Below are 230686 nucleotides of genomic sequence, written 5' to 3'. Positions count from 1 at the left end.
AAATAGGGTAATCCTTTTGCCACTGGGCATAAAGGCTACTGTATTCGCTTACCTCAAAAAAATTCATCCTTTAATATTGAGGATAAAAAAACAAAAAATTATGTCAGACTCATCTATAACTTTTAACAGAAGGTCGTTTATTAGGACTTCATCACTTGCCAGTGGTGGACTGCTCATAGGGTTTAATCTTTTCACTGCCTGTAAGCCCAAGGTGCAACCACCTGTAGATATTTCCCAGTTAAATTTTAATGATTTCAATGCCTTTATAAAAATTGCAGATAATGGTGCGGTAACCATTTTTTCACCAAATCCTGAAATTGGTCAGGGCGTAAAAACAGCTATGCCCATGCTTATTGCCGAAGAATTGGATGTGGCCTGGGACAAGGTTTATGTACAGCAGGGAATTTTGGACACCGAGAATTATACCAGACAGCTTGCAGGTGGAAGCCAGTCGATCCGACTTGGATGGGAGCCCTTAAGACAGACAGGGGCAACAGCGCGTCAAATGTTGGTAAATGCCGCTGCCGTCAAATGGGGAGTAGACCCATCACAATGCACTACCTCTGAAGGCGTAATCAGCAATGCCAAAGGCGAAACCTTAGGATATGGGGATGTTGTCAAGGAGGCAGCAGCCATGGAAGTTCCGGAGAATGTAACCCTCAAGGAACCAAAGAATTTCAAGATTATAGGGACAGATGCCCAAAATGTGGACATAGACAAGATAATAACAGGTAAACCCCTTTTCGGTTTGGATTACAAGGTAGACGGTATGGTATACGCCTGTGTATTGCGGCCACCTGCCTTTGGTCAAATATTGGATTCCTATGACGATGCCAAGGCAAAGTCCATGCCCGGTGTTTTGGATGTAATTAGAATAGGTGAAAAGGCTAAGGAACTTTCAAAAGAAGGAGTCGGTAACTGGACGGTAGCAATGAGCAAGAGTGATAAAGTAGTAGTCATTGCAAAATCTACTTGGGAGGCCCTTAAAGCCAAGGAAGCAATTTCAGCCCAATGGACAGATGGTGCTGTAATGGAAAGTACGGAGTTTCAGGATAAGCAATTAATTGGATTGCTTGATGGAAAGGAATTTAAAACCCTGAGAAAGGACGGAGATATTGATAAAGCCTTTGCCAAGGCCGATAAAATATTGGAGCGCACCTATGAATCACCCTTCCTGCCCCATAACTGTATGGAACCGATGAATTTTTTCGCCAATATTACCGAAGAAAAGATCCATTTGGTAGGTCCTGTACAAACACCGGAATTTGCAGCTACCGCTGTAGCAGGCATGCTGGGTAGGGACGTTAAGGAAGTTCATTTGGAAATGACCCGTATGGGTGGCGGATTTGGAAGGCGACTTTACGGGGATTTTGTTTATGAGGTGGCGGAAATTGCCGATGCTATAAAAAAACCGGTGAAATTGGTGTTTTCACGTGAAGATGACATGACCTCAGGTACGTATCGCCCTGCTATAAAATACAGAATTAAAGCGGCCATAAAAGACGACCAAGTAACAGCTTACCATTTAAAGGAGGCAGCTATTGGTGGAAACATGTATGGATTAATACCTAATTTCTTCCCTGCCGGTGCCATAGAAAATTACCAGGTGGATGTCGCCAATTATGAAAGCAATATTACCACCGGAGCGTGGAGAGCACCTTATACCAATTTCTTGGCTTTTGCCGAACAAAGTTTCTTTGACGAACTGGCGGAGACCATGGAAGTGGACCGTATTCAGTTACGTTTGGATTTATTGGAAAAAGTTAAAGGCACTACGGACGAGCGTATCCAATATTCCCCGGAACGCATGCAAAATGTTATCAAAGTAGCTGTGGACAAATCAGGTTGGGGTAAAAAAGAAGAGGGAGTCTTCCAGGGTTTTGCCGCTTATTATTGCCATAATTCGCATGTAGCGGAAGTCGCCGATGTGGGAATTGAAAACGGGATGCCTGTCGTAAAAAAAGTTACCTGCGTGGTAGATTGCGGTATAGTGGTAAATCCCTTGGGCGCCAAAAATCAAATAGAAGGCGGTGTTATAGATGGTGTAGGCCATGCTATGTACGGTGACCTCTCTTTTGTAGACGGGAAACCCCAGTCTCAGAATTATGACAAATACCGTTTGATACGAATGGGAGAAATACCTGAAGTGGAATCACATCTAATACAAAATGAAATTGCACCAACGGGATTGGGGGAACCAACCTTACCACCTGCAGGTGCAGCCGTTGCAAACGCCTTAAAGGCCGCAACCGGCAATAGATTTACGCAGCAGCCATTTTCAAAATTCCCGGAACTAATGCAAGTCCCGACTAAACCTATAATTGGATAAATATGACGATATTACTTTTTGGTGTTACAAAGGACATTATTGGTAGCTCAACATTGTCCATGCCAAGCTCAAGCGAATTTGGTGTAAAAAAATCCAAGACCGTGAAAGAGCTAAAGGAATATTTGGGTAAAATGTACCCTGAGCTGAAAAAATTATCATCTTTGGCCGTTGCAGTAAACAATTCTTATGCAAATGATGACACCATAATCGATAATTTTGATGAAATTGCACTAATTCCACCAGTAAGTGGCGGATAAATTAATTACCTCAGGGCAGGTCCATGAGGATATCGGAAGGAAACTACTGATAACATTTCGACACAAGTGTCGGAGCATTCAAAACTCACTTTGTGAGTAAAAAAGAGGAAAAATGCTGATAGACAATCACAATAGAAAAATAAATTATCTACGGTTGGCGGTAACCGACCGTTGCAACCTGCGCTGCAACTATTGCATGCCCTCCGAGGGTATCAACTTTGCTCAAAAAAACTCTTTATTTACCATTGAAGAGCTCTGTAAATTGAGCGAAATTATGGTAGGGCAGGGGATAGACAAAATTCGTATTACAGGTGGTGAACCATTTGTAAGAAAAGATCTAATGATATTATTGCGAAAACTTTCCGATCTAAAAGGATTAAAAGATATTTCCATTACAACGAATGCCACATTGATCGGTCCACATATCAAGGAATTAAAATCTTTGGGAATCAAAAATATCAATGTTAGCCTCGATGCCATTGACAAGGAAACATTTGAACGCATTACAAGACGAAATCAATATGAAACCGTTTATAACAATTTGGTGAAATTGATTGCGGAGGGTTTTAACGTCCGCATTAATTTTATTGCACTCGAAAATCAGAACACCCAAGATATATTACCAATACTTGAGGTAATGAAGCATTATCCGGTATCCGTTCGCTTTTTGGAAGAAATGCCATTCAACGGTGGGAGCAAATCCTTCAACACCATTACTTGGGACTATAAAAAAATATTGAGCCATATTCAATCGGAATACTCCGATATTACCAAGTTGGAATCTCCCAAAACATCCACCTCCATCAATTACAAAATAAAGGGACACAAAGGTACTTTTGGACTTATACCCTCCTTTACCAGAACATTCTGCGGTAGTTGTAATCGATTAAGGATATCGGCCACAGGAGATGTGATCACTTGCCTGTATGGTAAACCTAGAATGAACCTTAGAGAGGTGATGCGCGGTGAAAATGCCGAAGAAAAAATTAAAGAACATATTCTCAAAGCCATAGGTAGTAGATCCAAAACCGGATTTGAGGAACAGGAAAAATATGACGGAATATTTGAAAATTCAATGACCTCCATAGGCGGATAAATCATTGTGTCCAAAACCTGAATAATTTTGGTTTATGGTAGAACACAGTTAATTTAACTACAGAAAATGAACTCCACTAAAATATATGGTCTAGTACTTACCGGTGGAAAAAGTACCAGAATGGGAACCGACAAAGGTTTAATAGAATATCATGGCATAGCACAACGCGAATACCTTTACACACTCCTGCAGCAGGTATGCGATTCCACCTATATGAGCATTCGCGAGGAACAGGCTTCGGAATTCTCTGCAAATCACAATCTAATTATTGATCAAAACAAATTTAAAGGTCCCTACAATGGACTACTAAGCGCCCACAATTTTAATCCAAACGTGGCATGGCTGGTTTTGGCCTGTGATCTGCCGCTAATGGATCAGGATGCCCTTGAACAATTGATCCACCTACGGAATCCGAACAAAATGGCTACTGCTTTTGCTACCAGGGAAAGTGGCTTGCCTGAACCTTTATGTGCCATTTGGGAACCTTCCGGTCTACAAAAATCATTGGATTATTTAGAAAACGGGCCTGGTACATGTCCGCGTAAATTTTTGATCAATGAAGATATTAAGTTGGTGTTTCCTGAGAACGAAGAAGTATTGTGGAATGCAAACTTCAAGGAGGACTATGAAAAAGTTTTGCGGAGATTAGCCCCCAATTAGGGATATCCCGTGGACTACAGAAAATATTAAACTCGTATTCTTATTTGTATATGAACTTCAATAGATACCAGAGACAGACCATTTTAAAGGATTTCGGACCCGAAGCCCAACAAAAGCTGAAGGACTCCAGTATTTTGGTGATTGGTGCAGGCGGATTGGGAATTCCCGCCCTGCTGTATCTAAATGCAATGGGAGTAGGCACGTTAGGTATTGTGGAGCAGGATATTATTGAAATCACCAATCTGCAACGACAAGTCCTGTACACGGAAAAGGATTTGGGAAGATCAAAAATAGAGGTTGTTTTGGAGCGATTAAATGCTCAGAATTCCAACACACAATTTAAAACATTCGATACTTTTCTCACAAGGCACAATGCCTTGGAAGTTATTTCACAATTTGATGTTATAGTAGATGGCTCCGACAATTTCCCAACGCGCTATTTGATAAATGATGCTTGTGTAATCTTAAAAAAACCATTTGTTTCCGGGGCCATACAAGGCTTCGAAGGACAGCTTAGCGTTTTTAATTACCAAGGTGGCCCAACCTATAGATGTTTGTTTCCCAACATGCCCCAGCAAGCAGAGATACCAAACTGTAACGAAAATGGGGTTTTGGGGGTAATTCCAGGTATTGTAGGAAATCTTCAGGCTTTGGAGGCTGTGAAAATAGTTACAGGTATTGGCGAAGTATTAAACGGTAAACTGTTGTTATTCAACGGATTGAATCAATCATATCAAGCCATTACATTTAGTCTTCAACCAGAAAATTTAATGTTGAAAAAACTTCATAAATCCTATGGAGCAGAGCTGTGTGGAGCAACTGCTGGTATAAGTGTGGAGGAAATTGAGGAAAAGTTAAGCGAGGGCAAAGCTCTCCAAATAATCGATGTTAGGACCGAAGTGGAATTTGAAAACTTTTCCTTACCACAAGTTAAAGCTGTAAATATTCCTTTGGACGAATTAAAGGGCCGAACAAAGGAATTGGACTTCCAAAGTCCAATTTATCTACTTTGTCAATCCGGAAAAAGAAGTGAAATGGGAGTAAGAATGTTGGAAGAAATAAATAACAAACTAGAACTTTACAATATAATAGGAGGAGTTGATAGGTTTCTAGCCCATCATAAATAGAATTAGTTGCATATGGGCCTCAACGGTCCACAAATTGAAATTATATGGCCAACCATTACGACCTAGAGCGATTGGGGTATAGCAAGAATGACACCCTTTTAATGATTCATGCCGATGACGCCGGTCTATCGTGTTCAGAAAATGCAGCCACAATTGAAGTTTTGAAAAAAGGGATTGTATCTTCGTATAGTATTATGGTTCCCTGTCCATGGTTTGGGGATATAGCTAATTTCGCCAAACAACACCCACACTATGATTGTGGAATCCACCTAACATTGACATGCGAATGGAAACATTACAAATTTGGCCCCGTACTCCCTTATTCCGAAGTCCCTAGCTTGGTAGATGAACTTGGTTTTTTTCATGCCAAAAGAGAGCAAGTAAAGAAATTGGCGAAGCCAGAGGAGGTTAAAAAAGAACTGAAAGCACAAATTGATAGGGCATTGAATGCCGGAATTAAACCCACCCATTTGGATTCCCATATGTACACCCTGGGGCTTACCAAAGAATTACTTGAAGTCTACAGGGATTTAGGCAAGGAATACAAGCTGCCCATTTTCCTAAGTGACCAACTGTTGAAGGATGTAGGCAATCCTGATTCACTACAGGACTCGGACAACATTGTGCATGAGGTACATATAGGCAATTTTAACGCAATGAACAGTTCGGGCCTAGGGGAATTGTACACCCAAATGCTCAGCAAACTTACAGCCGGACTAAATGTGATTTTGATTCATCCGGCCTTTGATAATATGGAAATGAAGCTGGTCTGTGTGGACCATCCCAATTTTGGTTCCCAATGGCGACAAATGGATTTTGACTTTTTCACCAATCCCAATACGGCAGCCCTGTTAAAGGAACGGAACATTAAACCTATTACTTGGAGAGAATTACAAGGGGCAATCCATTAACAAATCTTCTTTTATTGTAACTTGTGTACCATGATTTCCTTTAAAGACGCTTATCGAAAAGTATTGGACCAATGTCAGGATTTCGGCAATGAACTAGTTTCCCTTGAACAAGCTATGGGCCGAATTCTCGCCCAAGATATTATTGCCGATAGAAATTTTCCTCCTTTTAATAGGGCTACCAAAGACGGAATTGCCATAAACTATGATGCCATTGAAAAGGGGCAGACCACTTTTAAAATAGAAGGGGTATTGGCCGCAGGGATGCCCTCCCAACCCCTTGAAAACACAGCTAATTGTATTGAAATAATGACAGGGGCAGTGGTACCCGGCAATGCAGATACGGTGGTCATGTATGAACATATTGTCATAGATGATGGTTGGGCCAGCTTAATTAAAAACCCAGTTCAGGGACAAGACATTCACTTCAATGGAAGTGATCAAAAAAAAGGCGATTTAGTCCTGGAAAAAAATTCTATTATATCAGCCGCAGAAATAGGGGTATTGGCGGCCGTGGGCAAAGCCTCTGTTTTGGTACGAACATTGCCAAAAGTGGCAATTGTGTCCACTGGAAATGAATTGGTAGAGGTGGACGAAATCCCTTTGCCACACCAAATACGGAAATCCAACATCCATACCCTATATTCGGCTTTGTCACAAGAGGGTATTGTTCCTGCCAAACTCCATCTGCCTGATGAAAAAGACAGTATAAAAAAAGCTCTTGCCAACACTTTGAAAGTGAACAATGCTGTCCTTTTAAGTGGAGGGGTATCCAAGGGGAAATTTGATTTTATTCCACAGGTAATGGAAGAATTGGGCGTAGAAAAAATATTTCACGGGGTATTCCAACGACCTGGGAAGCCATTTTGGTTCGGAATTCAAAAAGAGACTAAAACGGTAGTATTTTCTTTTCCCGGAAATCCGGTCTCTACTTTTGCAAATTACAATGTCTATTTTAAGGATTGGCTTAAACTATCATTATACTTACCACTACTAAAAATTGACGCTATTTTAAAAGAGACTGTTGAAGTGAAGGGCGATTTAACAATGTTACTGAGAGTTAAACTGGGGTTTAACAGAGGACATTTAGTGGTCTCATTGGTGAAGGAGAATGGATCGGGAGACCTGTGCAGTTTGGTGAATACAGACGGATTTATTGTGCTTGAACCTAAAAATGAACCTTATGAGGTGGGGGAGTTGGTGCCCTTTGTACCGGCCAGAGATTTATTATAATTATGACACACGAACTCAAAAAAATTATACGTGAATACCAAGCTGCCACTTCAAGAGGCCTAAAGACCGTTTTGGCTACCGTAGTAGCCTTGGATGGCTCCTCATATAGAAGACCTGGTGTGCGAATGCTGATACTGGAAAATGGACATATGGTAGGAGCGGTAAGTGGTGGATGTGTTGAAAAGGAAGTAATTAGACAGGCCCAACCCGTATTTGACGATCAAATCTCAAAAATAATGACCTATGATGGCAGATACCGCTTGGGATGTGAGGGAATACTTTACATTTTATTGGAGCCCCTTAGACCGGACACCATATTATTGGAAACCTTTGAGCAAACAATTCAATCGCGACAACATTTTAAGGTACGCTCTTATTTTAAAAAAAAAGAAGGTTTAAATGCCCATTTTGGCTCAACCTTTATATTTGGCAATAAGGAATTGCCATTGTTCCCTGGGTATCAAGGAAAAGATGATCTTGAGGTTTTTGAGCAAAATATGAAACCCTGTTTTAAGCTATTTATCATTGGCGCTGAACACGATGCGGTTCAATTATGCGGTTTTGCCGCCCTAACTGGCTGGGAAGTAACCGTTATCGCTGACCCCTCCGAGGAAAAGAATATACTGGATTTTGAAGGTGCCCATGAATTTCTTGGAACCCTCCCTGAGGGCTTTCCCCTGGGGGAAGTGGATCAACATACGGCCATTATCCTGATGAATCACAGCTATTCCAAAGACTTAAAGTATTTGTTGACATTAAGTAATGTAAAGCCCATTTATTTAGGTCTTTTGGGCCCGCATAAAAGACGTGAAAAGTTGTTTAATGAACTAATGGAACTTAGCCCCGAGATCACCTACGACTTCTTGGACGGTATCCATGGACCCGCTGGACTAAATATAGGAGCTGAGACACCTCAGGAAATTGCAGTAGCTATCGTTGCCGAAATCCTAACCGTTTCCAGACAAAAAGAACCTATACTTTTAAAAGATAAAGAAACCGGGATACACGATTGACACCTAAAGAGCATAACATAGCTATTTTGATGATGGCAGCCGGGACTTCTTCCCGTATGAAAGCCATAAAACAATTATTGCCTTGGGGAAATACCACCTTAATCGGCAATGCCCTTAAAAATGCACAGGATTCCAATGCAATTACCATACTGACCGTTTTAGGGGCATATATGGAGGAAATAATTCAAGAAACCCAATTTGGCAGCACGGAGACTGTTTATAATCCCGATTGGAAAATGGGATTGGGGAATTCAATTGCCTGTGGAACCAAACATCTTTTGAAGCAGAAAGAACACTATGATGGTATTTTAATAATGTTGACCGACCAACCTTTTATAGATGGGCAGTATTTAAATGCCCTGATAGATCACTTTACAAATTCCCATCACAGTATTGTAGCCACAAAATATACAAGCAGGGTGGGAGTGCCTGCCATTTTTGGTAAAGCCCATTTTGAAGCCTTACTGGCATTGGACTCCGATTTCGGAGCTAGGGATATTATAAAAACCCATATAGCTGATGTCCTCACCCTTTCCCCTAACGGAAAAGAGGTGGATATTGATACTTTGGAAGAATACGAGCGGGTGAAAAAGAGTGAACAATGAATTGTTGGCAATTATAAAGTTCAAGGTTCAAAATACTGACGTGTAAAATTGCTCCTTCCCCAAGTCAGGGGAAGGTGGCTTCTACAAAGGAGAAGACGGAAGGGGTGTGAAACGCAGCATTCTGTCTATTACAGTGGGCAGTAGCGGTTGGCAGTAACAAAAAGTGATTCCAAATTTAAAGCCCAACATGAGTGTAACATATCCCAATACGTCATTGCGATGAGCTAGGGCGAAGAAGCAATCTCATTCTTAATCTTAAAGAGTGGGCAGCGGCGGCTGGCAGGTTCAAGGTTCAGGTTGGAATATGGAAAAAAATAGAAACCCGAAACAGAAACCCTTGAGATTGGACATCCATTACAGGAGTAATTAAAAGTAATTTTTTTACTCCAAACTTCGTGTTGTCCACTATAAAGTATAAATTTAGGATCTAATCCAATGTTGCAATGTCATTAAAAACTTTATCCCTTCTTTGTATTTTACAAATAGCTTTTACCAGTAACCTATTAGCCCAAGACATGAGCTTTGAGGAGTACAATCCAGTATCGACACTTAAAGTTCCAGGAGAAGAAATTCATAAGGCAAAATATCCGTTTATAGATGTCCATGGCCATCAATACCAAATGCCAACGCAGGACCTTTCTCCCCTTATATCAGATATGGATAAGCTAAACTTGGGAATAATGGTTAATCTAAGTGGTGGCTCGGGAGATAGAATTAAAAAATCTTTGGAAAATATCAAAAATCATTATCCCAATAGGTTTGCGGTCTTTGCCAACGTTGATTTTGATGGGGTAGGTAAGCCGGACTGGGCCGAGAAGGCAGTTGCCCAATTGGAGGCTGACATTAAAAATGGTGCCAAGGGACTAAAGGTTTATAAGAGTTTAGGTCTAAGGGATACTGATACCTCGGGAAAACGATTGGCTGTAGATGATGACCGTATAAGTGCCATTTGGGAAAAATGCGCAGAATTGGGAGTGCCAGTTCTTATTCACTCCGCAGATCCAAAACCGTTTTGGGATGAGGTGAATTCCGATAATGAAAGGTGGTTGGAATTAAAGACACATCCCCGCAGAAAACGTTCTTCAACGGATCCAGCTTCATGGGAACAAATTATTGGAGAGCAACACAGAATGTTTAAAAAGCATCCAAAAACCAAATTTATCAATGCCCATATGGGGTGGTATGCCAACGATTTGGGCACTTTGGGGAAATTAATGGACGAAATGCCCAATATGTATGTGGGTATAGGAGCTATTATTGCGGAATTGGGCCGACAACCAAGAAATGCACATACCTTTTTTGTAAAATATCAGGACCGGATCCTATTTGGTAAGGACAGTTGGAAACCAGAAGAATTTCCTACCTATTTTAGAGTTTTGGAATCCGATGACGAATATTTCCCATATCACAAGAAATACCATGCTTTCTGGCCCATGTACGGTATGAACCTACCGGATGAGGTACTTAAAAAAGTATATTACAAGAATGCGCTAAAACTCATTCCTGGATTGGATAAAAGCTTATTCCCAAAGGAATAATAATAACGCTTTTAAAAGCGACTATTTCCTATCCAGAGGTTTTTGAATCTTTTCCAGATGTCCGTATTCCTGAAAAATACCACATGAATTTGGTTTTTTGATCAGGGATTGTTCCTTTTTTCTTTTGGCCAAAGCCTCAATTTGTGGTGATAAAAATGACATATCGCTCTTTTTTTGTGATATAAAATTACTTTTTTTATAGAACGCAGGTGGAATTAAATTGTTGTTTTAATGTTAAATTTTTTACCCAATATTTACTGTTATACCACTTCCCAAATCTATTTCAACAAGGATTTCCAAATGTTTTATTATTGAAATATTATTCTATAAAAATCTTCAAATCAACTTATTAAGAATCATTCCCTAAATTAATCGTTACACATATAAACTAAGGTCCAATATCTCTTTTCGGCAAAACTTTCAACTTTCGACACTATTAAGATTCTGTCATCCAGGTTTTTGGTTCTTTTTTTCCTAATGCCCTGTACCCAATTCTCAATACTAACTTCTAAATACTAAAACGTAAATTCTAAATACTCTCCTTAGTCAACCTTTGACTTTGGATAATCCCTTAGAAGAATCTAAAGAATGTTTCACGATATTTTAACAGCTATAACGTTGCAATTTTATATTTTTCCGCGAAAATCAAACCCATCGCATGATTTTTCCGTAGGTAGAGTATTAAAAAGGTATCCGTGATCCATAAAAAGGAAAAAGGCTTAAAGCCGTGGTTGTTTAGAAGTTTAGCTGTCTTTATTGGCATTTGCTATCTAATGGCACCTATGCAGCAGGAGTTAACGGAACTCATGCACTTTTTATCGCATTCACTTGATCAAGGAACAGGGCATCACTCCTTTACCTCCAATACCCAGGATTTTTACGGCCATACCCATGAAGATAAGGCCAAGGTGGGGGCATCAACCTATTTAACAGAGAGCCTTGAACATACAGAATCAAACGATATAGCCCCGCATGCCCATCCCCACCAACATAATGCTGAGCCCCATAGTCATGAAATTATAGATTTTATTAGTATGGCATTCAGTGCTTCAACCCCAACCCATCAAGACAACGACAACATAGAGGTACCCGTGGATATGGACAAGCATCTAGTGGTTATCAATTACAGAACTTTCCGAGCTATAACGACATTTGCAAAAACCTATTTTTCCAATATACGGAAAAACACTTCCAAAGGAATTAAACACCTCATTGTACCTCCTCCAAAAGCCCTTTAGTAATTTTTGGAACAGCATAACTTTTGAAAGGAATCCAATATCCAATTATAGATCCAATTGGTTTGCTTCTTCATTGTTATTGTCCAATCTCAAGATACTTTAAAGAAAACACATACTACTCTATCCCGTTCAAGGCCATTGGCCTGCCATGGATAGGTATGCCAAATATATATATGAAGGATAGCATAAGGCTATCCGCACAAAAAATTAATATTATGATTAAAAATACCCTTGGTTTATTGATTCTTTTACTTTCCGGTGCCTTACAAGCCCATACAATAAGTGGAACAATAACCAACCAGGAAAACACCCCCTTAAGTGGAGTAGGGGTGTACAATAAGAATACCGGTAATTATACCTATAGCAATAATTCGGGTGCCTTTAGTCTGGCAAACGTCACTATCAATGATCGTATCTATTTTTACAGTCTTGGATTTAAGAACCAAGAATTGCCCATAACGGAAAGTCAGTTGGACATCAATCTTCAGATTGTTTTGGAGGAGGCCACGGTTTCTTTGGATCAGGTGGTACTGGTATCCAACATCAATGCCATGAGCAGTTTTGTAAATGTGGACGTTAAATCCGACCCCGTTAAATCTTCCCAGGAAATCCTGAGAAAAGTACCTGGTCTCATTATTGGACAGCATGCCGGTGGTGGTAAGGCCGAACAAATTTTTCTAAGGGGATTTGATATAGACCATGGAACGGATATCGCTATAAATGTGGATGGTTTACCAGTAAACATGGTATCCCATGCCCATGGCCAAGGTTACGCCGATATGCATTTCATAATTCCGGAAACCATAGATAATATAGATTTTGGCAAGGGTCCTTACTATGCCGATAAAGGTAATTTTAATACCGCCGGCTATGTGGACCTGACTACCAAAAAGACATTGGATAAAAATATGGTTAGCATGGAGGTAGGAAAATACAATACCTTAAGGGGCTTGGGGATGCTAAAACTATTGGAAAGCGATGATGATAATGCCTATTTAGCCTCAGAATATTTGATTTCCGATGGCGTTTTTGAATCTCCCCTGAATTTTAATAGAATAAACATTATGGGAAGGTACAATCATAAGGACGATGCCGCCAACGAAGTGAATTTGACCGCCTCACATTTTCAGAGCAAATGGGATGCTTCCGGGCAAATTCCCCAACGGGCTGTCGACAATGGAAGCATTGGCAGGTTCGGCGCCATTGATGATACCGAAGGGGGCAATACCAGTCGTACAAACCTTTTATTAAATCATGAAAAACAATTTGATCAGCACAGTAGACTTAAATCCAAATTCTTTGTTTCAAAATATGATTTTGAACTGTATTCCAATTTCACTTTTTTCCTAGAGGACCCTATTAATGGAGATCAAATAAAGCAAAAGGAAAATAGAACCCTGATTGGGGGAGAGACCAGCTATGATAAAACCCTTCACTTAGAAAATAATTCGCAGTTGAGATTCAATACAGGATTAGGGTTTAGATATGACGACGCTAACGAAGTAGAGCTTTCCCATACCATGAACAGAAAGACCACCTTGGAAAGACTTGCCTTGGGCAATATTGATGAATTGAATGCCTATGGGTTCTTCAATATAAATTACAAAATAAATAAGTGGAATATTAATCCTGGTGTCCGTCTGGATTATTTAAAATTCGATTATGAAAATCTATTGACGACAACCTATGACCACAAAAGTGAAAATAAATTGGTGGTCAGTCCCAAGCTAAATGCCATTTACCAGGCGTCCCAGGACTTACAGTTGTATGCCAAAACCGGAATTGGGTTTCATTCCAACGATTCTAGGGTGGTCACCGCCAATAATGGGGAAAGAATATTGCCTTTGGCCTTCGGGGCGGATATAGGTACTATCTACAAGCCAAAAAACCGATTGGTATTAAATATGGCCTTGTGGCATCTTTTTTTGGAGCAGGAGTTTGTATATGTTGGAGATGCGGGCATTGTGGAACCCAGTGGCAAGACCAAGCGTTTTGGGGTTGACTTTGGAGCGCGGTACCAGCTAACGGACTGGTTGTACGCCTATGGCGATGTTAATTACACCTATGCCAGAAGTGCTGAAGACCCTAGTGGCGAGGATTATATTCCCTTGGCGCCGGACCTGACCTCTTCGGGTGGACTTACCTTTAAAGGACTTAAGAACTTCTCGGGGGGATTGAACTATAGATTTATCAAGGACAGACCTGCCAATGAAGACAATTCCATTATTGCCAAGGGGTATTTTGTAACCGATTTCAATCTAAATTATTCCTGGAAAAATTGGAGTTTTGGACTCATCGTGGACAACCTATTTGACACGGAATGGAACGAGACCCAATTTGCGACTACCAGTAGGTTGTTCAACGAAGCGGAAGCGGTGGAGGAAATCCATTTTACACCTGGAACGCCGTTCTTCATCAGGGGCAAAGTATCCGTTAGTTTTTAATGGAGGTTGTAACCAAATAATAGCTCCTTCCCTTAAGTCTTCTGAGGGGAAGGAGCTTTTTTGTGTGGTTCTTGTTTTCGGATTTCAATGCCCACCAAAAGTTCTCGATACAAAATGCCCCCCGGGTTTACACTGGAACTGACGATAGTACTTTCAACATTCAATTTTACAACATTAAACTTTTAATTACAGTCAGGAGTTACCAGTGCGATTTCTCCTCGCTTTTGCTTGATCGAAATGACTTTTATTTTTGTATTTTTAAACTTTGTAACCTTAAACTTTTAACATTTAATTTTCCAACTCATTACCCTCCTTCGATTTCGACTACGCTCAATCTCCGTTAGAACTTTCGACTTAATTTACAAAATCCTTTCTTTTTCAATAACACTAAGTGCAAGTCTAATGGTAGAATATTCCAATTTCTCTTCAAAATACTCATAATAAGGTTTTAAAGCTTCCGGGTCTTTGAGTTCCTTTTTGGCTTGGGCAACCAGTCCGATCGTTTTCTTATCAACAAACTCATAGATAGCCACATCCTTGCCATCGGTATAAAGTTTTGCCAGATGTGAAAAAATAGTAGTGGGTTTTAGTTTTCTTATTTGGGCTATCTCCTCAATGCTCTTACCTTCTTTATAAAGCTCAAAGGTGTCCTGATAGGTGTGCGACTTCTTTTTTTTCTTTACCTTTTTTTCTGCTAGAAAGGCCTTTATCTCTTGTATAAATTCTTCCCCGTAAACTTCCAACTTTCGCTGGCCAACTCCATTTATTTGCATTAGTTCCTCCTCACTGGTTGGCCGTTCGGCTTCCATTTCCTTCAGGGTAGCATCGTTGAAAACCAAATAGGCGGGGATATTTTCCTCCAAAGAAATCTGAAACCTTAATAATCGTAAGCGTTCAAATAGAGAGTTTTTGGCAACTTTTTTGGTTTTTTGTTCTTTTTCCAAAGCCACCCTTTCTTCCTTCTTCAATGGTTTACTCAACAATACCCTTGTTTTTCCAAATAGAACGTCTTTGGAATAGGGGGTAAGCTGCAAAACATTGTTCTTATGAAAGGCTATCTCACAGAAACCCTGATTTATAAGTTGAATAGCGTAATGTTGCCAATCGTTCCACGATATATCCTTACCTATGCCATAGGTTTTTATTTCCTGATAATTTTTGTCCAAAACAGCAGCATTTTGGGCTCCCCTCAAAACATCAATTACAATTCCCGTTGCTTCCGACTCCTTTAATCGAGCTATTGTGGATAATATCTTTTGGGCAATAATGGTCCCATCAAAAAACTGCGGCGGATTTTTACATACATCACAATTTCCACAATCCTCCCCCAAAAATTCCCCAAAATAACTCAATAAGATCTTTCTTCTACAGGTGGATGCCTCAGAAAACTGCTTCATTCGATCCAATTTGGCCAACTGTACTTCCTCATTTGTTGCTCCGGAAGCAAATCGTTGAAGCTGGATTACATCGCCATAACTATGGAACAGAAGTGCTTGGGCGGGTAATCCGTCCCTACCGGAACGACCTATTTCCTGATAGTAACCCTCTATATTTTTGGGCATATTATAATGAATAACCCAGCGCACATTGGATTTGTCTATTCCCATTCCAAAGGCAATGGTAGCACATACAATTTGGGTTTTGTCGAAAATAAATTCTTCCTGTACTTTGTTACGACTCTCAAAATCCAAACCGGCATGGTAGGCTGCTGCTTTTATGCCATTGTCCAAAAATTTTGCCACCAAAGTCTCTGTAGATTTTCTACTCAAGCAATAAATAATACCCGATTCATTGGGCCTTTGCTTTATAAATTGAAGTATCTGGGACACCCTATCGTGGGCTGCACGTACTTCCAAGGCAATATTTTTCCTATCGAAGGAGGCCAAAAACTGTTTTGCCCTAGTAATCTTCAACTGTGCCATTATATCCTCCCGAGTGGCCTTGTCCGCTGTAGCCGTTAAAGCAATAATAGGGGTGAGGGGAAGGGTACTTTTTAGAAATCCCAATTGTTGATATGAGGGTCTAAAATCGTGCCCCCAAGAAGAAATACAATGGGCTTCGTCAACGGCCACACAACTTATAAATTCTTCCTTTAAAATAGGGGAGAGGCCTTGCAAACTTTCCGGGGCTACATAGAGTAATTTCAACTCTCCCTTATGTGTTCTGTCCAGTATTTTATGTTGTTCTTCGGCGGACTGACTGCTATTGAAAAAGGCCGCTGGAATACCGTTGGCCTTAAGTCCGTCCACTTGATCCTTCATAAGGGCAATCAAAGGCGAAATTACCAAAGTAGTACCCTTTAACAAAAGGGAGGGTAATTGAAAACATATTGATTTCCCTCCACCAGTGGGCATGATCACCAAACAATCCTTCTTTTTTAAGACCGAAGTAACGATCTCCTCCTGTTGATCTCTAAAGCTATCAAAACCAAAGTACTTTTTAAGATGGGGATATAATTCGTTCTGGAAATCGGGCATGGATATCGGTAAAATTGTTGAGTGGCCGAAATTAATCATAATTGAAGTGCCATAACAACTTTATTGACGTTAAAATCCTTAAAAATAAATCTAATTAGTGGCTGATTCCCTGCTTGGTCTTATCTTTAAAATGTTAAATTTATCCATTGCAAACCTTAATAATTGACCATAATGAACCACTGTCGTAAGTACTATCTTATTCTTGTTTCCGTATTGACGGTTTTCACTACTTTACATGCACAAGAAAACTATACACCTCCAAAATTGACCAATCCGGATTCCTGGTCCATTATTTTGGTCCCCGACACCCAGACCTATGTGAAATTCGAGAGAAATCAGGGCACCTTGGAAACCATGACGGCCTGGATCAGTGAAAATATTGATGCTCTAAACATAAAAATGGTTTTGTGTACTGGGGATTTAGTAGAACAGAACGAACTTTTAGTATCCGATAAAATAAACGGCAATATGCCCAGTCGGGATCAGTGGAGGGCAGTATCACATGCCTTTGAACGTTTGGATGGAAAGGTACCTTATATTTTAGCGGCCGGTAACCACGATTTTGGCTATAATAATATCGAAAACCGAAATTCGAATTACAATCAATATTTCCCTGTGCATAGGAACCTATTAAATGCAAAGACGTTACGGGCGGCTGGAAAAAATATAGATGGTTTGCCGTCTGTAGAGAATGCCACATATGAATTTATTTCTCCCCAGAAACGGAAATTTTTGTTCCTGAATCTGGAATTTGCGCCAAGGGATACGATTTTGCAATGGGCCAATAGCGAGATTTCCAAAGAAATAAACAAGGACCATACCGTGGTCTTGCTTACCCATTCCTATTTAAATGCCGAAAACAAACATAAGGAAAAGGAAAACTACCCGATAATAGATGCCAATTATGGTAAGGACATTTGGGAAAAATTAGTGGCACCATCCCAAAATGTAGAAATGGTATTTTCGGGCCATATTGGCTCCCCTGACAATTTTAAAGAGCATACCGCATTTAAAATAGATAGGAATGCCGCCGGCAAAAAAGTGAATCAGATTACTTTTAATGCACAAGCCATGGGTGGAGGTTGGAATGGAAATGGGGGAGATGGTTGGCTTCGCATCATGGAGTTTTTACCCGATGGCAAGACCGTTATCACAACCACTTTTTCACCTTATTTTGCTATCTCGCCTTCAACACAAAAAATGGCCTATCAAAAGGATGAATTCAATAATTTTAGTATAAAATTGGATTAATTCTATTGAATTGATAGCTAATTATAGTTGAATTTAAGGGTATAGACCTTAAAAACAGGGGTAAAATCCCTGTCAAAATCGCAATTATTGTAAGATATTTCTTAATAAAACATACTATAGGTCGAATATTTTCGTTTTTTTTAACATAATATTATATAAGGGCTTAATTTAGCGCCCTATTATTATGGTATAAACCCCTTTATCCTATGAAAACAGCAAACTATTTAATTTTAAGTTTTGGAGTATTATTCTTTATGGGTTGTAGCAATGATGCTATGAACGAATTGAATAATGAAAGTTTAACGAGCGAACAAGTTAAATCCCAAATGGAGGTCAATTCCATTTCGGAAGGACTGGACGAGCTTGTTTCAGAGTTACTCATCAACGATAAAGCTGGAAAAAGTAACAAAACCGAGACTGCCTGTGCAGCGATTACATTTACTGAAGAAAGTATTTCGGTAACCTATGAACAATGTAATATTCACGGTAAAATTATAAGCGGAACTATTGTCCTTACCGGAAATAATGGAAGTACCGATGGTACAAAAGGTAGTTTTGAGGTCACTTTTACCGATTTTACCTTTAACGACCACATACTAAATGGTACCAAGACTTTTTCCTTCGATTTTTCAGTTTCCAACAGTCCAGCTTTTACAATAGTTACCGATGCTACCTTTGAGGACGCCAATGGAGATATTGTAATATGGAAAGGAAATAAAATACTTACCTGGTATCTTGAGAACATTAATGCCGAAGGCGCCGATGCTACCTGTACGGGAGATTGGGATATAACGGTGAACGGTACTACCTATGAATTTACAGTGACCGAACCATTATCATGGAATTTGGGTTGCGCCTTTATAACATCTGGCGTAATGCAGTTGGAGGTTGATAGAATGACAGCTTCCTTGGATTTTGGAGCCGGTACTTGTGACCAAAAAGGAACAGTAACTTACCCTAATGGCGACACTGAGGAAGTAAGCTGGTAGTTACAACTAATAATAACGATATTATTTAACCCCGATGAAATCCATCGGGGTTTCTTTTTGCCCCTAATCCAACCTGTTGACTGTTAAATTAATGGTTGGTAGCAAGAGGGGAGTGGAAGGGAAGGAAACAATTCTGACAACAGTAGGAAGCTAATAAAAACCAAGCTTTCCGAAGATTATCTACCTTTTATCGAGGAAATTACCAACTACGTCGATATTTCGAAGGTGTTAATTTTCGTTTAAACTAGTGTTAATGAGGGCTTCACCTAAATTAAATTGGTATTTTTTTTGTATCTTATTTCTTGCAAAAAATAAATGTTGATTATAAGAGTAAAACAAAAACTGGTTCCCCTCGATAACCCTAAAAATCTTGTCATATGGAAACAACTGTGGATAAAATCCGAAAAATCAGTAAAAATTTAATTAACAGACCCTCCAATAGCGGATGCATCCTTAAGTTGGAAAGAACTAATAATGATTTGCAGCAATTGGAAAAAAAAATGACCTCCTATGTATATGAGCCCAATACATATACATTATTTATTAAATCTGAAACCCTGAGACAGACTTTGGAATCCTTGAAAAATACGAATGCAGAATTGATCAAGGCCCTAAAGAGGGAAAAAGATTTAAAGATTGAACTCTTTGAAAAAACAATGGCGCAGGTACGTTCTTATCTTGAATTACAGAATTCAGTTGAGGAATATTGTAACCTACTGCGATATTAAAGGATTCCTAATTTTTTCGCGATTATACACATTAAGCATACAAAGGGGCGAAATGTAATCATGGAAATATTAGGATAGAAAAGCTCTGAATTATTATATTCGGAGCTTTTTTATGTTTATAAAAACTGGTTCTATAAAAAGGTATCAAAAATAAAGGCTAAGAGTGGACTTCCAAGATTTACAAACAACACTAGATACACTTAAAGTGTTGATTAACATTTAATTACCATATAACATATCTAGTACTACTGGACCATAAAAAAAAGCCTTGGATCTTTACAATCCAAGGCTTTGGTATTCAGGGGAAGTTAAAGTTCCTTAATTTACATTGGCCCCAACATTACCTTGGGCCACTAAGGTGTCCAAGTCTTCGGCGCTCAGGTGTACATTAATGTATCCGTCTATAGCCAAGAGGGCATCATAATCCAATGTACCGCCAGCATTGGCCTGGGTAACGTTGGTTACGCTAATTCCATTATCTCCAATAACATTGCCCAAAGTTACGATTACCGCTCCAGGGGCATCTGCCACAGCTCCAGTATGAATATGTGCCGGATGTATTGCACCTGCAGTAGTACCAACCAATTCCAAAGTCACCAATGTCTCCTTGTTTACTCGCTCCGAAAAGGTTGCTGTACCAAAAATGGCTGCATTGCTAACTGCTGCTAGATCGTAGGAAACCTCATTGCCAGTAAGTTCGTTTTGACCTATATCGCCCTGTGCGACCAAGACGTCCAGTTCGGTGATCGACTTGTGAACGTTGATATACCCATCAAATTCCAATAAATCCTCGTAGTTAACTGCTGTTCCTGCATCGTCCGCCTCAATATGTGTCCAGCTTTTTCCACTGGCACCAGCTACGGCCGAAAGGGAAATTACGATTTCGCCACCTTCAGCTGCGGTATTGGCATGAATATGTGCAGGATGTTCCCCATCCGATGGAGTACCTTCCAATTGAAGTTCTAGGAGGGAGGCTCCACTTAAACGTTTGTGTACCGTAGCCGTTCCACTAATGGTTGGCACCAATACACTGTTTAGTGCAAATTCTTTGGAATCTCCGGTAAGCACGTTGACACCAATATCACCTTGAGCCACAAGCACATTTAATTCGGTAGCGGACTTGTGAACGTTGATGTAGCCATCCAATTCCAATAAGGCTTCATAGTTAAGGGCAGTGCCCGCATCGTCTTCCTCAATATGAGTGAAACTTTTTCCACTGGCACCAATTACGGGCGATAGGGAAATTGCAATATCACCACCTTCCGCTGCGGAATTCAAATGAATATGAGCAGGATGTTCCCCGTCAGCAGGAGTACCTTCCAGAGCGATCTCTAGAAGGGAAGCTCCACTAACGCGCTTATAGATAGTGGCCGTTCCGCTAATACTGGCATCGGCAGCACTGCTCAGCTCGTATTCCCTGGAATCTGCCGTAAGTTCATTGACACCAATGTCACCTTGGGCGATAAGGGTACCAAGATCGGTTGCGGATTGATGCACGTTAATATAGGCATCCAATTCCAATAGCTGCTCATAGGTAATTGCCGTACCGTTTTTGGTAGCACTTATTATGGTAGTACTTTCTCCGGAAGCACCATCAACAGCATTAAGGTCAATAATGATATCTCCTGTCTCCGCCGCAGAATTGGCGTGTACATGCGCGGGAAAACTTCCTGCAGCGGTACCCGATAATTTTAAGTTTACGGTAGCAGTACCGTCTTCATTTTCCACAACGGTGGCTGTTCCGGACACGGAAGCATCCGAACGTGATTGTAATTGGTATGTTTTGCTTTCGCCCTCAAAAACTCCTGGGGGTTGATCTGTACTATCATCGTCAGTACAACTGGTGGCAAAAATTGTAGATGCCGCCAAAAATAAATACATTATCTTTTTCATATAAAATAATTTAGAGTTTAATATGACCACAAAATTATGACGAAGGATTGGGAGGGATTATTGGAGATGATTTAATTATTGACCCTAAAGAAAGAGGCCTTTGAGTTTGAACGGACAAGGGGATACAAAAAGTCTATTTTACATAATGTAAATTATAGAACAAATATATCTATGGCGTAAAACAGCGTATAGCTGTGCTATTTGATATAATTGCAGATATGGGGCGTTAGCATCATAAGCCCCCGCATCATCTCGCCAGCTATTATCAACATCCACCGGATGTTAGTAATAGACTGCGTATGTCAAAGCTAATTTGCGCCACGTAGTAAAATTGTTATTGATTTTTCGCCTACAAGGCCAACAGCATCAACCCGCCGAAAAAATTAATCACCCACAGGGTAATCAATTTTTATCGCATATGTAAAAGTCGTTTTACTGAGAAGTTCGTTTGCCAGCGCGCCATCTCGCCGCCAAAATAAATCAGCCACCGGCTAATCTATTTTGCCACGTGTATCTATAATTTGCCGTGGCGCCTGTACTGAGCGCAGCCGAAGTATCAAATAGCCGCGCGCCAACGCTTATTGTTTAAAAAAATCAATACGCCATGTGGCGCATTATTTTTTACTCAATTCTTAGCGGCTTGGCCCACGCCATTAAAAACTCAACTTTTCGTTTTTGATTGAAACCAATAGTTTAAATTCGAAATTTAAGTTAAAAAATTACAAACTGTTCGTTAGCCTTCCGCAAAAGCTAATATTTTCTCTATGAGCAAAATTCTTAGCACTTGCTACCACCATCCTAAGGTTCAAGCTTAACTTTAAGTGCTTTTAATATTATGTAAAATATAAATTCAGCAATGGAACCTTTAACCTTTTATTTCTATCTTTTTTCTTGATAAAAAAGATACAACCCGCCCGAACGTACCCGCTTCAGGTACGGGCCGGAAAAATCAAGGCTAACAGATAATTTTGGAAACAATGTACGGGTCGGTCGCTAAATTTTAGGATTCATTGTAACTCTTAAGATTACTCTATGGTAAAAAAACCTTTTTAGTTGTTAAGAAAGATAGCAACCAGACCCCTAAAATTCTTAACACTTCTCTCCCCTATTGTTTTGTCAAAATTCTCTTAGGCCATTAAACTGAAACTTAAGCCTCCCATATAATACTTATTATAGTTTTATATTGTTTTGTAGGTATGCAATACTCCATAAATTCGGAATCCTCTTGGTTTTCATATAGTTTAAACCAAGTAGAACGAGAAATTTGTTGAGCCTTCTCTCTACCTGAATATATAAAATCATAATTGGCATCAATATATTCTTGGGCAACTGAATCTTCAGGTGGCGATAATTTAGTAATATCTTTTACCCAACCTTTTAAATCGTTTGATTTACGCCAATATCTAACCACTCCGTCTGTAATAAAGACAACTAATAATGGTATAATATCCAAGGCAATTAATCTGTAAACAACAGATGTTAAGCTGGTTTTGAATCTATTTGAAATTTCTTTGATTAATGAGGGACTAAAATATTTTCCATAAATAAATTCACGTAATAATCTTTCGGGCATCAATAACTCTGATGCAAAATCATTGGCTTCATATTCTTGTAGTCCCCTTTTGGCTTGATTTTCAATATTAAACCAATTAAGAGTTTTTACGTTGTCAGAATGTAATTCTAATTTATCGTGTAAAAAATGATGGCCTAGTTCGTGAGCGATTACAAAGCGAATTCTCTCCGGATAGATTATTGAAGAGTTCACTTTAATTATTGTTTTAGACTTTCCTCGAATTATTTTTCCATCGGCATTATCTAAAGGTTCAGAAATAAAAATTACGCCGAAACCACTTACCAATTTCGAATTTGAAATATTTGTGATTTCATCAAATCCAATATCATCCAAAACCTCTATAGCCTTACATTTACCTTTGTTATTCGTTTTCAAGTAATTCTATAATTTCAATCAAGTTTTGGTCTTTAATTATCTCCCTTATTTCATCTGAACTTAGTTTATCAAGATTGTTGTATTGAACAGCAATTCTATTTTCCTTTATAAGGGTATTCAAGTAAGCCACGGGTTTATCTAATCCTTTAGAAATGGCATCCTGAAAGGATTGGGAAGCTCTAATTAGTAAGGCATCATATTTTTCTTCATTTATAGAGGAACGAAGTTTAAACTTTAATTGCTTTATCAATTTATTCTGTCGTTCAAGATTTACATCTAAATCAACACCATAGTCTACTAAACTTTTTCGAATATCGCTGATATTCCCGTAAAGGTAGTTTTCGGTAAAACCTCTATCTAATATTTTTTTAAGCTTATCCATTTTTCTTGTAGCTTTATTCTCTTTCTAGAAAGTCTCTTAACAGCATTATTTATATCTGTGGTAGTGACTCCACACAATTCAGCAATTTCTTTTGGTTTTTCATAACCTGCTAACCAACATTCGAATACTCCCAATTCGATTTTATCAGCATCTTGCTCTTTCAATGATTTCATCAAATCCTCTGTAATGTTATTGAAGTCTATATCCGGAGGTTCTTCTTGTTGTTGTATCTCACTTAAGTCAATATAATCGTTAATCTCTATCAAGTATATTTCTCGTTCTTGTGGTGCTTCACTTATTTGTAAATCATCCCTCTCTCTTTGTTTTCTGAAAAAGTTATACAAATCACTCTTTAGGGAACCGAAGATGAATTCTTCAAATGTACTTTTTTCTTTATCCCAATTTCTAACGCCTAAGCAAGCTTTTGCTAAAACATTATTGCAGAAGTCCAAGTAATCAAAACCTTTTCTTAGTTTTTCAGATTTACTATAAAAACGGGTACGCACATAAGCCTCCATTCTATCCAAAAGCTCATTTAAATCGATAGATTCAAGGTGTTGAAGAATTTCATTTTTACTTACTACTGCCATATTTCAATAGAGTATGCTCATCGTAATCAATAAATATCCATTACTAATGGCAAAAAAATGAAACCTATGAGCATATACCATTGTTGAACAAGGTATAATAAGATAACCATTAATTGCTGTCTTAGTCTTTAATGGCAAAATATAAAATTTTGTGAGCATATACTTATAAATAACAAATAATAATCTTAAAAAATAAGAATGGCAAAAAATAAACCTGTAGGAGATAACGCCAGAAAAGGCGCTGTTAAAAGTAGAACACAAGTATTGAATACAAAAACAAACCTATATGTCAAGCGCAATAAGACTAATGGTCAATTCATGGATGTCAAAACTAGTGGAGGCAAATTTAAAGGAGTAACAAACGAATCAAAAAATAAATGAGGAATTTAAAATACAGATTTTTTGGTTACTTTTTTGCAATAATAGTATCAATAGTTTATTTAGTTTACAGGTACTTCATTTTAGAAAACGCATCTGATTTTCATAAGGAAATCTTAGTCACAACAGCTATAGGGTTTATTATGACTGCTGTTGTTGGCATTTATGAAATTGCTAAAAACAATGGGAAATATTTTTGGCTAACGGTTAAATGCTGGCTCTTTATTCCGAAGAAGATTGTGTATGTATCATTGAGCTATTTAATAAGAATAAAATTATCTGGAACGGAACGTTATTTACTAGTTAAAGGAAGCAAGATAAATCAGTACCAACCAGTTGGTGGAGTTTATAAATTAGTTGGAAATAAAGACATATACAAAGATTGGCAAGCATCCATAAAACCAGATGCTAAGAATCCTAAAGATTTAAGATTCTTTATTAAAGCAAAGTATTTGCCGGATGTTTTGAAATGGTTTAAATCCAGTAAAGACCGAGAAGTTGGTGTCTGGCGAGAATTTCAAGAGGAACTTATTGATAGTGGAATTTTAAAATCAGAAAATTTTAAGTCAATCAGAGCCGAATATTTATACTCCAGAGAAAATTTACTATCAAAACAGACAAGATTTAAGAATGAAACTTATCATGCTCTTGTCTATAATGTTTTCAACATAGAGCTAAGCGAAGAACAAGTTCAAGAAGTAATTAATCTTGAGAAAAATAAATTATTTACAAAGAAATATGCTTTTGTTACTGAAGATGATATAAGTAAAGAGTGTTTTAATAATAGTAAAATAAGAATAGGACAACATACAAAACACATTATATAAAATGAATTTACAACAATATTTACACGAAAATGGACTTCAAAGAGAAGACCTATTAACTCGAATTGCGGTTTCATTAGAATTAGATGAGACAAGAAAACAAAGAATGGACTCTGCTTATAATGCAGTATATGACATATTAGAAAAAGATGAAGTGTTTTTTTCAAAGGTTGACTTTTTAGTTTATCCACAAGGGTCAAAAGCTATAGGAACAACCGTAAAGCCAAGAGGAAAAGAAGAATTTGATTTGGATATTACTGTCGAGATAAGAGACCTCTATTACAACTACACCTCTTCAGAAATTTACAATCACTTAATTCGAGTTTTAAGTGCTAGTGATGTATATAAAGAAAAGCTAGTTAAGAAAAACAGATGTGCTCGCATTAATTATGTCGGAGATTTTCACATGGACATTCTTCCTGGCTGCATAGTAATTAATGGGGACAGTAAAATTATGGTGCCTGATAGAGAATTAAGTTCTTGGTCATCTTCAAATCCAAAAGGTTATTCAAATTGGTTTATTCAAAAAGCTGAAACTGTAGACAACTCGTACTTAAATAAAGCTTTTAGATCATTTTCAGCATTAAATGAAGTTAAAGCCGAACAAGAAGAAATACCAGATGATGATGTCTATAGTAAAGAACCTCTAAAAAGAGCTGTGCAATTAACAAAGAGGTTTAGAGATATATATTTTGAAAAGAATCCGAAATATAAAACTTCAAGTATCGTTTTGACCACAATTTTTGGCGAATTCTATGAAGGAGAACCTTCCATTTATCAGACTATAGATAGTATTTTAGATAAAATTGTTCAACGATATTCAGATTATCAATACTTATTTGAAAGTAAAGGTGTTTACAAAAGAATAAAAGTTCTAAACCCAGTAAATTCGGACGAAGATTTTACTGAAAAATGGGATAAAGAGAAAGAATACTATACTCAGTTTATTAGGTTTGCCAAAAGTTATAAGGAAAAATGGGAAAAGCTTAAAAATGGAGATTTTGGTGTTGCCGAAGAACTATTTGGAAGTGATAGAATTAAAGGAATTCTAACGGCGCAATTAAAAGAAATGGCAAAAAATGGAGGAAATCAATTAGAAGCAGCAGGTGTAACAATTATGTCTGGAAATACTTTTGTCGATAGGTCTGGAAATGTAAGTAATTCTGGCGGCTATAGAAGCAAAGAGAATAGAAATTTTGGTGGTGTTGAATAAAATGGATATTAATAAAAAAAATAGTTTACCAGACATATCGAAAGATTTTCTTAGTGCATATATTCAGCAAAAACTAATTGAAGACAATTTTGATTGGATTAAATCTTTTGTAAAGGACGGCAAACTTATTGGAGGTGGAAAAATAAAACCTAAAGGCTGTAAAAAGACTTATGATATTGTATTTGAATACAATCCAAATAAAGAAGGGAGAAAAGAAAACATTTTTGTTATGGATGGGAAAATAAAATTCAAAAAAGTACCTCATTTATATAACAACCATAGCCTTTGTTTATATCATCCATTTGATTTATCTCCATTTATACCATTTAATTTTGTGGATGTAGTTCCTTGGATTTCCAAATGGTTAGTAACATATGAATTATGGTTAAAATATGGCGTTTGGTTAGACAAAGAATTCAAACATTAAACCCATTCCACACACATTGCCCTCCCTCCTACCGTCGGTCAGTTAATAAGTGTTCCATTACCCTGGGGTAGGAAACAATTTAGAAGAAAAATTTAAAGAAAGTAAAGTGCCAAATACTTTGCTTTACCCAAGCAAAGTGTCATAACCATGCCTATGCAAAAAGCTTCGGCAGGCAGGCGCAGAACATTATAGAACATTTATAGCAAATTAGCGGATAGCGCGTTTTCAGCGCTATTTGATATAATTGCAGATATGGGGCGTTAGCATCATAAGCCCCCGCATCATCTCGCAAGCTATTATCAACATCCACCGGATGTTAGTAATAGACTGCGTATGTCAAAGCTAATTTGCGCCACGTAGTAAAATTGTTATTGATTTTTCGCCTACAAGGCCAACAGCATCAACCCGCCGAAAAAATTAATCACCCACAGGGTAATTCCATTTTCTCGCGTACGTTTTAGAAAACAAAATTTCTGAGCACTTGCTACCTCTCTTGTCTATATTTCAACAGTTACTCTAGGCGTTTCTAACATTATATCAAATAGATTGCCTTTAATATATGACATTCGTTACTTGGCAAATAGTTTAAGGTTTATTGGTGTTTTTACAATTTCATTTATCGAAAGTTTTTTTATATCTGGATGTAAAGGATTAATGTTATAATGGTATTCACTAGGCAACAATACGGAAGGCACCTTTAATAAGAGGTGTTTATTATCCCTAATAAACTTGTCACCAATTAATTGTGTTTTATCATTATGAATTGGACTGTCCCAATTGACTGGAAGCTCTTTAGCGGTAATTTCAAGAATACTTACCTTATCATCCAAAGCATATTCTATCAAACAGAAATTAATGGGGATATGCCTAGGTTTGAATCTTCTAAGGAGTTCTAAAAATGCTAAAGATGCGGTGGAACTTGCATAAATCATCGGAACATTTAAACTATTCCATCTTCCAGAATTTATTGAAGCGCCATTTCCATCAATTAATTGCGCATATTTTATATTTGAAAATCTATATAACTTCATTACAAATTAATGCCATGATCGATTCGCCCAAGCTCCATTTTAACTATACTTATTCCTTGTGAAGTATCTAGAAGTTCTTTCGGTCTGATATCATCTAAAGCTGGACTCTCCGTATCTAACCAATCTAAAAAGATTTCACTTGACCCAAAAACTTCTTCACCATAATCTCCTAGCATAGCAATGTCTGCAAGTTTCTCACTATGTCTTTTGTCCAAAAAATCCTTCTTATCAAGACGTCTAAGTGTGCTTTCAGAAGAATCAAGAATATGCATCCAATCTTCTTTTGAAAATTGCAATTCTTTTTTTAATACTGCATATTGCTTTTGGGCAATTCCTTTTCTTGCAATTCGAACTATTTTCATCATTGTGTCATCGTCGTCAATGCGTCCTCTATCTTTATCAAGGTCTGGAATAATTTTGGTCAACCATGACCCAAAGACCTTAGTGTGCTGCGTGTCAGAACTTAAATTAATCCTCCAATTTTGATTTGATTTTACTTTAACTTGGTTTTTTCCTGGCCTTGAAGTAGATTCCTTTCTCCCAACTGATTTTCCAGAAGAAACATTTTTTTTTGTAGTTGCCATTATACTTGTTTTTATTAAATATAGTCATTTTGAAGCGTATAACGTTTCATTTTGACTTTTATTTTTAAATAACAGTCAAAACTGGCACCTAACCACGTTTCTATTAAATTGTATTTTTCGAAGTTCTTTTCTTTTTTTCTTGATAAAAAAAGAAACACGGCCGAGCGTTATGAAAATGTACCCAAAGTACATTTTTAGCTTGGAGCGAGACGCAGCGTTGGCATTATGAAGGCAGCCGCTTCAACCCGCCACCAAAAGCAATCAGTCAGCCACTGGCTAATTTCTTTTGTCACGTAGATAATTTTGGAACAGGACTGAGCGTAATGAAAATGTACCCAAAGTACATTTTTAGCGAAGGAGCCAGCTGGCGCAGTGGCGCTCATTCGCTATATTTTAGGATCCATTCTAACTATTAACTAGCCCCCTAGTCTATTTTCTACCATTTCAAGAATACTTGTAGATAAAAGGCCAACACGCCAGTTCGCTCCTTTAAAGAAATCTACCTCTTCTCTCCCATCCCTTTCGTCATTTAAAAATAGTGTTTTACAGAATAGAAAATCTAGACACAAATTTTACAATTCAACCATTCTTAACGATGATTCAACCAAAAGTCATTTTATAAATCAATCAAAGATTTAATATTTGACCTATAATTTAATGTTTTGTGCCTTAATTTAGAAACCAATCACAATGGCTTATCTTTTCTAAGATTATACAAGTTATGTCTTTAGTTAAACTTTTATCGAATTACTATGCTAGTAAATAAAGAGAAACGCATAAAATATATAGGCTTTGACGACTTTTGGTTTTCGGTTCTAGGTATTTTGATTTTAGGGATTGCTTCAATTTACCTTTTTAATGCATCAATTTTTAGCCTTTCTTTTGTTGAGGCAATCATAACCATTGTTGTTGTTTTGATTTTTTCTATAACAGATTGGATTATTAACAGGGCTTTCATGATTTTTTTGCGTATGAAATATCCTTACTTAAAGGATAGTGTTCAGCGCATTTTATTTTTGCTATTAGCCGTTGTTTTCACAGTAGTTTCGGTTGATTTTATTGGAACCAAATTTTTCTCATATTTTTCATTAAATGTCACTTATAACTTCCAAGAAAGGGCCAAAGCTTTATTAACCATAATTTTTATCAGTATTATGACTATGGCCATCTACGAAGCCATCTATTTTTATGTACGTCTCAAAAAATCGATTAGAGAAGAAGAACAGTCGAAGCAGGCCATCATTCAAGCTCAATTAGACGCCCTCCGAAATCAGGCCCAACCACACTTTTTCTTTAATACCCTTAATACGTTACGTGATATCATCGATCAAAACTCCATAGAAGATGCAAAGGAATTTGTAGACAAACTATCGGATATGTATCGCTTTCTTCTAGAAGCGGGCAACGCCAATTTGATTACGCTTCGAGATGAATTAAAATTTTCTAAAGCATATATACACATACAATCGGAGCGGTTCGGAGACAATTTGAAATTGAATTGGAATATTCCGAAAGCTTCGCTAGATGCTATGATTGTGCCGATGAGCCTACAACTTTTATTGGAAAATGCGATTAAGCACAATGTGATTTCTAGAGCGAAACCACTAGAAATAAATATAAATATCGAGGATAATTGTGTTACTGTGGACAATAGAATCCAAATAAAATCGACGCAACTGCCATCAACTAAAGTTGGGCTTAAAAATATTGAAAAGCGGTACGCATTGATTACCGGAAAATCAGTTGAAATTGTAAATAATGGAAATCACTTTTCTGTTTCTCTTCCCTTATTGAAAACATCAGAACACAAAAACAGCTATGGAAATATTAATAATTGAAGATGAAACACGGGCGGCAAGCCAATTAGAACGCATGCTAAAAGAGTGTAGTTTCTATTATAAATTATTGGATATAATCGATACCGTTGAAGATGCCGTGCTATGGTTTCAAAAAAACAACACCCCTGATTTGGTATTTATGGACATTCAATTGGCCGATGGATTAAGTTTTGAGGTTTTTCAAAAAATAGAGGTAGAAGCCCCGATTATATTTACAACGGCTTTTGATCAATATGCTATCCAAGCATTTAAAGTGAATAGTGTAGATTACCTGTTAAAACCCATTCAAAAAGATGCTTTGAATACCGCCTTGGACAAATTCTTGAAGTCTAATAAACCAGCTGCTATACACCCTTACATATTAAAGCAACTACTTGGCAGTATGCAGGCACCCCCTAAAAGAGAGGGCTTGTTAGTCAAAGAGGGAAATGGGTTTGTGCAAATCAAGGTTTCAGAACTGCTGTATTGTTATTCTGAGGATAGCATCACTTTTGGCGTGACCTCAAATAGGCGCTTTATTATCGAAGAAACAATGGATGAATTATTGGGTTCATTGGATCAGAACACATTCTATAGAATTAATCGTGGACAGATTGTAGCTAAATCTTCCATTCAGAAAATGGTCCCGTATTTCAATCATCGAGTCAAACTTTCCATTTCAAATCCACGTGACCAGGAGTTTATCGTCAGTAGACCAAAAACAAGTGATTTCAAGAAATGGATGAATATGTAGCGAGATTAGATTACAGTTCAAACACCCATTACGATAGTCTGGCAAAAATGACTGTTCATAAGAAAGGTTTAGACTGATATTGCACCCATATTAATTCAAACAATAGTAAATCATGAAAAAAATAATATTTATTACATTATTCGGAATTTTATTTAATAGCTGTAGCACAATAAATGAAAAGGAAACCCGAAATTTAGAAAGATTTGATAAGGTAAATCTTGTTGGTAGTGTGGAGCTTCATTTAGAAAGAAACTCCTCCCATTCGATGGAGATTATGGCAAAAAACGCCTCTGATATAGCAGATTTAATTACAGAAGTTCGCAATGGCGAGCTATATATTTATAATAAAAAAGATTGTGATAATTGCAAAAACCCTAAATACATTATTTACTTGAATCATATAGGGATTTCAGAGTTATCCCTGACGGGAAAAATAAAACTCATCTCGGATAATGCAATAAGTCAAAAAGATTTAGTGATAAGTGGAAATGGTATTTTAAATGGAAATTTAGAGGTTTCTGTTAACAATCTTAGCGTTGACTTAAATGGGATATCAAATATGCATATTTCTGGTGATGCAGATACTTCTAACTTAAAAATTACTGGTATTGGAATGATTAATGCCTTTACTTTGAAAACTAAAAGCGGTATAAAAGTTTCAAAAGGTATTGCTTTTATCAATAAGTAGAACCCACAATAGAACTGATTTCATTTTTTCTTATCCAAAGAAATTGGGCATTAGAAACCCAGTCTATATTTTAGACTGGGTTCTTTATTTATCATGGTTCATTTATTTCTTCTTAAAGTGTGCTCCTTGAATCAGAACACATTCTACAAAATCATAAAAAAGAAAATGTCATAACCTACCCGGATGAGTTCTTTCATGCAGGCGATAGACATTATGTTTCGAAAACAAATCGTATTCAATGAAAAGTACTAGTTAAAGGTCGATTTTCTTAGCAATCTTCTGGCTTTAATAATACATTCTAAAATCGAGCAATTTGCAGACATTGTAATGTCTTTGGTGCAACTCTTCTACAACATCCAACATATTATCATCTTCTTTAAATAAGTTAAAGAATGCTATATCAAGATTTGAGCTGCTTATTCCATTAAACTCATTACCATAGCCAGAAACACCTTTTGCGCCAGTGATATCCAAAAAATATTGAGCTTCCTCTTCGTCTAAATCTAGAATTTTTGCATTTGAAAAATGTAAAATCTTTCCTTTTAACCTTCCTTCAAAAATTTCTGCAATTTCCTGTAAACTATAATAGTAGTCATTTAAACAAATACTATTTGCTTCACCAGTCATAACCAAGTAGATTATTTCATAGTCTTTAAAATTATGATCATCCAAGATCAGTGCATTTAAGCTATCTTCCAGTCCTTCAATAGTGTCGCATGTTTTATATATACTTGCTATTCCATATTTCATGGCCAATTGTTCCAAGTTTTCTTGGGCTTCGGTAACCTTGTCCATTTCTATTTCATGAACCCCTTCCAAACAATAAATGAAATAATCTGCATCTATAAATTGTTTTTGGGGTAATTGTTGTCTTTTCTCTAACAAGTCTCTAATTTTATGTAAAATATATAATACAAAATTAATGCAACTCTTCTAGTTTTTCAGCGTTTGTATATAAAATACCATTCCACACACATTTACATCCCTCCCGCCGTTGGTCAGTTAAAAGGTAGCCAGAACATTAGGTTCTTCTATCCAATAGGCGATATATAAATATTCTTCATCTCACCCATAAATAGCATAAATCCACAACAATAGCCAATATAATAAAAATCCCGGGTCCATACTAGTGCCAAAAAATTACTCCAATTTGGTTATTTCCTGTTGTAATAGTTTTTCCACTATACTATCTTGTTTTTTTACTAAAAGCCATTCATCAATAACCCTTTTAAAAACGGAGTCTTTTTGGATAAGATAGCCAAAGTCAAAAGAATTAAAGGGCTTGTTAAATTTAACAGCTTCTAGTTCTTTATGTATTTGTTCTTGTATTCTAGTTTCTATAGCATCCGTAACCATTACATCTGCTTCTTTGTCTATCAGTTTTTGAAAAATGGTTATGTTGTCTTCATTCAATATCAGTGTGGCATTTGGAAAATTTTCTCTGGCGAAAGATTCATTGGTACCGCCAGGATTAAAAATAACCTTAACCTCTTTTCTGTTAATGCTTTCTATACTAGTGTATAAAGAAACATTTTCATCCCTAGTTATAGCAACCTTCCCGCTAGAATACAGCGGAATGCTAAATAATGCTTGTTTTTCTCTAGCGTTGGTAATGGTGATGCCACTCATACCAACATCAAACTTTCCCTCCATTAAATCTGTCATTAATGTAGGCCACTTGGTTTCTATAAATTTAAGGTTTACACCAAGGTGCCTGGCTAAATCTTTGGCCATTGCTATATCTATTCCCAAATAGTTGTTACTAGAGTCTGTTTTATAGGAAAATGGCATAAAATCACCTGTAGTACCAATATTAATGGTATCCCTAACCAGTATAGTATTTAATATTGGTGATACATTAGCTGCAACCGAATTGGAATACTTGTTGGTAATGGGAAATTTAGGGTTACAGGCCGTAAGTAGAATTAATACAAATAAAAAAATTCTATTTTTAATTCGGAAGTTAATTTTTAACATGGACTAATTTTAAAAAACGTGCCTGAACACGATAATTTTTATGCCTTCCAAAGTTCCGTAAGAGCTTTTGTAAATTCTTTAATTTCCTCCACCGTTCCCATACTCACTCTACACCACTGCTTGCCCAAATAGTCACGGGTCCCGATCAATATTCCCTTATTTTTCATATCCATCATAAACTCCGTTGGATATTTTGAAATATCAAAAAGAATAAAACTAGTCTGCGACGGAATGTAGTCAATTTCCAATTTGCGCAAAGTCTCCACTACAATGGCTTTGGATTCTGTGTTTTTTTGTACCACAAAATCTACAAAATTTTGATCATCAAGGGCAACCGTAGCTACAGAAAAGGCTGGAGAGGATATAGGGAGACCAGCGAAAATCATAAATTTTTCCAACTCATTGGCCCACTCTTTATGTGCAAAACCATACCCAATACGTAGGCCCGCCAAACCATATACTTTGGAGAATGTTTTAATAACCATGACCCTTGGGTTTATAACCATATCTATCATTGATTCTGGGTTATCGCAAAATTCAAGATAGGCCTCATCAATTAAGACATGGGAATATTTAGTGGCCTCCGTAATAAACTGCCTAAGCTCTTGAGAAGCTACGACCGTACCAATAGGATTATTGGGATTAACAATATATACCAAACCCGGATGCTCTTTGGTTTTGGCCAACATAGCATCTAAATCAAGGGTATGATCATGTTTTAAGAGAATATAGTGTGTTTTTCTGCCAAACTTTTCCAACATGGAAGGCAAAATATCAAAGGTAGGTGTGGCGGTGGTTACATCACCATCCCTTTGTAGCATAAACTGGGCGACAGCTTCCAAGAGGCCGGAGGAGCCAGCTCCCAATAAAATGTTTTCCGCTGTAAGTTGAAAACGTTTTGCCAGGGCTATTTTTAGTTCAGGTATTGATGGAAAAGCATATCTATTAATACCTGCGGCAGAAGTTGAAAAAGACTTTTTTACTTGTTCCGAGCACCCATATGGATTTTCATTGGAAGCTAATCTAAGATAGGTATCACCAAGGTTGGTCTTTGGCATAGCTATTCCTAAATGTGGAAGTATTACCACTCCCGTTGAACCGAGTGTTGCCTTTGATATCCAATTTCTTCTATTCATTACCAAACAATTTTGAAAATAAGTTACGTATTATTTTTATTTTGGTAGAACAGTAAAATGCTTTAGTTTAATTTTTGCCTATTATGGAAATATGACACCTATTTATTGCGAATAGCTATTGGATTAATTCATGAAATTACAAGATACTTCCACAGACATTGCCTTCCCTCCTGCCGTTGGCCAGTCAATAAGTGCTCTATTACTTTTTGAAAGAAGTTTTTGGAAAGAAAAAAAATCAATGAAGATGGCCAATTTTTAATTACCGTTATTCAAAATCAAACCCTTGGCCATCTCCAAGAGTAACTTTTTTTCTTGAAGAGATCTTTTTAAAGGCAGTTGGGCCAAACCTATCAATCGGCGCATCATCTCTATGCCGGCCACTTGGGCCAGTAATTGTTCGTTAAGCCTACCAGGATACCCTTTTTTTATAGTGTGAAGACAAGCCGTATCCATCGTAATCATAATACTATGTGCCGCCAATACCCCAATGTCGAATTCGGCAAATCCCATAAAGCTGAATTCGGGATCAATTATATAGATGTGGTCTCCTTTTGTCATCCAACTCCCGGGATAATAATCGCCGTGCAAAAGAACATTGCCCTGGGACAGGTACTGTTGTCCCACCTTTGATATCTCCTTTTTTAATGTTTCATCTGTTCTATACCTAAGAACGAGTTCATGAAGTCCGTCCTGAATGGCATTCAGGGAGAAATCACTTTCCTTAAGAAAAGGTAGTACAAATATGTGCTGGTGATTAAGTAAGCGCAACTCCATATTTTTAGGAAACTCCAAAGGTTTGGATTTATGGATTTGCGATGCAATATCCAAAAGCCGATGAAGTTGGGAAGTTTTAATATTTCTTTCATTGTACAGGTAAGACATATCCTTACAATCTCCTAAGTCTTCCAGTATTAATAAATGATTATCTGCATTATAGGTTAGAATTTCAGGAATATGTGGTTCAATTACCTTATTTGTAACTGCTTTGTAAAATTGATACTCTACATCAATACGCTCAATGGGCGCATTTATCTGCGGATATTTTTGAACAAATGGCCGCGATTGCTTTACGATAAAGGAACGCCTATTGGTACGGATTCTAAGGACAACGTTCATGTTGCCCTCACCTGGCTTTTCAACGGAGAGAATTTGTTCGTGTTTTGGATCAAAAAAACCAATATTGTTTAAACAATTCCCAACATCCGAAATTGAAGTAGTAGCGTCTAGGTACATACTGTATTTTTTATATTTTTTTTAAACTTTGCCAGAAATCTGTTTTCATATTTTCTACCTCTATTTCCGTATGGATGTTTATTAGGCGTTGCGTATTCTCTGGAGGAGTTAAAAAAGTTTCGGTTTTTGATAATTCGGGATGTGCGAGTGCTTCTATGATAGCGACATCCCACATAATCCAACTTTTCTTCTCCGGATCTTCCTTGGTCCACCAGCGTTCATAGGTTTCCCATCGGTTTATGAGATAATCGGAAACGCCTGCCCTATTCTTTAAATTGGCATCTACTTCTGCTTTTGTAAATACAAGGTGCTGGCTGGTAGTTGCTGTCATTATAGTAAGATCAAGACCTTCGGTATTTAAAAGAATCTCTACCGCTTTAGGGTCGTTTCCTGAATTGAATTCCTTTTTGTCATACATATTGGTTTCCACATTATGCCAAAAACCGAGATAGTGTACTTTCAATTTTGGAATAATGGCCGGATCCTCCAAAATTGCACTGGCAATATTGGTACAGGGCCCTAAAACAACTACGTTCAATTTTCGACCGACAGGCATTTTATGCGCCATTTCAACTATAAAATTCGAAGCATGGGAACTGGCCGGTTCAGTATTATTCTTTAGGGGTACATTACTCCCCAAAGGAAGCGGAATGGCCTTCCGCCCTATTAACTGAAGTATTCTTTCATTAATTCTTTGGCTTTCATAAACACTACTATCCGTTGCCAATGGTGAGGTATGAAACTGGGCCGAAGTAACGCCTAGAATATTGAATTTGGGCTCCGCAATTGCCCGTACTATGGCATAAAGATCATCTACCTCATTTGCCGTATCGGCATCAATAATAATAGGTAAACGCGTATCCTTTACCTGTGCTTCTACGGTTACATGTGCGAAAAGGAATACTAAAATTACAAATTGAAGCAAAGGGATGTGAATAGCTTTATGATAATTTAGGGTTTTAAATGTCCTGAGTTTATTGTTTTGCTGCTGCATTCAATCTTTCTATAAATGTTGATCCTGCGTTTGGTCGTACAAAGGGATAGAACATTACCAATGTAATATTGAGAACATATATTTTTATTAGTATAGCTTCTGCGCTAAATAATAGATACTCCTTGAATGATTAATTGCCTAAGTGCAGTACAGGCTCGTTCACTAAATAAGTCCTCTGGACTTATTCTTTTTGCTCCACTCTGTTACGACTTAAATTTTAGGAGGCCCAATTAAGAATATCATCCTATTTAATTATATTAAAGTAAAGGAATTCTTGCGAATTTAAAAAAGTTCGGTGTTACTCCCCTCCTACCGCCAGCCGGTTTAAAAGCCCACCAAATTGACAAAGGCGAACAGGTGCATTCAGTGCGCACAGGTGTTCATTCGTTGTTTAGAGAATGTTTTTAAAGGAGTTAAAGAATATATCAAAATTTCTCGATTTCGTTAACATTGTAGAATTTACCATTAAATATTTTTTTTCAAGAAACACTAGGCTTATGTAATTTTTCATTGCAAAATTATTTATTTCATCAATGGTTTTATTCCCTAACCAATTGCTTTACAAAAGACAGGTTTAGCAGTTTCCAGTCTCCTCCCATCTTCTTGTACACTTCGGTTACTATAAAGGGATTGCTCACCTCGTTTCCGCCTACTTCGGCCAATAGTGTAATGGTGTTGAGCAAAACGGCGGTATCATCCATTACATCTACCGAAGCTGTGTGTACCGTAGCCTTCCTGTACCATATGCCACCGCTCTTAATAAGGTCCAATTCCCGTTCCGTTCCCCATGAACCTCCCATATGCACATACTGGGCATCTTTATGAAAAAGCCGACCCAGTTTTTCCGTGTCCTTATCGGCCATCCATTGCCATTTATCTTTTGACAGTTCTAACAGCTCCTCATTTACAGGAATTGGCGCTTTTATGGCATCATATTCAGCTTGTGTTAACTCGTTCGTCCATACGGTAGGTGTTTTTCCACTTATGGCCAAATAGGTAACAGGACTATTGGGAGTTGCGCCATGCCAATGCTCCACCTTAGGGAGACATTTTACTACATCACCCGTCTGAATTACCTGCACCTCTTTTCCTTTTTCTTGATAATAACCAGTACCGTTGGTAATCAACAATTGTTGTCCGTCCGGATGCACATGCCAATTTAAAAATGCGCCCGGTGCAGAAACTGCCTGTGCCACATGATAATCAAAGGTCCCATCAGCTTCCGTAACATGACTAAGCCAAACATCTCCTTTGTGGTGCACGTTTGGTGCTAGTTTTCCTTTCGGAAAAACAGATTCTTGGGCATTTAAATAGCAGATTGCCACTAATGCCAAAATCAAATTGATCCTTTTTATAATTTTCATAGTTATTATTTTTAAGTGTTCTTAAATTATTTAATTCAATGCTTTTTTCTCAAGCATGGATTTCCGTGGAATCAAAATTAATTTAAGAAAGTCAGAACATTGTACCTAAGTTACGGATGTTCATACCATTATTACAGATTTTACCTTAGGTTATGATTTCCTTGATATCAATTGGTTAACTTTATAATAAATCCATTGGTAGTGAAGAATATTTTAGAAATTAAGGCGGTAGCGGATTATTTTAAGTTACGCAATTGCGAAGTATTGCATCCGTTGGTAGGTATTGTAGATTTTGACAAAGTGAATGAAAATGGATACCCCAATACCTATTATGATGCCTTTCACTTTGGTTGCTATGCCATCTTTTTAAAAGATACCGTGGGGTGTAAGATTAAATACGGTGGTAAATCCTATGACTATGACGAAGGAACCCTAGTTTTCATGGCCCCATACCAAACGATTGAATTGGGCGGTTATGACCCTAATTTTGTTCCCAAGGGCTATGCCCTGCTTTTTCACCCAGACTTGCTATTGGGTACCGACATGGCCAAAAAGATACATGAGTACAACTTCTTCGCTTATTCCAGCCATGAAGCTTTACACCTTTCTTCCAAAGAACGAAAAGTTATTTTGAGTTTGCTGGACAAAATCCAGTTTGAACTGGAACAAAATTTGGACAAACATAGCAAAAAGTTGATTGTTGCCAATATAGAACTGTTTTTGGATTATTGCCTAAGGTTTTATGACAGACAGTTCCTGACCCGCGAAGTGGTAAATCAGGGTGCTTTGCAAAAATTTGACACACTGCTGGTGGATTATTTTTCATCGGAAAAACCCAAAACTTACGGATTACCTTCGGTAGGTTATTTCGCACAACAATTACATCTATCTGCAAACTACTTTGGAGATCTTGTAAAAAAAGAAACGGGAAAATCGGCCCAAGAATATATTCAGGGCAAACTCATTGATATTGCCAAGGAAAAAGTTTTTGATCCGAGTAAATCTGTAAGTGAAATTGCCTATGAATTGGGGTTTAAATATCCTCAACATTTTAGCCGTTTGTTCAAGCAAAAGGTTGGGCACTCCCCTAAGGATTTTAGGTCATCCATAAATTGATCTTGGTTTAAATAAATCTACCCACTCCCCTGCGTGAAACCATTTACAAATAGCTTTATAATCTGTTTTTTAATCAAATTTGTAGATCTCCTTGGGAGATGTTTTTAAGAATGACCATATAAAATAAAAGCTCCAACCTTGCAGCCAGAGCTTTTACAAACATCAACCAATTCAAAAACTATTTATTCTTATTTAAAAGCCCAATGCCTTTATGGCCGGATCATCCACGGAGAAAGCATAAGCCCTCCACGGCCTGTTATAATCGTTGTTTTGCCAAAGCACCTCACCACTATCACTTACTTCCCATAGGGTCCCTGTCCCTTCAGAAATTAGGGTATTACCATTGCTCATACGCACACCACTACCAAGACCGTTACTGTACAAAGCGGTATCTGTAAATTCCCAGCTAATAGTTGGCTCATTATCTTGTCCTGCAACCAATAGGTAAGGAGGGTTCAATTCATACTCCACAACCGCAGATTGCCCATCATACTTATTATTGGCAAATACCAACATTTTATTTCCATCAAAAAGATTTGGGTAATGTACCCTGTTCAAGGTTACTTCACCCACGTTGTCATAGGCCAAAGGGTTTCCAAAGCGATAGACCAAATCACCGCCCAAGCCGTAATTACCCCCCGCGCCTGTTGCCGCTTCCTGGGTAGTGGTACTGTGATCTATGACCCAAACTTCACTGTAAAAATTTACCGTAACATATATGAGATCATTGGTTTCATCCAAGGTAATACCGTTTACATGGGTGATATCGCCATCGGTCTGGTCGTTGTTGTAGTTGATATCAATTTTATTCGGATTATCCGCCACAACACCATAGTTTCCTTTGCTGCTGTCATAATCCTGTACAATATGATCCGTGGTATGCCACTCCCATACCACCTCTTGGGTAAGGGGATTCATTTCTATTATGGCATCGGGATAGATATCAAAATTACCTGAAAATCCCATGTCACTAGCTTCAATTGAACTTACTTCTTCCCAAACCGGAAAAATAATGTTTCCATTGGATAAGTAGTTAACGTCATGGTGCGCTATATAGTTGGAACTGGAGTAGCTTACCTCCCACGCTGTAGTCTGGTCCGCATTGATCTTTCTAAACTGACCCCCATAGCCACCAAAATTAATAGACGGATTATTGACCTTTATGGTGGTCACCAAACTACCGTCGCTATATAATTTTGCATCGTTGCCCAAATTATCTCCATCCATATCCCACTCGAACAGGGTATCTCCATCGTGGTCTATTAAAAATACCCCATCATCTGGAGCCACTGCCAAAATGTAAGAATCCAAATCAATACCGCTACTGACATCTTCTGTAGTTTCGGTATCGCTAGTTTCCTCTGTGAGATTTATAGCTTCCGTATCATCACTGCTGCAAGCGGTTAGGGCAAGTGCTACAATACAAAGTGGGACAAACCCCATTTTAAATCTTGATTTCCTCATTTCTTACTGATTTTTAGATGTTATCATTGTTTTTGAAAGCACAACTAACTCTTAGTTGTCTTTAAACATTAGATACCACACTCTACTTGAAGTTTAAATGGGAATTTGGATTATCAGTGAATGATACCGAACTTTCAGTAAATGGATAGTTTTTATCAGCGAAATATTACTGTCTTTGTTGGACAAGGTCAATGGTATTTGTTTCTAAAGGTATTCATGAACCTAGCGAAGGGGCTAGGTTGTACGTTGGCAAAAGAGATTTCAGTACCAACTAACCCCCGAAGCTCTCTGGGCCATCATAATATACAAAAAAAGGGAAGCCCGACAGGCTTCCCTTTTTTTACTGTGCTATTTTGCTTACTCGGCCCGCGGGGCACTAATGGCTTCCACATATCTACCAGCCCAATACGGCAACAAGTAAATATATGGGGCATATTCACGTTTTCCATCACTTCCGCCATTGTTCCTATATGCTCCATTGTGCAGATGAAGCGTCCTCTCATCACCTGGCAACACCTCAGTATAGGTCTGACTTCTGAAATTAGGTTCTATTTTCGTCAAGTCCTTACGGTGCTCATTATCTATTTTCCAATCGATCAGATCCATAGGAAACTCGCGCAACCACCATGCCGATTCTTCACTATCTATATTTTGCCCACCAGAAAATGCAAAAAGATAATTCCATAAGGGATTTTTTTCCGAGCGTTCCACTTCCCAATGGCTTTTTACTGCATTAAAATGTGCTTCTTTCTGTTCTTCCGAAAAGGAATAATTAACAAATCCTGGCATGGTTAAAAAATACATTTCATCATCGGAATGGTTCCATTTATCGCTTAAATCCTCCCCTTCCACATAACCAATAACCGAGGCCGGTCTGTTGGCATTCTCATCATATCCATATTTTTTTATCAACTTTTCAGCCCCCTTTTTATATTTCTTGTCTTTAGTAAAATGATAGGCTGTTTGAAGGAAAGATAGAATAAGCGTAGAATTTAGCCTACGATCCCCTACATTAATAGGGAATCCATTAACGTAATCAGGATTCCATTTTCCCCAAGCGGTCGGTTTGCCGTTCCAATCCACCAAGTGCCAATCGTTATCCATAATGTGGTCCATCTCTATTTTTATTTGGTGTATCGCCCTATCCCTCCAGGCCTTGTCGGGTGCCAATTCTGCAAAAAGTGCGTACACGAAAAAGTGCCCGCAAGATTCATCGCTGCTTGTTGTGGATTTCCACCTCCAAAGTTCATCATCCGACAGTTGCCATATCCTTCCATTTTCTTTTACATATTGCTCTCTCCACTCTTCAGAAAATCCATTGGCGTGTAGCCCCACTTCATAGCCATCCCTTTCAAAAGACCTTGCCGGAAACCCTTTTAAATCGGGAAGTTCCGTCATCCTCTCCATAGCCTCAAAGGCTTCGTAGGCATTTTGCTTGGCGTCTTCGGACTTGGTTACCGCATATCTAAACAATTCCCCTGCCAAGTACATCGAAGTCCAAAGTCCATCATTATCCGTATCGTGAAAGTAGCCCGTAGAAAGGTCTCCTGGTGTTCTCATTGCCAGATCTGAGGTAAAACCGTAGCGAATATGACGTAACCGCTGAATTTCTTGAAAATATTCCGCTTTTTGTGCGAGTGTCATGGGTACAAAGTCAATTTTGCTCATCCCTTTTTGGGTCAGGACCAGAACACTACTATCAGGACCTTCAGCCAAGTCGACCACCTGATCGTCTACCAGCCATCGCTTAGAAGCGTAATAATCGTATTTGCCATCTTCACGTAGTTTAAAGGCTCCCTTGGTGGATCCGAACCATAGGCTTCCGAGAATACTTTTTACAGTGGTAATTTCTGTCCAAGGTAGTTTTTGATCAAGTTTAATTGGGACAAATGTTTTGCGGTCCAAAATCTGTATGCCATTGGTAGTCCCCAAAACAATACTGTCATCATGTAAAGTAAAGGCCTTTAAATTATTGGCCTCAAATACCTTTTTTGATGTTTTTAAAGCACTATCCACTTGGTACAGTCCCTCTGCCGTCAAAACTAGAAATTGATTTGATATTGGGTCATGCTGTATGGATATCGGATTTAAATTATTTATGGAAGACCTCCAAACTTCTTGGTTACTGTTAAAAACAACAAAATCGTTTTCTCCTGCTATCATGGTCAAAAAATCGGGGCCCATGCCTATAGCCTTAGGAGCTTTTATGTTATGGTTGATGAATAACTTGCCGGCCCAAGCATTGCTTAAAACTGCCTTGTCCGTTAAATAAACAAATTGACCTTTGTACTCGGTCAAACCAACAATATTCATATCGACCAAAGGTCTATATTGTACATCTTGTCGCATTCTTTTTTCATGTGGGAGCATAAGCCCTTGGCTGCTAAGTACCTTAATGGCCTTATTTCGGTCACTGCCAATTTGAAGCAAAGTCACATTCCCCTCCCCTTCTTCCAAAGAAAACTTATCAGCACTGTCCTGAAGAAACGGCTGATCGGCGACCTTTTGAGCATTGGTTGCGAATCCTACTAGTAAACAAAAACCTAAGAATAATTTTTTCATATTTTATATATATTGTAGAATCGATAAAAATAAATGTATGTAAGCTAAGAGGTATCACTATTCTTGATGAATACCTATGGTATTTTACCCTAGGTGAAATTTAACATTTAGAAAATTAATATGGAAATTTATGCTCATGTCAGCGGCACCTTAAAATGGTCGAAGCAACTACATCATCAAAATCTATTGGTATACTGTCCATTAGGTGTCTTTAAATTAAATAAATGACTTTCAAGAACAATGGCTTTTGATGGCTAATATTTTGATACTGGCGTTAATAGGCTTTCAAGAAACAAGCTAAAATTCTATGTATTTAATTGGAATAGTCAGTACACCTTCTTTAATATCCCTCACTATACAAACCAAAAAAAAAGCGACTACCAATGTATTGATAAACGCTTTTTTATATATGTAGGACCGTTATTTCTGCTACCTATTCCAAATCTATAATGCCAATAACTTCATAGGCCCTAGTACCATCTACCTGTACTTTCTCATATAAAATATTGGCGTACTCGTAATAGGTCTGTCCGTCTATGGTCACTTTTTCATAATCGTCCGGAAGTTCATAGACTATAGTCCCAATTTCTGGTTCAACAACTTCATATTCGTTCCCCAATTGGGTATAAAACGTGCCGCCTACCGTAAAGTAGATATGATTATTAAAACGAATTCTTCGATAGTTGGGAGGTAAAGTATTTATTCTAAATCCTATTTTGGGAGCAATTACAATATAACGGCCTCTAGAATAGGTATAAAACCTGTTATTTGAATAGTAATAGTTCTCTCCATGGTATTTTATAACCTTTCTGTTGGGTACTGTTCTTACAGAAACAACCTTCTTGTTCGGGGTTCTGTAAACCACTCTTTTACTGGACACCCTATTAGGTGTTTTTTTAGTTACCATTCTGGTCGTTTTGTTTGTTGTAGTAGTACGTGTCCGGGTTTGGGCCGTACCCACGTATATAAATCCCAAAAGTAAAAAGGACAAGAAGAAATATATTTTGCTATTTGTTTTCATAGTTTAAAAATTTAAAAGGTTAAACTTTAAAGTATACTTTCACTTCTTTGACCCAAATTTTCAAAATTGGTTTAATCGTATAAAAACATTTTTGGGGGATATTGGACAAAATGATCTTTTCTTTCGATAAAGGTAAAAATGCCCACCTTACCTCTACCCTGCTGATTAATTTGAGTTCAACCCAAAAAATCCATACCTTGTCAGTTGTTATGCGTGCATAGTAAAAATCATAAACAAATGACTAAGTATAAACATATTTTCGAACCCTTGGATTTAGGATTTACCACTCTTAAAAACCGCATTTTAATGGGTTCCATGCATACAGGCTTGGAAGAGGAAAAAAATGGCCTGGAAAAAATAGCAGCCTATTATGCCGAGCGGGCAAAAGGTGGTGTTGGACTAATTGTATCAGGTGGAATTGCCCCCAACGTACAAGGTTGGACAGCTCCCTTTTCGGCACGAATGAGCACAAAAAAACACGCAAGACATCATAAAGTAATTACAGATGCAGTACATAAAGAAGGCGGTAAAATATGCATGCAAATTTTACACTCAGGACGTTATGGCTATCATCCTTTCGCGGTGGCCCCTACGGCCTTAAAGTCGCCCATTACTCCCTTTAAGCCATTTAAACTAAAGCCATCCGGAATAAAACGTACGATCAGCGATTTTGTGAATTCGGCCAAACTAGCAAAATTGGCAGGCTATGACGGTGTGGAAATTATGGGTTCTGAAGGATATTTGATCAATCAATTTATCGTTGAAAGAACAAACAAGCGTACCGACGACTATGGTGGAAGCTATGAAAACCGAATGCGTTTGCCCATAGAAATAGTAAAACAGACGCGTGAAGCTGTGGGAATGGAGTTTATCATCATCTATCGTTTATCCATGCTGGATTTGGTGGAAAAAGGAAGTAATTGGCAAGAAGTAGTGGCCTTGGGCAAGGAAATTGAAAAAGCCGGTGCCACTATAATTAATACAGGCATTGGTTGGCACGAAGCGCGAATACCAACCATTGCAACATCGGTACCACGAGCAGCCTTTACATGGGTGACTAAAAAAATGAAGGAAGAGCTTTCCATTCCGTTGGTTACTTCCAACAGGATAAACATGCCTGAAACGGCTGAAAAGGTATTGGCAGAAGGTCATGCAGACTTGATTTCGATGGCACGACCATTTTTAGCGGATCCTGAATGGGTAAATAAGGCCCAAGTCAATAAAGCTGACGAAATAAATACCTGTATTGGATGTAATCAAGCTTGTTTGGACCACGTATTTAAACGAAAAGTGGCGAGTTGCCTAGTGAATCCAAGAGCATGTCATGAAACGGAACTAAATTATATCCCGACGGAAATAAAGAAAAAAATTGCTGTAGTAGGTGCAGGTCCTGCAGGATTGGCTGCGGCAACCGTAGCAGCACAACGGGGGCATGAGGTGACACTTTTTGATTCCGACAAGGAAACCGGTGGACAATTCAACATGGCAAAACAAATTCCAGGGAAGGAGGAATTCTATGAAACCATTCGGTATTTTAATAAACAATTGGGATTATATAAGGTAACCGTGAAATTAAATACACGGGTAACTACCGAACATTTAAAAAATGGGAATTTTAACGAGGTAATATTAGCAACAGGAATTAAGCCAAGAATCCCTAAGATTGAAGGTATTGATCATCCCAAAGTTTTGAACTACATTGATGTTTTAAAGTTAAAAAAACCGGTTGGCAAACGCGTTGCCGTTATTGGTGGTGGAGGGATCGGTTTTGATGTGTCCGAATATTTAGCCCACGAGGGTGAAAGCACCTCCTTGAATATTAACGCTTGGTTAAAAGAATGGGGAATAGATAAAACAATGGAGGCCAGAAGTGGAACTGAAGGTATAAGGGCAGAAGTTCCTCCATCACCAAGGGAAATTTTTATGTTCAAGCGTAGTAAAGGTAAATTTGGTGGCAACTTGGGCAAAACTACGGGTTGGATTCATCGTACTAGCCTGAAAAATAAAAAAGTACAGTTTATCAACCAAGTGGAATACAGCAAAATTGATGATAAAGGTCTGCATTATATCCAAAAAGGACTTCAAAAAGTTTTGGCGGTAGATAACGTTATCATTTGCGCAGGTCAATTACCACTTAAGGAGTTGTTGGAACCTTTGGAGGCACATGGTTTAAAAGTGCACGTGGTTGGTGGGGCAGATGTTGCAGCCGAATTGGATGCCAAACGCGCCATAGATCAAGCCAGTAGATTAGCGGCTAATATTTAATACTGAAAAATATACATTCAATTACAAAAATTAAGGCATGATCATACCTAAATTACATTATATATCCCAAGGAAATTCACCAAAAGAGCATCTGGATAATATTCAAAAGGCCTGTACCTCCGGTATAGAGTTGGTGCGTTTAGGGTTAAAAGATGTTGCAGAAAAAAAGATTTTAAAGGTGGCCCATCAGGCCAGGGAAATTACAGCTCATTTTCAGACCAGACTACTCATTAACAATCATTATAAAATAGCATATGAAGTAAAGGCAGATGGTGTTCATCTAGGAAAAACAGGCACCGGTCCAACTACTGCTAGAAAGCAATTATACTCTTGGCAAATGATCGGCGGTACAGCAAATACCTTGCAGGATTGCGAGGTATTACTAGCCGAAGAAGTTGATTATATTAGTTTAGGCCCATTTCGATCCACGGTGGACACAGACAATTTGAGTACGGTTTTAGGTTTAAACGGATATACTGCCATAATAGATGTTTTAAACACAAAAACACCTATTTTGGGTGTTGGAGGCATTACCATAGAAGATGTTACCGCCATCGTAGGGACTGGTATCTCGGGTCTTGTAGTCTCAGGAGAAATTACCCGTAATTTTGATAATATAAAAATATTTCACCAATTGCTAAACGCTTCTTCCACAAATGAGATACTCCATAAATTTTAATAGAACATATACGATTTTTGGCGTTTTACAATGGCGGTTTCTACATTATGCCAAAAACCGAGATAGTGTACTTTCAATTTTTGTACGATGGATGGGTCCTCCAGAATTGCACTGGCAACATTCGTACAAGAACCTAAAACAACTACATTCAGTTTTTGACCGGCAGGTAATTTATGCGCCATATGTATGATTAAACGCGAAGCGGGAGAACTAGCTGATTCTGTACTATTAATAATGGGAACGTTGCTCCCCAAAGGAAGCGGAATAGTACTCTTCCACATTAATTACAGTATTCTTTCATTAATTCTTTGGCTTTCGTTTGCAGTACTATCCGTTGCCAAGGGTGAGGTATGAAACTGCGCTAAAATAATGCCTAGAATATTGAATTTGGATTCTACAATTGCTAGAACAATAGCATATAGATCATCTACCTCATTTGCCGTATCGGCATCAATAATGATGGGCAAACATATATCTTTAACCTGAGCTTCTACAGTTACTTGTACAAAAAGAGTTACTAGGATTATAAATTGAAACAAGGAGATGTGAATAGCTTTATAAAAATTATGGAGTTTGAAATATCCGGAGTTTATTATTTTGCTTCTGCATTCATTCTTTTTATAATTGGTGATATAGTTTGCGCTTTCAATATACACGATAAATGTGGTTCAGGAATACGTCGAATTGATGTACGGTTATTTGAGTTTTCTTAAATTTCGGGATAGAACTGAAGCCTAAATATATCTAGATTTGAATGCTCGGACGCTTGCCCGTTCCGTTCAGGAAGGCCTGCCCGATCTTTTCAGACGGGCCTTCCCGTTCTGTTCAGGAGGGCTTGCCCGTTCCGTTCAGGAGGGCTTGCCCGTTCCGTTCAGGCGGGCATCGATATGTTTCCTAATGGGTCTACCTTTGTCGGCAAGCTTACCCTGAGGTACTTGACTTGGCTTATTGAGAGATTATTCTTCTTCAAAGGAGTATTATACATAAATAAAAAGCGCAAAAATTATGCGCTTATAGAACATGGGGTGATGAATTTTATTTACAACTCATTAAAGTCTAAAAATAGGTTATCCTATCCGAGTCACATCTACCGTAACATCCATATGTTGACCACCACCAGAATATACAATACCTTTTAGAGGAACAACATCCGAAAAATCACGTCCCTTGGCAACCCGTATGTGTTGGTCGGCAACCAAAAGATTATTGGTTGCATCAAATTCTACCCAGCCGACATTTGGTATATATAAAGACATCCAAGCGTGGGACGCATCGGCACCTGCCAACTTGGGTTTTCCAGGAGGGGGAATGGTTTCAATATAGCCACTCACATATCTGGCAGACAAACCTATAGAACGTACACAGGCCAAGCCAAAGTGGGCGTAATCTTGACAGACTCCTTTTTTATGCTTAAAAACCTCCTCCAAGGGGGTGCTAATTTCGGTAAATCCAGGCGTAAACGTAAAGTCCGAATAAATTCGATTATTTAATTCGAGCATGGCTTCCATTATTGGTCTATTTGGGGTAAACGATTTTAAGGCATAGGCACGAATATCTTTTAAAAAGGTGACATAAGGAGATTCCAAATAAAATTGCCTTATATCGTTCGATGTATCAATAGAACGTAGCGACTTCACCACCGATTCCCAAGTAGGTGTTTCAGAAGGGATTATATCCAACCAAAAGGGTTGGTCAACAGTAATTTGACTTATACTTTCAACTATAAGATTTTTGTGCACTTTCTGAACTGAAAAATAGAGGTACTTATTTTCAAAAAAATCTTCACGTTCCATCATATAATTAGGCTCGGGATCGATGGTGCAAATAGAGGAATTGATCTCTTGCAGTGAATTGTTGGCGCCAACTTGAAATACAATGTTATGGCACAAGGAAACTGGTGATTGGTATTTGTATACGGTTTTATGTTTCACTTCGTACATCATATTTCAGGAATTTTGGTACTTACAAAACCATAAGTGGATTCGGTATGATTAAAAAATCTGTTAATGATCAAACCTGAGGTCTCCCCAAGCAATAGTTCCAATTTTTCCATCAAAACGAGTAAATCCATTCTGCGTCCTGACTTTTTGTTTCCAATTTTTAATATGGCAGGGTCACTTAATCTTACTAAAGTGGTAGCTTCCAAAAGCTTTTTTTGAATTAGGCCCAGTTGTGAATTTGAATTTGAAGGCAAATGACTTACCCGCTTTTCAATTTGGGAGATTTGGTAAACCAACGAACGCGGATTCAATTCATTAAGCATCAATAGCGATAATGCATTGGTGAATTCTATGGTAGACCTGTACATATACCGATAGGTAATTAAACTTTCATTATTGATCAGGACACATTCTAGCAGTGATTTTTCGGTCTCGGTATTAATTTCTTTTGATAATATATTTTTCAGAAAAGTACAGGTCATGGAAGATGATTCTAAATATCTTCCAACTCCTTGTAGATTCCAGGATATATCCCTTGTCATGGTATCCACTCCCAAACCGTGATAGGCCATGAGTCTTATAATCAATCCATCCAAAATATGGCTGATCTCATTAATACGGGTACTATTTTTAAGCTGATTACTTTCCTCGGAGATATTGTCCAATATTCGCCAAGTATCCAGACCTAAACGGTCGCGAACTGCATAGGCATTTCGTAAAAAAGCCTGTAACGAATGGTTTAATGAACCCGTTTTTGTTACATCCGTAATGATCGAGATGAGTTCTTTTTCTGGACTGATAAGGGTTTTCTTATCCTCAAAACCGGGCAGTAGTAAGGTAATATTTGAAAAGGCTTTTAATAGCGCACAAAGTACAATGTCTTTTTCAACATTTAAATTGTCCTCGGTTTCGTAATACTTTTTAATTATAACCCGTGCCAACCTAACCAGAAAAATTGAACGCTCGACATACCTGCCCAGCCAAAACAATTTTTCCGCCGTACTACTTGGAAGTACATTCTCGGTTTGTAGAATGGCATGTGGTACTATATCCTTTTTAACGTGTTTATCACTGCCAAGTACCCAGGTATCCTTACTAATACCTCCGGACTGATTTGAAACAATAAAAGTGCCTTCTTGTGCAGAGCTTCTAGTTAAACCACCCGGCATAACCTGATAGGAATTATCAGCGGTATCGGCAACTACATAACTTCTAAAGACTGCGTTCCTTGATTCAAATTTACCATCGATATATGATGGGGTAGTTGAAAAATTAACGGTTTCCTGACCAACATATAAATAAGGTCGGGTATTAATTTCATCTTTCAGGGCTTCTAATTGCTTATTGTCCAGTGCCGATCCATAAACAGAACGGTTGGTATTATCCCTATATATTTTTCGAATGATCAGCTTTGTAATATTATCGAAGACATATTGTTTTGCTGATTCTTGACCACACCACCAGGTAGCCACAGAGGGTAAAATAAGGTCTTCTCCCAAAATATGTTTACAAAGCTTGGGTAGAAAAGCCATTAAGCCGGGATTTTCAAGAATCCTACTGCCCAAAGGATTAATAACCATAACCTTATTTTGCCTAATAGATTCCATTAGTCCAACAACACCTAATTGTGAGTTCATTTTAAACTCTAATGGATCGCAAAAGACATCATCGACACGACGTACAATAACATCTACTTTTTTAAGTCCTTTTATAGTTTTAAGCCAAACATATCCATCACTGACCGTTAGATCGGCACCACTTACCAGTGTGAAGCCCATTAGCGATGATAAATAGGCATGCTCAAAATATGCCTCATTTTCAGATCCGGGAGAAAGAAAAACAACTCTTGGTTCCTCTTTATTCTGCCAGGCAAGGTTGGTAATCGTTTTCTTTAATGTTTGGTAATAGGTATTAATCTTTCGGATTTGATTTTCACGAATCATTTCGGGAAAAACACGGGTCATAGCTACCCTATTTTCAAAAGTATATCCTGCCCCTGAAGGTGCATCGGTACGATCGTGCAATACCCACATCTTACCATTGGGACCACGGGCCAAATCGGCCGAATATTGTATCAATTGCTGTTCCCCTGGTATTTCTAACTTGTCTACCTGTCTTAAAAATCCTTGATGATTGTATATCAGTTCAAAAGGAATATGTCCAGAGCGAATAAGAGTTCGGTGGCCATAGATATCTTTTAAGATATGATTTAATAAAGTAGTACGTTGTTTTAGTCCAGATTCTACAACCTTCCAGTCTTCTTCACTAAAAACCATCGGTACCGCGTCAAGGGCCCAAGGTCTGTTCATCCCATTAGGGTCTCCATAAATATTATAGGTAACCCCATTTTCTTTCAATTGACGTTCTACTTCAAGCTCACGCTCATCCATCGCGTTTTTGCCCAGCTTATTATAGCTATCGAGCAATCTTTGCCAATGAGGAAGCACCGAACCATCAGGTGAAGTTATTTCGTCAAAATAAAGTGAGTTATTTTTGACTCTTTTATTAAGGAACGAAGAGATAAGGTCCTCTTTAGTAATTTGACTATTCATTATCCAATCTACTTTTTCACTTTAAATTGTCGCAAATCCATAGTATATGGATAATCGGAGTTCACAACCTCTCCACTAATATCGTATTGGGTGGTGATTTGTACCGGAGTAATATATCGCCCCGCAGACTGTTGCGTTGTCATAGTAGGTTCAACCAAATTAACGGTATGTCCAAAATCAAAGAATCGAGAGATACGACGCGATTCTGCCTCGTAACTGTTGACTGGGAAAGTTTCGTAATTTCTTCCTCCAGGGTGGGCTACGTGATACTTGCAAGCAGCTACAGATTTATTGGTCCAAGTATCAAACAAATCAATAACCAATGGTGTGTCGGGACCAAGAGTTGGATGAAGTGCAGACGGTGGTTGCCAAGCACGGTAGCGTATGCCTGCTACATATTCACCCTGTACGCCCGTATTTTTTAAAGGGATACGACATCCGTTGCAAATTAATGCATAACGAGAATCGGTTAGACCACTAACTTTTACCTGAATTCTTTCCAAGGAGGAATCTACAAAACGTGCTGTTCCGGTACTCGACATTTCTTCACCAAGTACATGCCAGGGTTCAATAGCCATTTTTAATTCTATGTTAATGTCATTCACTTGTAATTCTCCTAAAAATGGAAAACGGAATGCAAAAAATGGATCAAACCAATCAAGGTTCATTTTATAACCTGCATTTTGTAGGTCTGTCATGATCTCGCCTAAATCGTTGGAACAATAGTGTGGCAATAGAAAGCGATCATGAAGTGCAGTACCCCAACGAACTAATTTGTGTTCATAAGGCTTTTCCCAGAACCAGGCCAACAATGATCTTATCAATAAAAATTGTACCATACACATGCGGTAATGTGGCGGCATGTCGAATCCTCTAAATTCAAGAATACCCAAACGTCCTGTTGATGAATCAGGAGAATACAATTTATCTATGCAAAACTCGGCTCTATGCGTGTTACCGGTAATGTCGACCAATAAGTTTCTGAAGATTCGGTCTACCAACCAAAAGGGCACTTCGTTTTCATTTGAATTTGGTATTTGCTGAAAGGCCAGTTCCAATTCGTACAACATTTCATCACGACCTTCATCAACTCGTGGAGCCTGACTTGTAGGGCCTATAAACTGAGTAGAAAATAAATAGGATAAGGAAGGATGATGTTGCCAATAGGTAATAAAACTACGTAGCACATCTGGTCGGCGAAGCAACGGACTGTCCGCAGGGGTTATTCCTCCAAGCGTAACATGGTTTCCACCTCCGGTACCGGTATGTTTTCCGTCCAAATTAAATTTTTCGGTAGTTAAGCGCGATTCCGCGGCTTTTTGGTAAAGAATATCATAATTCTTAAGAATTTCTTTCCAACTACTTGCAGGGTGAATATTCACTTCAATTACTCCTGGATCAGGGGTGATTTGGAATTTCTGTATGCGATTATCAGCAGGTGGGTCATATCCTTCAATAAGAACAGGCATTTTTAACTGCTCGGCCACTGCTTCTATATGATTTACCAAATTTAGGTAATGTTCAAAATGTGTAAGAGGTGGCAAAAAAATAAAGAGTTTACCCGATCTTACTTCGACCGATAAACTGGTAATAAATACCGTATTGCTGTCTGTTATTTGCAGGTTCGCTTCTCTAGCAGAGGCATTGTTTTTAATTGTTGGTAAAGCAGCTGTTTCTACAAACAGACTTTGTTCTGGTTTAACAGGTACTTTTTCATGATCGAAACCTTGAATCGATTTCAATGGCAATCGTAGGCCCAAAGGTGAATTACCCGGTACTAGAAAAAGATTTTTTCTGCGGAATTTCCAGGAACATGTTTGCCAATTATTATTCTCAAAATTCCATTCGATAGGCATAGAATAGCCAATAGGTTTATTTAAACCATGTTGTAGGAGTTCTGATAAACGCTGACGTTCCAAAGGAGATTTTAGATCCAGTTTTAAAGGATCAACATCCAAGGGTATATTGCTTTCTTCCCATGCAAAATAAAATGGATCTTCATAGGCAGGCTTGATACATTCTTGATTCAGTTTTAACGACTTCGCCAAAGAATTTATTAATTTATCGGCATCTTCAACGGTAAATTCATAGTCGTGCGATAAGTCTGCCAACAGCTTGTCATTATTCCAAATTGGCAAACCATCCTTACGCCAGTAACAACCCAATTTCCACCTTGGCAAAGGCTCGCCGGGATACCATTTTCCTTGACCATAAAGCATTAAGGCACCTGTGCCAAATTCATCCTTTAGTTTATGAAAAAGTTCATTGGATAATTTTCTCTTTTGTTCACCATCGGCGGCTGAATTCCACTCTGGAGCATCCTGATTATCAGTAGAAACAAAAGTAGGTTCGCCACCCATAGTTAGGCGCACATCTTTTTTTATCAATACCTCATCAACTTGTTCACCTAGGGCAACGATCTGATTCCATTGCTCATCCGAATAAGGCTTGGTAACACGAGGTTTTTCAACAATTCGGGTAACTGTGTTCTCAAAATGAAATTCTGTTTTGGCAGCCTCGGCCAATCCAGAAATAGGTGCAGCACTATCAGGGTTTGGCGTACAGGCCAAAGGAATATGTCCCTCTCCAGCAAATAGGCCTGAGGTAGCATCCAATCCGATCCAACCGGCTCCTGGGACATATACTTCTGCCCAGGCATGTAAATCGGTAAAGTCTTCTTCAGGTCCCGAAGGGCCAACCAGCGATTTAACATCTGGTTTAAGCTGCACCAAATATCCTGAAGCAAAGCGCGCTGCAAAATCTAAATGGCGTAATAATTGAACCAATACCCAAGTAAAATCACGACAAGATCCCGACTTAAGTCGCAGGGTCTCTTCGCACGATTGTATACCTGGTTCTAGCCTAATATTGTATGACAGCTGTGTATATACCAATTGGTTTAAGGCAACTAAATAATCGACTATATTCATATCGTCGGTTAAAAGGCCTTTTGCTTGTTTTACCAAATTGAGCAACAGTGTATCGTTTTCTTTTATTTCCAGATATGGTGATAATTGCTGTAAAAGACCATCTTCATACTTAAAGCCTGGTTTTGAAGCATATTCTTCAATAAAAAAGTCGAACGGATTGATAATCACCATATCGGCGATTACCTCTACATCAACCGAAAAATGATCTACCTTATCGGGAAATACAATTCTGGCCATATAATTTCCATACGGATCTTGTTGCCAATTGATAAAGTGATTTTTGGGATTGATATTTAGGCTATACCCTTTGATGGGGGTACGGGAATGTGGTGCTGGACGAAGTCTAATTACCTGTGGGGATAATTTGATATGTTTATCGTATTTGTATTCTGTGTAATGCCTTATGGCCACTTGTATCGACATCTACTGGGGATTTAACATGAATGTTACCTAAAAGTAAAATTAATAATTAGAAATTGAATTAAAATTCAATGAATTGGGATTGGTTCGGTTGCGTTTATATTGGTTTGGTCGAATGGATATGCATAAAACGTATTGGCTTTGACCAGTTTTAATTTTTACTGTTCCGTGAATTTAATGATTTTAAAAAGCATATTCAATGTTCTTCAACAATTAATTCAACATTTACGAGCTGTTGTAAGGGAACAACACCTGGCCCGAACTGATTGAACACCGCGACATCTGCAGCATCATTGCCATATCCTATGGCAACATATCCCCCTTTTGGACCTGTTTGAGTAGCGTCAAAAGTGTACCAGCGCCCACCAACATAAGCTTCAAACCATGCATGCATATCCATGGGTTTCAAATTGTATAAATACCCGACTACTATTCGTGCAGGAATACTGATACTTCTGCATAGGGCAATACCTAAATGTGCCAAATCTCTGCAAACTCCGGATTGTCGGTAATTGACATCCACTGCAGAAATCGGAAAATTGCTACTTCCAGGAATATAACTAATTGTATTGCGCAGCCAAGATTCTATAGCAGCAACTTGATTGTAACCTGGAATTAGATTGGCGGTTATAGACATAGCCATTTCGTTAAAACGATCTGATTCACAATACCGGCTCGGTAATAAATAACGTAAAATAGCGCATGGTAAATTCTGGATTTCTACAAACGGAGCCCCATAATTAACATCAACAAAATCAGCGGATTTTACATCTGCAGTAGTGTTGATTGAAAAAATTCCTGGAGGAGCGATCAGTCTTTGGCAAAGGTTTCCATAAACATCCGTATGTTCTTCAACAGGAACCATAGGCGAAATTTTATATTCTTCGCGTGCTACCCATTGATCCGCACTACTTCGCGGGCGCAACATTAAAATTAATGGGGTAGGTACTTCCAATTCTAACAACAGGTAATAACTAATTCGTAATAACATAAAGTAAATGTTTCATAAAACAAGAGAAATTAGGATTGGTAGTAGGTGCGGGACATCTTATACTCGAAGCCAATTTAGCAATTAATTATTGTTATAAGGTTTCTAATGTAATTAGTGCGTATATATTTTGTGAAAAAGCTTGTATTTCATGAATAAGATTAATTTTTATTTAATCAAATAGTCATTTCATTAAATAAAAATCAAACAAATAACCATTTTATTAGGATTACATTAAAAAATAACCTATTTTATCGAAAAGCAATATTAATTAAAACAAATTTATGAGGCAACTTAAGATCACTAAACAAATTACAAACAGAGACACTAAATCCTTAGAAAAGTACTTTCAGGAAATATCAAAAATTGATATGATAACAGCAGATGAGGAGGTGGAACTGGCCAGAAGAATACGTAATGGAGATCAGGTTGCCCTTAATAAATTAGTAAATGCCAACTTACGATTTGTGGTTTCCGCCGCAAAACAATATCAAGGAAACGGTTTACGGCTTTCCGATCTGATCAACGAAGGAAATATCGGATTGGTGAAAGCTGCCAAACGCTTTGACGAAACCCGAGGTTTTAAATTTATCTCCTATGCCGTGTGGTGGGTACGCCAATCTATATTACAGGCGATGTCCGAGCAATCACGTATGGTGCGATTGCCCTTGAACAAAATTGGCGAAATCAGCAAAATAAATAAGGTGTACTCCTCGTTGGAACAGACCTATCAGCGACCTCCTAGTGCCGTAGAAATAGCTAGGGAACTTGATATGGGCCCCGAGCAGGTTAAACTTGCAATTAAGAATTCAGGAAAACATTTGTCCATGGACGCACCTTTTGAAGAAGGGGAATCTTCCAATTTATACAATGTTATAAAATCGAAGGAATCCACCAGTCCTGATGCTAAAATGATGAGAGACTCCCTCAGGATGGATATTGAACAAGTGTTAAAAACACTTCCCAATAGAGAAAGTGAAATTATACGTCTCTATTATGGTATTGGACAACGAACCCCAATGAGCCTGAGCGAAATTGGAGAACTCTTTGAAGTAACCAGAGAGCGTGTAAGACAAATTAGAGAAAAAGCGATCCGGATTCTACAACACAAATCACGAAACAAAATATTAAAAGCTTACTTGTAAGAGCTTATAGGCGAAATGTCTAGAATTATAAGGCCGACTTCCCAAAAGTCGGCTTTTACTTGTTCTAAGCACCACGTATTTATTTAGTAGGATTACCTATTGTAGCTTTAATAAAGTTCACATTTTAATTCCTTCCAACAATTTCCTTCCAAGTTCCAATACACAATTTATGAGCCATCTAAAAAGAAGAACTTTTATGAAAAATGTGGTCATCGCAGGAGTTGGGGCCACTGTTTTTCCCATCTGGCTCACGGCACAATAGCGAACAAACCGAAAATACACTTATATTAAAAGGCCACTGACTCGTGTCGGAACTAAGTGAATGCTCCCTCTGCCTAATTTTAAAAGTGAACAATTAACCCTTACCAAATTTTGATCCTTTCTGATTCAGGTTTAAAATTGTTTTCTCCGTTTTTAACATCAAAGGCCTCATAAAATGGCGTAAAATTCATTAAGGGCCCATTAACACGCCACATGGGCGGTGAATGTGGGTCGGTAGCTACATAATTTCGTAAAAATTCATCCCGCATTTTAACACGCCAAATACGGGCAATTGATAAAAAGAAGCGTTGGTCTGGAGTAAAACCACCAATTTTTGTGGTGTCGCGTCCTTGTTCTGTCATCTTAAAGGCATCATAGGCAATGGCAATACCACCGTTATCCGCTGTGTTTTCACCCACGGTTAAGGCTCCTTTGAGGTGTACACTATCCAATACGGTAAAATCACTATACTGGTCAACAATTTGTTGCGTTTTTGCTTTAAATTTTGTGTAATCGTCTTCCGTCCACCAATTGGACACATTTCCATTTTTGTCGTATTGTGCACCTTGATCGTCAAAGGCATGCGTAAACTCATGACCGATTACCATCCCAATTCCACCGTAATTAACGGCATCGTCGGCATACAGATCAAAATAGGGCGCCTGCAAGATACCTGCCGGAAATACAATTTCGTTCAACGAGGGATTATAATAGGCCGTAACTGTAGATGGAGTGGTATGCCACTGGTCTCGATTCGGCGCTTTATTTAGATCCGCCAATTCATACTGGTATTCGTCTTGTCTTAATGCAACTACATTTTCAAAAAACTTCTCCCTATCTATTTCCACATCGTAAGTTCTCCATACATCCGGATATCCTATTTTCTTGTTTATGGCGTAGAGTTTGTCCTTGGCCTTTAGCTTGGTGCTATCGCTCATCCAATCTAGCTGCCCAATTCGTTTTTCCAAGGTTTTCTGAAAATTATTGACCAGATCCAATGCGCGTTTTTTTGCGTCTTCATTAAAGTATCGCTTTACATACAATTGCCCAAGTGCAAAACCTATTTGCTGGTCCACCTTACGTGTCATCTGTAGTTTTCGCGGTTGTTGTTGGGACTGACCGGATAATACCTTAGAGTATTCAAAGGCTGCATTTTGAAAAGGGGTACTTAAAATATTGTCATGGGAACCTATTGAGTTGGCTTTTAAAAATACCTTCCAATCCATCAACGGAATAGAGGTCAACATGGAGTTCAAGGTTTCGTAATACACCGGCTGACCAACGTCTACCGAATCCACATCGGCACCTAAATTTTTTAACATAGTTTTCCAGCCAATATTACTTTGGGTCTTGTCTAATTCGGCAACCGGTAATTTATGGTAATTCTCCTTTACAACTCTTCTTTCCACTCGAGTTTTATGGGATTGTGCCAATTTTCTCTCAATGGCATACACTGTATTTGCCTGCTGTTTGGCAGAGGCGTCCCCTACCAATTCAAACACCGTGGCAAGGTAGGTTTTATAGGCTTCTTGAATCTTTTTTACAGAAGGATCATCTCCAAAATAATAGTCACGGTCGGGTAGGCCCAAACCTGTTTGCGTAAAATGCAAAATATTGATAGCGCTGTTTTTTTGATCAGGAGAAATGTAGGGGGCAATCAAAGAATAGTCGCCCGATTTTATTTGTTCGGCAACAAACTCCATCATCATGGGAATATCGGTTATGGCATCTATCCTCTTTAAAATGGGCAATATGGGTGTTACTCCCCTTAGGTCTATGCCGATAGTATCCATCCCGGAAGCGTAAAAATCGCCAACTTGTTGTTCAATACTACCTTCGGCATGATTCCCTCTGGAAACTTCATCAAGGATGTTTTGCAATAATTCTTGCTGTGGAATATTTAAAAAACGGTAAGACCCTACTCCTACCTGGTCTTCAGCAATAACAGCTTCATCATACCAAGTTTTATTAACGTGGTCGAAGAAATTATCTCCCGGTTTTATTCCCTCTGAAATACCTTCAAAAACTACGGTTTTATCTTCGGTTTGAAGATCATTTTTATTGGAAGGCTCATTTCTACAGGAAACAGCAAGGAAAGCTAAGAGAGGTAAGAAGGCCAATTTATTCATTTGTGGATGATATGTTTTCTCAAATATAAGCATTATTTATAGTTGGGATTATACCGGAAATTGAGGATTGATCAGCATGCTGATTAAAGCTACACTCCCCTACTCCCCCGATGGCTGGTGGAAAAGTATAGCATAAATATTATTATTCCAGAATAGGGAGTAATGGTCAAAAGACAGGATAAATTCAGGGTAATTGACAGGGTTATGACAAAATAAGTTATCTTTAAGGTAATCAAGGGTTTAGAAAGCCATAACCTTAATTATTTATTAATAAAACAATGGATATTATGAGCCGATTAAAAGAACTTAAATATTTTACTTTAATAATGCTTCTATTTGGCTTTGTTACGGCCGGGACATTGAGTTCCTGCAGAGAGCAAAAAAAGGAGGAAAAGACAGAACAACAGGGAGAGGATATGATGGAGGAAGGTGATGTGCAAGAAGAACATCCTACTAATGACGCTGACGAACATCCAAAAAGTGATGAACACCCAAAAGATTCGGTCTCAGAATAGACTTACCGCATTTTTTGAGGTTTCTTTACCCACTTTTCTATTAAACCAAAAAAATGTTTTTGGGAAGGCTTGCTTTTTTCCTATTTCCATGACCGGATAGGCCAAAAAGTTGATAGGGCCAGAATGTGGACCAGGCTCTACTTGAAGATCCCGTCCTCGACTGAATTCGATACGATTTGCCGGATGACGGCCGAAATAGTAGGTAGCGAGAGCCGTGTATTTATTGGCTTCACTAATATCTACAGGCCACCATTTGCCCTCTGCATAAAATTCTGCCCAGCAGTGATACCCATCAATACCACCTTCATCCCGGTCTGATGGGATGGAAGCTCCTACAGCAAATCTGGATGGTATTCCCGCGGATCTGGCCAGGGAAATGAACAAAGAATGGAACTCTGTGCAGTTGCCACTAAGTGCATCACAGGCGTAAACCGCATCACCCGTACCATATTTCCCAGCCTTAATATAGCGCATATTATCTATTACATAGTCGTACAAGGCCCTTGCCTCCATAATGCTTCCTTCGCTACTTTTTAGTGCAATAATGGAATCTGCCAGAATTTTAAATCGGTCTCCTACAGGCATTAGCAAATTGGCATTAAGATATCTTGTAGGCGAGGCTTCTTCTTCATAGGGCTTTTTCTCCTGCCTTACAACATCGTAAACCAGTTCCATTTTCCTTCCACTATGTTCAGGCGAAAGTTCCATGTACAAGACGGAATTACCGTATTGTTTCTCCTGAAGTATCTGATGTTCCACAGGAACTTCGATAGTCCGTAGCACCACCGTTTGAAAGCGATCGCTCTGCGGAACGGGTATCCAAATTCTTGCCGGTGCATTCATTTCCGGAAGGGTAACCTCATAATGAAATTCAAATTTATCCTCCCCTTCCAAGACTCCAAGCAAATCTGTGGTTGCGTTTAGAACAGGCATTCTATACCACGTCTTATCCTTACGTTGTTTCCATGTGTAAAAGGGTTTACCATTAAGCTTGTGCAAGGTGGTTTCGGTAACGGACATACTGCCAGGATCACCGTCCAAGAAAAAATCCACGTCGTATACATCACCACTTATATCGGCCAGATCAACACATGCAAAATGCCTTTGAGGGCCTAAATTGGATAGGTATTCGGTATGCACCCGAACCAATTGCAGGCGCAGTTCTTTTCCATCTGCAGACATATTAAAATATCCGCCCCCCTCTTCTACCTTTTTGGCTATATTAGCCTTAATGCCCGCCTCAATATCGGCCGTAACTACTTTGGGTATGTTCTTGACTACGAGTGTTTCTTCCTTTTTTTGCTTTGTCCCTGGATTGCAAGCCATCATCGCGGAAAGTACAAATGCAAAAATAATCCGGGAGTCTTTCATGTGGGATAGGTTTAAGGTTCCCATCAATTTACGATAATTCCTTGGTTCTTCCAACAGATCGACCGGACCAATTATTTCTAAAGTGGGTTCCGCATAAATATAAATAAGTGTTTAATGGCTAGGTACTAATTACCTTATAGGAAAAGTATTTCAACAGCAGTCGAACTTAGGCTTTAAGTGATTTCATATCAATTACAAACCGATATTGTACATCACTCTTTAACATACGTTCATAAGCTTTATTAATATCCTGAATTTTAATGATCTCTATATCCGAAGTAATATTATGCTTTCCACAGAAATCCAGTAATTCCTGCGTTTCTGCAATTCCACCAATTAATGATCCCGCCACCGATCTGCGACCCATGATCATTGGTACAGTCACCAACATTGGGTCTAAAGGTCCCAAATAACCAACAACAACCAAGGTGCCATTGGTAGCTAAGGTCCCAATGTAGGGGTTTAAATCATGTGCGTAGGGGACAGTGTCAATTATTACATCAAAATGTCCCATAACGCTTGCCATTTGCTCTTCATCAGTGGAAATGATTACCTGATCTGCTCCCAAAGCCAATCCATCCTTGACTTTATTTGGTGATCTTGAAAACAAAGTGACGTGTGCACCAAGGGCGTCAGCCAATTTAATGGCCATATGGCCCAAACCTCCAAGACCTACAACGGCCACTTTACTATTTTTTCCAACCTTCCAATGCTTTAGTGGGGACCAAGTGGTAATACCAGCACATAATACCGGTGCAATACCTGCTTGATCCAGATTTTTAGGTACGCGAAGTACAAATTCTTCATCTACAACAATAGTTTCTGAATAACCGCCATGGGTTGGCGAATCCAAATGTTTATCGTAACCGCCATAAGTACCAACCCATTGTGGACAATATTGTTCCAAATCATCTTTACAATTATCACAAGTTCTACAAGAATCTACCAGACAGCCTACAGCAACCAAATCGCCCACTTTATACTTGGAAACTCCTGATCCAATCTTAGTTACAGTTCCTACAATTTCATGACCGGGAACCACTGGATATTGAGTCATACCCCAATCATTACGGGCAAAATGCAGATCGGAATGACAAACACCACAATAATGGATATCTATTTCCACATCTTTTGGGGTCACGGACCTTCTGTTAATATTCATTTGTTTTAAATCAGCTTCAGCAGAGGCTGTTCCATATGCTTTTACAACTTTAGATTCCATAATATTAGCTTTATGGTTAGATGATTCTTAAATGTACAAAACATATTATTAACATAGTTGATTTTACACCCTATATATTTACTGCTTAGCCATTTATGATAATTTGAGCCTCTTCTGCGGGATTTGGTTTTTACCTAACCTCATTCTTTGAATGATTCCTCCCTCGTTATTTTCCAATGAAAATTTTTACATCTCCCAAATAAGTTAAGTGTGGCTTCCCTCCTATCCCTAGACTAGAGTCAGGGCCGAGTGATACGGAAGTGACCAATACGTAAAGTAGAAATAATAATTTCTTTGTCACACCCTATATTGATAAAACATAAAAAACCATCGTGACCGATGGTTTTTTATGAGTATAATTTTGGACTGGATCTATTTTATGACGCGCACGTTTACGGCACATAATCCTTTATCCCCCTTTTCTATCTCAAATGTTACATGATCGTTTTTTTTGATTTTGCCTGTAACATTTGATGCATGTACAAAGTATTCTTCATCAGAATCTTTTAGGCTGATAAATCCAAATTTCTTGGTTTTGTTGTAAAATTTTACGGTACCTTCTTTTGTTTCACTGCCCTTATTGATATTCAATAATTTATAAAAAAATTGTTTAATCATTATTCCTTAATTTTTTCAAATTTATGCTTATTTATTTTATATAGCAATTACTTCTTCCTTCTTTCCTAATAAGCGTAGCATCTTCATATGGTCCCCAATGGCATGAACGATCGATTTTTTAACGTGATTGGGCATACCAAATTCCTTTGCCGTTTCCGTTACGATCTTTGTTAATTTTTTGTAAGGTACATGGCAGACATCCAGCAGTACATGCTGCTCTACTTGGTAATGCAGCCCTCCTGACAGCCTAAATATAAGGTTGCTCCTTGGAGAGAAGTTACTCGTGGCAGCGAATTGATGGCCCATCGTCTGCATAATCAATATTGGTATAGGTATGATGGAGGAGGTTGTGCTGTAATTTCGAAACAGTTGCGTTGGCTCCAATTGGATTGAAAGAATAGCCTAACAGGGTATCATTAAATAAAAAATAAATATTGACAACTTGCACCGCTAATGGAAAGGAACCAAATATTGTACGGAATTATTCAATCAACTCAAAGCTCATTCTTTTCTACACTACCGTTTTTTTTATTGCATTGTGCTAATTTTCCTATTGATAGAGATATATTTTGTAATTATTTTCGAATAAATTGCTCTAATCGAGAGTAGTATCTGGAAGTGAGTACTTAAAAGTCTTATCTTGTTGAAGTGGACTATTATTTTTCTTATGCCGGCCATATTATCAACCTAAAACAATTAACAATGGATGCAGATTCTTTGAGAACCAAAACGTTTATAGACACCTATAGAATGATGCGAGCCAATAAGCAAATTCCCAGGTTATTTACAGATTTTGATATTTCCGAAACAGAAAATTTGCAACCCTCCACCAATGAAAATAGAGTGGTACTTCCCCAACCCAAAAACACTTTTCTTACGGCTTACGACCCGCTCGAAAGTTTATAACCAAAAACACGGACAACACCTACCCTAATCACTATTTATCCGCCATTGAAACGCATTCAATTGCACCATATTACGATAATACCAAAAGCTTCTGGCCACAACACATTATATTGAACAGACAGTGCCATCTTCGTGACCTACGGTTAATTGGACGGCCAGAAAATCAAAAAAAAAAAAAACAGATTGGAAACTTGAGATTATATATAAAATCCCAATATGCGGGATTTTGGTCCGTACTGACTAAATCATAATTCTTCTACATTAGCGCAGGTTATCTATTATATTTCTGGCTGTACGGTAATATTTAAATCCTGTACTGTCTTGTTACCTAACACCTGAAACCTTATGCGATATAACTTTTCTCCCCAAGTAGTGTATAATTTTGAGTCGGTTTCAATGGTTATATTCTCTACAGTAGCTTGCAAAATTTCAGGGTCGTACTTCAACGACAAGCCGCCTTTTCGCTGCCCAAGTCTTAGTAGACCAGGTTTTAATATTTTGGGTTCCAGTGCTGCCATAAGATTAAGTTGTGTATCCCCAGTATTTTCCAAAAGGGAATACGAGTCGGAAATTTCAAATTTACCGCCTCTAAGCAAAGTGTAACTACGTTGCCATTGCTCCACTTTAGCTTCCTTGGGATATGCCCCTGAGATGTCTAGAGAATAATAAACTTTATCTTTTTCTGCCTTATAGGAACTGTTTTTAGCTTTGTATTCCAATCCGTCTTTTTGATCCATACCATTTATGGTGGGCAGGTTATGATACCCGGATTGCATGGTCCATATAGAATATCTATCCTTGCCAAAGGTCTTGGCGGTATAAGTATCTACACCAACATCGATCAAAGCTGGCTTGCCGTTATAATATAGGATAAAAGTACCCACATCATTGTGATTGTGGCTTTCGGCATTGTGTCCACCTTTTGCAGCAAAATAAAAGCCATTATGGTTTTCCTCTTGTTCGCGTGCAGCCATTATCTGTGTATCCGGAAGACAGAAGTCCGTCAACAGGGGCTCCATTGCTTTGGCATTTTTAATTTCTGCCAAATTGAATAGGTCATCCAGCGCCAATTCTATTTTACCTTTAAAAGTACTTTCTCCAAAATTTTGTTTTTGGGCCAGAAAAGCTCCAAAACCGGTCATGATCGAATCATTTATCCGTTTACCGTAACGGTAAATAGTGCCGGGCCGCGATTTCAGTTTAGCTGAGGCATCTGCAAAATTCACAAAATATTCGCCGTTGATATAGGCCTTATAAATATACGTTCCTATATTCTGTACAAGCTCTTCATTGTAGATGTCTATTTTGCCTTTGCTTCCTTTGTAGAGCAGTTCCAAATAATCGAACAACTTGCCGCCTGCATGGCTCCAGTAGGACGGACCTTCTTCACACCCCCCGTCATCCTTATAATAATTCATAAATTCATCCACGGAGAGCATACTCTTTTGCACATTTACACTTCTGGTAATGGAATCATTCTCCATAAGTAGAATACAATTTAAGGCATTATAGTTACACCAGGGATTCCAATTGTTTACGCTCTCATTGGTATAGCCCATCCACCCAAAATCATTTCTGGTATAATAAGGTTTTAATACCTTTTTATCAATTTCAAATCTCAACCTTTTTAATATCAATGGGTTCACCTTATTTATTTCCTCTTCTAAAAAATGATGTGTCCATGCCAAGTTGGCCGCCACTTTGCCCACACCCAGGTCAATCGTAGGTTCTAGAACATCGGGAAGTCCAGCTCCTGCACGTTGAAGGGATAAATGCGCCGAATTGCCCCAATAGGTTTGCTCACTATAGTAGAAAATACCGTTAATTATGTCTTTTAAAAACCGCCCCTTTCCTTCCATCAATTCAGCCAGCACCAAAGCTTCAAAGGCTTGAATGTTTTCCCTATAGGGTTCCTCCATAATAGTACGGCTCCCGCTCTTGGTGAATTCCAAGTAGTGGGAAACGGGAATATATTTCCAGCCGTATTCCAGATAGCCCTTCCCTTCCTCTATATAAGCCTCTCTTAGGTTTTGGGGAATCTTTCCCCATTCCTCCCTACTATTATATCCGGGATAAGGAACCCAAGATTGGTCTTTTACCACATACTTTTTAATGGTATCGTAAGAATAGTTCCTGCTCAATAAATTTCGGTAGGCCTGGGCGTTGGCAATCTGTATGCTGATAGTAAGAATGAAAAAAAGCAGTAATGTTCTCATATTGTGGTTTGGTGGTTTTAAATTTAGATGGTCAATAACCTATGTAATCGGTATCCCTTCAAATAGACACATAGTTATAAGGTTTTATTGGAATTGTTTGAATAATATAATATTCAAAGGAAAGGAAATCCCTGGATTATCTATTTATATTGTTGGAATTCGGATGGAGCATTAACCAATGACATGGTGCTTATTAAAAGATGTACTTTCATTTAGTTTGATAAATCTGCTTAAATGTAAATCTAATATACACGCCTTAAAACTTTCTTGGATAAATTGTAATAAATATATCCCAAAAATGTCAATTTTAATTAAATACCAAACAGTATTTGAAAATCGTTTTTTAATGTACCACCTCCTTGACACAGTGTAAATACCTATAAACAAGCTTCTTTTTATTTATAAAAAATTGCTCACCTGGTAAAATAGTTGTCAAATTGAATTCAGCGATTCCAATAAGTCTGCCAAAGGTCCTAAAGTTGCCTATTTCGCTGTTCATTCCACAAAAAAAGGAGGATAAATACATAAGTAATTACCCTCCTCCCGCTAATCAACCAATCTAACTATCCTTATTCCATATCAATAATACCAACCACCTGATATGCCCTGCTACCATCTACTTGAATTTTTTCGTAAATTATATTAGCATATTCGTAGTATGCCAAACCATCTATGGCTATTTTCTCATAATCTTCCGGAAGCTCATAGACTATTGTTCCTATCTCCGGCTCTACAACTTTAAATTCATTATTTATTTGAACATAAAATACCCCTTGGGCATTAAAATAATTATAATTATTAAAAGCAACCCGTTTATAATTTGGCGGTATGCTGTTTAATCTAAATCCAATTTTTGGAGCAATTGCAATATACCGTCCTCTAGATTGGGTGTAATACTTGTTGTTGGCATAATAGTATTCTTGACCACTGTACTTAATAACTTTTCTATTGGGTATTGAACGAACTGAAACTACTTTCCGCATTGGAGTTTTATAGGTGACCTTTGTACTTGGCACTCTTTTGCTTACCGTTTTTTTGACCGCTGTTGTCTTGGTAACACTTGTGGATTTAGAAACTGAGTTTCCACGAGATTGCCCTGAAGCTTGTGACGCAAAGGCTATTATTACTAATGATGATAAGGCGTATCTTTTAATAAATGTTTTCATAATCTTTAAGATTTAAGGTTCAAACTGCTTTCAATACTTTTATTCTGTTTTGTTTTAATAGTTTAAAGGTATTTGTAGGTTACCGATATATAAAAGCAAATAGACGTTTGCAGGATTTCTATCTATGAATAGTTGGATTTAACAGATTTAATGGGAGAGGCCTAGCTTAAAATGGATCAAATTATTAATAAAAGACTTTGCTTATTTTGGTTTGTATTGTCCAAATGACATATATCACTATTTTCTGCAAAACAAATTGTCGGGTAGGTCACATTGTATAGTATGTAAAAAGTTATCCGTAAAGAATTAATAAAAAAGTCGCTGCAAATCAGAAGGTCACCAATAATTGCCTTTAATATTTAGCTATAGTAGTAAACCATTTTTTAAGTCAAGGTATAAACTTAAAAATCCAGCCACTTTTGCAAGTAGCCGGATTCTATCGGGGGAACAATAAAAATTAATCAACCTGTAGGTTTATCAACTCAAAAAACTATTTATTTAAATAAGTACTCACTGCTGTGGCACGTGCGTTAACTTGAATATTCAACTGGCTTATGGCCGCTTGAAAATCCGCATTGGAACTTAAAAATGAATACCCGGAAACTTCAAGGTTGGCGTAAGGTTCCACCAATGCCGAATAGGTTGCATATTTTGCTTGCATGGTACTAACACTAAAAGCATCATCCACCACATCCTGTAAATACGCATCATACTGTGCCCTATAGGTGGCATCCTCATACAAATATCCGATCAATGGCCATTGAGTATCATTTAGATCGGAGAAATCCAAGGCTAAAGACCCTTCCCTATTACCATTTTGCAATGCCTCATTATTATCCCATGGAATCCATGATAATTTTTCCGTATCGGGATTATTGTACAGATAATAATTATGGGTCATTCTGCCATAAGTATCCCAATTTTGAATTACGGTATTTACAGCTAAATATTTCAAAAAGGTATCGGTGTCAAAAACACTTTCCAAATTGGCATGCCAGGTTTCCGGATCCGTTGTTCTGTTCTCCGCATGCAAAGCTGTAAAGACACTTTGTATATCGCTAAAATCGGCCTCATCTTCATTGGTCTTTTTTACAAATACATCTTCCGTGAAGGTACCCTCGGCAAAACTGGCACCCGTACCGTCAGGTTTGTATAAATTTCCATCATTATCCGAAAACTGGGTATCGATCACCGTGTCATCCACCTCTTCAACCATAGTGTATACTCCAAAATAAACCGGTTCATCGCCATGATCCACATAAACGGCATAAAATGCGGCGTGGGAACTGGCTAAACCAGCATCCCTGAAAACATCGGTAGCCACCTTCTCCCTTAGCATGGATTTGTCATTGTAGTTATTTTTCAAACTCAATTTCTTAAAACCATAAAAACGTTGATTGTCTATTTGTGGATATTGATCTTCAAATTCATCAAAATCCAACTTAAAGGATAATTTAATGATACCACTACTCCAGCTGGACTGTAAACTGGAATTGCCTTTAAAACGCACTCCTACCCTATACCATTCCTTGCCATTAAACATCACATCTCCTGGAACGAAAATAGGGTCTTCATCTACCTCAGCCAATCCGCCGCCACCGGGACCACTACTAGCACCAAACATACCATAAAGTGAGGTCATATCATCCAGCATACTCTGCCAACGTTCTTCGGTAATTACAATATCCAATCGCTTTACGGCTTCATCTTCAAAAACTTCATCAAAATTTGGATCTGCTGATTTACTATGCGTGTCATCGGTCCAGTCAGTAGCTTCAAAATCCGTATCAGAATAGGTTTCTACATAGGTTTCACTTTCAATTACCTCTGCTACCTCTCCAGTTGTTTCTGCAACATCATCGGAACAAGAAAAAATAATCATAAGTTGTACTGCAAAACAGAACATTAGGCTTATTTTTTTCATTATAGAGTTCGTTTTAGGGTATTATTACTCTACAAAGATGTGGATTGGAACAACATGAATCTAAAGGAATCGGTGAATGCCCTTTTCTATTAAGTGAATCGGGAAACCTAAGCGGTAAGCAAATTATATGATCCCTTTAAAAGTGATAAGTCTTGGTGGGTTATTTATGATTCCAGTAAGTGCCTCTGTAATTTATCCGAAGGTCTACATAATAGATACAGTATATGCATTGAGCCCCGAAAATACAATAAGAGTTAATGAAAGTCACAAATTCATCCGAGTCATCCTATGCTCTCTATGAACAACAAAATGTTATAAGTTAAGTAGTTCAAGTGAACATCCTTCCCATCACTGAATTAATTTAGTACGGATTCTTCCATCTTCCTGGATTCCCTGATCAAAGCCCTTGCCAATACGGTGGTTGCATCTATAATTAGACTATCCTCAACTTTTTCGTATTGTATTGCCAGTGGAATCTCGGTACAGCCCAAAATAACGGCCTGTGCCCCTTTTCTGGACAAATATGTCGCCGCCATACCCAAGTTTTCCTTGGCCTTTTGATTTACCGGATTGGAAAAGGCCTTGATACCATAACTAGTATCGTAAATGGATGGGTGTACGAACAATTCCTGTATATCCTCCGATGGTTGTATCACCTCTATGTTGTATTTAGACAAAACTTCAGGGTATACCTTTGCCAAAATGGTCCCTGTAGTTCCCAATACCCCTACCTTGGTAATCTCCGGATATTTGGTGGAGATATACAGACCTACCTCCTCAATTAGATTTACCAGAACGCAGGATTCCGGAATGCTTTTTTCTATTAGACTCAAAATAGGTCTTGCATGGGCTGTATTACAGGGAATACCAATAATACTGGAACCGCTTGCGATCAGGGATGCTATAATTTCCGAAATGGCAATACCCGGGTTTATATTGGTCTCCCCCAAAAGATACTTGGTACGGTCTATGATTTTATGCGGCACGGATAACATGGATACTGGCAGATGCTCCTGATCCGATGTTGCCTCGGTAAGATCGTAGACCTTTTTTATTAGGTCTATACCTGCGTAGCTGCCTACACCTCCCACTATACCTATCATTTTATTTGTCATACTTCCAGCTTTGGATATACCTATTCTAAAAAAAAGCGCAAAGTAATGGTATTCTTATTTGGTTTCATTCTAAATGTATACTAAATATTAGATCGAACTTGTTAAATATTGACCTTTAGTATATCAATGACCAGTTATTTCCAAACTTCTCGAATAGGTTTCCTTGGCAATTTCAGTGTTTAATAAGGAATCAGGTTTCACTGCAATTACGGTAAGATCCTGTTCTTTGCCGGCTAGGCCAAAACTCCACATGGTCAATGCCAATTTGCTGTGCGCATAGGCTGGTTTCTCGGACAACCGAACCTATATAATTGTAACTTACTCTAAAACAGTATTTTGAGTAGCGTAACCTAAATTAACAATACGTGCTGTTTCCGATTTTTTCAACAAGCGAAGTAGGGCATTGATCAATACATAGGGGCAAGATAATTAACCACAATTCGGATATCCAATCCGTCCCCATTAACAGAAGTCTTGCTTTTAAGAATTCCTGCATTACTAAGGAGAACTTCAATTTTGGGAATCTCGTTCTTAATTTGTCCGGCCATTTTTAACACCGCCTCCAGATCTGAAAAATCGGCCACAAATCCCTTTATTTATTCATTTTTCGATATGGTCTTAATTTCCGAAATAACACATAGCAGTTTTTCGGAATTTCTTCCATGCAGGTAAATTTCGTGAACTTCCTTGGCCAATTGTATGGCAGCCAATCAAGGAGAACAGGGTGAACAAGGGCCAAAAGGTGATCAGGGCGCTGATGAGCAGGATGGTGCAACCGGAACAGCCAATGTTATTTATTCGGACTGGATTCCTTGCGACTTTCCTGAAACTATCGACAACATTTTTGATCAACGGGAAATGTATGCGCCAGAACTGACCCGACATATGCATGATACTGGCGTTGTCTTGGTATTCGCCAGGCGAGGCTAGTTCACATACCCAATTCCAAACACTTTTTATGAGAACATCAATGAACATTATAAATTTCGTCTTTTCGATGTAAACGAAACTTTGATAGCTATAAGGTATCCTATACCACTAACTTCGATATTGGCGAACCCTTTCTCAATGGTGATTATCGGTACATTATAGTACCAGGAGGTATCCCTTCAGAAAAAGGTCCGCAAATCGGTTCAAAAGTTTTGGATTATTCAAAAATGAGCTACGAAGAAATTGCCGAGCAGTTCAATATTCCCGATTAGACCACAAAACACCTTATCAGGTAATAAATATTAACGAACTCAAATAGCACCTTTCCCCTACGAAGGCGCAAAGATTGCCCCTTGTCTAATCTTAAAATAAAGTATCATGAAAAAAGTATCAAACACCATCGTTTGGTGTATGGTCTTGCTATTTTTTATAGTCCACAAGACCCATGCGCACACAACTGTAAATGAAGAAATGAACCCCAAAACGATCAAGAATTGGGTAGCGCTACAAGCGATGACAGGCCAAAAATATCAAGTTGCAGTTAACAAATATCACCAAAAAGGGTTTAGGCTGACCGCCGTATACGGCTATTATGTAAACGGAAAGATATATTAATTATAAGGATGATACATGTTACTTCTCTAATATATTTTGTTACATATGTGACATCCCTTCCTGAATGGCATCTTTAATTTAGGCCTTTAAAATAATTATCCTCTCGCACTGATTTCGAGATGTAATTTAAATGCTATTAACCATAAAATAAAGGTATTATGAAAATGACTTCCACAACGCGATTTTTTGCCATTCTTTTAATGGGCACATTAACCATGGCCTGTTCGAAAGATGGTGATATTGGTCCACAAGGAGAACAAGGAATACAGGGCCAACAAGGGCCTGCCGGACCACAAGGCGAAGTAGGACCAGAGGGAGCTCAGGGAGAACAAGGACCTGCTGGTGCGGAGGGAGAACAGGGCCAACCTGGTACAGCCAATGTGATTTATTCCGATTGGATAACATCCCCTTTCACTTTTGATCCTAATACCGTCCTAGGTTGGAATTCTTTTATAATTGCTCCGGGACTGACTGAGGATATCAAAGAAAATGGCGCAGTTCTCGTGTATGGCAAGTCAGCCGGCGATGTAGTATATCAACTCCCTGCAGTAATTTTCGGTCGTAACCAAAGTTATTCCTCGCGGCCAGGTAGTTCATATAATTTAAGACTTATCGTTGAATCGATAGATTCTGGTGTAATCGGTCAGCCTTTGCTGCTCATAGAATTCCGATACCTTTTGATTCCTGGGGGCATTCCTGAAAGCGGAAAATCAGCTCCCGTAGATTATACCAAATTCAGTTATGAAGAAATAGCCGAGCGGTTCAATATTCCCGATTAGACCACAAAACACCTTATCAGGTGATAAATCTTAACGAACTCAAATAGCACCTTTCCCCTACGAAGGTCCAAAGATTGCACCGTGTCTAATCTTAAAATAAAGTATCATGAAGAAAGTAGCAAACACAAGCGTTTGGTGTATGGTCTTGCTATTTTTTATAGTTCACAAGACCCATGTCCATAAAACCTGATAACAAGTCTAATGACCAGTATTTTGGAGATATTCACCATACCAATCACCAGAGACCATGCACCAATCAACCGACCCCCTGACAGTTGGTCAATAAATAAGATTTACTCCTTCAAAACTTACTGGTAATTATACTAATATTGCATTGTAATCAACTTCTTTGTGCCTTTCCCAAAGAAAATAAGAGCCCGGGCTAATCGCTTAATATGTTTCCTGAATAACATAAGCTCCCCTAACTTTTCGTTTACCTACACTTTTAAGAGCATTTGCCAACAATTATATTACAGCTAATTTCCATATGTCGTCCGTCTTCCTCTGACAACTATAGTTTTGCTCATTATCATTATACGGTAGTTGATTTTTTATTCTTTTGAAATTCCGGCAATACTTTTTCTGCCAGTCGCTCCAAGGTGCGTTCCATCCTATTGGAATTGAACCTTAGATTTATACTCACATGGTTTACGCCAATAGATTTTAAATGATGTAAATAGGTGTTCAAATAATTAACGCCCGTCCTAAAGCCCAAATGAATGGGTTCTGGCATAAAATTATCGTCTTCTTGGAGATCCACATATAAGGGTTGCATAAAAGGCTTGTCAAATATACAGGTTTCGGCGACCAATGCCCGCCACTCCTCAATTCTGTATTTCTGTTGCCTGGGATCCCTGGGATAGTACATCCATCCATTTGCGTTTTCGGCATTCCACTCCAAGGACTGCTGACTAAAGCCGGTCATTAACATGGGGATTTTATGGCTTTTAGCTTTTGGAAGTATATCTATATGCCCTTTTAATTCGCCAAAGTTTTTTGTTTCCAATTCAGGGTAACTCTGCTGTGACCTACGAATGTATCGAAAGGCTTCCCTAAACAATTCCCCACGGTTTTCATATTCGATTCCCATGGCGGGATATTCGTCAAATCTATCACCGGAAGCCACCCCTAAAAGTAACCTACCACCTGATAATTGATCTATAGTGGCGGCAGATTTTGCCACATGTACCGGATGGTGCAATGGCAAAGCGATACTGGAAACACCCAATGCTATTTTTGTAGTTTTTGCCGCCAAAAATCCCAAATAAGTAAAGGGATCGTACATCTGACCTGCATCACCAAAAGAAGGTACGTTAAAGGGTACATCGCGAATCCAAAGGGCCTTGAAGCCCAATTCATCCAATAATTCCACACGTTCCAAATGATGCTCCATGGTAGGCATTAAGCCTTGATCGTAGTTCTCTATTGGCACTGTAATTCCAATGCTCAGTTCATCGGGTTGAAATACACTGTTATATGCTTTGTTAATGGGCTCAAAATCCTTCATACTCTTTTCTTCGGGGGTTTAATTATTCAATTCTATGAATCTGCCTTACAGCTTCATTATTATACTGGCACCTACTACCGTACTTTTTAATATCGATGTTATATAACCATATACGTTGAAGCTGTCCAAAGTAGCTCTTTCCAAAAATAAGTTTGTGAACTATTACCAGGGCTTTAGGCCTTACAAAGTAGCTGTGCAATTTTCATACCGTTTCTGGATATGGATAGTTTCCTCACTAAACACCTCGTACCATTACTAACTAAGAGAACCCACGAAAGCCTAAGTTACAGCCTTCAATGGTATAATTGTTTAATTGAAAAGACTATAAAGTTTTTGCCCTTTATGGATATAAAGCATTAAAAGGTTCCAAAATAAATTGGAAATCACAACGTATTGTGTAAAAATTATCCTGCCATACTTTTATAAAGATAAGAAAAACCAATTTTATGTATCCGCTAAAAAAGGGTGTAAATGCGTTTTTGAAGCTGTCAACCCAGCTACACCCTCCTTCATTTTTATATATTTGCTACAAAAAAGCAATGAACAATATTAGTTATTTAATGTTACGCCTGGCGATAGGGTTAAGCATGTTTGGGCACGGATTGGTACGCTTGCCCAAACTTTCCGGATTTAGCAAATGGATGGTCAAAAGTTTTGAGGGCTCCATGTTACCGGAAATCATTGTTGTGCCCTTTAGTTACGCACTTCCCGTACTTGAACTTTGTGTAGGGCTTCTTTTGCTTATAGGCCTTTTTACCAGGCAAGCGATTCTTTTGGGGGCGCTGATCATGCTCATGTTGATCTTTGGAACCACTTTAATAGAGAACTGGGCAATATTACCGTCACAACTTTTCCATGTAGTCTTTTTTGCAGTACTGATGAATTATATTGATGATAATAGCTGGGCATTGGACCTCAAATTAAAATAAACGGATAATTATTCAGGAAACTAGATTGCCCAAAACTTCATTGGCTAGCCTTATAAGTTGCTTTATTTTTTCTTGGTCATAAGCATCATCATGTGCTGGCGCATATGAACCTTTGTCGTTATCAAAATACTGTCCTGTTTTGGCCAGATCGGTCATGCTTAAATTGTACAAAATGTTAACTCCTTTTTCTGCAGGAGACCAATGCTGTCCGTAGGCTTCATTAGCCATTTTAGTATTTAATAAAGAACCAGGGTTTACCGCTACAACAGTAATTGAGGGTTCTTGTTCTGCCAAATAAAAACTCCACATGGTCAATGCCAGTTTACTTTGGGCGTAAGCTTCGTTGGCACCCAAACCCGTTTTACCTTCTAATGCCAGTACATTTATGGTTGATTGTGCTGCAGAGCTTAAATTCACAATTCGTGCTGCTGCTGATGCCTTTATATTAGATAAAAGACCTTTGGTTAACACATAAGGCGCAAAATAATTTACCATAAACCGTATATCTGTACTGGCAGTTTTACTATTTGATATTAAGATACCTGCATTGTTTACCAATATATCTATTTTTGGCATCTTTTCAGAAGCTTCCTTTACCATTTTCTTCACAGCATTTAGGTCTGAAAAATCTGCTAAAAAACCTATTATATTTTTATTTTTGGATTGCTCTTTTATTTCTATTAAAGTAGCCGCCAATTTTGTCTCATTTCTACCGTGAATGGCAACAAAATGCCCTTCTTTAGCCAAACGCAAGGCTAGTAGTTTGCCTATACCGTCTGTACTTCCTGTTATCAGTATGGTTTTGTTCATGAGAATGTTATTTCTTTTTTATTCGATTGAAATTCCGGCAATACTTTTTCTGCCAGTCGCTCCAAGCTGCGTTCCATACTATTGGAATTGAACCTTAAATTTATGCTTACATGGTTAACACCAATAGCTTTTAAGTGATGAAAATAGGTATTTAAATAATTTACCCCGGTTTTAAAACCCAAATGAATGGGTTGTGGCATAAAATTATCATCTTCCTGCAAATCGATATACAATGGTTGCATAAAAGGTTTGTCGATTCACTGGTTGCGGAAATTAATGCCCGCCACTCCTCAATTCTGTATTTCTGTTGTCTGGGATCCTTTATTTATGCAGTATTAAATGCCACAATTCTTCTGCTAATAGCAGACGTTATATGATTTAGCTAAATTTATACGGCAAAGGCTATATACAGGCACATGCTTAAAAACAACAAAGCGGGAAAAGACTTTTTTAAGGGGTCCTTTATTTTCATGTGCATTGCTATGGACCCAATAAGAAGGGCAGCAAGACCTAAAGCTGATACCTGCCTAAGTTCTGGATACCAAATGGCCGCCAAAAGACCTAGTGCCAAAATTACTTTTAAGCTCCCTATAACGTAAACCATCCAAACTGGAAGCCCATAAACCTTAAATTCTTCTATAATGGTGGCGGCATTACCTCCCCGCCATTGCGTGGCCTTTTTGTTTTGTACAAGCCAAACATTAAGTATGCTAAAAGCAACAATGCACTGCAGAGCAATCATAAAATAATTCATACCATATGCTTTTTTAGGTTAATACCTTTGGTTTGCCCGGAGTCCTTTATCACCCAATCCGACCGAATTGACTCTTTACATCAATAACATTTGACGCTCATTTATTTTCTAAATATCCATTGAACGCTCCCTAAAATTATTGAAAATACCTACCTGCGTTAGTTCTTGAAAATGTATTACTGAATATAATTATTAATAAACAAAACGCTAAGTTCTAATGATATTTTTTTGGATTTATTAATAAACATAAAAGTTAATCAACCTGTAGGTTCATCAACTCCAAAAAAACTTATTAATGAAATAACTACGCACTGCCTTGGAAAGGGCGCTAATGTGACTATGTAAACGACTTCTGAAAATTCCAAGATATGTATAGGTACAAAATGAATCTTACTTGTAACCCCAGACTGGGAGATTTCAAAAAAATAGTTGCAAAAACCAGCGTTAACTGTTTTACCAAATTGTTTGATTTATCCGCGGGATACGTTGTCCAACGCCTGGCCTATTAAAACATCCCCAGATAATATCTCAAAACTTTTATTGGATGCGGAATCATCATGCAAGGTGCGTGTAAGTACTTGGGCTACATCATCCCTACTTATGGAGCCCTGTTTTTGCAAAGTACTACCAATTTCAATCTTACCTGTTCCTTTTTCGTTCGTCAAGGAACCTGGACGGACTATGGCATAGGGAACATTGCTGGCTTTAAGATATTCGTCTGCATTGTGTTTTGCCTTGAGATAGTCCTTAAGTTCGGTCGCTTTTTCGGGTTGGTCAGCGCCCATGGAACTTAACATTACAAATTTCTTTACGTTGTGGTTTTTTGAGGCATCGATTATTTTTTTTGCACCTTCCTGATCCACTTCAACCACCTTTTTACCACCAGAACCGGCGGCAAATACCACTTTATCAACATTGGACAAAGTATGGGATACATCTTCTTCCAGATTTCCCAAAACTGTTTTAATCTCCTGATCCGAGAATTCTTTGATTTGACTTTCTTTTCGAACCATAGCAATGGGTTCAAAATATTGGGATGACTTCAGTAAATTAACTATTTTTCTTCCTGTAGTGCCAGTAGCACCAACAACGAGTATATTTTCCATGGCAATTCCTTTTTTACAAAATTAGTGTTAAAGACCTAAGTAGTTTAATGCTATGTCTTTAATCATTGACCCATATGCCGATACGCCACATTTTGCCTCCTTTTATCCAGTGCTTATATCGGAAATAATTAACAGCCTAATCAACCATCCCGCTGATTTGCCCTTAAACCATGTTGACCATTTGGGACCGGTCTTAATGTGAAACATTATTGCCAAGAAAAGTATAAAGTGATCGCTCTGACACCTAATTGAACAAACGTGTTTTCTATTGAGGATTTTTTACTTTAAAGGACCCAATGATCAAAAACAATAAGAAAGCGAGGGTGATGTAACTAATATACCTATAAGACCCCAAGGTGGTAAAGCAATAACTAAATAAGCTAGGCGCAATGGCGCTGGCTATGACCAATAAGCTCATCACTTTTCCTGTAATGGAACCCAAATGCTTTCTGCCAAAAAAACTAGGCCATGTTACTGCATTGATCACGGCAAATAAACCACCCATCGTCCCAAGCCCACCAACCAAAAAATAAACCCCAATAGGATTGGTGAGAAACAATAATCCCAATGAGGCCATGACTCCGGCCGACAACATGATAAACAAATAGATTTTATGGTTGATATAATCGCTTAAAATGTTGCACAAGGTGGATACGAAAATCGCTATTACGGACATTGGTAAAAAAATGGCGATGGCTTCGGCCTTGGTGTAGTCCTGACTGCCAAAAATGGATACAATATGAAATGTAAATCCTGTAACATAAAAACTGTTGAAGGCCAGAACCAATCCGAACATCCAAAAGGCCCTAGTTTTTTTTGCTTCTGTTAAGGTAAAGTCGGTCTCCATTACCTCGGCTTCTTGGTCCTTTTCCTTCTTATCATATCCATCCGGAAGCAAATTGAAATCTTCCGGCCTATTTCTATATAATTGTAAAATACAGATACCAAAAATAAAAAGACACATGGCCATTATTTGCCAACTGCTTGCCCAGCCATAGTCGTCAATTAGGCTATTTAATAAAATAGGTGCACTGGAAAAACCCAATGACACGGTAATACTGCTTATGGAATTAATTTTGCCCCTATTTTTCTTAAACCACATCATGATCATATTCCTGGAAGCCATGGTTAATACACCTTGACCACTAAATCTTATTAAAAAAAACAGAAGAGTTATCAATAAGAACGGAATCAACCAAGAATCAAAATTAAAAAGAGACTTTATAGCCTCACTAATTTCAACGGATACAGAAAATACTAATAGGGATACTCCTAAGAGTAGGGTGGCAAAGAATGCCACATATCTTGCTCCATAGGCATCGAACCAAATACCAGCCTTCGCCACCAAGGCAGAGCTCAACAAAGTACCGATCATATAGGCATTACTAAACTCATTTCTCGTTAACCCCAATGCATCTTTTACTGGGTCCGTAAATACCGAAACCCCTATGGTCTGCCCTGGTATACTTGCCAAAATGCCTAAACTGCCAATAAAAAGCACTACATAACCATAAAAAAAAGGAAACTCTTGAGGCTTTATTAAGGTTATTCTATTTTGATTTTGCATGTACGTGAAAAATCTACAAAGTTAAGCTATTCTAAAGATTTCTTTTCTTAGCCATTCAAACCCGGTTAAGGAATTCTTATTGGCCGCCGTGAACAATATAGACCAACTGGCAAATGGGTTGAAGGCTCTTATTGACCAACTAATTTTTAGTAGTTATTGATACTGAATATGAAAAGTAAATTATTTATGGCAAAACATTTCTTTAACTATTGGCGGTATAACTTCATTTTAGTTATTTTTAGGACACACAAATGCGATCATTATGGGTTCTAGAAGAGATTTTTTGGGAAAATTAACCGTTTCCGCAATGAGTTTACCAATTTTATACAGTCCTGCACAGCTGTTTGCAGCTTCCAGTGAGCCTTATGATGGCCCCATTTTAAGGGTTGCCATAATGGGACTTGGAAGTTATGGTACTCGAGTTGCGAAAGCCATGGAATCATGCCAGAGGGCAAAGTTGGTGGGATTAATAAGTGGTACTCCCTCAAAAGTGGTCGACTGGCGCGCCAAGTATGATATACCTGAAAAAAATTGTTATAACTACGACACTTTTGATCAAGTTAAAAACAACCCGGATATTGATGCCGTGTATGTGATTACACCAAACGGTCTGCACAAAGATCAGGTAATAAGGGTAGCCAAGGCGGGTAAGCATGTAATTTGTGAAAAACCAATGGGCATTAATGCCAAGGAAGGTCAGGAAATGGTAGATGCATGTAAAGCTGCAAATGTGAAATTATTGGTAGGTTATCGCATGCATTATGAACCCAAGACGGTAGAAGTAATACGGATGCGAAAGGCCGGAGAATTTGGAAAGCTCAAGTTCTTTCAAGGACTATCCGGATTTACTATTGGAGACCCAACACAATGGCGATTGAATAAAAAACTGGCCGGTGGCGGTGCTATGATGGATATTGGTATTTATTCCATTAACGGAGCCCGTTATATGCTAGGTGAGGAACCAATTTGGGTAACGGCCCAAGAAACCAAGACCGACCCCATTAAATTCAAGGAAGGTGTGGATGAAACCATACAATTTCAAATGGGATTTCCCAGCGGTGCAGTAGCCTCGTGCCTTTCTACCTATGCCATGAGCCATTTGGACCGCTTTTTTCTAAATGGAGAAAAGGGTTATGCAGAAATGCAACCCTCCACGGGCTATGGCCCTATTAAGGGCAGAACACATAAGGGCGAATTAACACAACCACATATAACCCACCAGACCCTTCAGATGGATGGTATGGCGCAACTTATTTTTGAGGGGGTACAACCTATTGTTCCCATTGATGGGGAAGAGGGGCTTAAAGATTTAAAGATTATAGATGCCATTTACAAGGCAGTAAAAACAGGTAAAAAAGTTGATTTATAATGTTTTAGCCCATTGTATAGTAGCTAAAAATTTAAAATCAAAGGTTGGCCTTATTCCAAAACTGTACTTAATCTACTTCGGCAATTAAATAGACAATTACCGGCACATCCAATGGTGATTGATAAATCCCGATTGCCGATCGGGTGTGGATTCCCCTTTCCCCAAACACTTGATTCATTACATCCGAAGCACCATCCAAAACATCTGAATGATCCTTAAACCCCTCGGCAGCCTGTATATGGCAATCCAAGCGGATAATTTTTTTAACCCTTTCCAAGTCTTTAACCGCATCTTTCAATTGCGCAATGGCATTGATGGCGCAAATACGTGCACATTCATAGCCCTCCTTTATATTTAGATCGCTCCCTACCCTACCGGTGTATGGCAAAACTCCGAATTCCCCGTCTTTCCATGGCAACTGGCCGGAAGTATAAAGAATATTGTTGGAAATTGTCCACGAAACATAATTCCCTACCCCTCTTGGGGCTATTTTGGGTACTACAATACCTAAACTCTCTAAATTTTCTTCAACGGTCATTTTCTTGGAATTTTTTAACTAATAAAGGATTACCGTTTTCCCGATGGTTTTACCGGACTCTTGCATTTCATGTGCTGCCTTTAAATTTTCAACCGTAAATCCATATAGCGTAGTAGTCAATGTAGTTTTTAAAATACCCTCATCCAATAATTGGCCTATATGGTTTAAAATTTCGTGCTGCCGCTCTATGTCCTCCGTATTGAACATGGAACGGGTGTACATAAACTCCCATGAAAAAGTAACACTTTTATTTTTTAACAAATTGATATCCAAGGGTGTACTGCTGCCCGTAATGGAAACAATGTGCCCTTGGGGTTTAATTATATCCGCGGCCAATTCCCAATACCCATCCAGATCCACGAAATCCAATATATAATTGACCTGACTATGGCCAATTTTCTCCAATTCCTCTTTTAGGTTGTAGTGATTCACTACATAATCCGCTCCCAAATCATTGCACCAGGATATGGAATCCTCTCGAGAAGCCGTGGCGATAACCGTGAGGTTGCACAATTTCTTGGCCAATTGAATGGCGATGGAGCCTACCCCGCCGGCACCCGCAATAATCAAAACAGATTTTCCCTTGTCTTTTTCAGGGTCTATCCTAATGCGGTCGAACAATGCTTCATAAGCGGTTAAGCTCGTCAATGGCATTGCCGCGGCCTCAGGAACACTCAAGTTTGTAGGTTTGTGACCTACAATACGTTCATCAACAAGCTGATATTCCGCATTGCTCCCACTTCTGGTAATGTCACCGGCATAATACACATGGTCTCCCACCTTAAACTTTGTAGCTTTATCACCTTTGGCCTCCACGACTCCTACCGCATCCCATCCTATAATTTTAGGGGTATCCAACACCATATCCTTTGCTGCATTTTGTCTAACTTTAAAGTCGACCGGGTTTACGGATATGGCCCATATTTTAACCAACAAATCATATCCCTTTGGGGTTGGTTTCTCCGTTTCAAAGGCTATAAAACTATTCTTTTCCGTAATGGGTAATGATCGTTTAAATCCTATTGCTTTCATTATTGTTCTTTTATATTGTTATACTGTCGCTCTAAATTGCACCCTAAAGGTAGTTGTATACAGCTTAAACCATTATAGTAAATATAATGGGTATTTATACCCATTTAAAGGTTTGTGCTACATAAATATAATTGAAATAGCACCAAAATATGGTTACACCTAAAAAATAACACCATATGAACGGTCATAAACCTTATATAAACACATGGGAGTAAAATTGACAAGCATAGATAAGCAAGAACAAGTCTTTAATTTGTTTCCGTAGTCGTGAACTAATAAAATTCGGACGGCCAATGAATATTTTAAGGATTATTGTACAGTAAATAGGATTTATATGACCATCGTCAGAGTTTTGGATTAAAAACTTCTTTATATTTATAGTATGTAATCAATACTGTTTTAAAATGAATGATTTAAGAAAAGTATTAGGCCAAATTACGCAGCTCACCTCCAATATCGAGACCAATTACCCAGAATTATATCGTTCTCTGGATGAAAACCCTTTGACTATTCCTACAAAAACTCATCCCGATGTAGATAAGGCCGTTTTGCAAGATTATTTGGAGAGTTTAAAGCAATTATTAAAACATCATTTAGAGACCCATAAAAAAAATGGGTAGTGCAATTCTAAAATAAAGAATATGGGAGAAATAGCTACATCGGAAAGACAGATTACCTTGTATTACAGTTCCAAATCTACAAGGGCCAAGCAAACTTTGGCATACGCCAAGGCCGAGGGCCTTCCGATACATGAGATAGACATCTTAAAGGTCACCCTAACGGGAACCCAAATAGTGGAATTGGCAGACAAATTGAATATTGAGGTAAAGGACTTGGTAAATCAGGAACATCCATCCTATAAAACCCATTTTGACCATCATGAATTTTCTACAGACGACTGGATTAAAATGATAAGGCACAACCCTGAAATTATGAAGCAGCCGATAGCACTACGTGGCGAAATGACCATTTTAGTGGAAACTCCAACCGATATTATTAAAATATAATTACCTCCAGAATTACAGCTGGCAGAGAACAATAATCGGTTTTTAAAAAGAAGTTTAATTCCTATGGCTTCGACTTCGCCCGGTCATTCTATAGAGATTGATCGTAGTCGAAACCTATTTGAGGTCAATCTAAATTTACACTGGTATCTGCTGACTCAAACAATGCAGCGTACCAAAGCCCCATATAAGATCTATAGCGCTAATACCTATGACTTCCCTATCAGGAAAGCATGTAGCCAGCGTATCTAAAGCTATTCTATCTGCGGCATCATTAAATGTAGGAACCAACACACAGTTGTTAAGAATCAAGAAATTGGCATAACTGGCGGGCAGGGTCAAATCCTCAAAAACAATATCCTTTGGCATTGGCAGCGTAATAATTCTTGGAGATTTCCCGTTTTCCAAGGTAGCTTTTTGAAGCCGTTTCAAATTATCTTGAAGGGCCTTATAATTTTTATGCTTCGGGTCGGACTCTACTACTGTTACTATAGTTTCCTCATCCACAAATCTGCACAAATCGTCAATATGACCATGGGTGTCGTCTCCTGTAATGCCATCACCCACCCAAATGGTATTGGTTACACCTAGGTATTCCTTAAAGATAGTTTCGTAATCCGATTTGGTAAAGTTTGCATTTCTAACCTGTACTGTTGGATGTAAAAGACACTCCTCTGAAGTAATCAAAGTTCCCTTTCCATTTACTTCCAACGCTCCACCTTCCAAAACCACTGGTTTTCCTTTGTACAACACCTGTGTCAAAGGCACTTCCAAGATTTCCGAAATGGCCTTGGGTACCTTTCTGTCCAGTTTGTAATTGGAATATTTGGCCCAACCATTAAAGTTAAAGTTTAAGGCCTCGCGGTTCTTGCCATTTTTAACAATAATGGGTCCTGAATCGCGCATCCAACTACGGTTGGTTTTCTGAACTATAAAACTGACCTTTTTAAGGTTCACAGTTGCCTGTTCCAGCATTTCTGACACCTTGTCCTGATGCTCGGCACTGTCCACTACCAAAAAAACCTGTTCATAGGTAGTTACCTTCTTTATAAATTCTACAAAGGCCCATTGTATGGCCCTGTATTTTCCGGGCCAATCGTTACCGTTATGCGGAAAACAGAGCAAAATTCCTTGCTGTTTTTCCCATTCTGCAGGAAATCTTCTCATTTAATCCAAGGCTCTTTTGGTTAAATCGGCAAAGGCATCTATACGGCGATCTCTAAAGAATGGCCAATTTTGCCGTACATTTTCCTGTAAATCTAAATCCACTTCGGCTATAAGTATCTCTTCCTTGTCATGGGATGCCTGGGCCAAGATTTCACCTTGTGGCCCCGCGATAAAAGATGCTCCCCAAAACTCTATTCCCGCTGTATTTGGCAAGTATTGCTCCAGTCCTATCCTATTGGCAGCGGCAACAAAAACACCATTGGCTACGGCGTGACCTTTCATGACATTCATCCATGCATTGTATTGCTTTTCCCCATATTCCTCCTTTTCTTGAGGATGCCAACCAATGGCTGTTGGGTAAAATAAGACCTCCGAACCTTTAAGTGCAGTAAGCCTTGCTGCTTCAGGGTACCATTGATCCCAACAAATCAAAGTTCCAATATTACCTTTTTTGGTAGGATTGTTCTTAAAGCCCAGATCTCCTGGGGTAAAATAAAATTTTTCGTAGAAATGTGGATCGTCCGGAATGTGCATTTTTCTATATAATCCCGCTTCCGAACCATCGGTATCAATAATATAGGCACTATTGTGATAAATGCCAGCCATCCGCTTTTCAAAAAAGGGGACAATTATGACCACTCCCAATTCCTTGGCCAAAGCACTAAATGCCTTAAAGGAGGTACCGTATAATGGTTCCGCCAAGGCAAAATTGTCGGTGTCCTCACTTTGACAAAAGTAATGGCTACTATATAGTTCTGGGAGACAAATTACCTCCGCACCTTGTTTAGCTGCTTTTTTAACCCAAGTGACGCACTTTTTCAAGTTGTTTTCGGCAACATCATTTAGGTTTAACTGTACTACTGCAATCTTATATTTCTTCATATAGTTATTATAAAAGATGCTGCAAAAGTAATATTTATTATATAATATTTAGGCCATTTATATGGCCCAGCTCAAAAAGAGCATTTCAATGGCAGCACATATTGCTACAAAAGTTCTTTGCAGAAATAACCGTTGGAATTTAGGACGATTTCTACATGTAGCGTTATATTGTCTTTGGTTTCGATACGCAGTATATTATCGCAATCCTCAAAATCGAAATCTATTTTTAAAATCTCCTTAAATAGCTCCAAAAATTGCCTTACTCTGGACTCCTGTTCCTCGCTTATATCTGTCTTAAAAATTGTAATCATACCTCTATTAAGATTTTTTCCACCATTCAGTGGTTCGCACATTCAACTTATCGATATTTATAGGTTCACCAATTCTTGGTATTATTAAATCCAAATTGAGTTCCTTAGCTTTTTTGGAAAGGCGTTCTACGGGTTCTGTCCAAGGGTGCATTGCCAGTTTAAAGGCTCCCCAGTGAATGGGCATAATCTGTTTTGCCCGCACATCCAGGCCTGCTTGGGCGGTCTCCTCTGGAAACATATGAATATCGGGCCACATCTCATTGTACTGTCCGCACTCAATCATGGCAAAATCGAATGGACCAAATTTCTCTCCTATTTCCTTAAAATGTGGGCCATAACCACTGTCTCCACTAAAGAAAATATTATCGGTATCTGATTGTACTACCCAAGAACTCCATAAGGTATTGGCCCGATCGGAAAATCCCCTTCCGGAAAAATGCTGGGCCGGGGTACATTTGAATATGAACCCCTCATGATTGACTTCCTGCCACCAATCCAACTCTACAATACGTTCTTTTTCCACTCCCCATTTTTGTAAGTGCACACCAACACCCAATGGGGTATAAAACATATTCACCTTCTCTTTTAGTTTCTGTATAGAGCCATAATCCAAATGATCGTAATGATCATGTGAAATAATTACAGCATCTATAACTGGAAGTTTTTCCACAGCTATAGGCAATTCCCTGCTAAATCTGTTACTCCCCAACATGGGGTGTGGTGCAGGTACATTTCCGAACATGGGATCGATCAAAATTGTTTTATTGTTCGTTTGTAACAGAAAAGCAGAATGACCAAACCAGATAAGGCGAGTGCTGTCTTTATAATTAACGATATCCAATGAATCCAATTTCTCCACTGAAATATCCCTTTTGGGTTTAGTTAGTGGTGATGGTCCAAAATAGCCAGCCAGACTTCTCCCCATATCGCGCATACTCATATCCAGTTTTACATGTTCCTTGTTGATAAACTTTCCATCTTTATAATTGGCCGATTTAAGGTAGATCGTTTTCTGCTCCAAAGTAGGAGAACCTCCAAACTCTGGGCTTAAATACAAAAAAAAGACACCAATTACAATCACCATAAAAAGTCCGCTGCCAATAATTATACCCATGTTCTTTACTATTTTTTTTAGTTGATTCATAGTTTTTGCCACCAATATGACACCAATTACTTTATTATCGAATATTTATTCTGTTATAATCCAAAAAAAAACTAACTTTTAATGGCGTCCCAAACCGTGGAAAACATCAGGTCTATGTCTTTCTTATTCAATTCCAATTTTCTGTCCATAATTAATTTTACGGTCTCCCCCATTATGGCCCCTATAACCGCAAAATGAATATCGTTATCAATATTCTTTAGCAGACCTTCCTTTTTCCCCAAGTCAATTAATTCCTTGGCCAACTTACTTTTGCTTTCCTTAACGGACACTGGAACTTTATCGTAATACGGTGATTTCTTTAACTGTTCCAGGAAGCTCATTTCCTTTCTATGGTTAATACTGAAGTTTATCCAAAACAACCACAGTGTTTTTAGTTTAAGCTTATATGGTAAATTTTCCGATATCTCCTGTTCGCTTCTCTGTGTTTCCCTGGCGATTAAATCGGTGGCAATGGATACTATTAAATCTTCTTTATTTCTGTAATAAACATACAACGTGGACACGGATAGTCCTACTCGTTTAGCCAAGTCCGCCATTTTAATTCCGGCAAAGCCCCTTTCAAAAACTACTTCTAAAGTGTTTTCTACTATGGCCAATTGTTTTGTTTCATCCTTTACCCTCACGCCGCAAATATAAATATTTAAATCGAATAAATATTCGTTTATATAAAATTTTGACATTTAGGGTGTCATTGCAATAACGATTGACAAATCAACTATAAAATAGAATCAATAATTTAATAATTGATCTAAATTCAGTGCATATTTCCTATATTAGGAAGAAAGAACCTTGACCAACTTTTAATTTACCAAAGAGCTATGCTAATTTCTTACTTCATGGTTGCGGCCAAGATCATTATTTCCATTAGCATTATAAATGTATGGTTTATCCGTTTCAACAAACCCACCCCATGGCGAGGAGGTGATGCCAAATCCATGAAGGAAGAATTCGAAACTTATCGTCTTTCGCCTGCAATTATGTATATAATAGGCACCATTAAGGTTTCTCTGGCAGTATTGTTATTGATCTCTATTTGGATAAAGGATCTAAGTACCCCTGCTGCAGGTGCCATGGGAATATTCATGTTAGGTGCCATTGCCATGCATTTTAAGGCCGATGACCCAAATATTAAGTCCTTGCCCGCCTTAATCCTATTTATTTTATCAATCGGAATAGTTGTTGCCGAAGTACTCCTGGATGGCTTATAATTACATAAAAGCATTGGATTTCTATAATAATCCATACAATTTTAAACGATGTATAATCCTTTGGAATTAGATTGTGAAGGTGGGTCGATATTGATTATTATGACGGATAAAGGCCAAAACAACGTTCTAACACCCCACAAAAAAAAAGAGAAAGCCCGTTGGGATTTCTCTTTTTACGTTATATAGCTAACCAATGTATTTGGCAAAATTGGCCAAGTGATTGTCTTTAAGCATAAAACATTTATGCTTCTTGAAGCTGTTTTTTAGATTGTCTGTAGGTGTATTTAGGATAGATCATACGTTTAGCAAAACGATTAACGGTATTGGAATTAACCATCTTGATATAAACCTGTTTGGTAACGCCAAAGTACTCGTAAGTAGATCCATCCACAAATGTAATTTCCAATAAAAGGCCTTTGTGATGGTAATCGGCAATACCAGAATTATTAATAGTTTCGGTATATGCCTCTAGGTTTGCAGCTTTGGTTTCAGGAGCTATACTCACTAAAAAATGGTAGCCGTCTATAATCTTGCGACTATTCACTTCCGCTTCCTCACGTTTACTATCTCCTTCTTGAAATTTATCAGGATGCCATTCCTTTACCAAGTCGCGGTAACTTTTCTTCAGCAACTTTAGATCGATCTCCTTTTCTATTCCAAATAATTTCTTGTACTCATTTATGCGCTTCATACACCAGTTTATTAGAGGGCGCGAAACTACGCCTTATTTCTTGAAATTTGTCGTTTTTTGAACATAAAAAAGCCCATCATAAATGATGGGCATTTTCATTAAACATGGAAGTATATATTATATAACTTGTACGTTTACTGCGTTTAATCCTTTGTTACCTTCTTTAAGATCAAAAGATACTTCATCGCCTTCGCGAATTTCATCGATTAATCCAGAGATGTGTACAAAATGATCTTTTTCAACACCTTCTTCAGTGATAAAACCAAAACCTTTAGTGTCATTGAAAAATTTTACTGTTCCTTTACTACTCATTGTAATGTAATTAAATTTATTATAATATTATCCTGCAAAGATGGCGCTAATAATTTAGAATACAGCGAATTAGTTCATTTATATTTATTAACAATATTTTTAGGCACGAAAAACTTGGTATTTTCACATATATTATCGCCCAAACCAATGACCTATGCCCCCTGTAATACCCCTAATTATCCTCCCTTTTCTGTCAAAATAGACCATAGGTATATGGAAGCTTGTAGCGGAATCTAAAAACTTTAAATCCCGTATATCAATTCCCGATTTTAATATCTACAATTAATCAATATAATCACTGGGCGGACCATATATGCTATCATTCCTCCTATAAAACGTAGCTTTCAAATAGATTTTCCAGTTCTTTTTTTGGATCATGGCATAAGCCAGAATGTGTTTCAGAACTCTGGATCATAGTACTCCTGGAGGCAGTTAACCAACGAAATCTATCAGCTAAATCCAGTTTGCCGATTGCTCCTCCAGAAGGTGCTCCTTTGCATACCAATGACCAAGCCTTTAAATATTCTTCTATTGCATTTATATCAATTTCATTTGAGAAGCATTTCAATTTTTTGGGGTCTACTAAATACTTTACTTCCAAAAATTTCTTCCGTCTTGAAAAAAGTATTACCCCAATATTAAAGAATTCTCCACGCTCCACCTTAGGAACAAGTCTAATAATTGCGTATTCGTATTTATCTTTATCTTGCATTTTCAGACTCTTTAACTAATGTATCGATCATAGCAAGTTTGGCATTTATATATTCAATATAAGCCGCTCTAATTTCATGGGGATTTAAGTCATCGGCCTCGTTCAACAACCATTCCTCCGGTATTAAAGCTATGATTTCAGCAATTTTTTCGGCACTTAGTGATCCTTTAATCACTAATGCCGCCTCTTTTAACTTTGTGGCAAAATCTAAGAGCACATGGTCTTTTATGAGCGGAAAGGTTCTTGTAAGATGATTTTTCCATGTTTCCCAATTATGGTGAAAATAAAAGCTGGCACCATTATCAATTACCCACAATTCATTATTCCATTGCAATAAGTTGGTGTTTTTGGCCGTCCGGTCTATATTGCTCATAATGCTATCCAGTAGTACAACTTTTGATGCTATTAAAGCATCTACCTTGGAAACCAATGGATCATAGGTTATGGCACTGGACAAAAAATGTAAACCTAGATTTAGGCCTACACTAAATTTAAGTAAATCTTGAACTTCCTCATCCGGTTCAGTCTTACTAAATGAATCATCTAGATTCATAAACACCAATTCAGGTACCTTAAGTCCTACGGCCCGAGCCAACTCGCCTCCGATAAGTTCGGCTATTAAAGCCTTTTTTCCTTGTCCTGCCCCTCTGAATTTTAAAACATATAAAAATCCATCGTCGGCCTTTACGATAGCTGGCAGGGAACCACCTTCCCGTAATGGTTTTATATATTGAACAACATCAACCGTTCTTATATCAATTGAATTCATTAGCACGAAGATAAAAAAGTTAATTGTGTAAAATAGAATTTGTATTCCTGTGAATTGGTCTGCTTTTTTTAGATTAATGAAATGTCAAGCTATAATTTGGTTGGATACAATTACCAATCAATTGGAAAGTAATCCTTCAGGAATTTACCGGACCAATGTTTCCCGCTATTAATTCCGTCAATTAAAGGATCCATAACCCTTGCGGCACCATCCACTATATCCAAAGGCGGTTGAAAATCATAAACCTCCTGTTTCATTTTAGATAGTTCAGCGGGGTCCTCATCCGTAACCCATCCTGTGTCCACGGCATTCATGAAGATTCCGGCTTTTGCCAATTCCCCTGAAGCGGTATGCGTAAGCATATTTAAAGCGGCTTTGGCCATATTGGTGTGTGGGTGACGCGATTCCTTAAAAGAACGATGAAACTTCCCTTCCATTGCCGATACATTAATGATATGTTTTTGTCCTGTGTTCTCCTTCTTCATTAATTCTGCTAAACGGTTGCACAATACAAATGGGGCAACGGCATTTACCAATTGTACTTCCAACATTTCAGTAGTTTCTATTTCACCCAGTTTAAGTCGCCAACTATTGGTCTTGCGTAAATCTACCTGTTGAAGATCAGCATCCAATTCGCCTGTGGGAAATACTTCTTGTGCCACCAAGACATTATCAAAACTATATGGAATTTGCGATAATTTGGCCGAAGCCCTTATTCCGATTCCTGCTTCCGGTCCATGCCAGGTAACAGGCATATTCTGATTGGGAGACGCGCCCGAGGTTAATTCTTTTAATTCCTGTAAACAACTTGTATGATCGCTCAAAACTTTTTGTGCATCTGGAGGAAGTAGTGATATGGGGCTTTCTTCCTTGGACATCAAATGATGGTAAAAGCCAGCGGGCCGTCGTACGGTCTGCGCTGCATTATTTATAAGAATATCCAATCGGTCATATTGCCGCTCTATATAATTACAAAATATTTCCACACTTGGGATATGACGTAAATCCAGACCGTGTATTTTTAATCGATGTCCCCATTCCATAAAATCATCTTCCTTGGAAAAGCGCAATGCCGAATCAACAGGGAACCGGGTAGTAGCTATTACAGTAGCCCCTCCACGTAATAACATTAAAGTAATATGATAGCCAATTTTTAATCTAGAGCCGGTTACAACGGCAACTTGCCCTTTTACATCAGCTGATTGAAAACGCTTGGCATAGTTGAAATCACCACATTTTATGCACATCGTATCATAAAAATGATGTAATTCGCTAAACTCCGTTTTACAAACATAACAGTTCCTTGATACCTGCAGTTCTTGTTTTTTATGATTGACCAATTCTGCAGAAGGCAAAAGTTTAGGGGCTACAAATATGTGGGCCTCGCGTGCATTTCTAATACCTGTTTCCTTACGGGCATTTTTGTCCCTGGCAGCTTTTTTGCGCAGGGCACTTTTCTTACCGTCTTTTTTTCTTCTGGAAAATTCTTCCCTATTGGGTCTGGAAAATTGCCCCGATACCTTTATTAATTCCGTTCTTTTTTCTTTTGGAATATCAAATATCTGATCTGTATGGTCCACTAATTGCCGCAAGAGTGCAATACAATTATCTATCTCCTCTGGAGTGATTGCATTTTTATTCGCCTTTAGATCTTCTTTCATTTTTAATATATTCCAACGGATAAATGTTTAGTTTTCACTTTAACAAATTAAAGAATCGTAATCCGGACTTTTTTCTTTTTTAAACGTGAATTGTTTAATTTTTCAACCAATTGATTGGCAATCGACAAAGGTACGGCAACAAATGCGCAGTCCTGTTTTAATTCTATACCCCCCAATTGGTCCTTGTTGATATTCCCTTGCTTAAAAAACAGTCCAGCAATATCACCCTTGGAAATCTTGTCCTTTCTTCCTCCTGAAATAAACAAGGTTTCCCAAAACTGTTTCATAGGTGCTGCTTTTTTGGAGATATCCATATCACCTGAATCCTTTATAAACTCAGGCAATCGCTCCTTTTCCCATTTTAACACGTAGGCAGTACCTTTGGCATTTACCCTTGCCGTTCTCCCGTTTCTATGGGTAAACTCCTCCAAAGAATGTGGAAGCTCGTAGTGAATTATATATTTTAACTCCGGAATATCTATTCCCCTCGCCGCCAAATCCGTGGCGATTAAAATTTGACTCGTTCCATTTCTGAATTTAATAAGGGAGCGCTCCCTATCCTTTTGTTCCATGCCTCCGGAAAAGCAAGTGTGCCCTATTTTATTTCTCTCCAATAAAGAACTCACTTCTTCTATGCTATCCCTAAAATTACAAAAAATGATTCCCGGCTGATTTCCCAAGTGTTGCAACAGTTCCAGTAGCCTTGGCAGTTTATCCTTGGCAGGCGATAACACGATCTTAATTGCTAATTTTGAACCTACTTCTTCCTCTAAATAATCGATAAGTACAGGCTGATCCAATTTCACAAAACTTGGAATCTCAACTCCCTGTGTAGCGGAAGTCAATATCCTTTTTTCAATAGTGGGCAATTCACTGAGAATTCCCGCCATTTCTTCCTCAAAACCTATTTCCAGAGACTTGTCAAACTCATCCAGCACTAAGGTTTTAATATTTTCCTTTGAGAACCGGTCACTATCAAAATGATCCAAAATACGACCTGGTGTTCCTATCAAAATAGTAGGATTATGTTTAATTTCAATCTTGTCCTTGGACATAGGGCGCCCACCATAAACGGCATTTACCTTATAGCCAGTCCCCATATTTCTAACTACTTGTTCAATTTGTATGGCCAATTCACGCGTAGGCACCAAAATAAGTGCCTGTACTTCGTCAATATTGGGATCTAAAGTTTCTATCAATGGCAACAAAAAAGCCAAAGTTTTGCCCGTACCCGTTGGGGACAGAATAATAGTGTTGGTGGTTTTTCCAATTACGGCAATAGCTTCCTCCTGCATGGGATTCAACTGATGGATATTTAGTTTTGCTAAAACATCCTCCTGGTCTTTAATGTTATTTGCCATGTCTACTATTTATTTTTTTTCTTTTTGGGCACTTCTACTTTTGGACTGTGACTAGTAGATTGCGCCAGGTAATTCGCCAATATCTTATCTATAAGTTCCTCTTTTGTCAAATGATGGAAAACTGTTCTTATACCCTCCCTAAACTCCTGCGAAATATTTCGGTTGGGCTTGGTCTTGAATATTTTGTTGGCCCATATCAAAGCATTGTTTTCTTCAATACTTTGGGCATCGGCCTTTTTAAATTCCTTAAAATCTATTCCCAACTCCTTTTCAAAATCGGCAATATCCTCCACTTCCTCTTTTTGGATAACGCTTAATGAAAATCCCTCTGCTCCTGCCCTAGCGGTACGTCCACTTCTGTGGACATAGGTATCATATGTGTCCGGTAAATGATAGTTTACTACATAGGATATTTCCTTAACATCAATACCACGTGCTGCCAAATCCGTCGCTACCATTACATCTATATTACCTTCCCTAAATTGTCCCATCACCCGATCTCTAATCCCTTGGGTTAAACTGCCGTGGATTGCACCTGATCTGAATTTATTGATCGCCAAATTTTTTCCTAATTTATTGACCGCAGCTTTCGTCTTGCAAAAGATAATTCCCCTTTCGCCTTCCCTGGACTTTAAAAAGTGTAGCAGAACTTCCAATTTCTCTATGGGCTCCACTACCACATACCTATGCTCTATGCCCTGATGCCCTAAGGTAGACATGTCGGCTTCTAACTGAACCACATGTTTGGACATATAATTCTGTATCAACTGTTTTAAGGCTCCGGGCATTGTGGCCGTAAACAATAATGTTCTTCTGGATTTAGGGATTTCGGAAATAATATTATCCAAGTCCACCTTTAGAGCAGTTACCATTTCATCTGCCTCATCCAAGACCAAATACTTGATATCCTTTATATTGATGGCCTTCCTATTCACCAAATCCACCAGGCGACCTGGTGTGGCTACTACAATATGGGTAGTACTCTTTAAACGTTCAATTTGAGGTTTAATAGGGATTCCACCACATATGGAGGCAATGGAAATAGACGGACTATGGGTGGAAAAGGAAACCAGATTCGCATAAATCTGTTGTCCCAGTTCCCGCGTAGGCGCCAAAATCACCAATTGTATGTTGCTATTATCTGTATCAATCAATTGCAATAAAGGCAACCCAAAAGCAGCTGTTTTACCGGTTCCCGTTTTTGCCAGAGCCACTACATCTTTGTTTTGCTCTAAAATCACGGGAATTACCTTCTTCTGAATATCAGTGGGCACCGATATTTGCTGGTCCATTAAACTTTGAAGTAGGTGTTCGTTAACTCCTAAATCAGAAAACTGCTTTGACATATTATAATTTTCGGCAAAGATAGCCACAGTTTTCTAGGGAATGCCAGTAATTGGTATATATTCCAATTTTTGAACGACCTAAGTTCTTAAGCTTATCATTAATCGAGGCTAGTATATTGGCAATACATAAGAAAATGGAGATTTTACTATCCATAATTCTCTCGTTTACACAATTCTTTCTATTTTCTTCATTATGACCCACTTTTTGAATAACTTTAGTAAAGTCTAAACTTCCCTGGTATGAAAAGGAACGATTTTCTAAAAAAAGGATTGTTGGGAATAGGAACCCTAGTTGCCGTCCCTACAGTGGTTCATGCCTGTGCAAAGGATAGCGATCCAAAGGGTGATGAAGCAATGATTGAGGATTGTGAGTTATCTCCCAGTGAGACGGCCGGGCCTTTTCCAATAAAGACCCCTGCCGATTTGATGAGGGCCAATATTGTCTCCGATAGAACTGGTGTGGCTATGCTTATTACGCTAAAGGTACTGGACCAGAGCAACGATTGTAAACCTCTTTCTGGTGCTTTTGTAGATATATGGCATTGCGATGCCGAAGGTTTCTACTCCGAATATGGTGGTATAGCCCTGCAACCTACCGATTTTACCAACGCCCATTTTTTAAGGGGACGCCAGACTACGGATGCCAACGGCCACGCTTCTTTTATAAGTATTTTCCCTGGATGGTACAAAGGTAGGGCTCCCCATATACATCTTGAAGTGTTGGATCCAAATGAAAAATCTATTAGAACAACCCAAATTGCCTTTCCAAAATCCGTTTGTGATACTGTGTATGCCTCCACAAACTATAAGGGTGAAGCGGACACTTTGAATAGCCGTGATAATGTGTTTTCCAACAGTATTGATGGCAATATGGCCGATTCTGTTAGCGGCAATAATACTGACGGTTACACCCTTATGAAAACGATTGTGGTTTAGAAATGACCATTCAATTCCCATAGTGATTAGTTAAGGAAATACATTGTGCTTTAATCCCAGTGTACCACAAATCCGCCAATCAGATGGGGAGATTCACCCGTGTATTACAGGTCTTGTAATGCTTCCACTCCTATTGGCATGAAAAATTAATTCTTTGTTAAAAAAAGAATGAACATTCATTTTAACACTATCTTTGTACCAGAATTTGGTTATGGATGTTAAACAGCGTCCCCCTAAATAAACCTAAAACATATAATGGCACAACTACAAAAAAGTATTGAAAAGCGAAATGCTTTGGTAAAGGCTACCATTCACCTCGTTAACAATAATGGGTTTCACGCCACGCCGATGTCCAAAATTGCCAAAATGGCGAATGTTTCCCCTGCTACAATTTATTTGTATTTTGATAATAAGCAGGATTTGGTAAATAAGGTATATATAGAGGTAAAGGCCGCCTTTACCGCTTATGCCTTCAAAAATTATAATACCGATATCCCGGTAGCGGAAGGTTTTGAGATAATTTGGAAACGCATTGCCGATTTTAAATTAAAGGAAGTGCAAGAAGCTATGTTTTTGGCCCAGTGCGACAATACCCCAATGATCGATGAAGCTAGCAGACAAGAAGGCCTTAAACACCTTCAACCATTACTTGACCTCTGGGAACGAGGCAAGCAAGAAGGTATTATAAAACCTCTGTCGCCCTATCTATTATATGCATACTCTATAAATCCCCTCTCCTTTCTAATGGTAATGCAACAACGCGGTGTATTTCAATTAAACCAAGATTATTTGGAAGACGCTTACCAGGCCGCTTGGGACAGTATAAAAAAATAAAACTCAATAAACTAATAGCAAATTATGATTCACACAATAATATTAAAACAAAGACCGGTAGGAAAACCTACCCTTTCAGATTTCGAATTTATTAAAGAGGATACCGATTTAAATATTGAAATAGGTGAAATACTTTTGGAGGCCACTTACATCTCCGTAGACCCTTATTTAAGAGGAAGAATGAGCGATGCCAAATCGTATGTGCCACCCTTTGAATTGGGGAAGCCTATTACTTCTGGGATAATAGCAAAAGTAATCGCCTCAAAGAATGACAAATTTAACGAAGGTGATTTTGTTTCTGGAATGTTGGATTGGAAAACCCAACAAATTTCAAAAGGTGAAGGACTATTAAAAGTAGATAAGGACAGAGCTCCTCTCAGTGCCTATTTAGGTATTTTGGGAATGACAGGATTAACTGCCTATTGTGGGCTCACCCAAATTGGTAAACCCAAAGCGGGGGAGACCTTGGTAGTTTCAGGAGCAGCTGGCGCAGTGGGTAGTGTTGTAGGACAAATAGGTAAAATTTTGGGGCTATATGTTGTAGGTATTGCAGGTACGGATGAAAAAGTAGAAATGCTTACCTCTAAATTTGGATTTGACCATGCCATAAACTACAATACCACGGATGATATGAAAGCAGCTCTTAGAACGGCATGTCCCGATGGTGTAGACGTTTATTTTGACAATGTGGGAGGCCCTATTTCAGATGCCGTACTTTACAATATTAACAAGTTTGCCAGAATGATTATCTGCGGGGCCATTTCCGTATACAACAATACTGAAGCGCCCATGAGTGTCAGCGTTCAGCCATTTTTGGTAAAAAACAGTGCATTGATGCAGGGCTTCATAGTTTCGAATTATATGGATAAATTTCCAGAAGCCATGAAGCAATTATCAGGGTGGTTAGCGGAAGGCAAATTAACATATACCGAGACCGTTGTAGAAGGATTTGAAAATACCCCTCAAGCATTTTTGGATTTATTTGAAGGTAAAAATGAAGGCAAAATGATTGTGAAGGCCTAATTACCTGGGCATTTATTCCATTATTAATTTAATTAATATTAAAACAGCTAAAACGAATGAATATATTATTTGTATTAACATCTCATGATAAATTAGGAAATACTGGAAAGAAAACGGGATTTTGGATTGAGGAATTCGCCAATCCATATTATACGCTATTGGATAACGGAGCGGACATCACCTTGGCTACACCAAAAGGCGGTGCTGCACCCATAGACCCCATTAGTGACACTCCCGATGCCAGTACTAAAGATACCGAGCGATTTAAAAATGACGCTGTGGCGCAGAATAAAATAAAAAACACTCTGGTATTGGCAGATATTAATGCCGATGATTACGATGCCGTATTTTATCCAGGCGGCCATGGGCCGTTGTGGGACTTGGCAAACGATGCCGACTCGATTGGTCTAATTGAAAACTTCAATAAACAGAAGAAACCCATCGCTTTCGTATGTCACGCTCCGGCCGCTCTTAAAAACGTTAAAAATGAGAATGGTTCCCCATTGGTTAAAGGTAAAAAAGTAACCGGATTTACCAATTCGGAGGAGGAAGCTGTGCAACTTACCAATGTAGTGCCCTTTTTAGTGGAAGACATGCTCAAAACAAATGGAGGTATCTACTCCAAAAAAGAGGATTGGGCTGCATATGCGGTACAGGATGGGAATTTGATTACAGGACAAAATCCGGCATCCTCAGAACTGGTTGCCGAAAAATTATTGGCGTTTCTTAATTAGAAAATCGACTGTAGAATATAAATGCCGAATGACTGTCAATAGTTATTCGGCTTTTTTTTGTTCACCGCTTAAGTTCTCCATTAATTTAAGTAGAATACCAATGATCTTACATGATTTACTATACTAGATTCACCTTCTTGAAAAGCTAGGCGATATTAAAAGCTTTCACAAAAAAAGGTGGGCTGTTACACCCACCTTATCAACTTCATATAAAATATTCCTATTCCCCTACCACCAAAATAAAATCTTGGGTGGTCGTATTTCCTTCAACTATATCTATATCTGTAACTGTTTGTTTTAGGTAGGTTGATAATTCTACCTCAACATCATATTCTCCGGCCATTAGCCCCATAACCATATATTTTCCGTCGGCATCGGTAAAAGTAGTGGTATTTAAAGTATCGGCTGCAAAAACCTTCACTTCAGCCCCTTTCAATCCTACAGCAACTTCTTCCTGAATTGTTGTTACCATACCGGACAAGGTTCCTGCGGTGGACATATTACAAGCTTTTATGACTGGTTTAAAATTAAAGCCGGTTATACTTCCCAAATTACTTCCGCCGCCCTTGGCTACAAAGGATTTACTTACATCGAAGTCCAACAATAAATCAGCACTTAGTCCACCTTTAACTACTATACCTGGTTTAATAAAGATCTTTATACCCGTTTGTTCCCCGCTCGGTACTTTTAAATCAAAAGTAGAGCCATCCGTTAGTACTACATTTACCCCTTTTACATATACCCTAACTAGGTCGTATGTACCAACAGGTACATCAAGGTCGGCCAAATTCTTGGTAACTCCGTTGGTAAGGTCCAATAGGTTAACTTCAATTTCTTCCTCCATTAATACCAGAAAAGAAGATTTTTCTTCTATTTCCATCGAAGAATCCAAATTGTCATCAACCTCAGAATTAATGTCCATATCCCCTTTGTAACGGGCTTCTATCTTAAAAATGGTCACGTTTGCTTCTGCTACCAGATCATGGGGAAAAGGCGCGTCCGTTAAATTAACGGAAAGCCGTCCATAATCACTGTTCCTATCATCATTGTCCGTACAAGAGATGAAAACGGTAAATACAATAAGCAATGCAATTGTAAATAGTTTAAATTTCATAGTTATAAATTTTAATAATTAGAAATTATTGGTATACCTCTACATTTAAAGGCTATATATAACAACAACCAAAGATGGGGTATACCCTACCACAATCTCAATATTTTTTATTTTTTTCGATGAAATGCATAGGACTGATTAAGCTTCAATGATTATATGAGCCATTTAAGTCCTGAACTTTAGATGTACATGGAATACTCAATTTTCAAATTCAGTTCAAAGAAAAGGGCCCTATCCGGGCCCATTTCTATATGCGATTACAACGTATTATATTTCTAATTTTATTGCAGACCCCTTGCTTTAAGCATAGGTTCAATTTTTGGATCTCCGCCGCGCCAATCCTTGTACATTTCCTCCAATGGCAAGGTATTCCCACGGGAAAGAATCATGTCGCGCAAACGCTGACCGTTTTCCCTAGTAAGTCCACCATGTGTTTCAAACCAATTGTAGGCATCATGGTGCAGCATTTCTGTCCACAAGTACGAATAGTAACCTGCAGCATAACCACTGCCAAAGATATGAGCAAAATAAGTGGACCTATATCGTGGTGGGACAGCAGAAACCACATCTAATTTAGTTTTATGCAAGGCCTCTTTTTCAAAGGCATTTGCATCCTCTATTTTGGCATCCGATCCAATGGTATGCCATTGCATGTCCAAGTTGGAAGCTGCCAAATTTTCTGTTAGGCTATAACCCTGATTAAAAGTGCCCGATTTCTTTATCTTATCTATGAGGGCCTGCGGAATTTGTTCCCCTGTTTTGTAATGTAGGGCATAGTTTTTCAGGATTTCAGGGTAAAGCGCCCAATTTTCATTGAACTGGGAAGGAAACTCAACAAAATCCCTGGCCACTGAGGTACCCGACAAGGAAGGATACTGCTGGTCGGCAAAAAAGCCGTGGAGCGCATGTCCAAATTCATGGAACATGGTCTCTACTTCATCATAGGTAAGCAATGCCGGTTCACCTGCTACGGGTTTCGGATAATTACAAACATTGTAGATCACAGGTTTTTTATTGTAAAGTTTGGATTGATCTACAAAATTGCTCATCCAAGCTCCTCCCCGCTTACTTGGGCGGGAAAAGAAATCGCCATAGAACAAGCCCAACGGATCTCCGTTCTCCTCAAAAAGCTCATATACCAGTACATCTTCGTGATAGGTTGGGATATCTGTTCTGGCCTTAAAAGTAATTCCATATAATTTTTCGGCGGCATAGAAAACCCCTTTTTCCAGTACGGTCTTCAACTCAAAATAAGGTTTGATCTGGTTTTCATCCAAATCGTATTTGGCCTTTCGTACCATTTCGGCGTAGTGGTTCCAATCCCAGGGGGCAAGGGTAAAATTCCCTCCCGTTTTCTGGATCATTTCTTGGATTTCCTTCGCTTCTTGCCCTGCCTTGGCCGTAGCTGAAGGAACAAGTCCTTTAAAAAGTTTAAATACATTTTCCGGAACTTTGGCCATGGTATTCTGCAAGCTCCATTCTGCATAATTTGAAAATCCCAACAAGGCCCCTTTTTTGGCTCTTAATTCGGCAATTTCCGTAATAATGGCCTTGGTATCCTGAGCAGTGCCATCGGCACGCAACCAAGCAGCCTGAAACAACTTCTCTCTTGTCTCCCTTTTTTTCAAGGATTGCAATAAAGGTTGTTGTGTGGTATTTTGAAGTGCAATTTTCCAGCCTTTCCCATCTTTGATCTCCAATGATTTCAAATCGGTATCCGAGAGTCCGGCTAGGTCGGACCTATCGGTAAAAATAACAGCCCCGGCATTATTGGCCTCCAATAGCGTTTTATTGAAGGTATTACTTAGGGTAGCCAAGCGCGAATTATAGGTTTTCAGTGTTTCCTTGTCTGCTTCCGATAAGTTGGCTCCGGCAATTTCAAAATCTTCAAAATAGGTTTCCAATAATTTTAAGGATTCCGCATCCAAGTCAAAACTTTCCTTTTTATTGTATAAGGTTTTTACACGCTGAAACAATTTATCGTTTAGATAAATGGCATCCCGAAGTTCTGAAAATTTAGGCGCCATTTCTTCTTGTACGGCCTGCAGGGTATCATTGGTATGTGCCCCGGTTAGGGCCGAGAATACGTTTTGAACACTCTCTAAAAGACTGCCGCTCTTTTCCAGTGCCAATATGGTATTTTCAAATGTTGCCGCTTCCTTACTATTCGCGATTTTTTCAATATTTTCTCTTTTTTCGTCCATTCCTTGCAATAATGCTTCTTGGAAATGATCGTTTCTAATTATAGTAAAATCGGGTACGCCATACGGTAAGGTACTTTCAGCGAGCAATGGATTATTATTGGTATTCATGGAATTTTGGGAGGTTGGATTATTCTTGGTATTGAAGTCCTTACAGGCGGAAAACAAAACCGTTAATAGTAACACAGAACAAACTTTTTTCATTCACTTATCAATTTAAAAAATTTAAGTGCAAAAATAATGAAATTAGTGGAATCAGTGTTTATTGGTCCTTTCAATAAATTCTTTTGGAATATATAGTCCATCACCCTAATTTTATACATGCAGCAATTTGAAGTAGACAATAATAGTCCATAAAAAAAACCTTACCGGAGGAATAAGGTTATAATAAACTGTACGGTTCTTAATTTGCTATTCATCAAAATCTAAGGTCATTTTCTTCTTCTGATGTCCATCGGTCAAAGTAACCTTGTACTGTTTTTTTGTCAAATTGTCCTCGGAAAATACACATTTATAACGGTTCTTTTCCATTTTCCAACCTTCATTTCCATCAAATACCATTTTCCTGACTGTCATTGGCAAGACGATATTTTCAAAGTTTTCAAAGGCTGTTACAATAGAACCATCGGAGGTATAGGAGGCTATAATGTCCCCATTACTAGCTTTGAATACAACTTCGAAAGTATGTTTGTCCTTTTTATCGTATTCATATAAGGAGGTTACATCAAAGTTAGCGGCTTTGTACTGTAATTCCTTAACCACTTCCGGAGTATTTCCATCATTTACTTTGCGCATATAATCAACATTAACTGGTGAAACCGTTATAGCGTCCAAGGTTACAGCGGTAATTCTGTCATTGTGTTTCTGTGCAAAGACCATGCAGGCAAGACCTAAAAAAATCAACAGTGTTACAAATTGTTTCATGATAAGGAGGTTTAAACTGTTATTAATTCGTTGAACCCCAAAGATATAATCAACTGTTAATCAATACATAGCAATTATAGACCCTATTCTTACAACTTATATTTGAAGTGTTTAGTAAATGTGTTAAAGCCTTACAACTATGTTGTTCAAAAAGAAAAATAGACCTGCGTCCATATTTGTCTTAACCCGGAATAGTAAGTGGAGGAACGGGAAACTTCATTTTCCTATACAAATTCAAATATCTTGGATCCTGCCTATATGCTGCCAACAAAGGCTCGGCACGTAACCACGTCATTTCCACCTCGTGTTTATCATAGGATTTTTGCAGCCAATTGAACACTTCCGTACTATTTTGGATATGACAGTAAAAAAGAGCCATAAACCAGGCCGGACTACCGGAAGAACCTTCCTTGTATTGTTTCTGCAAGGTGGCGAGACTTTCTAGAACGCCCTCTCTATTATTGGCCATTTCATAATGTAACGCATTAAGCCATACTACAATTGGCGGACGGTCTGTGAATTTATCCATCAATTGCTCCAGCTTCTCTTTTGAGTCGTCATATTCTCCAAAATAATAATACCATTTGGCTGCTTCCCTTAGATAGAACATATCATCCATGAACAGCGAATCATATTTCTTTAACTCCTCTTTTGCTTCCTCGGTGGAATACAAGAAAAATATCACCGAGGCCCTAATGGCAAACAGCCACCCATAAGACGGATCCTCAAGAATATGCTTATTAATTTTTGATAGGGCATATAAATATTTCCCGGTTTTAATATAATAATCAACAAAGGGATTATCACTCCCATTAGCGGCACCTATACGCTCATTGTTTTCTTCTAAATAATGCTCCACGGCCTCAAAATTCCAATCAAAATAAAATTTACCAACATGCAATTGATCGGACAATTGTATATTATCGCCATCGATTACCGAAGCCTTTTCCAAATAATATTTGGCATTTTTCCACGCCTCCTGCTCACTATACATTCCCCAAACAGCTCCACCAGTAACATAAATATTTGCAAGGCCGAGGTAGGGTTCTATAAAAGCCGAATCCAGGTCCAAGGCTTTTTCGTATAAGGGTATAGCATTTTTAAATGATGTCTGATTATATTTATTGTTTTGATATTGCGCCAAGAGATAATAATTATAGGCTTCTGCATTAGTTGTGGGCATACCTTTAAAGGCATCAAAGTCCTTTTCAGTTAGTTTCACATTCATTATAGTGGCAACATTTTCCGCAACCTTCGATTGAATTTTGAATATTTCATTCGCCTTCCATTGTCCGGAATAAGAGCCTGACCATAATAGTTTATTCAAGGGGCCATCATTTAATCTCAAATTAATTTTAAACTGATTACCCTGCTTTTGAAAATTTCCTTCAAGAATGTAATACACATTAAGGTTTTTTGCCAATTCGGGCATACTTTTTTCACTGTTCTTAAATTGGAGACTGGAAGTAAAAGGAACCACCCTATCTATTTCCTTAATTTCAGAAATTCTGCTAATTACAGCATCGGTCATCCCATCACTTATGTATTCCAATTTGGGGTCTCCACTCCAATTCTTTAGGGGTAATACCACAATGGACTTGGTACTATGGCTGGAGTGCTGCGGAGAAGTTGCGGGAGTATCATTTGGAGGTTTTGTCCAAATACCGTTATACTGAAAATAGCCAAATAGAATTATTAGAACGAGAATTCCCAAGGCTATGATAAAAATCATTTTTTGCTTTCCGAATTTTTTTACACTCGGACGTTCTTGCTCCAGGTGCTCACGTATTTTGGCTTCGCCTGGGGTAAAACCAAAATACTCCTTAAAACAAGTATTAAAATATGTGGGACTGTGAAAACCTACGGAATAAGCGATTTCAGAAACCGTGGCCAGATCTTTTCGGAGCAACTCCATTGACTTTTCAAGCCTCAATTCGCGAATAAACTGACTAACGGATTTACCCGTCAGCTTTTTTAACCGCCTATGCAAATGTGAACGACTCACCCCATAGATAAAGGCCGCCTCTTTAACTCCAAATTGCTCATTATCGAAATTATCACGAATAATTTCAGTCAATTTTAGAAGAAATAAATCGTCTTTACTCTTTGAATCTGAATTACCCATAAAAGATTAGGTTATAAATCCAGGGGGAGAAAATGGCTATCTTTTAAAGTTACGAAATATTAATAAGTATAATAAGTTGATTAATGAAATTTTAAGATTCCCAAACTATCCAATGAACTCTCCAAATCTGGTAGAATCTTACAACACTAAAAATTCACTATCTTTTATAGAAACTAACCATTGTTCCTTATGGAGGATTTATTTTTAAGCCTAGCAAATTCTTTTTTCTATGTTTTCCATACGGTTCTCATTATTTTTAATTTGTTTGGTTGGATACCGATCCGCACACGAAAACTTAATCTAACAACCTTACTTTTAACCTTTGGGTCCTGGGTTTTGTTGGGGATTTGGAAAGGTTGGGGATATTGTTTTTTAACCGATTGGCATTATGAAGTATTAAGACGCTTGGGTGAACACAATCTACCAAATAGCTATATTGCCTTTTTGGTTAAAAAACTAACTGGCTGGTTGCCCAGTGCCGAACTTATAAATTTCTATACCCTTGCATTGGCAGTTTTGGCTTTGTTATGTTCACTTTGGGCAAATTTCATATCTCCAAGAATAAAAAGAAAACCCCGTTAAATGCTGCTAAACTTATTTTTTTGACATTTATATCGTATCTTTTTTAGCTTGAAATCATTCATTAATTTACTTAATCATGCTCACAAAAGAGGAAATTGAAATTTTGGATAGCCAAGGATATTTGTCTTTGGGCAAATTACTGACAGACGACCAAGTAAAAGCCATTAATAATAGAATTGAAGCCCTAATGTTGAATGAAGGCCAGACTGCCGGATCGGAATTGGCCGAATCCAAATATATAAGGCATCCCAAAGAAGAAGGTGCCGATCGTTTGGCGGACCTAGTTAACAAAGGTGACGTTTTTGATATTTTTTACACACATCCAAGGGTTCTGGCTGGTATTGCCGCAGTTCTAGGTCCATCATTTAAGTTGTCCTCCCTGAACTACAGGGCTGCAAAACCCGGACTTGGACATCAGAATTTACATATAGATTGGGGCAATAAGATGGTGGAAGGTGAATACAAAGTCTGTAACTCCATTTGGTTATTGGATGACTTTACCGAAAATAATGGGGCCACACGTATAGTGCCCGGAACACACAAATTGGGTATATCGCCCCAAGAGAAAATGCAGGACCCCAGCCTTCCGCATCCCGATGAAATAATCATCACAGCCCCGGCAGGATCTGTTTTTATTTTTAACTCGCATGCCTGGCATGGCGGAACCACCAACAGAACTGCCAAACCAAGAAGAAGTATCCATAGTTATTTTTGTACCTCCGACCAGCCCCAACAGATAGATCAAAAAAAATATATTACCGAGAAAACCAAACAACGTATAGGTAAAGAAGCCCTAAAAATATTGGATGTTTAGTGGACTTCAATACCTCGATGTGATATATCCGTTTTGGACAAGCCAATTAGGTGGCTTGTCCTCGTTGTTCCCTGACCTTAGCTACTTGGAAGGATATTCTGATTTACCCTAAACAAGTTATTGGGGTCATATTGTTTTTTTATACGGGCCAGTCGCTGGTAGTTATGCTTATAACTTGCTTTTACCCGTTCCTGACCTTCATCCATCATAAAGTTGGAATAAGCACCTCCAGAGGAATGTGGATGTAACACATTATAATAATCCTTGCACCAATTAGTGATTTTGTCGGCATTTGCGGGATCTGGATCCACCCCAACAATAACACCTGCGTATTTTGCGTCCCTATAGGCCCACGGGGTATCTTTATCTCCTACCCTAGCTGCAGCACCGCTAATAGGATATAAATGCATTTGTGAAAGTGGAGTTGGAATTTTTGAACCGTATTTTAAATGCCCTGCTCTAACTTCCGGACCTAATTTATCGAAAAAGTCGGCCCTCCAATACCATTGCATTCCTGGAGGCATAAGTCCATCAAACATTGTTTGAATAGAAGGATAAGGCATTTCTCCCACATGTTGGAACAGGGGTTTTTTATCCAATACAGGTTTAAAGATTTTTTCAAATATGTCTGGATGTCCCGTGTAGCACCATACAATTCCGCAGAATTGCTTATTGTGCAAATGTTCGGGAAAAGGCGGACCGGGAATAATCAAAGTTGCTATAAAACCATTTAAGTCTTCCGTTGCTTTATGAATGAATTCATCAAACCAAGCCATTATTTCCTCGGTTTGTTCAATGGGCCATAAGGTAGGTCCACCAATAACCGTTTTTAAAGGATGGGCTTGAAATTTAAAGGAAGTTACAATCCCAAAATTTCCCCCGCCACCGCGAATGGCCCAAAAAAGATCAGGATGCTGCTTTGCATTTACGGTAACAAAAGAGCCATCGGCCAATACCATATCGGCCTCCAACAAATTGTCTATTGTAAGGCCGTACTTTCTTGAAAGATAACCTACGCCACCTCCAAGGGTTAATCCTCCTACTCCTGTTGTAGAAATCATTCCACTCGGTATTGCCAGACCAAAGGCATGTAAGGCATGGTCTACTTCTCCCCAAAGGTTACCACCCCCAACACGCACCGTATTATTGGAAGTATCAACACGGATAAATTTTATGCCAGATAGGTCGATCACCATCCCGTCATCACAAATACCCAAACCGCCACCATTGTGTCCCCCTCCTCTTACGGCGATCAACAAACGGTTTTCCCTTCCAAAGTTTACCGAAGCTACTACATCTGCCACATCAACACATTTGACGATCATTCCAGGGTGTTTGTCAATATTGGCGTTATACACCTTTCGGCTGTGGTTGTAATTATCGTCGGATGGCATTATCACTTCTCCTCTTATCTGTTTTTTAAAGGATGCGATTTGGTCGGCATCCATTTCAATAACCATTTCCATAATTCTAATTTTTAATGTTCGTTCAACTTATTTTGTAAGACCTACTATTATTCTTTTAGTACCATTGGAAATGCATCTAGGGGTTCCTCAAATGCAATAAATAGTACACAGGGGTCCTTATCTCCACATTTTGCGGTATGGGGTTTTGTTGATGGACCAAAAGCATATGATCCAACTTTCATTATTTGCTCTTTTTCTCCTTCATAGGTAACATGCAATTCTCCTGAAACAAGGATCATTCGTTCAGCGGAAGTATGCCAATGCTCCGGTATTTCATAATTGGCCGGCACTTTAAAAAAAACATCTACATTTTTTTTGGAAGGGTCTCCATGCAATACCGATATTGTACAACCTTCAGGCATAAAGGAAGGGCAAGGGCCCCATTGCAAATCTTTATCCATATGTGTCCTAACCACTGATGTTTCTTCTTCGCCCTCATGGTTACCTTGTCCAAAAAATACACCAGTGGACAAGAACATGCAAATGAATACGACAACGTTTAATTTTAAAAAAGTTACTTTGTTTTTCATGTCTTCAATATTTTAATGTTAATATTCCTTTAGCAATATTTGGTATATAGCAACACCGGCTTAATGCCTGAGCGAGACAAAAGGACGAAAGTTCTCAATAGGGGGAATAGCAATTAATATACTATTGAGCTATAAAGCGAGGGGGTATGTTTCTTTATCCAACAACCCGGGCAAAACTAAGCACCGGTTTTGATTAACCAATAATCACACAAGTCATTCCGACTTCTTACAATGTTGTTGTTTTTATTTATATAAAATTAGGAGAAAAAAAAGCAATTGACATCTAAAATTTATTCAATTACTTATAAAATTCATTCATTGTTTAATATCTAATCATGAATACCTAAGCAACATAAGATTTTATATATTCCGAAGGAAGAATTCCAAAATTATCCATAAAACATTTAGAAAAATAGGCGGGACTGTTGAATCCAGTCCTAAAGGCAGTTTCAGAAATATTATTTGCGTTTTTGTTCAATAATTGCAAGGCTTTCCCCAATCGGTAATCCCTGATGAAACTATTGGGTGACTTCCCTGTTAGGCCAATCATTTTTCTGTATAATTGGGATTTACTATAGCCCATATTTTTGCTAAAATCGTCTGAATTGAAGGCTGCATTGGTCCATTCCTTCTCCGTGTAATCCATTAATAGCTTTACAAATTTTTCGTCCCCAACATTAAGTGATTTTATATTGTCACAGTCCAATTTAACGTTAAGGTTCTCACTCTCATACAATTCCCGTACTTCCTGGGATATAACGATTTTTCCATTGGTCATTTCAGAAAAGCGTTCCGCCATTTTAATGGTGTCTTCAAAAATTCCATCATTCTCGGTAACAGGAACCCCTGCGTGCAATCCGATGTTGAATTGGAAATCTGTATTAAAGTCCTTCGAAGTTGCCCTCGAATTGGCATAAATTTCCTGCGCACAAAGTACAGCATTGGTAACCGAATTAAAGGATAACAAAAAATGATCGGATTTTTGTTTAAAAACCCGACCCAAAAATTTTTCTATGGATTGAAGAATTGATTTGCTATAGTTTAGCAACTCCCTATTCATACCGTTGGAATCCATAGTCTTGAAGGATAATTTTCTTAATCCAATGACCATTATAATCCTAAAAGCGGGGTCGTTAATAATATTTAGTTCTGTCTTTTGTGATTTTTCGGGATCTTCTATCCTACCCAAGAACGATTCCACTATAGAAGGCTCAACTTCTATAATTCTATGCGGTACCTCGCCATGGGCATGATTGTGCATATCCTGAATGGCTTTCTTATTTGGGGCCTGAATAAGGCAAAAGGCCGTCCGCCTTTTTTCATCGCACCAATAAGTCATACCCTTGCAACCATAAAGATGCTCTATTTTTAGGTCTTCCCGATGCATTTGTGCAACATGCACCGCGGTAATCTCCTCAGGAATATCGTGACGATCCATGTAAATAGGCATAGTGTAATTTTTTTTATACAAGTTAATGATTTTAAACAAGTTAAAATGAAATATATCCATATTCTTTAAACCAAGAATAGGGAATATTTGATAAACGTTTTTATTACATTATCTTAAGCCTCAATACAGCTGATTATAAATTACTTGCCGAAGTAAGTCTATGAAAACCATCCACTGGACAGAGAGATTATATGATTATTTAAACAATGAGGAAGATGCCCGTATCTGTAAGGACATCGATGAGTCGGCCTGCCAAAACACGCCTAAAAATTACTTTCTTATAATGCTGAGTAATACCCTGACGAAATTGGGCGATACATTAAGTAATCCTAAAACGGTTTTGGCCTGGGTAATGAGTTATGTGAATGCACCCATTTATTTAATTAGTTTTATAGTCCCTATCAGGGAATCGGGGTCCATGCTTCCACAAATAGTGATTGCGAGTTATATTCGCACCAAAGAAAAACGCAAATGGGTGTATGTTCTTGGAGCAATTCTCCAATTTGCATCCATTGCCGCCATAGGTTTTGTTACCCTATATACCCAAGGAGCGTTGGCCGGGTGGCTCATCATCCTTTTCCTAATTACTTTTAGTTTATCCCGTGGATTATGCTCGGTAGCCTCCAAGGATGTATTGGGAAAAACCATTCCCAAGACGAGAAGAGGAAAATTGAAAGGATATACCGCTGCTGTTTCCGGGGTTTTGGTCTTGCTAGCCGGACTTTATATGGTCTATCAATCCAAAAGTGATGCGGGTATCACCTTTTACAGTTATACCATTTTCTTTGCGAGTATAATGTGGTTAATATCGGCTGTTATTTATATGGGCGTACAAGAATTTCCAGGGGAAACCTCCGGAGGCAGGAACGGATGGAAAGAGGCCATGGAGCGCATGAATTTAGTAAGGAGTGATAAGGGTTTTAGACAATTTATTATTGCTAGGTCCCTTTTACTTTGCTCCGCCCTAACCGCGCCATTTTATGTGATACTGGCACAAACCTATCTGGGAAAGGAAGGCTACCTGCTAGGGCTTTTTATAATTGCAAACGGACTGGCCTCTATTTTGAGTGCTCCTGTTTGGGGGAGAATGGCGGATGTGTCCAGTAAAAACGTTATGACCTTTGCAGCGATTATTGCCGCCTTATTGGGAATAGTAATGTTTGTGCTAATAAGTTTCGTGCCCATTGCCAAAAACGCATATTGGCTTTATCCTGTTGCTTTCTTTATATTAGGAATTGCCCACAGCGGGGTACGTTTGGGAAGAAAGACCTATATCGTGGATATAGCGAAAGGAAATAAGCGGACGGATTATGTAGCGGTTAGCAACACGATAATAGGGTTTATCCTTTTGATTACCGGTGGCATAAGCGCCGCTGCCGCAACCATTTCCACAGAGGGTATCATATTGGTCCTATCTCTTTTTGGACTCGCTGGTGCCTATGTAAGTTACCAATTGCCCAATGTGGAGTAGAATTTAAATCATTTTGTATTGGAACCATTATTGTCCAAGGTATTTCATATTCCTAAACTGTTAACAGATTGTTCTCTTCAACACCAAGTGAATTCCATTATCTCAGAGACTTGGTCGATATTAAAATAAGGAAACTACCTAAGCAATCTCCAAACCTGGGCCACCAAAAATGTCACCACAAATCCCATAATTACGGGTAATATTGAAGCCACTACAGTCCATTTTACACTTTAGGTCTCTTTATATATAGCATAAATAGTGGTGCTACAAGGATTATGCAGCAAACTGAACAACATAAGATTAACAGCTAACAATAATGTCTAACCTCAGCTCCACATAAATCTCCATGTACAATTGCTGAATCTATTTTTCATGTATTCATCGGTGCCTACTTTAAAATGTTGCTCAAAATTTTTTATCCATTTTTTTATAAGGATTTTTATTAAAACAAATATTACATTTAGAAAAATATTATTACCGAGTATTATGAAAAAATCATTGTTCACCCGATTATTAAAACCATTAATTCTGCCTGTTCTGATTTTTGGCATGTTTACTGCCAACGCCCAGCAAAAAGTTGGTGGTCTGGCACTGTATACGGTCAGGGATAATATGGGAGCCGATGCCAAAGCCACGCTTAAGGCCGTAGCTGAAGCTGGTTATAAAAATATTGAAGCAGCGGGATACAGGGATGGGAAATTTTACAATATTGCCCCAAAGGAATTTAGTAAACTGCTTAAAGAAGTGGGACTTACTCCGATTAGCACACATAAGGGCGGAGTTACGCTAGAGAATGCAGATACCATGATCGCCGACGTTAAAGCTGCCGGATTCAAATACTTTGTAATTCCGGTACCACCCATGGGATTGAGGGACGACTATAAACAACTTGCTTCCGTTTTGAGCACTCTTGGTGAAAAATGTCACAAGGCCGGATTGAAACTACTATACCACAATCATGATTTTGAATTCAAAAAAGGGGATGATGGCGTTGTTACCATTGATTATTTGCTCGAAAATACCGATTCAAAATATGTAAATTTTCAGATGGACCTTTATTGGGTAACAAAAGCCGGAGAGGACCCTGTGGCTTATTTCAATAAATATCCAGGTAGGTTCACAATGTGGCATGTGAAGGATATGGACGATCAAGGCAGGTTTGCCCCAGTAGGTAACGGCCAAATTAATTTTTCCAAAATCCTTGCCCAGAAAAAGCTTTCCGGGATGAAGTATTACATGGTTGAACAGGATAAAACTTTTGACATGACACCTTTAGAAGCTATAAAAATTAGTCATAAGGGCATTCTCAAAATAGGATTTAATTAAGAATCCAATCCATTACAACTACCGATAAATATGGTGTTGATAATAAATTGGATTCATTTTAGCTAAACGGCTGCCAGGGTCTATCCATGGCAGCCGTTTGTTATTATACGCTCCACATATATTAACACTCACTACTATGCTCAATGAAGATTAAACCTTAAAAGCCGTAGGGCATTGATTACGACCAGCAAGGTAGACCCTTCATGAATGGCTACAGCAATCCCTATATTGGCAAATCCTAAAAGGGTGGCCGGAATTAAAAATGCCACAACGCCCATGCTGATCCAAAGATTTTGTTTGATAATTGCTTTGGATTTTCTACTCAACCCGATTACAAAGGGAAGGCTTTCTATCCTGTCCGACATTAAGGCTACGTCTGCAGTTTCCAAAGCTACATCGCTCCCTGCGGCCCCCATTGCAATACCTACCGTACTGCTGGCCATTGCAGGGGCATCATTTACCCCATCACCTACCATGGCTATTTTTACTCCCTTTTTCTGAAACTCCTGAATAGCCTTTACCTTGTCTTCCGGAAGCAAATTTCCCTTGGCTTCGGTAAGTCCAATTTGTCTGGCAATGGAGTCGCCCACATTTTGATGGTCCCCTGTCAACATAATCATTTGTTTTACGCCAATTTCCTTTAGTCGCCCTATGGTCTTAGCCGCACTTTTTCTGGGAACGTCCATGACACTCAACAGTCCGATTATTGCTTGCTTATAGCCCACTAACATTACAGTCTGTCCGTCCTTGTGCCATTGGTCAATTTGGTCTTGGGTTCCAGATGAAATTTGTATTCCCTCCTCTATCATCATTTGCACATTGCCAATAAAAATATAATCACCATTGTATTGTGCCTTTACCCCCTTGCCCTGAACGGCCTGCATATTGGAGGAACGGTGTTTGCTTTCAATGTTATATTTTTCAATAAGATCCTTTGTAATGGCCTTTGCCAAAGGATGATTGCTTAATCTCTCTACGTCTACTACCATTTCCAGAAACTCATTTTTATCAAATCCATTTAAGGGAAGGGTATTTGTCAATCTCGGTTTGCCTTCGGTAAGCGTCCCTGTTTTGTCAAAAGCTATAGTACTAAGGCTACCCAAATCTTCAAGGGCACGTCCACCCTTAATTAGAACTCCTTTTTTCGCTGCCCTGGCAATGGAGCTCAATACGGCACTCGGTGTTGAAATAGCCAAGGCACAAGGACTGGAAGCTACCAACACGCTAATGGCCCTATAAAGACTTTCTTTCACCGGCTCGTCTATGACTAAATGGGCAAAGCACAATACAACGACCAAAAAAATAACCGCTGGCACAAACCATTTCTCAAATTTTTTGGTCAGTAATTGGGTGGGCGATTTTCTGGTTTCCACCTCGCTTACCATTTTTACCAATCTGGAAATGGTGGCATCCTCATTCAATTTCAAAACTTGAATCTCCAGCATGGCATTACCGTTGATGGTGCCTGTAAAGACAATGTGGGACTTTTCTATTTCACTGAATTCTGGAAGATCATTGGCATTGGAAATTGCTGTTTTGTCCACAGGAATACTTTCTCCTGTTATAGGCGACTGATCTATACTACTACTCCCCTTCACAATAACTCCATCCGCCGCTATATTTGTGTTTGGTTTTACCACTATTATATCATTCAACCTCAAATCCTCTACGGGAACTTCCCTTATATCCTTGCCATTTTTCAAGAATGCCGTCTTGGGGGAAAGCTCCCCTAAGGCCTTAATGGATTTTGTGGCCTTGTTCATGGCATAGTGCTCCAACGCATGTCCCAAACTAAATAAAAACAATAATAGGGCACCCTCTCCCCAACTATCTATAAAAGCCGCACCCAATGCGGCAACTATCATTAAAAAATCTATTTCAAATTCCCCTTTCCGAATCTTGGCAATTGCTTCGAGCAGGGTGAAATATCCTCCAAAGAAATAGGCCGCTACATAACTCAACAATGGAGCCCATGCCGGGGCATTAAATATGGTGGACAAAATCAATCCGATTAAAAAGAACACCCCACTTAAAATAGCAAAATAGAGTTCTGCCTTTTCACCAAAAATCCCACCATGGTCGTGTTCATGATTGTGGCTCTCACCCTTGTGATCATGCCGATCCTTCATAAATAAGTTATTTAAAAGCAAAATTAACCAATATGCCCCTGCACTGTATATGCATTTATTGGTTGCAGTGCTCGCAAATACCTTTTACTAGCATATTTACATCTTCTGGAATAAATTTTTCCGGAAGATTTATTTGAGGTATCCGATGCTCCGTTAAGCAAGTGGTTTTATTACACTGTGTACAATGAAAATGCAAATGAAGATCCGAGTGCCGTACCATGCCTTCATCATGATCGCAGAGTGCATATTTAGGAATTCCTGTTCCATCGTTTATTTGATGGACAATGCACTTCTCCTCAAAAGTCTTTAAAGTCCTATATAGTGTAGTCCTATCCGATTTTTCAAAATTCTCCTCCACGGTGGTAAGGCTAACCGCCGACTTTTGCAGGGCCATAAACCGATGCACCAAAATGCGCATAGCTGTTGGCCTAATACCAAATTTCTTCAGTTGTTTCTCGGTTTCCTCCATAATTTCGTTGTGATCGTGCTTGCTTTCTTTTTAATTTTTCATCGCCAATTGGCGTTTCCCAATCACCAAGGTATTATTTTCCCATGTATCCTTAAAATTGAAACCTTTTAAGTTTACATAATTATAATCGAAACCCTACGCCAACTATTCTTAATTGAGCTTAGTGATAAGGCACAAATAGTCCAATTCATTTGTGTAAAAGCGATTTCAGATTGAATAGTTGAAGTTATATTTTGTATTTTTAAGCTAAACCAAGCAGTCATGATTAAACCAACTCTTTTCCGTTATGCCCATCTGCAAATCTTACTTTGTTTTCTCGTTTTCAATTCTGTATTAAACGCCCAAAACGAATCTTTCCTTTACGGTGATGCTATGCCGGACGCTCCAGAACTATCGGCACGTGGTACTTATAAAATTGGAGTACGAACGTTGGATTTTGTTAACAAGGGCCAGGCAGATGTTTTAAATTCGAAAAACGGCATAGACCCTATTTATGATCGACCATTAAAGGTAGAAGTCTGGTATCCAGCACTATTGGCCAATGGAGCTACAGAGTCTGTTACTTATAACGAAGTCATGGGGACCGCCCATGATTCCCTTCGACCTTTGACACCTATTACTTTTAAAGGTAGGGCATCCCGTGATGCCGAACCACTGACCACAGATGGTCCTTTTCCACTTTTAGTTGTTGCCCACGGTTATGTTGGCTCAAGATACCTTATGACCTATCTAACGGAGAATTTGGCTTCCAAAGGCTATGTTGTAGTGGCCATAGACCACACGGATTCAACTTTTAAAGATGCCTCGCCCTTTCCAAGTACCTTGGTGAACCGTGCAAAGGACATTAGCTTTGTTTTAAACCAAATTGCCAATCTGGGCCACGCTAGGGACAAAAACTATTTATCGGGATTGGTAGATTCTGAAAATATTGGCATTATCGGGTATTCCATGGGAGGCTATGGTGTATTAAATGTAGCAGGAGCTGGATATAGCGATGGCCTCGTAGGTTTCTTTTCCGGAATGAGTGGTGGTAGCAAAGCCATAGCAGAGTTGGCCATGAGCAACCCAAAATTCCCAAAAATAGACCCACGAATCAAGGCGGTTGTGGCCTTTGCGCCCTGGGGAATGGAGAGAGGTGTTTGGGATGCGGAAGGTTTAAAAGGGCTAAAGGTTCCTACATTTTTTGTTGCAGGAAACCAAGATGACATTTCAGGCTACGAAAAAGGAATTAAGGCAATATATACAGGAGCTGTTAATGCCGACCGATATTTACTTACCTATAAAAATGCAAGGCACAACGTAGCCCCTAATCCACCGCCTATAGAATCCTTAAAACCTGGGCTCAATATAGATGAATATTATAGATATGCAGAACCCAGCTGGGACGAAAGGAAAATTAATAATGTAAATCAACATTTCCTGACCGCCTTTTTAGGGATTCACCTAAAACAAAAGGATTATTCAAAATTCTTGGAGGTACAGGAAAATTCCAATGAAAAGGACTGGATAGGATTTAAACCCCGTTCGTCAACAGGCATGGAACTCCTACATGAAAAACCTACTCCTTAAAGGAGTCTTATATAGGTACTTCCTTAACACTTTATTTACTGAACATTTTTCAAAACAATTCGGCCATGAAGCTATTTTGGACCATTCTTAAAATACTATTGGCCCTTTTTATGATATATGCCGGGGTGCAACATTTTCTAAAGCCATCCTTTTATATTTCCTTCGTACCGTATTTTTTACCTTTTAAAATGGTGGTCATCTATTTGTCAGGAGCCGTAGAAATTGTTCTAGGAGTACTGCTCCTCCTTCCTAAATACGCTACTTGGTAGGGATTTGGATTGATTTTTAAAAGAGTGGCATAAAGAAAAAATCATAACTTTGGGGTTCCAACCCTATCCAAAACAAAGTACCTTAGGCCTATGCAGGAACCTGCACATCTTCACTTTAAAATATATAAGCCATTCGAAATGCTCAGTCAATTGCATTCCAATGACGCCAAGGAGTCGCGCAATAAACGTTTCTTAACGGAGCTTCATAATTTTCCTGAAGGTATAATGCCCATCGGTCGTTTGGACGAAAAATCAGAGGGATTACTTCTGCTCACTACGGATGGGAAACTGAGCGATCTGATCAACCGTTCGGGCGTGGAAAAGGAATATTATGCACAGTTGGATGGAGAAATAACCAATGAAGCCATCAAATTATTACAGCATGGAGTGGAAATAGGATTCCATGGCAAGAAATATACCACAAAAAACACCTCTGTTCATAGATTGTCCACCCTCCCTGTCCTACCCGACCCGGATAAAAAATTAAGAATTGGGAGACATAGGCCCACTTCCTGGATCAGTATCACGATCACTGAGGGGAAGTTCCGTCAGGTCCGTAAAATGACTGCAGCCGTAGGATTCCCAACACTAAGATTGATCCGCATGCGCATAGGGGACATTGAATTGACCAATTTAATCCCTGGAGAGGTAATCCCAATCCACCACCTATCTATTTAGATATCATATATCACTATTTAAGGCAAAACGAGATTAACTCAACCCAGGGCAAGTACACTTATTTCTTGACTTGAAACCCTTTTATCATTAGTAAAGTCCATACCAATCCCAACTGTTCTATTCATTTCTAGTAAAGGGTACAAACCGAACGGGAAACAATTTTTTTGTAATTATTTTGTCATTCCTTTTCGTGACCTTTACCAAGTAGGCAATATCATTGTTTGGACCCACTGGAATCACCATATGTCCCCCATTCTTTAACTGATCTGCCAAAGGTTTCGGTATGGATTCCGCACCTGCAGTGACCATAATGGCGTCAAAAGGGGCCTTTTCTGGCCAACCGTGATAACCATCGCCCCATTTAACCTTAACATTATCAAAACCTAAATTTTCCAATCTGCTTTTCGCGGACATGGCCAAATCTTTTATTATTTCAATCGTAAAAACAGAATCCACTATTTTGCCCAGTACTGCTGCTTGGTATCCCGAACCTGTTCCTATTTCCAAAACTTTATCAGTTGATTTTAATTTTAATGTTTGAGTCATAAAGGCCACTATGTAGGGTTGGGAAATGGTTTGGTCGTTGCCTATTGGCAAGGCACCATCCTCATAAGCACGGCCAATGAGGTTTTTGGGTACGAATTCATGCCTTGGCACATTCAGCATGGAATAAAGGGTTAGTGGGTCTTTAATACCCCTAGACTGCAGTTGTGTTTTTACCATTTGTTCCCTTTTTATGAATTGATGGTTTTGGGCAATAAGTACACTTGAGAAACAAAGGGTAAACCCATAAATGAAGAAGGATCTATAATTCATTGCTTTTGCTTTTAAAACATAACTTATTAACAATTAATAAGATATGAAATAAAACCCAAGCATTCTGCGCCCCTATGTTAAAAGAATATGCCTTTTAGATCACCGACCACACCAAATTTAGAAGTACCCAAGGTGGGACAAGCAGGGCATTGTTAATCACGGCGCTGTTTCACTGAGCTTGTTAATAGGTGTGAGCATAACTTTTCGGAATTCTACTTCCGCACCTTCCGCCTGTAAGGCAATATTTCCACTACTCACTGTGGCATTGTAACCATGGTTTACCAAATCGCCATTTACCCATACCTTTATTGAGTTATCAAGGCACTCAATGGTCATTGAATTCCATTCACCCAAAGGTTTTTCCGAACCATCGGTCAAATTTTTTATTCTTCGCAATTTACCTTCGGTTATTCCCCATTCTTCCTTAGGGCCCCGCCTTTCCAACATGTTGTCCGTCTCAATATCCTGTACAATACACCAAAAATCACCTGCATTTTCATGCATCATTTGAACCTCTATGGATTTGGGAAACATTTCATACAACGATCTAGGCGTAGAGGCAAACACCAAAACACCACAATTTCCAGGCTTCCCCGCAAAACGATACTCCACTTCCAATCTAAAGTCCTGATATACGGCATCTGTAATAAGATGGCCTTGGGGTACTCCCAAACTCACCAACATTCCATCCCTCACTATAAAGGGATTTATAGCATTGGAATCGTTATCCATTTTGGGTACATCTACATGCCACCCTTCCAAATCCTTTCCATTAAAAAGACTTTTGGCAGATGGGGCGGTACAAGAGATTAAAGTAAAGAATGTGGATATAATAACGATTGTATTTTTCATCCTGATGGTTTTATTATTTAAGGTAGGTACTATTGGTAGAATTCACTGCTATGCCCTATAAATATATCATTTTACCACGATATTCCAGCTAATATAATAATCAATTGGAATTTTTAATATGGATAACATAGTCCAGTTCAATAACAAATTGGGCACCCCTTTACAAACATCCTAGGAATTTTAAATCCTTTTTTCTAGGAATAAGACAGTTTAAATTAAGTAATTTGCAAGACTTATAAAACCTTTTTTGAAGTGAAAGTCTGTATTGCGGAAAAACCCAGCGTGGCTAGAGAAATTGCACAAGTTTTAGGAGCAAACACCAAGCATAATGGGTATTTTGAAGGAAATGGATATGCTGTGACTTTCACCTTTGGGCATCTATGCACTTTATTTGAGCCCAGTGACTATAAGCCCTATTGGAAAAGTTGGGATTTGAACAATTTACCCATGCTCCCCGAAAAATTTAAAACAAAAGTGGTTGACAATGCGGGAATCCAAAAACAGTTCAATATTGTAAAAGGTCTTTTTGATAAGGCGGAAATGGTTATAAACTGCGGGGATGCCGGTCAAGAAGGAGAGCTCATTCAACGTTGGGTAATGCATCAGGCAAACTACAAGGGAGAAGTAAAGCGTTTATGGATCTCTTCCCTAACAACAGAGGCTATAAAAGAGGGGTTTACCAAATTAAAGTCCTCACAAGATTATGACAATCTCTATTATGCTGGCTTTTCCCGTGCCATAGGGGATTGGCTTTTAGGGATGAATGCCACGCGCCTTTATACGGTAAAGCACGGTGGCTATAAACAGATGCTGTCCATAGGCCGGGTACAGACACCCACCTTGGCCATGGTGGTAAACAGGTACTTGGAAATAGAAAACTTTAAGCCCCAACCCTATTGGGAATTGCAAACACTGTACAGGGATACTGTCTTTAATTATGAGGAAGGCCGATTTTTAAAAATGGAGGAAGGTGAAGTCCTGGCCAAGCTGGTTAAAGAACACGATTTTGAAATTGTCTCCATTTCCAAAAAGAAAGGTAAGGAATATGCTCCCAAACTATTTGATCTAACGGGGCTACAAGTATATTGCAACACTAAATTTGGGTTTACGGCGGATGAAACACTGAAGATCGTCCAAAAATTATATGAACAAAAAGTGGTTACCTATCCAAGGGTGGACACCACCTTTTTACCCAATGACGTATATCCCAAGGTATCAGGAATACTTCGTAATCTAAGTAATTATGAGCCATTCACCTCACCCCTATTGGCCAAGAAAATCAGAAAATCAACAAAGGTTTTCAATGACAAAAAAGTAACGGATCACCATGCCATTATTCCTACTGGGGTTGAAATAAAACTAGGTGTTGCCCAACAACAGGTTTACGATAGTATTGTTAGGAGATTTATCGCCGTATTTTATGATGATTGTGAAGTTTCCAACACAACAGTAACAGGAAAGGCTGCCGATATCCCATTTAAAACCACGGGCAAAGAGATACTTAAGAAAGGCTGGCGTGTAATTTTTGAGACGGCCAATTCCAAGGAAAAAAAGTTGCCCGGCATATTACCAAATTTTGTGAAAGGTGAAAAAGGTCCGCATGAGCCTTCATTTTTGGAAAAGCAGACCAAGCCTCCAAAACAATTTACCGAGGCTACTTTACTAAGAGCCATGGAAACGGCGGGCAAACAGGTGGACGATGAAGAGATGCGCGAACTTATGAAGGAGAACGGTATTGGAAGACCGTCTACCCGAGCCAATATTATAGAGACCTTATTTAGACGTAAGTACATAGAAAGAAATAAAAAACAAGTACTGGCTACCCAAACAGGCATCCAATTGATCAATACTATTCAAAACGAATTGCTGAAATCTGCGGAATTAACAGGTTTATGGGAAAAGCAATTGAAAGATATTGAAAAGGGTAATTTTAGTGCCGCATTGTTCATCAATAATATGAAAAAAATGGTGGACGAATTGGTTTATGAAGTTAGGAGTGAAACAAAGCGTGCCAATATCTCCAATGTCATTGCCAACCAGAAGAAAGAAACCCAAAAACCAAAAAAAAGTTCAAAAGATATTACGGATGAAACCTGCCCAAAGTGCAAGAACGGGAATCTTATAAAAGGGAAGTCGGCCTATGGCTGCAGTGGGTACAAAAATGGCTGTGATTTTATACTGCCATTTGTTGTTCACCATAAAAAAATTTCTGAAAAACAGCTGATGAGGCTACTTCAAAAAGGTTGCACCGTAAATTTAAAGGGGTTTGATTACGAGGGGGTTAAGGATGTTGAAGGCCTCTTGCGATTTGATGAAAATTTTAGGCCGATTCTGGAACCTAAGAAAAAGCCGAATACCGATAGCCCAAGTTGTCCCAAATGTAAAAATGGAATGATTTTAAAAGGAAAAACCTCCTATGGCTGCAGCAATCACAGTAAAGGTTGTGATTACAGGTTCACTTTTGAGGAGGTAAAAACCAAAGCTGCCGGTAGACCCTTGACCAAAGCCCTAGTTTTAAATATTTTAAACGGAAATCATTAGCATAACCCTAAAGGTGGGTTTAATATTGCTGGCAGAGCATTTTAGATCCTTTGGAGAAAATTGGTGTACAAAAAGCAAAAGGCCGTCCAAAATTGGACGGCCTTTTTAACTACCAAAGCAATATCCACTAGTAGTGAAAATGCCGTTTTATTTTTAGCTTTATAAAATAGCTACCAATTCCAGCTCAAAGGTAAGGTCCTGTCCTGCCAAAACGTGATTGGCATCAATAACAATACTTTCTTCCTTAACATCTGTAATTCGCAATTGGTTTTCTGTACCGTCCGGATTCTTGGCAACCAACATCATTCCTATTTCAGGTTTAATGTCTTCAGGAAGCTCTGCCTTCTTAATCTCATGAAACAATTCCTCCATAATATCTCCGTAAGCTTCTTCCTTAGGTACGGTAATCGTTTTCTTTTCATTGACCTCCATATTCACCAATTCCTTTTCAAAACCTGGAATAAGTTGCCCTTGTCCCAAAGTAACTTCAATAGGCTCTCTTTCCAAAGAACTGTCGAAAATTTGTCCGGTTGTTAATTTTCCAGTGTAATGTACTTTTACCTTGTCATTTTCCTTAACTCTACTCATAAAATTCAGTATCTCTAATTTTTAATCTGACTATTAAAGTGCAAACCTATGGGATATAGATTTTTTAGAAGAATAGATTGTCCTAAAACCGCCAAAATTTACAATATCTTAACACTTTTTCTGGAAATTCATGTGTTTTCAACAAAATACAGTGGGTGTTTTACTCCAAAATAGCCTGGTACACCAAACTTCTCAACTTAGCGTGATCGTCAATTCCGTTGGCAGGTATTAGTTGTTTAAAATATACTACGACCAATTCCTCCATAGGGTCTGCCCAATAAGTGGACCCATAAGCTCCTCCCCACTCAAAAGTACCAACAGAACCAGGCTCTCCCCTTTCTCCCACATTTTTGGTGATGGAGAAGCCAAGTCCAAAACCTGAACCCTTTCTGCTACCATAGGGAATATCCCGAACATCAACATGATCTGCAATCATTAATTCAACGGTTTTAGGGGATATTATCCTCTGGCCATTAAACTCACCTCCATTCAACATCATTTGTAAGAATTTGGCATAGTCCATGGCCGTAGAAAGTAGACCGGCGCCACCGGAAAAGCTCTTACGGGGTCCCTTAACATAATGACCTTGACCAATTCCCAAACCAGGATCGGGAGACCTTTCCAAAGGCTTGCCTTCATAGGCCATATAGGAAGTAGCTAGTCTTTCAGTTTTGTTTTTAGGCAAATAGAAATGCGTATCCACCATTCCTATTGGATCTAATATTCTTTCCTTTATAAATGCATCCAGTGATTTTCCCGAGGCCTTTTCAACAATTACCCCCAGGATATCCGTATTGTAACCATATACAAACTTTTCTCCTGGTTGGGCATCCATTGGCAATTTTGCCATACGCGCAATGGTTTCGGCAATCGGTTCATTTCGGTCTGCAAAATACCAGTTCTGTATACCGGCCTCTTCCCATTCCTTTTTTGCAGGCCCATGTCCATATCCAATACCTGCAGTATGGGTCAACAAATCCCTTATGGTTATGGAACGATTTGCTTTAACCACATCATATCCCCCGTCATCACGTATTTTGGCAACAGTAGTTTCTTTCCATTCCGGTAAATATTTTCCAATAGGATCTGCTATCAAAAGTTTTCCTTCTTCCTGTAATATCATGGCAGCAACACTAACGATGGCCTTGGTTTGTGAAGCAATCCTGAATATGGCATCATTTCCCATCTTTTTTCCGGTCTCCAAATCACTGGCCCCAAAGGCATGCTGATAAATTACTTTGCCCTTTCTCGCAATTAGCGCCACATTTCCTGCCATTTTACCCTCTTTAACATACTGTTCAAGTGTAGCTGATAATCTGCCCAAGCGTTCAGAGGACATTCCTACTTCCTCTGGAAGCGCTGTAGATAGGTCTTGAGCGTGTGCAAAGGACATCCATAACAGACAGCCTATTAAAAAAATGTTAGCTTTAAATAATTTTACCATTGTACTTTAAAATTTGATTAGTTATCCCTTTTAACGAATCTGAAAAGTTATTGCTTTTTTTGGTTATATAAAACAGTAAATGGTTTTCGATTATTTTTTATTTGGAAAAATAAGGTCTAAATGCAGTATCAACCTATATCCAGGGACTTACTTAGACTTTTAAAAAGGAGTTTTTGTTTTGACTACTATAGAATTTTATGGGATTCATATCTTTCAACGATAGCACCATTATGTACAAAATTGGAAGTATGGGCTCGGGTAACATATAAACGGGGCCTATTTACCCAAATTAGGGCAAAAAATAAGGGTAGTACATAAATCCATACAAAGTTGAATTTATCTGCACTACCCAAAATATTATATATGTGCGCAATTCCTATTATAGGAATTGACTTAGAAACTAGATTTTCTTTACACGGACCGCATTCATACCTTTCTGACCTTTTTCAAGTTCAAAGGAAACCTTGTCATTTTCCGCAATTTCATCAATCAGCCCACTAACATGGGTAAAATATTTCTCTTGATTTTCGGTATCTATGATAAATCCAAAACCTTTTGAAGTATCAAAAAAGGATACTTTTCCATTTCTAACAGGGTCGAATTCCTCTACATCGCTATCATCCCTTTTTGGAACACCAATTTCTATGGTAGAGGCATCAACTTTTATTTTTTTCGTTGGATCTGGTGGAGTATCCGTTAAATTCCCATCATGATCAACATAGGCGAATTGGATACCTGGCCCATTCTCCTTGGACTCCAATTTACGAGCCTCTTTTTTCTTTTGCTTTTCCTCACGCTTTTTTAGGCGCTTCTTTTCCTTTTCACTTTTACTATAAGTTTGTTGCGATTTTGCCATTGTTTTTTTTAAAGTTATAAATTGTAAATCTCGTTTGAGTAGCGGTTGAAATACTAAACGAGTGTTTGAAAAAGAAAATGAATCTATTTTTATCTACCCAAAGATTTAGTAGCAGCAATGGTAATTACAGGTCAATGCGCAACTCTTTAAACTTCAGCAAATATAAGGCTAGTATTTTAATTATTTTAATTTAGTCCCCCAATTTTTTATCCCAAGCGCTTAAAAATATGCATGATTCTCAGGATTTTGGGATTGTGAACAAGAAATTCTGCCTAATGTTATATCAACAATTAAAATTAGCTTGCCGAGTCCCCATTGTTCTAGCTGTTAATGGCTTGGATGACTATAATCCAACACTTACAAAAAGCAATTACCACATTGCTAATTTTCTATTTATTAAGCAATTAGCTCACTTTTTAACAAATTTTCCTACAACTCGAACTAAAATTCCTTAACTTAATTGCTTATAAACTCAAAAAACTCATATATGAAAAAGTATTACTTTATTGTTTTGATTTTCATTTTTGGGATGGTTGGTTTTACCAACGCTCAAGTAACGGGATCAGTTTTGGATGAAGAGGGCACTCCGTTGCCCGGTGCATCAATCGTAATTAAAGGAACCACTACAGGAGCCACCACAGATTTCGATGGCAATTTCACCATTGAGGCCAGCATGGGCGACATTTTAGTGGTCTCCTATATTGGATTCGAGACCTTGCAAGTAACGGTCAACAGTACCAACATGGACATTCGACTCACCTCTGGCGTGGCATTGTCAGAAGTAATTATAGTTGGTTCGAGGAATCCCAATAGAACAGCTACAGAGAGCACTGTTCCTGTAGATGTAATAGATATGAAGGAACTTAACAATGTGGCCCCGCAGGTAAATTTAAACCAGATATTAAATTATGTGGCGCCTTCCTTTACGTCAAACACCCAGACTATATCCGACGGTACCGATCATATTGACCCAGCTTCCTTAAGAGGCTTGGGACCAGATCAGGTATTGGTATTAATTAATGGAAAAAGAAGACATACCTCTTCTTTGATCAACGTAAACGGGACTTTTGGTAGAGGAAGTGTGGGAACCGATTTAAACGCCATTCCTGCAGCGGCCATACAACGTATTGAGGTCTTAAGAGATGGTGCCGCAGCACAATATGGTTCCGATGCCATAGCAGGGGTTATCAATATTATACTGAACAAAAGTGTAAACGAACTTACCGCCACAGTTACTACCGGTGCTAATTTTACCAAAAACGCCAATGACCAAACTGGTGGTGTGGACGGAGAAACCACCAATATTTCTGCCAGTTATGGTATTCCTTTAGGTGACAATGGTGGATTTATCAATTTTTCAGGGGATTTTGACGTTCGTGAAGAGTATAGCCGAATGAAAGAATGGGAAGGTTCTATATTTAATGCCTATAATTCTATAGAAAGATTGGCAGTGAGCCAAGGTCTGGATTTGGCCAATCTCGGGGATTCCGATGTGGTTTCCTTAGCCCAGAATCTTCCATTTTTAACGCAGGATGATAAAGATTTGATAAGTGGTTTTACGCCTGAGGAATTACATAGTCCAACTAAGGTTTATAGTGATGACACAGTCGTTTTTTACAACCCATTATCTAATAATACAACGACCGAGGAATTGGCTGCCAGAGGGCAAAAACGAAGTGATTACAATATGCGGGTAGGCCAATCTGCCTTGCGTGGGGGCCGATTATTTGCCAATTTCTCCTTACCCTTGGATGACATTGGCACTACCATGTATTCTTTTGCGGGAATCAGTTCTAGAACTGGTAATTCCGCGGGGTTTTATAGGTTACCAAACCAAAGTCGGACCTATACCCCTGCCTATTTTAATGGTTTTCTACCCGAAATCAACTCCAGTATAAAAGACCAGTCAATTTCACTAGGAATCAAGGGTTTGGTAGGAGATTGGAGTGTTGACCTGAGCAATACTTATGGAAAGAACTCTTTTTTATATACCATTGGAAATACGCATAATGCCTCCATGCAAAACGCCTCCCCCACCTTTTTCGATGCAGGTGGATTTTCGTTTTTACAGAACACCTCCAATTTGGACATTACTCAATTTTTTGACGATGTCATGTCAGGTTTAAATATTGCCTTTGGTGCAGAATATAGAGTGGAGAACTATGATATTGTCGCCGGAGAGCAAGCTTCCTATGGTCAGTATACCAGTGCGGGACAATTAATTACGGTGGCTAGCCAGTCACCCTCAAGGGATTTTTTTGGAAGTGCTAGGCCTGGGGGTTCGCAAGTGTTTCCTGGTTTTGCACCAGGTAATGAACTTTCTAGGGGAAGAAGTAGTGTAGCCGGATATTTTGATGTAGAAGCTGATTTCTCAGAAGCGTTTTTGGCTAGTTTCGCCACCCGCTATGAAAATTACAGCGATTTTGGAGGCACGATCAATTTTAAATTGGCAGGAAGATTCAAGGCTACGGATAACCTGAATATTCGTGGAGCTTTGAATACAGGCTTTAGGGCGCCTTCTCTACACCAAATTAATTTTAATTCCACCTCTACCATATTTGACAACCAGGGCAATCCACAGGAGGTGGGGACTTTTGCCAATAATAGTAGGGCGGCCAGCCTATTGGGCATTCCACAGTTGAAGGAGGAAACTTCCCAGAGTGTTAGTTTGGGGCTTACCGCTAAAATACCGGATGCCAATTTAACTATAACCGTGGATGGTTATTTCGTTAAAATAAATGACCGAGTTGTCTATACGGGGCAGTTTAGCCCTACCCCAGATGAAGGAACCGGAGAGGACGATATACCGGCGGTATATTCCGGGACACAGTTGGAACTACTGAATATACTACGCCAAGCCAATGCCACGGCAGCCTCATTCTTCGCCAACGCCATAGATACAGAGTCTAAGGGATTGGATATAGTGGTAACCCATAAAACAGACTTAGGCGCCAATTGGAGACTCAAGTCAGACCTTGCTGGTACATTCTCCAAAACAAAAAAGGTCGGAGATATAAATGCCTCGGACGTTCTTAGAAACGCTGGTAAGGTGGGCACCTACTTTCCTGAAGATAGCAGGGTATACTTAGAGGAGGCGGTTCCAAGGACCAAAGTCAACCTTTCCAATAGCCTTACCTCCGAAAAATTTATCATATTTCTAAGAAATGTATATTTTGGAGAGGTTACAGAGGCTACCACCACTTTAGCCAATCAGCAGGTTTTTGGTACTAAACTCGTAACCGATCTTTCGGTAGGTTATAAAGCAACGGATGCCCTAACTTTTACCCTTGGAGCAAATAATTTGTTCGATATTTATCCGGACAGGGCCAAGGATGAATTTGAAAATCGTAGCGACGGCCGTTTCGATTGGTCCCGTAGGGCCCAACAATTTGGAATCGGAGGTAGGTTTCTTTTTGCAAGGGTGAATTTTACACTCAAATAGTCCTTACTGGAATAAGTATTAATATGTAAAGGAAAAGCCACTTTAAAAGTGGCTTTTCTTATTGATACTCATATGATTGTAAACAGCTTTGGTTCCTATGCCTTTAAGCTTACCTCCAACACAATGTCTGTCTTTAATAATTTGGAAATAGGGCAAATTTCCTTGGCTTTTTTGGCAATTTCCTTAAACTGCTCCTCCTTAATTCCCGGCACCTGACCGGTAAGACTTAAGGTTATTTGTGTTATACTGCCATCCTCAAAGTTTACCTTGGCAATGGTATCCAAGTTGGTAGGTGTAAAACCGGCCTCTCCCAATAAAAAACTTAGTTGCATTGTAAAGCAACCAGCGTGGGCGGCTCCGACCAATTCTTCCGGGTTGGTACCCTTGCCATCTTCAAATCTCGATGTAAAGGAATATTGCGTATCCTTGAGGATGGTACTTCCTGTACTTACGGTACCTTTACCATCCTTGCCACTCCCTTTCCAGTTTGCACTTGCATTTCTACTAAATTTCATACTTATATATTTATGGTTATTATAATCCGTTAATAATTCAATTTAATTTGAGATAACCACTTGTCAATTAAGTGCTTGTCATATTTCTCCCATCCTTACATCCAACTTGCTGCTTAAGCTTTTAATCAATACTTATAATCCAACCTTATGGTGTTTATAAGACCATGACTGGACCTGTATTTAAGTAAGAAGGAAATGGACCAAAAAACTGATTTTCCCGGTACCTCTAAGATATTAAATAGCTAATGATATTCCCATAAAATTCTTATAATTCCTAAAAATGCCTCTCATTTGGCTTTTCCATATAACCAATATTTCTTCACTGGTATTCATAGCCAAATAAATTAAGAGCAGGGCGGTACTGTCTAGATTTTTATACCGAACTGCCCACCTTCTCCAACCAAATTAAATTTACTTTATTTTTTGTTGAGTCGGTTGCATTAATACGCCTTTTAAAGCTTCACTGGACTAGTTAAACTCATTTTTCAAAATATACACTTACTTACAATAAATTTTTAAGTACTGATTATCAGGTATTTAATCACTTACCACCCCTATAATCCTTAGATCAAATGTTAAATATTGCTTAAAACGGTACTATTTTATACATAGTACCGTAACAATTTTACTTATCCGTCGTCTATAAGTAGTAAATCATTTTAAAAATAAAATCATGGAAACTATTAACAAACACCTTGTAAAACAAACATTGGAATCTTCCATAAGTAGAATTTGGAACAGTAAAAGACGGTACAATTAACGTACCTCAATCAATAGCTACAACATTAACATCAATTTAAAAAAACAACATCATGGAAACAGTAAACAATCATTACGTAAAACAAACAATAGAAAATTCAAAAAGCAAAATCTGGAACACCAAGAGGCGTTACAGATAAGTTAAAAACCTTTAATACAGAAATAATGAAATCTTTTATTCATAAATCAGAGTCAGAATCAACTAATTTTCAGTTGACAGGAGAAAGTATTTTGATGGTAAATTTTCGAGATATCAAGAAAAATCGTTGGGCGGAGCGCAGAATATATTGTAACTAATTTTACACCAATTAAGTAGAATAGGTTTCAAATTTTAAAAGCAGTGGGTTTAGAAATCAACTGCTTTTTTAATACCCGATCATTACAGTTAATATATACGCTCCCCTACTGCCAGGTGCAGAAATGAAAAATCAATTGTTTTTAATCCTCCTTAGGCGAATACCGACTTGAAAACCTGGAAAACAAAACCAATTTCTTTCTGGTATTAATAAAATAGACACCTGTTAGAAGGACAACAGCGGCAATAACGGATTGAGTGGTTATCTCTTCGCCCAAAAAATACCAACCTAATAAAAGGGCTATAATGGGATTTACATAAGTGGATGTAGCCACCTTTTCGGGCGAAACCACTTTTAGTAAATAATTAAAGGCTGTAAAGGCAACAATGCTTCCAAATACAATTAACAATAACATGGAATATAATACCGGGCTGCTCCATGTGGTTGGCAAAGTCCAGGTTTCCCCAATTAGCAAACTCCCCACCATTAAAATAATTCCAGCCGCGAACATTTGAAAGCCCGTATTAACAAAATAGTTCTTTGGAAGATCAGCTTTGGCCACAAACAAACTTGCATAAGCCCAACTTATCATACAGAAAAATATCATGACCATTCCCAAAACGGAGTTCTCCTTACTTATTACCTGATTTTGACTTACCAATAGATAGATACCCAATATACCGATTATAACCCCTACAAAAGACATAGTTTGAATCTTTTTCCCCTCAAGTATCCGCATTAACAATAAAATAACTAGAGGTTGTGAAGCTATTTCCAAAGCTGCAAAACCACTGTCCACGTATTTTAACGCCCATACCACAAAACCATTTCCAAAGGCCAGGAACAAAAATCCTGCAATACTGGAATTCAATAATTGCTTTTTCGTGATGGTCAATGGAATTCCCATTATTTTACAAAGCACAAATATTAAAATACCAGCGACCGAGAAACGTATGGAAGCCAACATAAAAGGTGGCAATTCTTGCACCGAGATCTTATTTAGAAGATAGGTGGAACCCCAAATTACATATATGGCAAAAAAGGAAAGTACTATAAGTAAAGTATTCCGAGATTTGGACATAAAAAAAGCTTTTCCAATGAAGCACAAAAGTAAGTATAACTTTTATTAATTAAGCTCTTCCTTGTTGAACCATTTTTCGAAGAAAAATTGTCATTATTCCCCAGGCCTACCAGTAGGCTAACAAGACATTTACCTCCAGTTTACACAAGGACCGCCATAAAGTAATAATGGTCCTAATAGAATTCTATAATTTAATTTTGCGACGAACCTTCTGGTCACCAACTTCCTCCGCCACCGCCTCCAAAGCCACCACCGGATGAACCGCCCCCTGAACTTCCACTATTGGACGGTGAACTTACCATGTAGGACTTGGTGCTGGCCATGGAACTGGAAAAGGATTTGGAAAACTGACTCATAGTCAAAGTGCTACTCGTAGAAGATGAATACCAGTCTGGTGGGGGTATGTTAAGGTCCCTAAATTTTTTGGCCCATTGATCAAACAAACCAAAAGCCAGGGCATAACCCAAGGTATTTTCAAAATAATGCGGGTCGTCCTTGATTAGCATCTTCAGTCTGTTTTCCTCTGCTACCTTAATAAATCTTTTAAATCCTTTTAATTCCGATAGCAATTCATTGCCCTTGGCATTCTTTTTTACCATGAAACGATTTACAAAAATCAGAAGAATACAGGAGACCACAATTGCCACAGCGGCCAACGGACCCCAGTAGAAAAGACCAACCATTGTTAGACCTAAAGCAAGGGCAACCAATGCAAAATACATAATGCCTTGGATTTTTTTGGATTCCGCTTCGTAATAGGGCTGCGCCAATTTCTTTAATTCGCTCCGAGCTTTGATCATCTTGCTGGAAAAAGTATCCTTTAGACTACTTACCAATACCTCTGTCCCTACAACATTGTTATTGTCGCCAAACAACCCCTTGAATATTTCCATTTCATAGGTTGGGGAATCCAATGGTAAGGATTGTAAACGGATAATTTTGGTGTCCTTGGAGCCAAAAAGACCTTTTTTGGGAATTTCTTCTAGTCTTATAAGCCCTTTTGAGCCCCAAAAGGGTATCAATGAGATTAAGTCCGAATTATCATCCTTGTCATTGATCAAAAAACCTACCATGGCCGGATCAATATTGTCCGGTGGGTAATAACTGGTGGTGGCAATGATACGCTCGTCCCTTCCAAAATTCCACCAGACCCTAAAAAATGCAAAAAACATTATCCCGATCAAGAACACCCAACCGAACTGGTCCCAAAAAGGCCAAAATGGTTTCTCTTCAATAACCGAACCAAGGGGAAGGTTCATCAAAACCGTAACGCTCTGTCCCGGATATGAAACAAAGCCTGACTTACTGGTGCCAGAAAATTCGTTGGCCGTGTAATATAACTGTAAATCGGTACTCCTTGTACTGGTACCGCTGTCCCCCGAATAAACAAAGCTATTTTGTTTGTCTGGATATACATTATCCGGAACATGTACTTTAAAACTGACTTGGTGAAAATCGGCCTGCCAATCCTCCGGTTTTATGTTCCAATAGAAACGAATATGGGAATCCTCGAAGAGCAAAGCATTGTGAACCCTGTATTTTATTTCATAATGCTGGGGACCAACCAGGGTAATGTCCTTGTCCCCAATTTTTATTTGCAAATTGTCCTGTAACTTTTGTACAAAGTCGAACGGAGCGTCATATTTATAGTTAGGAACCTTTATTTTACTTATTCTAATTTTCCGGGTTGATTCCGTACCGTCGGAATCCACAAGATCATATTTTGTCTGAATGTTTCGGTAAATGCCGTGTTTTGGGATTTCAAAATTAAGATCATAGTTTTCTACCACATCAAAATAACCTTCCTGATGAATGGTAATGTCCACCTTATAGTTTATAACCGTAAAATCCTGTGCCACACCCTTGCCAGTAACAAGGAGAATAAAAAGAAAGAAAGAAATGTTTTTCATTAAGAGAAATCTACTTTTACATTGGCCCTACTAGCCTCCTCTGCTTCGAAATAATCGAAATGTTGATATTTGAACAAACTGGCTACCAGCACTCCAGGAACGCTTTCCCCATAAGTGTTGTTTTCTCTCACCGATCCATTATAATACCGCCTGGCCCGTTCCAGATTTTCCTCGATCTCATTTAGTTTTTGCTGAAGATCTAAATAATTGGCGTTGGCCTTCAGGTCCGGATAAGCCTCTCCCAAAGCAAATATACTTCGCAAGCTCTGTTGCAGTTGGTTTTCTGCCTTTATTTGGGCATTTATATCTCCCGGTGGAACAGCCATAGCTGCGTTCCGTGCATTTATAACAGACTCTAAGGTAGATTTTTCATGCTTTGCATAGCCTTTAACAGTCTCCACCAAATTAGGTATTAGGTCGTAACGTCTTTTTAATGCTACATCTATATTGCTCCAAGCATCCTTTACCAGGTTTCTAAGTCTGGCGAAGTGATTAAAAACATTTACCAGAAACAGGGCTAACAGAGCTATAATTCCTAAAAAAATAACTAACGTAATCATGGTTCAGTGTTTTTTGTTGTTTAAAATATGGCTTCCACTAAGTTACTTTATTTTTTTATTCGGGCAGCAGCCTATTTAACAAAATATAGCACAAAATAAGGATGGTCAAGGAATGACTCCAATCTACCAAAATACCTTGCACTATTATCACCATAGGATCCCCAAATATCCCTTAAATAAAAAAAAGAGCGTCGTGGGCGCTCTTTTTCCTACCTCAATTTTGTTGCTATTTAGCATCCAAAATCTTGGTACTCACATATGCGATGGACCTCGTAATTTTTCCTTCATCATCAAAATCATGAAGATATAAGGCTGGTACAATAATTTTCTTACCATCAGATTTTCTTGTCAATCTAAATTTCCACCAAGACTGAACCACCTTGGCATCCTGCATATCGTATTCCAAATAATCCGGATAACCAGTCTCATCTATACTATCAAAGGTATAAGACTCCATTAACTTCTTATTTCGTTCCTTTATCTCATCCAAGCCAAGGCTCTCTCCGTCAGGTAGTTCCAGACTATAAAATCTAGCATCCTCAGCATAGAAACTGTAAAAGGTCTCCAAATCCATAAACTCAAAGGCATACATCAATTTCCTTACTGTATTAATATTATCATGATGATTAAAAATGGTACCATTTTGTCGGTCACCAAAACTTCTTCTGACTTCCCAAATGACATCATTATCAAAATAATTGATCATGCTTTTTATTTTGTTATCATCATTCAGCTTATATAACCTATGATAAGGCATATCCAATTTTACCCCAGTTTTTTTATGCATTCCTTTTATATGATCCCAGGTTTGAACCCAAACTCCGCTTTCTTTATATTCCAAGGCATCCGGATAGGCACCTTCGCTTGGCGCTGAAGATAGGTAGGCAACATTTTCTTTCCAAAAATTTACTTGTTCCAAAAACTCTTCTTTGGTAGACCCTTTGTCATCCTTATTGGTACTAAACCCATTATAGGCCTTGAAATCATCGGCAAGGTATGTTCCCACTTTTTCTGTATCGCCGGCCACAAAAGCGGCTATCATACCATTAACAACTTCGATTGCAGGGTGCTCCAAAAATATGGTTCCATTTTTTTTCTTCTGTGAATAGCCAAATACGACCACTAGACCCATGGCAATTAGAATAGATTTTCTCATTTTAATTTAGTTCTTTGATTATTATTTATTCCCAGAAACACTTTAGTATCTGTTGAAACCATAAGTAAATTAGATTCCTGCTATTTTTCAATTGGACAAGGACGAATCAACCGTTTTTTTGTCCGAAACATAGGCAATAATTATCCACCAAATAATCAGTAGATGCATTTCTCCAAGAAATCGTTATAATCCAAAATCAATTTATCCACAGAAATTGGCATTACTTATCCTACATCAATGGATATTCTGCTGTTGGTCCTTAATTTTGAACAAACAAAAAGATAAATCATGAAAACATTTTTTTATTCAGCAGAGAGCAGAGGACATGCCAATCATGGATGGCTAAATTCATACCACAGTTTTAGTTTTGCCAATTACCACAATCCAGAAAGGATGAATTTTGGAGTTCTTAGAGTGTTGAATGACGATACCGTATCTGGCGGTCAAGGTTTTGGACAACATCCCCATAAGAACATGGAAATTGTTTCCATCCCCTTAAAAGGAGATTTGGAACACAAGGACAGTATGGGAAACACCACCGTAATAAAGGAAGGTGATGTACAGGTAATGAGCGCAGGAACCGGTGTTTTTCATAGTGAGTACAACAAGAACAAAAATGAAGAGGTGAAATTTTTACAAATTTGGGTAATTCCAAAAGCCCAAAATGTATCACCAAGATATGATCAAATTTCCACCCGTGATCTGGCTACCAAAAATTCCTTTTACCAAATACTTTCCCCAAACAAAACGGATCAAGGGGTATGGGTACATCAGGATGCATGGTTTTCCTTGGGTGAATTTGAAACTGGAATCACTTCAACTTACACTTTAAATAAAACTAGCAACGGACTATATATATTTATCTTGGAAGGTGAAATTACCATCGGAGAACAACAGTTGAAAGAGCGTGATGCCATAGGGATTTGGGAAACCAACGAAATTACCCTTACCTCCACTGAGTCCAGCAAGGTACTTCTGATGGAGGTCCCAATGAATTAATAATTCAATTCAAAATAATTATTGGCTTTTTTCTATTTTTAAAATTTCCATTCCTAGTAAAAGAAGTTATGTCCAACATTACACTCGTAATCCCGGAAAGGGCGGCCAATATCGGCAATTTTATGGTTGGCCGATTGTTGCCATTTAGGCAAATGCGTATTGTGGGCCTTTTGTTTTTATAGACCATATTAGGCCAGTGCAATTGGACGCGAGTGAAAATTTGGATATTCCTCCACATATGCACATGAGGTTTTGGCCATGATAATCACCATCAAGGTTCTGAAAATGAAAGCACCCGAAGAAACTACCCTGGAAGGATTATTATCTATTTTCCCCATCTTCATGAGCTACGTCCTAAGCTTTGTTTATTTAGGGATTTACTAGAACAACCATCATCATTTATTGCAGGTTACCGAAAAAGTAAATGGCCCCATTCTCTAGGCCAATCTACATTTGCTTTTTTGGTTGTCCCTGATTCCCTTTGCCACTAGTTGGGTAAGGGAAAATTATCACGCCCCCCCCCCTTAACTATTGCAGTGTATGGTGTTGTACTCTTGATGTGTGCCATAGCATATAGAATTTTGGAAATTTACCCCATAAAGCATCATGATGAAAACTACCCATTAAAATTGGTCACAAGACGAGGTTTGAAAGAAAACATTTCAATGCCAATATACATTGCCTCTGTTCCACTCGCCTATACAAACACTTGGATAGCTGTAGCTGGATTCATTACAGTTGCGATTATTTGGATGGTACCTAACAGAAAATTGTAAGGTTTGGCCGAGAAAAAGTAATTACCCCATAACCCATACTTTTACCAAACCAGCATAATCCACCTTTTAGCGAGTTGCTCGGTGGTTTGTCGATTTTAACCACTAAGCCCGCCATTTTGTCCTAAATTATCGCTAAATTAACCATGCTTTTTTTGACAAAAATCCAATGCTTTGAAAAAAATTTATTTTCTGGTTTCGACTATTATTCTCTACACCCTTGTCCTTTCGTGCTCCAAAGAGAGCAAAGAGGACCTTATAGATATTGTGGTCAATGAAAAGCCCATAGACCAACCAGAGGAAGAACCCGAAGTGGAAGATCCCACTATAGAAAGTAGTCCATTACCAGACAACCCTCAAAGAACAGGTGACGCTTCGGCGGGATACGAATATTTAATTTCTGGGGATTACATGAGTTCCGGCATACCTTACGACGCTTTTTTACTGGGAACAAGTGAGAATCCTGACAACCGCCTTAATAGAACTGGTGACAATGCCAATATCCCCTATGATTATACTGCCATAACAGCTTCAAATGGTGCAAAGGTGGTAGCACCCAACTGTATGGCTTGCCACGCATCGACCATTAATAATAATTTTATAATAGGCTTAGGCAGTCATGACGCTGATTTTACCGTAAATCGGGCCAGTAATATAGCCCTGTTGAATTCTGGCATAAGAGCTCTTTATGGCGGAGAGGAAAGTGCTGAATGGCTGGCTTATGACCAATTTAGAAAAAGTATTGTTGCCATAGGCCCAAAAACCATTACGGAAACCCGAGGCTCCAATCCGGCCGATAAGATTACACAGGTGTTAGTCAGTCACCGTGACAAAAATACTTTGATATGGCAAGACACCCCTTTCGTTGATGTTTTGGAAGATGTGATACCAACCGATGTACCGGCCTGGTGGCTGCTAAAAAAGAAAAACGCAATGTTTTACCACGCCATCGGCCGATTCGATTTTTGCAAATCATTTATCGGCTCAAGTCTCCTAACAATGGGAGATGCCTCAAAGGCAGCTGAAATAGATAGCAAAATGGTAGATGTCCTGGCCTACATCCAAAGTTTGGAAGCTCCGGAATACCCTTTTACCATTGACACTGATTTGGCCCAACAAGGAAAATTGTTATTTGAAAACACCTGCGCAACCTGTCATGGCACTTATGGAGACAACCCCTCATATCCCAATTTACTGGTGACTTTGAAGTCCGTTGGGACCGACCCTGAATTATCCGACCATTACACTACCTCCTCCCCCATAAACGATTACTTTATGGACTGGTTTAATTCCGGTTGGTTTGGAACTACATCCAATAAACTGCAAATCAAAGCGGAAGGTGGCTATATAGCTCCTCCCTTGGACGGTATCTGGGCGACGGCTCCATACTTCCACAATGGCTCCGTCCCTACCTTGGAGGACGTATTAAACAGTGTGGATAGACCAACAAGATGGAGCAGATCTTTCCTTAATACCGATTACAACCAAATAAAAGTCGGCTGGAACTATACAATAGAGCAAACAAAAGTGGACAAAAACACTTATGACACTACTTTAAAGGGGTATGGCAATACTGGTCACAGCTTTGGAGATCAGCTCACCAATTCTGAAAGAACTGCAATAATAGAATACCTAAAAACATTGTAATTCAATATTATAGGAGTTTTATTTAAACCGTAAATTTAAGTTAGCTACTTCTTATGGTCAGCCTCTGATCAAAAATAACTATCATTTAAAATTCAGTTTTAAAAATTCCATCCCGTTCAAAGACATTATTCGGGATACAATTTCGTCGGCCTTTATATTGTTAGCGGGCAAACTCAGTGTATTTTTGGACATATAATTAAAGGCATGTCGCTCCAAAAAATCGGCCAAAAAAGGGAGTTCCTCAGCGGTCCAAAAACTGTTCAATGGATCTATAATACCATCGAAATCGGACCCTATCGCCATACAGTCCCAAGCAAAAATACCTTCTGCATCCAGTAACTCGGCAATGTGTTGCACTTGGTTCCACAACAGTTCCGACCTATAATGCATTATTTTATTTCTCTGAGTGGATTTTTTTATATTCTTAAGGGTTTCCTTGGCTACAATTCTACGTTCGTCCAATTGCAATCCAATAATTCCTTTACTTTTTGCTATTCTAATTATTTCATCATCGAAGAAGTTTATATCCGATGGATTTAGTTTGCTTGCGGTTCTAGGCCTACCTGGATTCCTATCGCTTGATGAAGTAAGCCCATTAGCAGCTCCATGACTCGCTATAATAGGTATATCGGTATATTCCGGAACAGTGTCCAGTAATTGGTAATATTCATTTCTAGAGGCCGGACTCATGTGCTTGATATCTATTAAAATCCGTTTACCGTTGTTGTCATCCAACAGGGCCTTTATTATAAATATGCCCATAGCGGTAATCCCTTTATTAAGTCCTTGGGATTGATCTGTCTTCTTTTTTATAATTCCCGTCATACTTTGGGCATGCCCACATAGATGATTCCAAAAATGATGGGCTAGGGTAACAAAAAATGGCGGATGCTCCCAAGCCTTAACTTTCATAAGGTTTTGCAACATCCCTTCTTGGGTAGGAACCTTGTTTATATCCGATATCAAGGCGTGCATGCCCTCTATCGTCAAAACAACACAAATTGTGCGTATTTTACTGTTCACATCTGCAAGCCTCATGGCTTCGATTTCCAAATAACTATTTACTATTTTATATCGAAATTTACCTTCGGGCAAATTAGCAATTGTTCCATCGAGTTCCATATAATAAGCCCGCTCCATTTCAAGGTCTTTAAAGTAATCTTTAATTCCCTGAATATAATCTACGCGCTTCTTCCCTACTCCTGTCGCAAAATTGGCAGCAATGTCCAAAATAAATTCATTCGTCATTTTATTACGGAAAAAATATTTCTCAATAGGATATAGTGATGCGCATACAATCCCGATACCACCATAGGAAAGACTTGAAAAATTGGATTGGGAAAACTTGGTGACGCCAATAAAATAATGTAACAGCTTATCTAGCAAAGTTGGCGGGTTGTAACGCCAAATACTCCTTACCCGATTTCTATTGGCAGAGTTTTCCCCATTGGGAATGCGATTAAAGCTTTTACCAAAAGGCTTTATGGAAGGATGACAATGAAAATCCACATAATTGTTTTGCATGATGTTAGAGTTTAAAGTTAGAACACAGGCAGAGCAACGATATTTAGTCAGTAGAATAAAGAACTGCCTCTTGAGCCAATAGACTTATTCAAGGGTAGTAATTAAAGATAAGGAAATTGCTGAAGTATTAAGATGCTCGCATCCTTAATTATTATAAGGCCTTCAACCAGATTTTGTATTGGACCTTAAACGAAATCCTTGGATACAAATCATTATAAGCCAGGTGCTGTTTTACGCTGCTACAAATGTGCGCCGTTTACCACAACAGTAAAAAAATATTGCTTGGAAAAATAATAGGAATAGTTACCTATAGCTCCATACAGTTTAATACTAAGGTTAGGTTTTAACTATTCTAAAACACGGCCTATACAATTAAACAATGAATTAATAGCTATATTACTCCTCAGGTGGTCTTCCGTGAATGTCTTCAAAAATGGTATCGAAATTCTGACGTAGATGGGTACTTAATTTCTTGTGATAGTCATCGGTGAGCCACTTAAGAAAATTAAAGGTGCTTTTACTAATGCACTTTGCATAGCGCTGAATCCTATCGTCGATATCCGGACCCAACATTTTGGAGAGCGCCAGTGCATCATAAACATCCTCACTGTTTTCTACACAAATTCTTGCATGTTGTGCTATAGAGCGCTCTAACACAACCTTTGATGTCTCACCATTTTTAATGGAATCCACATAAGTTTCCTTGATATCAAAATACACCTCTTCGGACTTAGCGAATTCGGCACGCAACTCTTCGGGCATTTCCCATTTAAAATTACTTTCCAGCTCCTCATCACTTATAAGCCTATCAGCATAAAAATTAGGAGATTTAAAAATGGTCTGCCAGTCCAGGTCGGCACCCCATGGACCAAAACGATGAAAATTGTTCCCCAGATCGATTACCGAGAATGTTGATTTATTATTCAATATCCGGGAACCACGACCTATCATCTGATAGTACAGCGTTAGGGATTTGGTAGCCCTATTCAAAATAATGGTGTCTATAGTAGGTTCATCAAATCCAGTGGTCAGAATACTTACCGAGGTTAGAATGGCATTAGGCGTCATATTAAACCACTTTAAGATGGTCTTACGCTGCTTCTTGGTCGCTGTATTGTCCAAATGGGCAATAGGGTATCCTGCAGCCCTAAACGTCTCATAGACATGTAAGGAAGTATTAATACCATTATTAAAAATCAAGGTTTTCTTATCCTTGGAATGTTTTTCATAGGCTTCCAACAACTTACTGAGCATCATGCTATTGTTGTAAAGATCCTCTGAAGATTTTACCGTATAATCCCCATTGGAACCAACCTCCAAAGAGGTTAAACCCATATTATAGGAGTAAAATTCAGCTCTCGCCAAAAATTCATTTTCAATAAGGGATACTATAGTTTCACCAACAATTAATTCGTCATAATTGTCCTTCATGGGCAAATCCTTATTGGAACTCAATGGTGTGGCTGTAACTCCCAAAACAAAGGAATTTTCAAAAAATTTGAACAGTTTTGTGAACGAATTGTAGTGCGCCTCATCAATGATTACGAGACCTACATCGGAAATATCCAATTTGTCGTCCTGTAACCTATTGTTCAAAGTTTCCACCATAGCCACAAAGCAGCTATATTCGTCCTGATCGTCCAAATTGGCCTTGCTATCCACAACCTTGTTGGTTACCCCAAAGCTCGTCAACATGGTAGAAGTTTGTTTGCAGAGCTCTATTCTGTGTGTCATGATCAGCACCTTCTTGTTATGGTGCTTTAAATATTGACGTACTATTTCAGAAAAAATAACGGTCTTACCTCCACCTGTAGGCAATTGATACAAAAGATGATAATCATCGGGTGCGGTTTCAAATTTATCAAAAATCTGGTCTATAGCCCCTTTCTGATAGCTATACAGCTCCTTATCCGTTTTTCTCTCTACAATAGCATTGGCAATCAAAGTCTCCGACATAATCTCTTTATTGGACCGCAAAATTAAGCCCTTTAATGGGTGTTTAACGAATAATTTTGGAAAAATTAAGGAATATTTTTTCTGAACATCAATGTCTGTAGTCAATTCCTACAACTCTTAACATGAATACTTTATAAAAAGTACTTGAAATTTGCCAATCATATTATTTGGATCCACAGACCACTTTCTAGTTCTTGGCCAGTTTTCTAAGTGCTACCCACTGTTTTAGCATTTCCCTAGAATCTGTAGCCGGGTAGCCTAAAACAGTTTTACCTGGAAGGACGTCGCTCATCACACCGGATCCAGCACCAACAACGGCGCCTGAATTAATGGTTGTGTGGTCTTTAATTGAAGCACTCCCTCCTATTATTACACCATCACCCAGAGTTACTGAACCTGCCAAACCACTATGTCCGGCCATAATACAAGACCTTCCCATTACACAATTGTGGGCTATTTGGACCAAATTGTCAATTTTACAACCGTCACCTATAATGGTAGAACTAAATTTACCTCGATCAACACAGGAATTGGCCCCTATTTCTACATAATTACCAATCACCACATTTCCTATTTGAGGTATTTTCACCAGACCCCTTCCATCCTCACTTGGCCTATAACCAAATCCGTCCGCCCCTATGCTTACGTTGATATGAAAGATACAATGACTACCTATAACGCTCCTCTCCCTGATTACGGTACCGGACCAAACCACGGTATGATGGCCTATGGTGGTGTCATCAAAAACAGCAACATTCGGATACAGAATAACTCCATCCCCTAAAACTACATTTTTACCCACATAGCAACCTGCTCCAATTTTACAACCCTTGCCCAAAACAGCGGTTTCATGCACTGTGGCCATAGGATGCACTTCCTCCAGTAATTCGGGCGGATCGGGCTGAAACGCCTCCAGTAATTTTGCCATGGCCAAATCTGCATTGGCCACCTTAATAAAAGCCTTGTTCTCTCCAGGCATTATTTTTATGCTATCACTCACAATAGCCGCACCCGCATTACTAGAATCCCATTTTCTGGCATATTTATTACTCGAAATAATTGTAATATGCTGGCTTTGGGCCCTATCCATTTGCTCTGCCCCAATTATGGACTTATCATACCCCCCTATAAGCTCCCCATCTAAGAGTTCATTTATTTGTGCAACAGTGAATGACTTCATTGAAATTTATATTATTGATTAATTATCAAAAGTTGATTTAATTTTCTGTGATTTTTTTAAATATAGCGTTAAATATTAGACGCTATTGTTAAAAATAAATTAAGAATTCCCAAAAATAAGAATTGAAAAGCAATATAAAAGGCAGCCAACACCTTTTTTTAAACCCCGTGGCCAACCCCGACACCCATTTATCAATTACTGCTTTATGGATTTCAAATACAATTGCTCCACCTTTTCCCTCGCCCAGGGAGTTCGTCTTAAAAATTTTAAACTGGATTTAATGGAAGGGTCGTGATTAAAACAACGGATATTAATTCTAGCACCCATTTCTTCCCATCCATATTGGGCTACAAGCGACTCCAATATGACCGCCAAAGTAATGCCGTGTAAAGGATTATTATTGTTATTCATTTAAAGTAAAACATTATATGAAACTACGTATAAAATTGATTTTTAACCTGTAACTATTTTCTTTTTTTATTTTTCTTGGAAATTGTTTTATCCCCCCGTGTCAATGGCTTTTTATATTTTTTTGCAATTATCCTTTTATAGGATCCTCCTTGGTTTATCTTTTTATTCTTTTCCGCTTTTTCATGAAAGGCAGCGCCACGAGCATCCGTTTCGGCAGCTCCAACAGGGTTGTTGTGTTCCAAATTCTTAGGGCGCTCCTCGGGAGCCAGTTCCTCGGATATTTTTACTGCCACGGGGAAAGTTAACAAGGGAATATCATAATCCATTAATTTTTCTATGGCATCTTTATACCCCTCTTCTTTTTTGGTATACATTAAAACGGAATACCCCTTTTTCTCCGCTCTTCCTGTCCTTCCTATACGATGCATATAGTTTTCAGGAAAAGTGGGGGTGTCAAAATTGATTACGTGGGTTATTTCGTCCAGATCCAAACCCCTCGACATTACATCGGTAGAAACCAGTATCCTGTTTTTACCTTCATCAAATTGCTTGATCGATCTTATTCTATAATTCTGTGTTTTATTGGAATGAATTATTGCCGCCTCATCTCCAAAATCTTCCTTCAAGGCTTCAAACAACCTGTCGGCGCTTCTTTTATTGGAAACAAATACCAATACTTTTCTATAGATGGTTTTATCCTTAAGCAAATAAGCCAACAGGTTTACTTTGGTATAAAAATTTTCAACGGCATAAGCAACTTGTTCAATATTCTCCAAAGGCGTTCCGCTAACAGCTATTGAAATCTTTTCCGGAGCAATAAAAAAGTCCTCGATCAATTGGGCCACTTCATCCGTCATCGTAGCCGAAAACATTATATTCTGCCTTTTTTGTGGCATTAATTCAAAAATATTGGTGATTTGAAATCGAAAGCCAAGATCCAACATAACATCTACCTCATCGATAACCAATTTCTTGATATCCCTAAGTTTAACGGTCCTATCCAAGGTTAGGTCGTACAACCTTCCCGGGGTAGCCACCAAAACATCACAACCTTGGGCAACAGCCTGCCTCTGGGTGTTTATATTTGCTCCTCCATAAATTCCACAGACCCTTACACTCATGTATTTGGAATATGATTCTATATTGGCAACAACCTGTAGGACCAACTCCCTTGTGGGCACCAATACCAATATTCTAGGGTTTAGCTGTTTGGAGAATTTCAAGTCCTGTAAAAGAGGTAACATATAGGCAAAAGTTTTACCAGTACCCGTTTGCGCAATACCCACTATATCCTTGCCAGACATAATTACCGAAAAGGCTTCCCTCTGAATTGGCGTTGGGACTGCAAAGCCCAAATCCTCAGTGGCATATTGTAGTTGTTTTGAAATATTAAAATCGGCAAAAGTGCTCATTCCCTTTATTTTTTTTCAAAGATAAAGTTTATAATCTTCATAATTGCTGTTGTGGAATATCTTGAGCATAATCAAGGAAGAAAATAGATTCTTAATTAAAACTTAATTCGCGGGTTTAACTTTGGGATAATTATTATTTTGAACCCGCATACTAATCCAAAATTTAAATAATGAAAAAATCCTACTTGTTATTACTCCTTTATTTCATTTGTTTTACACAGACCGGATTTACCCAAATTAATAATCAGCTCTTAAGCGTTATTGAACAGGAAGTCAACGAAAATTCGCAATTGGAAATCCTGGCACACGAATTATTGGATATAATTGGTCCTAGACTGGTAGGTACGCCACAGATGCAACAGGCACATGATTGGGCCCTAACAAAATACACCAATTGGGGCATTCCTTCCCAAAATGAACAATGGGGAGAATGGCGAGGTTGGGAACGCGGAATTACGCATATAGACATGGTATATCCAAGAATTCAGACCTTAAAAGGCACCCAACTGGCATGGAGTCCCAGCACTGGCAAAAAAGGCGTTACGGCAGAATTGGTTGTGCTGCCCACGGTTGCAGATTCCAATGAATTCAACAAGTGGTTAGCAAGTGTTAAAGGAAAGCTGGTAATGATTTCCATGAAGGAACCTACTGGTAGACCAGATTACAATTGGGAAGAATTTGCAACACCGGAGTCTTTTGAAAAAATGAAAAAAGAACGGGATTTATATGAGGATGAATGGTCACGAAATATGCAACGTACCGGATACGACCGCCGATCTCTGCCTTTAGCATTGGAAAAAGCGGGAGCTTCGGGAATAGTAACCTCCTATTGGTCCAAAGGATTTGGCGCCAATAAAATTTTTGGAGCGAACACGGAGAAAATCCCCACCATAGATCTAGAACTGGAAGACTATACCATGTTATACAGAATGGTAGAGGTTGGAGATCGACCTAAAATTAGCATTAAAGCCTTATCCAAGGAACTGGGAGCCGTACCTACATTTAATACGATTGCAGAGATTAAAGGTTCCGAAAAACCTAATGAATATGTTATTCTATCCGCTCATTTTGACTCTTGGGACGGTGGTACGGGAGCCACGGATAACGGCACAGGGACCTTAGTAATGATGGAAACCATGCGCGTACTAAAAAAATTATACCCAAATCCGAAAAGGACCATCTTGGTAGGACATTGGGGAAGCGAGGAGCAAGGGCTGAACGGTTCTAGAGCCTATGTGGAAGATCACCCGGAAATAGTAGGCAATATCCAAGCTGTTTTTAACCAGGACAACGGGACAGGAAGAGTTGTACAAATATCCGGAGGTGGCTTTTTGAATTCCTATGATTATATCTCCAGATGGCTATCTGCCGTCCCTGAGGAGGTAACAAAGCACATAGAAACCATATTTCCCGGAATGCCAGCTAGCGGAGGATCGGACAACGCCTCCTTTATAGCAGCAGGCGCTCCGGCTTTCGGACTTAGTTCGTTAAATTGGTCCTATGGGAGTTACACCTGGCACACCAACAGGGATACTTACGATAAGATTATTTTTGACGATGTTAAAAACAATGTGCTTCTAACGGCAATATTGACCTATATGGCCAGTGAAGATCCTGATGTGGCCTCTAAGGAAAGAAGAGCATTGCCCATAAACAAAAAAACAGGGGAACAAGGCACTTGGCCCTCCCCACGATCCCCTAATCGAAAGGGAGGATTGTAAGAATTTACCATAGATTTCCCTTTGGTTTGTAAAAAATAAAGCCTAACTTAATTTCAAGAATTTAAACCAGATTCAACCTGGATTTTTTAACCTAAAAACACTTAAATATGACTATCAATTTTGAATATGATGATGTAAAAGCAAGTGGCCGTTTAGAAGAATTGGCTACCAAGAAGTTAGAAAAATTAGAAGATAAATATGATTTTATTGTGCGTGCCGACGTTTTCTTCAAAAAAGAGAACACCTCTTCCCCCAATACCGGGTTAATTTGTAATATTAGACTCAGTGCTCCGGGCCCAAGATTATTTGCAGAATCCAACAATGGTAAATTTGAAATGGGCATCGCGGCTTCCGTAGAAGAACTTGAAAGACAATTGGAAAAAAGAAAAGGTAAGATGAAAACCTTTTAGGACTTAGTCCCATAATTAAATAAATGCCCTAGAAAAATTCAAAGTCCTTTCTAGGGCATTTTATTTTACCAATTTGGTAATAAAAATTTCAATTTGCTCAATCCTCAGCATCTTCAAATTTAGCATCTGCCAGGGTTTTCATCAGTCGGTCGGAAAACGGATTTTTATATAAATCTTTTAATAATTTTTTCCTTTTTCGGTCTGAAATATCCAGGGTATCCAAAATACCCTTTCTTCTCTTAGCTTCAACTATACGTTTTTTCTTTAAATTAATCCTGTCTTGGGCCGACAATATCATTTCTGGCTCATACTCTTCCAATATGGTCCATTTTTCCACTTTCAGCCTCTGTGCTACGCTATCTTTTTCTGCGGATTGGGCATATCCCTCCATTAGGAAAAATCCCGTAAAGAGCACTAAAACAGTACTGTAAATTCCCTTCTTCATCATTCCCAAATAGAGTCCCCTCTAATTTATAACAATTTTTCACCAAACTAAACCCTTAATTCAGTTTTCGCATACCGTATATCGTGTTTTTGAACATCCTGTCGATTATTTTCATAAACCCCTCATTTACAGCTATCCAATGCCCAAAAACGAGGCGGCCATTACCAAGTAAAAAAGATTGGTTCACTAGCTGTTAGTATTTAAAAATGATACTTACATTTGTGCCTTAAAATCATTCTGACTATGTTAATTTGGGGATCCTTTATTTTTCTGATTATTATATTTCTAGCACTTGATTTAGGCGTTTTCCACAAACATGAACATGTTATTAAAACCAAGGAAGCAAGCATATGGACCGCTATTTGGGTCACTGTTGCCTTCAGTTTTAGTGGCGTAATATATTGGTTATTCTCCAGCGGCCTTATAGATAACCCCACTGGATTAACACCCAATAATGCAGTCTTAAAATACATAACCGGGTATCTCATAGAATTGTCACTGAGTATAGACAATGTCTTCGTAATTGCAGTAATTTTCGGTGCCTTTAAGATTCCGCCCATTTACCAACATAGGGTATTGTTCTGGGGTATTTTGGGCGCCATTGTATTTAGGGCCCTAATGATAGTATTCGGCGTTGCCCTTATTACGAAATTTGAATGGGTAATTTATGTTTTTGGAGTCTTCCTGTTGTATACCGCCTTTAAAATGTTAAGGTCGGACGAAAGTAAATTTGACCCAAAAAACTCTTTCGTTTTCAAAAGATTGAAAAAGATATACCCCATTACAGCAACCTTAAATGGCCATGATTTCTTTGTGAAGCGTATGGGGGTCACTGCCGCCACGCCACTTTTTGTAGCCCTTGTAATCATAGAATTAACGGACATACTGTTTGCTTTGGATAGCATTCCAGCAATTTTAGCTATTACGGCAGATCCCTTTATTGTTTTTAGCTCCAATATTTTAGCAATATTAGGTTTAAGATCTATGTATTTCTTAATTTCCAGAATGCTGGAAAAGTTCAGGTATATAAATTATAGCCTAGTGGTTATACTAGCCTTTGTTGGTTTAAAAATGTTATTCTCCCATCATATCGAAATCCCTGAGTGGGTTTCCCTAACGGTAATATCGGTATCCTTGATAGCTGGCATAATTACCTCTTTGCTTATTCCGGAAAACAAGGCTATAAAGGAAGCCTAATTATTTTTATCCAATAATTTTAGGTCTATAATATTAAGAGCATCCCTTACCGTTTGCATTTTATCCATGTCCTCATTCTCTAATCGGATACCAAAAGTATCCTCTAGGTCCAGAATAATATCTACCAAATGGGCTGAATTGATATTCAGTTCCGTTACAAAATTACTCTCTTCCTGTACGGCCTCTATTGAAACATCTTCAGGAAGATACGTTTTAACAATTTCCTTAAGTCTGACTAAACGTTCGTCATTATCAACCATAATTACCTCTATTTATATTCCTTAAAGATAATACAGGCATTTACATCTCCAAACCCAAAACTTGCTTTTGCAATTATTTTTGGGCGATAAACAATCGTTTTTTGTGGAATTCGGGAAGCATCCACCACTTCCAGGATATTGGGATGTATATCTTCACTGTTTCGATTGCCAAAGACCACCCCCTCACGGTATTGCAATAGACTGGCCACGCATTCTACGCTTCCCGCTGCAGCCAGGCAATGACCTACCATACCTTTGGTAGAATTTATATAGGGAAAATCCTTGCCCGAGCACCCCAAAGCTTCACTCCAATTTCTAATTTCTTCAGCGTCCTTGGAGGTCGCGGTTAAATGGCCATTAATGACATCCACCGCTGCCCCCTCTATTCCGGCATCGGACAAAGCATCTAAAATACAGCGTTGGACCGCCTCACTATTCGGCGCCGTCATACTCCCTGCGCCGCGCTGTCCACCACTGTTTACAGAACCTCCCAGAACTTCTGCGTAAATCTTGGCTCCCCTGTCCAAAGCACTTCCCAAGGATTCCAAAACCAGGGCTCCCGCACCGCTTCCCGGGACAAAACCCGTTGCTGTGGCACTCATTGGCCTGCTGGCATCCTCGGGATTAACATTGTAATTGGAAGGAAGTATTCGCATGGCGTCAAAGCCTCCCCAAACATAGGGGCCGCTGTCATTACAACTCCCGACCAACATCCTCTTGGCCTTTCCCGACCTTATGCGTTCCAATCCCATAATAACCCCCTCTGTACCTGTTGCACAGGCCGATGAATTGGTGGTCACTTGATTGCCACATCCCAAAATCCCCCCCAGATATGCACTTATGCCACTGGCCATGGTCTGCATAACAGAATTACTGCCCAGACGTCTGGAGTTATTGTCATCTATCAAATAAATAGACTCCCTGAGCTTGTCTATTCCCAAAATTCCAGTGCCAAATATAATACCACTTTCCCAATCGGGTTTATCCTTATTGGCCTTGCCCAAACCAGCATCCATCCAAGCATCAGTTCCCGCCATTACCCCATAAACCACGCCACTTGAATTTAAGCCCTTAAGTTGTAAAGGGGTAAAGTAGGATTCTTTTAAACTTTCCGATATTTCAGGTTTTCCAGCGATTTGGCACCCGAAGCCCAAGTCCGCCAACTCCTGATGAAATGTAATTCCACTTCCTCCGCTACGCAGTGAATCATAAAAATTGGACAGGCCCACCCCATTGGGCGCACATACACCAAGTCCTGTTACCACTACGCGCGTGTTCATATATCAATATTCTTTAACATTCCGCTCAACACCCCCTTACTTACCAACTGAGCCTGTTGATTGTAAATCTTCACCTCGCATTTCAATTTGTTAAATCTAAAGTAAACCTTACTCGATTTTACTGTTACTGTTTCCATAGGATAAACCGGTAATAAAAATTGCATCTCGGAACTACTTAAGGCTACCTGATAATTCCCGGTAGCTCCCTCCTGACCATCCAACAAGAATATCCCCAAACATACCAATCCGATCTGCGCACAACATTCGGTCAGAATTACTCCAGGAGTAACGGCATGCCCCTTAAAGTGACCCTTATAGAAAAACTCATCCTCTTTAAAAGTGTAGCTACCTTCAATTGAGTTCTCCGTTACCGATTGAAGTTCATCGACAAATAAAAAAGGCTCGGTGTATGGTAATTTTTTAAGTATATTATTGAAATTAAGCATTTAAATTGAAATTATATAAACTATTACTTTAATTATATGGACAAGTATCATAAATATCTACAACCCATCAATTTAAACCTCGATTACCATTCCAGCAATATCCGTTGGGCAGAAAATCCAGGGCCAAAACTCAGTAACAAACCTTGCTCCCCTTTCGGAATATCCTTATCCATAAAACGCTCCAAAACATAAAGCACGGTGGCGCTGCTCATATTACCATACAATCTGAGCGTTTCTCTGGTATCGTCCAAATTCTTTCCCAACTTACCAAAAAGGCTTTCCACAGTCTCCACAATTTTCTTTCCCCCAGGATGAAATATTAAATGGTCCACTTTTTCAATAGAACTACCATAGCGCTTCAAAAAAGGATGAATAATATCGGGGAAATGTTCTGATATAACCTGTGGCACAAGGGGATCTAAAATCATTTTTAGTCCCAAATTGGTCAAATCAAAACCCATCAGCTGCGTAGCATCCTTAAAATGATACATTTCTTCCCCGACGATTCTTGGACCGGTATCCTCTTTTTCCGAGGAAACCAACACACATGCCGCTCCATCGCCAAAAATTGCGGCACTTACCACATTTGCCATAGAATAATCATTAAGCTGAAATGTGGCGGTGGGACTTTCAACAGCAACTATGGCCGCCCTTTTTCCTGGATTGGATTTTAGAAAATTACTGGCATAAATTAGACCTGAAACACCTGCAGCGCAGCCCATCTCCGTAACGGGCAAACGGATAATATCTTGCCTAAGGTCTAAATCATTTATAAGATAGGCATCCAAAGAAGGAATCATGATTCCAGTACAACTAACTGTTATAATATAATCCAGACTGTCCGGACTCCAACCGCTTTTGACCAGGGCCTGCTCCAATACGGTCTTTCCCAGTTTCTTCACTTCACGGATATACACATTATTTTTTTCTTCAAAAGAGGTGACACCAAAAACCTCTTCAGGACTCATAATGCTGTAACGTTTATCCACTGCTGCCCCTTCGAAAATTTTAAGTACTTTTCGCTGAAACCGTGTATCCTGACCCTTCATCCATTCTTCCACAAAAGGCAAAATATCCTTGGTGATTCTGCTGTATGCCGGTAATGCTTTGGTAACCGCAACTATCTTGGGTTCACTCATATGGTATATTTTTTTCCTTAACACGTATTATCCATAAATATCGAAACGCCCATCTCCAACTTATATGGTGTTCTAAATGGGGTAGATTAATGGAAAAAGCTACTAAATCCATTTTCGTAAATGCACTTTTTATGGAAACTAAACCATCATGCTTAGCAATCTTTGTTTTCATAAAAATAAGGCTAAAGAGTTTATAAAGGTAATAGGAAACTTTACTTCTTTGCAAATCATTTATAACGACTCCCAATCTGCTCAGTTTCACAAATTGATTAAGAAAAGTTGGTATTGTCTCGGAATCAAAATGATGCATGGTCAAGGTGCAAAGAAGAATATCACATTGTAGTTTGTTGGGTTCCAGCGCTAGAATATCCTGTTCCAAGAATCTTATATTAGGGTATTTCTTGGAATTTTCCTTAGCGAGTTGAATGGACCTTGAATTTAAATCGATTCCTATCAGATTTAATTCAAAGGACCTGTCCTTAAAATAAGAAGCAACTTCTCTTAACATGGCCCCATCCCCACAACCCATATCCAAAATTGTATAGGAATTTTGAGGGTTATCCTCAATGATACTGTTTAAAGCCCTTAAAGAAAGGTAAAAACCTTGTAAAACCTTATTGACCATATTTATATCCGCATAAACTTCCTGCAAAAGCAAGGAATCCAAATTGGGATCATCCATTAGTTCCCTCTCACAACTACGGCTCGAAAAATTCATTCGCATTCAATTAATTGTCCATGGGTATTCTTAATTAGCATATTCACCATATATGGAGACTTTGCCATTAGGCCCATAGCCATATTTGAGACTTTTTCGTTTAGCAAAGCCCTTTGAAGCTGCCTGCCTATCCATAGTCTCCTAGAAAACATTTGCCTCCACTGTCTTTCATAGTCACTTTCCAATTGATGCCGATCCACAGAACCATTACTAAAATAAGCGTCCATTGATTCCGAGGCCATTTTAGCACTATGAATCGCCATGGCCATACCATTCCCGCACAAGGGATGTATTAGGCCTGCAGTATCTCCACACATAAGGATATGTTTTTCCACAGGTTTTTTTTTGTGAAATGAAATCTGCCCTATAGCCAGTGGTTGATCAAATAGCATCTCGGCATTATTTAGAAATTTATTCAAATAGGGGTTCTTAGCTATAACATTCTGGTTAAAACTATCAACATCCTTCTCTTTTTTAAAGCTATCATAGGAAACCAGATAACAGAAATTAACGGCATCGCTCTCTGTCTTGGACAGACCGCCGTAACCGCCCCTGAAATTATGGATTGCCACCAGATTATCCGGAAATGAATTCGACTTATAATGGGCCTTTACCCCCAACCAGGGCGACTTTTTCTGTATAAATTCGCGCTGCAGTTCTTTATCCAACATCCCTCTTTTACCATAAGCGCCAATTACAAATTTGCCCTTATATTCCTTACCTGACTCTGTGAGGACTCCAAAGCTGTCGTTTTCAAATTCAACCGAGGCTACATTTTCAGGAATAACAAACACCCCCAACGCAATTGCCCTTTTATATAAAGCGTTATCAAAAGTAAACCTGCTCATACCAAAACCACCCAATGGCAACTGAGCCTTCAATGTTTTACCATTTACGGTACTAAACAACATTTCATTGAGCTGAACTGTTTTTGGCAATGAAACCCCTAAAAACTCCATATATGGCAATACTTCGTTGGAAACATATTCCCCACAAACCTTATGATGGGGATATTGTTTGGCTTCAAAGACGGCCACATCGTAGTTTTTTAGTTTCAAATGAATGGCAGCCGTTAATCCTGCCAGACCTCCTCCAACAATTATAACATCAAAAGAATCCATTAAGAAAAGGTACAGAAAATAAACAAAAAACCCGACGAATATCGTCGGGTTTTGTATAAGGTGTAAGCTATTTTTATTGATTGGCTTTCCTAATCGCTTCTTGTTGCAAAGCCTCATTGGCAACGATCACCAATTCTACCCTACGGTTTTTGGCTTTACCGGCAGCCGTACTATTATCTGCCTTTGGCTGGGACTCACCATACCAAGCTGTAGTTAATCTACCTCCTGAAATACCATGGCTAACAAGGTAATTGGTCACAGATTGTGCACGTTGCTTGGATAAGTTTAAGTTGTAATCATCCGGTCCTGCGCTATCGGTATGGCCTTCTATCAAAATATTGGTATCAGGATATTCTTTTAAAACCCCTACCAATCGATCCAATGTTGTTGCGGAAGTACCTTTAACATCAGATTTGTTGGTGTCGAAATACACACCTGCATCCTCATTAAAAGTTACATTTATTCCTTCACCAACCCTAGTAACTTCTGCACCGGGAATCTCTTCTTCAATACGTTCGGCCTGGCGGTCCATTCTATCACCTATATAACCACCGGCAACACCACCTACAACAGCTCCAATTATGGCGCCCAAAGCAGTATTACCGCCCTTTCCTACATTGTTTCCTAAAACACCACCAATAACTGCACCACCGGCAGCACCCGTTGCTGCACCTCTTTGCTTATGGCTGGTGTTCTTAACTGCCTGACAACTATTGAATGTAGCTAAAATCATCAAAATACTTAAACTACTTACTATTATTTTTTTCATCTGAATTTATTTTTTAATGTTAGTCCCTATTACTGGGATCATCTACCTCCATCTACACAGAAACTATGCCAATCGCCACTTGTCCCAATATTCGTATGTAGGTGTTTTGGATATTGTTGTTTATAATGTTTGGTCGTTTTTTGAAAAGTCGTAGACCACAGTCAACGGTTGTCCCTCAACTGTAACTTTTGATGTCAACCTCATTTGTTGATCGCTCAGCAGTTCAATGTCCAACCTATATCCTAGCCCCCCGGATATATCCTTGTATTTATCATCGATGAATTTAAACTGCAATTGACTGGTCATTCCTTCCCTATCCAAAACAGACCAACGGATAAAGCGCTCTACTTCATCACAATTACTACCGTTTCCCAACATGTAGCTACCTGTACTATTATTATTTCTAAAAAACCAGGTACTGCCCTCAAAACATGAGGCATCGGCGTCATTAAATAGTACGGATTTAAATTTCCCCTGACTTCCTTGATAGGAAACATTGTTTAAAATCCAATTACCACTTAAAACTTTCCTATCCTGTCTTGCCGCCTTGGAAACGGAACAGGAGGTAACAAGACCAGCTGTAAACACTAGTAATAATATAACCTTTTTTAAATGCATAATTTTCATATTTATTATTTGAACTTATATACGTAGAAACTGAAAAAAAAGTATGTGACAAGGATCAATAATATGAACATAAAAACTAAAGCCTTAAGCCACAGTATTCTTTCCAGACATATTATTTTCAAAACTATAGTAAATGGGAACAATGGGTTTGCTCCAAAAGAAATATTATTGACTTTACCGAAGCGCAGTTAGTCAAAATCGTAGAAGACACCATCAGCTTGGCATCTGGAGCAACTAAATGGCATTCCTCCAAAAAAACAAGGGAAAGCATTGCTTTCCCTTGTGCATCAACAGCCAAAACTCTAATATTAAAACCAACAAACAGACTGTTAACAACCAACATTATAATTCCACCAATATCATCGTATATAGTTCTTCTTTTAATTTGTGAAAAGATTCCAAGATGGACGCATATAAATTGCGGTATTCCTCATGCTTGTTTATATAGTATATATCACACTCCATATCCTCACATTCGTGCAAATTCACCATGGAATTCTTATATCTATAAAAAACGCCCAAATGCAGTTTGTTTTCCATGGCCAATTCATTTAGCTGACTACCTAGGTCCCCGCCATTGGACAACTTCTTTGCTATATTTATCAATATCTCAAGTTCGTTTCCATTGCCTACAAGTTGAACGATCCAATTGTTTAACTCCAGTGCATCTTTTTTGGCAATTAGCCTATCATCCGAATCATGTTCATAAAATACCTCCATAATTACAACAAGATATCAGAGTTAATAGTGCTATGTTGTTGCTTTACATCGGCAACCTTAAGGGTTTGTTCCCCATTTCTAAACTCCCAGATAATATCGTCCCCTTTGGCATAACCAATAACTGCAGCACCCATAGGGGTCAATATGGATATTTTACTATTTTTAAAATCTCCTTGAGATGGAATTACCAACTGAAATTGTTTTGACCATCCGTTAACTGCCTGGATTGTTACCATTGAATTAAACCTTATAACATCTTTAGGCATTTCTTCCTCACTGTAAACTACTGCGGACTTTAACTCCTCGGTTAGCTTATTAATGGAATTCTTATAAGTATTATCGGTATAAAACCCGGATACATTTACCAAACGTTTTAAAAGGACGAATTCCTTCTCTTCCAACACTAAATTTCCGTACTTCATAATCTTGTAATTTTATAATAATTTATGGAAATATTCCTCTTTGAACATAGGCCTTTTCTATTCTTTCTATAGCGATTATATAGGCTGCTGTCCTCATATCCCCGTCCCTTTTTTCGGCCATTTCATATACCTTTTCAAAGACTTCCTTCATTTTCTTTTCCAACTTGAATAAAACTTCCTCCAATTGCCATAGCTCCCCATTTCTATTCTGTAGCCATTCGAAATAACTACCTATGACACCACCTGAGTTACAGAGAATATCCGGTATTATTCCAACACCGTTTTTAAGCAGAATTTCCTCGCCTTCCACATCCGTAGGGCCATTTGCACCCTCGGCTATTAAAAAAGCCTTGATCTTACCCGCATTTTCGGCGGTGATCTGATTCCCCAGGGCCGCTGGTATACAGATATCGCAATCCAATTCAAAAAATTGATCTTTATCAACGGCTTCCGCCGAGCTATAGCCTACTATGCTGCCTTTGTTAGTTTGCATATACTGGAACAATGTGAAAACTTCAATGCCATCACTATTGGTAATACTGCCATAGGCATCCTGTACACCCACTAATTTGGCTCCCTCGTTCTCCAGGAAATGTGCAGTCCAATAGCCAACATTACCAAAACCTTGTACTATAAACCTCTTGTTCCTAAGGTCAACTTTTTTCTTTTCGGCCCACAGTTTTATATTTAGATAAACTCCATAGCCTGTAGCTCTATCCCTACCTTCCGAACCTCCAGAACCCAAGGGTTTTCCTGTAACCACGTGCTGATTCCTGGACCTTTCCGCAGGAGATTTTGTAGACATATACGTATCCACGATCCAGGCCATGGTCTGTGAATTAGTATTCACATCCGGTGCCGGTATGTCGTGCTCTGGACCAATATTATCGCCCAAGGCGTATGTAAATCTTCTTGTAATCCTTTCCAATTCCGCATTGGAATATTTGGAAGGGTCAATCTGTATTCCTCCTTTTGCCCCACCATAGGGCAGCCCTGCCAAGGAGGTTTTCCAGGTCATCCACATAGCTAAGGCCTTGGCCGCATCTATGTCCACCGTTGGGTGATAACGAAGTCCACCTTTATATGGCCCCAAGGCGTTATTGTGCTGTACTCGGTATCCTGTAAAAACTTCGACATCTCCATTATCCATTTTAACAGGAAAATGTATAAGCAATTCATTATTTGTAATGCTGAGTATTTTTCTAATATTACTGTTTAAATCAATAATATCGGCAGCATGGTTGAATTGACGCATCACGTTTTCCAACATGCCCTGTTTCGACTCTGTTTTTGACTTTGTAATCATAAAATTCTATTTAGAATAATCTTACTTGACTTTTTAAAACCAATTGATCTCTGTTGGGTACCATTCCTGAATCCGCTGATTCATATTCGTTGCATTGCCAAATATGGGTCTTGTTTTTAGTGAGTACACAAGTTTTAAAATACTCACAACTCGGACATAAACTAGTTTCAACTCGCATAGCAGTATAATTTAGAACTAGGTTGAAGGCAACTAGAATGCCAAAAAATATGGAACGAGCACAATAAAAATATAATCAACTAAAAATCAATACATTGACCTGTAATCAACAAATATTACTTGAGTATAAGTGTGGTATATTTCCCCCACATGGGTAATATTTACCCACTATAAAAAAATGGAATTATTGAATTTTTTGACGCAGCGTTTTGCGATCGATCTGTAGAATATCCGCCGCCTTGGATTTATTATGGCCAGTTGCCTCCAAGACCTTTAGGATGTATTTTTTTTCAATTTCCCTTAACGGCAGCAAAGCCTCTTCGGGAAAATCTATTTTATACTTCAAATTGTCCGGTAAATTTTCTATTTCAATTCTTTTATCGCACATAATTACCGCTCTTTGAATTACGTTTTCCAACTCCCTAATATTTCCCGGCCAAGGGTAACGTTCCAGGAGCGTTAGGGCTTCAGGAGCAATCGTAACCAACCTATCCTTGTACTCCACACCGTATTTGAACAAAAACTTCTCAACCAATAGAGGTATGTCCTCTTTGCGCTCCCTGAGCGAAGGAACATTTATTTCCACAACGGTTAATCTATAATACAGGTCTTCCCTGAACAATTTCTTCTGTACTTGGGAATACAAATTACTGTTAGTAGCTGCAATGACTCGGATATCTATTTTTTCTATTTTTTGGGAACCTACTTTTACCACCTCTTTTTCCTGGAGCGCCCTTAACAATTTGGATTGAACCGAAAGTGAGGCATTGCCTATTTCATCCAAAAAAAGTGTGCCCTTGTCGGCGGCTTGGAAAAACCCGTTTCGATTTTCATTGGCACCCGTAAACGCTCCTTTGGCGTAGCCGAAAAGCTCGGCTTCCAATAAACTTTCTGGAATGGCACCACAATTCACCGCTATAAAAGGGGCTCTGGAAAATTTCCCCGTATAATGTACAGATCGGGCCACCAATTCTTTTCCTGTACCACTTTCCCCTTGAATCAATACCGTTGCCTTGTTGTCTTTTACCCTATCTATAATGTCGGTCACCTTTTTTATGGCCTGGGACTCCCCTATTAGCTCACCATAATCACCTACATTATTATTTCTAGGGGTTATATTATTATTGGAACCGTCTTTGTTAACTAAATTGTCCGAGAACGATTTTAAAACAGCCTGCCTTAATTCTTCCTTAGTAAAAGGTTTTACCAAGTAATCTAACGCCCCCGATTTTATTACACTCAAGGCATCATCAACAGATGGATAACCCGTAACGACCAATTTTGGCAGCTTTGGATAATGTTCGGACACGTATTTTACCAATTGCAATCCATCCACATCGGGCATCTTAAGATCCGTAATCAAAAGGTCTATTTTGGAATCTTTTAGGATAATCAGCGCTTCCTTAACAGAAACAGCTTTGTAAGTATGGTAATTAAAAGATTGTAGGTGTCTATGGATGAGCTCCAGTATATTTACGTCATCATCTACGATCAGTACATTTTCTTTATTAAAACCCATAATTTTTAAATTTTTGGAAAAGCAATGGTAAATATAGTCCCTTTGGGTTTGTTGGACCTATAGCTTATAACGCCTTTATGACTTTTAACTATACCGTGTACAACACTTAAACCCAATCCAGAACCTTCTCCAACAGGCTTGGTGCTATAAAAGGGTTCAAAGATCTTATCACTGATTTTTGGGTCAATGCCTGGCCCTTCATCCGATATTCTTATTTCCACCTTATCATCGGCTTCCTTCACATCGATTATAATTTTTCCCTTGACAGGCGAAAAATATATGGCATTTAGAATCAAATTAAAAATAACCTGGGTCAATTGAATGGTATCTACCCTTAGCAAAATGGATTGTGCATTAAATTTGAGTTCACGATCAATTTTCTTTTTGTTAAGACTTGGTTCCATTAAATTAATGGCATTGGCAATTATCGGGTTTATATTCACCAAAGTCATTTGCTGTGGCATCTCACAGGCAAAGAACATTAATTTTTTTACCACCTCCCTTGAGAATATGGCACTATTTATAATTTTATCTAGGTCCTTATTAGCTTGGGTATCTTCGGCTATCCGCGTTTTTAATAATTCTGAAAAACCCAGTATATTCGCCAAAGGGGTATTTAGCTCATGGGCAATCCCAGCGGTAATTTCACCTAAAATACCTAGGCGGTCCGCTCTTTCCATTTTACGTTTTATTATAATCTCATTGTCCTTTATCTGCTTTCTCTCCAAAAGATTACCTACTTCCAGACAAACGTTTTTCAGCAATTTTTTTTCTTCCTGCAAAAAATCGGTGAGTTTATAGTTTGGCTTGGGATAAGCCACATGTATTTCCCCAACTTTCTTATTAAATACTTGCACACTTTCTTCCAAGAAAAGGGCATCAACCGGATAATCTGCCGTTGCTATATTATACTGGTCCGTTAAGAGTTTTACTTGCGCTACATCGTTAAAACGCCAAGCTTTCTGCAAACAATATAAAATACCTTTTAGGGCGTCTTCAATTTGGTCATAGTCACAATTAACAATAATGGAAGTTACCTCATATAAACAAGTAAGCTCCTTAATTCGTTCCTTTAGCTTTTCTTCCGCTGTGATCATCCGTATTATAGATATTTTAATTCCAGAAACCTTTTAATAGGCTAACAACCTAAATAACTCATTTGCAAATCGCTCTTTGGGCAAATAATTATTTTCCAAATTTTTAGCAAAGGGAATTGGAGTCTCCAAACTGGCTACCCGCATAACTGGGGCATCCAAGAATTTAAAACAGTTTTCCATTACCAAGGCCGAAATATCACTTGCTACTCCCCCAAACAGACTGTCTTCCTGCAAGATAATGAGTTTACCCGTTTTTTGTACGGAGGTGTAAATAGCATCCATATCCATGGGCTGTAGGGTTCTTAGGTCCAACAGATCGGCCTTTATATCTGGATTATCCTTTAAAATATCCAGGGCCCAATGTACTCCTAGTCCATAACTAACAACGGTAATATCCGAGCCTTCTTTTAAGAGAGCTGCTTTGCCAAAAGGCAAGGTGTAATAATCCTCTGGCACTTCTTGATAAATACTCCTGTAAAGTCCTTTATGCTCAAAAAATAATATTGGATTGGGGTCGTTTATGGAAGTGGCCAAAAGACCTTTGGCATCATAGGGAAACGCAGGATATACCACTTTTAATCCCGGGGTTTTGGTAAACCATGCCTCGTTGGTCTGGGAGTGAAATGGACCAGCACCTACACCGGCACCGCAGGGCATCCTTATGACTACATCGGCATTTTCTCCCCAGCGGTAATGCACCTTTGCCAAATAGTTTACGATAGGATTAAACCCCGTACTTACAAAATCTGCAAATTGCATTTCCATTACCGATTTCACTCCGTTTATTGAGAGCCCCATGGCCGCGGAAACCACAGCTGATTCACATATAGGGGTGTTTCTAATACGCTCCTTCCCGAAGGTTTGCACAAAACCCTCCGTAATTTTAAATACGCCTCCATAATCCGCAATATCCTGACCCATAACAACAAGGTTGTCATGCCTGTCCATGGATTGCTTCAGCCCTTGGGACACGGCATCTATCAATCTAATATTATTTGTGGTGGAACCGTGGTTATATTGCTGATAATCAAAGACCTTATAAACATCCCTTAACTCCTTGGTTTGATCTACTTCAATTTCTTGCTCCGAAAAAGCCTTCTTTAGATCATAGTCAATTTCCGCGTAAATTTCATTTTTAAGGGTTTCTATCAAATGTGCGGAAAGAATCTTTTCATCCAACAGAAATTTTTCAAAATTTACGATCGGATCTTTTTCCTCCCAAGCGTCCAATAGATCCTGGGGCACGTACTTGGTTCCGCTCGCCTCTTCATGGCCTCGCATCCTGAAAGTTTTAAATTCCAACAAAACCGGTCTTGGATTTTTGCGCATACTTTTGCAAATCCCATCAACCGTAGAAAACACTTCCAATATATTGTTACCGTCCACAATCTGCGATTCCATTCCGTAGCCTGGGCCCTTATCCGCTAAATTTTCACATTTATACTGTTCATTTGTTGGTGTGGACAGACCATACCCATTATTTTCTATACAAAACAATACAGGCAAATTCCAGACAGCTGCAAGGTTTAAAGACTCATGAAAATCGCCCTCACTGGTGCCTCCTTCTCCTGTAAAAACTGCCGTCACCCTTTTATTGTTTTTAAGAAGGTCTGCTAGCGCAATCCCGTCCGCCACACCCAACTGGGGACCTAAATGGGATATCATTCCAACAATTTTATATTCTTGGGTGCCAAAGTGAAAACTTCTGTCCCTACCATTGGTAAAGCCATTGGCTTTTCCCTGCCATTGGGAAAAAAGTCTGTGCAAGGGTATGTTCCTCGTGGTAAAAACCCCTAGGTTACGGTGCATGGGCAATATATACTCGTCTGGAGTCAAAGCGCTTGCCACTCCCACCGAAATCGCCTCTTGTCCAATACCACTGAACCATTTTGAAATTTTTCCTTGGCGAAGGAGAATCAGCATTTTTTCCTCTATCAAACGAGGTTTTAACATTCGTTGATAAAGTTTTAATTGCATGGCTTTATCAACACTATCGCCTTTATATTGCATGTTATGTTTTTATACTTTTTATCGATATTAATTTATAAATGTAACAAATCGGAAAAACAAAGTTGAATATTTTTTCAATAAGATTGCCTATATATTTATTAACTTTGATGTAATAAAAAATAAGGTTGATGAGCGCAATACCCAGTGTAAATCTTGAAGATTTCATATCCGGCGATAAAAAAAGAAAAGAAAAATTTATAAAGGAAATAGGCAGTGCCTTTGAGGACATTGGCTTCGTGGCCTTGAGTGGTCATTTTTTGTCCGAAAAATTGGTCGAGGATCTATATACAGAAATAAAGAATTTTTTCAACCTTCCCCAGGAAGTCAAAGACAAGTATGAAATTCCTGACATTGGAGGGCAAAGGGGGTACACCTCCTTTGGAAAAGAACACGCTAAGGGAAGAAAGGAAGGCGATTTAAAGGAGTTTTGGCATTTTGGACAATATGTGGAAAATAATCCAAAACTGGAAAAGGCATATCCCCCGAATGTAATGGTCGAGGAGTTGGATCATTTTGATGAGACGGGCAAGAAAACCTATAAAATGTTGGAAAAAACGGCAAAATATGTTTTGCGTGCGCTTGCCTTGCATTTGGACCTCGATGAAACTTATTTTGATGAGTACATTAAAAATGGTAACTCTATTTTAAGGCCTATACACTACCCCCCTATTAAGGAAGAACCAAAAAATGCGGTAAGAGCTGCGGCCCATGGGGATATTAACTTAATTACCCTATTAATGGGAGCCCACGGAAAGGGCCTTCAGGTAAAAAATCATGAGGGAGAATGGGTAGATGCCATTGCCAAACCCGATCAACTGATGATCAATGTAGGAGATATGCTATCCCGTTTAACCAATAATAAATTAAAATCCACCATACACCAGGTGGTTAATCCTCCCAAGGAGTTATGGGGCACCTCCAGATATTCCGTGCCCTTTTTTATGCACCCCATTAGCGAAATGCCATTAAATTGTTTGGAGAATTGTGTGGATGACGAACATCCTAAACAATTTGAGGATATTACTGCTGGGGACTTTTTGCATGAAAGACTGATAGACCTAGGCTTAATAAAGAAGTAGATTAAGGTTGATCCATGCTTTATTATTGTCTAAGGAAGTAAAGAACCTTGAGTATTAACATTTAAACATGGACACTATGAAAAATTTAATTTTATCAATTGTAGTATTGACAATTTTAGCATTTGGTGTAGTTAAATCTACCCTTACAGATGCGGAGAGGGAATTTGCCGTTAAAGAAATGACAAAGTCCCATGATCATTTTTTAAATACCTTGGATGGGTTGAGTGAGGAACAGCTCAACTACAAAATAACAGATGACTCTTGGTCCATTGCGGAATGTGCAGAACATATCGCAATCTCCGAAAATATGATCTTTGGTATGCTTCAAGCCACTTTGGCCACTGAAGCAGATCCATCCAGACGCTCTGAAGTAAAAGTCTCCGATGAACAATTAATTGCCATGATAAAAGATCGTAGTAATAAAGTAAAAACGGGAGAGGATTTTGAACCATCAGGGAAATACGGTAGTTTTGAAGAAACAGTCGCAGAATTCAAAAACAAAAGAAAAGAACATATAGATTATGTAAAAAGCACCCTGGATGATCTGCGAAATCGCTATCAACAGCTTCCATTTGGAACCGTTGATGCCTATCAAATTCTTCTTTTTATGTCCGGCCACACGGAAAGACATATAAAACAAATGGAAGAAGTAATGGATGACGAAGATTTTCCAATGGAATAAATTGGGTAATTACAGGATTACAACCCATTCCTACAAATTGACCTTTTGTTAAGAATGGGTTTTTATTTTTGTCCTGAAATAGTATTTTAGCATAATTTTTAGAACTAACAATGGACTTAAAAGATCAATTAAAGAATCTATTTCCGGATCATACACCATCGGAAGATGACAAAAAGAAGAGTATAAAAAACGATATTTGGCTACAGGAGGCCCCGATCATTTGCAAGTATGAAAAAAGGAAGGGAAAACCCATAACCATTTTAGAGGGGTACACAGGGGCGGATGAGGATTTTAAAAAATTAGCCAAAGAACTGAAAACCAAGCTTAGTGTGGGCGGAACTTTTAAAGATGATTCTATAATAATACAAGGGGATTACAGGGATAAAATAATGAAAATACTACAGGAAAAAGGATTTAAAGTAAAACGCGTAGGTGGTTAGATTTTTGTTAATTATTTTTTGATCTTAAGATAAAACACTACATTTATTAGCCACAACCTAAACCACCATTACAATGAGTTCCCAATTACACATAACGAACGGCGACATGTTCACCGAAAAATTAAGAACCCTGAAATTGGAAGGGGAAATTATTACTTGGCGCGAAATGCTGTGCGAAGGTAAGACGGAAACTAATGTTGGGAGCGAATCATTTTGGAAAACGAGGTTCGAATTTTTAAATAAAAACTATAAAGTATCCAAGTCTTGGTTCATAGATAAGACTTTAAAGGAATACCGTACCCTATGTAGTCACAAAAAGGAAGATAATATAGTTCTTTGGTTTGATTACGATCTATTTGATCAAATAAATATGTTGGCCGTAATAAGTTGGCTAAAGACACACAGACCTTATGCCGAAATTTCCTTGGTATCCGGTGACGAGAATGAAAATTTGGATAATTTGTTCGGACTTGGGGAATTGGCGGATGAACAGCTTTACAAATTTTATACCAATCGTACCCTTTTAACTCAAGACGATATTGAATATGCCGATTATGTTTGGCAATTGTATTGTAGTGACAACCCGATTAGATTGGAAAATCTAAAAGACTTTGACAGTTTTCAATTTTCCCACCTTTCCGGGGCTATCGAGGCCCATTTATTGAGATTTCCTACCATAAGAAATGGCCTCAATGAAGTAGAAAATAATATTTTGCGATTGGCCCGAAGCGCCAAGCCCAAAACCAAACTGGAATTACTGAATACAGTCTTAAAAAATCAAGGTCGTTACGGTTTTGGCGATACCCAATACGAGCGTGTTATAACTAAATTAAAACCTCTTTTCACTAATTTCAGCCCCGTAAAACTTTCTAAAAAAGGTATGGAAATTTTGGAAGGAAAGACCAGCTATTATTCCTGTATCCAAGAAAACGATGCCTATTTGGGCGGTGCATTAAAATATAACTTCCTATACAACTCAGAAACGGACCGTATTTTAAAATTATAAAATGAAATTTGGTTCTTCAGAGCTAATCCTTAACGCAGACAAAAGCGTATACCACCTTAATATATTACCCCAGGACCTAGCAGATACCGTAATCACTGTTGGCGACCCCGATAGGGTAAAGCAGGTTTCCCAATATTTTGATAAGATCGATCTAAAAAAAGGAAAGCGCGAATTCCTTACCCATACTGGATGGTTAAACAAGAAGCGCATTACCGTAATTTCTACTGGAATTGGCACTGACAATATTGATATTGTTCTAAACGAGTTGGATGCCTTGGCGAATATAGATTTTGAAACAAGGACTATAAAAAAGGTCAAGAGGCAATTGGATATTATCCGAATTGGAACTTCCGGTGCCATACAAGCGGATATTCCCATAGATTCTTTTCTAATGAGCGAATTCGCCATTGGACTGGACAGCCTATTGCATTTTTACGACAGCTCACATATTAAACATCCACAGATACAACAAGCATTTTTAAAACACACCAATTGGCATAAGGACAAATCCACGCCTTATGTGGTTACCTATAACAAATTACTGGCAGAAAGATTTGTGTCGGACAAAATTCAACTCGGATTTACCGCTACAAATGTTGGCTTCTATGGCCCCCAAGGACGTATTTTACGGCTAAAATTGGAAGATAAAAATATGAACTCCAAATTGGCCAGTTTTAATTATGATGATAAGCGTATCACCAATTTGGAAATGGAAACCTCAGGAATTTATGGCTTGGCAAAACTACTGGGTCATCGGGCTGTATCCCTGAACTGTATTGTTGCAAATAGGCCCAACAAAAAGTTTTCCTTAAGACCGGATTTGGCAATGGACGAATTAATTAAGTTTACCATAAACAAAATAGCCGAAGGATTTGATGTCTGACATTAGTTAAATTATTGATTATAAGAGTTTTACTGTATATAATCTACACTAAAAGTTTAATTTCTAAATGGTGAATTACACCTAGAGATTGGTTAACAAACCATATAAATAAGTTTGATTTGAAAAATGTAAATATTGTTGGTGTTCCCGAACACTTTAATTTTCCTTGGCAGCTAGCAATCGAAGAAGGAGCTTTCGAAGCTAGGGGCATTAACTTGCAATGGAAAGATATTCCCGAAGGAACCGGTAAAATGGCACAATTATTAAAGGACAATGAAACCGATCTGGCCATTATCCTGACCGAAGGAATTGTAAAAAGTATCACCGAGGGCAATCCTTCGAAAATAGTACAGGAATACATAGCTACTCCCCTCTTATGGGGAATCCACGTGGCGGAAAAAAGCGGCTACAATACACTAAAAGATTTAAAAAATAAAACCGCAGCCATAAGTAGATTTGGGAGTGGTAGTCATTTAATGGCTTACGTAAACGCCCAAAAACAGGGTTGGGATACTAAAGATCTGAAATTTGAGGTAATCAATAATCTAGATGCTGCGGTGGCCTCTTTAACCGAAGGTAAGTCAGATTATTTTATGTGGGAAAGATTTACCACAAAACCGTTGGTGGACCAAGGTATATTTAGAAGAATTACAGATTGTCCTACTCCATGGCCTTGCTTTGTAATTGCCGCCACCGACAAGTTTTTAGCTGAAAATTCTGGCATCTTGACTCATATTCTTGAGATAATTAATGTATACACTTCGGATTTTAAACGGATACCCAGCATAGATCGTACACTGGCCAATACCTATAAGCAGAAGCTTGAGGATATTCAACATTGGCTATCCCTAACGGAATGGGGACAAAAGAATATTGGCAAGCACAATTTGGAATTGGCACAAAATACCTTAAAGGAATTAAACCTCATTGAAAGGATAGTTCCCAGTACAGAGATAATTTACTAGAAAGGTTCAAGTGAACCCAGTATTTGTCGCTTTAAGTCTTAGCTGACTTCTAGTCGTAAAAATAGGACTGAATTATACTTCTAAAGTTTATATCGGACAGCGGTTTGTGTAGGCACTCTTTGACTTGGGGATTGGATAGGGCCTTATAAGTAACTTCTTCACATCCATTTGCAGTTAATACGGCTATAACTACCTTTTCTTTTTCTTCTTGTCTAAAAAGGATATTAAAAGCCTCCAGAAATTGCCATCCATCCATTATTGGCATTTCAATGTCCAGTATCAACAAGAAACTTCCCTGATCTATATCATTAATATTTTTCTCTATGAAATCTAAGGCTCTATGTCCGTCCGTAACGGTATCTATTTCTAGATCTGGAATTAGTTTTTTTAAAAAAAGTTTATTTAGCATATTGGTAGTTCCGTCGTCATCAACCAATAACACCCATTTTAATCTAGTGGAATTCATTAACTTATTAATCTTTAAAATCAAATGTGCTTTATTAAATTATGTTAAATAGATCAAACAAAAAATACAAATATAGATTTAGTTAATAGTACATTAACACTTTTGGATAAAAAAATCATATAAATATTCTTTTGTTATATCGTAATGGTAAAACAGATGTTTTGAGACACGTTGGCTCCCTGAATACCGAACGGTTTTATTTAAAAATCAATTTTACAAATCCCGAATTACCAGTTAATAGGTTGTTTTTCATTTTCCATTAAAATTCCATTCGTTTTACTAAAATGCTTGTTACCAAACCAATATCCCCTATTGGCACTCAAAGGAGACGGATGTCCGGAAGTCAAAATATAATGCTTTTTTGCATTGATCAACTTTGCCTTCTTCTTTGCAAAGCCGCCCCATAATAAAAATATCAGGCCCTCTTTTTCTTCCGATAGTTTGTGAATACCGGTATCCGTAAAAGTCTCCCATCCTTTATTCTGATGACTTCCAGCTTCATGCGCCCTCACCGTTAAAGTAGCATTAAGCAATAAAACCCCTTGGTCTGCCCAACGCTCCAAATTTCCACTCTTAGGATATGGGGTTCCCACATCACTTTCTATTTCCTTAAAAATATTAATCAGGGAAGGCGGATGTTTTACACCCTCATTTACGGAAAAACAGAGTCCATTGGCCTGTCCAGGGCCGTGATATGGATCCTGTCCAATTATAACCACTTTGGTATCCATTAAATGACAATGGTCAAATGCCGCAAAAATATCACTCTCCTTGGGGTAACAGGTCCGTTCAATATACTCTTGTTCAATAAAATCGGTCAGGGATTTAAAATTAGGCGTATTAAAGTCCTTGGACATAAGACGGTACCAACTATCATGTAATTTAAATGTCACTTAATAAATTATTTTGAGGATTAACACTTATTACATACTCGAATTAATTAGTACCTAATTAGTCCCTTTTCACAAGGAATAACATCAAAAATAAGTAAAAATGAAGACATTTATTTATAAATAGCATTAAATTAGAGAATTATGATAGTCGGAGATCTTGTTTACCTTAGGTATTAAAATAAAACTCGAAATAAACCTTTTACAATTTTTATAGTCCAACAATGGAACTTAAGTCCAAAATGTTGATTGCAGAAGAAACTCTTGTAATACAATTAAAGCATAAAGACCATCAGGCGAAGGCTTTTGAGGTGCTGGTGAACACCTACAAGGAAAGTTTGTATTGGCATATCAGAAGAATTGTTTTAAACCATGAGGATACGGATGATGTGCTTCAAAATACTTTTATAAAGGTGTTCCGCAATATAGATGGCTTTAAAGGGGACAGCAAATTATATTCTTGGATGTATAGGATAGCGACTAATGAAGCTCTGACATTTTTAAAATCCAAATCGCAAAAACTTAAGGTGAGTAATGAGAAGTTGGTAAATAAGGCAGTTGAAGACTTAAGGGCTGATGTCTATTTTGAAGGTGATGAGTTTCAACTTAAATTACAATTGGCAATTGCAACTCTTCCTGAAAAACAAAAATTAGTCTTTAATATGAAGTATTTTCAGGAATTGAAGTATGAGGAGATTTCGGAGATATTGGAGACCAGTGTAGGTGGGTTAAAAGCCTCCTATCATCTGGCTTCAAAAAAGATTGAAGCTTTTTTAAAAGAAAACTAAACCTTTTATATTGTTCAAGGTCAAACTATTGAAATGAATAGAATAAATAAAAATAACAGCTTTAAAGTACCGGAAGGCTATTTCGATAGCCTGTCTGCCAATATTATGGACAAGATTTCCAAGGAGGAAGCCTCAATGTCTCCAAATGAAGGGTTTAAAGTTCCTGAAGGTTATTTTGATGATCTAAACACCAAAATTTTACAAAAACTGGAAAATTCATCGGTGGAGACAAAAGTAATCCCCCTCAAGTCCTATAAAAAACACTTTTATGCAGTTGCCTCCGTTGCAGCTGTATTACTGCTTTTCATTGTAATTCAATTCAACAGCGACAAAACACTGTCATATTCGGATTTGGCCAATTCCGAGATTGAGCAATATTTTGAATTTAATGACCTGGAACTTTCCTCCTATGATTTGGCGGAAATACTTCCCATAAATGACATGGACCTCAACGATATCCTGGAAAATAGGCTGGATAATGATAATATTATAGATTACCTGGACACCCATATTGAAGATTTTGAAGAATTAAATTTGCACAATGATGATTAAAAAAATAAAAATACTTGCCCCTCTCCTATTCCTTGTGGCTACCTTATCTCTAAGCTCCCAAGAAAAACAGGATTGGGAAAAAATAAAATCCCTAAAAGTAGCTTTCATTTCAGAAAGACTGGAACTTACTCCTAAGGAAGCCCAAAGTTTTTGGCCCATATATAATGAGCATCAATCCAAAAAAGAGGGGTTCTTCAGAGTAGAGCGCTTTGAAATAGGTAACGAAATAAAAAAATTGGATGCCCTTTCGGATGCTAAGGCCAGTGAGCTTCTTAGCCGTATGCAAAAGTTGGAGGAAGAAAAACACAAGGCAGAAAAAACTTATATCGAAAAAATATCCAAGACCATTTCGGCAAAAAAGACCATTCTATTGATGCGTTCCGAAGAGGATTTCAAACGTCAATTAATAAAACAATATAGACAGAGAAGAGGTAGTAAGTAGAAGCTAACTTATTTCAAAGGTTATAGAATACAATACCTAAACAACATCCCAATGGTTGTCTAATGAAATATTAGTTTTGCAATTCTATTTTTCCCTGCCGCATATGCAGTAGTGTCGTTAAGGAATCTCAAGGTGTAAAAAGACTCATCTGAAAGTTGTTTCCAAGTCTCTCCTGCATCAGGGGAATAAGCCACACCATTAAATCCTACGGCTATGAGGGATTTACCTTCTGAATTTGGTACAAATTGGACACAGCTCCTAAAGTCTGGTAGTTTTCCATTGGCAATCAGTTTCCATGTTTTACCGCCATCCCTGGTAATTGCCTTATTGGCATTATCTATTTCTGGCTTGGTATAGTCCCCGCCAAATACAACCCCTAAATTTTCGTCATAAAAATCAATGGAGTAAATACCTTGTGTTGGTTCTGAACTTTCTATTGGGGTTTTTATCACCGTCCAATTAAAACCTTTGTCCTCAGAGTAATACACATTTCCGCTTGTGGTAACTATCCATGCCTTGTTGCCCAACAATTTAATATTGGTATTACTTGCCGCAAAAGCCCCTTCTCCGGGTTCCGATTTGGGCAAGGAAGAACAAGCTAGCTTATTCCACGTATTACCACCATCCCTGCTAATAATTATTGAAAGACACCCATTCATACTATCCCCAATGGCAATGCCCTCCTGATTGTTCCAAAAGGCCATTGCATCATAGAATACCTTATCGTCCTCTTCTTTGTAAACCAATTCCATATCTCCGCTATCCCCTGTCTTGTACAACAAGGCCGGATTACCCACCGAAAGCATGAAAAAATCTGCTGCATTTTGTGCTACAGCCCGGAATTCAGGTAGAATGCTATCATATTTTTGGGTATTTACCCGCACCTTATTGGTCTTAAGGTCAACCAATCCAAAAGCACCCTTATCGGCAGCGAATGCCATATTGCCCCCGTCCATAATTTGTATAGCTCTAAAACTCAATGAATCCGTATAAATGGTCTCCACTTCCACGGTGTTAAACCTGCTCGTTTCTTCCTTTTCGGAACATGAGCATAAAATAAAGAGTATAAGGATTGCCAAATAGTTTCGCATGGTTATAATTTTCATCAAAAATAATAGGAATAGGTTCTAATACAATACCTTTGCAATCTTAATTTTTTAAAATGCGATTACATAGAAATCTAGTGTTTGCGGTTGTTGATGCGTTGAATTATATATTTAACGAAGGGGAATATGCAGATAAAGTAGTAGAAAAAGTATTAAAATACGACAAGCGATGGGGTGCCCGGGATAGAGGATTTATAGCAGAAACCACTTACGAAATGGTACGCTGGAGACGATTATATGCCGAGATAGCTGAAGTAAAAGCACCGTATAGCAGGCCAAACCTATTTAGAATGTTTGCCGTTTGGGCCGTTCTTAAGGGAATTAAACTACCTGATTGGAAACAGTTGGAACCTACACCGGAAAGAAGAATCAAAGGAAAGTTTGATGAACTATCCAAAATACGAAAATACAAGGAATCTGTTCCGGATTGGATGGACGAACTTTGTGCCAAATCATTGGGCGAAGCATTATGGACCAAAGAAATACACGCCCTAAATGAACAGGCAGAAGTTATTCTTAGGACAAATACCTTAAAAACAACCAAGGATAATTTAAGTAGTGCACTCCACGAAGCGGGAGTGGAAACAGAGTCCATAAAAGGGTATCCGGACGCCTTACGTTTAAAGGAGCGCTCAAATGTATTTATAACCGAGGCCTTTAAAAATGGCTGGTTCGAGGTACAGGATGCCTCTTCCCAATTGGTAGCGCCATATTTAGACGTTAAACCTGGTCAGCGTGTGGTAGACACCTGTGCCGGAGCTGGAGGAAAAACCTTGCATTTAGCAGCACTAATGGAAAATAAAGGCCAGCTGATCGCCTTGGACATCTATGGGAACAAACTGAAAGAACTAAAGCGAAGAGCCAAACGAGATGGTGCCCATAACGTGGAAACAAGAACAATAGAATCTACCAAAGTCATTAAAAAGTTATACGACTCTGCAGATAGAGTACTAATAGATGCCCCATGTACCGGATTAGGGGTCCTAAAAAGAAACCCGGATGCCAAATGGAAACTTCAACCAGATTTTTTAGATAAGATCATGGTAACCCAACAACAAATCCTTCAGGACTATAGTCGCATTGTAAAACCTGGCGGTAAGTTGGTATATGCTACCTGTTCCATATTGCCACAGGAAAATATACAGCAAGTAAAAAAATTCCTAGGTTCTGAAGCTGGTAAAGATTTCAATTTAATCAAGGATGACAATATTTATGCATGTAAAACAGGTTTTGACGGTTTTTACATGGCGTTGCTGGAGAAAAACCCAGCTTAGTAGTTAAATCTATACGCAAAAAAAAGAGGCTGTCAATTTTAATTGGCAGCCTCTTTTTGTATTTTAATACTTATAATCCTATTCTCACACTAGGCGCACTGACCCCAATACCAGTTCTAATTGTAGTTCTCCTAGGATACCTATTATAGCGATAAGAATCGTTATGATAATAGTAGAAGCTGGCATGGCTATGATAATGCTGACTGTGATGACAATGGGCATCGCAATGATCTCTATGTTCGGCATATGCATCCCTTTTTCCTTTCATATAAGCCCTATATGCCTTTTTGTCCCTTTTTTTCAATCGGCCCTCATATTCCTTTTGTGATTCCCAGAATTCCTCCTCCTCTTGTTCTGCCAATTCCTGTGATTGCTCAAATTTGGCATCTTCCTTGGCCCTTTGTTCGTAATAGGAAAGCTTTTCCTGTTCTGTAGATTCTACTTCTTGTGCCATAGTTCCGGCAGTGGTGAAAAGCATGACTGCCAAACTTAAAAATTGTAATCTTTTCATAATTTGATCGTTTTATTTAAACCGTGATTTTTAACACTGTTTGTATATAAAACAATCAACCTCTAATTTACCCTACTTCAATTTGCAATAAATTAGTTTTTAAAAGACCTCTTTCTTGGATTTTATGGTCAGCACATCAGGATGCATCAAAGATTCCGCCAAACTGCTCGTTTTTGGCAACTCGTATTTAAAATAGAATTTCATAGTATGGATCTTGCTCTCATAGAAGGCTTTGGAATGGGTTTGCCCGCCTTCCTGTAGATTTCGTTGCGCATGTACTGCAATATCAAGCCATAACCATCCTAAAACGACGTGACTTAAATATTCCATAAACAAATTCGCATCGGATAAATAACGCTCGTAGTTTCCTTTTTTGGCAAAAGGGGTTAAAAATTCCAAAACCTCTTTTGTTAATTTGATCTTGCCCCCCAATATTTTTGCCGAGGAACGCAATTCATCAAACTCCAATGCCTCTGTTATGGTATTCAATACTTCCGATAATAATAATTCCAAAGCCTTTCCATTCGCCATGGGAACTTTTCTTCCCAATAAATCCTGGGATTGAATTCCAGTGGTGCCTTCGTAAATACTAAATATCCGGATATCCCTATAGTATTGCTGAAGAATAAAATCGGAACAAAAACCATATCCTCCCAATACCTGTAACCCATTGCTTACAGCTACAGAACCAGCCTCGGTAGGATAGGTTTTTACAATAGGAATTATCATTTCCAATAATAGACCGTACTTTTCCTTAGCTTCAGGGTCTTTGGTTGATTGTATGATATCATAATATTTGGCGGCCAACAAAACCAAACTCAGAGAGCCTTCGGCAATCGATTTTTGTAATAAAAGCATGCGCCTTACATCTGGATGTTCAATTATTAAGCAAGGTTTTTCATTGGGATCTTTTTTTCCATCACTGGAGAGTTTTCGCCCTTGGGGCCTTTCATTGGCATACTCCAATGAGGCTTGATAGGCTGCCATACTAATTGCAGCACCGCCACGCCCCACACTGATCCTGGCGCTGTTCATCATTAAGAACATATATTTTAAACCCTTATTAGCTTCTCCTACCAACCAACCATGGCAATCTCCGTTATCACCGAATCCCAAATGCGTGGTAGAATATCCCTTTTGTCCCATTTTTTGAAAATCTGCCACTGTCACCACATCGTTCTGCTTTAAACTACCATCAACCTCAACCCTAAGCTTAGGCACAACAAATAAGGATATACCCTTGGTTCCCGAAGGCGCTCCCTCAATTCTTGCCAGCAACAGATGTACTATGTTTTCTGCATATTGATGGTCACCCCCTGAAATAAATATTTTTTGTCCGGATATCTTATAATATCCTTCATCTGTTGGTGTTGCTTTGGAAGTAATATCCGACAAGGAACTTCCTGCTTGAGGTTCGGTAAGGCACATGGTCCCGCCCCAGTCACCGGATAGCATTTTAGGCACAAAGGTTTCTTTTAGGGCATCATTGGCAAAATGTACTATTAGTTCTGCTGCCCCTTGGGTTAAACCAGCATATCCTGGTAGGTGATTGTTAGCTGCCTCCTGAATATACGCTGAGGCCGTATGGATGACGAAAGGCAACTGCAGCCCCCCTTCTCCATAATCAAAGGGACCCGCAATAATTCCCATTTCCCCACCTTTTTTCATCATAACATTTACCTGCTTATGCACCATAATGGTACCATCCTTATATACCGCCGGAGTTTCATCCATCTCTTTGAAATAGGGAAACAATTCGCGATCGGAAAACTCCTTGATAGAATTTATAAATAGATCCAAGGAATCTTTGTCATAATCTTGGTATCGTTCTGATGAAAGTAGTTCCTCCACTTCATGAACTTGGTATAACAAATATTTTAAAGTTGCGATATCTACATATTCCTTTGCCATGGTAAAAAAATAATGGGTTAGTTAAGATTCCAATACGTAAGATACAATTTACTCCTCTAATGAAAAATGAAAGTCTTGGAATCTCTACGGAATAAAACAAAAAACTGTAGAATACAATTATAGATTCACCTCCCAAAAAAGCTATATAAGTTTATTACCTTTAAATTTTTATCCAGTTTACGAATAGCATGAACAACGAGGAGTCGGCCATAAGAACCACATACTTCAGCATAGCTGGAAATATTGTTTTGGCAATAGTAAAAGGTCTGGCAGGATTTTTTGGCAATTCCTATGCTTTGATCGCAGATGCCATTGAATCCACTACCGATATTTTTTCCTCCCTACTGGTCTTGTTTGGACTTAAATATGCAAAAAGACCCGCAGATGAAAACCATCCGTACGGTCATGGTAAAATTGAACCCTTGATTACTTTTTTGGTGGTAGGTTTTTTAATTACCTCGGCTACCATAATAGCCTATGAAAGCATTACGAACATATTAACACCTCACAAAACACCAAAATCCTGGACCTTATTGGTCTTGGGAGTTATTATTCTTTGGAAGGAGATTTCATATAGGGTTGTATTGAAAAAAAGTATCCAGACCAATAGCTCCTCCCTAAAGGCAGATGCTTGGCATCATAGAAGTGATGCCATTACTTCGGTAATGGCGTTTATTGGAATTTCCATAGCATTGATTTTTGGCAAAGGTTATGAAACTGCCGATGATTGGGCTGCATTGGCCGCCTCCTTTTTTATTTTCTACAATGGCTATCTTATTTTTAGACCTGCCCTTGGCGAAATAATGGACGAACATTTGTATGACGACCTCATTGATGAAATTCGGCAAGTTTCCTTGAAAGTTGACGGCATTTTAGGAACTGAAAAATGTTTTATAAGAAAGGCGGGGACCAAATATCACGTTGACTTACATGCTATGGTAAACGGAAGTATTACAGTAAAGGAAGGTCATGACCTGTCCCATAAACTCAAAGATAAGCTTAGAACGGAAATCCCCAATATTGGACACGTTTTGATCCACATAGAGCCCAAATAAAATTTGAGCCGTTCTGCACTTCAGAATAGTCCTCGCTTAGAAATTAACAATTGCCCTCTAAAACTGTTAACTATTCTACTTAAAAATTACACATTAAAACCTTAAATTTGCAGCTTTATAATCCATACAATTTACATATTAGATGATTCATTTCTTTGGAGACCTTAGCACTAAGATATTTGCGGTACAGACCAAAAGCGACCTATCCCAAGAAGATAGTGCAAAACTTACGTGGTTGTTTGGCAACCAACCGAGGTTAAACGTGGCGTCAATCGACGCCTTTTTTGTTGGTCCCAGGGCGGCCATGATTACTCCATGGAGCACAAATGCAACAGAAATAACCCAAAATATGGGTGTTTCTGGAATTATAAGAATTGAGGAATTTTTGGCTGTGGGCAAAGATGATAAAAGCTTTGACCCCATGCTTTCACAAAAATACAATGGTCTATCACAGGAAATTTTTAAGATTGATGTAATGCCCGCCCCTATTTTGGGAATAGAGGATATTGCCAAATATAATGAGCAGGAAGGCTTGGCCTTAAGTGAAGAAGAAGTAACCTACCTTCAGGAAGTCTCCCAAAAAATTGGCCGCAAACTTACAGATTCGGAAGTATTCGGATTTAGCCAGGTAAATTCTGAGCACTGTAGGCATAAAATTTTCAACGGCACCTTTGTAATAGATGGATTGGAAAAACCATCATCGCTGTTTAAACTCATTAAAAAAACGTCCCAAGAACACCCAGGGGGTATCGTCTCTGCCTATAAGGATAATGTAGCCTTTATTAAAGGACCAAAAGTGGTTCAGTTTGCCCCCAAAAGTGCAGACAAGCCAGATTATTACGAAGAAAAACCCTTTGAATCTGTAATATCCTTAAAAGCGGAAACCCATAATTTCCCAACCACTGTAGAACCTTTTAATGGAGCTGCAACAGGTGCTGGTGGTGAAATTAGGGACCGATTGGCAGGTGGTAAGGGTTCCTTGCCCTTGGCGGGAACTGCAGTTTATATGACCGCCTATTCCCGATTGGAAGAAAACAGACCTTGGGAAAAGGGCATGAAGGAAAGGAACTGGTTGTACCAGACCCCTATGGATATATTAATAAAAGCATCCAACGGAGCTTCTGATTTTGGAAACAAATTTGGACAACCTTTAATTGCCGGTTCAGTACTTACTTTTGAACATGATGAGGGAGCTGAATCTTCAGCAAATGGACAAGGCAGAAAGTTAGGTTACGATAAAGTGATTATGCAGGCCGGAGGTATTGGTTATGGCAAAGCCGAACAGGCGTTAAAAGACATACCAAAAACCGGTGATAAAATTGTGATCCTTGGAGGTGACAACTATCGTATTGGGATGGGCGGTGCCGCAGTATCAAGTGCCGACACTGGTGAATTTGGGGCCACAATAGAGCTCAATGCCATTCAACGATCTAACCCCGAGATGCAAAAGAGGGCTGCCAATGCCATTAGAGGTATGGTAGAAAGTGATCATAACCCTATTGTATCAATACACGATCATGGTGCGGGAGGACATTTAAATTGTCTGTCAGAACTAGTCGAAGAAACAGGAGGAAAAATAGATTTGGATAAACTGCCAATAGGAGACCCTACGCTATCGGCCAAAGAAACGATTGGGAACGAATCCCAAGAACGTATGGGACTTGTAATCGGGAAAAAGGATGTGGATATGCTGCACCGAATTGCGGATCGTGAACGTTCACCGATGTATGAGGTAGGTGATGTTACAGGTGATAAACGGTTTACCTTCAAATCCGCCACTACAGGAGAAAGTCCAATGGACTTGGAGCTATCCGATATGTTTGGGAGTTCCCCAAAAACTGTAATGAACGATTCCACAATAACTAGAAAATATACAGCTCCATCCTATTCCTTGGAACACTTCCACGATTATTTGGACCAAGTCCTGCAATTGGAAGCTGTAGCCTCCAAAGACTGGCTTACCAATAAGGTGGACCGTTGTGTAGGTGGTAAGGTAGCCAAACAGCAATGCGCTGGTTCTTTACAGTTGCCCTTGAACAATTGTGGTGTTATGGCATTGGATTACAAAGGAAAAGAAGGAATTGCCACTTCTATAGGCCACTCCCCTATTTCTGGTTTAATAGACCCTTCAGCCGGAAGCAAAAATAGTATTGCCGAAGCCTTGACCAATATTGTGTGGGCACCACTAAAAGATGGTTTGGACTCGGTTTCCCTTTCCGCCAACTGGATGTGGCCCTGTAAAAATCCCGGGGAAGACGCCAGACTTTATGATGCAGTAGAGGCTATTTCTGAATTTGCGGTAGCGCTGGGAATCAATGTTCCAACTGGAAAAGATTCCCTGTCCATGAAACAACGCTATAAAGATGCAGAGGTTATATCTCCGGGTACCGTTATCATTTCGGCCGCAGGAAACTGTACCGACATCGGCAAGGTAGTGGAACCAGTTTTACAAAAAAATGGAGGGGATATCTATTACATTAATCTTTCCAAAGATTCGTATAAACTGGGAGGCTCTTCATTTGCCCAAATTTTGAATACTATAGGTGATGAGGCTCCAACAATTAAAGATGCGGATAATTTTAAGACCGTTTTCAATACGCTACAAGGTTTGATCCTTAACGGAAAGATTCTTGCCGGGCATGATGTTGCCTCGGGCGGATTGATTACAACCCTTCTGGAACTTTGTTTTGCCGACCTCGATTTAGGTGCCAATTTGAACCTGACCTCGATAGGCGAAGCAGATACCATAAAATTGTTGTTTTCAGAAAACGCTGGAATTGTTTTTCAGACCAAGGACAGTTCAGTTGAAAAGGATTTGGAAGATGCCGGAATTGATTTTTACAAAATTGGATCGGTAAGCCCAGCAGCTACCTTGAACATTAAAAATCAAGGAATGGAAATGGGATTGAACGTTAATTCCCTAAGAGATACCTGGTTTAAAACCTCCTACCTTCTTGATAACAGACAAACTGCCAACAACTTGGCCCAAGAAAGATACAGTAATTATAAAAACCAACCCTTAACTTACACATTCCCTGCACACTTTGATGGCAAGATGCCAACTAAGGCAACGTCACGTCCAAAAGCGGCAATTCTACGTGAAAAAGGCAGCAATTCGGAGCGCGAAATGGCCAATGCCATGTTCCTTGCAGGTTTTGATGTTAAGGATGTACATATGACCGACTTGATTTCCGGAAGGGAGACCTTGGAGGATATACAATTTATAGGAGCTGTTGGTGGTTTCTCCAACTCGGACGTTCTGGGCAGTGCCAAAGGTTGGGCAGGTGCCTTTAAATACAACGAAAAAGCGAATACCGCCCTAAAGAATTTCTTTGCTAGACCTGATACCCTTTCCATTGGTATTTGTAACGGTTGCCAGTTGTTCATGGAACTGGAATTGATCAATCCTGAGCATCAGGAACATGGAAAAATGACCTATAATGATTCCCATAAACACGAAAGTGGATTTACCTCAGTGGCTATTCAAAAGAACAATTCCATAATGCTTTCAAGTTTGGAAGGAGCTAATTTAGGGGTGTGGATATCCCATGGTGAAGGGAAGTTTAAATTACCCCTTTCCAAGGGTAATTACAATATTGTGGCAAGTTATGGCTATGAAGGCTATCCAGCCAATCCTAATGGCAGCGATTTCAATACCGCAATGTTATGTGATACCACCGGCCGCCATTTGGTAACAATGCCGCATATAGAACGCTCTATTTTCCAATGGAATTGGGCTCATTATCCGGCAGGAAGAAAAGATGAGGTTTCACCTTGGCTGGAGGCATTTGTAAATGCCAGGAAATGGCTGGAAGTGAATAACGGATAATCATGAACTTTAGGAGAGCAACCAAGGAAGACCTGCCGGCAATAATAGCAATGATTGCCAATGATGCCTTGGGTAGTCTCCGTGAGAAGTATCAGGACCCGCTCCCAAAGGAATATTATAGCGCGTTTGATCGAATTGATCGGGATACAAATCAGGAGCTTATGGTAATCCTTAATTTCCAAGGCGAAGTTATAGCTTCCTTTCAATTGAGTTTCCTCCAGTACCTTACCTATGTAGGAGGTATTCGTTGCCTTGTAGAAAATGTTCATGTTCGGGAAGATCGAACTGGCAAGGGAATTGGCACTCTAATGTTCCAATGGATTATTCAAAGAGCCAAGGAAAAAGGAGTTCACATGGTGCAATTAACCTCTAACAAGCAACGTCCGGACGCCATCAGATTCTATGAGAAATTAGGATTCAAAGCTACCCACGAAGGATTTAAACTACATCTGTAATTCAACAAATAAAAATCCCTTGGAAAGAAGTTGGATAAAGTTGCTTTTTGAGCAATTTTAACCTCAACTCCCTTCCAAGGGATTTACTGTTAAAAGATATTTGTGACACCGCCAAGGGATGTTCTTACTTCTCTTTATTTTTTGGAATAATCCGCATGAATAGCCTTATCAAAAGCTTCCCAATGTTCGGGCTTCATTCTTTCTGGTGTAAAAAGACAAATCCCTGCGGCACCGTTCTCCATTGATGTTCTAATTGCGGTCTCAATTTCGGACGGTAACAACCCGTGATTTTCAGGGTCATTTTCCTTTGTTTTATTCTCAGGGTTCGGACATATAAAAAGTCCACTGTAAATAGGCTTTTCTCCCTTAACGGATGCTACCTCTTCCTTGGTTATTTCCCCCACCCATTCAGGACTCTCTAAATAGAAATCGTTATAATTCATGGGATAGAAAGCGTCCAAATTCCATTTGTTCCATTCCTGTCTCACCATTTTCATAGCATTGCTAGGACCTGGAAAAACCGCAGCATTTATCTTTTTACCTTTTTCATGGACAACCTTGGCCAAACGATTTACGATATTAGTTATTAAATCATATCTAAATTGCTTCCATTCCTGAACCTGGGAAGGGTCTTCAACCTCCTTTATATCTATTCCGGATTTTTCCTTAAAATCCCCTACACATTTATCACAGTAGCAGTAATCGGCTATGGGATATTCCTCGTTCATTACCAGTCCATATTTATCCCAAAGTCCTTCTGCCAAAATAACATCCGGAAAACGGATATAATCCAAATGTATTCCATCAACTTCTTCCACGGTGGCAATGTTTCCATATAATTCGGACAAAAAGTTAAAAGAACCCTCCTTATTGGGGCACAGAAAATTATAATAGGATACATAGGCTGGTTTATCAAAAGCTGAATCTCCATTCCTATTTATGGCATAAAGATCCTTGGGTAATTTTGGATTTTCCCCTTGCACCATGGTCGGTACCCAAGTGTGGAATTCCATTCCAGCATCTTTTACCAATTTACCTACCCGTTTATAAGTTTCCGGATTATGTCCGCCGTTGTACATAAGTCCATCAATCCCTTTCTCTTTATAGTTCTTAAAGGTTGCCATAAGTTCCTGATCAGTGGCCTCGCCAGGTCCACCCGTCCATGCATATACAGGAATTTTAGTTTTTTCGGCACAGGAAATCATAGTAAAAATAACTACCGCCGTTACAAAAAGCTTTTTCATTGAATTAGTTTATTTGTTATTAAAAATTTAATGTAATACACATTTAAGCATTCTGCCTACCTTCAAAAAAGCCGAAACGCAGGGCTTCCAATATTGTATCAAGGACTGAACTTAATCATTTTGTAATTTCCGTCCTATAAATCTTAGCTAAGTAACCTCGGAAATAATATAAACAACATTATTTTACCTCAGAAATATTTCAACCCACGTATACTTGAATAAGTCTCCATTATTATCAAAAATTACCGATTGGTGTAAAATTGATTGAAAATTATAAATAATTCTATCTTAAAACATTTGGATTATAAGCATGCAAACATTGCCACACCCCTACCTATATTAGCACATAAAATGCGGACTCAATAATTATTTTACATTTTTTATACGAATGTCATTTTATAATACCGTTCCCTTTTCTTAATTTGCGATTACGAACAGCAAATAAATATGCAAGAAATCACCCGCCTTTTTGATTTTCCTTATTACCAATTAAAGAAATTCAATTTAAAAATATCACTGGTCACTAAGTATAATGGAGAATGGATAGCAACATCCACCCAAGAATATATAGACAAGGCAAATGCCATAAGTAGGGCTTTGTTGCGACTTGGTGTAAAACCCAACGATAAAATTGCCCTAATTTCTATGGCCAACAGAACGGAATGGAATATTATGGACATAGGAATTCTGCAATTAGGAGCACAAAACGTTCCTATTTACCCTACCATATCGGAAGAAGATTATGAATATGTCCTAAACCATTCAGAAGCCAAATATGTCTTTGTTTCCTGTGAGGAAGTTTTTAACAAGGTTAATGCGGTAAAGGCAAATACACCGCATTTAAAAGATGTATACTCTTTTGATGTTCTCGGAAATTGTAAAAATTGGAGTGAAATGCTGGAGTTGGGCGCCGATACCTCCAATCAAAAGGAGGTTGAAAAGCTAAAGGACATGGTAAAACCGCATGACTTGGCTACTTTGATATATACTTCAGGAACTACTGGCAGACCAAAAGGTGTTATGCTAACCCATAACAACGTGGTGAGTAATTCCATTGCTAGTTCCAAACGTCTACCAATAGATTATGGGAATACTACCTGCTTAAGCTTTTTACCTGTATGTCATATTTACGAAAGGATGATGATGTATTTGTATCAATACGCCGGCGTCACGATCTATTTTGCCGAGTCCATGGATAAAATAAGTGATAATCTAAAAGAGTGTTCACCCCATGTTATGACTGCGGTACCTAGATTATTGGAAAAAGTTTACGACAAAATCATCGCGAAGGGTACAGAACTTACCGGTATAAAAAAGAAATTATTTTTCTGGGCCGTTGAAGTGGGTCTACAATACGAACCTTATGGACAAAATGGTTGGTGGTACGAAAAGAAATTAACCCTTGCCAGAAAATTAATTTTCAGTAAGTGGAAGGCAGGTCTGGGAGGAAATCTTTCATTAATAGCTTCGGGTAGTGCTGCGTTGCAGCCTCGCTTGGCACGAATTTTCAATGCTGCTGAATTTGGGGTTATGGAGGGCTATGGCCTTACGGAAACCTCTCCCGTAGTTTCGGTTAACGATATGAGGAATGGTGGATTTAGAATTGGCACCGTTGGAAAACTTTTGGAACATACCGAAGTGAAAATCGCAGAAGATGGCGAGATATGTGTTAAAGGTCCACAAGTAATGTTAGGTTATTACAAGGATGCCGAAAAAACAGCCGAGGTCATTAAGGATGGATACTTTCATACCGGAGATATAGGCGAGATTGATGCGGATGGATTTCTCAAGATTACGGACAGGAAGAAAGAAATGTTTAAAACTTCGGGAGGTAAATACGTTGCCCCACAGTTATTGGAGAACAGATTTAAGCAATCGAGATTTATAGAACAAATAATGGTCGTTGGTGAAGGGGAAAAAATGCCCGCAGCCCTTATTCAGCCCGATTTCGAATTTGTGCGCAACTGGGCGAAAATTCATAATGTGGAATTAGGTGATAACCAAAAAATGGTTAAAAACGAAAAAGTAATTGCCAGATTCCAGGAAGAAGTGGAATCTGCCAATGAAAGTTTTGCCAAATGGGAAAAGGTAAAACAATTTAGACTTACACCGGATATCTGGAGTATAGAAGAAGGCCACCTTACCCCTACTATGAAATTAAAACGTAAAATTGTCAAGGAAAAATATATCGACCTATATAATGACATCTACGAACATTAATAGGATTTCTATATTCTGATTTATCAACAGCTTCTTTAATTTGGGTCTGTTTTTATTTCCAAACCACATATTTTTATGAAAACATATTATGCATGCATAATATATTTTCATATCTTTGGAAGAACCAACAACTCAACATGAAAGACTTAACGATAGATTATACGCTCCGGGCTACATGGCAGGCGGTGACAAAGATGTATAATGAAGAAGCTAAAAAATTTGAAAGCACCATGGCCGTAGGGTTTACCTTATTGAGCATAGACCCCAAAACCGGTACACCATCAACGGCCCTAGGCCCAAAAATGGGTATGGAAGCAACAAGTCTTTCCCGTATATTAAAAAGTATGGAGGAAAAGGGCCTAATAGAACGTAGACCCAACCCAAATGATGGCAGGGGTGTATTAATCCATCTCACAGCTTTTGGTTTGGAAAAGAGAAAGGACTCAAAGGAGGTTGTACTTCGTTTTAATGAAGTGGTGAGAAATCATGTACCCATGGAAAAATTGAACACCTTTTTTGAGGTAGCTGAGGTCATCAACAAATTAATAGCTGAAAAGAAAATTTACACATAATATTAAAACCTAATTAACACGTTTTTATTGATGAACAAACACATTAAAAAAGTAGCAGTTATTGGTTCAGGTATAATGGGAAGTGGTATTGCCTGTCATTTTGCCAATATTGGGGTGGAAGTATTGCTTTTGGACATTGTCCCTAAGGAACTTAACGACAAGGAAAAGGCAAAAGGACTTACACTAAAGGATAAAGTGGTCAGAAATAGGTTGGTGAACGAATCATTGGCCACTGCCCTAAAATCCAAGCCCTCCCCTATTTACCATCAAAAATTTGCCCAAAGAATATTAACAGGGAATCTTGAGGACGATATTGCCAAAGTAGGACAGGTAGATTGGATCATTGAGGTGGTCGTAGAGCGTTTGGATATAAAGAAAATAGTTTTCGAAAATCTGGATAAGCACAGAAAACCAGGTACTTTAATTACTTCCAACACATCGGGTATTCCCATAAATTTTATGAGTGAGGGAAGAAGCGAGGATTTCCAAAAACATTTCTGTGGAACCCACTTTTTTAACCCTGCTAGATATTTAAAACTATTCGAAATAATCCCTGGACCAAAAACTTCTCCAGAAGTGTTGGACTTTTTAAATAGTTATGGAGAACAATTTCTGGGCAAGACCTCGGTGATTGCCAAAGATACTCCAGCATTTATTGGCAATAGAATAGGTACTTTCAGTATTATGAGTTTGTTCCATGCCGTAAAGGAATTGGACCTAACCGTAGAAGAAATAGACAAACTTTCCGGACCGGTAATAGGCAGACCAAAATCGGCCACCTTCCGAACAGTTGATGTCGTAGGTTTGGACACTCTGGTTCATGTAGCCAATGGTATTGCCGAAAACTGTAAGGACGATGAAAGAAGGGAGCAATTTATACTTCCCGATTTTATCGGAAAAATGATGGAAAACAAATGGTTCGGAAGTAAGACCGGCCAAGGATTTTATAAAAAAGAAGGTAGGGAAATATTGGCGTTGGACTTAAATACAATGGAATACCGACCTAGTAAAAAGGCTAGTTTTGCCACCCTTGAACTTACCAAATCCATAGAAAATGTAATTGATCGCTTTAAGGTATTGGTAACTGGTAAGGATAAGGCCGGTGCTTTCTACAGAAAGAGTTTTTCTTCATTATTTGAATATGCCTCCAATAGGATTCCAGAAATAACCGGAGAGTTATATAAGATAGATGACGCCATGAAAGCTGGTTTTGCCTGGGGGCATGGTCCGTTTCAAATTTGGGATGCAATAGGCGTTGAAAAGGGAATTGAAATGATGAATGCTGAAGGCTTTACGCCTTCCCCATGGGTCACCGAGATGCTTGCCACTGGCAATAAAACCTTCTATACTATTAAAGACGGCGCATCATACTACTATGATATCCCCAAAAAGGCCATGAAAAAAATACCAGGTCAAGATTCCTTTATCATATTGGATAATATTAGAAAATCCAATGAGGTATGGAAAAACTCAGGTGTTGTAGTAGAAGATTTAGGTGACGGTATATTGAATGTGGAATTTCAATCCAAAATGAACACCATCGGAGGAGATGTTTTGGCCGGCTTAAACAAGGCCATTGATTTGGCAGAAAAGGATTTTCAAGGTCTTGTAGTAGGCAACCAAGCCCCTAACTTCTCTGTTGGAGCCAATATTGGAATGATTTTTATGATGGCCGTGGAACAGGAATACGATGAGCTTAACATGGCCATTAAGATGTTCCAAGATACCATGATGCGTATGCGGTATTCAGCAATACCTACAATTTCTGCCCCACACGGAATGGCTTTGGGCGGGGGTTGCGAATTGTCCTTGCACGCTGATATGGTGGTTGCAGCGGCAGAAACCTATATGGGACTGGTAGAATTTGGTGTTGGGGTAATACCAGGTGGTGGTGGTTCCAAAGAAATGACCTTAAGAGCTTCGGATACCTTTAGAAAAAATGATGTGGAGCTTAATGTCCTTCAAGAATATTTCTTGACCATTGGAATGGCGAAAGTATCAACCTCCGCTTACGAGGCCTTTGATATGGGAGTACTTGAAAAGGGAAAGGATATAGTAGTCGTAAACAAGGATAGACAAATTGCAACCGCTAAAGGTTACGCCAAACTAATGGCAGAACAAGGCTATACCCAACCCCCAAAACGTAAGGACGTTAAGGTTTTGGGAAAACAAGCTCTAGGAATGTTTTTGGTAGGCACGGATGCCATGGAAGACAGTAATTATATAAGCGAACATGACCACAAGATTGCCAACAAATTGGCCTATGTAATGGCTGGGGGCGACTTGTCGGAGCCAACGCTAGTTACGGAACAATATCTATTGGATCTAGAAAGGGAAGCATTCCTGTCCCTATGTACAGAAAGGAAAACGTTGGAGAGGATACAACACATGCTGAAGACAGGAAAGCCGTTGCGGAATTAAAATGATAGACGATTAGACCCTAGGGACTAAACCAAATGGGACTACATAATCTTAAGAAATTGAAAATATGGCAAGAGGGAATGAAACTTGTAAGAGAAAACTATAAGCTGACAAAAACATATCCAGATTTTGAAAGGTTTAATTTAATCATTCAAATGAACAGAAGCGCTGTCTCCATTCCATCAAATATTTCTGAAGGTTCAAGTAAAAGTACAAATAGGCATTTTATAAAATCTTTAGAAAATAGTCTGGGGTCAGCTTTTGAATGGGAAACTCAATTAATTGTTTCTCATAATGAAAATTATTTAGACAAAGAAAAGTTCGAAGAACTTGAAAATAAAATTTTACAAATTCAATAAATGATTGCCTCCTTTATCGATAATCTAGGCAATCAAAGTCTAGACTCTAGTCTCTAGCTGTCTAAACTCTCATTATCAAAACAAAAATAGAACTATGAACAAACAAGCCTTTATAGTAAAAGCATATAGAACAGCAGTAGGAAAAGCTCCAAAAGGTGTATTCCGTTTTAAAAGAACAGATGAATTGGCTGCTGAAACCATAGCCTATATGATGAATGAGCTGCCACAATTGGACAAAAAGCGAATTGATGATGTAATCGTCGGAAATGCTATGCCCGAAGGATCACAGGGACTTAACATGGCCCGTTTAATTTCGTTAATGGGACTTAATATAGTTGATGTCCCAGGAGTTACAGTCAACAGATTTTGTTCATCAGGTATTGAAACTATAGGTATTGCCACAGCAAAAATCCAGGCTGGAATGGCAGATTGTATCATTGCCGGTGGAGCAGAAAGCATGAGTGCCGTTCCCATGACCGGATACAAAACAGAACTCAACTATGATCTTGCAAAATCCGGACATGAGGATTATTACTGGGGCATGGGGAATACCGCAGAAGCAGTAGCAAAACAATTCAATGTCTCACGTGAAGACCAAGACGAATTTGCCTATAATTCGCACATGAAAGCACTCAAGGCACAAGCTGAAGACCGTTTTCAAAGTCAGATCGTGCCTATTGAAGTGGCACAAATCTATGTTGATGACAATGGTAAGAAAGCCAGTAAAAAATATACCGTAACCAAAGATGAGGGACCTAGAAAAGGAACCAGTAAGGAAGCTTTGGCCGGGTTGAGACCCGTTTTCGCAGCAGGTGGGAGCGTAACGGCAGGTAATTCCTCACAAATGAGCGATGGGGCGGCATTTGTTTTGGTTATGAGTGAGGATATGGTAAAAGAATTAAAACTGGAGCCTATTGCCAGATTGGTGAACTATGCCGTGGCCGGTGTGGAACCCAGAATTATGGGTATTGGCCCCGTAAAAGCAATCCCAAAAGCGTTAAAACAAGCCGGACTTAAACAAGATGACATTGAACTGATAGAATTAAATGAAGCTTTCGCATCACAGTCCTTGGCAGTAATTCGTGAACTTAATTTAAATAATGATATTGTCAATGTGAACGGAGGAGCAATCGCCCTGGGCCATCCCTTGGGCTGTACGGGAGCTAAATTATCCGTTCAACTTTTTGATGAAATGAGAAAGAGAAAAATGCAAGGCAAATATGGCATGGTAACCATGTGTGTAGGTACAGGTCAAGGTGCTGCCGGGATATTTGAATTTTTAAATTAAACAACATACGGTCTACTGATTGTAGAGATAATTTTTCTTAAATATCACTACAATCCCTACTGTAAAAAACTTAACAAGACGAACAATGAGCACAGAAACAACAACTAAAGAAATATTAAGAGGAGGGCAATTCCTTGTCAAGGAAACCAATTGCGAAGACGTTTTTACACCTGAGGATTTTTCAGAAGAGCAGAAAATGATGCGCGATTCCGTTATCGAGTTTAATGACCGCGAAATAGTGGCCAATAGAGATCGGTTCGAGGCAAAGGACTACGCCCTAACGGAAGAAGTAATGACCAAGGCAGGAGAAATGGGCTTTTTGGGAGTTGCTGTTCCTGAAGCCTATGGAGGACTGGGAATGGGATTCATTTCTACTATGATCGTATGTGAATATATTTCTAGTGGGAGTGGTTCGTTCAGTACTGCCTTTGGAGCGCATACTGGAATTGGAACTATGCCGATTACCCTGTATGGCACCGAAGCCCAAAAACAAAAATACGTACCAAAATTGGCCACCGGTGAGTGGTTCGGCGCCTATTGTTTAACAGAGCCCGGTGCAGGTAGCGATGCCAATTCCGGTAAAACAACAGCAACTTTATCCGAAGACGGCAAGAGCTACAAAATCAATGGCCAAAAAATGTGGATTTCCAATGCTGGGTTCTGCAAGGTATTCATAGTGTTTGCCCGTATAGAAAAGGACAAGAATATCACTGGATTTATTGTTGAAAACGACCCAAGTAATGGTATTACTTTAGGAGAAGAAGAACATAAATTGGGAATTCGTGCCTCTTCTACCAGGCAGGTTTTCTTTAATGACACTGTAGTTCCTGTGGAAAATATGCTTTCCGAAAGAGGAAATGGATTTAAAATTGCCATGAACGCTTTAAATATTGGAAGGATAAAATTAGCTGCCGCCTGTTTGGATTCCCAAAGGCGAATTACTACCAACTCATTAAGATACGCTACAGAACGCAAGCAATTTAAAACTGCCATTGTCGATTTTGGTGCGATAAAATCGAAATTGGCAGAAATGGCCACTAGCTTATATGCAGGGGAATCTGCCTCGTATAGAGCGGCCAAAAATATAGAGGATCGTATAGCCATGCGTATGGCAGCGGGTAATAGCCATCAAGAAGCTGAGCTTAAAGGGGTTGAGGAATATGCAATTGAATGTTCTATTTTAAAAGTTGCGGTTTCCGAAGATGTGCAAAACTGCTCTGACGAGGGTATCCAAATTTTTGGCGGCATGGGCTTTTCTGAAGAAACTCCCATGGAAGCTGCTTGGAGAGATGCCCGTATAGCCCGTATTTACGAAGGTACCAATGAAATAAACCGAATGTTATCCGTGGGTCTATTGATAAAGAAAGCCATGAAAGGGCATGTAGATCTTTTGGGGCCTGCTACGGCAGTAGGAAATGAACTAATGGATATCCCCTCCTTTGATACCCCTGATTATTCCGAATTGTTTGCTGAAGAAAAGGAAATGATAGCAAAACTTAAGAAAGTATTCTTAATGGTTGCCGGATCAGCAGTACAAAAATATGGACCAGCTTTGGATGAACACCAAATGTTGCTCTTGGCTGCTTCTAACATTTTAATTGAAATTTATATGGCAGAATCTGCAATCCTCAGAACCGAGAAAAATGTAAAGCGCTTTGGGGAAGCTGCTCAAAAAGAACAAATATCCATGTCCAAACTATATTTGTATAATGCTGTGGACATTATTATAAAAAATGGCAAGGAAGCAATAGTTTCAATGGCTGAAGGTGATGAGCAACGTATGATGCTTATGGGACTAAAAAGATTTACAAAATATGCAAATCAGCCCAATGTTGTTGAACTTCGTAACACCATTGCAGAAAAACTTAAGGCTGAAAACAAGTATTGTTTTTAGTAAAGAGTAGCTAACTCAAGCTCGTGCTTCTTAAAGAAGCAAAAGGAAGAACCGCTCCAAAAGAGCGGTTCTTTTATTTTATGCCTACTACTTCCCTTTTTTAAGACTCCCCCCTATTTCCGGCAATAACCGATAGTCGAAATGGAATTGGCGATCTATTCCCCAGCGTCTTTTCCAAGTTTCACAGATTATAATTGCCGTGTCTATCGGATTAAAATATTACGCAAATAAATCAACCCATAAATTCAAAACAGAATACCTTAAGGCCTATGAAGAAAGTAGATGTTTTTGTAATAGGAAGTGGCAGTGCGGGTAGAAAGGTTGCCGAGACATGTACCAAGAGCGGTTTAATAGTGGCTATGGCCGACAACCGCGAATATGGTGGCACTTGTGGCAACAGGGGCTGTATTCCCAAAAAGATTCTTTTGGCACCCGTGGAGATTTATGAAGTGGCCACTAATTTAACGGACAAAGGTATTTCCTCCAAACCAACCATGGACTGGAAAGCACTGCAAAGGTTTAAAGGTCAATTTACCAAACCGATTCCTAAGGCCACTGAAGAGGAACTTAAGGAATTGGGAATTCAACTTTACCACCAATCACCAAAGTTTTTGGACCAGCAGACTTTATCCGTCGAGGGGAAATCCATTAAAGCCACAAAAATAGTTGTTGCTACGGGACAGATACCAAGGAAACTTGAATTCGAAGGTGCCACGTTCCTTAAAAATAGTGACGACTTTCTACAATTGGGAAAACTGCCCAAAAATATGGTCTTTATCGGCGGTGGTTATATTGCGATGGAATTTGCCCATATGGCAGCTAGGGCAGGAAGTAAAATAACCATTATTGAACATGGAGAAAGCATACTTAAAGCTTTTGACAGCGACTTGGTATCCCACTTAAGGAAGGTTTCCGTTGATCTGGGAATAGACTTTATACTGAATTCCGAGGTTACCAAAATAGAGAAGCTGAAAAAAAATCTGCGTATTCATTATAAACAGGGTGGTAAGGAAAAAACACTAAAAACACGATCAATCTTCAATACCGCAGGAAGGGTTCCCGCTATCAACACCTTGGACTTGGAGAAAGGCAATGTATCCTATTCCCATAAAGGTATACAAGTAAACGAATACCTACAAAATACGGGTAATCCAAATGTTTATGCCTGTGGTGACGTATCGGCACATGGCCTGCCCCTGACTCCCTTGTCGGGATTGGAAGGTGCTGTTGTAGCGGAAAATATACTTCAGGGCAACAAAAGAAAAATTGTGACCCCAGTGATTCCTTCGGCGGTTTTCACCTTGCCCAATTTGGCTTCCGTGGGTTTGTCGGAAGAGGAGGCTAAAAGTAGATATAAGAAGGTAACGGTCAATTATAAATCTGTTCCGGACTGGTATAACGCCAAAAGAATAAATGCATCTGCTTATGCATTTAAAATAATAAGCAACGAGCGGACAAAACAAATTGTTGGGGCACACCTCTTGTCACCCCATGCAGCGGAAACGATCAACATGTTCGCTATGGCGATAAACCTAAGAATGACAACCGAGGCCTTGAAAGGTATGATTTTCACCTTTCCATCCTGGGCGAACGACATAAAAAGCATGTTATAGATTATGACTTTGGAGAGAAATAGCGATAAATTCAAATTACAACATCTGCCCTCATTGGTAGTTGATACCTTTAAGGCCTGGAATGCAGATGACCCGTTTCGGCTGAGCGCGGTTGTTGCTTATTATGCTATCCTTTCTTTACCGGGACTTTTGGTCATTATCATCAATCTGGTTGGCTCCATTTGGGGCGTTGAGATTGTTCAAGGTGAACTCACAAATGAGATTTCTAGAGCTTTGGGTCGTGATGCGGTAGAATCCATTCAAACTATGATGATAGAGACACAGAATGGAAACAGAAGCACAATGGCCAGTATTTTGGGCTTTGGCACGTTGATATTCGGAGCTACGGGTGTCTTTTACCACCTACAGCTTTCCTTAAATCAGATTTGGCAAATTAAACCGGACCCTGATTCCAGCATAGTGAAGATGCTCATTGATAGGGCCAGGAGCTTTGCCTTCATACTGGCAATCGGCTTTCTGTTACTGGTCAGTTTCCTGGTAACTGCTGCCATTTCGGCACTGAACGATTACATCCGTAGCGTATTACCCGATGTTATCCTTTACCTTGCCTTTATTCTCGATTTTTTGATTTCCGTAGGGATCGTTACCGTGCTTTTTGCCCTAATTTTTAGATTTTTGCCCGATACTAAAATTCGATGGAAGACTGTTTGGATCGGGGCTCTGATTACCGCTGTACTTTTTGTTTTCGGTAAATTTCTATTGGGACTATATTTTGGCGAGGCAGATCCCGGTTCCACGTATGGTGCGGCAGGCACCGTAGTCTTAATTCTACTATGGGTTTCTTATTCTTGTCTGATATTATTTTTTGGGGCCGAGTTTACCTGGGTATATGCCAATCGGTATGGATTAGGAATTAAGGCCAACCCATCTAACATTTATAAAAAAATAACTAAAAAAGCACCAACAAAGGAGTCCTAAAACATTCCAGTGCCTAACAATTATAGTCACCAAGTATCCATATTCTACATACGAATGTAGATTTTTTGAAAATTTTTGGGAGGCAATTCAAAGTGCTTAATTTAAGGCTAGATTATACATGAACATGATATCTACTATTTAAAATATTACCATTATGAGGCAGGCCATTTTCACTTTTATTAACAAAATAAGAGAATATTTAAGACCATTGTTTCTTAAATATGATCAGAAACTACCTTATATTATTACGCTTATAACGGCATTGATCCTTGTTGTTGGCGGTATAAATCTGTTCATTGAACTTACAGATACCTTAGCTACGGATATGCTGATCAACTTTGATCATGAAGTTACCCAATATGTATTGTCCCTTCGGAATCCAGCTCTCACCAATTATTTTCTGTTCATGACTTATTTAGGGGATGTATATGGCTATCTTATTGTTCTGGCCATCTATCTTTTGATTTCTTTTTTTGTATTTAAGAAATGGAAATATGTGGCCCAAACCTCACTTGTTCTGTTGTTGGCAACAGTCTCCAACATGATGCTCAAAAGGTTTGTAGATAGGGCAAGGCCAGGTATAGAACATATGGTTTCGGTGGAGACCTTGAGCTATCCAAGTGGTCATGCCATGAGTGCTATGGCTTTTTACGGGTTTCTAATTTTTATAGTCTATAAATTTAGCTGGAACAAATATCTTAAATCTGGTCTAATCGGACTTTTGGTGTTGATTATTTTGAGCATAGGAATTAGCAGGATCTACTTAGGTGTTCACTTTCCTTCAGATATCGTCGGGGGCTATATCGCTGGATTGATATGGGTAATCTTTTGCGTTCTTGTGTTCGATTTGATCGAAGTCTTTAGAAGAGATCCCAAAACCTAATTCAATTTTGTGGCAACCCATAGGAATCTATTGCACATATACATGGTCCAATACTACTCTGCACTTAATTAAGATTAAGGGATATATGGCTACTTGGAGCTTCCCGTCCAAGTTAAGAATACTATTTGGGTTCCGGGGTTACGGCATCCAAGATCTCATCATCCATGCCGTAATATTTTAAGGCTATGGCAAAGGCCAAAACCGATAAAACAACACCCACTATAAAAACGGTGTAGGTCCAACTAAGCAGTCTATATTTTTTTTGTAGTACTTTACCCAGGTAATAGAGATCCATTGTAAGTGAATCATAGATGGTATCTGTTTCTTTTATAATGTCCCGAATTTTATTCTTGAAATCCTGTGGCTCCATGGTATGGAAATTGCCAAAGAATAAAAAGTTTGTGTTTTTCTTTTTTATTTCCCCCTCCACAACATCCTTATTTTCAATTTTAGGGCGGGTTGCCAAGACCGACATAATCATTGAGGCAATACTGAACATAACAAAAATAACAGTAGGATAAATAAGGTATGAGTTGTTAGGAACGCCTAATTTGGGAATCAGGTTTGCTATAAGCAAAGAAATGATAATGGCATTTACCGAGAGCAATATATTGGCCTTAGTATCTGCTATATCACTCAATTTAAGATGATTTCTGAGTTGAATTCTATAAAGGGACTGAATGGCACGGCCCGGACTTTTATCCTTGAGCTTGGCTTTTAATTTTTCCTTCTTTTTAGTTTTTACAGCCTTAGCAGCCGATCCGATCAGATCAAGTTCGTTGGATACTTTTTTCTTATGCCATTTTTCTTTTGCGCGATCGGTATAAAAATGATGCTCGGTACGGAGAATTTCGATATATCTTTTTCGCCATTCCTCAATCGTTGGGATACTTTTCTCAAAATTCTGAAGCTCCATATGCAGTAGTACCAACAATTCTTCAAAGTCCTTGGAAGCATAGAAGGACAATCGGGCATCCTTAATTATTTTTTCTTCCTCATTCACGGGTTCATCCTTGGTCCAGGCCGAACGGATTAGTAGACAAACTTTATCAATAACCTCCTTATCATATTCATTTTCGGTTAGAAATTTTCGGGCAAGTTTACAGCTATTCTCCATTGGTTCTTTGTAATCCATTGAAAAACCTGAATTGAGAAACCAGGCCGCCAAAAGTACTTGTTGATCGTTTACCTCCTTATTTTTATTTGCCTCCAATAATTCAATGCTCTTACCTACGACACTTTTGGTATGACCAAAATTGTGGAAGAGATATTTTTCATCCAAGTTTTCTGATAAGAGAGTACTTATGTATTTCTCTGCTTTATTCACTATATCACTCATGATTCCTGTCTTTTTTTCAATTAGTATTGAAATGTTCCATTTTTTCTAGACTTAATGTCCTTCGGTCTAATTAAGCTATTAAATTACTTAAGGTCTCGAATCGAAGGTCAAACAATCAAAACATTTTATAAGTTCTTCGTTTAACTTTAAATCCTCCGAACCTACAAGCGGTTCCGCAAGCAACTCCCTTTCATCCAATATTTTCTTAAATTGCTTTGCGTATTCTATCAAATTTTCCCTTCTACTTATGATCTTGGATATTATTTCGTCTCCATCCAAATCATAAATCTGTCTTGGCCATACTTGAAAAGCCCTGGTAATAACTTCGTTGGTCATGAGCTTTTGCAGGTTTTCGGCTTGACCGATAAAAACCGATTCGGGTACATTTTTTAAGAAATAAACATCAAAAGGGCCCACAAGACCGCTAAGAAATTCAACTTCGCTTCTAAAGGATTGTACCTTGGGGTGAAATTTTTTATTGGCTATTATGGTTGGTATTACCCCTTCAAGATTGAAAAAAGCATTGTCCCTATCACATGGAAGTGGAATTGCATTATATGAGTTCCCATTTTTTTGAATGGCCCAGCCCCACTGTTTAGCATGCCTATCCCAATCCCCTATCAATAAATCAAATAATCGCGCCTTCACCAAAGCCCCTTGATCTATGGATATTTTGTCTGGGTTATCCCTTTTAAATTCCTGAAGATCCTCGGTATCCATAATTTCTGTTAAGTCATCAAAACCTATCCAAGTCGACTTCCCTTCCGTTTCATATTCCAACAAAAACATGCGATTCCCGTATTTGTCATTAAATTTATCTAGTAGAGGTTGTTTAGGAACAAAGACAATTTTCGGATGGGTGCTCAAAATATCCGCCTGCTCTGCGAGGGCTGCCACGACGATGGCTGCGTAAGGATGCTGTGCCGAAATTCCATCGATAATAATATTTTCAAGACCTAGGGTTTTCGCTACTTCGGGAATTAACGGTTCAGGGTCTTTAACAATGCTTCTTAATGTATGGATAATTCCATTGGCCGACATAAGCTTTAAGGAATGGGTCTGTTTGCCACCACCTTCCTCAATTACCTTCATTCCACCAAATAAGGTATCCAAAAAAACTATTGGGACCTTTATAGGCATTGCCCAAGCGTCCCTATATTGCTCCCCTTGCATAAGCTCTTTTAAATCGGTGCCTTCATACAAAGTATTCGCGGCCATAACAATGGAATCATGTTGCCTAAAATTTATTCTTTCAATATCTCCCATACCTGAAATTTGACGAGTACCAAGATTTTTAGGCGTAGTTGCAACCGACCAATAGGTTAGCCCCAAAATAATTGAGAGAATAATACCAATGCCAAGAATTATTTTTTTCATAGGTCCCGATTCTTAATGGTTCTTGTTTCCCTAATAAATCTAAGGGAATCCAGTAACTGAAGTGTATCTATTCAAATTTATTTTTAATGCTATTAATTCTACTTCCAAATTCCTATCCGCTAGGACCACTGGCAAATTGTTTCCTATAAACACTATAGCTGGAAAATAAGTTTGATTGAACTGCAAAGACCCATAAGCATTATTGCAATAAAAGACTTAACAATGGTCGTTTACATCCGGAGATATAAAAAATGGCAAAACCTAAGGGGCAAGCAGCCTAATCCATTTGGAAATGTACAGTTGGAATACTCAGAATAGCAGTTTGAAAAGTAAGGGCTATAATCTGGCCATTTTTAGGACAGTTTCCCGTATACAGATTGACTCGAAGATTTTTAGAGTTAATTTTCTATTCAATAGATTCATTCTGTAAGCAATACTTCCCCTAAATTTAGGAATATGTACAAAGCAACTAGCTAACAAGGCCTTTTGCAATGCTCCAATTAAAGTTAATGCCAAAATGAATGTGCTTAATTAAATTGGATATATATTTAATTGTAAAAATCAGAATTTGAATGCTTAAAACAACTAAAACATAATATTCTTTAGCCGGTAGATAATTATTTAATGTATACAGTTATGAATCCTATTAGCATTTTTCTAGCAGACGATGATCATGATGATCGCGAAATTTTTATGGACGCTTTGTCCGAATTACCCATTGAAACTTCGGTAAAGCAATTTGAAAACGGTGTTGATTTAATGGCGGAATTATATTCTGGCGACCCTTTGCCCGATACCATTTTTTTAGACCTTCGAATGCCACTTATGGACGGATTTGAATGCCTATCGGATATCCGCAACATCCCCGAACTATCGCAAATCCAAATAATCATTTATTCCACATCTTATAATCAAAATGAAGTAGATCAATTGAAAGCAGGTGGGGCTAATCAATATATTAAGAAACCCAACTCATATAATCAGTTGAAAACCATATTATATAAATCTTTAAGACCTTTTCAAAGTACATCCTCAAAAATGAATGATACTTTAAATTTTTCGGTTATTATCTAGTATAAATAATAACTCAACTTTTTACATGGTTTCTTCTACCTGATTACACTATTCCCCTACAGGAAGGTATATGTTAAAAGTTGCACCCTTGCCCAATTCACCCTTGGCCGTAATAATACCATGGTGATTTTCTACAATTCGCTTTATTATGGCAAGTCCTATTCCGGTTCCAGGATACTCTGTCTTTCCATGAAGACGTTGGAATAGTTCGAATATCTTTTCGCTGTATTCCTGATCAAAACCTATCCCATTATCGGAAAAAGTAATGTGACAGTAGTTTTTGGAATCGTTAAAACCCTCACCGTCCAATATATTACCATCAACATACTCATTTCTTATTGTTATGTGCACAGGTCTTTCTGGATTTGAAAACTTTAAAGAATTACTAATAAGATTGTAAAATAGTTGTTTAAATTGAAATGGAATAATATTGACCTCGCAAGTCTTATCTGAATCAATTATGGCATTTTTTTGCAGCAGTTCTTCACTAAGGTCTTGTTTCACTTGCTCAATTATGTCATTAAGATTGATTTTCTCAAAATCACCTTCCAAATTGTGTGTTCGGGAATAGGCCAACAAATCATCTATCAGAGACTGCATCCGTTCTGCAGACAGTTGCATCCTTTTAAATAAATACTTTCCATTTTCGGAAAGGGTGTCTTTATCTTTTTCGATTATTCTTGAGGCAAAGGTTTGAATTTTCCTTAGAGGTTCTTGTAAATCATGACTTGATATATAAGCAAAGGACTGGAGCTCCTTATTCATTTTTTGAAGCTCAGTGTTTTTTTGTTCAAGTTCAACCTTTTTTTCCTTAAGTGCATCATCCGATGCTTTTTTGGTTGTTAAATCATGTGTTACTTTAGAATATCCTATTACCTCGTTTTCCTCATTATGTATTGCCGTAATTACTACACTTGCCCAAAATAGGGTCTTATCCTTCCTTACTCGCCATCCTTCCTGTACTGCTTTGTTGTTTTTGGTAGCCAGGCCCAATAACCTTTTGGGGAGTCCGGTTTTTCTGTCCTCTTCGGTATAAAAGTTGGAAAAATTTCTGCCTATTATTTCTTCGGCTTTATATCCCTTAATTTTTTCTGCTCCCGTATTCCAGTTCTCCACAATACCTTCCGGATTTAAGTAAATTATGGCGTAGTCCTGCACTTCTTCTACCATTAAATGGTAACGTTGTTCACTTTTTTTGAGCGACTCGTTCAATTCCAAAAGCTCGGCAGTTCGTTCCTTAACCTGTTTTTCCAATTCGTCGCGGAAAATTTTTTGTTCCTGTATATCGGTACTACTTCCTACCCACATTTGTATATTTCCGCCTCCATTACGCTGTGGTTTTGCTAGGCTCAACTGCCATCTGTATTCGCCATCATGTCTACGAAAGCGATGCTCCAATAAAAAATCCTTTCCTGTTGCAATGGAATCTTCCCATGTTCTAATATTTTCTTCCCTATCGTCTGGATGTACCATATTTAACCATCCTTGATTTATTAAATGATCCAGCGACAATCCCGAATACTCAAAAACCGATTGGTTAAAATAATTTAAATTACCCTTTGGGTCCGAGGTCCAAACAAACTGCGGAAGTGAATCGGCCAGAAGTCGGAATTTTTTTTCGCTTTCCTCAAGTTTCCTTTGGGCACGTACATGTTCTGTTATATCGGTATTGCTCCCAAACCATTTGGAAATTTTTCCCTTGTCATCATATACAGGTAATACACGGGTTAGAAATTGTCTATAGGTGTTGTTGGCATCCCTCATCGGAAAAATCATTTCAAATTTCTTTCCGTACTCTACGGAATACTGCCAATTAGCCAATACATCGGGTAGAATTTCAGGGTCATGAAAAAACTCCCAACCCAATTCCTGCATTTCATCTGGAGAAGTTCCCGTAAAATCATACCATTTTTTATTGTACCAGTATATAGACCCATCATCATGCGCCATCCAGGCAAGATTGGGAATATTGTCTGCAATTGCCTTGAAACGGATTTCGCTTTCTTTAATTTTCAACCTTGCAACCACTTGATCGGTAATTTCAATTAGTGTGTTTATGGCACCGGTAATTTCTCCTTCGCTATTATAAATTGGCTGGGGATATGGAACAAAATTGACCCTGGTTCCATCAGGACGTTCAACTTCCAGTTCCGGGTTAATTATCTCACCTCCCTTCAATGCTATTGCCATAGGACAGTCCTCAAGTGGCAAAGGGGTGCCATGGTTCGTGAAAATTTTCCACGATCCACACCATAAATCCTTTCCTACCTTTGGGGTTCGCCCCCAAAGTCTAACGGCAGATTCATTATAGAGTTGTACATATCCATCGGCATCACAAGTATATACCGCTACTGGTAAACCAAAAATTAACTCTTTATATTTTTTCTCGCTTTCCTCTATTTTCTTGCGGGCATTAACCTGATCCGTAACTTCGATGCCCAAAGCCATTATTCCTTCAATTTCCCCAGTAGTATCTAGTAGTGGTTCGAAGCTAAAATTTAAATAAGCCGTTTCCAATTTTTCCTTCCTCATGATCTGCACGGAAAATTCTGAAGTGGAAAAAGTATTACCAGTACAATAAACCTCGTCCAACAACTCTTTAATGCCCTGCGATTTTAGTTCTGGCATTGCTTCCAAAATTGGTTGATCCAAAACTTCTTCCTCCCTTCTCCCCCACATTTCCAATGCGAGAGAATTGGCCATTTCAGTTATATGGTCCATACCCCGAAAAATAGCTATAGAAACTGGGGCTTGGGTAATCATTGTGCGAAGCCTTCGTTCACTTTCTTGTAGTTCTTTTTTTGTCAATACGGTTTCAGTAGTTTCCGTACAGGTAACTACTACACCATTCACATTGCCATAATCATCAAAAGCGGCACTGTAGCAGAATGTCCAATATATGTCCTCCATTCTCCCGTTGCGGTAAAATGGCACCAATTGGTCACTAAATGAAACAGGTTGGGCAGTAGTGATTACTTGATCGATCAATGGTCCGATAAAATCCCATATCTCTGACCAAACCTCTTTACCCTTTTTACCAATAGCAGGATGTTTTCCATCTATCCCCAAGCTTGGTCGGAAGGCATCGTTATAAAAGCAGATAAGTTCATCTCCCCAAAAGAAAAACATGGGATAAGAGGAGTGCAAAATTATGGCAAGGGTAGTGCGTAAACTTACTGGCCAACTGCTAATACATCCCAGGGTTGTGTTATCCCAGTCCATTGTCCCAATAAGCTCGCCCATATGGCCTCCGCCCTCAAGAAACAATAGGTCCTTATTTTTATGGGTAGTATTCAATTTCATTTATATCAAGGTTGTATTACAAATTCTTCCCTAGTGGGATGGTGTACTGTCTTTTCTTTTAACAATGAAATGGTCCTATTTATAACCAATTTTAAATCAGTAAAATCTGCTGGTTTCCGAATATAGTATTGCGCACCTTTACAATATAGGAGATCCATTACCTCAAGGTTGGAAGAAGTGGAATAAATTATTACCGGCAATTGCTTCAATTTTTCACTTTCCTTTATCTCCAATAAACACTCTGTTCCTGATTTGCGGGGCATATTCAAATCCAGAAAGAGAACTTGCGGTAAGTTGGGCAAATTATTTTCAAGAAAATCCATAAGTTCTACCCCATTTCTAACTGTTTTCAAAGTTGCGGATAAGGAAAGCTCGTCCAAGGCATCCTTAAAAAACATGCAATCGTCTTCATCATCGTCTGCAAGAAGTATTCGAAAATCGCTATTTGACATTTTTTATTTATTAAGATACTAAAATTAACATTTATCCCCTTTAATTCCATTTATATAAAAATAAACAAAAAGACTCGCTAATTTAATTTCCAATGAGATTGTTTAAAATGCCTATATTCATTGGCTTCATTTTGGCAACGAATAAGGGTCTTTTACTAGGCTGGCTATAATTTTTGGCATAACTTCCTTGCATGAAAACAGAAAGGCTTATACCTTTAGGAGCAAATGTGTGGTTAACATAAAATTCACTAGTTATGGCATTGCCAAGCACCACTGTATTGTACAATGCCATATGATCCATTCCAAAGCCAAAACCTTAACTCCAAAAAGCTATCTTTTGACGCTTTCCATTATCCACGCTGTGTTGACTTTTGGAGTATTCTTATTTACCATTATTGTTTTTATGATGGCCGATAAAGTTGTCCTAGGATATACAGATAGTGAAAGTGTATTTATTTACATAGTACCCATAGTTGCCATGATCGGCTATTTTGGAAGCAATTACTTCTTCAATAAACAATTGACCGGTATGGTCAAAAGCAAATCTTTAAAAGAAAAATTGATGCTGTACCTACAGGCCTCCATTGTACGTTTTGCATTTTTGGAAGGGGCGGCATTTTTTAGTTCGGTGAGCTTTATGATAAACTACAATGTATTTTACCTGGTAATTTCATTACTTTTAATTCTTTATCTTTTTAAGCTTAGGCCTACAAAGAAAAAGCTAATTGGCCATTTAAGTCTCAGTCTGGAGGAGGAACAGTTTTTCCATATAGAGAACGAGGAATCTGAATAGAATAATTTTGCCCATAAAATACAATCAAACGTACTTAATCCCTATTCAATGGACCTCAAAAAAAAAACGCTTCAAAATATAGATACTATCATAATCGGTTCGGGTGCAGGCGGATTGTCGGCTGCTATTTGCCTATCCAAAGCGGGACAGCGAGTTTTGGTATTGGAGCAACATGATGTTCCTGGTGGCTGGTGCCATAGCTTTTACCTAAACGGTCACCGTTTTTCTCCTGGAGTACATTATATTGGTTTACTAGGGGAAGGCGAATCAACCAGGACCTTATATGAAGGTTTGGGTATAGCTAACGATTTGGTTTTTTTTAGAATGAATCCAGAGGGATATGAACATTGCTTTATTGGAGAGGAAAAAATTGATCTGCCAGGAAATTTCGATGATTTAAACGCTTCTCTTGGACAAAGGTTTCCCAAGGAAAAAAAACGTTTAAATCACTATTTAAAGTTGGTCAGAAATGTTTCTCGTCAAATTCAGCTGATTCCGAAGATGAGCGGTTTCTGGGACAATATTACCATCCCATTTAGAACAAAGCATATGGGGAAATTTGCTTTGTTCAGCTTAAAGCGAGTCATCAACTGGCATATAAAAGATCCCCTTCTGCAGAAAGTGTTAAATATTCAATGGGGCGACCACGGTTTAGCCCCTGCAAGGGCCAGCTTCCCCTTGCACTGTGCGGTCATGGATCATTATTTTAGTGGAGGGTACTACCCCATGGGCGGTGGAGCCGCCATTGTTAAGTCGATGACAAAGGCCGTACAGAGAAATGGTGGAACCATTCTCACTGGAACAGCAGTAAAGAGCATTCTTTTGGAAGGGGACAAGAGAAAGAAAGCCATTGGAGTAGAATTGGAAAATGGTGAGAAAATCTACGCTTCCAGAATCATTTCCAATGCCGACCCAGGGGTAACCTATTTAAACTTAGTGAAAGAACAAAATCTAAGTGCCAAACTTCTTAAAAAACTGAATAGAACAAAGTACTCCTGCAGTTCACTAATGCTTTTCCTAACGGTTGATATAGATGTTCGAAAATTAGGAATGGACTCAGGGAATATATGGATGATGGATAACAAGGACATGGATAAGATATATGAGGAGATGACAGATGTGGATATTACCAGCGGCGAAGTGTTTCCTGGTATATTTATAAGCTGTACCACGCTCAAAGATCCCACCAGCTATGACGGCAAGCACCACTCCCTAGAGGTTATAACTTACATTAATCCTGATTCTTTCGCCCAATTTAACCAGGAAAATGAAAAGCGTTCCAAGGAATACATGAAATTCAAAGAAATATTGACCAATAAAATGATCAACACCTTAGAACTGGCCGTACCCGGCATAAGGGATAATATTCTTTATAAAGAATTGGGGACACCAATAACAAACAAGCATTACTTAAATGCTACCAACGGTAGCGTATATGGGACAGAAAAGACTTTTAGGCAGATAGGGCCCTTTGCATTTAGGGCAAAGAGCGAAATAGAAAATTTATACATGTGCGGGGCCAGCATACAATCCCATGGAGTGGCAGGTGCTAGTTATTCCGGGGTTCAGACAGCGGCTACCATTTTAAGTTGCAAGCAACAGGACTTAATAAAACCAGATGAATTACAGAATATAAGAATCTTTGAGGCTGAGGACGATTCCGCTTATCCTACAGATATTCAACAAAAAATAAAGCTGAGAAAAGCGCGATTGATTACAAATGAAAAAAAATCAATGAAAATTCAAGGCTAGTCCAAGTATTAATATCTTTTTTAACCACTTTTACCAAAATGAAAACCATGAAATTATCCATAGCCCTATTTGTGCTGACCATCTTTGCCATGAATAATAGTTATTCACAGGATTGGCCAAATCTAGAACGCTTTTCCGAAGACAATAAAAAAATAGGCCCACCTCTTGCTGGTGAAAACCGCGTGGTATTTATGGGCAATTCGATTACCATTGGTTGGCTGAACAAAAGGCCCGAATTCTTTGAAGGGAAACCTTATATTAACAGGGGGATTGGCGGACAGACCACACCTCAAATGCTCTTGCGTTTTAGACAGGATGTAATAGACCTAAAGCCTAAAGTTGTGGTTATTTTGGCAGGTACCAATGATATTGCCGGAAATACAGGACCTTCCACTCCAAAAATGATATTGGACAATATAAAATCCATGGCAGAACTGGCCAGGGCCAACGGAATTAGAGTTATTATTTCCTCCATACTTCCTGCCTTCGATTACCCTTGGAAGCCTGGATTAAATCCCAATGAAAAAATTCCTGCATTAAACTCCCTATTAAAGGAATATTCAGAAACCAATGACCATATTTATCTGGATTATTTTACGACTATGGTAGATGACAGAAACGGACTTCCCAAAAAATATGCTCATGATGAGGTTCATCCTACCCCTGAGGGTTACGCCGTAATGGAACCATTGGTGGAGGCAGCAATACAAAAAGCCCTACTACAAAATTAAATTAAACCTTAATCCTTAATACTATGCGCAAGTTATTTCTCTTGCTACTGACCCTAGTCACTTTACTCGGTAATGCACAGGCCATTTTTGAGGTAAAGGGACTCTGTATTGCAGCCCCCAATTCCGATGGTGTAACGGAGTTTGTAAAATTTATAGATGAGGAATTAGGACCTAATGGCATAAACACTCTGGTACTTCGGGTAGATTTTAATTATACCTATGAATCAAGACCGGAATTAAGAGGCAATAATCCCTTATCAAAATCTCAAATAAAGCAATTGGTAGCGGTAGCCAAAAAACACCAAATAAATCTAATACCCCAAGTTAATTTGTTGGGACACCAAAGCTGGGCAGAAAAAACCAATAAACTTCTGGAGGTATATCCCCAATTTGATGAAACGCCACAGGTTATTATTCCTGAAAAATACGAATGGCCGAATTCTGACGGCCTTTATTGCAAGAGCTACTGTCCCTTAAATCCTGAGGTACATGATGTGGTATTCGATTTAGTAGATGAAATTGTTGACGTTTTTGAGGCCACCGGTTTTCACGCAGGAATGGATGAAGTATTTTACATAGCCGATGAAAAATGCCCTCGCTGCCAAGGAAAGGATCCTGCAACAATATTCGCCAATGAGGTTAATAAAATAAGCCGACATTTAGCGAACAACAACAAACGCCTTTGGATTTGGGGCGATCGATTAATAGATGGCTCTACCTCTGGAATCGGGATGTGGGAAGCCAGCATGAACAATACCGCCAGAGCAGTAGATTTCATCGATAAATCTGTGGTAATATGCGATTGGCATTACGAGAAGGCCATACCAACACCTGCCATGTTTGCTCTGAAAGGATTTGATGTTATTGCCTGCCCTTGGAGGAAACCTGAAGTTGCCAAGGAACAGGTTAAAATGATGTATAATTTTAAGAAAAATTCCACCCCGGAAATGAAAGAGCACTTTTTGGGCATTATGCATACGGTTTGGTCTTCTGCCAGTGAATTTATAGCAAATTACCGCTTCCAAAAAGCAAAGGAAATCAATCCAACTACCCAAGAAGCTTGCTTTAGGGCAATGTTGGCTGCCATTAATGATTTGGAGGCCAAGAGTCAAAATACTAATTAGATTATAAAGATAACCATCATTACCTATGAGGGCAACAACATCAAGTCTACTACCAATGCCATCTACCTAAAAGCAATTTTGGGAGATAAATTTCTATTTTAGGCGAATGAACAATAGAACTATTAGTATCCTTATTCCTTTTAAGGACACCGAGGAATTTTTACCGGATTGTATACAGTCTATCATAGACCAAACTTATGACGACTGGGAAATTGTAGCCGTAAATGATGGTTCTACAGACAGAAGCCTTAAGATTATGCATTCCTATGCCAAGAGAGATCCCAGAATTAAAGTTCTGGAAAATGAGGGTAAGGGAATTATAGAAGCTTTAAGAACGGCCTATTCCCAATCCAAGGGGACTTTTATCACTAGAATGGATTCCGATGACTTAATGTCCAAAAATAAACTGGAAACCATGGTAAAGGCCTTGGAACGACATGGAAAAGGATATGTAGCCATTGGCAAGGTGAAATACTTTTCCAAAGAAGGAGTTGGCGGTGGATACAAAGGTTATGAAAAGTGGTTAAACCGCTTAACGGAACAAGGAACAAATTATTCAGAAATATATAAGGAATGCGTGATACCTTCTCCATGTTGGATGGTATATAAAAATGACTTGGACAAGGTGGGATCCTTTTTGGCCGATCGTTATCCCGAAGATTACGATCTTGCTTTTCGCTTTTACGAACAGGGGCTAAAATGTATTCCCTGTAATGAAATACTGCACCACTGGCGCGATTATAGCTATAGAACTTCCAGAACCAGTGAACACTATGCCCAAAATTATTTCTTGGATATTAAACTATTTTATTTTCTAAAACTTGACCATAATAATCAAAGACCTCTTGTACTTTGGGGTGCTGGAAACAAGGGAAAAAAATTGGCAAAAAATCTAATTGAGCAGGAATTGGATTTTATATGGGTATGTAACAATACCAATAAAATTGGTTTGGATATTTACGATAAAAAAATGCACCACTATCTGGAAATAAACAAGCTTCAACAACCTCAAATAATAATTACTGTCGCCAATAGGGAAGCCCAAGAGTTTATAAGGGAGTATTTATCGGGAAAAGGAAAAAATCCGGTTCAGGATTATATATTTTTTTGTTGACCCCTGTATTTGGGTACATGGTAAAAACATAAGGTTGTTTTAAATGGTTGTAGAATTAGTCCATATATCCACAATAAAATTAAGACGGCCTCACAATTCTTTTCTATATTTGAAAAATTAAATTTAGGAATGCTTTTTAAACATCCGGAACTCCTTTGGGCCCTTTTTCTTCTACTTATTCCTATTTTAATCCATCTTTTTCAACTTCGCAGATTTAAGAAGACCCCGTTTACGAATGTAAAAATCTTAAAAAAAGTTGTTGCGGAATCCAGGAAAAGCAATACCCTTAAAAAATGGCTCCTATTATGTACCCGCCTTTTGATTCTATGTGCCCTGATATTAGCCTTTGCCCAACCCTTTATTCCGGGAAAATCAGCACTAAAAAGTAACGAAACAGTAATTTATCTGGATAATTCACTGAGCATGCAAGCCAATACGGGAAGTGGTACTTTGTTGGAAAATATGGTTCAGGAGATTTTAAGATCAGTGCCAGAAGAAAATACTTTTAGTCTTTTTACCAATGATAATATATATCGGAAAGTTCGTATTGCCGATATTAAGAACGATTTGCTTGCCCTAACCTATTCCAAAAACCAATTACAGTTGGAAGAAATCTATTTAAAGGCCAAGACTTTGTTCACGAACAGTGAAGCCACTGGAAACGACCTGGTCTTGATTTCCGATTTTCAAAAAGGCATCTATTCCCCAACTAATGACTCATTGCCAAATATAAATAGACATTTGGTACAATCTATACCGGATAAGCTTGTAAACGTTTCAATTGACACCGTATTTATAAGCACTGTCTCTTCGGAAAATGTAAATCTAAAAACTATATTATCCACTAATAACGAAATAGAAAACACCCCCGTTTCTCTATATAACGGAGAAAAATTGATTGCAAAAACATCCGCTAAATTCGATGAAAATAAAAAAGGCGAAGCCATTTTTACCATCCCCGCAAGCGAGGTTATAGATGGGAAAATTCTAATTTCCGATTCCGGACTCAATTATGACAATGAACTTTACTTCAACATAAACAAACAAGAGAAAATTAAAGTACTATCCATTGGTGATATAAATGCTAATTACTTAATGCGTATTTTTACTGAAGACGTATTCCTGTATTCCAATTTCAATGTAAATTCTTTGAACTATAGCCTATTGGAATCACAAAACTTGATTATCCTCAATGAACTTAATTCTATTCCAACAGCTTTGCAAAATGCATTGAAAGCTTTTAAAAATGCTGGCGGAAATTTGGTTGTTATTCCGGGTATCCAGGTGAATATGGATAATTACAATGCGTTTCTAAGTAGTTTTTCCAACTCCTCACTGCTTTCTTCCGTTATAGAGGAACGAAAAATAAGTGAGATAGCCTTTTCCCATCCCTTGTTCAAGAATGTTTTTGAAAAGGAGGTCACAAATTTCCAGTACCCCTCCATTAAGGCTTTTTATAAAATTAAATCCAACATGCCCAAAATCCTATCATACCAAAGTGGTGACCCATTTTTAATAGGAGAGGACGGCACCTATTTGTTTACAGCATCCATTTCCAAAGACAATTCCAACATTATTAATTCCCCATTAATAGTCCCAACGTTCTACAATATGGGAATGGGCAGCCTGAGGATTCCAAGAATTTATGAAATGATAGGCAGTAAAACTACAGTGGATATACCTGTTAATCTTACCAAGGATCGGATTTTAAAAGTGTCCAATGAAAATGATGAATTTATTCCCTTTCAACAATCCTTTACCAATAAAACAGCCCTAACTTTTGACGATTATCCTGTAACAGCAGGGATATTTCACATCACGGACCAAGGAAGGACCGTTAAAAACATTAGTTTTAATTTTCCAAGAGCTGAAAGCCAACTGTATTATATGGATTTAAATGAACTAAAAGGCTATAGTTCTAATGACAATGCGGCAACTTTATTCCAAAGTATAGAAAAAGACAACAGCATAAACGAGCTTTGGAAATGGTTTGTTATTTTAGCATTGGCATTTATCTTTGCTGAAGTTCTTATCCAAAAATTTTTAAAATGAACATACTCTTAAAATCCGCCAAGATAATAGACCCTACCAACAAGGATCTTCATTTAAAAAAGCGGGATATCTTTATAAAGAATGGGGTGATAGAAAATATTGCCGCCAATTTGGATGTTCAAGGAAAAACAAAAGTCATCAGTTTTAAGAATTTGCACGTCTCCCTTGGATGGTTTGATTCCAGTGTTAGTTTTGGGGAACCAGGATATGAGGAAAGGGAAACCATTGAAAATGGACTTTACACTGCGGCAAAGAGTGGTTTTACAGATATTGTTTTAAATCCCAATACCAATCCACTCCCCGATAGCAGTTCCGATATTGTTTTTTTAAAGAATGCTTCAAAACAAAGTGCCACAACACTCCATGCCTTGGGAACCTTGACCATAAAGTCCGAAGGTGAAAGTTTGGCGGAACTTTATGATATGAAGAGAGCTGGTGCCGTTGGTTATTACGACTACAAATTACCCTTAAAAAATTCAAACCTTTTAAAGGTTGCACTTCAATATGCCCATAATTTTGATGGACTTGTACATTCTTTCCCTATGGATATGCAAATTGCCGGAAAAGGAATTGTAAATGAGGGTGAAGTGTCTACCAGGCTAGGTCTAAAGGGAATTCCCAATTTAGCTGAAGAACTCAGTATTGTCAGAGATCTTTTTATACTTGAATATACTGGAGGAAAAATGCACATCCCCACTATTTCAACGGCCAATTCCGTGAAGCTAATTGCGGAAGCCAAGAAAAAGGGATTGGACGTTACCTGCAGTGTGGCAGTGCATAATTTATGTTTTACCGACGAGACTTTGGTCGAGTTCGATTCACATTTTAAATTGATGCCCCCACTTAGGACTAAATTGGATGCCAAAGCTTTGATAAAAGGTTTAAAGGATGGAACCATAGATTTTGTTACCACGGACCACAGACCCATGGATATTGAGAATAAAAGAGTGGAATTTGATAATGCCTCCGATGGTACCATTGGCTTGGAAAGCGCCTTTGGAATGTTGAATCAAACTTTTGATCTTGAAACCACCATAACCCTATTGACCAAGGGTAGGGAAAGGTATAAAATTAAAACACCAACCTTAGAAGTTGGTGAAAATGCCAATCTTACCCTATTTGATCCCAATCCAGAATATACCTTTGAAGAGAAAGACATTCTATCCAGTTCCAAAAATAGCTGTTTTCTAGGCAGTAAACTTAAAGGAAAGGTGTATGGTATTGTATCCAACAACCAAATAATTAACTAAATTTAAAGGAACTAAAATCTATTAAGATGGACCAGAATACTATAAGTGAGGGAAAAACGATGGCAATAATCAGTTATATCACGGTAATAGGCCTACTCATTGCCTTTATCGTTAACAGTGATAAAAAAAATGAATTTGTAAAATTCCATATTGGCCAATCATTAAGGGTTTGGATATTGGCCATTGCCCTATCTATTGTCCTTGGAATTATGGCTGCTTTAATGGGAATTGGATTCCTAAGAATTTTGCAATGGGCACCTTGGATTTTAGCCATAATGGGTGCTATAAATGCCAATAACGGTAAAGCAGAAAAATTACCTATTATTGGATCTATTGGAGAATAAAAATTATAATAAACATATTTAAAGAGGTCTAAATAGGCCTCTTTTTTTGTACACATATTAAACTTGATCTAACTTTGCCGTTATGGAAAATGTTATTAAGGAAGGAAAAACCACGGCAATTGTGGCTTATTTAACCATGGTTGGGGCTTTGATTGCCATTTCAATGAATTCGGATGCCAAGAACGAATTTGCCCGCTTCCATACAAGACAGGCATTTGGGTTACATCTTGTTTTTCTTGGCTTTGCCATTTTTTTAAGCAATTGGTATAATGAGTACGCTTGGTATGGCCTTTATGTTTTTTATATTGTATTATGGTTTTATGGCTTTCTTGGCGCCTTAAACAACAAGAAACAGGAGGTGCCTATACTAGGCTCCTATTTTCAAAAATGGTTCACTTTTATATCTTAAAATGACTACAGCTCCCTTATCACTGGAACACCTTATTAGACCATCGAACATTAGCTCCGGCAAACCTCCAGTGCTATTTATGTTTCACGGCTATGGCAGCAACGAGGATGATCTATTTTCCTTTGCCCCCGAACTTCCAAAAGAACTATGTATAATATCGGCACGGGCACCATATCCTATGCAGCCGTATGGCAATGCTTGGTACGCCATTAATTTTGAAGCTGACAAAGGCAAATGGAACGATGAGGAACAAGCGGTTTTGTCCAGGGATAAAATTAAGGTCTTTATAGAAGAGGCTTGCAAAACCTATGGGTTGGATGAAAAAAATGTTACCATTTTAGGATTTAGTCAAGGTACAATACTAAGTTACGCCTTGGCCCTCTCCTACCCCCATATGGTTAAGAATGTAATTGCCTTAAGTGGTTATATCAATGAAAACCTGTTAGTGGAAAGTTATAAGGAAAACGACTTTAAAGATTTAAAAATTTATGCGTCACATGGTAGCGTAGATCAGGTAATTCCCGTTTCTTGGGCACAGAAGATACCAAGTATTTTAAAAGATTTAAAAGTCGACCATGTATATGAGGAATTTCCGGTAGGCCACGGTGTGGCTCCCCAAAATTTTTACTCTTTCAAAACGTGGCTTCAGGATAAGATTTAATTGCTACGGGTATACAAAAGATGATCTATTAGTGAAAAATCGACTCCAAGATCATCTTTCAGTTCGTATTTGATCAGCACCTCGCCCCAATATTTCCCATCCGAGAAATCGGCCAAAATCCATTTATGGTTTAAAATCTTAATTTTATTGATTTTAAAATCATTTTCCATACCCTCATAAGGAATAAGGGGGTTATCGCCTTTGCTCTCATTGGTTTCCAATAACTTATCCGATATATAAAGGCTTGGATCCTTCAACTTTAGATGATCGTAATACGCCAAGGCATCATCATTGTTTTCCAAGGAAAAATATTGGTTGTCCAAGACTTTTAAATGTAATTTCTGAATAGAATCCTCCAATTGTAAGAGCACGTCCGACTGCGATTCTATTTTAGTATTTTTTGCCTTTACCATATTGTTGGTACTAACAAATTGGTAAAGTGCTATTAGGGAAACAAAAATGAATAAATACAGGTAAATTTTAAGTTTCATTCCTCGGTTTTATCGGTTTATTAATTATTGTTTTTGTTCAAATTACTTCAGGAACATAGAAGTTCCTTAGACCTCCAAAACTAGATTGTCATAGGCCAAATGCACATTTGGTGGCAACTGTTTTTCCACTTCATCATGAAACCCCAATAAGTGGCTTATATGCGTTAAGTAGGCCTTGCCAGGTTTTATGATATCAATAAACTCCAAAGCTTCCTCCAAGTTAAAATGGGAATGATGGGGCTCTATCCTCAAGGCGTTGACCACCAACGTCTTTACGCCCTTAATTTTTTCGATTTCTTCTTTTTCCATACTTTTCACATCGGTTAAATAAACGAAGTCCTGTATTCTAAACCCAAAAACCTGCAATCTATTGTGTTGTGCCTCTACAGGTATTGCCATTAGGTTACCGATCTTAAATGGCCTATTATTTTTAATGGTATTGATCTCTACTGCAGGGGCACCAGGGTATCGATTTTCATCGGCAAATATATAATTAAATCGCTCTTTAATGGAATCAACAACTCGTTCATGGGCATAGATGGGGATATCTCCTTGCCTGAAAAAAAAGGGTCTAATATCATCTATCCCAGCAGTATGGTCCGAATGTTCGTGAGTAAATAAAATTCCATCGATCTTTACCACATTGTTGGTAAGCATTTGCTGCCTAAAATCGGGGCCACAATCTATTACATAATTGTAGGAATCCCAAGAAATCATCACCGATACCCGAAGCCTTTTATCCTTTTGGTTATCGCTTAAACATACCGGATGTTTGCTCCCAATTACCGGGATTCCCTGTGAAGTTCCAGTCCCTAGAAAAGTTATTTTCAATCTTATATCTATTTAATCCAAATTTATAACTATTTTATTTAATAGATAGCCCAAACTTTTTAACTTTGCTACAAGCAAAAAAGACCCTATGTCCACTATTTTCAAGAAAGAAATCGCTTTTACCAATGTTCCCTCAATAAAAGCGAAAACCTTAAGGATAAACCTAAATCCTGATATCTATGGCACCTTTTCTGAAATTGGTGCAGGGCAGGAGACATCAGGACATTTTTTTAAGTCGGGAGGTGCTTCGGGAACCATTGCCAAAGCAATGAGTGCTTATGACAAAGATTTTAGCGACGCCATATATGGAATAGAGGAAGACGGAAGATATGTAACCCAGTCCAGGTTAAAAAAAATGTTGGCCCATGAAATGGAAAACATGGACAACAGGATCAGTCGCGAACAACACCCTGACAGATTATTTTTTTCCTACGCCAATACAGTGGCTACCATTGATTTTTCCAAAAGATATAAAGGTCATGGATGGATCGGTATCCGTTATCAACTGGATCCCAAGCAAAAGGAATTAAATGAAATCATCCTACATATCCGATTTAAACAGAATGAGGCGAGATTGCAACAGGAAACCTTGGGAATTGTAGGGGTAAATCTTATTTATGGTGCATTTTATAAGTACGACAAACCTAGAAAGTTACTGAAATATCTTTACGACCATATCGACAAGGATACGGTTGAAATAGACATGGTTAATTTTTCCGGACCCAATTTTGCCGATGTCGATAATAGATTAATGAGTTTGCAACTTGTTAAAAATGATATGACGGACGCCGTAATGTTTGGGCCCGATGGCAATAATCTTTTGCCAGCGACCCTTCTTTACAAAAAGAATATTTTGGCCCTACGCGGAAGCTTTAGACCTGTGACCAATGTGAATATGGATATGTTTAAAAAATCCTATGAAATATTCATTCGGGAACCTAGTGTCGAGGAAGAAAATACCATTGTTATTTTTGAAATTACACTCTCCAACCTCCGTGCTTCCGGTGAAATAGATGAACAGGATTTTATGGACCGAGCAGAACTGTTATGTTCCTTGGGCCATACTGTAATGATTTCCAAGTTCCAGGAGTACTTTAAGCTTGTGGAATATTTTAGCAATTATACCAAGTCCAAAATTGGTCTTACCATGGGGGTAAACAATTTGGTGGATATTTTTGATGAGAAATATTACCGTCATTTGAGCGGAGGTATCCTAGAAGCTTTTGGTAAGTTATTCTTTAAGGACCTTAAGGTCTACCTGTATCCCATGCGCAATGAGGAAACCGGTCAAATCATGACCAGTAATACTATAAAAGTACATCCGAGAATGAAAGAATTGTACAAATTCTTTAAATACAATGGAAAGGTGATGGATATTATTGATTACGATCCTGAAATTTTACATGTTTTCTCAAGGGATGTTCTCAAAAAAATAATTAATGGCGAAGAAGGATGGGAATCTGTACTTCCAGAGGGTATTGCGGAAATAATAAAAAAGAAGAAGCTTTTTATGCGTAAACCCATTGAGGAAGAACAGGCTAAAGTATAAGTTATTAGTAAGTACAAAAAGAGGCTGTCCTAAACATAAAAGTTAAGGCAGCCTCTTTTTATTTACAACTCTTTACAGCAATTGAGCAGCATGATCTTTGGTTTTAACCTTTTCAATCACCTTTTCAACTACCCCGTCCCCATCAATCACAAAAGTCATTCTATGAATACCATCATATTTTTTTCCCATGAACTGTTTTGGTCCCCAAACACCAAATATATTAAGTAATGTATGGTCCTCATCTGCCAACAAGGGAAATGGAAATTGATACTTATTCTTAAAACTAAGCTGCCTTTTTTGTGAATCGGCACTTACTCCAAGCAGCTCATAACCCTGGGCTTTTAAATCGGAATAATTATCCCTTAAATTGCAAGCTTCCGCTGTACATCCTGGAGTATTTGCTTTAGGATAGAAAAAGACTATTAATTTTTTCCCTTGGTAATCGGACAATTTAATATCATTGCCATTTTCGTCCTTAGCTGAAAACGAGGGCACCCTATCCCCTACTTTTAAAGTGTTCATAGTTAAAATTTATTTAAATTTATATCGAAAAAGAAACCCATTATGATGGGTGTTCCTTATTTTTAGAGTTCTAAAATTACGTAATAAATGACGAAAGCGGAAAAAGTAAACTTTACCATTGAAACTTTACAAGCACTTTACCCGACCATTCCCGTTCCCCTGGACCACAAAGACCCCTATACCCTTTTAATTGCTGTATTATTATCTGCACAAAGTACGGATGTGCGTGTCAATAAGATTACACCATTATTATTTGCCAAAGCGGACAATCCCTATGATATGGTAAAAATGACAGCTGATGAGATTAGGGAAATAATTAAACCTGTTGGTCTATCCCCTATGAAATCGAAAGGTATTTATGGACTTTCTAAAATCTTAATTGAAAAATATGACGGACAAGTTCCTAAAGAAATTGAATTATTGGAACAATTGCCGGCAGTTGGACACAAAACTGCCAGCGTTGTGGTTTCACAAGCATTTGGCATTCCTGCGTTTCCTGTAGACACCCATATACATAGACTCATGTACCGATGGGGATTTTCCAACGGAAAAAATGTGGTTCAAACAGAAAGGGATGCCAAAAGATTATTTCCAAAAGAAATATGGAACGATCTTCATTTACAGATCATATGGTACGGACGGGAATACTCACCGGCAAGGGGATGGAATTTGGAAAAAGACATTATAACCAAAACTATTGGCAGAAAACCAGTGTTACAAGCCTATTATAAAACAAAAAATCCCAACTCGTAAGGTGGGATTTTTTGTGCTAGTTTAAATTATTTTCAAACTGAACATTATTATATTCAATTATTTGCAATGATTTGGAATAGCCCAATAGGAACTTGATAGTTTCAGGACTTGCTTTCGCAAGTTTACACTTGTTTTGATGCTCAGAGTAAATTTTTTCCATAGGATTATAGTATTGTTATGTTAAGATAACGCCACTAAATTGGAAATATTGTACTCTTCGGCCTATGACCTATTAATTCGTTAAAACGATATTATTCTTTTCTATGATTTTTCTTAGGTTAATAAGCGCATATCTCATTCTCCCCAAGGCAGTATTAATACTAACACCGGTATTTTCTGAAATTTCCTTGAAGCTCATATCCCTGTAGATACGCATTAAAAGAACTTCTTTTTGATCATCCGGTAATTCCTCGATCAATAAATTTAAATCTGAATCAATCTGATCTTTGATAAGCTGCTTTTCAACATTTAGTTTATCATCACCAATTACAGAAAAGATATTGAAATCATCATTCCCTTCAAACATTGGCATTCTTTTATTCCTTCTAAAGTGATCGATTACCAGGTTATGGGCAATTCTCATAACCCAAGGCAAAAACTTACCTTCTTCGCTATAATTTCCCTTTTTCAAGGTTTTAATTACCTTAATAAAGGTATCCTGAAAAATATCTTCTGAAACATCACGGTCCAAAACCTTAGAATAAATAAAGCTACTAATACGTTGGTTGTGCCTGTTGATCAAAACCTCTAAAGCTTTTTCATTACCATTAATGTAATCCTTTACTAATACTGAGTCATCTATTTGCAGTTCCATACAAATTATTGTTTTTTGGTTAAACTAGGGGCCTCCCCTTTCGGTTTGGACTTTTTTTGTTACTTCTTCTTTAAATGAAGACTAAAAATCTTCTTTGTTGATTAGTAACAGGATAAAAGTATATAAATGCCCATGTGTGAAAAAAACTATGTTGTAAAACCCCCATTAATTGATGTCAAATGCCGATTTTCTTATTTTACACATAATAATTGGCCAAAATTGAAGTTAGATGAGCTTAATGGGACCAGCAGGAAGAGTGTTTATTATTATAGGTACTATTAATGATAAACAGACCTATATATTAAGGAGTAGAGATACGCCATCCTTTACGAACAAGTAAATTCCTTGTCTACAGAGTTTATGCGCAAAAAGTAATTGGAAAAGTATAAGATAATCTAGAATGGAGTGTTTGTAGTAATGTTTAAAGCCATTACATAACCATTCCCCATACTACATATAGCCAAGAAGCAACCATACGTTAACGACATAGTTAAGACTCTAGGCTAAACAATTGGAAATCCTAGTTTAAACAATGTTCCTGCAGTTCATCATTACATTTAATGATGTGCAGCGATTTAGAGTAATTAAGTAAAAAATCTATTTTCGACCTGCGTGTGGACATTAGTGTGCATTTGTTCTTAGTAGTAACGGTAAATTTCTCCATAATAATATACGTCTATGGACAAATAACGCAAGTGTTATGAAGAAATTAACCAAAGGCAGTTATAAAGCGTATTAATTCGTTAAAATTATGTTGTGCTTTTCTACGATCTTACGAAGGTTAATAAGTGCATAACGCATCCTGCCCAAAGCAGTATTAATACTTACCCCCGTATTTTCGGATATTTCCTTAAAGCTCATATCCTTATATAAACGCATTTCCAAAACATCCATTTGATCCTTCGGCAATTCTTTGATCAAAATATTCAGGTCAAAATCTATTTGATCTTTAATAATTTGTCTTTCTGCATTTAACTTGTCATCACTAATTATGGAGAAGATATTAAAATCACTATTGCCTTCAAACCTGGGCATTCGTTTATTCTTCCTAAAATAGTCGATGATTAAGTTATGTGAAATCCGCATTACCCAAGGTAAAAATTTTCCTTCTTCATTGTAATTGCCCTTTTTTAAGGTCTTTATGACCTTAATAAAGGTATCCTGAAAAATATCTTCGGTGGTTTCCCGATCTTGGACTTTGGAATAAATAAAACTGCTAAGTCGTTGATTGTGACGGTTGATCAATGTCTCTAGGGCTTTTTCGTCCCCATTCATGTAGTCTCTTACTAAAACTGAATCCTCAATTAATAGTTCCATACAATTTACTTTTTTTAGGCTAAAACGCTAGACCTGTTTTCTTTGACAAGTGCATTAGAGCAAATAAGATTTTAAAAAAGTAATTGTGTTACGTATAGGCTATTTAGGGTTTATTACGCATCAAATATAGAAAAAATTATTTCGATTCAAAGTACTTTCCTTCAATGAATAATATTTTATTGTAAGGCAAAGGCTACTAGTGAATGAAATTCACATATTGTATCTTTGCACACTTAAATACGCATATGGCCACTTTAACAGACGTTGACCCCAAACATAATATAATAATTAAAGGAGCAAAGCTTCATAATTTAAAGAATATCGATGTTGTAATACCACGGAATAAACTAGTGGTCATTACCGGCTTGTCCGGTTCCGGAAAATCCAGTTTGGCTTTCGATACCCTTTACGCGGAAGGACAAAGAAGATATGTGGAAAGTTTATCCTCTTATGCAAGACAATTTTTGGGAAAATTGGACAAACCGAAGGTAGATTATATTAAAGGTATTGCTCCGGCCATTGCGATTGAACAAAAGGTAAACTCCACCAATCCCAGATCTACAGTTGGAACCTCAACTGAAATATATGATTATTTGAAATTAATGTTTGCTCGTATTGGTCACACTTTTTCCCCAATATCCGGCAAGGAGGTAAAAAAACATACGGTATCGGACGTTGTGGAACACATAAAGACCTTTGAAGAGGGCACCAAAATGCTTTTGCTTGCCCCCATTAAGATCAGTGAAGACAGAGATCCCTATAAATCGCTACAATTGTTCTCCAAGCAGGGATTTGCCAGAATACTGTACAATGGAGAGGTTATTAGAATAGATGAGGATTTAAAGGACGTAGGTCGGGAATTTAAACTGGTGGTAGACCGAATCATTTTTAAAAACGACGAGGATTTTTTTAATAGATTGGGCAATGCCATCGATACGGCCTTTTTTGAAGGAAAGGGTCAGTGTATCGTTCAGGAACTTGACACAGCTAAAAACACCCATTTCAGCAATAAGTTCGAAATGGACGGAATGCAATTCCTGGAACCCAATGTACACCTGTTCAGTTTTAACAACCCATATGGTGCCTGTCCCAAATGTGAGGGCTATGGGGATGTTATAGGCATAGATGAAGACTTGGTTATTCCCAATACCTCTCTTTCAGTTTATGAAAACGCCATATTTCCTTGGCGAGGGGAAAGTATGGGATGGTACCGGGATGAATTGGTGAATGTGGCATACAAATTCGATTTTCCTATCCACAAACCTTGGTATCAGTTATCCGATGAACAAAAACAACTTGTTTGGGAAGGGAACAGCTATTTTACCGGCATCCATAAATTCTTTTCGGGTTTGGAAGAAAAGAGTTATAAAATACAAAACAGGGTAATGTTGTCCCGTTATCGTGGCAAAACCAAATGCAGCACCTGTAAGGGAAGGCGTTTAAGGAAGGAGACCGACTATGTAAAAGTTTCGGGGAAATCAATCTCCGACCTTGTAGAATTGCCCATAGAAGACCTTATAACATTTTTTAAAGAGATTAAGCTTAATTCCAATGATCGAAAAATTGTAGAGCGATTACTTAAGGAAATAGAAAGTAGATTGGGATTTTTATATAATGTAGGACTAAGTTATTTAACTCTAAATAGAAAATCCAATTCCTTATCCGGTGGGGAAAGTCAACGCATAAATTTGGCAACCTCATTGGGAAGTAGCTTGGTTGGCTCTATGTATATTCTGGACGAACCCAGTATTGGACTTCACCCAAAGGATACCGAAAACTTAATTACAGTTTTGAAATCGCTTCGGGATTTAGGCAATACCGTTATAGTTGTGGAGCATGATGAGGATATAATGAAAGCTGCAGACGAGGTAATCGATATTGGCCCAAAAGCAGGCACACATGGCGGTGAGGTAGTAGCACATGGCACCATGGATGAAATTCTTAAATCCGATTCACTTACAGCGTCTTACCTCAATGGTCGTATGGAAATTGCCGTACCCAAAACAAGAAGACCCATTAAAAATTATATTGAAATTAAGGGAGCACGGGAAAACAACCTTAAAAATATAGATGTAATCTTCCCTTTAAACATCCTAACGGTTATTACCGGGGTATCGGGAAGTGGTAAAAGTACGTTGGTAAAAAAATTATTGTACCCTATAATTTTAAAGGAGTTGGGAGGTTACGGAGAAAAAGCAGGGCAATTTAGCTCTATGGAAGGGAAATTTGGATCTTTAAAGCATGTGGAATACGTTGATCAGAACCCCATAGGACGATCCTCCAGATCTAACCCCGTTACCTATATAAAAGCTTATGACGATATCCGCAACCTTTTTGCCAGTCAGAAATTGAGCAAATTAAGGGGATATCAGCCCAAACACTTTTCTTTTAATGTAGATGGTGGAAGGTGTGAAAAATGTAAAGGCGAGGGCGAAATTACGGTGGAGATGCAATTTATGGCCGATGTACATTTGGAATGTGAAACCTGCCAAGGTAAAAGATTTAAAAAAGAAGTATTGGAAGTGAAATTTGAAGATGCCAACATAGACAACATCCTCAATATGACCATTGATGATGCGGTGGACTTTTTTGAAAAAAACAATCAATACAAAATAGTAACAAAACTAAAACCGCTCCAAGATGTTGGTTTAGGGTATGTAACATTGGGACAATCCTCCTCTACCCTTTCCGGAGGTGAGGCCCAGCGTATAAAATTGGCATCGTTCTTAGTAAAGGGAAATACCAAGGACAAGGCCCTATTTATTTTTGACGAACCTACTACAGGTCTTCATTTCCATGATATAAAGAAATTACTTAAATCATTTGATGCTTTAATAGCCAAGGGACATTCCATAATTGTAATTGAACACAATATAGATTTGATCAAATGCGCCGATTACATCATAGACTTAGGCCTAGAGGGCGGAAATAAAGGAGGCCAACTTTTGGTTCAGGGTACACCCGAGATCGTTGCGAAAGATAAAACCTCCTTTACTGCCAAGTATTTAAAAGAAAAATTACTCCAATAGATACAGTAGACGAATATAGACTCTGGTTTAAAATTTTATGTTTCTATTTCAGGCCACCATGCACTCTTTACCTGTTACTGATTACTGGTTTCTGCTCCACCACTGTTTACCGTTTACTTTTTACTGAATATTACTACTTAAGTTCTAAAAATAATTACTTCAAACTTCTTTATGAGCTAGTCATAATACTACTCTCTAAACTGTTTGTAAATTATAAATAACTGATAATCAATTATTTAAACTATTCGTTTATTTTTTGGCATGCTGTTTGGTATATACAAACTGAATGTAAATAGTTGCATTCTAAATTAAAACCTTATATCATGAGAAATTTAATACTCCTTTTTACAGCGCTTATATTAGGTACTACAGTTACCATGGCTGCTTCAATGGAAGATAAGGTTGCCACAAGCAATACTTATAGAAATGATAACTCATTTATTTTTGTTGAAGATGGCATTACATTCTCGGTTTACCCAGATGGGGAGTTCGATTTCTATATTGACAATAGAGGTGGTGTAAATGCAAATGTAAATTTTGGAAATGCCAATATAACTTTTAATTCAGGTTATGACTATAACCCTTATGTTCAGTATGACGATTACGGTGCAGTTATCCAAGTGGAGAATGTTCCTGTATACTATGACTACTACGGAAGGGTAAGTCAAATTGGGGAAGTAAATATCAATTATAACCGAGGTAGAGTATCCAGAGTTGGTGGTTTATATGTGTATTATAACCATAATGGCCATTATAGCCATCACAGGGGATTTATAAATATATACAACAGGCATTATGTGTATAGCCCTTTCCACAGCCATTTCATAAGACCGGCTTTAGGCTTTAGTCTGGTATTTGGTAGCCCTTATAGAAGATATTACGAACCCGTAAGATACACTTATTATAGACCATATTACCATAACCACAGAAAGGCATATGCCAAAATAGGTCACCATTATAAATATGATAAAGGGCATCATAACAAGAGAAGTTCTGTTTACCGAAACGATAAGAGGGTTGCTGTAAGGGACCATGGATATAGAAGTCAAAGTAACCTTAGATCAAACAGGTCTGTAGCCAGTAGAAACGATGGATATAGAAAGAACAATAATGTTTCAAGAAGTACAACATCCAGAAGTAACAATGATGGTTACAGAAAGAACAATAATGTTTCAAGAAGCACAACATCCAGGAGCAACAATGATGGTTACAGAAAGAACAATAATGTTTCAAGATCCACCACTCAACGTAGCAATGGAAATGCTACCATAAAGAGAAGTACAACAGTGAGAAGCAGTTCTCCAAGTTCTAGAAATGACAAATCTGTTTCCAGAAGTTCTTCGATTCGCACAAATAATAAGGGTAATGCTCAAAGAACCGTAGGTAGAACAACGACTACAAGGAGTAATAATGGCGGTGGAAGTTCTATAACAAGGAGCAAAGCAGTTGTATCCAGACCTTCTGGAAATACCAGAACAACGATAAAAAAGGAAGTTAGCAGAAGCCCTAGAAATACTTCGGTTAGAAGCAGTTCTTCAAGCAGAAGCAATAGCGGTTCAGCTGTAAGGAATACCTCTGTAAAACGACCAAATGTACAGTCGAAAAGCACTGTAAAAAGGTCGGTGGCAAAGTCATCCAACAGTAGTGCAAGAAAAATTTCAACGGCTTCCACAAGAGGAAGAAGTTCTAGAAGTAATTAAAAATAGTTTTTAGGTTGGTTAGTTGTTTAGCCCCGCAGTGAATTCGTTCCTGCGGGGTTTTACTTGCTCATTGAGATTTAAATGCTCCAAAGCATGCCTGCCCGTTCCATTTAGGCGGGCCTGCCCGATCTGTTTAGGCGGGCGTTAGTGTGTTTACTGTAGTTTCCATCAGATGCATAAAAGACTTGCCCTGAGAAATTTGACTTTGTCCTATTTTTTCCTCCCCAACTTACTTAAATAAAATGAAATGGCACCTAACACATCTTCGGATATTCTAAACTTATATAAAACTAAGACATAACAGAATACAATCAATATACTCTTAATACCAATATTAATAATTGGATGGAAAGGAAATGACACAAAGTAAAAAATGGTCGTTATTAATAAGAGCAGAAATATGACCTTGAAAGTTTCTTTGGTAATGGGTTGAATACCAAATTTCATTTTTACGAAAATCAATTTTACCGTATTATAAATAAAAAAGGCCAAAAAACTGGCTATTGCAGCACCATCCAAACCATATTTCGGAATTAGCCACAGGTTCAATAAAATAGTCAGTATCGCCAATACAACGCCCATAAGAAGTAAAGCCCTATAAAATTCGGAATTATACATTATAGCATTGTTATTGCCCAATAGCGCATCATATACCTTGGCAATGCCAATGATAAAAACAATTACATATCCACCGCGATAAGATGTGGGCAATAGATTATATAGATCATTTAAATTTAAAATAATCAATATAAATATAAGGCCAGACACTATAAACAATGTCAGGGAACTCTTTTGATATAGGGTTTTTAGCGCTTTAACATCCTTTCTGTGAAGTATTTCCGCCGTTAACGGATATGTTATATTGTGCATGGACCTTGCTGGAACGGCAATCACAGTGGCTATGTAACCTGCAACACTATAGTAGGCCACATTTTTGATTTCTATAAATTGATTGATCATCACCTTATCTACCTCCAACAAAACTATTGCAGCCGATCCACCTAATATAATAAGGGCACTATAATTAATAATTTCGCGGGTGTTGCCCGGAAGGTTAAAATCCAACTTTAAGTTGAGCAATCTTAAGGCATAGACCTGCATTATCAGGGTTCTGAGAATATACATCCCCACAAGGGCATTCAAAAAACTCAGAACAGAAATAAGGTCCCAATACACCATTAAAAGCAAAATGGTCACCACTATTCGGCTAAAAACCTCTTTCATGAAATTTCCAAAAACCGACTTCATTTGAACTTTTGCCCAAGCATAAAATACTTCAAAATAAGCCATCGCCAATCCAATAATAAAAATATGCCAAACATACCCCTTCACTATAGGGTTCTCCTTGGATAAAAAATCCCCTATGGTCTCATTGGCCAAATAGGATAAAATTCCGATAGGTAAAATAAGAACAAGTGGCAATAACACCATTAACGTCATAAATCCATCCCTACTTTTCAGTTCTTGGAAACCCGAATAGTATTTGATCATGGTATTGGGAATCCCAAATGCCAATATTGGCATTAAAACAGCAGATGCCGATAGTATAACATTGACCAAACCAAAATACTCATCCGACAAAAACCTTGTGTACAAAAAGAGAAGGTTCAACGCTCCTATGGCAAATCCACCATATGTGATCAATGTATTGTTCAACGATTGCTTTAAGACTATTCCCATGCTAAATACTTGGACAACTTCTTGGTTAATTCGCGTCTATGATATTGCTCCACTTTTGCAAAAGGCAAAGCCAATTGACCCTTTTTATAATCTTGAAACCATTCCAACAAGGAGTTCTTCAATTCATTGAACTGTTGGTAGTCATATGTTCTGCCCGTATTTGACTCTGAAATAAGGCTTCCCACCTCCCACTTGCTTGGGCCCACGCCCAATATAGGCCTTTTAGCAGCCATATATTCAAATACTTTCCCCGGAATAATTCCTTGGGTCTCTTCAGAATCTATTTCTATCAATAATAGTACTTGGGATTTTTTTTGATACCGTAGGGCTTCTTCATGTGAAATATAACCCAATAGCTCGGTATAGGGTTGCAGGCCAAAAAAATAGATACTTTCCAAAACATCCGAACTAATGACACCCGCCAACTGTAATTTAAAATATTTTTTAAAGTCAGGGATTTCGTGAATCAATTCAGAAATAGCTTTCCAGAGATTTTTGGGATTTCTACCACTTAGAAGGGATCCAATATGTGAAACCGTAAAATCAACGTCCAAAATAGCTGTACTCGCCCCATATGTATCGTAGCCATTGGTAATAACCGTAATAGGCTTATTGGTTATTTTAGAAAACTCCTGTTTGGTAGTATTACTGGTAACAATGATTTTATCGGCCTCATTTAACACCAGTTGTTCCAAACGTTTGTGTTTTGTTTGGGAGGAAACCGTAAGTTTTAGTTTTTTATGATATCCGATAGAAGTCCAAGGATCTCTAAAATCGGTAATCCACCTTACTTTGCTACTCTTTTTTAATTCTAGGCCAATGAGATGTATGCTATGTGGTGGTCCTGTGGTTATAACAGTTTCTATACCTTCTTGCTCAATAATATTGGTCAAAAAAGCTACGGAAGGTTTTATCCAAAATTTTCTAGCATCGGGGATAAACAAATTGCCACGAATCCATAGCATCAATTTTTCCAAAACGGATTGATTTTTGGAATTGATTATACCTGCGCTAATCTTTTTGGTCTTCTTCTTTGAAAATATTCGGGCAAATCCGTAGGGTTCGAAAATATGCTTCTTGTATATTTTAATTCCCTTTGGTACTTCATCCAAAAAAGTTTCATCAATAATAGGATAGTTCGGGTTTTCTGGAGTATAAATAATGGGCTCTATATTAAAATCCCTCAGGTACTTTACAAACTTCAACCATCGTTGCACTCCCGGCCCACCTGCTGGTGGCCAATAATACGTAATGATGAGCACCTTTTGCATTAAGCCGTTGGTTTTTTTCTAGATTTCCAATAGGTGTGTCCAATTACAAAAAATAAAACAAGAACCAATATTATAGAACTAGCCATAGTTATTTTTCCCCCTACCTGAATAAGGGTCGGCTCAAACTTAAATTCAATTTTATGTTTACCGGCAGGAATTTCCATTGCCCTTAGCACATAATTCACCTCAAAATGCTCCTTCAATTCGCCATCGATATAGGCATTCCAACCATGGGGGTAGTACATTTCGGAAAATACGGCAATTCCAGGATTGGAATTCTCGGAATTATAAATCAAATGATTGGGTTTATATTGGGTAAGCTTTATAGTAGATAAAGAATCTGTCTTGTAGTTAAGCTCTGTCAAATTGGCAAATTTCGATTTATCAAAAACTGCTTTATGCTTTACATCCAGGGTCTTCAAGGCCATTATTTCATCATTGGCATTATAAACCGGCACCAATTCATTAATAAACCATGCATTGCCATTGGCATCGGGATTCAGTGCTGGATAATTCCTACCCTCTTCGTCCTGCTGCACCACATATTTTACATTGAGCATACTTAAAACCCGGACGTTGTTCTTTGAGATGTGAAAATCGAACAAGTTTTGGATTCCTGCCGGTTTAGCGGCGTGGTAGCCCCAAATGGACTGGTGAAAATAGGCCGTACGGCCTCCACCACCTATTTCGGAAGGGTCGTATACCCTAAATATGGTGGTGTCCTTGGCAATCTGTTTGTCCATTTCAGTTTCCTGAAAAGGTTCCAGCATTCTGCGCTGTGCAACAAAATCATCCTCGTTTACGTAACGCTGGGCTACACCTACCAAATCGAACAACAGCAGAACTCCTAAAATAACAATCGTTAGATTCTGTTTTAATTTATCCTTTAGAAAGAACCAAATAACCAGAGCTGCTAAAGCAACATAGATCAATGACCGTAATATATCAGCGTTATAAACAGACTTCCTATCGGCTACAATTAAGGAAACAATGTCATCGCCATAATACTGTCTATAGGTTTCATCGCTCTGTCCTACAAAATCGAACATTCCTTTTACTAAAAAAAGTACTACTCCGATTCCCACAGAAATAAAAAAAGTGAGTTTTAAGTCCTTTAATTTCTTGGAAGTATCCACCTTATTATTAAAAAGCTGTGCCAAAGCCAATATGGCCAAAACAGGTACACAAAGTTCAAGAATAACCTGAATGGATGATACTGCCCTAAATTTATTGTATAGTGGAAAATAGTCGATCATTACATCCGTAAGTAGTCCAAAATTTTTGCCCCATGAAAGTAATAAAGCCATTATTGTACCTCCCAAAAGCCACCATTTTACCTTTCCTTTGACCAAAAACAGCCCTAAAACAAAGAGAAAGAACACAATCGCTCCAATGTATGCCGGTGCAGCAACAATAGGCTGGTCTCCCCAATACAAAGGCAATGAGCTGGTAAAATCCAAGGCTTTGGTCCGTGATATTCCATTTTCCGTTAAAAAAGTATAGGTTTTGGAATCAGCTCCAAGATCTTCGCCACCAGAACCTCCAAACAATCTTGGAACGAACAGATTTAAAGACTCAACAATACCGTAACTAAATTGGGTTATATATTCCCTATCCAGCCCGGAACCTATTTCCTTGGGTTCTCCATTGGCATTTATGGTAAGATCGGATTTACCCCTTGTACTCCAATCCGCATATTCCTTGGTAGCCATAAGACTCGTAGCATTTGCAGCAATACCAATCAGCACCGCTATAACCAAGATTCCGACAGATATACCAAAGTGCTTCAATTTCTTCTTCTTAATGGCATCCACCAAATAAACACCTCCAAGAATAAGTACCAACAACATAAAGTAGTAGGTCATTTGATAATGGTTGGCACCCACTTCCAATGCCATGGCAATTGCAGTAAGGAGAAAGCCCCAAAGATATTTCTTTCTAAAAACCAAAATAATTCCCCCAAGAAGCATAGGCATATAGCCTATTGCATGCGCCTTCGCATTATGACCAACCCCTAAGATAATAATCATATACGTAGAGAATCCAAAGGCCAGGGCACCCAATACCGCTAACTTATAATCAACCTTAAGGCAGCAGAGCAGAATATAAAAACCAATAAGATAAATAAAGAGATAATCGGCAGGTCTTGGTAAAAAACGAATCAATCGGTCCAATTTTTTTACGTAATCATGTGGATAATAGGCCCCTAATTGATAGGTCGGCATTCCGCCAAAGGCACTATTGGTCCAATAAGGCTCCTCCCCTGTTTTCTTTCGAAAGTCATTTTGCTCCTTGGCCATTCCTGTAAATTGAACAATATCGGATTGTTCTATGACCTTCCCCTGTAAGACAGGATGGAAATAAGCTAGTGCGACAATTATAAAAAATACGGTTACAAAAAAATGGATAAAAAAGGCTCTTAGACCGTTTCTCATGTTTGGTTATGGTAAAAGGTTATTCAATTTCCTCAAAATCTATATATTCTCCAACATTTTTTGAGGTGTTCTTTTTCTTGGTCGTTTTCTTCTCAATTATAACGTCGCCAATCTGCTCTTCGTTTTTATTGTTCTGCTCTGCAAAACCTTCAAACTTTTCCTTAAAATGTTCCTCTGTCTTCTTTGCAGCATACCTAAACATCCTTGGAGCAAACCATTTAGCTAGAATTTTAAGCAAATAGTATACTAAGAGTACAATTAGTATCGTTTTTAAAAAACCCATAATAAGTTGACAAATTTTATATCAAAAGTACAATTCTAACGTTGTAATAATAGTGCAAAAGTCTTAAAATAATAATAAAATAGTACCTATGGAATATAATGTTTCAATGAAACGCCTAATGAAAATGCTCTTTTTTGGAATATTCACCATTCCCTTAGTAGGTTTTTCCCAATATACCGATGTCATCAACTCCAACCGACCAGGCCTATCTGTAAGCGCATATGCCGTTGGCACCAACGTTTTACAAGCCGAATTTGGTGTTGCTTATGAACAACAGGACCATACAAGGTTAGCTACTGAATCCAATATTTTTGGTGCCGACCTTTCATTGCGCTATGGCTTACTTTTTGAAACATTGGAATTAAATTATGAAGGTACTTTCGACAATCAAAATAAAACCTATACCAACACTGGGGTAGAAATCAAGAACACCGATTTCTCCCGAAACAGGATAGGGTTAAAATATTTAATTTACGACCCATTTAAGAATCCTGAAAATAATAAGCCTAATCTCTATAGTTGGAAGGCCAACTATGGTTTTAAGTTAAAAAACCTGATACCCGCCGTTTCGGTCTATGCAGGTGCCAATTTTGTGCTTGGCGACAATCCCTTTTATAGTGGCGACCCTATAGTTTCACCAAGAGTAATGGTAGCTACCCAAAGTAGACTTACTCCAAGATTTGTACTTATTTCCAACATCGCCTATGACAGATTGGGCACGGATTTCCCTGAATGGAATTATACTGTGTCTTTGTCCCATGCCTTTAGAGATCCTAAATGGAGTGTATTTGTAGAAAACCAAGGTATAAAAAGTGATAGGTACGCGGACGTACTTTTAAGAGGTGGCGTTGCCCATTTGTTGGGTGAAAATATGCAGGTAGACATGAACTTGGGGGCCAGTTTTAAAAATACGCCTAGCAGGATTTTTGCCGCCATGGGTTTTTCCTATAGGATAGACATGCACAGGGATAAGGTGAAGGCCATTGAAGATCAAAATGCAGGAGAAAATGGAGGTCCTATTGGCAAGAACGCAATGAAGAAAAAGAAAAAAGGAAAAAACAAAGGCTCAGGTGCCGAGGATATAGATTTAGGGCCCACAAAGAAACAATTGAAAAAATTAAAGAAAAAGGAAAAGAATAGGGACGATTCTGAAATTGATTTCTAACAAATTAACATTTGTACTTTTTCCTGTAGATTAATATTGCTAATATTGAACCATACAAGAAATGTGGTATGGTTACTTTAAAAGAAGCAAAAACAAAATCGGAACTCAAGGATTTCGTAAAATTCCCGTTTTCATTATATAAGGATTCCCCATATTGGGTTCCTCCTATCATCAACGATGAGCTGGAGTCTTTTGATAAAAGCAAAAATCCCGTTTTTAAGGATGCAGATGCTTGGTTTTACCTGGCCTATAAGGACGATAAAATAGTGGGCAGGGTTGTTGCCATTGTCAATAGACTGGAAGTTGAACATCAACAAGTAAAAAAAATGCGCTTTGGTTGGTTCGATTTCATAGATGATTATGAAGTTACGGAGGCCCTCTT

206 protein-coding genes and 2 pseudogenes (2 of these 208 cut by a window edge) are annotated in these 230686 nt (G+C 38.4%); 95 read left to right on the top strand and 113 right to left on the bottom strand.

The features are described 5' to 3' along the window. From MWU78_RS09335 to MWU78_RS09285, 11 genes are all read left to right on the top strand, one after another. On the top strand, window positions 1-11 hold the 3' portion of the coding sequence (locus MWU78_RS09335) for a (2Fe-2S)-binding protein (protein WP_246997217.1). The gene continues 451 nt to the left of window position 1, outside the view; only the last 11 of its 462 coding nucleotides appear in the window; the start codon falls outside the window, past its left edge; its stop codon occupies window positions 9-11. An 89-nt stretch (window positions 12-100) separates the two neighbouring features. Next, window positions 101-2329, top strand: coding sequence for a molybdopterin cofactor-binding domain-containing protein (locus MWU78_RS09330; protein WP_246997215.1), 2229 nt, complete (start codon window positions 101-103; stop codon window positions 2327-2329). Between the two features lie 2 nt (window positions 2330-2331). Next, on the top strand, window positions 2332-2586 hold the full coding sequence (locus tag MWU78_RS09325; protein WP_187583873.1) for a MoaD/ThiS family protein: 255 nt from the start codon (window positions 2332-2334) through the stop codon (window positions 2584-2586). A 112-nt stretch (window positions 2587-2698) separates the two neighbouring features. Then, entirely contained in the window at window positions 2699-3682 is a 984-nt protein-coding gene (moaA, locus tag MWU78_RS09320) for a GTP 3',8-cyclase MoaA (protein WP_246997213.1), read from the top strand. A gap of 66 nt (window positions 3683-3748) precedes the next feature. Beyond that, on the top strand, window positions 3749-4342 hold the full coding sequence (locus tag MWU78_RS09315) for an NTP transferase domain-containing protein (RefSeq protein ID WP_246997210.1): 594 nt from the start codon (window positions 3749-3751) through the stop codon (window positions 4340-4342). Between the two features lie 50 nt (window positions 4343-4392). Beyond that, entirely contained in the window at window positions 4393-5469 is a 1077-nt protein-coding gene (locus tag MWU78_RS09310; protein ID WP_246997208.1) for a HesA/MoeB/ThiF family protein, read from the top strand. A gap of 44 nt (window positions 5470-5513) precedes the next feature. Beyond that, window positions 5514-6380: a polysaccharide deacetylase family protein gene (locus tag MWU78_RS09305; RefSeq protein WP_246997206.1), complete on the top strand. Its 867-nt coding sequence runs from the start codon at window positions 5514-5516 to the stop codon at window positions 6378-6380. A gap of 30 nt (window positions 6381-6410) precedes the next feature. After that, window positions 6411-7610, top strand: a complete 1200-nt coding sequence (locus tag MWU78_RS09300; protein WP_246997204.1) for a molybdopterin molybdotransferase MoeA — start codon at window positions 6411-6413, stop codon at window positions 7608-7610. Between the two features lie 2 nt (window positions 7611-7612). Then, complete coding sequence (locus MWU78_RS09295; protein ID WP_246997202.1) at window positions 7613-8623, top strand: XdhC/CoxI family protein; 1011 nt, start codon at window positions 7613-7615, stop codon at window positions 8621-8623. After that, complete coding sequence (locus tag MWU78_RS09290) at window positions 8620-9228, top strand: nucleotidyltransferase family protein (protein ID WP_246997201.1); 609 nt, start codon at window positions 8620-8622, stop codon at window positions 9226-9228. The genes MWU78_RS09295 and MWU78_RS09290 overlap by 4 nt, the downstream gene beginning before the upstream one ends. A gap of 443 nt (window positions 9229-9671) precedes the next feature. Next, window positions 9672-10766 carry an amidohydrolase family protein gene (locus tag MWU78_RS09285; protein WP_246997200.1) on the top strand — a complete coding sequence of 365 codons (1095 nt, stop codon included), beginning with the start codon at window positions 9672-9674 and terminating at the stop codon, window positions 10764-10766. Window positions 10767-10787: 21 nt separating this feature from the next. Here the strand turns inward: MWU78_RS09285 and MWU78_RS09280 are convergent, their stop codons facing one another. After that, window positions 10788-10928 (bottom strand): hypothetical protein, encoded by a 141-nt coding sequence (locus MWU78_RS09280; RefSeq protein ID WP_246997199.1) that lies wholly within the window; start codon window positions 10926-10928, stop codon window positions 10788-10790. 533 nt (window positions 10929-11461) lie between these two features. Here MWU78_RS09280 and MWU78_RS09275 point away from each other — a divergent pair. Further along, complete coding sequence (locus MWU78_RS09275; protein ID WP_246997198.1) at window positions 11462-12004, top strand: hypothetical protein; 543 nt, start codon at window positions 11462-11464, stop codon at window positions 12002-12004. 215 nt (window positions 12005-12219) lie between these two features. Beyond that, on the top strand, window positions 12220-14448 hold the full coding sequence (locus MWU78_RS09270; RefSeq protein ID WP_246997197.1) for a TonB-dependent receptor: 2229 nt from the start codon (window positions 12220-12222) through the stop codon (window positions 14446-14448). A gap of 359 nt (window positions 14449-14807) precedes the next feature. On the opposite strand, the gene recQ is transcribed toward MWU78_RS09270, so the two are convergent. Further along, window positions 14808-16925, bottom strand: coding sequence for a DNA helicase RecQ (gene recQ, locus MWU78_RS09265; protein WP_246997196.1), 2118 nt, complete (start codon window positions 16923-16925; stop codon window positions 14808-14810). 171 nt (window positions 16926-17096) lie between these two features. On the opposite strand from recQ, the gene MWU78_RS09260 reads away from it, so the two are divergent. From MWU78_RS09260 to MWU78_RS09250, 3 genes are all read left to right on the top strand, one after another. After that, entirely contained in the window at window positions 17097-18176 is a 1080-nt protein-coding gene (locus MWU78_RS09260) for a metallophosphoesterase (RefSeq protein WP_246997195.1), read from the top strand. 206 nt (window positions 18177-18382) lie between these two features. Continuing rightward, window positions 18383-19165, top strand: a complete 783-nt coding sequence (locus tag MWU78_RS09255; RefSeq protein WP_246997194.1) for a hypothetical protein — start codon at window positions 18383-18385, stop codon at window positions 19163-19165. 377 nt (window positions 19166-19542) lie between these two features. Next, window positions 19543-19893 (top strand): hypothetical protein, encoded by a 351-nt coding sequence (locus MWU78_RS09250; RefSeq protein WP_246997193.1) that lies wholly within the window; start codon window positions 19543-19545, stop codon window positions 19891-19893. A 318-nt stretch (window positions 19894-20211) separates the two neighbouring features. On the opposite strand, the gene MWU78_RS09245 is transcribed toward MWU78_RS09250, so the two are convergent. The 4 genes from MWU78_RS09245 to MWU78_RS09230 form a co-directional block, all read right to left on the bottom strand. After that, entirely contained in the window at window positions 20212-21786 is a 1575-nt protein-coding gene (locus MWU78_RS09245) for a CHRD domain-containing protein (protein WP_246997192.1), read from the bottom strand. Between the two features lie 1147 nt (window positions 21787-22933). Then, entirely contained in the window at window positions 22934-23734 is an 801-nt protein-coding gene (locus MWU78_RS09240; protein WP_246997191.1) for an ImmA/IrrE family metallo-endopeptidase, read from the bottom strand. Then, window positions 23721-24116, bottom strand: coding sequence for a hypothetical protein (locus MWU78_RS09235; RefSeq protein WP_246997190.1), 396 nt, complete (start codon window positions 24114-24116; stop codon window positions 23721-23723). The genes MWU78_RS09240 and MWU78_RS09235 overlap by 14 nt, the downstream gene beginning before the upstream one ends. Continuing rightward, on the bottom strand, window positions 24092-24706 hold the full coding sequence (locus MWU78_RS09230; protein WP_246997189.1) for a hypothetical protein: 615 nt from the start codon (window positions 24704-24706) through the stop codon (window positions 24092-24094). The genes MWU78_RS09235 and MWU78_RS09230 overlap by 25 nt, the downstream gene beginning before the upstream one ends. 198 nt (window positions 24707-24904) lie before the next feature. Here MWU78_RS09230 and MWU78_RS09225 point away from each other — a divergent pair, with 198 nt between their 5' ends. From MWU78_RS09225 to MWU78_RS09210, 4 genes are read left to right on the top strand one after another with little or no spacing between them, the layout of a single operon-like run. Continuing rightward, window positions 24905-25087 carry a hypothetical protein gene (locus MWU78_RS09225; RefSeq protein WP_246997188.1) on the top strand — a complete coding sequence of 61 codons (183 nt, stop codon included), beginning with the start codon at window positions 24905-24907 and terminating at the stop codon, window positions 25085-25087. Further along, the gene (locus MWU78_RS09220) at window positions 25084-25911 is read left to right on the top strand and encodes a hypothetical protein (protein WP_246997187.1); all 828 of its coding nucleotides are present in this window, start codon (window positions 25084-25086) and stop codon (window positions 25909-25911) included. Before MWU78_RS09225 ends, MWU78_RS09220 begins: the two co-directional genes overlap by 4 nt. A 1-nt stretch (window position 25912) precedes the next feature. After that, window positions 25913-27121, top strand: a complete 1209-nt coding sequence (locus tag MWU78_RS09215; RefSeq protein WP_246997186.1) for a nucleotidyltransferase — start codon at window positions 25913-25915, stop codon at window positions 27119-27121. Window position 27122: 1 nt separating this feature from the next. Further along, window positions 27123-27548, top strand: coding sequence for a hypothetical protein (locus MWU78_RS09210; protein WP_246997185.1), 426 nt, complete (start codon window positions 27123-27125; stop codon window positions 27546-27548). A gap of 569 nt (window positions 27549-28117) precedes the next feature. Here the strand turns inward: MWU78_RS09210 and MWU78_RS09205 are convergent. Then, the gene (locus MWU78_RS09205) at window positions 28118-28579 is read right to left on the bottom strand and encodes an RES family NAD+ phosphorylase (protein WP_246997184.1); all 462 of its coding nucleotides are present in this window, start codon (window positions 28577-28579) and stop codon (window positions 28118-28120) included. Next, window positions 28579-29163: an MbcA/ParS/Xre antitoxin family protein gene (locus MWU78_RS09200; RefSeq protein WP_246997183.1), complete on the bottom strand. Its 585-nt coding sequence runs from the start codon at window positions 29161-29163 to the stop codon at window positions 28579-28581. The genes MWU78_RS09205 and MWU78_RS09200 overlap by 1 nt, the downstream gene beginning before the upstream one ends. A gap of 752 nt (window positions 29164-29915) precedes the next feature. Between MWU78_RS09200 and MWU78_RS09195 the strand changes: the two genes are divergently transcribed. The 3 genes from MWU78_RS09195 to MWU78_RS09185 all read left to right on the top strand — a co-directional run bounded on the left by MWU78_RS09195 (window position 29916) and on the right by MWU78_RS09185 (window position 32422). After that, window positions 29916-31001, top strand: a complete 1086-nt coding sequence (locus MWU78_RS09195; protein ID WP_246997182.1) for a histidine kinase — start codon at window positions 29916-29918, stop codon at window positions 30999-31001. Then, window positions 30982-31734: a LytTR family DNA-binding domain-containing protein gene (locus tag MWU78_RS09190; protein ID WP_246997181.1), complete on the top strand. Its 753-nt coding sequence runs from the start codon at window positions 30982-30984 to the stop codon at window positions 31732-31734. The genes MWU78_RS09195 and MWU78_RS09190 overlap by 20 nt, the downstream gene beginning before the upstream one ends. Window positions 31735-31846: 112 nt before the next feature. Next, window positions 31847-32422, top strand: a complete 576-nt coding sequence (locus MWU78_RS09185; RefSeq protein ID WP_246997180.1) for a DUF2807 domain-containing protein — start codon at window positions 31847-31849, stop codon at window positions 32420-32422. Between the two features lie 285 nt (window positions 32423-32707). Here MWU78_RS09185 and MWU78_RS09180 read toward each other — a convergent pair whose 3' ends face one another. The 6 genes from MWU78_RS09180 to MWU78_RS09155 all read right to left on the bottom strand — a co-directional run bounded on the left by MWU78_RS09180 (window position 32708) and on the right by MWU78_RS09155 (window position 39126). Continuing rightward, complete coding sequence (locus tag MWU78_RS09180) at window positions 32708-33307, bottom strand: DUF6642 family protein (RefSeq protein ID WP_246997179.1); 600 nt, start codon at window positions 33305-33307, stop codon at window positions 32708-32710. A 255-nt stretch (window positions 33308-33562) separates the two neighbouring features. Next, a complete protein-coding gene (locus MWU78_RS09175; RefSeq protein WP_246997178.1) occupies window positions 33563-34399 on the bottom strand; it encodes a transporter substrate-binding domain-containing protein in 837 nt (278 codons plus the stop codon). 38 nt (window positions 34400-34437) lie between these two features. After that, complete coding sequence (locus tag MWU78_RS09170) at window positions 34438-35535, bottom strand: histidinol-phosphate transaminase (protein ID WP_246997177.1); 1098 nt, start codon at window positions 35533-35535, stop codon at window positions 34438-34440. 255 nt (window positions 35536-35790) lie between these two features. After that, entirely contained in the window at window positions 35791-36768 is a 978-nt protein-coding gene (locus MWU78_RS09165) for a phosphotransferase (RefSeq protein WP_246997176.1), read from the bottom strand. A gap of 10 nt (window positions 36769-36778) precedes the next feature. Next, entirely contained in the window at window positions 36779-37762 is a 984-nt protein-coding gene (locus MWU78_RS09160) for a nucleoside hydrolase (RefSeq protein WP_246997175.1), read from the bottom strand. Window positions 37763-38301: 539 nt separating this feature from the next. Continuing rightward, window positions 38302-39126, bottom strand: coding sequence for a DUF4440 domain-containing protein (locus MWU78_RS09155; RefSeq protein WP_246997172.1), 825 nt, complete (start codon window positions 39124-39126; stop codon window positions 38302-38304). Window positions 39127-39327: 201 nt separating this feature from the next. Here MWU78_RS09155 and MWU78_RS09150 point away from each other — a divergent pair, with 201 nt between their 5' ends. Then, complete coding sequence (locus MWU78_RS09150) at window positions 39328-40242, top strand: AraC family transcriptional regulator (RefSeq protein ID WP_246997171.1); 915 nt, start codon at window positions 39328-39330, stop codon at window positions 40240-40242. Between the two features lie 192 nt (window positions 40243-40434). Here MWU78_RS09150 and MWU78_RS09145 read toward each other — a convergent pair whose 3' ends face one another. The 3 genes from MWU78_RS09145 to MWU78_RS09135 form a co-directional block, all read right to left on the bottom strand. Continuing rightward, window positions 40435-41706: an aryl-sulfate sulfotransferase gene (locus MWU78_RS09145; protein WP_246997169.1), complete on the bottom strand. Its 1272-nt coding sequence runs from the start codon at window positions 41704-41706 to the stop codon at window positions 40435-40437. A 357-nt stretch (window positions 41707-42063) separates the two neighbouring features. Next, window positions 42064-44268, bottom strand: a complete 2205-nt coding sequence (locus MWU78_RS09140; protein ID WP_246997167.1) for a hypothetical protein — start codon at window positions 44266-44268, stop codon at window positions 42064-42066. Window positions 44269-44701: 433 nt separating this feature from the next. Then, a complete protein-coding gene (locus MWU78_RS09135) occupies window positions 44702-45289 on the bottom strand; it encodes a DUF6515 family protein (protein ID WP_246997165.1) in 588 nt (195 codons plus the stop codon). A gap of 237 nt (window positions 45290-45526) precedes the next feature. Between MWU78_RS09135 and MWU78_RS09130 the strand changes: the two genes are divergently transcribed. Next, window positions 45527-47554, top strand: a complete 2028-nt coding sequence (locus MWU78_RS09130; RefSeq protein ID WP_246997163.1) for an NADPH-dependent 2,4-dienoyl-CoA reductase — start codon at window positions 45527-45529, stop codon at window positions 47552-47554. Window positions 47555-47591: 37 nt separating this feature from the next. Further along, complete coding sequence (locus tag MWU78_RS09125; RefSeq protein WP_246997161.1) at window positions 47592-48233, top strand: thiamine phosphate synthase; 642 nt, start codon at window positions 47592-47594, stop codon at window positions 48231-48233. Here MWU78_RS09125 and MWU78_RS09120 read toward each other — a convergent pair. The 6 genes from MWU78_RS09120 to MWU78_RS09095 all read right to left on the bottom strand — a co-directional run bounded on the left by MWU78_RS09120 (window position 48230) and on the right by MWU78_RS09095 (window position 57066). Next, a complete protein-coding gene (locus MWU78_RS09120; protein WP_246997158.1) occupies window positions 48230-48514 on the bottom strand; it encodes a hypothetical protein in 285 nt (94 codons plus the stop codon). The two genes, MWU78_RS09125 and MWU78_RS09120, sit on opposite strands and share 4 nt — an antisense overlap. Window positions 48515-48517: 3 nt before the next feature. Beyond that, window positions 48518-48772, bottom strand: a complete 255-nt coding sequence (locus MWU78_RS09115; RefSeq protein WP_246997156.1) for a hypothetical protein — start codon at window positions 48770-48772, stop codon at window positions 48518-48520. A gap of 528 nt (window positions 48773-49300) precedes the next feature. After that, window positions 49301-50176 (bottom strand): transglutaminase family protein, encoded by an 876-nt coding sequence (locus tag MWU78_RS09110; protein ID WP_246997154.1) that lies wholly within the window; start codon window positions 50174-50176, stop codon window positions 49301-49303. Then, window positions 50173-52725 (bottom strand): circularly permuted type 2 ATP-grasp protein, encoded by a 2553-nt coding sequence (locus MWU78_RS09105; protein WP_246997152.1) that lies wholly within the window; start codon window positions 52723-52725, stop codon window positions 50173-50175. The genes MWU78_RS09110 and MWU78_RS09105 overlap by 4 nt, the downstream gene beginning before the upstream one ends. An 8-nt stretch (window positions 52726-52733) precedes the next feature. After that, a complete protein-coding gene (locus MWU78_RS09100) occupies window positions 52734-56078 on the bottom strand; it encodes a transglutaminase family protein (protein ID WP_246997150.1) in 3345 nt (1114 codons plus the stop codon). A 193-nt stretch (window positions 56079-56271) separates the two neighbouring features. Then, complete coding sequence (locus tag MWU78_RS09095) at window positions 56272-57066, bottom strand: transglutaminase family protein (RefSeq protein WP_246997148.1); 795 nt, start codon at window positions 57064-57066, stop codon at window positions 56272-56274. Window positions 57067-57347: 281 nt separating this feature from the next. On the opposite strand from MWU78_RS09095, the gene MWU78_RS09090 reads away from it, so the two are divergent. Next, entirely contained in the window at window positions 57348-58208 is an 861-nt protein-coding gene (locus MWU78_RS09090) for an RNA polymerase sigma factor RpoD/SigA (RefSeq protein ID WP_246997146.1), read from the top strand. Between the two features lie 362 nt (window positions 58209-58570). Here MWU78_RS09090 and MWU78_RS09085 read toward each other — a convergent pair whose 3' ends face one another. Continuing rightward, on the bottom strand, window positions 58571-60631 hold the full coding sequence (locus tag MWU78_RS09085) for a M13 family metallopeptidase (protein WP_246997144.1): 2061 nt from the start codon (window positions 60629-60631) through the stop codon (window positions 58571-58573). A 254-nt stretch (window positions 60632-60885) separates the two neighbouring features. Between MWU78_RS09085 and MWU78_RS09080 the strand changes: the two genes are divergently transcribed. Beyond that, window positions 60886-61113: a hypothetical protein gene (locus MWU78_RS09080; protein ID WP_246997142.1), complete on the top strand. Its 228-nt coding sequence runs from the start codon at window positions 60886-60888 to the stop codon at window positions 61111-61113. Here MWU78_RS09080 and MWU78_RS09075 read toward each other — a convergent pair. The 4 genes from MWU78_RS09075 to MWU78_RS09060 form a co-directional block, all read right to left on the bottom strand. Next, complete coding sequence (locus MWU78_RS09075) at window positions 61105-62484, bottom strand: transglutaminase domain-containing protein (RefSeq protein WP_246997140.1); 1380 nt, start codon at window positions 62482-62484, stop codon at window positions 61105-61107. The two genes, MWU78_RS09080 and MWU78_RS09075, sit on opposite strands and share 9 nt — an antisense overlap. A gap of 166 nt (window positions 62485-62650) precedes the next feature. Further along, window positions 62651-63706 carry an NAD(P)-dependent alcohol dehydrogenase gene (locus MWU78_RS09070; protein ID WP_246997138.1) on the bottom strand — a complete coding sequence of 352 codons (1056 nt, stop codon included), beginning with the start codon at window positions 63704-63706 and terminating at the stop codon, window positions 62651-62653. A 372-nt stretch (window positions 63707-64078) separates the two neighbouring features. Continuing rightward, window positions 64079-64324, bottom strand: a complete 246-nt coding sequence (locus MWU78_RS09065) for a cold shock domain-containing protein (protein ID WP_246997136.1) — start codon at window positions 64322-64324, stop codon at window positions 64079-64081. A gap of 36 nt (window positions 64325-64360) precedes the next feature. Next, the gene (locus MWU78_RS09060) at window positions 64361-64630 is read right to left on the bottom strand and encodes a hypothetical protein (RefSeq protein ID WP_246997134.1); all 270 of its coding nucleotides are present in this window, start codon (window positions 64628-64630) and stop codon (window positions 64361-64363) included. A gap of 396 nt (window positions 64631-65026) precedes the next feature. On the opposite strand from MWU78_RS09060, the gene MWU78_RS09055 reads away from it, so the two are divergent. After that, entirely contained in the window at window positions 65027-65230 is a 204-nt protein-coding gene (locus MWU78_RS09055) for a hypothetical protein (protein ID WP_246997132.1), read from the top strand. 278 nt (window positions 65231-65508) lie between these two features. Here the strand turns inward: MWU78_RS09055 and MWU78_RS09050 are convergent, their stop codons facing one another. The 6 genes from MWU78_RS09050 to MWU78_RS09025 form a co-directional block, all read right to left on the bottom strand. Then, entirely contained in the window at window positions 65509-67446 is a 1938-nt protein-coding gene (locus MWU78_RS09050) for a heparinase II/III family protein (RefSeq protein ID WP_246997130.1), read from the bottom strand. A gap of 569 nt (window positions 67447-68015) precedes the next feature. Then, the gene (locus MWU78_RS09045) at window positions 68016-68612 is read right to left on the bottom strand and encodes a DUF6515 family protein (protein WP_246997128.1); all 597 of its coding nucleotides are present in this window, start codon (window positions 68610-68612) and stop codon (window positions 68016-68018) included. A gap of 490 nt (window positions 68613-69102) precedes the next feature. Further along, complete coding sequence (locus MWU78_RS09040) at window positions 69103-70536, bottom strand: CotH kinase family protein (protein WP_246997126.1); 1434 nt, start codon at window positions 70534-70536, stop codon at window positions 69103-69105. A 356-nt stretch (window positions 70537-70892) separates the two neighbouring features. Continuing rightward, the gene (locus MWU78_RS09035; RefSeq protein WP_246997124.1) at window positions 70893-71651 is read right to left on the bottom strand and encodes an amino acid racemase; all 759 of its coding nucleotides are present in this window, start codon (window positions 71649-71651) and stop codon (window positions 70893-70895) included. Window positions 71652-71774: 123 nt separating this feature from the next. Then, window positions 71775-71948, bottom strand: a complete 174-nt coding sequence (locus MWU78_RS09030) for a hypothetical protein (protein ID WP_246997123.1) — start codon at window positions 71946-71948, stop codon at window positions 71775-71777. Between the two features lie 110 nt (window positions 71949-72058). Continuing rightward, window positions 72059-72235 (bottom strand): hypothetical protein, encoded by a 177-nt coding sequence (locus tag MWU78_RS09025; protein WP_246997122.1) that lies wholly within the window; start codon window positions 72233-72235, stop codon window positions 72059-72061. 103 nt (window positions 72236-72338) lie between these two features. Between MWU78_RS09025 and MWU78_RS09020 the strand changes: the two genes are divergently transcribed. The 3 genes from MWU78_RS09020 (at window position 72339) to MWU78_RS09010 (ending at window position 73975) form a co-directional block, all read left to right on the top strand. Further along, window positions 72339-72581, top strand: coding sequence for a hypothetical protein (locus MWU78_RS09020; protein WP_246997121.1), 243 nt, complete (start codon window positions 72339-72341; stop codon window positions 72579-72581). 378 nt (window positions 72582-72959) lie between these two features. Then, window positions 72960-73196 carry a hypothetical protein gene (locus tag MWU78_RS09015; protein WP_246997120.1) on the top strand — a complete coding sequence of 79 codons (237 nt, stop codon included), beginning with the start codon at window positions 72960-72962 and terminating at the stop codon, window positions 73194-73196. A gap of 158 nt (window positions 73197-73354) precedes the next feature. Continuing rightward, window positions 73355-73975: a collagen-like protein gene (locus MWU78_RS09010; protein ID WP_246997448.1), complete on the top strand. Its 621-nt coding sequence runs from the start codon at window positions 73355-73357 to the stop codon at window positions 73973-73975. Window positions 73976-74507: 532 nt separating this feature from the next. Here the strand turns inward: MWU78_RS09010 and MWU78_RS09005 are convergent. Then, a complete protein-coding gene (locus tag MWU78_RS09005) occupies window positions 74508-75482 on the bottom strand; it encodes an LLM class oxidoreductase (protein ID WP_246997119.1) in 975 nt (324 codons plus the stop codon). 539 nt (window positions 75483-76021) lie between these two features. Here MWU78_RS09005 and MWU78_RS09000 point away from each other — a divergent pair. After that, window positions 76022-76411 (top strand): DoxX family membrane protein, encoded by a 390-nt coding sequence (locus MWU78_RS09000; RefSeq protein WP_246997118.1) that lies wholly within the window; start codon window positions 76022-76024, stop codon window positions 76409-76411. A gap of 12 nt (window positions 76412-76423) precedes the next feature. Here the strand turns inward: MWU78_RS09000 and MWU78_RS08995 are convergent, their stop codons facing one another. The 5 genes from MWU78_RS08995 to MWU78_RS08975 form a co-directional block, all read right to left on the bottom strand. After that, the gene (locus tag MWU78_RS08995) at window positions 76424-77221 is read right to left on the bottom strand and encodes an SDR family NAD(P)-dependent oxidoreductase (protein WP_246997117.1); all 798 of its coding nucleotides are present in this window, start codon (window positions 77219-77221) and stop codon (window positions 76424-76426) included. Beyond that, a complete protein-coding gene (locus MWU78_RS08990; protein WP_246997116.1) occupies window positions 77218-77463 on the bottom strand; it encodes a hypothetical protein in 246 nt (81 codons plus the stop codon). Before MWU78_RS08990 ends, MWU78_RS08995 begins: the two co-directional genes overlap by 4 nt. A gap of 146 nt (window positions 77464-77609) precedes the next feature. Then, window positions 77610-77975 (bottom strand): DoxX family protein, encoded by a 366-nt coding sequence (locus MWU78_RS08985; RefSeq protein ID WP_246997115.1) that lies wholly within the window; start codon window positions 77973-77975, stop codon window positions 77610-77612. A 470-nt stretch (window positions 77976-78445) separates the two neighbouring features. Then, a complete protein-coding gene (locus MWU78_RS08980) occupies window positions 78446-79081 on the bottom strand; it encodes an SDR family oxidoreductase (RefSeq protein WP_246997114.1) in 636 nt (211 codons plus the stop codon). Between the two features lie 265 nt (window positions 79082-79346). Beyond that, on the bottom strand, window positions 79347-80648 hold the full coding sequence (locus MWU78_RS08975) for an MFS transporter (RefSeq protein ID WP_246997113.1): 1302 nt from the start codon (window positions 80646-80648) through the stop codon (window positions 79347-79349). Window positions 80649-80910: 262 nt separating this feature from the next. Here MWU78_RS08975 and MWU78_RS08970 point away from each other — a divergent pair, with 262 nt between their 5' ends. Beyond that, the gene (locus MWU78_RS08970) at window positions 80911-82017 is read left to right on the top strand and encodes a Gfo/Idh/MocA family oxidoreductase (protein ID WP_246997112.1); all 1107 of its coding nucleotides are present in this window, start codon (window positions 80911-80913) and stop codon (window positions 82015-82017) included. 67 nt (window positions 82018-82084) lie between these two features. Here MWU78_RS08970 and MWU78_RS08965 read toward each other — a convergent pair whose 3' ends face one another. Then, window positions 82085-82555, bottom strand: coding sequence for a RidA family protein (locus MWU78_RS08965; protein WP_246997111.1), 471 nt, complete (start codon window positions 82553-82555; stop codon window positions 82085-82087). A gap of 18 nt (window positions 82556-82573) precedes the next feature. Then, the gene (locus MWU78_RS08960; protein WP_246997110.1) at window positions 82574-83587 is read right to left on the bottom strand and encodes a zinc-binding alcohol dehydrogenase family protein; all 1014 of its coding nucleotides are present in this window, start codon (window positions 83585-83587) and stop codon (window positions 82574-82576) included. Window positions 83588-83991: 404 nt separating this feature from the next. Between MWU78_RS08960 and MWU78_RS08955 the strand changes: the two genes are divergently transcribed. Beyond that, window positions 83992-84207 (top strand): hypothetical protein, encoded by a 216-nt coding sequence (locus tag MWU78_RS08955; protein ID WP_246997109.1) that lies wholly within the window; start codon window positions 83992-83994, stop codon window positions 84205-84207. A 21-nt stretch (window positions 84208-84228) separates the two neighbouring features. Further along, entirely contained in the window at window positions 84229-84594 is a 366-nt protein-coding gene (locus MWU78_RS08950) for an ArsC/Spx/MgsR family protein (RefSeq protein WP_246997108.1), read from the top strand. 135 nt (window positions 84595-84729) lie between these two features. On the opposite strand, the gene MWU78_RS08945 is transcribed toward MWU78_RS08950, so the two are convergent. The 5 genes from MWU78_RS08945 to MWU78_RS08925 all read right to left on the bottom strand — a co-directional run bounded on the left by MWU78_RS08945 (window position 84730) and on the right by MWU78_RS08925 (window position 88796). Continuing rightward, a complete protein-coding gene (locus MWU78_RS08945) occupies window positions 84730-85758 on the bottom strand; it encodes an agmatine deiminase family protein (protein ID WP_246997106.1) in 1029 nt (342 codons plus the stop codon). Then, window positions 85759-86640, bottom strand: a complete 882-nt coding sequence (locus MWU78_RS08940; protein WP_246997104.1) for a carbon-nitrogen hydrolase — start codon at window positions 86638-86640, stop codon at window positions 85759-85761. 104 nt (window positions 86641-86744) lie between these two features. Beyond that, window positions 86745-86951, bottom strand: coding sequence for a hypothetical protein (locus MWU78_RS08935; protein WP_246997102.1), 207 nt, complete (start codon window positions 86949-86951; stop codon window positions 86745-86747). 7 nt (window positions 86952-86958) lie between these two features. Beyond that, the gene (locus tag MWU78_RS08930) at window positions 86959-88095 is read right to left on the bottom strand and encodes an MBL fold metallo-hydrolase (protein WP_246997100.1); all 1137 of its coding nucleotides are present in this window, start codon (window positions 88093-88095) and stop codon (window positions 86959-86961) included. 71 nt (window positions 88096-88166) lie between these two features. Beyond that, a complete protein-coding gene (locus MWU78_RS08925) occupies window positions 88167-88796 on the bottom strand; it encodes a TetR/AcrR family transcriptional regulator (protein ID WP_246997098.1) in 630 nt (209 codons plus the stop codon). A 138-nt stretch (window positions 88797-88934) separates the two neighbouring features. Between MWU78_RS08925 and MWU78_RS08920 the strand changes: the two genes are divergently transcribed. Then, the gene (locus MWU78_RS08920; RefSeq protein WP_246997096.1) at window positions 88935-89324 is read left to right on the top strand and encodes a DoxX family protein; all 390 of its coding nucleotides are present in this window, start codon (window positions 88935-88937) and stop codon (window positions 89322-89324) included. A 241-nt stretch (window positions 89325-89565) separates the two neighbouring features. Here the strand turns inward: MWU78_RS08920 and MWU78_RS08915 are convergent, their stop codons facing one another. The 7 genes from MWU78_RS08915 to MWU78_RS08885 form a co-directional block, all read right to left on the bottom strand. Then, on the bottom strand, window positions 89566-90015 hold the full coding sequence (locus MWU78_RS08915; protein ID WP_246997094.1) for a KTSC domain-containing protein: 450 nt from the start codon (window positions 90013-90015) through the stop codon (window positions 89566-89568). Between the two features lie 117 nt (window positions 90016-90132). After that, window positions 90133-90327 carry a cold shock domain-containing protein gene (locus tag MWU78_RS08910; protein WP_031444295.1) on the bottom strand — a complete coding sequence of 65 codons (195 nt, stop codon included), beginning with the start codon at window positions 90325-90327 and terminating at the stop codon, window positions 90133-90135. Between the two features lie 328 nt (window positions 90328-90655). Then, window positions 90656-91039 (bottom strand): DUF3037 domain-containing protein, encoded by a 384-nt coding sequence (locus MWU78_RS08905; protein ID WP_246997092.1) that lies wholly within the window; start codon window positions 91037-91039, stop codon window positions 90656-90658. After that, window positions 91029-91808: a HipA family kinase gene (locus MWU78_RS08900; protein WP_246997090.1), complete on the bottom strand. Its 780-nt coding sequence runs from the start codon at window positions 91806-91808 to the stop codon at window positions 91029-91031. The genes MWU78_RS08905 and MWU78_RS08900 overlap by 11 nt, the downstream gene beginning before the upstream one ends. A gap of 110 nt (window positions 91809-91918) precedes the next feature. Beyond that, window positions 91919-93469, bottom strand: a complete 1551-nt coding sequence (locus MWU78_RS08895; RefSeq protein WP_246997089.1) for an SDR family oxidoreductase — start codon at window positions 93467-93469, stop codon at window positions 91919-91921. Window positions 93470-93516: 47 nt separating this feature from the next. Then, window positions 93517-94830, bottom strand: a complete 1314-nt coding sequence (locus MWU78_RS08890; RefSeq protein ID WP_246997087.1) for a DEAD/DEAH box helicase — start codon at window positions 94828-94830, stop codon at window positions 93517-93519. A gap of 5 nt (window positions 94831-94835) precedes the next feature. Then, window positions 94836-96176, bottom strand: a complete 1341-nt coding sequence (locus MWU78_RS08885) for a DEAD/DEAH box helicase (protein ID WP_246997085.1) — start codon at window positions 96174-96176, stop codon at window positions 94836-94838. 240 nt (window positions 96177-96416) lie between these two features. Here MWU78_RS08885 and MWU78_RS08880 point away from each other — a divergent pair, with 240 nt between their 5' ends. The 4 genes from MWU78_RS08880 (at window position 96417) to MWU78_RS08865 (ending at window position 99703) form a co-directional block, all read left to right on the top strand. Further along, complete coding sequence (locus tag MWU78_RS08880; RefSeq protein ID WP_246997083.1) at window positions 96417-97112, top strand: intradiol ring-cleavage dioxygenase; 696 nt, start codon at window positions 96417-96419, stop codon at window positions 97110-97112. A 255-nt stretch (window positions 97113-97367) separates the two neighbouring features. Then, window positions 97368-97946 (top strand): TetR/AcrR family transcriptional regulator, encoded by a 579-nt coding sequence (locus MWU78_RS08875; RefSeq protein ID WP_246997081.1) that lies wholly within the window; start codon window positions 97368-97370, stop codon window positions 97944-97946. Between the two features lie 24 nt (window positions 97947-97970). Continuing rightward, a complete protein-coding gene (locus MWU78_RS08870) occupies window positions 97971-98969 on the top strand; it encodes an NADP-dependent oxidoreductase (protein ID WP_246997080.1) in 999 nt (332 codons plus the stop codon). A 56-nt stretch (window positions 98970-99025) separates the two neighbouring features. Next, complete coding sequence (locus MWU78_RS08865; protein WP_246997078.1) at window positions 99026-99703, top strand: type 1 glutamine amidotransferase domain-containing protein; 678 nt, start codon at window positions 99026-99028, stop codon at window positions 99701-99703. A gap of 220 nt (window positions 99704-99923) precedes the next feature. Here the strand turns inward: MWU78_RS08865 and MWU78_RS08860 are convergent, their stop codons facing one another. The 4 genes from MWU78_RS08860 to MWU78_RS08845 all read right to left on the bottom strand — a co-directional run bounded on the left by MWU78_RS08860 (window position 99924) and on the right by MWU78_RS08845 (window position 106067). Continuing rightward, window positions 99924-100817 (bottom strand): DUF4382 domain-containing protein, encoded by an 894-nt coding sequence (locus MWU78_RS08860; RefSeq protein ID WP_246997076.1) that lies wholly within the window; start codon window positions 100815-100817, stop codon window positions 99924-99926. A 281-nt stretch (window positions 100818-101098) separates the two neighbouring features. After that, window positions 101099-103129: a M3 family metallopeptidase gene (locus tag MWU78_RS08855; RefSeq protein ID WP_246997439.1), complete on the bottom strand. Its 2031-nt coding sequence runs from the start codon at window positions 103127-103129 to the stop codon at window positions 101099-101101. 300 nt (window positions 103130-103429) lie between these two features. Then, complete coding sequence (locus MWU78_RS08850; RefSeq protein WP_246997074.1) at window positions 103430-103942, bottom strand: hypothetical protein; 513 nt, start codon at window positions 103940-103942, stop codon at window positions 103430-103432. A 181-nt stretch (window positions 103943-104123) separates the two neighbouring features. Beyond that, complete coding sequence (locus tag MWU78_RS08845; RefSeq protein WP_246997072.1) at window positions 104124-106067, bottom strand: helix-turn-helix domain-containing protein; 1944 nt, start codon at window positions 106065-106067, stop codon at window positions 104124-104126. Between the two features lie 189 nt (window positions 106068-106256). Here MWU78_RS08845 and MWU78_RS08840 point away from each other — a divergent pair, with 189 nt between their 5' ends. Then, window positions 106257-106649 (top strand): DUF2784 family protein, encoded by a 393-nt coding sequence (locus MWU78_RS08840; protein ID WP_246997070.1) that lies wholly within the window; start codon window positions 106257-106259, stop codon window positions 106647-106649. 76 nt (window positions 106650-106725) lie between these two features. After that, a complete protein-coding gene (locus MWU78_RS08835; protein WP_246997067.1) occupies window positions 106726-107463 on the top strand; it encodes a phytanoyl-CoA dioxygenase family protein in 738 nt (245 codons plus the stop codon). A 77-nt stretch (window positions 107464-107540) separates the two neighbouring features. Here the strand turns inward: MWU78_RS08835 and MWU78_RS08830 are convergent, their stop codons facing one another. The 3 genes from MWU78_RS08830 to MWU78_RS08820 all read right to left on the bottom strand — a co-directional run bounded on the left by MWU78_RS08830 (window position 107541) and on the right by MWU78_RS08820 (window position 110909). After that, window positions 107541-108929, bottom strand: coding sequence for an FAD-binding oxidoreductase (locus MWU78_RS08830; protein ID WP_246997065.1), 1389 nt, complete (start codon window positions 108927-108929; stop codon window positions 107541-107543). 47 nt (window positions 108930-108976) lie between these two features. Beyond that, complete coding sequence (locus MWU78_RS08825) at window positions 108977-109459, bottom strand: cupin domain-containing protein (RefSeq protein WP_246997063.1); 483 nt, start codon at window positions 109457-109459, stop codon at window positions 108977-108979. A gap of 343 nt (window positions 109460-109802) precedes the next feature. Next, a complete protein-coding gene (locus tag MWU78_RS08820) occupies window positions 109803-110909 on the bottom strand; it encodes a nickel-binding protein (protein WP_246997061.1) in 1107 nt (368 codons plus the stop codon). Window positions 110910-111069: 160 nt separating this feature from the next. Between MWU78_RS08820 and MWU78_RS08815 the strand changes: the two genes are divergently transcribed. Next, a complete protein-coding gene (locus MWU78_RS08815) occupies window positions 111070-112380 on the top strand; it encodes an MFS transporter (protein ID WP_246997059.1) in 1311 nt (436 codons plus the stop codon). A 134-nt stretch (window positions 112381-112514) separates the two neighbouring features. On the opposite strand, the pseudogene MWU78_RS08810 reads toward MWU78_RS08815, so the two are convergent. After that, window positions 112515-112718 (bottom strand): annotated as a pseudogene (locus MWU78_RS08810) (hypothetical protein); the annotation flags it as partial. Between the two features lie 211 nt (window positions 112719-112929). Between MWU78_RS08810 and MWU78_RS08805 the strand changes: the two are divergent. Then, window positions 112930-113706: a sugar phosphate isomerase/epimerase gene (locus MWU78_RS08805; protein ID WP_246997437.1), complete on the top strand. Its 777-nt coding sequence runs from the start codon at window positions 112930-112932 to the stop codon at window positions 113704-113706. Between the two features lie 140 nt (window positions 113707-113846). Here the strand turns inward: MWU78_RS08805 and MWU78_RS08800 are convergent, their stop codons facing one another. Next, window positions 113847-115835 carry a heavy metal translocating P-type ATPase gene (locus MWU78_RS08800; RefSeq protein ID WP_246997057.1) on the bottom strand — a complete coding sequence of 663 codons (1989 nt, stop codon included), beginning with the start codon at window positions 115833-115835 and terminating at the stop codon, window positions 113847-113849. Window positions 115836-115890: 55 nt separating this feature from the next. Then, window positions 115891-116304, bottom strand: a complete 414-nt coding sequence (locus MWU78_RS08795; RefSeq protein ID WP_246997055.1) for a transcriptional repressor — start codon at window positions 116302-116304, stop codon at window positions 115891-115893. A gap of 261 nt (window positions 116305-116565) precedes the next feature. Here MWU78_RS08795 and MWU78_RS08790 point away from each other — a divergent pair, with 261 nt between their 5' ends. From MWU78_RS08790 to MWU78_RS08780, 3 genes are all read left to right on the top strand, one after another. Next, on the top strand, window positions 116566-117873 hold the full coding sequence (locus tag MWU78_RS08790; protein WP_246997053.1) for an alpha/beta fold hydrolase: 1308 nt from the start codon (window positions 116566-116568) through the stop codon (window positions 117871-117873). A gap of 65 nt (window positions 117874-117938) precedes the next feature. Beyond that, complete coding sequence (locus MWU78_RS08785) at window positions 117939-118142, top strand: DoxX family membrane protein (protein ID WP_246997051.1); 204 nt, start codon at window positions 117939-117941, stop codon at window positions 118140-118142. Between the two features lie 90 nt (window positions 118143-118232). After that, window positions 118233-118820 (top strand): pseudouridine synthase, encoded by a 588-nt coding sequence (locus MWU78_RS08780; RefSeq protein WP_246997049.1) that lies wholly within the window; start codon window positions 118233-118235, stop codon window positions 118818-118820. 117 nt (window positions 118821-118937) lie between these two features. Here the strand turns inward: MWU78_RS08780 and MWU78_RS08775 are convergent, their stop codons facing one another. Next, window positions 118938-119636: a protein-L-isoaspartate(D-aspartate) O-methyltransferase gene (locus MWU78_RS08775; protein ID WP_246997047.1), complete on the bottom strand. Its 699-nt coding sequence runs from the start codon at window positions 119634-119636 to the stop codon at window positions 118938-118940. 156 nt (window positions 119637-119792) lie between these two features. Beyond that, a complete protein-coding gene (locus tag MWU78_RS08770) occupies window positions 119793-120488 on the bottom strand; it encodes a DUF1080 domain-containing protein (protein WP_246997045.1) in 696 nt (231 codons plus the stop codon). A gap of 252 nt (window positions 120489-120740) precedes the next feature. Between MWU78_RS08770 and MWU78_RS08765 the strand changes: the two genes are divergently transcribed. Then, the gene (locus tag MWU78_RS08765) at window positions 120741-123029 is read left to right on the top strand and encodes a DNA topoisomerase 3 (RefSeq protein WP_246997043.1); all 2289 of its coding nucleotides are present in this window, start codon (window positions 120741-120743) and stop codon (window positions 123027-123029) included. A gap of 159 nt (window positions 123030-123188) precedes the next feature. Here the strand turns inward: MWU78_RS08765 and MWU78_RS08760 are convergent, their stop codons facing one another. The 3 genes from MWU78_RS08760 to MWU78_RS08750 form a co-directional block, all read right to left on the bottom strand. Further along, window positions 123189-123617 (bottom strand): peptidylprolyl isomerase, encoded by a 429-nt coding sequence (locus MWU78_RS08760; RefSeq protein ID WP_246997041.1) that lies wholly within the window; start codon window positions 123615-123617, stop codon window positions 123189-123191. Between the two features lie 160 nt (window positions 123618-123777). Then, window positions 123778-125061, bottom strand: coding sequence for a serine hydrolase domain-containing protein (locus MWU78_RS08755; RefSeq protein ID WP_246997039.1), 1284 nt, complete (start codon window positions 125059-125061; stop codon window positions 123778-123780). A gap of 400 nt (window positions 125062-125461) precedes the next feature. Further along, on the bottom strand, window positions 125462-125917 hold the full coding sequence (locus MWU78_RS08750; RefSeq protein ID WP_103441242.1) for a cold shock domain-containing protein: 456 nt from the start codon (window positions 125915-125917) through the stop codon (window positions 125462-125464). A 487-nt stretch (window positions 125918-126404) separates the two neighbouring features. Here MWU78_RS08750 and MWU78_RS08745 point away from each other — a divergent pair, with 487 nt between their 5' ends. Continuing rightward, window positions 126405-129359: a TonB-dependent receptor gene (locus tag MWU78_RS08745; protein ID WP_246997037.1), complete on the top strand. Its 2955-nt coding sequence runs from the start codon at window positions 126405-126407 to the stop codon at window positions 129357-129359. Between the two features lie 95 nt (window positions 129360-129454). Here the strand turns inward: MWU78_RS08745 and MWU78_RS08740 are convergent, their stop codons facing one another. The 5 genes from MWU78_RS08740 to MWU78_RS08720 form a co-directional block, all read right to left on the bottom strand. Next, window positions 129455-129874 (bottom strand): OsmC family protein, encoded by a 420-nt coding sequence (locus MWU78_RS08740; protein ID WP_246997035.1) that lies wholly within the window; start codon window positions 129872-129874, stop codon window positions 129455-129457. Window positions 129875-131071: 1197 nt separating this feature from the next. Beyond that, entirely contained in the window at window positions 131072-132010 is a 939-nt protein-coding gene (locus MWU78_RS08735; protein ID WP_246997033.1) for an EamA family transporter, read from the bottom strand. 215 nt (window positions 132011-132225) lie between these two features. After that, window positions 132226-133920: a DUF2207 domain-containing protein gene (locus tag MWU78_RS08730; protein ID WP_246997031.1), complete on the bottom strand. Its 1695-nt coding sequence runs from the start codon at window positions 133918-133920 to the stop codon at window positions 132226-132228. Continuing rightward, a complete protein-coding gene (locus MWU78_RS08725; RefSeq protein ID WP_246997029.1) occupies window positions 133920-134480 on the bottom strand; it encodes a LemA family protein in 561 nt (186 codons plus the stop codon). Before MWU78_RS08725 ends, MWU78_RS08730 begins: the two co-directional genes overlap by 1 nt. Window positions 134481-134706: 226 nt before the next feature. Continuing rightward, complete coding sequence (locus MWU78_RS08720) at window positions 134707-135636, bottom strand: nuclear transport factor 2 family protein (protein WP_246997027.1); 930 nt, start codon at window positions 135634-135636, stop codon at window positions 134707-134709. Between the two features lie 288 nt (window positions 135637-135924). Here MWU78_RS08720 and MWU78_RS08715 point away from each other — a divergent pair, with 288 nt between their 5' ends. From MWU78_RS08715 to MWU78_RS08705, 3 genes and pseudogenes are all read left to right on the top strand, one after another. After that, the gene (locus tag MWU78_RS08715) at window positions 135925-136635 is read left to right on the top strand and encodes a pirin family protein (protein ID WP_246997025.1); all 711 of its coding nucleotides are present in this window, start codon (window positions 135925-135927) and stop codon (window positions 136633-136635) included. 68 nt (window positions 136636-136703) lie between these two features. Next, window positions 136704-136882, top strand: a pseudogene (locus MWU78_RS08710) (pirin family protein); the annotation flags it as partial. 700 nt (window positions 136883-137582) lie between these two features. Continuing rightward, entirely contained in the window at window positions 137583-139055 is a 1473-nt protein-coding gene (locus MWU78_RS08705; protein ID WP_246997023.1) for a c-type cytochrome, read from the top strand. Between the two features lie 81 nt (window positions 139056-139136). On the opposite strand, the gene MWU78_RS08700 is transcribed toward MWU78_RS08705, so the two are convergent. The 5 genes from MWU78_RS08700 to MWU78_RS08680 all read right to left on the bottom strand — a co-directional run bounded on the left by MWU78_RS08700 (window position 139137) and on the right by MWU78_RS08680 (window position 145538). After that, window positions 139137-140579, bottom strand: coding sequence for a membrane dipeptidase (locus MWU78_RS08700; protein ID WP_246997021.1), 1443 nt, complete (start codon window positions 140577-140579; stop codon window positions 139137-139139). A gap of 396 nt (window positions 140580-140975) precedes the next feature. Continuing rightward, window positions 140976-142535, bottom strand: a complete 1560-nt coding sequence (locus MWU78_RS08695; protein ID WP_246997435.1) for a DEAD/DEAH box helicase family protein — start codon at window positions 142533-142535, stop codon at window positions 140976-140978. A gap of 187 nt (window positions 142536-142722) precedes the next feature. Continuing rightward, complete coding sequence (gene lpxD / locus MWU78_RS08690) at window positions 142723-143715, bottom strand: UDP-3-O-(3-hydroxymyristoyl)glucosamine N-acyltransferase (RefSeq protein ID WP_246997018.1); 993 nt, start codon at window positions 143713-143715, stop codon at window positions 142723-142725. A gap of 195 nt (window positions 143716-143910) precedes the next feature. Continuing rightward, complete coding sequence (locus MWU78_RS08685; protein ID WP_246997016.1) at window positions 143911-144126, bottom strand: VF530 family protein; 216 nt, start codon at window positions 144124-144126, stop codon at window positions 143911-143913. 53 nt (window positions 144127-144179) lie between these two features. Further along, window positions 144180-145538, bottom strand: coding sequence for a DEAD/DEAH box helicase (locus MWU78_RS08680; RefSeq protein WP_246997014.1), 1359 nt, complete (start codon window positions 145536-145538; stop codon window positions 144180-144182). Window positions 145539-145708: 170 nt separating this feature from the next. On the opposite strand from MWU78_RS08680, the gene MWU78_RS08675 reads away from it, so the two are divergent. Together MWU78_RS08675 and MWU78_RS08670 are read left to right on the top strand one after the other, a co-directional pair. Further along, complete coding sequence (locus tag MWU78_RS08675; RefSeq protein ID WP_246997012.1) at window positions 145709-147259, top strand: M20/M25/M40 family metallo-hydrolase; 1551 nt, start codon at window positions 145709-145711, stop codon at window positions 147257-147259. Between the two features lie 107 nt (window positions 147260-147366). Then, a complete protein-coding gene (locus MWU78_RS08670; RefSeq protein WP_246997010.1) occupies window positions 147367-147669 on the top strand; it encodes an HPF/RaiA family ribosome-associated protein in 303 nt (100 codons plus the stop codon). A gap of 97 nt (window positions 147670-147766) precedes the next feature. Here MWU78_RS08670 and MWU78_RS08665 read toward each other — a convergent pair whose 3' ends face one another. Beyond that, window positions 147767-148117: a hypothetical protein gene (locus MWU78_RS08665; protein WP_246997008.1), complete on the bottom strand. Its 351-nt coding sequence runs from the start codon at window positions 148115-148117 to the stop codon at window positions 147767-147769. A 240-nt stretch (window positions 148118-148357) separates the two neighbouring features. Between MWU78_RS08665 and MWU78_RS08660 the strand changes: the two genes are divergently transcribed. After that, complete coding sequence (locus MWU78_RS08660; protein ID WP_246997006.1) at window positions 148358-149311, top strand: TerC family protein; 954 nt, start codon at window positions 148358-148360, stop codon at window positions 149309-149311. Here the strand turns inward: MWU78_RS08660 and MWU78_RS08655 are convergent. The 14 genes from MWU78_RS08655 to MWU78_RS08590 form a co-directional block, all read right to left on the bottom strand. After that, window positions 149308-149571 carry a phosphopantetheine-binding protein gene (locus tag MWU78_RS08655; protein WP_246997004.1) on the bottom strand — a complete coding sequence of 88 codons (264 nt, stop codon included), beginning with the start codon at window positions 149569-149571 and terminating at the stop codon, window positions 149308-149310. The genes MWU78_RS08660 and MWU78_RS08655 overlap by 4 nt on opposite strands. Window positions 149572-149579: 8 nt before the next feature. Continuing rightward, window positions 149580-150851: a beta-ketoacyl-[acyl-carrier-protein] synthase family protein gene (locus MWU78_RS08650; protein WP_246997002.1), complete on the bottom strand. Its 1272-nt coding sequence runs from the start codon at window positions 150849-150851 to the stop codon at window positions 149580-149582. Then, window positions 150848-151297: a hydroxymyristoyl-ACP dehydratase gene (locus MWU78_RS08645; protein WP_246997000.1), complete on the bottom strand. Its 450-nt coding sequence runs from the start codon at window positions 151295-151297 to the stop codon at window positions 150848-150850. Before MWU78_RS08645 ends, MWU78_RS08650 begins: the two co-directional genes overlap by 4 nt. An 83-nt stretch (window positions 151298-151380) precedes the next feature. Beyond that, complete coding sequence (locus MWU78_RS08640) at window positions 151381-152436, bottom strand: type III polyketide synthase (protein ID WP_246996998.1); 1056 nt, start codon at window positions 152434-152436, stop codon at window positions 151381-151383. Further along, on the bottom strand, window positions 152429-153154 hold the full coding sequence (locus tag MWU78_RS08635) for a methyltransferase domain-containing protein (RefSeq protein ID WP_246996996.1): 726 nt from the start codon (window positions 153152-153154) through the stop codon (window positions 152429-152431). The genes MWU78_RS08640 and MWU78_RS08635 overlap by 8 nt, the downstream gene beginning before the upstream one ends. Next, on the bottom strand, window positions 153151-154275 hold the full coding sequence (locus MWU78_RS08630) for an NAD(P)/FAD-dependent oxidoreductase (protein ID WP_246996994.1): 1125 nt from the start codon (window positions 154273-154275) through the stop codon (window positions 153151-153153). The genes MWU78_RS08635 and MWU78_RS08630 overlap by 4 nt, the downstream gene beginning before the upstream one ends. Window positions 154276-154348: 73 nt before the next feature. Further along, window positions 154349-155044 (bottom strand): OmpA family protein, encoded by a 696-nt coding sequence (locus MWU78_RS08625; RefSeq protein ID WP_246996993.1) that lies wholly within the window; start codon window positions 155042-155044, stop codon window positions 154349-154351. A 120-nt stretch (window positions 155045-155164) separates the two neighbouring features. After that, window positions 155165-155662: a lipocalin family protein gene (locus MWU78_RS08620; protein ID WP_246996991.1), complete on the bottom strand. Its 498-nt coding sequence runs from the start codon at window positions 155660-155662 to the stop codon at window positions 155165-155167. A 351-nt stretch (window positions 155663-156013) separates the two neighbouring features. Further along, window positions 156014-156391, bottom strand: a complete 378-nt coding sequence (locus tag MWU78_RS08615; RefSeq protein WP_246996989.1) for a hypothetical protein — start codon at window positions 156389-156391, stop codon at window positions 156014-156016. 2 nt (window positions 156392-156393) lie between these two features. Then, window positions 156394-156813, bottom strand: coding sequence for a GreA/GreB family elongation factor (locus MWU78_RS08610; protein WP_246996987.1), 420 nt, complete (start codon window positions 156811-156813; stop codon window positions 156394-156396). Between the two features lie 22 nt (window positions 156814-156835). Further along, on the bottom strand, window positions 156836-158119 hold the full coding sequence (locus MWU78_RS08605; RefSeq protein WP_246996985.1) for a Glu/Leu/Phe/Val dehydrogenase: 1284 nt from the start codon (window positions 158117-158119) through the stop codon (window positions 156836-156838). A gap of 361 nt (window positions 158120-158480) precedes the next feature. After that, window positions 158481-159815, bottom strand: a complete 1335-nt coding sequence (locus MWU78_RS08600) for a sigma-54 dependent transcriptional regulator (protein WP_246996984.1) — start codon at window positions 159813-159815, stop codon at window positions 158481-158483. 5 nt (window positions 159816-159820) lie between these two features. Beyond that, entirely contained in the window at window positions 159821-160912 is a 1092-nt protein-coding gene (locus MWU78_RS08595) for a HAMP domain-containing sensor histidine kinase (RefSeq protein WP_246996982.1), read from the bottom strand. 33 nt (window positions 160913-160945) lie between these two features. Continuing rightward, window positions 160946-162922 carry a dehydrogenase E1 component subunit alpha/beta gene (locus MWU78_RS08590; protein WP_246996980.1) on the bottom strand — a complete coding sequence of 659 codons (1977 nt, stop codon included), beginning with the start codon at window positions 162920-162922 and terminating at the stop codon, window positions 160946-160948. A 128-nt stretch (window positions 162923-163050) separates the two neighbouring features. Between MWU78_RS08590 and MWU78_RS08585 the strand changes: the two genes are divergently transcribed. The 6 genes from MWU78_RS08585 (at window position 163051) to MWU78_RS08560 (ending at window position 167977) form a co-directional block, all read left to right on the top strand. Then, window positions 163051-164001 carry a 2-oxoglutarate and iron-dependent oxygenase domain-containing protein gene (locus tag MWU78_RS08585; protein ID WP_246996978.1) on the top strand — a complete coding sequence of 317 codons (951 nt, stop codon included), beginning with the start codon at window positions 163051-163053 and terminating at the stop codon, window positions 163999-164001. A gap of 76 nt (window positions 164002-164077) precedes the next feature. Beyond that, entirely contained in the window at window positions 164078-164683 is a 606-nt protein-coding gene (locus MWU78_RS08580; RefSeq protein ID WP_246996976.1) for a DinB family protein, read from the top strand. A gap of 110 nt (window positions 164684-164793) precedes the next feature. Beyond that, complete coding sequence (locus tag MWU78_RS08575) at window positions 164794-165123, top strand: translation initiation factor (RefSeq protein WP_246996974.1); 330 nt, start codon at window positions 164794-164796, stop codon at window positions 165121-165123. Between the two features lie 73 nt (window positions 165124-165196). After that, complete coding sequence (locus MWU78_RS08570; RefSeq protein WP_246996972.1) at window positions 165197-166129, top strand: DUF1835 domain-containing protein; 933 nt, start codon at window positions 165197-165199, stop codon at window positions 166127-166129. A 1-nt stretch (window position 166130) separates the two neighbouring features. Then, entirely contained in the window at window positions 166131-167012 is an 882-nt protein-coding gene (locus tag MWU78_RS08565) for a nucleoside phosphorylase (protein ID WP_246996970.1), read from the top strand. Between the two features lie 119 nt (window positions 167013-167131). Then, window positions 167132-167977: a substrate-binding domain-containing protein gene (locus MWU78_RS08560; RefSeq protein WP_246996968.1), complete on the top strand. Its 846-nt coding sequence runs from the start codon at window positions 167132-167134 to the stop codon at window positions 167975-167977. Window positions 167978-168026: 49 nt separating this feature from the next. On the opposite strand, the gene MWU78_RS08555 is transcribed toward MWU78_RS08560, so the two are convergent. Beyond that, window positions 168027-168443 (bottom strand): response regulator, encoded by a 417-nt coding sequence (locus tag MWU78_RS08555; RefSeq protein ID WP_246996965.1) that lies wholly within the window; start codon window positions 168441-168443, stop codon window positions 168027-168029. A 227-nt stretch (window positions 168444-168670) separates the two neighbouring features. Beyond that, on the bottom strand, window positions 168671-169336 hold the full coding sequence (locus MWU78_RS08550; protein ID WP_246996963.1) for a uracil-DNA glycosylase: 666 nt from the start codon (window positions 169334-169336) through the stop codon (window positions 168671-168673). Between the two features lie 221 nt (window positions 169337-169557). Between MWU78_RS08550 and MWU78_RS08545 the strand changes: the two genes are divergently transcribed. Genes MWU78_RS08545 through MWU78_RS08535 form a run of 3 tightly spaced genes read left to right on the top strand, consistent with a single transcriptional unit; the run spans window position 169558 to window position 171115 of the window. Then, on the top strand, window positions 169558-170121 hold the full coding sequence (locus MWU78_RS08545) for an RNA polymerase sigma factor (protein WP_246996962.1): 564 nt from the start codon (window positions 169558-169560) through the stop codon (window positions 170119-170121). Window positions 170122-170154: 33 nt separating this feature from the next. Further along, a complete protein-coding gene (locus tag MWU78_RS08540; protein ID WP_246996960.1) occupies window positions 170155-170673 on the top strand; it encodes a hypothetical protein in 519 nt (172 codons plus the stop codon). Beyond that, entirely contained in the window at window positions 170663-171115 is a 453-nt protein-coding gene (locus tag MWU78_RS08535) for a hypothetical protein (protein ID WP_246996958.1), read from the top strand. Before MWU78_RS08540 ends, MWU78_RS08535 begins: the two co-directional genes overlap by 11 nt. Window positions 171116-171174: 59 nt before the next feature. On the opposite strand, the gene MWU78_RS08530 is transcribed toward MWU78_RS08535, so the two are convergent. Then, window positions 171175-172206: an oxidoreductase gene (locus MWU78_RS08530; RefSeq protein WP_246996956.1), complete on the bottom strand. Its 1032-nt coding sequence runs from the start codon at window positions 172204-172206 to the stop codon at window positions 171175-171177. A gap of 71 nt (window positions 172207-172277) precedes the next feature. On the opposite strand from MWU78_RS08530, the gene MWU78_RS08525 reads away from it, so the two are divergent. Beyond that, on the top strand, window positions 172278-173495 hold the full coding sequence (locus MWU78_RS08525; protein ID WP_246996954.1) for a methyltransferase domain-containing protein: 1218 nt from the start codon (window positions 172278-172280) through the stop codon (window positions 173493-173495). Window positions 173496-173565: 70 nt separating this feature from the next. On the opposite strand, the gene MWU78_RS08520 is transcribed toward MWU78_RS08525, so the two are convergent. Together MWU78_RS08520 and MWU78_RS08515 are read right to left on the bottom strand one after the other, a co-directional pair. Beyond that, window positions 173566-174006, bottom strand: a complete 441-nt coding sequence (locus tag MWU78_RS08520) for a hypothetical protein (protein ID WP_246996952.1) — start codon at window positions 174004-174006, stop codon at window positions 173566-173568. A gap of 99 nt (window positions 174007-174105) precedes the next feature. Beyond that, a complete protein-coding gene (locus MWU78_RS08515; protein WP_246996950.1) occupies window positions 174106-175917 on the bottom strand; it encodes an acyl-CoA dehydrogenase in 1812 nt (603 codons plus the stop codon). Between the two features lie 188 nt (window positions 175918-176105). Between MWU78_RS08515 and MWU78_RS08510 the strand changes: the two genes are divergently transcribed. The 3 genes from MWU78_RS08510 (at window position 176106) to MWU78_RS08500 (ending at window position 181256) form a co-directional block, all read left to right on the top strand. After that, complete coding sequence (locus MWU78_RS08510) at window positions 176106-176972, top strand: cation diffusion facilitator family transporter (protein ID WP_246996948.1); 867 nt, start codon at window positions 176106-176108, stop codon at window positions 176970-176972. A 142-nt stretch (window positions 176973-177114) separates the two neighbouring features. Continuing rightward, entirely contained in the window at window positions 177115-180801 is a 3687-nt protein-coding gene (gene purL, locus MWU78_RS08505) for a phosphoribosylformylglycinamidine synthase (RefSeq protein WP_246996946.1), read from the top strand. Window positions 180802-180803: 2 nt separating this feature from the next. Next, a complete protein-coding gene (locus MWU78_RS08500; RefSeq protein WP_246996944.1) occupies window positions 180804-181256 on the top strand; it encodes a GNAT family N-acetyltransferase in 453 nt (150 codons plus the stop codon). 134 nt (window positions 181257-181390) lie between these two features. On the opposite strand, the gene MWU78_RS08495 is transcribed toward MWU78_RS08500, so the two are convergent. After that, entirely contained in the window at window positions 181391-182500 is a 1110-nt protein-coding gene (locus MWU78_RS08495; RefSeq protein ID WP_246996942.1) for a hypothetical protein, read from the bottom strand. A 447-nt stretch (window positions 182501-182947) separates the two neighbouring features. Here MWU78_RS08495 and MWU78_RS08490 point away from each other — a divergent pair, with 447 nt between their 5' ends. From MWU78_RS08490 to MWU78_RS08450, 9 genes are all read left to right on the top strand, one after another. Next, complete coding sequence (locus MWU78_RS08490) at window positions 182948-184720, top strand: AMP-dependent synthetase/ligase (protein ID WP_246996940.1); 1773 nt, start codon at window positions 182948-182950, stop codon at window positions 184718-184720. 137 nt (window positions 184721-184857) lie between these two features. Beyond that, on the top strand, window positions 184858-185292 hold the full coding sequence (locus tag MWU78_RS08485; RefSeq protein ID WP_246996938.1) for a MarR family transcriptional regulator: 435 nt from the start codon (window positions 184858-184860) through the stop codon (window positions 185290-185292). A gap of 30 nt (window positions 185293-185322) precedes the next feature. Continuing rightward, entirely contained in the window at window positions 185323-187713 is a 2391-nt protein-coding gene (locus MWU78_RS08480; RefSeq protein WP_246996936.1) for a 3-hydroxyacyl-CoA dehydrogenase/enoyl-CoA hydratase family protein, read from the top strand. 35 nt (window positions 187714-187748) lie between these two features. Further along, the gene (locus tag MWU78_RS08475; protein WP_246996934.1) at window positions 187749-188072 is read left to right on the top strand and encodes a four helix bundle protein; all 324 of its coding nucleotides are present in this window, start codon (window positions 187749-187751) and stop codon (window positions 188070-188072) included. Between the two features lie 94 nt (window positions 188073-188166). Beyond that, on the top strand, window positions 188167-189360 hold the full coding sequence (locus tag MWU78_RS08470; RefSeq protein ID WP_246996932.1) for an acetyl-CoA C-acyltransferase: 1194 nt from the start codon (window positions 188167-188169) through the stop codon (window positions 189358-189360). A gap of 85 nt (window positions 189361-189445) precedes the next feature. Continuing rightward, window positions 189446-191254, top strand: coding sequence for an acyl-CoA dehydrogenase family protein (locus MWU78_RS08465; protein ID WP_246996930.1), 1809 nt, complete (start codon window positions 189446-189448; stop codon window positions 191252-191254). A gap of 269 nt (window positions 191255-191523) precedes the next feature. After that, the gene (locus MWU78_RS08460) at window positions 191524-192867 is read left to right on the top strand and encodes an NAD(P)/FAD-dependent oxidoreductase (RefSeq protein WP_246996928.1); all 1344 of its coding nucleotides are present in this window, start codon (window positions 191524-191526) and stop codon (window positions 192865-192867) included. Between the two features lie 3 nt (window positions 192868-192870). Further along, window positions 192871-193806, top strand: coding sequence for a YihY/virulence factor BrkB family protein (locus MWU78_RS08455; protein ID WP_246996926.1), 936 nt, complete (start codon window positions 192871-192873; stop codon window positions 193804-193806). A gap of 154 nt (window positions 193807-193960) precedes the next feature. Further along, on the top strand, window positions 193961-194689 hold the full coding sequence (locus MWU78_RS08450; protein WP_246996924.1) for a phosphatase PAP2 family protein: 729 nt from the start codon (window positions 193961-193963) through the stop codon (window positions 194687-194689). A 121-nt stretch (window positions 194690-194810) separates the two neighbouring features. Here the strand turns inward: MWU78_RS08450 and MWU78_RS08445 are convergent, their stop codons facing one another. Next, complete coding sequence (locus MWU78_RS08445) at window positions 194811-196028, bottom strand: Pycsar system effector family protein (RefSeq protein WP_246996922.1); 1218 nt, start codon at window positions 196026-196028, stop codon at window positions 194811-194813. An 87-nt stretch (window positions 196029-196115) separates the two neighbouring features. Next, a complete protein-coding gene (locus tag MWU78_RS08440; RefSeq protein WP_246996920.1) occupies window positions 196116-197405 on the bottom strand; it encodes a hypothetical protein in 1290 nt (429 codons plus the stop codon). Window positions 197406-198041: 636 nt separating this feature from the next. Here MWU78_RS08440 and MWU78_RS08435 point away from each other — a divergent pair. After that, window positions 198042-198479: a response regulator gene (locus MWU78_RS08435; protein WP_246996918.1), complete on the top strand. Its 438-nt coding sequence runs from the start codon at window positions 198042-198044 to the stop codon at window positions 198477-198479. Window positions 198480-198527: 48 nt separating this feature from the next. Here MWU78_RS08435 and MWU78_RS08430 read toward each other — a convergent pair whose 3' ends face one another. After that, window positions 198528-201782 (bottom strand): PAS domain S-box protein, encoded by a 3255-nt coding sequence (locus MWU78_RS08430; RefSeq protein ID WP_246996916.1) that lies wholly within the window; start codon window positions 201780-201782, stop codon window positions 198528-198530. A gap of 5 nt (window positions 201783-201787) precedes the next feature. Next, window positions 201788-202234 carry a response regulator gene (locus MWU78_RS08425; RefSeq protein ID WP_246996914.1) on the bottom strand — a complete coding sequence of 149 codons (447 nt, stop codon included), beginning with the start codon at window positions 202232-202234 and terminating at the stop codon, window positions 201788-201790. Window positions 202235-202463: 229 nt separating this feature from the next. Between MWU78_RS08425 and MWU78_RS08420 the strand changes: the two genes are divergently transcribed. From MWU78_RS08420 to MWU78_RS08375, 10 genes are all read left to right on the top strand, one after another. After that, window positions 202464-203027, top strand: a complete 564-nt coding sequence (locus MWU78_RS08420; RefSeq protein ID WP_246996912.1) for a hypothetical protein — start codon at window positions 202464-202466, stop codon at window positions 203025-203027. A gap of 48 nt (window positions 203028-203075) precedes the next feature. Beyond that, the gene (locus tag MWU78_RS08415; protein WP_246996909.1) at window positions 203076-204779 is read left to right on the top strand and encodes an NAD(P)/FAD-dependent oxidoreductase; all 1704 of its coding nucleotides are present in this window, start codon (window positions 203076-203078) and stop codon (window positions 204777-204779) included. 47 nt (window positions 204780-204826) lie between these two features. Then, on the top strand, window positions 204827-205510 hold the full coding sequence (locus MWU78_RS08410) for an SGNH/GDSL hydrolase family protein (RefSeq protein WP_246996907.1): 684 nt from the start codon (window positions 204827-204829) through the stop codon (window positions 205508-205510). Between the two features lie 23 nt (window positions 205511-205533). Further along, window positions 205534-206634 carry a family 20 glycosylhydrolase gene (locus tag MWU78_RS08405; protein WP_246996905.1) on the top strand — a complete coding sequence of 367 codons (1101 nt, stop codon included), beginning with the start codon at window positions 205534-205536 and terminating at the stop codon, window positions 206632-206634. 106 nt (window positions 206635-206740) lie between these two features. Then, window positions 206741-207748 carry a glycosyltransferase family 2 protein gene (locus MWU78_RS08400; RefSeq protein WP_246996903.1) on the top strand — a complete coding sequence of 336 codons (1008 nt, stop codon included), beginning with the start codon at window positions 206741-206743 and terminating at the stop codon, window positions 207746-207748. 129 nt (window positions 207749-207877) lie between these two features. Continuing rightward, complete coding sequence (locus MWU78_RS08395) at window positions 207878-209800, top strand: BatA domain-containing protein (RefSeq protein ID WP_246996901.1); 1923 nt, start codon at window positions 207878-207880, stop codon at window positions 209798-209800. Next, entirely contained in the window at window positions 209797-211050 is a 1254-nt protein-coding gene (locus MWU78_RS08390) for a dihydroorotase (protein ID WP_246996899.1), read from the top strand. Before MWU78_RS08395 ends, MWU78_RS08390 begins: the two co-directional genes overlap by 4 nt. Window positions 211051-211076: 26 nt before the next feature. Next, window positions 211077-211394 (top strand): DUF4870 domain-containing protein, encoded by a 318-nt coding sequence (locus MWU78_RS08385; RefSeq protein ID WP_246996897.1) that lies wholly within the window; start codon window positions 211077-211079, stop codon window positions 211392-211394. A gap of 82 nt (window positions 211395-211476) precedes the next feature. Continuing rightward, window positions 211477-211803, top strand: coding sequence for a hypothetical protein (locus MWU78_RS08380; RefSeq protein ID WP_246996894.1), 327 nt, complete (start codon window positions 211477-211479; stop codon window positions 211801-211803). A 1-nt stretch (window position 211804) separates the two neighbouring features. Next, entirely contained in the window at window positions 211805-212464 is a 660-nt protein-coding gene (locus MWU78_RS08375; protein ID WP_246996892.1) for an alpha/beta fold hydrolase, read from the top strand. Here the strand turns inward: MWU78_RS08375 and MWU78_RS08370 are convergent. Both MWU78_RS08370 and MWU78_RS08365 read right to left on the bottom strand, forming a co-directional pair. Then, the gene (locus MWU78_RS08370; protein WP_246996889.1) at window positions 212461-212955 is read right to left on the bottom strand and encodes a hydrolase; all 495 of its coding nucleotides are present in this window, start codon (window positions 212953-212955) and stop codon (window positions 212461-212463) included. The two genes, MWU78_RS08375 and MWU78_RS08370, sit on opposite strands and share 4 nt — an antisense overlap. A gap of 66 nt (window positions 212956-213021) precedes the next feature. Further along, the gene (locus tag MWU78_RS08365; RefSeq protein ID WP_246996886.1) at window positions 213022-213786 is read right to left on the bottom strand and encodes an MBL fold metallo-hydrolase; all 765 of its coding nucleotides are present in this window, start codon (window positions 213784-213786) and stop codon (window positions 213022-213024) included. Window positions 213787-213874: 88 nt separating this feature from the next. Between MWU78_RS08365 and MWU78_RS08360 the strand changes: the two genes are divergently transcribed. After that, window positions 213875-215335 (top strand): TonB-dependent receptor, encoded by a 1461-nt coding sequence (locus MWU78_RS08360; RefSeq protein WP_246996884.1) that lies wholly within the window; start codon window positions 213875-213877, stop codon window positions 215333-215335. Between the two features lie 72 nt (window positions 215336-215407). Here the strand turns inward: MWU78_RS08360 and bcp are convergent, their stop codons facing one another. Then, window positions 215408-215857: a thioredoxin-dependent thiol peroxidase gene (gene bcp / locus MWU78_RS08355; RefSeq protein ID WP_246996882.1), complete on the bottom strand. Its 450-nt coding sequence runs from the start codon at window positions 215855-215857 to the stop codon at window positions 215408-215410. A gap of 87 nt (window positions 215858-215944) precedes the next feature. Here bcp and nth point away from each other — a divergent pair, with 87 nt between their 5' ends. Continuing rightward, window positions 215945-216610 (top strand): endonuclease III, encoded by a 666-nt coding sequence (gene nth / locus MWU78_RS08350; RefSeq protein ID WP_246996880.1) that lies wholly within the window; start codon window positions 215945-215947, stop codon window positions 216608-216610. Window positions 216611-216842: 232 nt separating this feature from the next. Here the strand turns inward: nth and MWU78_RS08345 are convergent, their stop codons facing one another. Beyond that, window positions 216843-217424 carry a sigma-70 family RNA polymerase sigma factor gene (locus tag MWU78_RS08345; RefSeq protein ID WP_187585223.1) on the bottom strand — a complete coding sequence of 194 codons (582 nt, stop codon included), beginning with the start codon at window positions 217422-217424 and terminating at the stop codon, window positions 216843-216845. Between the two features lie 735 nt (window positions 217425-218159). Beyond that, on the bottom strand, window positions 218160-218741 hold the full coding sequence (locus MWU78_RS08340; RefSeq protein WP_246996878.1) for a sigma-70 family RNA polymerase sigma factor: 582 nt from the start codon (window positions 218739-218741) through the stop codon (window positions 218160-218162). A gap of 245 nt (window positions 218742-218986) precedes the next feature. Between MWU78_RS08340 and uvrA the strand changes: the two genes are divergently transcribed. Together uvrA and MWU78_RS08330 are read left to right on the top strand one after the other, a co-directional pair. Beyond that, a complete protein-coding gene (gene uvrA, locus MWU78_RS08335) occupies window positions 218987-221770 on the top strand; it encodes an excinuclease ABC subunit UvrA (protein ID WP_246996876.1) in 2784 nt (927 codons plus the stop codon). A gap of 323 nt (window positions 221771-222093) precedes the next feature. Further along, window positions 222094-223470, top strand: coding sequence for a hypothetical protein (locus tag MWU78_RS08330; protein WP_246996874.1), 1377 nt, complete (start codon window positions 222094-222096; stop codon window positions 223468-223470). A 210-nt stretch (window positions 223471-223680) separates the two neighbouring features. Here the strand turns inward: MWU78_RS08330 and MWU78_RS08325 are convergent, their stop codons facing one another. Genes MWU78_RS08325 through MWU78_RS08310 form a run of 4 tightly spaced genes read right to left on the bottom strand, consistent with a single transcriptional unit; the run spans window position 223681 to window position 229139 of the window. Further along, window positions 223681-225150, bottom strand: coding sequence for a polysaccharide biosynthesis C-terminal domain-containing protein (locus MWU78_RS08325; protein ID WP_246996872.1), 1470 nt, complete (start codon window positions 225148-225150; stop codon window positions 223681-223683). Beyond that, on the bottom strand, window positions 225141-226421 hold the full coding sequence (locus MWU78_RS08320) for a glycosyltransferase (RefSeq protein WP_246996870.1): 1281 nt from the start codon (window positions 226419-226421) through the stop codon (window positions 225141-225143). Before MWU78_RS08320 ends, MWU78_RS08325 begins: the two co-directional genes overlap by 10 nt. Next, on the bottom strand, window positions 226421-228856 hold the full coding sequence (locus MWU78_RS08315) for a YfhO family protein (RefSeq protein ID WP_246996868.1): 2436 nt from the start codon (window positions 228854-228856) through the stop codon (window positions 226421-226423). Before MWU78_RS08315 ends, MWU78_RS08320 begins: the two co-directional genes overlap by 1 nt. Before the next feature lie 19 nt (window positions 228857-228875). After that, window positions 228876-229139, bottom strand: coding sequence for a DUF4834 family protein (locus MWU78_RS08310; RefSeq protein ID WP_246996866.1), 264 nt, complete (start codon window positions 229137-229139; stop codon window positions 228876-228878). A gap of 106 nt (window positions 229140-229245) precedes the next feature. On the opposite strand from MWU78_RS08310, the gene MWU78_RS08305 reads away from it, so the two are divergent. Together MWU78_RS08305 and MWU78_RS08300 are read left to right on the top strand one after the other, a co-directional pair. After that, window positions 229246-230304, top strand: coding sequence for a transporter (locus tag MWU78_RS08305; protein WP_246997433.1), 1059 nt, complete (start codon window positions 229246-229248; stop codon window positions 230302-230304). Window positions 230305-230372: 68 nt separating this feature from the next. Then, on the top strand, window positions 230373-230686 hold the 5' portion of the coding sequence (locus MWU78_RS08300; protein ID WP_246996864.1) for a GTP cyclohydrolase. The gene runs 805 nt beyond the window's last position; the window shows 314 of its 1119 coding nt (coding positions 1-314); the start codon lies at window positions 230373-230375; its stop codon lies beyond the right edge, outside the window.

The sequence above is a fragment of the Arenibacter sp. F26102 genome (assembly GCF_023015865.1).
In the GTDB taxonomy this organism is placed as follows: Bacteria; Bacteroidota; Bacteroidia; order Flavobacteriales; family Flavobacteriaceae; genus Arenibacter.
This window is presented reverse-complemented; position numbering and strand designations above follow the sequence as displayed.

Excerpts from the sequence above, each read along its gene's own strand:
- MWU78_RS08960 (WP_246997110.1), bottom strand. The coding sequence starts at position 83,587 with ATGAAAGCAATAGGATTTAAACGATCATTACCCATTACGGAAAAGAAT.
- MWU78_RS08820 (WP_246997061.1), bottom strand. The coding sequence starts at position 110,909 with ATGCCTATTTACATGGATCGTCACGATATTCCTGAGGAGATTACCGCG.
- MWU78_RS09270 (WP_246997197.1), top strand. The coding sequence starts at position 12,220 with ATGATTAAAAATACCCTTGGTTTATTGATTCTTTTACTTTCCGGTGCC.
- MWU78_RS08450 (WP_246996924.1), top strand. The coding sequence starts at position 193,961 with ATGAGGCAGGCCATTTTCACTTTTATTAACAAAATAAGAGAATATTTA.
- MWU78_RS09225 (WP_246997188.1), top strand. The coding sequence starts at position 24,905 with ATGGCAAAAAATAAACCTGTAGGAGATAACGCCAGAAAAGGCGCTGTT.
- MWU78_RS09220 (WP_246997187.1), top strand. The coding sequence starts at position 25,084 with ATGAGGAATTTAAAATACAGATTTTTTGGTTACTTTTTTGCAATAATA.
- MWU78_RS08460 (WP_246996928.1), top strand. The coding sequence starts at position 191,524 with ATGAAGAAAGTAGATGTTTTTGTAATAGGAAGTGGCAGTGCGGGTAGA.
- MWU78_RS09105 (WP_246997152.1), bottom strand. The coding sequence starts at position 52,725 with ATGAATAGTCAAATTACTAAAGAGGACCTTATCTCTTCGTTCCTTAAT.
- MWU78_RS08480 (WP_246996936.1), top strand. The coding sequence starts at position 185,323 with ATGAACAAACACATTAAAAAAGTAGCAGTTATTGGTTCAGGTATAATG.
- MWU78_RS08865 (WP_246997078.1), top strand. The coding sequence starts at position 99,026 with ATGAATATATTATTTGTATTAACATCTCATGATAAATTAGGAAATACT.
- MWU78_RS09230 (WP_246997189.1), bottom strand. The coding sequence starts at position 24,706 with ATGGCAGTAGTAAGTAAAAATGAAATTCTTCAACACCTTGAATCTATC.
- MWU78_RS09000 (WP_246997118.1), top strand. The coding sequence starts at position 76,022 with ATGAACAATATTAGTTATTTAATGTTACGCCTGGCGATAGGGTTAAGC.
- lpxD (WP_246997018.1), bottom strand. The coding sequence starts at position 143,715 with ATGAAGTCATTCACTGTTGCACAAATAAATGAACTCTTAGATGGGGAG.
- MWU78_RS09215 (WP_246997186.1), top strand. The coding sequence starts at position 25,913 with ATGAATTTACAACAATATTTACACGAAAATGGACTTCAAAGAGAAGAC.
- MWU78_RS09190 (WP_246997181.1), top strand. The coding sequence starts at position 30,982 with ATGGAAATATTAATAATTGAAGATGAAACACGGGCGGCAAGCCAATTA.
- MWU78_RS08885 (WP_246997085.1), bottom strand. The coding sequence starts at position 96,176 with ATGTCAAAGCAGTTTTCTGATTTAGGAGTTAACGAACACCTACTTCAA.
- MWU78_RS08535 (WP_246996958.1), top strand. The coding sequence starts at position 170,663 with ATGATGATTAAAAAAATAAAAATACTTGCCCCTCTCCTATTCCTTGTG.
- MWU78_RS08925 (WP_246997098.1), bottom strand. The coding sequence starts at position 88,796 with ATGTCAAAATTTTATATAAACGAATATTTATTCGATTTAAATATTTAT.
- MWU78_RS08310 (WP_246996866.1), bottom strand. The coding sequence starts at position 229,139 with ATGGGTTTTTTAAAAACGATACTAATTGTACTCTTAGTATACTATTTG.
- MWU78_RS08725 (WP_246997029.1), bottom strand. The coding sequence starts at position 134,480 with ATGATTACGTTAGTTATTTTTTTAGGAATTATAGCTCTGTTAGCCCTG.
- MWU78_RS09015 (WP_246997120.1), top strand. The coding sequence starts at position 72,960 with ATGAAAAAAGTATCAAACACCATCGTTTGGTGTATGGTCTTGCTATTT.
- MWU78_RS08670 (WP_246997010.1), top strand. The coding sequence starts at position 147,367 with ATGACTATCAATTTTGAATATGATGATGTAAAAGCAAGTGGCCGTTTA.
- MWU78_RS08935 (WP_246997102.1), bottom strand. The coding sequence starts at position 86,951 with ATGATTACAATTTTTAAGACAGATATAAGCGAGGAACAGGAGTCCAGA.
- MWU78_RS09195 (WP_246997182.1), top strand. The coding sequence starts at position 29,916 with ATGCTAGTAAATAAAGAGAAACGCATAAAATATATAGGCTTTGACGAC.
- MWU78_RS08435 (WP_246996918.1), top strand. The coding sequence starts at position 198,042 with ATGAATCCTATTAGCATTTTTCTAGCAGACGATGATCATGATGATCGC.
- MWU78_RS08995 (WP_246997117.1), bottom strand. The coding sequence starts at position 77,221 with ATGAACAAAACCATACTGATAACAGGAAGTACAGACGGTATAGGCAAA.
- MWU78_RS08470 (WP_246996932.1), top strand. The coding sequence starts at position 188,167 with ATGAACAAACAAGCCTTTATAGTAAAAGCATATAGAACAGCAGTAGGA.
- MWU78_RS08525 (WP_246996954.1), top strand. The coding sequence starts at position 172,278 with ATGCGATTACATAGAAATCTAGTGTTTGCGGTTGTTGATGCGTTGAAT.
- MWU78_RS09205 (WP_246997184.1), bottom strand. The coding sequence starts at position 28,579 with ATGAAGTTATATAGATTTTCAAATATAAAATATGCGCAATTAATTGAT.
- MWU78_RS08485 (WP_246996938.1), top strand. The coding sequence starts at position 184,858 with ATGAAAGACTTAACGATAGATTATACGCTCCGGGCTACATGGCAGGCG.
- MWU78_RS09325 (WP_187583873.1), top strand. The coding sequence starts at position 2,332 with ATGACGATATTACTTTTTGGTGTTACAAAGGACATTATTGGTAGCTCA.
- MWU78_RS08700 (WP_246997021.1), bottom strand. The coding sequence starts at position 140,579 with ATGCAAAACAATTATGTGGATTTTCATTGTCATCCTTCCATAAAGCCT.
- MWU78_RS08740 (WP_246997035.1), bottom strand. The coding sequence starts at position 129,874 with ATGAAATTTAGTAGAAATGCAAGTGCAAACTGGAAAGGGAGTGGCAAG.
- MWU78_RS09175 (WP_246997178.1), bottom strand. The coding sequence starts at position 34,399 with ATGTTAAAAATTAACTTCCGAATTAAAAATAGAATTTTTTTATTTGTA.
- MWU78_RS08360 (WP_246996884.1), top strand. The coding sequence starts at position 213,875 with ATGTCCACTATTTTCAAGAAAGAAATCGCTTTTACCAATGTTCCCTCA.
- MWU78_RS09050 (WP_246997130.1), bottom strand. The coding sequence starts at position 67,446 with ATGAGAACATTACTGCTTTTTTTCATTCTTACTATCAGCATACAGATT.
- MWU78_RS08755 (WP_246997039.1), bottom strand. The coding sequence starts at position 125,061 with ATGGTAAAATTATTTAAAGCTAACATTTTTTTAATAGGCTGTCTGTTA.
- MWU78_RS08915 (WP_246997094.1), bottom strand. The coding sequence starts at position 90,015 with ATGAAGCGCATAAATGAGTACAAGAAATTATTTGGAATAGAAAAGGAG.
- MWU78_RS08835 (WP_246997067.1), top strand. The coding sequence starts at position 106,726 with ATGCTCACAAAAGAGGAAATTGAAATTTTGGATAGCCAAGGATATTTG.
- MWU78_RS08795 (WP_246997055.1), bottom strand. The coding sequence starts at position 116,304 with ATGGAGGAAACCGAGAAACAACTGAAGAAATTTGGTATTAGGCCAACA.
- MWU78_RS08730 (WP_246997031.1), bottom strand. The coding sequence starts at position 133,920 with ATGAAAAACATTTCTTTCTTTCTTTTTATTCTCCTTGTTACTGGCAAG.
- MWU78_RS09160 (WP_246997175.1), bottom strand. The coding sequence starts at position 37,762 with ATGCAGCAGCAAAACAATAAACTCAGGACATTTAAAACCCTAAATTAT.
- MWU78_RS09305 (WP_246997206.1), top strand. The coding sequence starts at position 5,514 with ATGGCCAACCATTACGACCTAGAGCGATTGGGGTATAGCAAGAATGAC.
- MWU78_RS09165 (WP_246997176.1), bottom strand. The coding sequence starts at position 36,768 with ATGTACCTAGACGCTACTACTTCAATTTCGGATGTTGGGAATTGTTTA.
- MWU78_RS08845 (WP_246997072.1), bottom strand. The coding sequence starts at position 106,067 with ATGGGTAATTCAGATTCAAAGAGTAAAGACGATTTATTTCTTCTAAAA.
- MWU78_RS08785 (WP_246997051.1), top strand. The coding sequence starts at position 117,939 with ATGAAGCTATTTTGGACCATTCTTAAAATACTATTGGCCCTTTTTATG.
- MWU78_RS08330 (WP_246996874.1), top strand. The coding sequence starts at position 222,094 with ATGAGAAATTTAATACTCCTTTTTACAGCGCTTATATTAGGTACTACA.
- MWU78_RS08430 (WP_246996916.1), bottom strand. The coding sequence starts at position 201,782 with ATGAAATTGAATACTACCCATAAAAATAAGGACCTATTGTTTCTTGAG.
- MWU78_RS08620 (WP_246996991.1), bottom strand. The coding sequence starts at position 155,662 with ATGCATTTAAAAAAGGTTATATTATTACTAGTGTTTACAGCTGGTCTT.
- MWU78_RS09060 (WP_246997134.1), bottom strand. The coding sequence starts at position 64,630 with ATGGGCCATCAATTCGCTGCCACGAGTAACTTCTCTCCAAGGAGCAAC.
- MWU78_RS08830 (WP_246997065.1), bottom strand. The coding sequence starts at position 108,929 with ATGGAAATGGTTATTGAAATGGATGCCGACCAAATCGCATCCTTTAAA.
- MWU78_RS08675 (WP_246997012.1), top strand. The coding sequence starts at position 145,709 with ATGAAAAAATCCTACTTGTTATTACTCCTTTATTTCATTTGTTTTACA.
- MWU78_RS08405 (WP_246996905.1), top strand. The coding sequence starts at position 205,534 with ATGCGCAAGTTATTTCTCTTGCTACTGACCCTAGTCACTTTACTCGGT.
- MWU78_RS08770 (WP_246997045.1), bottom strand. The coding sequence starts at position 120,488 with ATGAAAAATACAATCGTTATTATATCCACATTCTTTACTTTAATCTCT.
- MWU78_RS09310 (WP_246997208.1), top strand. The coding sequence starts at position 4,393 with ATGAACTTCAATAGATACCAGAGACAGACCATTTTAAAGGATTTCGGA.
- MWU78_RS08955 (WP_246997109.1), top strand. The coding sequence starts at position 83,992 with ATGAATGATTTAAGAAAAGTATTAGGCCAAATTACGCAGCTCACCTCC.
- MWU78_RS09140 (WP_246997167.1), bottom strand. The coding sequence starts at position 44,268 with ATGAAAAAATTATTCTTAGGTTTTTGTTTACTAGTAGGATTCGCAACC.
- MWU78_RS09260 (WP_246997195.1), top strand. The coding sequence starts at position 17,097 with ATGAACCACTGTCGTAAGTACTATCTTATTCTTGTTTCCGTATTGACG.
- MWU78_RS08540 (WP_246996960.1), top strand. The coding sequence starts at position 170,155 with ATGAATAGAATAAATAAAAATAACAGCTTTAAAGTACCGGAAGGCTAT.
- MWU78_RS08745 (WP_246997037.1), top strand. The coding sequence starts at position 126,405 with ATGAAAAAGTATTACTTTATTGTTTTGATTTTCATTTTTGGGATGGTT.
- MWU78_RS08630 (WP_246996994.1), bottom strand. The coding sequence starts at position 154,275 with ATGGATTCTTTTGATGTTATAATTGTTGGAGGAGGTCTGGCAGGATTA.
- MWU78_RS08880 (WP_246997083.1), top strand. The coding sequence starts at position 96,417 with ATGAAAAGGAACGATTTTCTAAAAAAAGGATTGTTGGGAATAGGAACC.
- MWU78_RS08850 (WP_246997074.1), bottom strand. The coding sequence starts at position 103,942 with ATGAAACAATTTGTAACACTGTTGATTTTTTTAGGTCTTGCCTGCATG.
- MWU78_RS08665 (WP_246997008.1), bottom strand. The coding sequence starts at position 148,117 with ATGATGAAGAAGGGAATTTACAGTACTGTTTTAGTGCTCTTTACGGGA.
- MWU78_RS08855 (WP_246997439.1), bottom strand. The coding sequence starts at position 103,129 with ATGAATACCAATAATAATCCATTGCTCGCTGAAAGTACCTTACCGTAT.
- MWU78_RS09185 (WP_246997180.1), top strand. The coding sequence starts at position 31,847 with ATGAAAAAAATAATATTTATTACATTATTCGGAATTTTATTTAATAGC.
- MWU78_RS08715 (WP_246997025.1), top strand. The coding sequence starts at position 135,925 with ATGAAAACATTTTTTTATTCAGCAGAGAGCAGAGGACATGCCAATCAT.
- MWU78_RS08975 (WP_246997113.1), bottom strand. The coding sequence starts at position 80,648 with ATGCAAAATCAAAATAGAATAACCTTAATAAAGCCTCAAGAGTTTCCT.
- MWU78_RS08375 (WP_246996892.1), top strand. The coding sequence starts at position 211,805 with ATGACTACAGCTCCCTTATCACTGGAACACCTTATTAGACCATCGAAC.
- MWU78_RS08465 (WP_246996930.1), top strand. The coding sequence starts at position 189,446 with ATGAGCACAGAAACAACAACTAAAGAAATATTAAGAGGAGGGCAATTC.
- MWU78_RS08390 (WP_246996899.1), top strand. The coding sequence starts at position 209,797 with ATGAACATACTCTTAAAATCCGCCAAGATAATAGACCCTACCAACAAG.
- MWU78_RS09250 (WP_246997193.1), top strand. The coding sequence starts at position 19,543 with ATGGAAACAACTGTGGATAAAATCCGAAAAATCAGTAAAAATTTAATT.
- MWU78_RS08695 (WP_246997435.1), bottom strand. The coding sequence starts at position 142,535 with ATGTCGGAGACTTTGATTGCCAATGCTATTGTAGAGAGAAAAACGGAT.
- MWU78_RS08940 (WP_246997104.1), bottom strand. The coding sequence starts at position 86,640 with ATGAAGAAATATAAGATTGCAGTAGTACAGTTAAACCTAAATGATGTT.
- MWU78_RS08920 (WP_246997096.1), top strand. The coding sequence starts at position 88,935 with ATGCTAATTTCTTACTTCATGGTTGCGGCCAAGATCATTATTTCCATT.
- MWU78_RS09085 (WP_246997144.1), bottom strand. The coding sequence starts at position 60,631 with ATGCTTATATTTGAGAAAACATATCATCCACAAATGAATAAATTGGCC.
- MWU78_RS08515 (WP_246996950.1), bottom strand. The coding sequence starts at position 175,917 with ATGGCAAAGGAATATGTAGATATCGCAACTTTAAAATATTTGTTATAC.
- MWU78_RS08655 (WP_246997004.1), bottom strand. The coding sequence starts at position 149,571 with ATGGTTGATAATGACGAACGTTTAGTCAGACTTAAGGAAATTGTTAAA.
- purL (WP_246996946.1), top strand. The coding sequence starts at position 177,115 with ATGATTCATTTCTTTGGAGACCTTAGCACTAAGATATTTGCGGTACAG.
- MWU78_RS08890 (WP_246997087.1), bottom strand. The coding sequence starts at position 94,830 with ATGGCAAATAACATTAAAGACCAGGAGGATGTTTTAGCAAAACTAAAT.
- MWU78_RS08320 (WP_246996870.1), bottom strand. The coding sequence starts at position 226,421 with ATGCAAAAGGTGCTCATCATTACGTATTATTGGCCACCAGCAGGTGGG.
- uvrA (WP_246996876.1), top strand. The coding sequence starts at position 218,987 with ATGGCCACTTTAACAGACGTTGACCCCAAACATAATATAATAATTAAA.
- MWU78_RS09200 (WP_246997183.1), bottom strand. The coding sequence starts at position 29,163 with ATGGCAACTACAAAAAAAAATGTTTCTTCTGGAAAATCAGTTGGGAGA.
- MWU78_RS08685 (WP_246997016.1), bottom strand. The coding sequence starts at position 144,126 with ATGAATAACAATAATAATCCTTTACACGGCATTACTTTGGCGGTCATA.
- MWU78_RS08815 (WP_246997059.1), top strand. The coding sequence starts at position 111,070 with ATGAAAACCATCCACTGGACAGAGAGATTATATGATTATTTAAACAAT.
- MWU78_RS08415 (WP_246996909.1), top strand. The coding sequence starts at position 203,076 with ATGGACCTCAAAAAAAAAACGCTTCAAAATATAGATACTATCATAATC.
- MWU78_RS09210 (WP_246997185.1), top strand. The coding sequence starts at position 27,123 with ATGGATATTAATAAAAAAAATAGTTTACCAGACATATCGAAAGATTTT.
- MWU78_RS08980 (WP_246997114.1), bottom strand. The coding sequence starts at position 79,081 with ATGGAAAATATACTCGTTGTTGGTGCTACTGGCACTACAGGAAGAAAA.
- MWU78_RS09095 (WP_246997148.1), bottom strand. The coding sequence starts at position 57,066 with ATGTTATTACGAATTAGTTATTACCTGTTGTTAGAATTGGAAGTACCT.
- MWU78_RS08645 (WP_246997000.1), bottom strand. The coding sequence starts at position 151,297 with ATGCTTAATTTCAATAATATACTTAAAAAATTACCATACACCGAGCCT.
- MWU78_RS08950 (WP_246997108.1), top strand. The coding sequence starts at position 84,229 with ATGGGAGAAATAGCTACATCGGAAAGACAGATTACCTTGTATTACAGT.
- MWU78_RS09130 (WP_246997163.1), top strand. The coding sequence starts at position 45,527 with ATGACTAAGTATAAACATATTTTCGAACCCTTGGATTTAGGATTTACC.
- MWU78_RS09170 (WP_246997177.1), bottom strand. The coding sequence starts at position 35,535 with ATGAATAGAAGAAATTGGATATCAAAGGCAACACTCGGTTCAACGGGA.
- MWU78_RS08510 (WP_246996948.1), top strand. The coding sequence starts at position 176,106 with ATGAACAACGAGGAGTCGGCCATAAGAACCACATACTTCAGCATAGCT.
- MWU78_RS08590 (WP_246996980.1), bottom strand. The coding sequence starts at position 162,922 with ATGCAATATAAAGGCGATAGTGTTGATAAAGCCATGCAATTAAAACTT.
- MWU78_RS08580 (WP_246996976.1), top strand. The coding sequence starts at position 164,078 with ATGAAAAATTTAATTTTATCAATTGTAGTATTGACAATTTTAGCATTT.
- MWU78_RS09005 (WP_246997119.1), bottom strand. The coding sequence starts at position 75,482 with ATGAAGGATTTTGAGCCCATTAACAAAGCATATAACAGTGTATTTCAA.
- MWU78_RS09125 (WP_246997161.1), top strand. The coding sequence starts at position 47,592 with ATGATCATACCTAAATTACATTATATATCCCAAGGAAATTCACCAAAA.
- MWU78_RS08395 (WP_246996901.1), top strand. The coding sequence starts at position 207,878 with ATGCTTTTTAAACATCCGGAACTCCTTTGGGCCCTTTTTCTTCTACTT.
- MWU78_RS08625 (WP_246996993.1), bottom strand. The coding sequence starts at position 155,044 with ATGAAAAAAATAATAGTAAGTAGTTTAAGTATTTTGATGATTTTAGCT.
- MWU78_RS09120 (WP_246997158.1), bottom strand. The coding sequence starts at position 48,514 with ATGTGGAAGAGTACTATTCCGCTTCCTTTGGGGAGCAACGTTCCCATT.
- MWU78_RS08425 (WP_246996914.1), bottom strand. The coding sequence starts at position 202,234 with ATGTCAAATAGCGATTTTCGAATACTTCTTGCAGACGATGATGAAGAC.
- MWU78_RS08440 (WP_246996920.1), bottom strand. The coding sequence starts at position 197,405 with ATGAAAAAAATAATTCTTGGCATTGGTATTATTCTCTCAATTATTTTG.
- MWU78_RS08965 (WP_246997111.1), bottom strand. The coding sequence starts at position 82,555 with ATGACCGTTGAAGAAAATTTAGAGAGTTTAGGTATTGTAGTACCCAAA.
- MWU78_RS09055 (WP_246997132.1), top strand. The coding sequence starts at position 65,027 with ATGGATGCAGATTCTTTGAGAACCAAAACGTTTATAGACACCTATAGA.
- MWU78_RS09045 (WP_246997128.1), bottom strand. The coding sequence starts at position 68,612 with ATGAAAACATTTATTAAAAGATACGCCTTATCATCATTAGTAATAATA.
- MWU78_RS08805 (WP_246997437.1), top strand. The coding sequence starts at position 112,930 with ATGTTTACTGCCAACGCCCAGCAAAAAGTTGGTGGTCTGGCACTGTAT.
- MWU78_RS09070 (WP_246997138.1), bottom strand. The coding sequence starts at position 63,706 with ATGGAATCTAAAGTTGTAAAAGCATATGGAACAGCCTCTGCTGAAGCT.
- MWU78_RS09135 (WP_246997165.1), bottom strand. The coding sequence starts at position 45,289 with ATGAAAACAAATAGCAAAATATATTTCTTCTTGTCCTTTTTACTTTTG.
- MWU78_RS08970 (WP_246997112.1), top strand. The coding sequence starts at position 80,911 with ATGGGTTCTAGAAGAGATTTTTTGGGAAAATTAACCGTTTCCGCAATG.
- MWU78_RS08635 (WP_246996996.1), bottom strand. The coding sequence starts at position 153,154 with ATGAATTTTTCGAGCCGTAGTTGTGAGAGGGAACTAATGGATGATCCC.
- MWU78_RS08385 (WP_246996897.1), top strand. The coding sequence starts at position 211,077 with ATGGACCAGAATACTATAAGTGAGGGAAAAACGATGGCAATAATCAGT.
- nth (WP_246996880.1), top strand. The coding sequence starts at position 215,945 with ATGACGAAAGCGGAAAAAGTAAACTTTACCATTGAAACTTTACAAGCA.
- MWU78_RS09315 (WP_246997210.1), top strand. The coding sequence starts at position 3,749 with ATGAACTCCACTAAAATATATGGTCTAGTACTTACCGGTGGAAAAAGT.
- MWU78_RS08870 (WP_246997080.1), top strand. The coding sequence starts at position 97,971 with ATGATTCACACAATAATATTAAAACAAAGACCGGTAGGAAAACCTACC.
- MWU78_RS08660 (WP_246997006.1), top strand. The coding sequence starts at position 148,358 with ATGTTAATTTGGGGATCCTTTATTTTTCTGATTATTATATTTCTAGCA.
- MWU78_RS08610 (WP_246996987.1), bottom strand. The coding sequence starts at position 156,813 with ATGAAGTACGGAAATTTAGTGTTGGAAGAGAAGGAATTCGTCCTTTTA.
- MWU78_RS08455 (WP_246996926.1), top strand. The coding sequence starts at position 192,871 with ATGACTTTGGAGAGAAATAGCGATAAATTCAAATTACAACATCTGCCC.
- MWU78_RS09330 (WP_246997215.1), top strand. The coding sequence starts at position 101 with ATGTCAGACTCATCTATAACTTTTAACAGAAGGTCGTTTATTAGGACT.
- MWU78_RS09235 (WP_246997190.1), bottom strand. The coding sequence starts at position 24,116 with ATGGATAAGCTTAAAAAAATATTAGATAGAGGTTTTACCGAAAACTAC.
- MWU78_RS08860 (WP_246997076.1), bottom strand. The coding sequence starts at position 100,817 with ATGAAATTTAAACTATTTACAATTGCATTGCTTATTGTATTTACCGTT.
- MWU78_RS08735 (WP_246997033.1), bottom strand. The coding sequence starts at position 132,010 with ATGTCCAAATCTCGGAATACTTTACTTATAGTACTTTCCTTTTTTGCC.
- MWU78_RS09075 (WP_246997140.1), bottom strand. The coding sequence starts at position 62,484 with ATGAAAGACTCCCGGATTATTTTTGCATTTGTACTTTCCGCGATGATG.
- MWU78_RS09245 (WP_246997192.1), bottom strand. The coding sequence starts at position 21,786 with ATGAAAAAGATAATGTATTTATTTTTGGCGGCATCTACAATTTTTGCC.
- MWU78_RS08495 (WP_246996942.1), bottom strand. The coding sequence starts at position 182,500 with ATGAAAAAGCTTTTTGTAACGGCGGTAGTTATTTTTACTATGATTTCC.
- MWU78_RS08640 (WP_246996998.1), bottom strand. The coding sequence starts at position 152,436 with ATGAGTGAACCCAAGATAGTTGCGGTTACCAAAGCATTACCGGCATAC.
- MWU78_RS08530 (WP_246996956.1), bottom strand. The coding sequence starts at position 172,206 with ATGCGAAACTATTTGGCAATCCTTATACTCTTTATTTTATGCTCATGT.
- MWU78_RS08400 (WP_246996903.1), top strand. The coding sequence starts at position 206,741 with ATGAACAATAGAACTATTAGTATCCTTATTCCTTTTAAGGACACCGAG.
- MWU78_RS08340 (WP_246996878.1), bottom strand. The coding sequence starts at position 218,741 with ATGGAACTATTAATTGAGGATTCAGTTTTAGTAAGAGACTACATGAAT.
- MWU78_RS08520 (WP_246996952.1), bottom strand. The coding sequence starts at position 174,006 with ATGAAAAGATTACAATTTTTAAGTTTGGCAGTCATGCTTTTCACCACT.
- MWU78_RS09155 (WP_246997172.1), bottom strand. The coding sequence starts at position 39,126 with ATGAAAATTATAAAAAGGATCAATTTGATTTTGGCATTAGTGGCAATC.
- MWU78_RS09090 (WP_246997146.1), top strand. The coding sequence starts at position 57,348 with ATGAGGCAACTTAAGATCACTAAACAAATTACAAACAGAGACACTAAA.
- MWU78_RS08680 (WP_246997014.1), bottom strand. The coding sequence starts at position 145,538 with ATGAGCACTTTTGCCGATTTTAATATTTCAAAACAACTACAATATGCC.
- MWU78_RS08900 (WP_246997090.1), bottom strand. The coding sequence starts at position 91,808 with ATGAATTCAATTGATATAAGAACGGTTGATGTTGTTCAATATATAAAA.
- MWU78_RS08585 (WP_246996978.1), top strand. The coding sequence starts at position 163,051 with ATGAGCGCAATACCCAGTGTAAATCTTGAAGATTTCATATCCGGCGAT.
- MWU78_RS09295 (WP_246997202.1), top strand. The coding sequence starts at position 7,613 with ATGACACACGAACTCAAAAAAATTATACGTGAATACCAAGCTGCCACT.
- MWU78_RS08370 (WP_246996889.1), bottom strand. The coding sequence starts at position 212,955 with ATGAAACTTAAAATTTACCTGTATTTATTCATTTTTGTTTCCCTAATA.
- MWU78_RS08945 (WP_246997106.1), bottom strand. The coding sequence starts at position 85,758 with ATGAGAAGATTTCCTGCAGAATGGGAAAAACAGCAAGGAATTTTGCTC.
- MWU78_RS08750 (WP_103441242.1), bottom strand. The coding sequence starts at position 125,917 with ATGGCAAAATCGCAACAAACTTATAGTAAAAGTGAAAAGGAAAAGAAG.
- MWU78_RS08555 (WP_246996965.1), bottom strand. The coding sequence starts at position 168,443 with ATGAATTCCACTAGATTAAAATGGGTGTTATTGGTTGATGACGACGGA.
- MWU78_RS08565 (WP_246996970.1), top strand. The coding sequence starts at position 166,131 with ATGAAATTTGGTTCTTCAGAGCTAATCCTTAACGCAGACAAAAGCGTA.
- MWU78_RS08475 (WP_246996934.1), top strand. The coding sequence starts at position 187,749 with ATGGGACTACATAATCTTAAGAAATTGAAAATATGGCAAGAGGGAATG.
- MWU78_RS08800 (WP_246997057.1), bottom strand. The coding sequence starts at position 115,835 with ATGAAGGATCGGCATGATCACAAGGGTGAGAGCCACAATCATGAACAC.
- MWU78_RS08500 (WP_246996944.1), top strand. The coding sequence starts at position 180,804 with ATGAACTTTAGGAGAGCAACCAAGGAAGACCTGCCGGCAATAATAGCA.
- moaA (WP_246997213.1), top strand. The coding sequence starts at position 2,699 with ATGCTGATAGACAATCACAATAGAAAAATAAATTATCTACGGTTGGCG.
- MWU78_RS08380 (WP_246996894.1), top strand. The coding sequence starts at position 211,477 with ATGGAAAATGTTATTAAGGAAGGAAAAACCACGGCAATTGTGGCTTAT.
- MWU78_RS08575 (WP_246996974.1), top strand. The coding sequence starts at position 164,794 with ATGGACTTAAAAGATCAATTAAAGAATCTATTTCCGGATCATACACCA.
- MWU78_RS08930 (WP_246997100.1), bottom strand. The coding sequence starts at position 88,095 with ATGAATCAACTAAAAAAAATAGTAAAGAACATGGGTATAATTATTGGC.
- MWU78_RS09080 (WP_246997142.1), top strand. The coding sequence starts at position 60,886 with ATGAGCCGATTAAAAGAACTTAAATATTTTACTTTAATAATGCTTCTA.
- MWU78_RS08905 (WP_246997092.1), bottom strand. The coding sequence starts at position 91,039 with ATGCAAGATAAAGATAAATACGAATACGCAATTATTAGACTTGTTCCT.
- MWU78_RS09300 (WP_246997204.1), top strand. The coding sequence starts at position 6,411 with ATGATTTCCTTTAAAGACGCTTATCGAAAAGTATTGGACCAATGTCAG.
- MWU78_RS08780 (WP_246997049.1), top strand. The coding sequence starts at position 118,233 with ATGCAGGAACCTGCACATCTTCACTTTAAAATATATAAGCCATTCGAA.
- MWU78_RS08650 (WP_246997002.1), bottom strand. The coding sequence starts at position 150,851 with ATGAACACGCGCGTAGTGGTAACAGGACTTGGTGTATGTGCGCCCAAT.
- MWU78_RS08720 (WP_246997027.1), bottom strand. The coding sequence starts at position 135,636 with ATGAGAAAATCTATTCTAATTGCCATGGGTCTAGTGGTCGTATTTGGC.
- recQ (WP_246997196.1), bottom strand. The coding sequence starts at position 16,925 with ATGCCCGATTTCCAGAACGAATTATATCCCCATCTTAAAAAGTACTTT.
- MWU78_RS08840 (WP_246997070.1), top strand. The coding sequence starts at position 106,257 with ATGGAGGATTTATTTTTAAGCCTAGCAAATTCTTTTTTCTATGTTTTC.
- MWU78_RS08445 (WP_246996922.1), bottom strand. The coding sequence starts at position 196,028 with ATGAGTGATATAGTGAATAAAGCAGAGAAATACATAAGTACTCTCTTA.
- MWU78_RS08790 (WP_246997053.1), top strand. The coding sequence starts at position 116,566 with ATGATTAAACCAACTCTTTTCCGTTATGCCCATCTGCAAATCTTACTT.
- MWU78_RS08895 (WP_246997089.1), bottom strand. The coding sequence starts at position 93,469 with ATGAAAGAAGATCTAAAGGCGAATAAAAATGCAATCACTCCAGAGGAG.
- MWU78_RS08875 (WP_246997081.1), top strand. The coding sequence starts at position 97,368 with ATGGCACAACTACAAAAAAGTATTGAAAAGCGAAATGCTTTGGTAAAG.
- MWU78_RS08605 (WP_246996985.1), bottom strand. The coding sequence starts at position 158,119 with ATGATTACAAAGTCAAAAACAGAGTCGAAACAGGGCATGTTGGAAAAC.
- MWU78_RS08325 (WP_246996872.1), bottom strand. The coding sequence starts at position 225,150 with ATGGGAATAGTCTTAAAGCAATCGTTGAACAATACATTGATCACATAT.
- MWU78_RS08595 (WP_246996982.1), bottom strand. The coding sequence starts at position 160,912 with ATGATCACAGCGGAAGAAAAGCTAAAGGAACGAATTAAGGAGCTTACT.
- MWU78_RS08615 (WP_246996989.1), bottom strand. The coding sequence starts at position 156,391 with ATGGAGGTATTTTATGAACATGATTCGGATGATAGGCTAATTGCCAAA.
- MWU78_RS09065 (WP_246997136.1), bottom strand. The coding sequence starts at position 64,324 with ATGATTAAACAATTTTTTTATAAATTATTGAATATCAATAAGGGCAGT.
- MWU78_RS08570 (WP_246996972.1), top strand. The coding sequence starts at position 165,197 with ATGAGTTCCCAATTACACATAACGAACGGCGACATGTTCACCGAAAAA.
- MWU78_RS08545 (WP_246996962.1), top strand. The coding sequence starts at position 169,558 with ATGGAACTTAAGTCCAAAATGTTGATTGCAGAAGAAACTCTTGTAATA.
- MWU78_RS08985 (WP_246997115.1), bottom strand. The coding sequence starts at position 77,975 with ATGAATTATTTTATGATTGCTCTGCAGTGCATTGTTGCTTTTAGCATA.
- MWU78_RS09280 (WP_246997199.1), bottom strand. The coding sequence starts at position 10,928 with ATGTCATTTTTATCACCACAAATTGAGGCTTTGGCCAAAAGAAAAAAG.
- MWU78_RS09100 (WP_246997150.1), bottom strand. The coding sequence starts at position 56,078 with ATGTCGATACAAGTGGCCATAAGGCATTACACAGAATACAAATACGAT.
- bcp (WP_246996882.1), bottom strand. The coding sequence starts at position 215,857 with ATGAACACTTTAAAAGTAGGGGATAGGGTGCCCTCGTTTTCAGCTAAG.
- MWU78_RS09035 (WP_246997124.1), bottom strand. The coding sequence starts at position 71,651 with ATGACAAATAAAATGATAGGTATAGTGGGAGGTGTAGGCAGCTACGCA.
- MWU78_RS08775 (WP_246997047.1), bottom strand. The coding sequence starts at position 119,636 with ATGAATTATAGATCCTTCTTCATTTATGGGTTTACCCTTTGTTTCTCA.
- MWU78_RS08600 (WP_246996984.1), bottom strand. The coding sequence starts at position 159,815 with ATGGGTTTTAATAAAGAAAATGTACTGATCGTAGATGATGACGTAAAT.
- MWU78_RS09110 (WP_246997154.1), bottom strand. The coding sequence starts at position 50,176 with ATGATGTACGAAGTGAAACATAAAACCGTATACAAATACCAATCACCA.
- MWU78_RS08490 (WP_246996940.1), top strand. The coding sequence starts at position 182,948 with ATGCAAGAAATCACCCGCCTTTTTGATTTTCCTTATTACCAATTAAAG.
- MWU78_RS08345 (WP_187585223.1), bottom strand. The coding sequence starts at position 217,424 with ATGGAACTGCAAATAGATGACTCAGTATTAGTAAAGGATTACATTAAT.
- MWU78_RS08305 (WP_246997433.1), top strand. The coding sequence starts at position 229,246 with ATGAAACGCCTAATGAAAATGCTCTTTTTTGGAATATTCACCATTCCC.
- MWU78_RS09145 (WP_246997169.1), bottom strand. The coding sequence starts at position 41,706 with ATGAGGAAATCAAGATTTAAAATGGGGTTTGTCCCACTTTGTATTGTA.
- MWU78_RS08315 (WP_246996868.1), bottom strand. The coding sequence starts at position 228,856 with ATGAGAAACGGTCTAAGAGCCTTTTTTATCCATTTTTTTGTAACCGTA.
- MWU78_RS08760 (WP_246997041.1), bottom strand. The coding sequence starts at position 123,617 with ATGAGTAGAGTTAAGGAAAATGACAAGGTAAAAGTACATTACACTGGA.
- MWU78_RS08910 (WP_031444295.1), bottom strand. The coding sequence starts at position 90,327 with ATGAGTAGTAAAGGAACAGTAAAATTTTTCAATGACACTAAAGGTTTT.
- MWU78_RS08825 (WP_246997063.1), bottom strand. The coding sequence starts at position 109,459 with ATGAAAAACAAAGTAACTTTTTTAAAATTAAACGTTGTCGTATTCATT.
- MWU78_RS09285 (WP_246997200.1), top strand. The coding sequence starts at position 9,672 with ATGTCATTAAAAACTTTATCCCTTCTTTGTATTTTACAAATAGCTTTT.
- MWU78_RS08990 (WP_246997116.1), bottom strand. The coding sequence starts at position 77,463 with ATGCAACCATTGTATATCGATTTGCAGGAAGATGATAATTTTATGCCA.
- MWU78_RS09040 (WP_246997126.1), bottom strand. The coding sequence starts at position 70,536 with ATGAAAAAAATAAGCCTAATGTTCTGTTTTGCAGTACAACTTATGATT.
- MWU78_RS09255 (WP_246997194.1), top strand. The coding sequence starts at position 18,383 with ATGAAAACAGCAAACTATTTAATTTTAAGTTTTGGAGTATTATTCTTT.
- MWU78_RS09010 (WP_246997448.1), top strand. The coding sequence starts at position 73,355 with ATGAAAATGACTTCCACAACGCGATTTTTTGCCATTCTTTTAATGGGC.
- MWU78_RS08410 (WP_246996907.1), top strand. The coding sequence starts at position 204,827 with ATGAAATTATCCATAGCCCTATTTGTGCTGACCATCTTTGCCATGAAT.